233 protein-coding genes, 1 tRNA gene and 1 pseudogene (1 of these 235 only partly in view) are annotated in these 217529 nt (G+C 69.2%); 171 read left to right on the top strand and 64 right to left on the bottom strand.

Translation table 11 applies throughout. From position 1 onward, the window contains the following. From ACIREO_RS23825 to ACIREO_RS23750, 16 genes and pseudogenes are all read left to right on the top strand, one after another. Positions 1–216, top strand: a pseudogene (locus ACIREO_RS23825) (hypothetical protein); the annotation flags it as partial. Between the two features lie 278 nt (positions 217–494). After that, positions 495–962, top strand: coding sequence for a hypothetical protein (locus ACIREO_RS23820; RefSeq protein WP_404113537.1), 468 nt, complete (start codon positions 495–497; stop codon positions 960–962). Next, positions 959–1186 carry a hypothetical protein gene (locus ACIREO_RS23815; RefSeq protein ID WP_404113535.1) on the top strand — a complete coding sequence of 76 codons (228 nt, stop codon included), beginning with the start codon at positions 959–961 and terminating at the stop codon, positions 1184–1186. Before ACIREO_RS23820 ends, ACIREO_RS23815 begins: the two co-directional genes overlap by 4 nt. Further along, on the top strand, positions 1176–1616 hold the full coding sequence (locus tag ACIREO_RS23810) for a hypothetical protein (RefSeq protein ID WP_404113533.1): 441 nt from the start codon (positions 1176–1178) through the stop codon (positions 1614–1616). Before ACIREO_RS23815 ends, ACIREO_RS23810 begins: the two co-directional genes overlap by 11 nt. A 365-nt stretch (positions 1617–1981) precedes the next feature. Beyond that, on the top strand, positions 1982–2242 hold the full coding sequence (locus tag ACIREO_RS23805) for a hypothetical protein (protein WP_404113531.1): 261 nt from the start codon (positions 1982–1984) through the stop codon (positions 2240–2242). Beyond that, positions 2239–2520, top strand: a complete 282-nt coding sequence (locus ACIREO_RS23800; protein ID WP_404113529.1) for a hypothetical protein — start codon at positions 2239–2241, stop codon at positions 2518–2520. The genes ACIREO_RS23805 and ACIREO_RS23800 overlap by 4 nt, the downstream gene beginning before the upstream one ends. A gap of 96 nt (positions 2521–2616) precedes the next feature. Next, on the top strand, positions 2617–2922 hold the full coding sequence (locus tag ACIREO_RS23795; protein WP_404113527.1) for a hypothetical protein: 306 nt from the start codon (positions 2617–2619) through the stop codon (positions 2920–2922). Further along, positions 2919–3431, top strand: coding sequence for a hypothetical protein (locus ACIREO_RS23790; RefSeq protein WP_404113525.1), 513 nt, complete (start codon positions 2919–2921; stop codon positions 3429–3431). The genes ACIREO_RS23795 and ACIREO_RS23790 overlap by 4 nt, the downstream gene beginning before the upstream one ends. Position 3432: 1 nt before the next feature. Continuing rightward, positions 3433–3702 carry a DUF3263 domain-containing protein gene (locus tag ACIREO_RS23785; RefSeq protein WP_404113523.1) on the top strand — a complete coding sequence of 90 codons (270 nt, stop codon included), beginning with the start codon at positions 3433–3435 and terminating at the stop codon, positions 3700–3702. 205 nt (positions 3703–3907) lie between these two features. Continuing rightward, positions 3908–4417 (top strand): cell envelope biogenesis protein OmpA, encoded by a 510-nt coding sequence (locus ACIREO_RS23780; protein WP_404113522.1) that lies wholly within the window; start codon positions 3908–3910, stop codon positions 4415–4417. A 106-nt stretch (positions 4418–4523) separates the two neighbouring features. Beyond that, complete coding sequence (locus tag ACIREO_RS23775; RefSeq protein ID WP_404113520.1) at positions 4524–4859, top strand: hypothetical protein; 336 nt, start codon at positions 4524–4526, stop codon at positions 4857–4859. A gap of 229 nt (positions 4860–5088) precedes the next feature. Continuing rightward, complete coding sequence (locus ACIREO_RS23770; RefSeq protein ID WP_404113519.1) at positions 5089–5931, top strand: hypothetical protein; 843 nt, start codon at positions 5089–5091, stop codon at positions 5929–5931. A 182-nt stretch (positions 5932–6113) separates the two neighbouring features. Beyond that, positions 6114–6881, top strand: coding sequence for an RNA ligase family protein (locus tag ACIREO_RS23765; protein WP_404113517.1), 768 nt, complete (start codon positions 6114–6116; stop codon positions 6879–6881). 135 nt (positions 6882–7016) lie between these two features. Continuing rightward, complete coding sequence (locus tag ACIREO_RS23760; RefSeq protein ID WP_404113515.1) at positions 7017–7466, top strand: hypothetical protein; 450 nt, start codon at positions 7017–7019, stop codon at positions 7464–7466. Positions 7467–7550: 84 nt separating this feature from the next. Then, a complete protein-coding gene (locus tag ACIREO_RS23755; protein WP_404113513.1) occupies positions 7551–7907 on the top strand; it encodes a hypothetical protein in 357 nt (118 codons plus the stop codon). Between the two features lie 103 nt (positions 7908–8010). Beyond that, entirely contained in the window at positions 8011–8442 is a 432-nt protein-coding gene (locus ACIREO_RS23750) for a hypothetical protein (RefSeq protein ID WP_404113511.1), read from the top strand. Positions 8443–8552: 110 nt separating this feature from the next. Here ACIREO_RS23750 and ACIREO_RS23745 read toward each other — a convergent pair whose 3' ends face one another. Together ACIREO_RS23745 and ACIREO_RS23740 are read right to left on the bottom strand one after the other, a co-directional pair. Next, positions 8553–9191, bottom strand: coding sequence for a hypothetical protein (locus ACIREO_RS23745; RefSeq protein ID WP_404113509.1), 639 nt, complete (start codon positions 9189–9191; stop codon positions 8553–8555). Between the two features lie 3 nt (positions 9192–9194). Beyond that, positions 9195–12182, bottom strand: coding sequence for a DnaB-like helicase C-terminal domain-containing protein (locus ACIREO_RS23740; protein WP_404113507.1), 2988 nt, complete (start codon positions 12180–12182; stop codon positions 9195–9197). A gap of 204 nt (positions 12183–12386) precedes the next feature. Here ACIREO_RS23740 and ACIREO_RS23735 point away from each other — a divergent pair, with 204 nt between their 5' ends. The 3 genes from ACIREO_RS23735 (at position 12387) to ACIREO_RS23725 (ending at position 13850) form a co-directional block, all read left to right on the top strand. Continuing rightward, positions 12387–12668, top strand: coding sequence for a hypothetical protein (locus ACIREO_RS23735; RefSeq protein WP_404113505.1), 282 nt, complete (start codon positions 12387–12389; stop codon positions 12666–12668). Between the two features lie 93 nt (positions 12669–12761). Beyond that, a complete protein-coding gene (locus ACIREO_RS23730; RefSeq protein ID WP_404113503.1) occupies positions 12762–13202 on the top strand; it encodes a hypothetical protein in 441 nt (146 codons plus the stop codon). 435 nt (positions 13203–13637) lie between these two features. Next, positions 13638–13850, top strand: a complete 213-nt coding sequence (locus tag ACIREO_RS23725; RefSeq protein WP_404113501.1) for a hypothetical protein — start codon at positions 13638–13640, stop codon at positions 13848–13850. Between the two features lie 916 nt (positions 13851–14766). Here ACIREO_RS23725 and ACIREO_RS23720 read toward each other — a convergent pair. From ACIREO_RS23720 to ACIREO_RS23665, 12 genes are all read right to left on the bottom strand, one after another. Continuing rightward, the gene (locus ACIREO_RS23720; RefSeq protein WP_404113499.1) at positions 14767–15762 is read right to left on the bottom strand and encodes a hypothetical protein; all 996 of its coding nucleotides are present in this window, start codon (positions 15760–15762) and stop codon (positions 14767–14769) included. Positions 15763–16089: 327 nt separating this feature from the next. Next, positions 16090–16590, bottom strand: a complete 501-nt coding sequence (locus ACIREO_RS23715) for a hypothetical protein (protein WP_404113497.1) — start codon at positions 16588–16590, stop codon at positions 16090–16092. A gap of 80 nt (positions 16591–16670) precedes the next feature. Next, on the bottom strand, positions 16671–17390 hold the full coding sequence (locus ACIREO_RS23710; RefSeq protein WP_404113495.1) for a VWA domain-containing protein: 720 nt from the start codon (positions 17388–17390) through the stop codon (positions 16671–16673). A 139-nt stretch (positions 17391–17529) separates the two neighbouring features. Next, positions 17530–17940 (bottom strand): SsgA family sporulation/cell division regulator, encoded by a 411-nt coding sequence (locus ACIREO_RS23705; RefSeq protein ID WP_404113493.1) that lies wholly within the window; start codon positions 17938–17940, stop codon positions 17530–17532. A 352-nt stretch (positions 17941–18292) separates the two neighbouring features. Beyond that, complete coding sequence (locus tag ACIREO_RS23700; RefSeq protein ID WP_404113491.1) at positions 18293–20620, bottom strand: hypothetical protein; 2328 nt, start codon at positions 20618–20620, stop codon at positions 18293–18295. Between the two features lie 52 nt (positions 20621–20672). Beyond that, the gene (locus tag ACIREO_RS23695) at positions 20673–21191 is read right to left on the bottom strand and encodes a hypothetical protein (RefSeq protein WP_404113490.1); all 519 of its coding nucleotides are present in this window, start codon (positions 21189–21191) and stop codon (positions 20673–20675) included. A gap of 2 nt (positions 21192–21193) precedes the next feature. Further along, positions 21194–21892 (bottom strand): hypothetical protein, encoded by a 699-nt coding sequence (locus ACIREO_RS23690; RefSeq protein WP_404113488.1) that lies wholly within the window; start codon positions 21890–21892, stop codon positions 21194–21196. Next, on the bottom strand, positions 21892–22488 hold the full coding sequence (locus tag ACIREO_RS23685; protein WP_404113486.1) for a hypothetical protein: 597 nt from the start codon (positions 22486–22488) through the stop codon (positions 21892–21894). Before ACIREO_RS23685 ends, ACIREO_RS23690 begins: the two co-directional genes overlap by 1 nt. 108 nt (positions 22489–22596) lie before the next feature. Beyond that, positions 22597–24810 carry a hypothetical protein gene (locus ACIREO_RS23680; RefSeq protein ID WP_404113484.1) on the bottom strand — a complete coding sequence of 738 codons (2214 nt, stop codon included), beginning with the start codon at positions 24808–24810 and terminating at the stop codon, positions 22597–22599. A 264-nt stretch (positions 24811–25074) separates the two neighbouring features. Then, positions 25075–25278 carry a hypothetical protein gene (locus ACIREO_RS23675; RefSeq protein WP_404113482.1) on the bottom strand — a complete coding sequence of 68 codons (204 nt, stop codon included), beginning with the start codon at positions 25276–25278 and terminating at the stop codon, positions 25075–25077. Between the two features lie 175 nt (positions 25279–25453). Continuing rightward, positions 25454–25834, bottom strand: coding sequence for a hypothetical protein (locus tag ACIREO_RS23670; RefSeq protein WP_404113480.1), 381 nt, complete (start codon positions 25832–25834; stop codon positions 25454–25456). Continuing rightward, positions 25831–26481, bottom strand: a complete 651-nt coding sequence (locus tag ACIREO_RS23665; RefSeq protein WP_404113478.1) for a WhiB family transcriptional regulator — start codon at positions 26479–26481, stop codon at positions 25831–25833. The genes ACIREO_RS23670 and ACIREO_RS23665 overlap by 4 nt, the downstream gene beginning before the upstream one ends. A 234-nt stretch (positions 26482–26715) precedes the next feature. Here ACIREO_RS23665 and ACIREO_RS23660 point away from each other — a divergent pair, with 234 nt between their 5' ends. The 11 genes from ACIREO_RS23660 (at position 26716) to ACIREO_RS23610 (ending at position 41833) form a co-directional block, all read left to right on the top strand. Further along, positions 26716–27459: a GntR family transcriptional regulator gene (locus ACIREO_RS23660; RefSeq protein ID WP_404113476.1), complete on the top strand. Its 744-nt coding sequence runs from the start codon at positions 26716–26718 to the stop codon at positions 27457–27459. Positions 27460–28705: 1246 nt separating this feature from the next. Continuing rightward, the gene (locus ACIREO_RS23655; RefSeq protein WP_404113474.1) at positions 28706–30280 is read left to right on the top strand and encodes a hypothetical protein; all 1575 of its coding nucleotides are present in this window, start codon (positions 28706–28708) and stop codon (positions 30278–30280) included. A gap of 1053 nt (positions 30281–31333) precedes the next feature. Beyond that, entirely contained in the window at positions 31334–32269 is a 936-nt protein-coding gene (locus ACIREO_RS23650; protein WP_404113472.1) for a hypothetical protein, read from the top strand. A gap of 110 nt (positions 32270–32379) precedes the next feature. Further along, on the top strand, positions 32380–32664 hold the full coding sequence (locus tag ACIREO_RS23645; RefSeq protein WP_404113470.1) for a hypothetical protein: 285 nt from the start codon (positions 32380–32382) through the stop codon (positions 32662–32664). Beyond that, positions 32661–33764 carry a conjugal transfer protein gene (locus ACIREO_RS23640; RefSeq protein WP_404113468.1) on the top strand — a complete coding sequence of 368 codons (1104 nt, stop codon included), beginning with the start codon at positions 32661–32663 and terminating at the stop codon, positions 33762–33764. The genes ACIREO_RS23645 and ACIREO_RS23640 overlap by 4 nt, the downstream gene beginning before the upstream one ends. Before the next feature lie 33 nt (positions 33765–33797). Then, a complete protein-coding gene (locus tag ACIREO_RS23635; protein WP_404113466.1) occupies positions 33798–34124 on the top strand; it encodes a hypothetical protein in 327 nt (108 codons plus the stop codon). After that, a complete protein-coding gene (locus tag ACIREO_RS23630) occupies positions 34121–34732 on the top strand; it encodes a hypothetical protein (RefSeq protein WP_404113464.1) in 612 nt (203 codons plus the stop codon). Before ACIREO_RS23635 ends, ACIREO_RS23630 begins: the two co-directional genes overlap by 4 nt. 42 nt (positions 34733–34774) lie before the next feature. Next, complete coding sequence (locus ACIREO_RS23625; RefSeq protein ID WP_404113462.1) at positions 34775–37375, top strand: ATP-binding protein; 2601 nt, start codon at positions 34775–34777, stop codon at positions 37373–37375. After that, positions 37372–40032 (top strand): hypothetical protein, encoded by a 2661-nt coding sequence (locus ACIREO_RS23620; RefSeq protein WP_404113460.1) that lies wholly within the window; start codon positions 37372–37374, stop codon positions 40030–40032. Before ACIREO_RS23625 ends, ACIREO_RS23620 begins: the two co-directional genes overlap by 4 nt. A gap of 87 nt (positions 40033–40119) precedes the next feature. Next, positions 40120–40773, top strand: a complete 654-nt coding sequence (locus tag ACIREO_RS23615) for a hypothetical protein (RefSeq protein ID WP_404113458.1) — start codon at positions 40120–40122, stop codon at positions 40771–40773. Positions 40774–40783: 10 nt separating this feature from the next. Continuing rightward, positions 40784–41833 carry an NlpC/P60 family protein gene (locus tag ACIREO_RS23610; RefSeq protein WP_404113456.1) on the top strand — a complete coding sequence of 350 codons (1050 nt, stop codon included), beginning with the start codon at positions 40784–40786 and terminating at the stop codon, positions 41831–41833. 21 nt (positions 41834–41854) lie between these two features. Here the strand turns inward: ACIREO_RS23610 and ACIREO_RS23605 are convergent, their stop codons facing one another. After that, positions 41855–42313: a hypothetical protein gene (locus tag ACIREO_RS23605; protein ID WP_404113454.1), complete on the bottom strand. Its 459-nt coding sequence runs from the start codon at positions 42311–42313 to the stop codon at positions 41855–41857. A gap of 266 nt (positions 42314–42579) precedes the next feature. Between ACIREO_RS23605 and ACIREO_RS23600 the strand changes: the two genes are divergently transcribed. From ACIREO_RS23600 to ACIREO_RS23560, 9 genes are all read left to right on the top strand, one after another. Then, complete coding sequence (locus ACIREO_RS23600; RefSeq protein ID WP_404113452.1) at positions 42580–43107, top strand: hypothetical protein; 528 nt, start codon at positions 42580–42582, stop codon at positions 43105–43107. A gap of 16 nt (positions 43108–43123) precedes the next feature. After that, positions 43124–45508, top strand: a complete 2385-nt coding sequence (locus ACIREO_RS23595) for an ATP/GTP-binding protein (protein WP_404113450.1) — start codon at positions 43124–43126, stop codon at positions 45506–45508. Then, complete coding sequence (locus ACIREO_RS23590; RefSeq protein WP_404113448.1) at positions 45505–46545, top strand: replication-relaxation family protein; 1041 nt, start codon at positions 45505–45507, stop codon at positions 46543–46545. Before ACIREO_RS23595 ends, ACIREO_RS23590 begins: the two co-directional genes overlap by 4 nt. Positions 46546–46614: 69 nt before the next feature. Further along, entirely contained in the window at positions 46615–47925 is a 1311-nt protein-coding gene (locus ACIREO_RS23585) for a ParB N-terminal domain-containing protein (RefSeq protein ID WP_404113446.1), read from the top strand. Then, on the top strand, positions 47922–49064 hold the full coding sequence (locus ACIREO_RS23580) for a hypothetical protein (protein WP_404113444.1): 1143 nt from the start codon (positions 47922–47924) through the stop codon (positions 49062–49064). Before ACIREO_RS23585 ends, ACIREO_RS23580 begins: the two co-directional genes overlap by 4 nt. Before the next feature lie 2 nt (positions 49065–49066). Further along, complete coding sequence (locus ACIREO_RS23575) at positions 49067–50545, top strand: amidoligase family protein (protein ID WP_404113442.1); 1479 nt, start codon at positions 49067–49069, stop codon at positions 50543–50545. Between the two features lie 62 nt (positions 50546–50607). Then, the gene (locus ACIREO_RS23570; RefSeq protein WP_404113440.1) at positions 50608–52140 is read left to right on the top strand and encodes an amidoligase family protein; all 1533 of its coding nucleotides are present in this window, start codon (positions 50608–50610) and stop codon (positions 52138–52140) included. A 15-nt stretch (positions 52141–52155) separates the two neighbouring features. Beyond that, positions 52156–52698 (top strand): hypothetical protein, encoded by a 543-nt coding sequence (locus tag ACIREO_RS23565; protein ID WP_404113438.1) that lies wholly within the window; start codon positions 52156–52158, stop codon positions 52696–52698. Between the two features lies 1 nt (position 52699). Further along, positions 52700–54316 carry an amidoligase family protein gene (locus tag ACIREO_RS23560; protein ID WP_404113437.1) on the top strand — a complete coding sequence of 539 codons (1617 nt, stop codon included), beginning with the start codon at positions 52700–52702 and terminating at the stop codon, positions 54314–54316. Positions 54317–54407: 91 nt separating this feature from the next. Here the strand turns inward: ACIREO_RS23560 and ACIREO_RS23555 are convergent, their stop codons facing one another. Then, positions 54408–55265 carry a hypothetical protein gene (locus tag ACIREO_RS23555; RefSeq protein ID WP_404113435.1) on the bottom strand — a complete coding sequence of 286 codons (858 nt, stop codon included), beginning with the start codon at positions 55263–55265 and terminating at the stop codon, positions 54408–54410. Between the two features lie 230 nt (positions 55266–55495). Then, on the bottom strand, positions 55496–55936 hold the full coding sequence (locus ACIREO_RS23550) for a gamma-glutamylcyclotransferase family protein (RefSeq protein WP_404113433.1): 441 nt from the start codon (positions 55934–55936) through the stop codon (positions 55496–55498). Positions 55937–56177: 241 nt separating this feature from the next. Here ACIREO_RS23550 and ACIREO_RS23545 point away from each other — a divergent pair, with 241 nt between their 5' ends. The 30 genes from ACIREO_RS23545 to ACIREO_RS23400 all read left to right on the top strand — a co-directional run bounded on the left by ACIREO_RS23545 (position 56178) and on the right by ACIREO_RS23400 (position 79577). After that, positions 56178–56480, top strand: coding sequence for a DUF6225 family protein (locus ACIREO_RS23545; RefSeq protein ID WP_404113431.1), 303 nt, complete (start codon positions 56178–56180; stop codon positions 56478–56480). Between the two features lie 687 nt (positions 56481–57167). After that, a complete protein-coding gene (locus tag ACIREO_RS23540; RefSeq protein WP_404113429.1) occupies positions 57168–57692 on the top strand; it encodes a hypothetical protein in 525 nt (174 codons plus the stop codon). A 49-nt stretch (positions 57693–57741) separates the two neighbouring features. Further along, positions 57742–58167 carry a hypothetical protein gene (locus ACIREO_RS23535; protein WP_404113427.1) on the top strand — a complete coding sequence of 142 codons (426 nt, stop codon included), beginning with the start codon at positions 57742–57744 and terminating at the stop codon, positions 58165–58167. Then, positions 58164–58955, top strand: coding sequence for a hypothetical protein (locus ACIREO_RS23530; RefSeq protein ID WP_404113425.1), 792 nt, complete (start codon positions 58164–58166; stop codon positions 58953–58955). The genes ACIREO_RS23535 and ACIREO_RS23530 overlap by 4 nt, the downstream gene beginning before the upstream one ends. A gap of 304 nt (positions 58956–59259) precedes the next feature. After that, positions 59260–60666, top strand: a complete 1407-nt coding sequence (locus tag ACIREO_RS23525) for a hypothetical protein (protein ID WP_404113423.1) — start codon at positions 59260–59262, stop codon at positions 60664–60666. A 34-nt stretch (positions 60667–60700) separates the two neighbouring features. Next, positions 60701–61477 carry a hypothetical protein gene (locus ACIREO_RS23520; protein WP_404113422.1) on the top strand — a complete coding sequence of 259 codons (777 nt, stop codon included), beginning with the start codon at positions 60701–60703 and terminating at the stop codon, positions 61475–61477. Positions 61478–62022: 545 nt separating this feature from the next. Continuing rightward, positions 62023–62790, top strand: a complete 768-nt coding sequence (locus ACIREO_RS23515) for a hypothetical protein (RefSeq protein WP_404113420.1) — start codon at positions 62023–62025, stop codon at positions 62788–62790. Positions 62791–62861: 71 nt separating this feature from the next. Further along, complete coding sequence (locus ACIREO_RS23510) at positions 62862–63023, top strand: hypothetical protein (protein ID WP_404113418.1); 162 nt, start codon at positions 62862–62864, stop codon at positions 63021–63023. Between the two features lie 37 nt (positions 63024–63060). Next, positions 63061–64356: an Eco57I restriction-modification methylase domain-containing protein gene (locus tag ACIREO_RS23505; RefSeq protein WP_404113416.1), complete on the top strand. Its 1296-nt coding sequence runs from the start codon at positions 63061–63063 to the stop codon at positions 64354–64356. 169 nt (positions 64357–64525) lie between these two features. Next, entirely contained in the window at positions 64526–65104 is a 579-nt protein-coding gene (locus ACIREO_RS23500; protein WP_404113415.1) for a hypothetical protein, read from the top strand. Then, positions 65101–65418, top strand: a complete 318-nt coding sequence (locus ACIREO_RS23495) for a hypothetical protein (RefSeq protein ID WP_404113413.1) — start codon at positions 65101–65103, stop codon at positions 65416–65418. The genes ACIREO_RS23500 and ACIREO_RS23495 overlap by 4 nt, the downstream gene beginning before the upstream one ends. Position 65419: 1 nt before the next feature. After that, complete coding sequence (locus ACIREO_RS23490) at positions 65420–65758, top strand: hypothetical protein (protein ID WP_404113411.1); 339 nt, start codon at positions 65420–65422, stop codon at positions 65756–65758. Positions 65759–65837: 79 nt separating this feature from the next. Then, on the top strand, positions 65838–67058 hold the full coding sequence (locus ACIREO_RS23485; protein WP_404113409.1) for a hypothetical protein: 1221 nt from the start codon (positions 65838–65840) through the stop codon (positions 67056–67058). Positions 67059–67139: 81 nt separating this feature from the next. Beyond that, on the top strand, positions 67140–67508 hold the full coding sequence (locus ACIREO_RS23480) for a hypothetical protein (RefSeq protein WP_404113407.1): 369 nt from the start codon (positions 67140–67142) through the stop codon (positions 67506–67508). A gap of 286 nt (positions 67509–67794) precedes the next feature. Further along, positions 67795–68604 carry a YgjP-like metallopeptidase domain-containing protein gene (locus ACIREO_RS23475; protein ID WP_404113405.1) on the top strand — a complete coding sequence of 270 codons (810 nt, stop codon included), beginning with the start codon at positions 67795–67797 and terminating at the stop codon, positions 68602–68604. Between the two features lie 139 nt (positions 68605–68743). Next, the gene (locus ACIREO_RS23470; protein ID WP_404113403.1) at positions 68744–69412 is read left to right on the top strand and encodes a hypothetical protein; all 669 of its coding nucleotides are present in this window, start codon (positions 68744–68746) and stop codon (positions 69410–69412) included. A gap of 68 nt (positions 69413–69480) precedes the next feature. Further along, positions 69481–70527: an N-6 DNA methylase gene (locus ACIREO_RS23465; RefSeq protein WP_404113402.1), complete on the top strand. Its 1047-nt coding sequence runs from the start codon at positions 69481–69483 to the stop codon at positions 70525–70527. Next, complete coding sequence (locus tag ACIREO_RS23460) at positions 70524–71411, top strand: N-6 DNA methylase (RefSeq protein WP_404113400.1); 888 nt, start codon at positions 70524–70526, stop codon at positions 71409–71411. Before ACIREO_RS23465 ends, ACIREO_RS23460 begins: the two co-directional genes overlap by 4 nt. 116 nt (positions 71412–71527) lie before the next feature. Next, positions 71528–71956: a hypothetical protein gene (locus tag ACIREO_RS23455; protein ID WP_404113398.1), complete on the top strand. Its 429-nt coding sequence runs from the start codon at positions 71528–71530 to the stop codon at positions 71954–71956. A gap of 104 nt (positions 71957–72060) precedes the next feature. Next, a complete protein-coding gene (locus tag ACIREO_RS23450; RefSeq protein ID WP_404113397.1) occupies positions 72061–72291 on the top strand; it encodes a hypothetical protein in 231 nt (76 codons plus the stop codon). A gap of 136 nt (positions 72292–72427) precedes the next feature. Then, positions 72428–73141 (top strand): hypothetical protein, encoded by a 714-nt coding sequence (locus ACIREO_RS23445; RefSeq protein ID WP_404113395.1) that lies wholly within the window; start codon positions 72428–72430, stop codon positions 73139–73141. Positions 73142–73214: 73 nt separating this feature from the next. Beyond that, positions 73215–74099 carry a hypothetical protein gene (locus tag ACIREO_RS23440; RefSeq protein ID WP_404113394.1) on the top strand — a complete coding sequence of 295 codons (885 nt, stop codon included), beginning with the start codon at positions 73215–73217 and terminating at the stop codon, positions 74097–74099. Further along, the gene (locus ACIREO_RS23435; protein WP_404113392.1) at positions 74096–75076 is read left to right on the top strand and encodes a DUF4007 family protein; all 981 of its coding nucleotides are present in this window, start codon (positions 74096–74098) and stop codon (positions 75074–75076) included. The genes ACIREO_RS23440 and ACIREO_RS23435 overlap by 4 nt, the downstream gene beginning before the upstream one ends. 104 nt (positions 75077–75180) lie before the next feature. Then, positions 75181–75576, top strand: a complete 396-nt coding sequence (locus ACIREO_RS23430; protein ID WP_404113390.1) for a hypothetical protein — start codon at positions 75181–75183, stop codon at positions 75574–75576. A gap of 41 nt (positions 75577–75617) precedes the next feature. Next, a complete protein-coding gene (locus ACIREO_RS23425) occupies positions 75618–76070 on the top strand; it encodes a hypothetical protein (protein ID WP_404113389.1) in 453 nt (150 codons plus the stop codon). Positions 76071–76301: 231 nt separating this feature from the next. Beyond that, entirely contained in the window at positions 76302–76793 is a 492-nt protein-coding gene (locus ACIREO_RS23420; RefSeq protein ID WP_404113387.1) for a hypothetical protein, read from the top strand. Further along, positions 76790–77158 carry a hypothetical protein gene (locus ACIREO_RS23415; RefSeq protein WP_404113385.1) on the top strand — a complete coding sequence of 123 codons (369 nt, stop codon included), beginning with the start codon at positions 76790–76792 and terminating at the stop codon, positions 77156–77158. Before ACIREO_RS23420 ends, ACIREO_RS23415 begins: the two co-directional genes overlap by 4 nt. Continuing rightward, complete coding sequence (locus ACIREO_RS23410; RefSeq protein WP_404113383.1) at positions 77155–77940, top strand: hypothetical protein; 786 nt, start codon at positions 77155–77157, stop codon at positions 77938–77940. Before ACIREO_RS23415 ends, ACIREO_RS23410 begins: the two co-directional genes overlap by 4 nt. 11 nt (positions 77941–77951) lie before the next feature. After that, positions 77952–78854 carry a hypothetical protein gene (locus ACIREO_RS23405; protein WP_404113381.1) on the top strand — a complete coding sequence of 301 codons (903 nt, stop codon included), beginning with the start codon at positions 77952–77954 and terminating at the stop codon, positions 78852–78854. A gap of 54 nt (positions 78855–78908) precedes the next feature. Then, on the top strand, positions 78909–79577 hold the full coding sequence (locus ACIREO_RS23400; protein WP_404113380.1) for a hypothetical protein: 669 nt from the start codon (positions 78909–78911) through the stop codon (positions 79575–79577). A gap of 215 nt (positions 79578–79792) precedes the next feature. Here ACIREO_RS23400 and ACIREO_RS23395 read toward each other — a convergent pair whose 3' ends face one another. Further along, positions 79793–80362, bottom strand: a complete 570-nt coding sequence (locus tag ACIREO_RS23395) for a peptide deformylase (protein ID WP_404113378.1) — start codon at positions 80360–80362, stop codon at positions 79793–79795. A gap of 486 nt (positions 80363–80848) precedes the next feature. On the opposite strand from ACIREO_RS23395, the gene ACIREO_RS23390 reads away from it, so the two are divergent. The 10 genes from ACIREO_RS23390 (at position 80849) to ACIREO_RS23345 (ending at position 87187) form a co-directional block, all read left to right on the top strand. Continuing rightward, positions 80849–80922: transfer RNA gene (locus tag ACIREO_RS23390), tRNA-Ile, on the top strand. 75 nt (positions 80923–80997) lie between these two features. Next, positions 80998–81279 (top strand): hypothetical protein, encoded by a 282-nt coding sequence (locus ACIREO_RS23385; RefSeq protein ID WP_404113377.1) that lies wholly within the window; start codon positions 80998–81000, stop codon positions 81277–81279. Positions 81280–81501: 222 nt separating this feature from the next. Continuing rightward, positions 81502–81687 (top strand): hypothetical protein, encoded by a 186-nt coding sequence (locus tag ACIREO_RS23380; protein WP_404113375.1) that lies wholly within the window; start codon positions 81502–81504, stop codon positions 81685–81687. A gap of 207 nt (positions 81688–81894) precedes the next feature. Next, the gene (locus ACIREO_RS23375) at positions 81895–82320 is read left to right on the top strand and encodes a hypothetical protein (RefSeq protein WP_404113373.1); all 426 of its coding nucleotides are present in this window, start codon (positions 81895–81897) and stop codon (positions 82318–82320) included. An 89-nt stretch (positions 82321–82409) separates the two neighbouring features. Beyond that, positions 82410–83705: an ATP/GTP-binding protein gene (locus ACIREO_RS23370; protein WP_404113371.1), complete on the top strand. Its 1296-nt coding sequence runs from the start codon at positions 82410–82412 to the stop codon at positions 83703–83705. A 57-nt stretch (positions 83706–83762) separates the two neighbouring features. Continuing rightward, positions 83763–84419: a DUF6283 family protein gene (locus ACIREO_RS23365; RefSeq protein WP_404113370.1), complete on the top strand. Its 657-nt coding sequence runs from the start codon at positions 83763–83765 to the stop codon at positions 84417–84419. Next, entirely contained in the window at positions 84406–84630 is a 225-nt protein-coding gene (locus ACIREO_RS23360; protein ID WP_404113368.1) for a hypothetical protein, read from the top strand. Before ACIREO_RS23365 ends, ACIREO_RS23360 begins: the two co-directional genes overlap by 14 nt. A 203-nt stretch (positions 84631–84833) precedes the next feature. Then, a complete protein-coding gene (locus ACIREO_RS23355) occupies positions 84834–85211 on the top strand; it encodes a hypothetical protein (RefSeq protein WP_404113366.1) in 378 nt (125 codons plus the stop codon). Positions 85212–85493: 282 nt separating this feature from the next. Further along, on the top strand, positions 85494–86468 hold the full coding sequence (locus tag ACIREO_RS23350; protein ID WP_404113364.1) for a hypothetical protein: 975 nt from the start codon (positions 85494–85496) through the stop codon (positions 86466–86468). Then, positions 86465–87187, top strand: a complete 723-nt coding sequence (locus ACIREO_RS23345) for a hypothetical protein (RefSeq protein WP_404113362.1) — start codon at positions 86465–86467, stop codon at positions 87185–87187. The genes ACIREO_RS23350 and ACIREO_RS23345 overlap by 4 nt, the downstream gene beginning before the upstream one ends. Before the next feature lie 154 nt (positions 87188–87341). Here the strand turns inward: ACIREO_RS23345 and ACIREO_RS23340 are convergent, their stop codons facing one another. Further along, positions 87342–88667 carry a PQQ-binding-like beta-propeller repeat protein gene (locus tag ACIREO_RS23340; protein ID WP_404113360.1) on the bottom strand — a complete coding sequence of 442 codons (1326 nt, stop codon included), beginning with the start codon at positions 88665–88667 and terminating at the stop codon, positions 87342–87344. Positions 88668–88924: 257 nt separating this feature from the next. On the opposite strand from ACIREO_RS23340, the gene ACIREO_RS23335 reads away from it, so the two are divergent. Continuing rightward, the gene (locus ACIREO_RS23335; RefSeq protein WP_404113358.1) at positions 88925–90628 is read left to right on the top strand and encodes a DUF4209 domain-containing protein; all 1704 of its coding nucleotides are present in this window, start codon (positions 88925–88927) and stop codon (positions 90626–90628) included. 56 nt (positions 90629–90684) lie between these two features. Here ACIREO_RS23335 and ACIREO_RS23330 read toward each other — a convergent pair whose 3' ends face one another. Next, a complete protein-coding gene (locus ACIREO_RS23330; RefSeq protein ID WP_404113356.1) occupies positions 90685–91170 on the bottom strand; it encodes a hypothetical protein in 486 nt (161 codons plus the stop codon). 364 nt (positions 91171–91534) lie between these two features. Here ACIREO_RS23330 and ACIREO_RS23325 point away from each other — a divergent pair, with 364 nt between their 5' ends. The 27 genes from ACIREO_RS23325 to ACIREO_RS23195 all read left to right on the top strand — a co-directional run bounded on the left by ACIREO_RS23325 (position 91535) and on the right by ACIREO_RS23195 (position 112125). Beyond that, positions 91535–92176, top strand: coding sequence for an NUDIX hydrolase (locus ACIREO_RS23325; protein WP_404113354.1), 642 nt, complete (start codon positions 91535–91537; stop codon positions 92174–92176). 249 nt (positions 92177–92425) lie between these two features. Continuing rightward, positions 92426–92821 (top strand): hypothetical protein, encoded by a 396-nt coding sequence (locus ACIREO_RS23320; protein WP_404113352.1) that lies wholly within the window; start codon positions 92426–92428, stop codon positions 92819–92821. A gap of 267 nt (positions 92822–93088) precedes the next feature. Further along, positions 93089–93607 carry a helix-turn-helix domain-containing protein gene (locus tag ACIREO_RS23315; RefSeq protein ID WP_404113350.1) on the top strand — a complete coding sequence of 173 codons (519 nt, stop codon included), beginning with the start codon at positions 93089–93091 and terminating at the stop codon, positions 93605–93607. Between the two features lie 88 nt (positions 93608–93695). Then, entirely contained in the window at positions 93696–94292 is a 597-nt protein-coding gene (locus tag ACIREO_RS23310; RefSeq protein WP_404113348.1) for a hypothetical protein, read from the top strand. Beyond that, entirely contained in the window at positions 94286–95281 is a 996-nt protein-coding gene (locus tag ACIREO_RS23305; protein WP_404113346.1) for a hypothetical protein, read from the top strand. Before ACIREO_RS23310 ends, ACIREO_RS23305 begins: the two co-directional genes overlap by 7 nt. A 28-nt stretch (positions 95282–95309) precedes the next feature. Continuing rightward, positions 95310–95996 carry an SAF domain-containing protein gene (locus ACIREO_RS23300; protein ID WP_404113344.1) on the top strand — a complete coding sequence of 229 codons (687 nt, stop codon included), beginning with the start codon at positions 95310–95312 and terminating at the stop codon, positions 95994–95996. Position 95997: 1 nt separating this feature from the next. After that, entirely contained in the window at positions 95998–96867 is an 870-nt protein-coding gene (locus ACIREO_RS23295) for a hypothetical protein (RefSeq protein WP_404113342.1), read from the top strand. Next, positions 96851–98380, top strand: a complete 1530-nt coding sequence (locus ACIREO_RS23290) for a CpaF family protein (RefSeq protein WP_404113340.1) — start codon at positions 96851–96853, stop codon at positions 98378–98380. The genes ACIREO_RS23295 and ACIREO_RS23290 overlap by 17 nt, the downstream gene beginning before the upstream one ends. Positions 98381–98382: 2 nt before the next feature. Next, positions 98383–99282 carry a type II secretion system F family protein gene (locus tag ACIREO_RS23285; protein WP_404113338.1) on the top strand — a complete coding sequence of 300 codons (900 nt, stop codon included), beginning with the start codon at positions 98383–98385 and terminating at the stop codon, positions 99280–99282. Then, positions 99279–100178: a type II secretion system F family protein gene (locus ACIREO_RS23280; RefSeq protein ID WP_404113336.1), complete on the top strand. Its 900-nt coding sequence runs from the start codon at positions 99279–99281 to the stop codon at positions 100176–100178. The genes ACIREO_RS23285 and ACIREO_RS23280 overlap by 4 nt, the downstream gene beginning before the upstream one ends. Before the next feature lie 19 nt (positions 100179–100197). Beyond that, on the top strand, positions 100198–100428 hold the full coding sequence (locus ACIREO_RS23275) for a hypothetical protein (RefSeq protein ID WP_404113333.1): 231 nt from the start codon (positions 100198–100200) through the stop codon (positions 100426–100428). Beyond that, the gene (locus ACIREO_RS23270) at positions 100428–100832 is read left to right on the top strand and encodes a TadE/TadG family type IV pilus assembly protein (RefSeq protein WP_404113331.1); all 405 of its coding nucleotides are present in this window, start codon (positions 100428–100430) and stop codon (positions 100830–100832) included. The genes ACIREO_RS23275 and ACIREO_RS23270 overlap by 1 nt, the downstream gene beginning before the upstream one ends. Further along, positions 100829–101263: a TadE/TadG family type IV pilus assembly protein gene (locus ACIREO_RS23265; RefSeq protein ID WP_404113329.1), complete on the top strand. Its 435-nt coding sequence runs from the start codon at positions 100829–100831 to the stop codon at positions 101261–101263. Before ACIREO_RS23270 ends, ACIREO_RS23265 begins: the two co-directional genes overlap by 4 nt. Continuing rightward, on the top strand, positions 101260–101715 hold the full coding sequence (locus ACIREO_RS23260; protein ID WP_404113327.1) for a pilus assembly protein TadG-related protein: 456 nt from the start codon (positions 101260–101262) through the stop codon (positions 101713–101715). Before ACIREO_RS23265 ends, ACIREO_RS23260 begins: the two co-directional genes overlap by 4 nt. Positions 101716–101722: 7 nt before the next feature. Next, complete coding sequence (locus tag ACIREO_RS23255; RefSeq protein ID WP_404113325.1) at positions 101723–105484, top strand: LysM peptidoglycan-binding domain-containing protein; 3762 nt, start codon at positions 101723–101725, stop codon at positions 105482–105484. Between the two features lie 33 nt (positions 105485–105517). Further along, the gene (locus tag ACIREO_RS23250) at positions 105518–105688 is read left to right on the top strand and encodes a hypothetical protein (RefSeq protein ID WP_404113323.1); all 171 of its coding nucleotides are present in this window, start codon (positions 105518–105520) and stop codon (positions 105686–105688) included. Positions 105689–105732: 44 nt separating this feature from the next. After that, complete coding sequence (locus ACIREO_RS23245) at positions 105733–105945, top strand: hypothetical protein (protein WP_404113321.1); 213 nt, start codon at positions 105733–105735, stop codon at positions 105943–105945. Positions 105946–105996: 51 nt separating this feature from the next. After that, positions 105997–106137, top strand: a complete 141-nt coding sequence (locus ACIREO_RS23240) for a hypothetical protein (RefSeq protein ID WP_404113319.1) — start codon at positions 105997–105999, stop codon at positions 106135–106137. A 267-nt stretch (positions 106138–106404) separates the two neighbouring features. Continuing rightward, positions 106405–106638: a hypothetical protein gene (locus ACIREO_RS23235; RefSeq protein WP_404113317.1), complete on the top strand. Its 234-nt coding sequence runs from the start codon at positions 106405–106407 to the stop codon at positions 106636–106638. Between the two features lie 433 nt (positions 106639–107071). Further along, positions 107072–109123, top strand: a complete 2052-nt coding sequence (locus tag ACIREO_RS23230) for a hypothetical protein (protein ID WP_404113315.1) — start codon at positions 107072–107074, stop codon at positions 109121–109123. A gap of 20 nt (positions 109124–109143) precedes the next feature. Then, entirely contained in the window at positions 109144–109605 is a 462-nt protein-coding gene (locus ACIREO_RS23225; protein WP_404113313.1) for a hypothetical protein, read from the top strand. Positions 109606–109811: 206 nt separating this feature from the next. Continuing rightward, entirely contained in the window at positions 109812–110111 is a 300-nt protein-coding gene (locus tag ACIREO_RS23220; RefSeq protein ID WP_404113311.1) for a hypothetical protein, read from the top strand. A 21-nt stretch (positions 110112–110132) separates the two neighbouring features. Further along, a complete protein-coding gene (locus ACIREO_RS23215) occupies positions 110133–110351 on the top strand; it encodes a hypothetical protein (RefSeq protein ID WP_404113309.1) in 219 nt (72 codons plus the stop codon). Positions 110352–110365: 14 nt separating this feature from the next. Further along, the gene (locus tag ACIREO_RS23210; protein ID WP_404113307.1) at positions 110366–110797 is read left to right on the top strand and encodes a hypothetical protein; all 432 of its coding nucleotides are present in this window, start codon (positions 110366–110368) and stop codon (positions 110795–110797) included. A gap of 124 nt (positions 110798–110921) precedes the next feature. Beyond that, positions 110922–111428 carry a hypothetical protein gene (locus ACIREO_RS23205; protein WP_404113305.1) on the top strand — a complete coding sequence of 169 codons (507 nt, stop codon included), beginning with the start codon at positions 110922–110924 and terminating at the stop codon, positions 111426–111428. Between the two features lie 88 nt (positions 111429–111516). After that, entirely contained in the window at positions 111517–111738 is a 222-nt protein-coding gene (locus ACIREO_RS23200) for a hypothetical protein (protein WP_404113303.1), read from the top strand. A 15-nt stretch (positions 111739–111753) separates the two neighbouring features. Continuing rightward, a complete protein-coding gene (locus ACIREO_RS23195) occupies positions 111754–112125 on the top strand; it encodes a fic family toxin-antitoxin system, toxin component (RefSeq protein ID WP_404113301.1) in 372 nt (123 codons plus the stop codon). A 213-nt stretch (positions 112126–112338) separates the two neighbouring features. Here ACIREO_RS23195 and ACIREO_RS23190 read toward each other — a convergent pair whose 3' ends face one another. Beyond that, positions 112339–112632, bottom strand: a complete 294-nt coding sequence (locus ACIREO_RS23190; protein WP_404113298.1) for a hypothetical protein — start codon at positions 112630–112632, stop codon at positions 112339–112341. Beyond that, positions 112629–112904 carry a hypothetical protein gene (locus ACIREO_RS23185; RefSeq protein WP_404113296.1) on the bottom strand — a complete coding sequence of 92 codons (276 nt, stop codon included), beginning with the start codon at positions 112902–112904 and terminating at the stop codon, positions 112629–112631. The genes ACIREO_RS23190 and ACIREO_RS23185 overlap by 4 nt, the downstream gene beginning before the upstream one ends. 167 nt (positions 112905–113071) lie before the next feature. Here ACIREO_RS23185 and ACIREO_RS23180 point away from each other — a divergent pair, with 167 nt between their 5' ends. The 7 genes from ACIREO_RS23180 to ACIREO_RS23150 all read left to right on the top strand — a co-directional run bounded on the left by ACIREO_RS23180 (position 113072) and on the right by ACIREO_RS23150 (position 123629). Further along, positions 113072–113491: a hypothetical protein gene (locus ACIREO_RS23180; RefSeq protein ID WP_404113294.1), complete on the top strand. Its 420-nt coding sequence runs from the start codon at positions 113072–113074 to the stop codon at positions 113489–113491. 170 nt (positions 113492–113661) lie between these two features. Beyond that, positions 113662–114504 (top strand): DUF6292 family protein, encoded by an 843-nt coding sequence (locus tag ACIREO_RS23175; RefSeq protein ID WP_404113292.1) that lies wholly within the window; start codon positions 113662–113664, stop codon positions 114502–114504. A 156-nt stretch (positions 114505–114660) separates the two neighbouring features. Beyond that, a complete protein-coding gene (locus tag ACIREO_RS23170; protein WP_404113290.1) occupies positions 114661–115479 on the top strand; it encodes an aminoglycoside phosphotransferase family protein in 819 nt (272 codons plus the stop codon). A 432-nt stretch (positions 115480–115911) separates the two neighbouring features. After that, the gene (locus ACIREO_RS23165; protein ID WP_404113288.1) at positions 115912–119685 is read left to right on the top strand and encodes a hypothetical protein; all 3774 of its coding nucleotides are present in this window, start codon (positions 115912–115914) and stop codon (positions 119683–119685) included. Positions 119686–119835: 150 nt separating this feature from the next. Beyond that, positions 119836–121065, top strand: coding sequence for a hypothetical protein (locus ACIREO_RS23160; protein WP_404113286.1), 1230 nt, complete (start codon positions 119836–119838; stop codon positions 121063–121065). A gap of 124 nt (positions 121066–121189) precedes the next feature. After that, a complete protein-coding gene (locus tag ACIREO_RS23155) occupies positions 121190–122515 on the top strand; it encodes a hypothetical protein (protein WP_404113284.1) in 1326 nt (441 codons plus the stop codon). A 235-nt stretch (positions 122516–122750) separates the two neighbouring features. Continuing rightward, on the top strand, positions 122751–123629 hold the full coding sequence (locus tag ACIREO_RS23150; RefSeq protein ID WP_404113282.1) for a M48 family metalloprotease: 879 nt from the start codon (positions 122751–122753) through the stop codon (positions 123627–123629). Between the two features lie 85 nt (positions 123630–123714). Here the strand turns inward: ACIREO_RS23150 and ACIREO_RS23145 are convergent, their stop codons facing one another. Then, positions 123715–124491 carry a hypothetical protein gene (locus tag ACIREO_RS23145; protein WP_404113280.1) on the bottom strand — a complete coding sequence of 259 codons (777 nt, stop codon included), beginning with the start codon at positions 124489–124491 and terminating at the stop codon, positions 123715–123717. Between the two features lie 480 nt (positions 124492–124971). On the opposite strand from ACIREO_RS23145, the gene ACIREO_RS23140 reads away from it, so the two are divergent. Beyond that, a complete protein-coding gene (locus tag ACIREO_RS23140) occupies positions 124972–125364 on the top strand; it encodes a hypothetical protein (RefSeq protein ID WP_404113278.1) in 393 nt (130 codons plus the stop codon). A gap of 25 nt (positions 125365–125389) precedes the next feature. On the opposite strand, the gene ACIREO_RS23135 is transcribed toward ACIREO_RS23140, so the two are convergent. Then, positions 125390–126751: a DUF2637 domain-containing protein gene (locus ACIREO_RS23135; protein ID WP_404113276.1), complete on the bottom strand. Its 1362-nt coding sequence runs from the start codon at positions 126749–126751 to the stop codon at positions 125390–125392. A gap of 299 nt (positions 126752–127050) precedes the next feature. On the opposite strand from ACIREO_RS23135, the gene ACIREO_RS23130 reads away from it, so the two are divergent. After that, positions 127051–127755 carry a prepilin peptidase gene (locus ACIREO_RS23130; protein ID WP_404113274.1) on the top strand — a complete coding sequence of 235 codons (705 nt, stop codon included), beginning with the start codon at positions 127051–127053 and terminating at the stop codon, positions 127753–127755. Between the two features lie 354 nt (positions 127756–128109). Here the strand turns inward: ACIREO_RS23130 and ACIREO_RS23125 are convergent, their stop codons facing one another. The 4 genes from ACIREO_RS23125 to ACIREO_RS23110 all read right to left on the bottom strand — a co-directional run bounded on the left by ACIREO_RS23125 (position 128110) and on the right by ACIREO_RS23110 (position 132376). Further along, positions 128110–128340: a DUF397 domain-containing protein gene (locus ACIREO_RS23125; RefSeq protein WP_404113272.1), complete on the bottom strand. Its 231-nt coding sequence runs from the start codon at positions 128338–128340 to the stop codon at positions 128110–128112. Between the two features lie 188 nt (positions 128341–128528). Continuing rightward, positions 128529–129392, bottom strand: a complete 864-nt coding sequence (locus tag ACIREO_RS23120) for a helix-turn-helix domain-containing protein (protein ID WP_404113270.1) — start codon at positions 129390–129392, stop codon at positions 128529–128531. 995 nt (positions 129393–130387) lie between these two features. Then, positions 130388–130912, bottom strand: coding sequence for a TrmO family methyltransferase (locus ACIREO_RS23115; RefSeq protein WP_404113550.1), 525 nt, complete (start codon positions 130910–130912; stop codon positions 130388–130390). 81 nt (positions 130913–130993) lie between these two features. Beyond that, positions 130994–132376 carry a Tat pathway signal protein gene (locus ACIREO_RS23110; RefSeq protein WP_404113268.1) on the bottom strand — a complete coding sequence of 461 codons (1383 nt, stop codon included), beginning with the start codon at positions 132374–132376 and terminating at the stop codon, positions 130994–130996. Positions 132377–132676: 300 nt separating this feature from the next. On the opposite strand from ACIREO_RS23110, the gene ACIREO_RS23105 reads away from it, so the two are divergent. Genes ACIREO_RS23105 through ACIREO_RS23095 form a run of 3 tightly spaced genes read left to right on the top strand, consistent with a single transcriptional unit; the run spans position 132677 to position 134267 of the window. Then, positions 132677–133174 (top strand): ATP-binding protein, encoded by a 498-nt coding sequence (locus ACIREO_RS23105; RefSeq protein ID WP_404113266.1) that lies wholly within the window; start codon positions 132677–132679, stop codon positions 133172–133174. Beyond that, positions 133171–133752 (top strand): DUF5999 family protein, encoded by a 582-nt coding sequence (locus ACIREO_RS23100; protein ID WP_404113264.1) that lies wholly within the window; start codon positions 133171–133173, stop codon positions 133750–133752. The genes ACIREO_RS23105 and ACIREO_RS23100 overlap by 4 nt, the downstream gene beginning before the upstream one ends. Positions 133753–133757: 5 nt before the next feature. Continuing rightward, positions 133758–134267, top strand: a complete 510-nt coding sequence (locus ACIREO_RS23095; RefSeq protein WP_404113548.1) for a DUF6302 family protein — start codon at positions 133758–133760, stop codon at positions 134265–134267. A gap of 138 nt (positions 134268–134405) precedes the next feature. Here ACIREO_RS23095 and ACIREO_RS23090 read toward each other — a convergent pair whose 3' ends face one another. Beyond that, positions 134406–134633 carry a hypothetical protein gene (locus ACIREO_RS23090; RefSeq protein ID WP_404113262.1) on the bottom strand — a complete coding sequence of 76 codons (228 nt, stop codon included), beginning with the start codon at positions 134631–134633 and terminating at the stop codon, positions 134406–134408. Between the two features lie 860 nt (positions 134634–135493). Between ACIREO_RS23090 and ACIREO_RS23085 the strand changes: the two genes are divergently transcribed. The 9 genes from ACIREO_RS23085 to ACIREO_RS23045 all read left to right on the top strand — a co-directional run bounded on the left by ACIREO_RS23085 (position 135494) and on the right by ACIREO_RS23045 (position 143871). Further along, a complete protein-coding gene (locus ACIREO_RS23085; protein ID WP_404113260.1) occupies positions 135494–136312 on the top strand; it encodes a hypothetical protein in 819 nt (272 codons plus the stop codon). A gap of 96 nt (positions 136313–136408) precedes the next feature. After that, on the top strand, positions 136409–138211 hold the full coding sequence (locus ACIREO_RS23080; protein ID WP_404113258.1) for a glycoside hydrolase family 15 protein: 1803 nt from the start codon (positions 136409–136411) through the stop codon (positions 138209–138211). Positions 138212–138309: 98 nt separating this feature from the next. Next, the gene (locus ACIREO_RS23075) at positions 138310–138570 is read left to right on the top strand and encodes a hypothetical protein (RefSeq protein ID WP_404113256.1); all 261 of its coding nucleotides are present in this window, start codon (positions 138310–138312) and stop codon (positions 138568–138570) included. Positions 138571–138796: 226 nt separating this feature from the next. Then, entirely contained in the window at positions 138797–140308 is a 1512-nt protein-coding gene (locus ACIREO_RS23070) for a transcriptional regulator, XRE family protein (RefSeq protein ID WP_404113254.1), read from the top strand. Between the two features lie 41 nt (positions 140309–140349). Then, positions 140350–141375 carry an asparaginase gene (locus ACIREO_RS23065; RefSeq protein ID WP_404113252.1) on the top strand — a complete coding sequence of 342 codons (1026 nt, stop codon included), beginning with the start codon at positions 140350–140352 and terminating at the stop codon, positions 141373–141375. Beyond that, entirely contained in the window at positions 141375–141854 is a 480-nt protein-coding gene (locus ACIREO_RS23060) for a PPC domain-containing DNA-binding protein (RefSeq protein ID WP_404113250.1), read from the top strand. The genes ACIREO_RS23065 and ACIREO_RS23060 overlap by 1 nt, the downstream gene beginning before the upstream one ends. Before the next feature lie 80 nt (positions 141855–141934). Beyond that, complete coding sequence (locus ACIREO_RS23055; protein WP_404113248.1) at positions 141935–142654, top strand: 2'-5' RNA ligase family protein; 720 nt, start codon at positions 141935–141937, stop codon at positions 142652–142654. A gap of 161 nt (positions 142655–142815) precedes the next feature. Then, on the top strand, positions 142816–143199 hold the full coding sequence (locus ACIREO_RS23050) for an HIT family protein (RefSeq protein WP_404113246.1): 384 nt from the start codon (positions 142816–142818) through the stop codon (positions 143197–143199). A 246-nt stretch (positions 143200–143445) separates the two neighbouring features. Beyond that, on the top strand, positions 143446–143871 hold the full coding sequence (locus tag ACIREO_RS23045) for a GFA family protein (RefSeq protein WP_404113244.1): 426 nt from the start codon (positions 143446–143448) through the stop codon (positions 143869–143871). An 89-nt stretch (positions 143872–143960) separates the two neighbouring features. On the opposite strand, the gene ACIREO_RS23040 is transcribed toward ACIREO_RS23045, so the two are convergent. Next, a complete protein-coding gene (locus ACIREO_RS23040; protein WP_404113242.1) occupies positions 143961–144617 on the bottom strand; it encodes a PolC-type DNA polymerase III in 657 nt (218 codons plus the stop codon). Positions 144618–144757: 140 nt separating this feature from the next. Further along, a complete protein-coding gene (locus ACIREO_RS23035; protein ID WP_404113240.1) occupies positions 144758–145960 on the bottom strand; it encodes a hypothetical protein in 1203 nt (400 codons plus the stop codon). A gap of 156 nt (positions 145961–146116) precedes the next feature. Between ACIREO_RS23035 and ACIREO_RS23030 the strand changes: the two genes are divergently transcribed. Beyond that, the gene (locus ACIREO_RS23030; protein WP_404113238.1) at positions 146117–146632 is read left to right on the top strand and encodes an NUDIX domain-containing protein; all 516 of its coding nucleotides are present in this window, start codon (positions 146117–146119) and stop codon (positions 146630–146632) included. Positions 146633–146655: 23 nt separating this feature from the next. Here ACIREO_RS23030 and ACIREO_RS23025 read toward each other — a convergent pair whose 3' ends face one another. The 24 genes from ACIREO_RS23025 to ACIREO_RS22910 all read right to left on the bottom strand — a co-directional run bounded on the left by ACIREO_RS23025 (position 146656) and on the right by ACIREO_RS22910 (position 167153). Beyond that, positions 146656–147195, bottom strand: coding sequence for an NUDIX domain-containing protein (locus tag ACIREO_RS23025; protein ID WP_404113236.1), 540 nt, complete (start codon positions 147193–147195; stop codon positions 146656–146658). After that, the gene (locus ACIREO_RS23020) at positions 147192–148034 is read right to left on the bottom strand and encodes a class I SAM-dependent methyltransferase (RefSeq protein ID WP_404113234.1); all 843 of its coding nucleotides are present in this window, start codon (positions 148032–148034) and stop codon (positions 147192–147194) included. The genes ACIREO_RS23025 and ACIREO_RS23020 overlap by 4 nt, the downstream gene beginning before the upstream one ends. A gap of 42 nt (positions 148035–148076) precedes the next feature. Then, positions 148077–148997 carry a DUF2797 domain-containing protein gene (locus ACIREO_RS23015; protein ID WP_404113232.1) on the bottom strand — a complete coding sequence of 307 codons (921 nt, stop codon included), beginning with the start codon at positions 148995–148997 and terminating at the stop codon, positions 148077–148079. A 21-nt stretch (positions 148998–149018) separates the two neighbouring features. Then, the gene (locus ACIREO_RS23010; protein ID WP_404113230.1) at positions 149019–149711 is read right to left on the bottom strand and encodes a dTMP kinase; all 693 of its coding nucleotides are present in this window, start codon (positions 149709–149711) and stop codon (positions 149019–149021) included. 23 nt (positions 149712–149734) lie between these two features. Next, positions 149735–150796, bottom strand: a complete 1062-nt coding sequence (locus ACIREO_RS23005) for a hypothetical protein (RefSeq protein WP_404113228.1) — start codon at positions 150794–150796, stop codon at positions 149735–149737. Continuing rightward, complete coding sequence (locus ACIREO_RS23000; RefSeq protein ID WP_404113226.1) at positions 150793–151611, bottom strand: hypothetical protein; 819 nt, start codon at positions 151609–151611, stop codon at positions 150793–150795. The genes ACIREO_RS23005 and ACIREO_RS23000 overlap by 4 nt, the downstream gene beginning before the upstream one ends. Then, on the bottom strand, positions 151611–152264 hold the full coding sequence (gene folE / locus ACIREO_RS22995; protein WP_404113224.1) for a GTP cyclohydrolase I: 654 nt from the start codon (positions 152262–152264) through the stop codon (positions 151611–151613). The genes ACIREO_RS23000 and folE overlap by 1 nt, the downstream gene beginning before the upstream one ends. Positions 152265–152315: 51 nt before the next feature. Then, complete coding sequence (locus ACIREO_RS22990) at positions 152316–153050, bottom strand: 7-carboxy-7-deazaguanine synthase QueE (protein ID WP_404113222.1); 735 nt, start codon at positions 153048–153050, stop codon at positions 152316–152318. Next, positions 153047–153469, bottom strand: a complete 423-nt coding sequence (locus tag ACIREO_RS22985; protein ID WP_404113220.1) for a 6-pyruvoyl trahydropterin synthase family protein — start codon at positions 153467–153469, stop codon at positions 153047–153049. The genes ACIREO_RS22990 and ACIREO_RS22985 overlap by 4 nt, the downstream gene beginning before the upstream one ends. Before the next feature lie 71 nt (positions 153470–153540). Beyond that, entirely contained in the window at positions 153541–154470 is a 930-nt protein-coding gene (locus ACIREO_RS22980) for an endonuclease/exonuclease/phosphatase family protein (protein WP_404113218.1), read from the bottom strand. Between the two features lie 55 nt (positions 154471–154525). Next, entirely contained in the window at positions 154526–155530 is a 1005-nt protein-coding gene (locus ACIREO_RS22975) for an endonuclease/exonuclease/phosphatase family protein (RefSeq protein ID WP_404113216.1), read from the bottom strand. Positions 155531–155568: 38 nt separating this feature from the next. Then, the gene (locus ACIREO_RS22970; protein ID WP_404113214.1) at positions 155569–156207 is read right to left on the bottom strand and encodes a DUF6624 domain-containing protein; all 639 of its coding nucleotides are present in this window, start codon (positions 156205–156207) and stop codon (positions 155569–155571) included. After that, positions 156204–156581, bottom strand: coding sequence for a hypothetical protein (locus ACIREO_RS22965; protein ID WP_404113212.1), 378 nt, complete (start codon positions 156579–156581; stop codon positions 156204–156206). Before ACIREO_RS22965 ends, ACIREO_RS22970 begins: the two co-directional genes overlap by 4 nt. Before the next feature lie 110 nt (positions 156582–156691). Then, positions 156692–157375, bottom strand: a complete 684-nt coding sequence (locus tag ACIREO_RS22960; protein ID WP_404113210.1) for a hypothetical protein — start codon at positions 157373–157375, stop codon at positions 156692–156694. Then, positions 157372–157890 carry a LuxR C-terminal-related transcriptional regulator gene (locus tag ACIREO_RS22955; protein ID WP_404113208.1) on the bottom strand — a complete coding sequence of 173 codons (519 nt, stop codon included), beginning with the start codon at positions 157888–157890 and terminating at the stop codon, positions 157372–157374. Before ACIREO_RS22955 ends, ACIREO_RS22960 begins: the two co-directional genes overlap by 4 nt. Continuing rightward, a complete protein-coding gene (locus ACIREO_RS22950; protein ID WP_404113206.1) occupies positions 157881–158912 on the bottom strand; it encodes a hypothetical protein in 1032 nt (343 codons plus the stop codon). Before ACIREO_RS22950 ends, ACIREO_RS22955 begins: the two co-directional genes overlap by 10 nt. Then, positions 158909–160270, bottom strand: a complete 1362-nt coding sequence (locus ACIREO_RS22945) for a cytochrome P450 (RefSeq protein ID WP_404113204.1) — start codon at positions 160268–160270, stop codon at positions 158909–158911. The genes ACIREO_RS22950 and ACIREO_RS22945 overlap by 4 nt, the downstream gene beginning before the upstream one ends. Further along, on the bottom strand, positions 160260–161876 hold the full coding sequence (locus tag ACIREO_RS22940) for a prenyltransferase/squalene oxidase repeat-containing protein (RefSeq protein ID WP_404113202.1): 1617 nt from the start codon (positions 161874–161876) through the stop codon (positions 160260–160262). The genes ACIREO_RS22945 and ACIREO_RS22940 overlap by 11 nt, the downstream gene beginning before the upstream one ends. A gap of 32 nt (positions 161877–161908) precedes the next feature. After that, the gene (locus ACIREO_RS22935) at positions 161909–163024 is read right to left on the bottom strand and encodes a polyprenyl synthetase family protein (protein ID WP_404113200.1); all 1116 of its coding nucleotides are present in this window, start codon (positions 163022–163024) and stop codon (positions 161909–161911) included. Between the two features lie 135 nt (positions 163025–163159). After that, entirely contained in the window at positions 163160–164440 is a 1281-nt protein-coding gene (locus tag ACIREO_RS22930; protein WP_404113198.1) for a cytochrome P450, read from the bottom strand. Next, on the bottom strand, positions 164437–165054 hold the full coding sequence (locus tag ACIREO_RS22925) for a GTP-binding protein (RefSeq protein WP_404113196.1): 618 nt from the start codon (positions 165052–165054) through the stop codon (positions 164437–164439). Before ACIREO_RS22925 ends, ACIREO_RS22930 begins: the two co-directional genes overlap by 4 nt. Continuing rightward, on the bottom strand, positions 165029–165373 hold the full coding sequence (locus ACIREO_RS22920) for a DUF742 domain-containing protein (RefSeq protein WP_404113194.1): 345 nt from the start codon (positions 165371–165373) through the stop codon (positions 165029–165031). The genes ACIREO_RS22925 and ACIREO_RS22920 overlap by 26 nt, the downstream gene beginning before the upstream one ends. A 23-nt stretch (positions 165374–165396) precedes the next feature. After that, positions 165397–165849, bottom strand: coding sequence for a roadblock/LC7 domain-containing protein (locus ACIREO_RS22915; RefSeq protein ID WP_404113192.1), 453 nt, complete (start codon positions 165847–165849; stop codon positions 165397–165399). Continuing rightward, complete coding sequence (locus ACIREO_RS22910) at positions 165846–167153, bottom strand: ATP-binding protein (RefSeq protein ID WP_404113191.1); 1308 nt, start codon at positions 167151–167153, stop codon at positions 165846–165848. The genes ACIREO_RS22915 and ACIREO_RS22910 overlap by 4 nt, the downstream gene beginning before the upstream one ends. 686 nt (positions 167154–167839) lie before the next feature. Here ACIREO_RS22910 and ACIREO_RS22905 point away from each other — a divergent pair. The 25 genes from ACIREO_RS22905 to ACIREO_RS22785 all read left to right on the top strand — a co-directional run bounded on the left by ACIREO_RS22905 (position 167840) and on the right by ACIREO_RS22785 (position 195410). Further along, the gene (locus ACIREO_RS22905) at positions 167840–168844 is read left to right on the top strand and encodes an aldo/keto reductase (RefSeq protein WP_404113189.1); all 1005 of its coding nucleotides are present in this window, start codon (positions 167840–167842) and stop codon (positions 168842–168844) included. A 154-nt stretch (positions 168845–168998) separates the two neighbouring features. After that, a complete protein-coding gene (locus ACIREO_RS22900) occupies positions 168999–169670 on the top strand; it encodes a hypothetical protein (RefSeq protein ID WP_404113187.1) in 672 nt (223 codons plus the stop codon). A 309-nt stretch (positions 169671–169979) separates the two neighbouring features. Continuing rightward, on the top strand, positions 169980–172019 hold the full coding sequence (locus tag ACIREO_RS22895) for an ATP-binding cassette domain-containing protein (RefSeq protein ID WP_404113185.1): 2040 nt from the start codon (positions 169980–169982) through the stop codon (positions 172017–172019). Next, positions 172016–173290, top strand: a complete 1275-nt coding sequence (locus ACIREO_RS22890) for an MFS transporter (RefSeq protein ID WP_404113183.1) — start codon at positions 172016–172018, stop codon at positions 173288–173290. Before ACIREO_RS22895 ends, ACIREO_RS22890 begins: the two co-directional genes overlap by 4 nt. Before the next feature lie 110 nt (positions 173291–173400). Then, on the top strand, positions 173401–174879 hold the full coding sequence (locus ACIREO_RS22885; protein ID WP_404113181.1) for an NUDIX domain-containing protein: 1479 nt from the start codon (positions 173401–173403) through the stop codon (positions 174877–174879). Positions 174880–174960: 81 nt separating this feature from the next. Then, a complete protein-coding gene (locus tag ACIREO_RS22880) occupies positions 174961–175407 on the top strand; it encodes an HIT family protein (RefSeq protein WP_404113179.1) in 447 nt (148 codons plus the stop codon). Positions 175408–175424: 17 nt separating this feature from the next. Further along, entirely contained in the window at positions 175425–176438 is a 1014-nt protein-coding gene (locus ACIREO_RS22875; protein ID WP_404113546.1) for a phosphotransferase enzyme family protein, read from the top strand. A 265-nt stretch (positions 176439–176703) separates the two neighbouring features. After that, positions 176704–177960, top strand: coding sequence for a protein-L-isoaspartate O-methyltransferase (locus ACIREO_RS22870; protein ID WP_404113177.1), 1257 nt, complete (start codon positions 176704–176706; stop codon positions 177958–177960). After that, positions 177957–178826 carry a class I SAM-dependent methyltransferase gene (locus ACIREO_RS22865; RefSeq protein WP_404113175.1) on the top strand — a complete coding sequence of 290 codons (870 nt, stop codon included), beginning with the start codon at positions 177957–177959 and terminating at the stop codon, positions 178824–178826. The genes ACIREO_RS22870 and ACIREO_RS22865 overlap by 4 nt, the downstream gene beginning before the upstream one ends. Then, positions 178823–180238, top strand: a complete 1416-nt coding sequence (locus ACIREO_RS22860) for a phosphotransferase (RefSeq protein WP_404113173.1) — start codon at positions 178823–178825, stop codon at positions 180236–180238. The genes ACIREO_RS22865 and ACIREO_RS22860 overlap by 4 nt, the downstream gene beginning before the upstream one ends. After that, complete coding sequence (locus ACIREO_RS22855; RefSeq protein WP_404113171.1) at positions 180235–180372, top strand: hypothetical protein; 138 nt, start codon at positions 180235–180237, stop codon at positions 180370–180372. The genes ACIREO_RS22860 and ACIREO_RS22855 overlap by 4 nt, the downstream gene beginning before the upstream one ends. An 11-nt stretch (positions 180373–180383) precedes the next feature. Next, positions 180384–181022: a M15 family metallopeptidase gene (locus tag ACIREO_RS22850; RefSeq protein WP_404113169.1), complete on the top strand. Its 639-nt coding sequence runs from the start codon at positions 180384–180386 to the stop codon at positions 181020–181022. Between the two features lie 97 nt (positions 181023–181119). Further along, complete coding sequence (gene fxlM, locus ACIREO_RS22845) at positions 181120–183459, top strand: methyltransferase, FxLD system (RefSeq protein ID WP_404113167.1); 2340 nt, start codon at positions 181120–181122, stop codon at positions 183457–183459. Then, the gene (locus ACIREO_RS22840) at positions 183456–184010 is read left to right on the top strand and encodes an AAA family ATPase (protein WP_404113165.1); all 555 of its coding nucleotides are present in this window, start codon (positions 183456–183458) and stop codon (positions 184008–184010) included. Before fxlM ends, ACIREO_RS22840 begins: the two co-directional genes overlap by 4 nt. 25 nt (positions 184011–184035) lie before the next feature. Continuing rightward, entirely contained in the window at positions 184036–184995 is a 960-nt protein-coding gene (gene hemC, locus ACIREO_RS22835) for a hydroxymethylbilane synthase (protein WP_404113163.1), read from the top strand. A 214-nt stretch (positions 184996–185209) separates the two neighbouring features. Next, positions 185210–186058: a glycosyltransferase family 2 protein gene (locus ACIREO_RS22830; protein WP_404113161.1), complete on the top strand. Its 849-nt coding sequence runs from the start codon at positions 185210–185212 to the stop codon at positions 186056–186058. Positions 186059–186129: 71 nt separating this feature from the next. Next, positions 186130–186876 (top strand): PIG-L deacetylase family protein, encoded by a 747-nt coding sequence (locus tag ACIREO_RS22825; protein ID WP_404113544.1) that lies wholly within the window; start codon positions 186130–186132, stop codon positions 186874–186876. 99 nt (positions 186877–186975) lie between these two features. Then, entirely contained in the window at positions 186976–188091 is a 1116-nt protein-coding gene (locus ACIREO_RS22820; protein ID WP_404113159.1) for an NUDIX hydrolase, read from the top strand. Positions 188092–188190: 99 nt separating this feature from the next. Further along, positions 188191–189147 carry an endonuclease/exonuclease/phosphatase family protein gene (locus ACIREO_RS22815; protein WP_404113157.1) on the top strand — a complete coding sequence of 319 codons (957 nt, stop codon included), beginning with the start codon at positions 188191–188193 and terminating at the stop codon, positions 189145–189147. Continuing rightward, positions 189147–189761, top strand: a complete 615-nt coding sequence (locus tag ACIREO_RS22810) for a 2'-5' RNA ligase family protein (RefSeq protein ID WP_404113155.1) — start codon at positions 189147–189149, stop codon at positions 189759–189761. The genes ACIREO_RS22815 and ACIREO_RS22810 overlap by 1 nt, the downstream gene beginning before the upstream one ends. Positions 189762–189784: 23 nt before the next feature. Then, entirely contained in the window at positions 189785–190681 is an 897-nt protein-coding gene (locus ACIREO_RS22805; protein WP_404113153.1) for a hypothetical protein, read from the top strand. A 429-nt stretch (positions 190682–191110) separates the two neighbouring features. Beyond that, positions 191111–193117: a protein kinase gene (locus ACIREO_RS22800; RefSeq protein ID WP_404113151.1), complete on the top strand. Its 2007-nt coding sequence runs from the start codon at positions 191111–191113 to the stop codon at positions 193115–193117. A 152-nt stretch (positions 193118–193269) separates the two neighbouring features. Then, entirely contained in the window at positions 193270–193560 is a 291-nt protein-coding gene (locus tag ACIREO_RS22795; RefSeq protein ID WP_404113150.1) for a helix-turn-helix domain-containing protein, read from the top strand. Next, entirely contained in the window at positions 193557–194576 is a 1020-nt protein-coding gene (locus ACIREO_RS22790) for a hypothetical protein (RefSeq protein ID WP_404113148.1), read from the top strand. Before ACIREO_RS22795 ends, ACIREO_RS22790 begins: the two co-directional genes overlap by 4 nt. A gap of 240 nt (positions 194577–194816) precedes the next feature. Next, positions 194817–195410 (top strand): hypothetical protein, encoded by a 594-nt coding sequence (locus ACIREO_RS22785; RefSeq protein WP_404113146.1) that lies wholly within the window; start codon positions 194817–194819, stop codon positions 195408–195410. 65 nt (positions 195411–195475) lie between these two features. Here ACIREO_RS22785 and ACIREO_RS22780 read toward each other — a convergent pair whose 3' ends face one another. The 3 genes from ACIREO_RS22780 to ACIREO_RS22770 all read right to left on the bottom strand — a co-directional run bounded on the left by ACIREO_RS22780 (position 195476) and on the right by ACIREO_RS22770 (position 197778). Continuing rightward, complete coding sequence (locus ACIREO_RS22780) at positions 195476–195763, bottom strand: hypothetical protein (RefSeq protein ID WP_404113144.1); 288 nt, start codon at positions 195761–195763, stop codon at positions 195476–195478. A gap of 95 nt (positions 195764–195858) precedes the next feature. Further along, positions 195859–197565 carry a hypothetical protein gene (locus ACIREO_RS22775; protein WP_404113142.1) on the bottom strand — a complete coding sequence of 569 codons (1707 nt, stop codon included), beginning with the start codon at positions 197563–197565 and terminating at the stop codon, positions 195859–195861. A gap of 9 nt (positions 197566–197574) precedes the next feature. Then, a complete protein-coding gene (locus ACIREO_RS22770) occupies positions 197575–197778 on the bottom strand; it encodes a hypothetical protein (RefSeq protein ID WP_404113140.1) in 204 nt (67 codons plus the stop codon). A 181-nt stretch (positions 197779–197959) separates the two neighbouring features. On the opposite strand from ACIREO_RS22770, the gene ACIREO_RS22765 reads away from it, so the two are divergent. The 4 genes from ACIREO_RS22765 to ACIREO_RS22750 all read left to right on the top strand — a co-directional run bounded on the left by ACIREO_RS22765 (position 197960) and on the right by ACIREO_RS22750 (position 201867). After that, complete coding sequence (locus tag ACIREO_RS22765) at positions 197960–198868, top strand: PhzF family phenazine biosynthesis protein (RefSeq protein ID WP_404113138.1); 909 nt, start codon at positions 197960–197962, stop codon at positions 198866–198868. 16 nt (positions 198869–198884) lie between these two features. Continuing rightward, positions 198885–199610, top strand: a complete 726-nt coding sequence (locus ACIREO_RS22760) for a hypothetical protein (RefSeq protein WP_404113136.1) — start codon at positions 198885–198887, stop codon at positions 199608–199610. 35 nt (positions 199611–199645) lie between these two features. Continuing rightward, positions 199646–200791, top strand: coding sequence for a hypothetical protein (locus ACIREO_RS22755; protein ID WP_404113134.1), 1146 nt, complete (start codon positions 199646–199648; stop codon positions 200789–200791). A 239-nt stretch (positions 200792–201030) separates the two neighbouring features. Next, positions 201031–201867, top strand: a complete 837-nt coding sequence (locus tag ACIREO_RS22750) for a hypothetical protein (RefSeq protein ID WP_404113132.1) — start codon at positions 201031–201033, stop codon at positions 201865–201867. 19 nt (positions 201868–201886) lie between these two features. On the opposite strand, the gene ACIREO_RS22745 is transcribed toward ACIREO_RS22750, so the two are convergent. Both ACIREO_RS22745 and ACIREO_RS22740 read right to left on the bottom strand, forming a co-directional pair. Continuing rightward, entirely contained in the window at positions 201887–202330 is a 444-nt protein-coding gene (locus ACIREO_RS22745) for a hypothetical protein (RefSeq protein ID WP_404113130.1), read from the bottom strand. 88 nt (positions 202331–202418) lie between these two features. Then, a complete protein-coding gene (locus tag ACIREO_RS22740; RefSeq protein WP_404113129.1) occupies positions 202419–202700 on the bottom strand; it encodes a hypothetical protein in 282 nt (93 codons plus the stop codon). Positions 202701–202979: 279 nt separating this feature from the next. On the opposite strand from ACIREO_RS22740, the gene ACIREO_RS22735 reads away from it, so the two are divergent. Beyond that, positions 202980–203258, top strand: coding sequence for a hypothetical protein (locus ACIREO_RS22735; protein ID WP_404113127.1), 279 nt, complete (start codon positions 202980–202982; stop codon positions 203256–203258). 88 nt (positions 203259–203346) lie between these two features. Here ACIREO_RS22735 and ACIREO_RS22730 read toward each other — a convergent pair whose 3' ends face one another. Next, entirely contained in the window at positions 203347–203973 is a 627-nt protein-coding gene (locus ACIREO_RS22730) for a 2'-5' RNA ligase family protein (protein WP_404113125.1), read from the bottom strand. Between the two features lie 100 nt (positions 203974–204073). Here ACIREO_RS22730 and ACIREO_RS22725 point away from each other — a divergent pair, with 100 nt between their 5' ends. Then, positions 204074–205528, top strand: a complete 1455-nt coding sequence (locus ACIREO_RS22725) for a hypothetical protein (RefSeq protein WP_404113123.1) — start codon at positions 204074–204076, stop codon at positions 205526–205528. Positions 205529–205537: 9 nt separating this feature from the next. Here ACIREO_RS22725 and ACIREO_RS22720 read toward each other — a convergent pair whose 3' ends face one another. Next, positions 205538–206059 carry an NUDIX hydrolase gene (locus ACIREO_RS22720; protein WP_404113121.1) on the bottom strand — a complete coding sequence of 174 codons (522 nt, stop codon included), beginning with the start codon at positions 206057–206059 and terminating at the stop codon, positions 205538–205540. Between the two features lie 217 nt (positions 206060–206276). On the opposite strand from ACIREO_RS22720, the gene amcB reads away from it, so the two are divergent. The 5 genes from amcB to ACIREO_RS22695 all read left to right on the top strand — a co-directional run bounded on the left by amcB (position 206277) and on the right by ACIREO_RS22695 (position 209689). Then, positions 206277–207428 (top strand): cyclophane-forming radical SAM peptide maturase AmcB, encoded by a 1152-nt coding sequence (amcB, locus tag ACIREO_RS22715; RefSeq protein ID WP_404113119.1) that lies wholly within the window; start codon positions 206277–206279, stop codon positions 207426–207428. Continuing rightward, positions 207425–207613 carry a multiple cyclophane-containing RiPP AmcA gene (gene amcA, locus ACIREO_RS22710; protein ID WP_404113118.1) on the top strand — a complete coding sequence of 63 codons (189 nt, stop codon included), beginning with the start codon at positions 207425–207427 and terminating at the stop codon, positions 207611–207613. Before amcB ends, amcA begins: the two co-directional genes overlap by 4 nt. Before the next feature lie 78 nt (positions 207614–207691). Then, entirely contained in the window at positions 207692–208378 is a 687-nt protein-coding gene (locus ACIREO_RS22705; protein ID WP_404113116.1) for a pentapeptide repeat-containing protein, read from the top strand. A 22-nt stretch (positions 208379–208400) separates the two neighbouring features. Next, positions 208401–209135 carry a hypothetical protein gene (locus ACIREO_RS22700; RefSeq protein WP_404113114.1) on the top strand — a complete coding sequence of 245 codons (735 nt, stop codon included), beginning with the start codon at positions 208401–208403 and terminating at the stop codon, positions 209133–209135. Between the two features lie 44 nt (positions 209136–209179). Next, positions 209180–209689, top strand: a complete 510-nt coding sequence (locus ACIREO_RS22695) for a hypothetical protein (RefSeq protein WP_404113113.1) — start codon at positions 209180–209182, stop codon at positions 209687–209689. A gap of 63 nt (positions 209690–209752) precedes the next feature. On the opposite strand, the gene ACIREO_RS22690 is transcribed toward ACIREO_RS22695, so the two are convergent. Next, positions 209753–209935 (bottom strand): hypothetical protein, encoded by a 183-nt coding sequence (locus tag ACIREO_RS22690; protein WP_404113111.1) that lies wholly within the window; start codon positions 209933–209935, stop codon positions 209753–209755. A 31-nt stretch (positions 209936–209966) separates the two neighbouring features. On the opposite strand from ACIREO_RS22690, the gene ACIREO_RS22685 reads away from it, so the two are divergent. Further along, the gene (locus ACIREO_RS22685; RefSeq protein WP_404113109.1) at positions 209967–211133 is read left to right on the top strand and encodes an NUDIX hydrolase; all 1167 of its coding nucleotides are present in this window, start codon (positions 209967–209969) and stop codon (positions 211131–211133) included. A gap of 85 nt (positions 211134–211218) precedes the next feature. After that, positions 211219–212082 (top strand): hypothetical protein, encoded by an 864-nt coding sequence (locus tag ACIREO_RS22680; protein ID WP_404113107.1) that lies wholly within the window; start codon positions 211219–211221, stop codon positions 212080–212082. 266 nt (positions 212083–212348) lie between these two features. Here ACIREO_RS22680 and ACIREO_RS22675 read toward each other — a convergent pair whose 3' ends face one another. Further along, positions 212349–213320 carry a hypothetical protein gene (locus tag ACIREO_RS22675; RefSeq protein WP_404113105.1) on the bottom strand — a complete coding sequence of 324 codons (972 nt, stop codon included), beginning with the start codon at positions 213318–213320 and terminating at the stop codon, positions 212349–212351. A gap of 691 nt (positions 213321–214011) precedes the next feature. Here ACIREO_RS22675 and ACIREO_RS22670 point away from each other — a divergent pair. The 4 genes from ACIREO_RS22670 to ACIREO_RS22655 form a co-directional block, all read left to right on the top strand. Beyond that, the gene (locus ACIREO_RS22670; RefSeq protein WP_404113103.1) at positions 214012–214980 is read left to right on the top strand and encodes a TauD/TfdA dioxygenase family protein; all 969 of its coding nucleotides are present in this window, start codon (positions 214012–214014) and stop codon (positions 214978–214980) included. Next, positions 214977–215957 carry a TauD/TfdA dioxygenase family protein gene (locus tag ACIREO_RS22665; protein ID WP_404113101.1) on the top strand — a complete coding sequence of 327 codons (981 nt, stop codon included), beginning with the start codon at positions 214977–214979 and terminating at the stop codon, positions 215955–215957. Before ACIREO_RS22670 ends, ACIREO_RS22665 begins: the two co-directional genes overlap by 4 nt. Positions 215958–216066: 109 nt before the next feature. After that, positions 216067–216750, top strand: a complete 684-nt coding sequence (locus ACIREO_RS22660; RefSeq protein WP_404113099.1) for a DUF6875 domain-containing protein — start codon at positions 216067–216069, stop codon at positions 216748–216750. Beyond that, positions 216747–217529, top strand: the beginning of a protein-coding gene (locus ACIREO_RS22655) for an amino acid adenylation domain-containing protein (RefSeq protein WP_404113097.1). It continues 6240 nt past the right edge of the window; 783 of the gene's 7023 nt are visible here — the first part of the coding sequence; it begins with the start codon at positions 216747–216749; the stop codon falls past the right edge of the window. The genes ACIREO_RS22660 and ACIREO_RS22655 overlap by 4 nt, the downstream gene beginning before the upstream one ends.

Genomic DNA, 217529 nt, shown 5'->3' with positions numbered 1-217529 from the left:
GGCCGCGGCCAAGCCGCAGGCGCGGCGGCGGGCGGCGGGACGGCGGCCGGGCGGCGGGCGACGGCCGGGCACGACGGAGGCGGCGGACGGAGCGGAGGCGGCGACGGGACGGCCGACCGCAGGGCGGAGGAGCCGGCGGCGGCCGGGGGCACGGGGGACACGGAGGCCGCGGTCGGGACAGCGAGGGAGGCGCGGGCCTGGCCCGGCGACGGGTGAAGCAGGCGGCCGCGGTCGGCCGTAGGGCGCCGGCATGGACAGCGGGCGCGCGCGGCGAGGCCGGAAGACCGGCACACGGCGAAGCGGCGGGACGGCGGGGCCGAGGGCGGCGCGGCAGGACGGCGGCAGAACCTCGCTCAGGTCAGATTCCCTGCCGCCTAGGAGCCCACTAGGCTAGTTGCTTAATTGCATTTATTGATGTAGCATTTTTCTTGCCGGGGGGGACAACGAACCACGCCCCCGCACTTCTCGTACCCACCTCTTCAGCGGAGAACATCATGGACAAGCTCATCGAAGGACTGATCTGGCATGGCACGGGCCACGGGTCCAACGTCAAGATCACCAATGTCTCCGACCGGGTCGTCACGTTCGAGGTCTCGGCGAAGCTCAACGACGGGCCGGACTACGACACGTCCAACTGGGGCTTCAAGGGAACGCTGAACTCGCTCCCGGAAGCAGAATTCCGCAAGCGGTACGGCTACGCCTACTACCTCAACCTGGACCACGAGGCCGAGGTCGCCCAGGCACACGTGGACGCAGCCACCGCACTGCTCATGGCACGCCTAAACGGCCCGAACGCCGCAGACTTGATACAGCTCTTCGCCAAAACCGTGCTCAGTCAGGCAGCGCATCGCATCTCGGTCATGGAATGGGATACGGGCTGCTGCGGCATGGACAGCGACAACGCCGCCGCAGAGATCACACCGGAGTTCAGCATCAGCGAGGCCACACTCCTGCACCGGTGACACGCCGGTCCTGTGGGGTGACCGCCGCCCTTCAATGCTCCGCCCTCAAGTGGACGCACGCCGGATTCAGCGGCGGCCACTGCACCTTCACAACCCGCGACTACACCGCCACTCCCCTGAAGGACGGCGAGAAGCGGGTCATCCGCGACTTCTACCCCTTCGCCTTCACCCCGCCACAGCAGCCGCTCAGCGGCTCGCACTTGGAGCCAACCCATGCGCTATGACGCTCGCGATACCGTCCGTATCTTGCACCACCCGCAATACCGCGGGGAGGTCCGCACCGTCTCGCACGTGAAGGACGGCCTCCTGTTCTTCGCCGACGTCGGCGAAGGCATCCGGCCCGACCAGGTGGAACGCTTCCGCTACAGGGCTGGCGACACTGTCCGCATCTTGCACCCGGAACATCAGGGGGAAGTCCGCGCCGTGTCATGCAAGATGGACGCCCTCCTGTTCTTCCCCGGTGTCGACGGAGGGATCTGGCCCTACCAGGTGGAACTCGTCCGCGAGCGCACCGGCAACCCATGTGGCAAGCAGTGCTATCACCTCCCCAAGGAGGGCTGCGTTCACTGCCGAGGCCTGTGCCAGCAGCCCTATGGCGAATGCCCCCCACGCGCGGGTGAAGCCCCCAGCATCGTCTTCACAGGCCCCCGCTGAACCGGTTACGGAGAGAACCACACACGGCCTTCAGGCCCTACCTCAAGAAGTTCCGTGAAGCCCTTCGAGAGAGACGCCCTCAACGTCGCCGTCGCCGGGACGAGTCACGGCCTCACGGTCCAGAGCAGGGAACGACGCAAATTGCTTAATTGGATCTATTAACGTAGAGTGTGCATTACTGGGTGGCGAAGCCGCCCGAGGGCGGCATGGCAGGTCGTAGTCCCGTTCGATTCGGGGCGTTCCCCTGGCTGGGGAAGTGGGGTTCGATTCCCCTTCACCATGGTGGCAAAAAGGGAGAATTCCCGCGCAGAGGGGTTCGAGTCCCCTCCCGCCCACAAGAAGACGATATGGAAGGTGGAGCAGTCATGGCAGTACTCAACTACCGCACCGGCCCCTGGTACCACGATGAGAACCGGCCGTTCCCGCGCCGTCGCGGCGAGAGCAGGCGCAACCATCGCCGATCCGCCCGCCGCATGGCCAAGCGCGCTGAGGCGCGCCTTGCCGCAGCCGAGATCCGCGAGAACGCCTCTGAGACCGCAGGGTGGAACCCGCGTGCGGTAATCGTCGCGACCCGGCTGGTGCAGAGCACCACCACCAGTACCGTGCAGACAGGGAATCGGGCATGACCGGTCAGGATGGCCATGGACTCACCCCGAGCGGCGACGCCACACCAGAGACGGTGTTCAACCTGAACGCCGTCGTGAATCTCGACGACCACCCGTCAGGCGAGAGGCAGGTGATGTTCGAGGCCGATCAGATCTCGGCAGGGCTGCGAAACATCGCGGACCGTTGGGACTTGCAGCGGATGCTCGGCACCCCGGCCGACGACCCGGTGGCGGATCTGCGCTGGATGGCGGATGCCCTTGACGCGAAGATCGCGCAGCTCAGGGGACTGGCGGACTGACATGCCGGACCCCGGCACCATCACCGAACGGGAATGATCACATTGGACAGCAGGGCGCAGCTCAGCCACGTGAGCTGGACACATACTCTGGGCATCTTGCGAGGTGCCGCCGAGGGCAACGATACGAAGTACAACCACACGCTCGGGGGGTATAACCGGCACGTCAGGCCGCTCGTGGACGCGGGTCTCGTGGCCTGGCTGGCCGATGGCGAAGAGCCGGAGAACGACAGCTTCGTCCGAACCACCGAGGCGGGACAGGCCTTCTACGAGGAGTACCTGACCGGGTTGCCCGCAGACACGGCGTGCAGGTCCAACGCCTGGGTCGACATACCGGAGATCGATCGCGCCACCACTGCGCTCGCCGCAGAGTGTGAGCAGCGCATGAAGGACGGTGACGCGTGATGGCCGGAGGGGCGCGCAGGCCGCTCATCGACCCGTACGCCTTCGTTGTTCGCCGCATGTTCCTGGAGTTCCTCCCCGTCGCTGCGCCCGGTGAAGCGATGTGGGGTGAGGAAGGGCACAAGCCGGCCGAGCGCAGGTCTCTGGCGCAGTTGTTCAGCCATGAGTGGCTTGGGGACCCGGGAGTGAGGCTTACGGGCCAACTGTCGGCGATCTTCGCCGAGCTGGGATTCTGCCGTCTCGGCGCCACGGGCGAGGAGCGGCAGGTGTGGGTGGAGTCGAACGGCACCCCTGATGCCGCGGGGTCGCCGCTGGAGCGCGCGGTGCGTCAGCTGCACTGGGACATGGTGGTGGAGGGGACGCTGAACGAGACGAGCTCGGTCAGCTTCTCCGGACCCGACCACTTCGTGCCGGAGGTACACCAGAAGCTCGCTGACTGGTTCGCCTCCCTGGGTTATCCAGCCACCCTCGACATCACGCAGGACCGGCCCGAGCTCCGCGAACTGCCCTGACATGAGCACGAGCCAGTCTCACCTGGAGCCCGTCGGTGGGCAGTCGCTGACTCGGCAGGAACGCCAGATCCTCGACCACCACGCTTGCCTGGCGGGACTGCCCGCCGGGCCGCGTGAGCGTCTCATCCGTGAGCAGCTCGGCATGAGCCCGACTCGGTATTTTCAGACGCTCAATGCTCTGCTCGACTCAGTGCAGGCACTGGAGTACGCCCCCGTCACGATCAACCGTCTGCGCCGTGTCCGTGAGGACAATCGAAGGAAGTATTGGTGAGTTGCCCCAGAAGCCATCTCCGCGCGGTGCACGTTTCGTCCGGTACCTCCGAAAGATCTTAATCATGGCTTTGCTTCATCCGGTCCCCGTTCCTGTGCGTTGTGCAGGTCGGCCTCGCGCCGGCGGGCTGGTCGTTCCCTGGGTCTCCGTGGTTCATGGCGGGGCAGCTCCGGCCTGGTTGCCGGGGGCCGACCGCGGACATGCCGTGTTCGGCAGTCTCGATCCGCATCGTGTGCGACGCGCCTTTCTGGAGCGGCTGTGCCAGACCTGCGGGCAGCCGCTGGAAGAGCGGTGCTTCCTGATCGTCAGACCCGCTGACGTCGAGCGCGGCTACGCACCCGAGCCCGCTCTGCACCCGGAATGTCAGCCCTACACGGCGTCTTCCTGTCCCATGCTGAACGGCACAGCGACGCAGTACCGCGAGCGACCAGCTCTCGCCGGACATCCCGCAGGCCGGCGCTGCTCAGATCCGGACTGCCCATGTCCCAGCCTCGCCCCCGACAGCGGTCACGCTGCGCGCAGCGGTCGACCGGCTGATCAGTACGAGGCGTGGATGATCTCGACCGCTAGGTACGAGGTTGTCCGTAGCGATGCGGTCGAGCCGATGGGCATCCGGCTTGATGTTCCTGTCCTGCGTATGCGGCTGCTGCGGGAGGCGGCCCTGCCGCGCGAGGCAGTCAGATTTCTTGCGGCGCTCAGGGAACTAGACCTCTAGGGAGTATTGCTTAATTGACTTTACTAGCGTAGAGTTTCTCTTGTCAGGGGGAGTCCACACCCCCGGCGGCCGAACCACACTCCGCAACGCTTTCCAGAGGTTTTCTGTGTACTACGAAGACGAAACGGCCGCCGATGCGCTTCAGGCGTGGTCGGAGAGCCGACGAGAGGCCGACCTGGAGCAAGCCGCGATGGAAGCTCTGGGCGGCCAGCTGGACGCCCACGAGCAGGCCGGGTTCTGCGTGCACCAGAGTGCCGTCGGCTACCTCGTCGTTCCCTTCTACGAGGAGCAACAGGGCCTCCGGCCTGGCCAGTACCGGTGTAGGGGCGGCTGCGGCTCCCTGTTCCGTGACGATCATGAGTGGGCCGACGCGAGTCGTGATCCGTTCAGCTCCCCCGTTCGTATCCGTCCGGGGGGCCGCACAGCAGGTCTTGGCAGCTGACTTGCCGGTCCCGACCGGAAAGAACATCCCGCCGCACTTCCGTACTTGAGGAGTTGCCCATGCCTACCATCCCTCCGCTTCCCGGCCACAAGGGCGGCCCCCTGCCCCGGGACCGGTTATGACCGCCCGCCCCTCCAGCACCGCGCCCCGGCGCTCCGGCTCTCTACGGCCTGGAGCTCCGGGGCGCGGTGCTGCCACCCCCCTCCCAGCCCCTTTGAGGACTCCTCTTATGATCACGCTTCGCCAGTTCGCCGCTTCCGCTATCGGAGATGGCGCCTCGTTGCTGCTCCCTGGCGGGGTGCAGGTATCCGTGGCGCGTGCGACGGTGCTGGAGCTGTACGCCACTGCGCTCCAGGACCACCGCGCCTACGGTCTCTACCGGCACGGGCACGTCGACGGCTGGACGGTGAGCGTCGACCTCGCGCATGTCGACGTCGACGTCGCGGTCGTCGTCGGTCCGGCCGGCCTGCGGTACGCGCTGCCCAACACCCCCACCCACGAAGTCGAACGGCTGTGTCCGGTCCTCGGCTGCGACCAGGACCGGCCCAAGCACCTAAGAGCTTCATGCCCTGGCCACGCGGGCGCGGGCCCCGAAGGAGGCGGGCCCCTCTCGCAGGGCGCGCCAGCCGGCGCAGCCTCCGCGGGGCAGTGCGGCGTCGGAGGGGAGCGGGAGGACGGGGCGGCGGGCGGGCAGGATGGTCTCCTCGAAGTCCGCCCCGCTGTGCGCGGCCGGGAGGTGTCGCGCCTGCTGACCGAGGTGCGCACGGTCTTGTCTCGGGCCGTCTCGGCGCTTCCGGCCGGGCCGACGGAACCTCTGTATGAGGCGGACGGCCGCCGCCCTCTATACGACAACCGTGACCAGTGGGTGCGGGCTTACGACCCGGATCATGACGCGATCCGCGCCGTCCTGCAGGACGTCATCGCGCTGCTTGCCCCCTGGCAGCGCACTGGCCGCCCTGAAGGCAGCGAGCGGCAGCGTCAGGCCCGGTTGGCGGGCGTTCGGTGCGCGTGCGGACGGAACTGGGCCGGGCGCGTCGGGAACGGTCACGCGCCGGGCCCGGCCGCGCGCTGACTGGCGGACCGCCGAGCCAGCGCCTGCGTGCGGGCGTCGTGAAGCGGCTGGCCCGGTTCGGGTGGTCGCCACATCAACACCCGACGCGTATTGCTTAATTGAATTTACTTGCGTAGAGTTTGAGTTGTTGGAGCGCGGGAGTGCTTCAACACCCCTACCAATCACGCCACCTGGAGCACCCCATGCCCGTCGCGGACCTCGACCTCAACGCGCTCAACTCGGCGACCAAGTACCCCTCGATCTTCACCTACCACGAGCTCGCACAGGGGGGCAGGCTGCTCGACAGGGCCACCACCTTCACCGGTGACGTCATCTTGACCGAGAAGGTCGACGGCACCAATGCGCGAATCATCAGCCTCCCCGGCGGCGACTACCTCCTGGGCAGCCGCGAGGAGCTGTTCTACGCACGCGGTGACAGGGTCTGGAACCCCCGGCTCAGCATCGTCGATGCGCTCCGCCCTCTCGCCGAGCGGATCACCTCGCCCGACACCGGGGCCGTCGTGTACTACCTGGAGGTCTACGGCGGCGACAAGATCAGCCGCGCGAGCGGCGAGTACACCAGCGGGCAGACCGTCGGCCACCGCCTGTTCGACGTCGCTACTCTCCAGCCCTCCACCCTGGAGCAGCCGCGCGCTGCGATCGCTGCCTGGCGGGACAACGGCGGGCAGGACTTCCTCACGGAGGACGAACTCACCACGGTCGCCAAGACCGAGGGCATCGAGCTGACACCACGGCTGGCCACGGTCGCGGCGAGCGAGCTGCCCACCGGCATCGAAGCGATGCAGGCCTTCCTCACCCGCCACATGCCCACCACTCTCGTGGCGCTGGACCCCGACGTCAGCGGCCGCTCCGAGGGCATCGTTCTGCGCACCTCGGACCGCTCCGTGATCGCCAAGGCCCGTTTCCAGAACTACGAGCGCACCCTCAAGCTCCAGAACAAGCGCCACTGACTGCCCCGTGCCCGGCCCCGTCCCCGTAGAGGTGGCGGGGCCGGGCACGGCCCGCAGGCCGAACGGCTCTTCGGACGTGCCCGGCTCACTGCGCGAAGTCACAGCTCCCGCCACAGCACACGGAAAGACCTCACCATGCCCAGCACCGCCGCATCATCCACATCGGCAGCAGCCACCGCAGGCGCGATGCTGCTCGACGCGCTCACCGCGTACGGCGTCAGGGTCGACTCTGACGCCGTCGGCATGAGCTACGCCGTCGCCTTCGAGCCTGACACCCCGTCGTGGAGCGTCCGCTCCAGCTTCCACCTGTCCGTGGCCGACCGGGCCCCCTCGGTGGAGCACGCACCCGTCTCGCACACGGGATGGACCGTGTTCGCGCACGACGACCAGGGCGAGCCCCTCGGTGATCCGCTCTACATCGCAGGCAGCGGCGGCCTCGTGGACTGCGCCGCCGACTCAGCTGCTGCCGCGATGTTCATTGCCGACTACCTCACTGCGCCCGTGTCCCGACACTGTGACTGCTACTCGCAGGAGCGGTACGGGCGGCGGCACGACCGCGCGTGCAACCGGTACCGGAAGCCGTGACCGCGTTCGCATCGAGCCCACTCCAGCGCCCGCCGCGCACAGGCCCGGCGGGCGCTGCCCTTCCCTACCGATCGACAGGACCCCGTGAACAACTTCCGCCCCACTGATGCCGCCCTGGCCGGCCTGCGGCTCGACGAGCATGCCCGCCACGTGCCCGCCTGGATGTACGTGCAGCAAGTCAGCGACGGGACAGTCGCCTTCGTCGGCTCCAGTCGTGTCCAGAACGCGCCCCACCCCCTCCGCTACGGCAACACACGGACCCACCAGTTCGTCCTGGGCGAGCTGATCGTGCGGCCTCACTTCGTCGTCGGCACCGACGTCCTGCGCGGCCAGGGCCTGGGCGGCATCGCGGCCCAGAGCGGTCACGACCTCTCCCGCTACCTCGACTGCGGCGACGTCGTCCTCGACCCTTACGCCCAACTATCAACACGCATTGCTTAATTGCTTTTATTCGAGTAGCGTTACCGGTGTGGGCGGCTACTCCAGCAGCCCCGCCCGCACAGGGTGCCGAACAGGCCCCGACGCGCCTCCTCAAGGATCTGACATGCCGCTCGACCTGAGTTCTCCCGGCTCCCTCGACCGTGAGCCCCACTACCGCCGCTATCTCGCACAGGACGGAAAGGTCCGTGTCGTGTGCGTGCAGGACTTCGACTACTACGACTACGACGTCTCCCGGTTCGTCGATGAGGCCACCTTCCCGACCAGCGGAGAAGCCGAGAGCGCGCCGATCTCCACTTGGCAGCTGGTCCAAGCGCTGGAGACGGGCGAGGACGACGAGACGCGGGCGCAGGCCTCACGCAACCTCGACGCCGTCCGCGTCCACGTGACTGCCGCGCGCACTGCCCCCGGGCACCGCCCGCAGTGCAGTCCTCGCGACTGCCGGTGCGCCTGCCCACGGACGCAGGACTGCCAGGACTGCCATCGGTGTGTGTGCTGGCGCGCCTCGTGCTGCGCCGAGCAGTATCCCGGGCGCTGATCGCCGGAACGGACATGAAGCGGGGCGGGAGGCTATGCCTCCCGCCCCGCTTCGTCACGCCCGGCCCTACCGGGCCGGCGAGCCGGCCTGCACCTCGACCACCAGGTCGCTCACGCGCCGAGCCCGACGTAGGAGACGTAGGTGTAAGCGCCCCAATCGCTGTCGAGATCGGCGATGACGTCGTCCCAGATCTCCTCAAGCTTCCCGCTGTCGCCGTCCCTCATGGCGTCCACCGCGTCGTCCCAGATGTAGCGGACGTTCGGCAGGAAGCGGTGTGCCTGATCTCCGATGAGGTTCAGGCGTCGCGCGTTCTCCTCGACAAGGTCCTGGTTGACCGGGTGGATCTCGATGGACGTCCCGCGGCCACGGTTGTTCAGGTGCTGCTTGAACGCCCCCAGATTGTTCAGGAACCGATCGGTGCGCAGGCCCCAGTACGCGGTGTCGATCTTCTCCTTGTTCGAGGGCAGCGGCTGCTGCGTTCCGTCGAACCACTTCTTCATCGTGCGCGGTGTCACGTCGACGCCGGCGTCAGCCATGGCCTGCCGCCCTGCGTCGCTGTCGAGATAGTTCAGCCTCGCGTTCAGCCCGCGGTTCGTGGTGACCGGGGAGCGAATGCCGCCCTCGCGGATCTGTCGTGACAGGGCCTCTTCCATGGCCGCGCCCAGAGCCACGCCCCCCCGGACGTTCTCCGGGGACAGGTTCGCGCCGAGGCGTCCAAAATTGCGCCAGCCGCTGTCGTCGTACGGCATGGGTTAATTCCCCCCGAGGGTGTAGAGGCGCTTCTTCTTAATCTCACCGGGCATCCGGCCTTCTTTCCAGATCTGTTGCCAGTCGCCGCAGAGATGGAGTTCGTCGACACCGGAAACCTGCACCAGAATAAGGCCTTCGTGATGGGCTCGGTGGGCTTTCAGGAAGAGACTTGCGAAGGCCTGCGAGCGGATGATGTGGACCCAGTCGGCTCGGCGGAGTTCCTGGTTCTTTCCCGACTCACCGATCGTCGAGGTGAATCGGGAGTACATCGCCTTGACATATTCCTCGGTTGCCTTGTCATTGCTCTGGACGGCCTTGGTCCGGGCCTCGTTCAGGATGCGGCGGAACTTCTCCAGTAGTGCCTCAGTGCCGCCCGAGGTCCACGACTCCAGGATGCGAGGCGGCTCGGAGAGACCGAGTTCATGGCAGCGGATCAGCAGTCGCAGAGTGGCTTCGTCCAGCAGGTAGGGGCCCGGCTCGACCCGGCCGCCCAGCGGGCTGGGGACGTCTTCGTGAGGCCATTCGAAGTGGTCAACGCGGTGGACGCCGGACTCCTTGGGGAGGAACCCGCGGGTGTGGTGGCGCAGCGCGCCGATCGGCAGGTACGTCTTGAACGCTGACAGGTACGCACAGTTGGTGTCGAGGGCGGTCACGTCGAGGGGCGCCTGCAGGCCCTTCTTCACCGCAGTGCGCAGCGCGTTGTTGCGCCACTTGTGCCGTCCCTCCCAGATCTGATCTGACTCCTTCTGTGAGGGCTTCGAAAGGAATTCCAAGGGCTCCGGGTAAACGGAATGCTCATAGGTGGCGCCGACACGCGAGAGTTTGAACAGTGCCATAGCGTCCGGCACTGCCTTGCGCTTGAGCAGCTTGACCGCTTCGTCGATGTCCCCGCCGGTCTCCTGGAGCGCCTGGTCCACGGCGGCCTCGATCTTGTTGGTGAAGAAGGTGTAGGTCCGGCCGCGCTTCACGTTCCCGCTGTCCTCCGGCGGGACCGTGTTGTCCTGGAACGCCTCTGAGACGTCCTCGTCCTCGGCGGTGGACTCGGCGGCGGGCTGGGGTTCAGCGCGTTCGGTCACGGTGGCCGATGCCGCGGGGGCAGGGGCCGCAGCCGGTGTGATGTCGGCCGGCGCCTGCGGGCCGGCCGGGGTAGTGCTTCGGCGGGACATGCCGAACGCGGCCAGAGCCGTACCCAAACGTTGTCCTTCGTCCGTCTCGGGCATGCGCGGCCCCCGGGCGGCCAGATCGGCGACTGTTTGGCGCAGCCCCTCGAGATCCTGTCCGTCACTGGCCGCACGTGCCTGGGCGAAGGCGGCCAGCACGCCGTTGAGACGCGCTGAGATCCCGGTGGAGGCGCCGGAGGTGAACGGCTTCGCCGCGGCCAGCAGGTCCGCCTCCTCGCCGTCGTCGAGGGCCGTGCTGGCAGAAGCGTCGGCGGCCGGAGCAAGAATCTGTGCGGTGGCACCGGCCGAGGGTGCCGCCTTGGGGGCACCCTCGGCCTCCGCGAGGGCATCGGTGAATCGGGCGCATGCGAGGTCGGCGCGCAGCGTCACGGTCGACAGGGTGCCGAAGTCCCTTTCGGCGTACGTCACTTCGGCTCGCTCGTCCTGTCTGGTCACGGTCAGGGTTACATCCGCGTCCAGCGCGGTGAGCAGGTCCGCCTCGTCGGTGTCGACTGCGGCCACCACGGGCACCCGGAGGACGCGGGCCAACTGGGCGAGGGCCTGAGCGGCCGCCGGCAGGTCGCTGCCGGAGAGCGGGACGAGCGGGTCGGGCACACGCTGCAACCGGTCCACGACGATCAAAGCCAGGCCCTCGATGTCGCGCGCGGCCTCTGAGATGTCAGCGGCCCGAAGCCCCGTGCCGTCGTCGATGTGCCACACGGTGCCGGCGAGCTCCTGCAGCTTCGCGGCGACCTCGGCCGCCGTCTGCTGCTCCTGATCCGTGAGCTGGTTGAGGCGCAGCCTGCGGTAGTGCACGGGTCCTTCTGCCGCGATCACCCGCATCGCGACGTCGGTGCGGGTCAGTCCCGATGCCGCGTACAGCACGGGAAGCTGACGGTGGAGTGCCGTGTGCCGGGCAGCTGCCGCGGGGAGCAGCGACGCCCCGGCGTTGGGGGCACCCGCCACCAGCGTCAGTTTGCCCGGCAGGAGCCCGCCCACGGCCTCATCCAGGGCGGTGAGCCCGAACTTCGCCGCGTCCTGCGGGTGACTCTCGGGCTGTCGCGATGCCAGTACTTCCTCCAGCACGTCCCCGAACGCCGCCAACTGCCGCTTCCCGGCGCTGCCCCCGGTCGCGAGGGCGGGCGCGGGTGTGCCCGCACCCTGAGCCGTGACCACCGCGCCAGCGACCGAAGCGACCGACCTCTCGGCATCGCCGGGCTGTTGATCGGCCAGCAGCGAAACGCCGCTCTGGTCCCGGTGGTGTGCTGCGTCGCGCACCGGTAGCGAGACCTGCTGAGGCGCGGCCGGCCGCTGCGTCTGGTCGGCTTCAGGATGCTGGGGCACCACCACCGGGGCGCCGTCGGGAGAGACGAGCTGGGCGTCGACCAGGACCGCGAGCGGTGTTGAGTCGGCCCGATCCAGGATCACCTGCGGCACGCCGGGGGTGCGGCCGTCACCGGCCGCGTCGCGGACCAGGTCGCCCAGCTTGGGCCGGGCTGCGGTACGCAGCCATGACGGCCAGGTTTGCAGGCGGGCCTGCGCAGAGGCGTCCAGGAGGCTGATGGGGATGAGCGCGGCCCGGAACAGGTGACCGCGGGCGCGTTTGGCCACCACCGTTACGGTCCGGTCCTCCTGAGCCAGTTTCACCAGCTCGTACAGACGGACGCGTGCCGTCGACACCTGCAGCTCTTCCGCGGGACCGGGCGAGGAGGAAGCTGCGTCGGTACCGCTCGCTTCCGGCTCCGGCGCGGGAACAGACGCCATCACTTCTCCAGACATAGAAACCGGGGCGCGCCAGGCTCCCGGCGGGGGCCTGTGCAGGGGCGACACCCATCTATCAGCAGCACACACGGTGACCCGTAATGGAACTCGCGCTGCGTACGTAACAGTAGACCGTCACCCCAGCGATTCGCAGCTCAAGCGCGTAACAAACTCCGAACGGGGAGGGGAGCGGCGCCACATTGACCCGTAACACTCGCATCACAAGCCCGTGCGCGTATTGCTTAATTGTTTTTATGATTGTAGAGTTGCGGCATGAAGCGCAGAGAGCTCCCCGACCCCGCCCTTTCGCCCGTCGAGTTCGTGTACGCCTACACCGAGTGGTACACCCAGCGCTGCCTGATCACCTGGGTGTGCATCCCCGCTCCGCTCGCTATCGGAGTACTCGGCGGAATCCTCCTCCCGGGGGACCCGGGCCCGGCGCGCTACGCCGTCGCGGTCATCGCCTTCTGGGTTGTCGCAGGGCTTGGAGGCTGGTTCGCCCCCCGCTTCGTCGAGCGTCTCGACAAACGCTGGGAATCTCAGTCCCGACACTGACCGCCACACCGCCGCTTCACCGCGAGCACGCGGGTGCGATGGCCCGTCAGCCATCGCACCCGGCCAGAGCCCAGAACAGAAGGAACAGGACCCATGCAGATCACCATGCCGTGCGGACTCGGAATCGGCCCCGGCGGGCAGTGCGGCAGCGGTACGTGCTTCAACGCAGCCACCCGCGTACTGGAGCATCACGAGGACACCGGAGTCTTCCGGTCCGGCGCCTACTGTCTGCCGTGCCTGGGCCGCAAGGTCCGGCCCGCCGCCGAGGTTGAAGCGGCCGACGAGCGCGACATCCGGCACGGGGACACCGGCGGCATGAACGGTCTTCCCGACGACCGGTGGAAGATCCGAAAGTTCGCCCCCGACGAGCGGGCGGAGCTGCAGGCGATCCGCGACGGAAGGCTCCTCAGCCTGTACGTGAAGCCCGGCGTGTTCGTCTGGGCCACCGAAACGGAAGTAGAGGCGGACCGCGCCCGCCGCCGCGCAGAGGAGGCGGCGGAGCAGGACCGGATGCGCAGCCGGTTCCGCCGGTAGACGGCACGGCCAGGGGCGCGCCTCGCCGCAGGGCGAGGCCCCTCTCGCCCCTCGGCGGGGTGAATCTACCCCGTCGACTTTGATTGTGTAATTGCATTTATTCACGTAGAATGGCAGCCATGGCCAGTCGTGGCCACTTCAGCGCCCTTACGACCAGGAAAAGAGCCGGGAAGTTGCGAAAGTGCCCCCACTGCGAGACCAACAACGGCCCTCAGGACAAGAGCTGCATGGTCTGCGACTCCCCCCTTCCCGCCTCCCGTGTCCGCATCAATCTCACGGGGCGCAGGCCGCTCGCCCGGCACGACCGCCCCGGACACTGATCCGCCGTTGCTGCGCCCCGGGAGGGAGGAATCTCCCTCCCGGGGCGCAGCAACAGGGCACCCTTGTACAGGGCGGTGAATTCACCGCCCGCCAGTGATCCCGGAGGTTCGCAGTATGCAGACGCTCAACGCCGGCCCGTGGCGTCGATGGGCTTTGCTCTGGGGCGTGCCGTGCACGGTCGTCGCGCTCGGGACCGTGTGGCTCGCCGTGGCGATGGGTGCTCGTTCGGCGTCCGCGACCGCCGTGGTGATCGTCGTGTCCCTCGGCGCCCTGTTCGCCTTCGTCCTGTCCATGCCCCGGCGCGGCAGCCGTCGCGACGAGGGGTGATCTCTCCTCCCCGCCCGCTCCCTCCACGCCCCGATCGGCCGCTCACTCTGAGCGGCCTTTCGCATGTCCGATTTGTCCGCGCGGGCCCAGCCCGCCCCCGCCCGCCCCGGCGACCGGCGCCGCACCCGCCACACCCGCCGACACCCCGTCCGTCATCGCCGCATCAGCCAAAGCCCCTACCAAATCCAGCACCCACCCAAGAACCTCAACCCTCCACAACACCGCTCCCAACCACCTCACCTGTCCATCGCTCCGTCTTCAAGCCCCGTGTCCTCTGCTCCGCTCCGCTCCGCTCTGCTGCTCTGCTCCGCTCTTCTGCTCCTCCTACTCCTCCTCTTCAGCTCGCCGGCTTCGCTCACCCCTTCTCGCATCCTGCTCCTGGCCAACTAACCCTGTAGGGAAGTAGTCGGCGTCGGAAGGAGCACGGAATAGGCGCTCTGACCTGCTGTTTTGACCTCCTGGCGAGCCGACCCCGACGCGACCCAGGGCGCGACCTAGGGTGCGACCCAGGGTGCGACGTAGGGCGCGACCGAGGGCGCGACCCAGGGCGCGACCTCGTCCTTGCCGCCCACGGGATGCCGGTTCGCCCTCGATGCGGCACCCCTTGGCAGTCCTGGACTGATGTGGCCGCCCTTCGTCCATTCCACCGGAGGTGAATTCTCCCCCGATGACCCGTGGCGCAGGCGGGGGGTGAAATCACCCTTGGGTCTGCTCTTGGCAGTCGGCGGGAAGAGGCGGGTGATTCCACCTCCCCGCCCTGGAGCCTGTGCCTGCCGACCAGGGAGGGTGATCTCTCCTCCTGGTCGGCAGGCCGGAAGCGGGGGCGGAATCACCCCGGGCGCGCGGGCCGTCGGCTTCCCGGAGCAGTGTGCGTTCGGGAGGGGTGATTCTTCCTCGGCGGGCCGCTGAGGAAGAATCACTGAAGCCCGGGTTGTTCGGTCAGATCTGCTGATCGCAGGCACAGGCAGAGGTTGCGCTCGCCGCGGCCGTAGGTGTAGCCGTGGCCGAGACACTCGGTGCAGCCCGGGTCATGTTCCTGCGGAACTCCTTCGGTGCAGTCGACCGGTTCAGCCCAGACGGGTACGAAAATGCCGTCCCCTTGGTCGTCCCAGGTAAGGGTGACCATGACAACGCCATCTCCGCCACAGCCACCAGGACAGTCCACTTCGTGCGGCTGCTGGTCGTCGTCATCGTGGTGCGCTTCGCGGTAGGCCTCCAGCAGGTAGCGGCGGGCACTCTCGTCCCCCGTGCGCGGGCGCCCGTCGATGCCTCGCACATGATGGCCGGCGACTGCTGCGTCCTGCGCGGCGCCGAGGTCGGCGGGCGCGAGTGCGGCAGCACTCCACAGCAGGAGTCCGCGTGCGATCTGGTGTTCACGCAGCTGGGCACTCGCCTCGGCAAGCCTTCCTTGGTTCCGGCAATCCTGGGCCACGGTGTACGACCAGAGCATGGTGCGGATGAGTCGGGACTCCGGCGGGCAGGGAAAGGGCTGTTCGGCCGGCTTGCTGTCCGGGGTGTTCGCCGGGGTGTCCGTCCGCGGCAGCGGTGCGATGTGGCCGTGCAGGGCGGCGTATGCGGTGCGAAGGTAGTCGATGCCGGAGAGACGCGTGGTCGGCAGGTGGAAGCCATCGTGCGCGAGGAGGTTGGTTCCCAGCCCGCGTGCGGCCTCGTGGACCTCCATGTCGTGCGCTCCACGGACGGCGAAGACGTCGTACAGAGCACCGAGGTGGATGAGGTGGGCTCGCTTGATCCAACGAACCTGGTCGTCGTGGAATGTGTCGGGACGTTCGAAGGTGGCGTCGCGCTGCAGGTGGGCCCAGCGGGCTTCGAGGATCATGCGCCGGACGGAGGGCTGCTCCTGGGCGTACGCAGCGATGGCGTACTCAGGAAGATATGTCGACAAGATGGCCACAGGCGTCGTTCCTGATCTGTCGGAGGGATCGTTATGGGCGGTGTGAGCAGGCGGCAGTGGCGATGCGGTCGAGTCGCCCTTGGCCGTTGCAGGACAGCTCAAGTTGCCGGTACCGGGCGCAGGTCCTGCGATCGAAGTCGCCGGCGCCCTGGTTGCGGCGAGTTGGCGGAGGGGCCCGCGGTCGAGTGCCAGGTGGGCTCACGTGGATCTCGACGGGCTGGGCTCAACGGGCCCGATGCGGCTCGGCCACGGTGGGGTTCCTGGTCGCGCGCGGGGGCATGGAACCGGCGAAGGGCGCGGACCTGCCGCGCCCTTCGCCTCTTCGGTTCAGAAGGAGTCGCCGACGGCGACGCTGTTGTACTCGTCGTACGTCACGGTCTCCCAGTCGGTTTCCTTGCCGTCCTGGAGCTTCAACTCCCACTTCCCCGGTGTCTTGTAGCCCTTGAGTACGGGGGTCGTGACCGTGCCGCACGGCCTGCTGGTATCGCTCTTCCCCGGCGTGCTCGGGGTCGTCTTCTCCTTGCCCTGCGGCCCGTCCGGGACCGGTGCGGGCTTGACCGGAGCGGGCTTGACCGGAGCGGGCTTCGGGGGAGCCGGCTTCGGGGGAGCCGGCTTGGTGAGGCTGCTGCGAAGGGTCTGCGTGCGCGTGGCACGGCATGGAGCCGGTCGTTGGACCTGCTCGTAGATCGGCCCCTGGGCGTTCTGGCTGCGCTTCTCGATGACCTTGCCGTGGTCCAGGTCGGCGTCGTCGGCGCACCCGACGAGGGTGAGGGCGGCGGTGACGGTCGCTGCGGTCGCGATGACTGCCCGTACGGCGGTGGAGTGCAAGGGGTGTCCTCTGGATCTGTTGCTGTGTGGTGGCGAGGTGGGGCGGCCGTGCGGTCGGTGCTCGGCCGCCCCTGCGTGTGTCAGGCCCGGTGAAGGCCGGTGACGAGGCGGCTGTAGAGCTCGGCGTTGGAGAGATCCAGCGGGTTGTAGCCCACGGCGCTGACGCCGACGTTGCCCGGAAGGCTTGAGAGGACGCCGAACTGCCGCTCTTCGCCGAACGGGACGAACTGCCAGCGGATGTTCTCGTCCTGCGTGGAGTCGAGAAACTTGCGGGTTGCGGACTCATCGTGAGGCGCTCCGTCCGTCTGGAAGACGACGAAGGCGGGGATCGAGGCCTTGTAGGCGCTGGAAGCGCGGTAGTGCTCACGGACCGCTTCCATGGCCGGGCGGTACTTGGTGCCTCCCATGGGGCCCAGGGAGTTGTGGAGTTCGGCGATGCGGCCCTGGTGGTTGCCGAGTTCCACGTCGACGAGGGTCTGCGGGCGCCGGAAGATTTTGCCTCGGCTGAGGGTGTGCATTTTGTCGGAGAAGAAGCCGACCGGGACCTTCCCGTCGTCGTCGAGGTGTGCGGCGAGGCTGAGGATCTGGTCGCTCAGCCGCTGGACGGCCCCGCTGGTGAAGTAGTCCCTCATGGAGATCGAGCGGTCGATCACGAGATAGACGGCGGCGCGCCCTCCGATGAGGTCGACCTTGCGGAGGCTGGTCTCGGCATCCGTGTACATGTCGATGAGGTCGGGTGCGGTACCGGCGACCTTGTCGAGGCTGATGGCCGAGGTCTTGTGAAGAGAGTGGGTGGTCACGAGTGCGCTCCTTGCCTGGGGCGGTGGGTGGTGTGTCACGCGTAGAGGTGCGTTGCGCGGCGTCCGTGTGACATGGAGTCGCGAAATTTCTTGGCCAGCTGCCGATGTTGTGTGCCGTTGGCCCGGTGTTGCTGCGCCGTCAGTGGGCCAGCAGCTCGTCGAGAAGGCTGTCGATGTCGACGGCGGTGGACTCGCTGCCCGCCGGGACCTCCGTGTAGGTCGAGTCGAGCCATTCCTGGAGGGGCGCGGTGGCTCCCTCAAGGCATGCGAGGCCTTCCGGGGACTCCAGCACGATGCGGGTCCGGGTGTTGTCGGAGCCGATTGGGGTGATCTTCACATCCCCCATTCCGGCGGGGGCCCCCATGCCCTGAGACAGCAGATCGCGGGCGAACGTCCACCGGACCACCACGTCGGGTGAGACGTCGAAGGAGAACTGAACGGCGTAGGGGTCGGTGGTCAGGTAGTAGAGCCTGACAGGGACGGGGACCGTCGTGTCCGGGTCGGCCACGAGCATCATGTGGGTCTTGGTTTCCAGGCCGGGAAAGCCCATGCGTAAGTCCTGTTCTTCGGCAGAGAGCCCGTCGGGGACGGGTGGGCGGCGGAGGAGGCAACGCCCAGCGACATCAAAAGAGTACAGTCTCATTTCCAATTAAGCAATATCTCTGGTGACTGCTCTTCCTCTGCCTCTCCCGCGGAGGGCCATCGGGGCGGCTCCTCCCCAGGGGCGGCCTTCGCCGACGTGTGCCGCCGGCGGGCCGCAGGCCGGGGGGCGGATCTTGAACGGCCTGAACGGTTCTCGCTGGTCACCTATGGTTTCCGATCGGCCGGACCACCGGCTTTGATCGGCTTCATCCGCCGATCAAAGCCGTTCAGGAGCCAATGGCGGCCGATCAGCCGGCCGATCACCGCAGGAGGTCTCCCAGCGCCTTCTCCAGGGCGGAGAGGTAGAAGCCGCGAGGAGCCCCGTCCAGCTCCCTGAGCCGCTCGGAGGACAGCTCGACCTGCGCCGCGTCCAGCTCGCGCCTCACGGCCTTGCCGAGCTCCCGGATCCGGTCGATGTCGCTCTTGTCGTCCCAGCGCCCCCACCGTTCGGCGTCGTGCGCCCGCAGGTGGGGGTGGAGCTGGTCATAGGTGAGGTGGGCCGGGTCTTTCTCCCGCGTGAACGCCTCTCGCAGGACACGGACGATGTCAGGGAGCCCGGCGGGACTGCCCTGGACCCCGGCGCCAGCGTCCGCAGCGGCGAGGAAGTCGATGAGCGCATGCCATTCGTCGAAGAGCCCGGCTTCCGTCAGGGTGTATGTGAGGTCCGGCAGTCCTGCTGCTGCGCGCTCGGCGCCGATCTGTGCCGCATACGCGGCGGTGACTTCGCGGACCTTGTAGCGCACCGGGCGGTCGGGAACTCCGGGCAGGCCCTGCGCGTAGATCTGGCCGGCGTCGTTGACTTCAGTGTGGGTGGCCGCCCGCAGGAGGTCGGCGCGGTAGCCCTCGGCGAGCGCGCCACCGCCCAGTAGCTCGGTGACGTCCACGCGCCGGCAGGAGCCCAGGAGCTTGCCGGACAGCTTGGGGCCCACCGCCTCGCCGAGCCAGTCCTTCGTGCCGAACTGGCTTCCGCCGATCACCCAGATCGCCTCTTTGCGGCCGACCAGGAGCAGCCGGATGAGCAGGGATTTCGCCTGGGCCGAAAGCTGGGCCCATTCGTCGACGAACACGACGATGGCGGGGTGTTCGGGTGAGACCCTCCACTTGTTGCCCCACCCGTAGCGGGCGCGGAGCCGTGCGCGGGCGGAGCACAGTTCGAGGAGGAACTGCAGTGTCGCGACGATCTTCTCGTCGTCCATGCAGGCGTTGAGGGTGATCGCCTCGCCGAGGTCGCCGACGCCCGTTCCGACCGGATCGAGGTTGAAGGCAGCGGCGTCCCGGCAGGCCGTGACGACCTCGGCCATGGCCAGCATGACGCCGGACTTGCCGGCGCCGGAGTCGGCGACCATCAGCAGCATCAGCCCTGCAAGGGCGAAGGTGAGGGCGTTGGCGTCCATCGAGACGCCGTAGTCGGCCGGCTCGGTGATCGACATGGACAGCGGTGCCCGGTACGGCACGTCGCCGACCAGTTCCGGGCTGAACGGCGAACGCTGCATCATGCGGACGGTGCAGGCCTCTCCCGCGTCCGGGTCGCCCTCGATGAGCAGGCCGTTGCGACGCAGCCTGAGGAGGGTGATCAGCCCCTTGTAGGTGTCGTCCTTGTTGAGGTCGTCGGGGGTGCCCGTGCGGAACGTGGCGCGGGCGGACCACCCCCACGCCTCCTTGGTGACCTCGGTGACCTGATCGACGTCCTGGCCCTCGTGCAGCAGGGCGCGGCGGAGCGCTTCGCCGGCCTCCTCGGGGGTGGTGGCCTGGGCGATCGGGAACGGGGTGAGGTCCTCCTCCTGGGCGTCACCCCCGGGAGTTTCGCCGGACGTCACGGTGCTCTCCAGGGCGGGTGGGGCCAGTTCGGGCAGCAGCAGGTCCTCGGGAATGGGGCGCTCGACGAGTTCGAGCGGGTGATACGTCAGCCACCAGCCGCCCGCGGCCAGCAGCGGGGCAGCGCCGAGCAGGCTGGACGGCACACTGGCGGCAACCGCCCCCGCGACGCCGAGAACCGGGACGAGGGCGCTGAAGCGGCCGAATGCCCTGAGGGAGCGGGCCCTGCGGATCTGCTCCTCGGTGGGCTGCTCGACGGCGAAGGGGACCGACTGCAGTGCGGCGAGTCCGTTGCGACGTCGGCGGAGCTCCAGGCTGAGGTTGCGGATGGTCTGCTTCTCCGAGGCGTCAAGGCCGTACGCCGCGGCGTCCTCGAGCCTGCGCCGCATCCTGTTCTCGAGGCGTCGGACCGCGGTGCGGGCTTCGTGCCGACGGGCAAGGTCGGCTTCGAGGGGCTTGTTGATGATGCGGCGTCGGATCTCGTCATCGGACATGTAGCCGGCACGCAGCCAGTGGCGGGCCGCCGACAGGGCGTGCCGCAGGCCGGGGAGGATGTGGCCGGCGATGGCGCCCGCGGCAGTGCGGATGCAGTGTGCGACGTGCCGAGCGGTGGCCCGCAGCTGCCGCTGCCGGGGGGTACGCGGGGTGGCCGGCGGCTCCTGCTCACCCTGCTGGGGACCCGGGTCATCATCGTCGACGAGCTCGGCGAATACGAGCTCGCCGAAGGGGGCCAGCTCAGTGCTGTCCGGCGGGTTGCGGGGGCGGTGGTGCATGGGGCGCAGGGCTCCTTGAGGGCGCTGGTGGCAGGGTCCGGAAGGCGGGTGGTCAGCCGCCGAAGGCCCACAGGCCCACGTTGTTGCCGGTCAGGGTGGTGGCGCTGACGACCACACCCATGAAGCCGAGCGAGGTGCCGAAGCTGATGGCGATGAGGCCGCCACCGAGCATTTCCTTCCAGTCGGCCGGCTTCCAGTCGGCCGCATACAGGGTCACGAGGTAGTAGGTGATTCCGCACAGGCCGATCGCGGCGCCTCCTGCGGACACAGGCGTGACGGCCGATCGTGGTGGGTGGGCGTTCACCGTCGCACCGGCGCCTTCTTCGGCGGCGGTCTGGCCGAGGTAGTTCATGCCGGCGCGCAGGGCTCCGGCCGCTTCGCCGAAGAGCCCGCCGGAGTTCACCGTCACCAGCAGGACGAAGAAGAAGACCAGCACGAACGTCTTCTTCTTGCGGAGCAGCTTCTTCCTGAATCCCGCGAAGACGGCTGTCAGGGCCATCGCGCCGAACAGGAGTGCGCCGAAGCCGGCGTTGGCGGGCTGGTTGTCGAAAATGTCGATCGCGAGGTACATGATCAGGCTCCGGTAAGAAGGTGTACGAGGGCGCGCCAGGTGATGATCAGCAGGCCGGAGATGGCGGCCCAGATCAGCGGGCGGGTGATGATCCAGCCGAGACGGGAGCACATGAAGCGCCAGGTCAGCTGGCCTGCCCCCTTGGCTACAGTCAGGGCCGCGCTGCACAGCAGGCCGATCGGGCCGCCGGCGAGGGCGCCGATGCAGACTGCGCCGACGACGCCCAGGACGGCGCCTGCGGGGATCAGGGGTGCTGCGAGGCCGTAGCCGGTGAAGGCGTCGACGGCCCACCGTGAGGCGGGAGCGCCCTTGATGGGGACGACGTTGGCGACAGCCAGGCACAGGAGGTTGCGCGGAAGCTGCAGTCGGCTCCAGTCGACCTGATTGCCGTCGGCATCGACGCTGTTCGTGCGCTCGATCACGGCGGCCAGCAGGTCGGTCCAGCCCAGGCCGAACGCGGCGCCGACGGCCTTCTCGACGCCGCGGCTGACCACCTCGGTGAGATCGAGGTCTGTGCCTGCGGGGGCCGACGGGGGATCGTGCGGCGGTTCAGGCGGGGGCACCGCCCCGGTGACGGCGCAGCGGGCCAGCGCCGGGTCGGCCAGGCGGCAGGTATCGCTGAGCGGGCATCCGACGCAGCAGCCGTCAGGGGCGGGGCCCGACGGTTCCTTGTCGAGGTTGATGTGCGATGAGGAGGACATCAGCGGCCCCCGGCCCTGGTGCCCGTGGCGCGGTCGTCGGGACGGCGAAGTTCGGTGGGTCGCGGTGTCGGCGCCGCACCTCCGACCAGGTAGAGCGTCGGCCTGCGGAACTCGCGCTGCGAGCCGTCAACAGCAGCAGCCGGCCCGGCGTCGGGCCCGGGCAATCCGGCCTGGCCGGTCAGACCGTCTGCCCGTTGGTGGTGCTGGTGGTCTTCCGCGGCCGCGGGGGCAAAACCCGGGGGCAGCGCGGGCAGGGAGCTGCCGTCCTGCGCAACGGGCTTGCTGCTGGGAGACATCTCGTCGGCGGGCAGCGGCGCGGGGGCGGTAGCCGGGGGCAGGCGGGCCGCCCAGGACGCATAGACGGAGTCTTCCCACTGCTGGCCCTCGCGCGCCGCGCGCCGCGCATGACGCTGGCGGCGCGCCTGCCGCGCGCGATCTGCGGCTTTCTCCAAGCGGTTGGCGCGCTCGGAAGCCGACTCCCGGACTCCGTAGCGGGTCCGGGCGAGCCGGTGGTCGTGGCCGACGATCAGCCATTGCAGGCTGCTCAGTAGCCGCCGGCTGCGCAACTGCCGTCGCTGGACAGGGTGCTGGGTCATGATGTGCGGACTCCCGTTTGTGGAGGAGGGAGACCCGGCCGGGCCCTGGAAAGCGGGCCGGGTCTCCCGGTCTTGGTGCTCCGGGCCAGCAGTCGGCTGGGGGAGCTGTCAGACGCCTGCGAGGTGCTGGGCGGCTTCGTCCTTCGCCTTGGCGTTGAGGTAGTTGGCGATCTTCAGCGCCCGGTCATCGGCGATCGTTTCTCCGTTGGAGCGCACCTCCTCCGAGACGCTCCGTTTGCTCAGCGGCTGCTTCTTGGCACGGAGGCGTTCCACCGCGGCGCGTTCCTTGTCGTCGAGCACCACCTCGTCCTCGTCTCGTTCCGCACCACTGGTGCGCTCGCGGCCGTTCCGCGCGTGCGTGCCGTTGCGTTCCGGGTGCTCCGGCGTGCCACCTGGCGCGTTCCGTGCCAGTTCAGTGGCTGTTGTGTCGCGTTCCGCGGTGCGGGCTTCAGGTGTCGCGCCCGCCGGCAGGCGTTCCGTTCCGGTGCCGCCCGGAACGGCCGTCCGGGGCGCGGAACGGAACGGAACGCCGGGGAAGCCCTGCTCAGCCGAGTGGCGCCCGAGTGGAGCGAGTCCTTCGGACCGTTCCGTTCCACCCTGGGTCGTGCCCGGCTCCGGGGTCTGGGGGCGCTCCGTTCCGTTCCGGTGCTCCCCCGCTCCGCCGTACGTTCCGTACGGTGCGTTCCAGATGGTGTGGAACGCGGGAATGGCTGTTGGACCGGCACCGCGGTGGAGGCCGGCGGTCGGAACGCGAGGGATCACCATGCGGTGCCGTGCCAGACCGGAACGGACCGCGTTCCGGTCCCGCAGGGCGACACCGGCGGCGTTCCAGGCGCGTTCCAGCGTGGACAGCGACGCGTTCTCGATCGTCAGCGACCACGCCGTCCAGGCCCGGACCGGGAAGCGGATCCAGCGGATCAGGCCGATCTTCGGCCTGGCCCGGGAGACCAGTCCCTGCTCGCGCAGGAACTGGCGGTGGACCAGGGAGGCGTACAGCTCCCACAGCACCATGCCGACGATGCTCATCGTCGCAAACGCGACGGATGCCTGCGTGGGCTTTCCGCCGGGGCCGCAGTGGTGGGCGTAGTTCATCGCGGCCGCTCCAGCCGCGAAAACCCACGTCATGATCCGGTAGACGGTTCCGGCGTCGCCCTGCTGCCTGGCCTGGTGGTACATCCAGCCGGTGAAGGCCGTCGTCAGCTCCCACGCGGCGGCGAATCCGAGGGCGGAGATGGTCCACCAGCCGAACGCCTCCTTGGCGTAGTCGGTCTGTGACCACCAGGCCACTGCCATCGGGGCGAGGATCGGGCCGGCGACGAGGATGCGGCGTGCCTGGGTGCGTACGAGTTCGCGCGCCCACTTGCGTGCCTGGCCCAGTCGTTGGGCGAGGGCGGGGCGGCCCTTGGCCTGCTTGTGCTCGCGCCGAGCCGTCGATCGCTGCTGACGGCCCTGCTGGCGCATCTCCTTGCGCTCCTGCCGGCGCGCGGTGCGCGAATGGGCCCGCTCCCAGGCGTCCTGGGCTTCGGTGAGCAGGCGGTGGGCCTCTTCTTCCGTCTCCTTCGCTGCTGTCTCACGGTTGGTGGCCTGCTCAGAGACTTCGGTGGCCCGCTTCTCGGCCGACGCGACGGTCACGGCCGCGGCCTTGCTCAGTTCCTCGGCATCACGGACAGCCCGCTCCCGGTCGGCGTTGATGTCCGCGGCCGCCTGTCGGCGCAGCCCGGCAGCGGCTTCGGTGGCTACCTGGCGGATACGTTTCGCCTCGTCGTCGGCGGCGCGCAGGCGGGTACTGGCTTCCCCGGCGTCGCGGCGGGCTGAACGTTGGAGCTGCTCGGCCTGGAACCGGGCGGCCGCGAGCTCCTTGTCGGCGCGTTCCTGCGCCGTGTCGGCCACCGTGCGTGCCTGGGCGGTCGCTTCCTCGACGAGGCGCTTCCCGTCCGCTTCCGCGGCCGTTCGAATGTCGGTTGCTGCACATTGGGCCGCTTCCGTGGTCGCGCCGGCCTGGGCGGCGGCGTCGGCCGCGACAGCGGAGCTGGCCTGCCGGGTGCGCTCCTGGAGCTCGGTGGCTCGGTGTTCCGCTTGCTCGTGTACGAGGGCGGCCTGTTCTTCGGCGGCCTCCACGAGGGCCTTGGCCTGCGCTACCGCCGCGGTCGTGGTGGCGCTGAACGCCTCCTTCGCCAGATCGACGATGTCGGCCGACCGGTCACGTGCGTCGGCGTGAAGGGCCAGGATCGCGAAGGTGTCGACGGCGTCCAGGGCGCCGCTGGGGCTGTCCGCAGGCTGCGGCTGGGGGGCCTGGCGACGTCGACGACGGTTCTTGCTCACCGTCGGACTCCTTCTTCGTGTCGTCGCGGGTGCCCGCGGCCGGATCGGGCGGGCACCGCGTCGGGGCGGTGGTCGGGGTGATGGAGCCTCGGCGGGGCGACGGTGGTCTCCGGCCCCCGGTGGGGCTGACCTTCCGTTGCGGTCGTGGCTATTGCGTCTCGGGTGGGTCCTGCGGGTCCTCGGCCTCGGGGTGGTCGAAGAGCGCGCGGTCCAGGTCGTCCTCGTTGGCCATCGGGCTGTCCAACGGCGGGTGCGTCGGGCTGGTCATAGGGCAGCCGTCCTGCGCCCGAGGGCGTACAGGCGGGCGCACATCCCGTTGTTGTGGGCGTCGGCCTGGTCCTTGTATCCGTAGCGGTCCAGCAGGCTTGCGGCGATGGTCAGCTGGCACGTGGACGGGCGGCGCAGCCGGCCGCTGTGGATTCCGCGCTTGCGCTGGCGGCTGCTGCTCTGGTTCTCAGTGAGAGTCATGGCGGCTACTCGCAGAAGTGCTGGAAGGGGTAGTGGCCCCCGCAGGAGGCGCAGTAGTACAGCGGCTGCTGCTCGTATCCGAAGAAGATCGGGAGCACGGAGGATGTCCTCGCTGCGGCGTGGTGGGATCGGGAGCCCCTGGACCTGGTGGTCCTGGACTCGTGTGAGCTGGCCGTCAGCCGGTTCCTTTCGCGTCGGGGCGGCTGCGCTCGGCGGAGTCGTTCTCCGGCGCCGCCGGGAGGGAGTGCCGGCTGCCGAGGTGGGCCTGCGCTGCTTCGGCGGCGTCCCGGGCTGCGGCGTCCGTGGCCGGCGAAGGGGTCGGCTGGCGGATCCATGCCTGGTAGGCGTCGGCCTCGATGCGGGCTTGGCGCCACAGGACCAGGAGGATGCCGACGAGCGCGGCCGTCGCGGGCTCGGTCCCGGTCTGAGGGATGGGCACGAGGATCATCGGCATCTCGGTCTTCGCCTGCAGGGCCTGCACCAGGCGCCGGTTGAGGGCGCGGAGCTCGGCGACTTCGGAGGAGGCGCCGGCATGCGGTGTGGTGTGGTCCGTCATGCGGCCCACCCCGTCGCGCGCCGGTGCTGGCCCTGCAGTTCCTTGAGACGGCCGGCCGCGGCCCGGGTGTCGGCGTGGTTCTTGTCCCGGTACTTCGGCTCGACGGAAAGGCCGATGTGGGTGCGGGCCAGGGTCTGGACCTCGCGGGCCGCGGTCAGCCGCTCGGTGCGCTGCTCGCCAGGCGCACGGTCGCGTCCGCGAGCCGCGCTCAGCCTCATGGTCTCGGCGGCCGCGCGGGCCAGTTGGCTCTCCTCGGTGGCTCCACCGCGTACGGCCAGGTCCTGCGGCTCCTCGGGGTAGCGCAGCGCGAGCTCGAGGCACGCTGCGGCGACCGGGCAGGGCGCGCAGTACTTGGCGATGGTGCGTGCGCGGCGCTCGCGCCACTCCTCGCCCAGCTCCTCCTCGCGCCGGTAGAAGGCGTTCACGTCGTTCGTGTCGCTGCACCGCCCGAACCGCCGGACGGCATCGCCCAGCTGGGGCTCGCGCATCTGGCCGGCGACGGCGTATCCGTCGCGCCCGGCGAGGTAGCCGCCGCCGGCGAGCTCGGCGACCGGGTAGGAGGAGGCGAGTTCGCGGGCGATCTCGTCGGTGAGGCGGATCTGGTCGGCGGCGCCCTGCGCGGGGCGGTCGGCTGTCATGCTGGTCATTGCGTCGTCTGTCCTTCGTGACGGAAAAAAGGGAAGGGGCGACGTGCTCCACCACGGCCTTCGAGGGCTCCATCCCTCGGAGGCCGTTTGCGTGGAACACGCACATCTGGACTCCCTGGGGTACTCCAGATAGTCCAGATGGTGCATTGCTTTGCGGATCTCGTCAAGAGGCAACCGCCAGAAGCAGCCCGGCCCTGCTCATCCCGGCCCTTGGCCGTGCGGCAGTATGTGCGCATGGCCACGACCCCGACCGACAGGCGCAGCCTCGCTGACAGCCTGCGTGCTGAGATCTACAGCGGTGAACCCGACCGCTCACCCGGCACGGTCCTGTCCGGGCGCAAGCTCGCCGAACACCTGGGCTGCGCGCGCAAGACCCTGATCGCGGCCATGGAGATCCTGGAGCAGGAGGGCCTAATCAGGTCACTCCCCAAGGTCGGTTACATGATCCTGACCCCCGCAGCCGCTTTCGAGGCGCGCATCGACGAGCACGGCCACGTGCGCCCCGTCCCCGAGCAGGCCGGCGACACTGTCGAGGCGGTCATCACCGCGGTGCAGAAGGCGCCCGACCACGTGGCGGCAGCACTGGGCATCCCGCCGGAGACGAGCGTGGTGCTGCGGCAGAGCGTCCTGAGCCGGTCCGGCTCCCCCTGGGCGATCCGGGAGATGTACATCCCCCGCGGCATCGCCGACATCGCCCGTCGCCTCCTCGAGGCGGATCTCGTCGACGAGGCGGCGATCATGGACGACGCCGGCCTGGCAGAGACAGCCTGGCGGCGCACCACCTCGGCGCACCTGGCCACGGACATCGAGTCGGCGCTGCTCAAGTCACGGACCGCCGTGGCGCTTTCGGTTCGCCGCGTGAGCTACAGCGGGGAGCAGGCACGGAGTTGTGGTTTCATGATTATTCGTGCAGATAGAGTCAGTTTGACCGATTGGTCCGGTGATGTACCCAACTGTGGTGAACCTGACGCGAAGTGACCCCTGATCAGCGCAACGCGCGGTGTGTACCGGTCCGCCAACAGGCTGTGCACTTCCGTTGCCGTTGGGGATAGGGTGACCATCGATTGATCTACTGCTAGCCCTGACAACACGATGCCCCCGGACCTTGAGCAAGTCCGAGGGCGTATATCGAGTTCGAGAACCGAGTAAGGCGGTGTCTCGTGGTGGAGCGTACCCGCACCCACACGCAAATGCACAGTCAGCCCGGCTTCCGCGCTGCGTCCAAGACGCCGACGGGCCGGGGCTTTTTGCTGTGCGGACACCGCTCGTCGCGCTCATCATTCATCGCCCTCATCAAGGGGGGCGGCATGTCGTAGAGAGTCCGGGCGGGCGCCCCCTAGCAGGGAGCGCTCCTCGCCCTTCCGTGCCGGTTCGGAGTTAGCTGCTCCTCTGCCGGCCTTCACCGCTCTCTCGGAGTATCCAGCTCCGTTCGAGCGAAGAGCCAGACCGCTTGGTCTGGATGATCACTGCCTCCCAGCAGCAACGGCCCCGAAAGGCCTCAGGCCCGAAGGCCCTTATTCATCTCTGGAGTGAACCAGGGTGAACGGAGTACATCTTGCAGTACCGCCATGGCTTTTGTCAGCTCAGCAGCCCTCCAGGGGCGCCGTTCTCGGCCATTCGTCCCGCAACTGTCACCTCGGCGTCACATGTCGTGACGACCCTTCCTCCCGTTAGGTCGGGATTGGCAGGTTTGCGCTGTTCTGTGCTGGCGGTGAAGGCGCCTCGCGCACACAGCCTGCTGACGGCAGTTGCCCCGCTGCGCCCGCCAGGCCGCACCAGCTGAATCCGCCCCTTTGGCCGGGGATCCGGGACGCGGGTCTGTCCTGCGTTCCGCATCTCGGCCAAGGGCTGTTCGCGCTCTGCTGTACGGCACATGCCGACGGTCAGCAGGCGGGCTTCGGCACACCTCGGTGCGCTGAACCTCGTCCGGGTTGACACCCCTCTGACCGGCAGCCGGGCACCTGGTCCCATCTGCAAGGCGTCTTCTCCGCGTACCGGAGAGGACGGCAACTCGAAGCGCGTCGTCGACGGGTCGTCACCCCACCGACTGCGCGCCGGGGGAAGCGTGTCCAGTTCTCTACTCCTCGCCACAACAGATCCGCCCGGTCCGGCCCTGCCACAGCAGGCCTCAGGAACGTCCCGCGTTCCCGGCGGCCGCAAGCCCCTGCGGCGCCAGCGCGTCAAGGTACCGATGCGCCTGGTGGAATCCGCGCACTACTCGGATGTGGCACTCACCGTCTACATGAAGATCAAGGCGCTCGGGCAGCGACCGGAAGGCTGCACCGCGGGAGCGACCGTCCTCGCCTCGTACCTCGGGCTGTCTTGTTCCTCCGTCGAACGAGGCATCGCGCAGCTGCGCAGGCCGGGGCCGGATGGAGTGGTCGAACTCCCGCTCAACCAGCGGCGGTCACTGCCGGGCGGGTCCGGCACGACAGCCCGGCGTCGCGTGCGCCCGATGCACCGGGACGAATACTTCATCTGGCTGCCGGTCGCCGCCTGCGAAGACCTGACTCCGCGACAGCTGCGGGCGTTCGCGGTGCTCTGCTTCGCCCAGGTCCAGCGCATTCCGCTCACCGAGGGAGAGCTCGCCGGCTACCTGCACCAACACTCCGGTGCGCGGGCGGGAACAGCACTGTCCGCGACATCCGCGGGGAAGGTCATCGACGCTCTCGAGGCCGCGGGATGGGTGACGGTTCAGCGTCGGGCAGGGGCGCGTGGGCGGCATCAGTTCATCGCGCACGATGTTCCCCCGGCACCGGCTTCCGCCGTGTCCTGCGCGGCGGAAGCCGGATCGGCAGCCGACCCCTCTTCGTCACTTGATGAAGGATCGGGTTCGCAACCTGGTGAAGGATCGCTCGCGACTAAGGAAGACCACAGAACTGACCGACCCGATGACGAACGCCGCCCTGACTCACCCGCCGTAGGCGAAGTACAGGTAGATGAGGGCGCTTCGCCTGTGGATAACTCGACCCGAACGCCTGCCGTTGAAGGGCTCGCGGCAGGTTTCGCGCTGCGCGCGGGCCAGAAACGAACCGGCTCCCCCACCCAGAACTCCCAGGCCCACCGGAGCCGCTACGACGGCCCGGCACTGACCCTGCACCCGCGCATCGTCGAAGTCCTGGGGCCGGTTCGGGTGCTCTACGAACGCGCCAACACGTTCATGCAGCGCCGGATCGCCCGCGAGATCGGGCGCCAGCTCGATCTCGGATACGACGCCGACCGGCTCCGCCACCGGCTGACCGCCCGCTTCGCGAGTGTGCTGATGTCGGAGATCGCAGACCCCGCCCGGTGGTTGATGGGCGTCGCCCTGCCACGCTGGGGCTGCGGTCATCAAGCCTGCGAAACCGGTGTGATGTGGCCGAGCGGGGAGCCGTGCGCGGCATGCGCCGACATGCTGGCCGCCCGGCGGTACCAGCGCCAGCAGGACCGCCGGAGCGAGCTCGGCCAGTGCCTTGAGCACGGACTGGGCGGCCCTGGAGCAGCGTGCTCTGCGTGCGCTCCGCCAGTGCCGAGGCGACCGGTTCCCGACCATGCTCCAGCGGCCCCTGCCGTCTCGGTCCGCTCGGACTGCGAGGCCTGCGGCTGCAGGATCAATCTGGTGGGACCGGCCCTCGTTGATCGTTTGTGCATGCCGTGCCGGGAGTCGCACTCGCCGAGCGCCGAGGGCCAGAAGAGCTCCGGTACTCCTACCCGGTGCATCGGGTGGCGCGGGGAGACCTGCGATCGGCTGGCGATTCCCACCCGCCCCGTGTGCGCACGGCACCGGGTCAAGGAGCTGCACCTCGAGGAGGCCGGGTGACCAGCCGGCCGCGGGCGCGCGCCGGAAACCGGGCCCGCGCGCTTCGCGCGCCGTCCGGTGCAGGCATCGCGCACGGTGCGCGGCGAAGTGCGCTTGCGCCAGGTGCGCGGTGCGCGCGCGGTCGGCATCCGCGCGCGCACCGGGATCCCGCAGAAGGCGCATCCGTGCGCGCTGACGCGCGCGTCAAATACGGAAGCTCTCCGCGCGGCGCGCCGCGCGCACCATCAGGACCAGCGATGGGGATGACGGGTACGCAGGCTGATGGATAAAGGCACGGAGCCGCCCGAAGGTTACGTACCGTCACATCCGAAGGGCCGTAGAGGGGATCTGACTCCAGTGCGAAGACGGTGCACCACCCCTTGTCCGGCTTCTGGATCACCCGGAGGCCGCCCCTTGTCCAGCTCTCGGGATCTCTCCTTGCACCCCTTGTCCACCTCTGCAGCCTCTCGCGTTCTTCCTTGACCAGGTCCGCAACCGGCCGGATCGACCCCTTGTCCGGGTAGGAACGCGGCCAAGCAGCCGGGGCTCGCCGAACGGCGGGCCGGCTCTCCACTCGACTCACAATCCATCACGCTGCGTCAACAGGCAGTCGGCGCGCTCCTGCTCCGTGGCTTCACTTGCGGTCCGCGCGACGGCGGTGGGCAAGCGACCTCCCCCGGTGGGCGCGGAGTCATCATCTGGCTCCGTGCGCCTACCGCGCGCGGATGCGGTGCGCGAGGCGCGCGCACCACATCCGCACCGTGCGGCACCAGCGCGCGCTGATGTGCGGCGAGGGTGTCCTGCCCACCGCACCGATGCGCATGGTCCGGCACCTCCGCGCGCGCACGGCGCGCACCCCTTGTCCAGCTCGCGCGCCGATGCGCGCGCGTCCACCGCACCCCTTGTCCAGCTCGCGCGCCGATGCGCGCACCCCTTGTCCGGGTGCGCCCGTGGCGCCCCGCCGAGCGGGTTTTTCCTTGACCACCATCGTCGGCGCTCGTGATCAGACCGCGGACAAGGGGGGTCAAAAGATCGTCAGCGGCATCCCCAACGGATGACGAAGGACGGTCACGGATGTCGCACTACAGCAGCCCCCTCAGCACCATCTCCGCCTCGGCTACGGACGAGGGCTCCAGCACGCTCCGGAGCCTGAACCGAGACTGGGCCTCCCTCTCCGACGACGTCCGCGCCGGCGACCAGGTCGCCGACTGGGCGTCCGAGCACCCCCAGTTCGCCGGCGCCCGGACGCCGCAGGACGTGGTCCACCAGATCTCCGGTCTCTACCGCCGGGGCGCCTGGGAGCAGCACGACCAGTCGATGCTCTTCCTGCTGCAGCGTGCGAAGGGCACCGGGGCCGATCGCGACCTGGCCTGGCGGACCGCGGCGCGCGTGATGCTGCCGAAGGCCGTGTCGATGGCGAAGACGCAGCAGCATGACGGGATTCTCTGGGACGACATCGTCTCGTCAATGTTCAGCGCCCTGTTCGAGGTCGTGGGCACCTACCCGATCGGGCGCCGCCCGCGGGGCGTCTTCGCCAACATCGCGATGGACACGCTCGTCCTGGCGCAGAAGACCCTGGCCGCCGACTACGACAATCGCTCGGCCCTGCGGGAGATAGGGGACGCGCTGCTGCCGCTCGCCGGCGACCGGTCGGCGGCACTGCTGCCGTCCGAGGACCCGGACCCGGTGACGCAGGCCCAGCTGGCCGACTGCCTCGTGCGCGCTGTCGAGCTGGAGCTCGTCAGCGGCGACGAGCCGGAACTCAGTGCCGACGACCCGCGTGCCGAACTGCTCTCCCTGGTGATGTGGGCGGTCGACATCCAGGCGTTGACGATCTCTGACGCCCGGCGGATCGCGAGCTACTACCTCGACGCCTCCTCGGCTCCCGGCCACAGTGCCCGCACCCGGAGGTCGATGGGCAACGAGGGAGCGCGCCTGCGGCAGCGCGCCAGCCGCGCGGTCCGCCCGCTGCGCGAGGCCGCACTCCGTACGACCCGGTCGGCGGCCTGAAGTTTTTTCGCCCCGGCTGTCACACGGCGGCCCAAAAACACACCTCTACGGGCGATCCGCATACGGCCTCTCTTCCTCGCCTTTGACCACCCACTTCACGGGAGCACCCCATGACTGCCGCCCGCTTCACCGGCCCCGACCGCTCTGTCGACCCTGTCGCCGACGAGGACGAGACCCGCGTCGCCTCGGCCCGCATCACCGCCACCCGACTGGGGACCGCCCTGGTGCGCGACCCGCTCGACCGCACGGTCCACGAGCAGATGCGTCACTTCCTCGACCACGACTCGGAGCCCGCCCTGCGGTCCTGGGAGGTGCTGGTGTCGCGCACCCCCGAGCAGCTGAAGTCGCGCATCGCCGAGCTCCTCACGGCCCAGGCCGAGCGGAGCGTGTCGTGAAGCGGTCACGGCGCAAGGCCCGTCGCGAGCAGCAGGAGTGGCCCGAGGACGCCGTCGTCGAAGCCACGGAGCCGGCCGAGCAGGACGACTACGAGGCGCCGGATGCCGCCGGGTGGAAGACCAGCACCGCGGGGCTCGCCGGCTTCGCGCGTCTGGCTCGCGTGGCCACGTGGGCGCTCATCGCCTCCGGCCCGCTCATCGGGGTCATGGCCCTGCTCGGCTCGTCCGCTCCTGCGCAGAGCGCTCCCAAGTCGGCGCCCGCGGTCCAGTCGAGTGCCTCCACAGGTCCTGCTGGGTTCGCGCAGCTGTTCGTCGGCGCCTACCTGGAGGCCGGAGAAGGGAGCGAGAAGAACCTGGCCCCGTACTACTCGGGCAGCATCGCGCTCACACATCCGGCCGGAACCCGCAGTGCCCTGCGTACCCAGGTAATGCAGGCACACGAGGTCTCGTCCGGCTACTGGTCCGTCACCGTCGCGGTCAATGTCGCGGCGAAGTCCAAGAAGGGCGGCTACAGCGACGCGGGCGTGCAGTACTTCCGCGTTGCCGTGCAGTCGACCGGTTCGGGCGACGCGACCGGGTACACCGCCGTCTCCCTGCCGGCGCAGGTCGCGGCGCCAACTTCGCTCAAGCCCGGGGATCTCGGCTACCCCACCTCCCGCGGGGGCGGAGCCTCCGATCCCGCGTCCGACACCGCGGCCTCGTTCCTCAAGGCCTACGTGGCCGGCCAGGGCGAGCTGGACCGCTACACCTCCCCCGGCGTCCGTATCTCCCCCGTCGTGCCGACCCCGTACGCGTCGATCAAGGTCACCGGCGTCCAGGACGACTCCAGCGACAGCGCCTCCACCAAGGTCCCCGGTGACGGCGAACGCAGGCGCCTTCTGGTCTCCGTCGACGCCACCGACGCGGACGGCAACAGCTTCCCGCTGACGTACGCGCTCGGCCTGACCTCGCGCGCCGGGCGATGGGAGGTCTCTTCCCTCGACGACGCCCCGGCCACCGCCGCGACGAGCAAGCCGTCCAGCGACCCGAAGGCGCAGGCGCCCTCTGCTCCTGCGGCCCCCACCACGCCCAGTGGCTCGGCATCCCCCGCCGGCAGCTGACCACCGTCGCCACCACCGAAAGAGGAAACGTTCATGCATACGCTCACGGCCGACCCGAACACCGTCGTCCTCGCCGGCGACCTGCTCGACTGGGCCACCCTCAAGACGAACCAGATCGGAACGCTGATCAGGCTGGCCGTCGGCGTGATGGTGCTCGCCGCCGTCGCGATGGCGTACTGGAAGACCAAGTCCTGGGTCGCCACTCTGGTCGCCTTCCTCCTCGGCGCGCTCGTGCTGTGGGGCATCGCCAACCTGCCGTCCCTGCAGACGAAGGTCGGCTCGGAGATCGAGGACACGGCCAGCGTCGCCCCGCAGGTGCCCGGCCCTGGTGGCGATGACGACGTCACGGCGTTGCTGTGAGTGCGTCCGAGGAAGACCTCATCGGTCACTCCTACACGCGCGCCCGCCGGCACCCGCTCGTCATCGGCAAGCTCCCGGGGGCCGGCCGGCTCCCGGGAGGCCCGTACACGATCACCCAGATCGTCACCATGGTCGTTGTCTTCGGCGGTCTGGCGCTGACTCAGTCGCTGTGGGCGCACTTCGGCCTCGCGAACATCCTGATCATGATCGCGCTCCCGTGGGGGCTGGCCTGGGTACTGCGCTACGCGCGGATCGACGGCCGGGACCCGGCGCGCGCTCTGCGGTCCCTGCTCGTCTACGCCTCGGCGCCGGCCGGTGGCCGTCTCGCCGGCCACCCGCAGCGGCAGCCGCGTCCTCGGTGGGCGCGGACCACCTGCACCGTCCGGGTCGCCGGCGCCCAGGCCTCCGGCGAGGCAGTCCCCGCAGCGCCGGCACGCTCGCGGCCCGTCGCGGCCCGGCCGGCAAGCCGACCGATCACCGCCATCGCGCAGCCAGCCGCCCCGGCTGCTACGGCTCCCCCCGCGCAGGCCGCACGGCCGCGCGCCGGCGGCCGCAGCCAGCTGCAGAGCCTCCTCGCCTCGCTCGAGGACCAGCACCCCCGCTCGTAGCGGCGCCGCCCTGCGCGCCTCATCCGCAAAGGACTTCAAGCCATGCGTCTCCCCGTCCGGCACATCAGCGGCCACCTCATCTGGACGACCAACGCCGCCACGTGGGGCGTATGGAAGGTCGACACCGAGAACTACACCCACGCCTCGAAGTCCACCAAGCGCGAGCGCCTCGACGCCCTTGAGGCGCTCTTCAAGTCCTTGCGGGGGGAGGCTCTGCTCCTGAGCTTGTGCCCGCAGGTGGATGCGGCCGCGGTCGTGCAGCGCATGACCGCCGGCGTGGACTGGGACAAGAGCCCGGAGTACGTCGACCTGTCCCTGAAGGTCCTCGACCAGCTGGAAGGCCTCGAACTCACCGGCCGTGTCGACTTCCTGGCGATACCCCTGCCGCATCTCGACCTCAAGCAGACCGCCCGGGCCGTTCTCTCTTCCACGCAGGCCGAGCTGATGTCCGCGCTCGGCCTTGCGGTCCCGCCCGTCACCGCAGCCGAGGAATCCGACCGACTGCAGCAGGCGAACCGGATTGCCGCCTCGTGGCCGGCCGGCATCAAGCTCAAGGCCGCCACCGAAGCCGAGATCCTGTGGATCTACGGCCACGCGGCCCGGCGCGGCCTCGACGAGCCGCTGCTCCCGGAAGAAGGGGCACCCCGCGGCCTGCGGGGACGCGGTCACACCGTCGCCGCCCACACCCAGGTTGTCCTGGACGAGGGAGGCCGCGGAGGCCAGAGCCGCAAAGGCCCCTCCAACCCGTTCGCGCGCCGCTACGCCAAGGTGTCCACCGAACACGGCAGCAGCTTCCAGGCGTTCAGCGTCCTGGCGGAGATGCCTGAGTCGTTCCGCTTCCCCGGCTCGGAGTACCTGGCCGCGTTGGATGACTTCGGCTTCCCCGTCGACTGGGCGGTCCGGGTGAACATCGAGGCCGGCTCGAAGGCGGAGCCGAAGTCCCGCAGGCAGCAGCGGGAGCTCGCCCACCAGCGCGGAGAGTACGACGGCGAGACCGCCGGCGTGCCCGCCAGCCTGGACAAGGCCTCCTTCTCGCTGGACGAGTACCGCGACCGGCTGACTTCCTCGGCCACTGAGGTCGAGATCCGCGCGTCGGTCGTCACCTGCGTGTGGGGCGCCACCCCCGAAGAGGCCAATGAGCGGGCCTCTTCCCTGCAGCACCACTTCGGCGGCAACGACTACACCCTCACCCGCCCCGTCGGCGACCAGGTGCCGCTCTTCCACGCCATGCTGCCGGGCACCAAGACCCCCAAGCCGCTTCTCGACTTCACCCAGTACCTGCTGGCCCGGGACTTCGCCATGGCGATGCCGTTCAGCGGCGCCAGCCTCGGCGATGACACCGGCTCGCTGTACGGCCTGCAGCTCTCCGGCGGCGGCGTGCGGCCCGTCCTCATCGACTTCAGTCACGGTCCCCGCGTCAACGCCTCGGCCAGCGCGGCCTTTGTCGGTGAACTCGGATCGGGCAAGAGCGTGGGCCTCAAGACCGCGATGTACTCGATCCTGTCCACCGGCCACCGCGTCGGCCATTCCCAAAGCCGCGGCCGCGCCCTGGTCATCGACCGCACCCCGCAGCAGGAATGGACGCGGTTCGCCCTGGCCTGCCCGGGCGAAACGCAGATCATCCGCGTCGACGAGACCGCCGGCGTCTCGCTCGACCCGCTGAGGATCTTCCGGGGCCCGCGCGCCGCACGCTACTGCGAGTCCTTCCTCACCCCACTGCTGGACATCGCCAGCATGTCGGTCGAGGGAGTCACCCTGTCCGAGTCGATTGAGGTCACCCGCACCGGCCCCAACCCCTCCATGACCACACTCATCGCCAACCTCGCCCTGCGCGCGAAGACCCCCGACCCGGAGGAGCCGAACGACCCCGCAGTTCGGGCGGCCGCCTCCGAACTCGTACGCAAGATGCGGGCCTTGGCGAAGAAGGACCTCGGCCGCACCATCTTCGACCCGAACCTGCCGGTCGTCAGGATCACCAACGCCGACTCGATCGTCTTCGCCGTCGACCGCCTGGGCCTGCCGACCAAGGAGGAGCTCAGCGAGCACCGCCTGCGCAGCCTGGAGGTCGAGAAGAGGTTCGGCTGGCGCCTGATGTACCTGATCACCGCGCTCTGCCGGGAGGTCGCCTTCGCCAACTCGAACGAGTTCACCGGGGTGTTCCTGGACGAGTGCTGGTGGCTCACCGCCTCGGCGGAGGGCTCCAACCTGCTCCTCGAGATCATCGCCGACGGCCGCAAGCACGGCGCGGGCGCGTTCGCGGGCAGCCACGACCCGTACGACATCGGACCCAAGAACGAGCTCGGCGACAAGATCCGCGCCCTGCTGTCCCACATCTTCGTCTTCCGCCACCGCTCCAAGACCCTCGCCGCCCGGTGCCTTGAGTTCATCGACCTCGACCCCACCGACGACGAGATGATCAAACTGATCACGGAGAATCTGAGCCCCATCAACGTCTCCGACGCCGAGCGCGGCCTCCGAGCCGGCGAATGCCTCTACCGAGACCTGCGCAAGCGCATCGCCGGCATGAAGGTGCTCATCCCGGCCGACGACGATGCCGCGGACGCCATCCACACCACCCCCGGTGGCCAGATGGGCGAGGACGAGCCGGCTGTCGAAGTGCCGCTCGAAGGGTCACTGGCATGAGGCCCGTCACCCGTGCCGCGCCACGCCGCCGTGCCCTGCGGATCTGGCTCATCGCCGTGCCCCTGGCGCTGCTGCTGGGCCTGACCGCCGCGGTCGCGTTCGCCGACACCGTCCCCAATCCGCAGCCGGGCCCCGCACCCACCGCTCCGGATGCCAAGCCGACGCCGAAGCCGGACAACAACAAGGACAAGCCCGGCAGCAGCAAGGACAAGGCCGACCCATGTGACCAACTGCCCAAGGGGAGCGCCCAGTACAAGTACTGCAAGGAGGACGACGGCAGCGGATCCGGTGACGGCAAGGACGACAAGCCGGCCACCAAGCCGAAGCCGGAAGACACCTACAACCCCATGGAGCCGCGGCCCGGGGTGACGCCTCCCGCCCCGCAGCCCGGTGACGAGGACAGGCCGATCAAGGACCTCACCAAGTCACCCACCGACGGCTCCGACGGACTGCTGCAGCCCTTCAACGTCAAGGACAAGGACGGCGTCCCGATTTCCGCGTACAGCGTCGACGCGGACACCGGCGACTGGAACGATATCGATCTCAAAATATGGAATTTGCTGTCCCAGTTTTTCTTCGGGATAGCCAAGTGGTTTGTCGGGTTCGCCAGTTGGCTTATCGACTGGGCGTTGAACTTCGGACTGGCCAAGATTCTGGTCAAGCCTGCCGACGACATCGCCACCAGCCTGCGAGACCAGGTCATCAACCGCCTGGGTCTTCCCGGGCTCTTCCTGCTTTTCTCGGGCGTGTACGCGGCCTGGCACATCCTCTTCAAGAACCGCAGCCGCGGATTCGCCGAAGCGGGCATGTCCCTGGTCGTGGCCGCCATCGCCACCACCGTGCTGCTCTCGCCCGCGCAGGTCCTGCTCGGCACCCATGACCAGCCCTCACCCGGCGGCTCGACCATGCTGCTGAGCGACGAGGGCCTGATCGGCCAGGCCAAAGACCTCTCACTCGAGGTCAGCGCGGTCGTGCTGTCACAGGACCCTGAGGGCGACACCAAGCCGGAAAATGTCTCCAAGCCGATCACCGACGCCCTCGTCGACGCATTCATCGTCAAGCCGACACAACTGATGCTTTACGGCAAGACATTCAATGACCCCAAGTGCTCGAAGGCCTTCGCCGAGGCGTCACTGGTCAAATACAACTTCGAGCAGATGGGCATCAACTTCTTCGAAGCCAATCGGCTCAACCCCACCGGAGAGGCCACCTACGCAGCTCAGCTCAAGAACGCGGGCGAGCACTTCACCAAGGTCTGCAAGGTCAAGGACGGCGATGCGAAGAAAGCATCCGCCGACATGACCTTCTCGGCCGCCTTCGTCGCGCTCGCAGCGATCATCGTCTCCGTCCTCATGGTGCTGGTCACCGGCACCTTCTTGGTCTCGCAGGGCTGGCTGGCCTTCGAAGCAATGAAGGGCCACTGGGCCCTGGCGGCCGGCATCCTGCCCGGCGGCGGCCGCGGTGTGCTGTGGCGCTGGGTCTCCGCCATCATCAAAGCCATCCTCGGCGTGATCCTCGCCATCTTGTTCCTCGCCATCTTCATCGTTGTCATCGTCGCGCTGCTCGACGCGGACACCGGTGAGATCCTCGCCGTCAAGTTCATCTGCCTCGACCTGGCCGCGGTCGCAGGACTCGTCGGCCAGAAGAAGATCAAGGAGACGGCGAAGCAGGTCAGCGTCAACCTCAACCGGCGCCTGGCCAACGCCCGCGTCGGCGGCAGCCGTCAGAGCGTGTTCAACTCCTTCGGCCGATACGCCGAGACCGCCCCCGGCGTCAAGCAGCTGTTCGGCGAGGCCCGCGGCGAGGCACGCAAGGTCACCAAGCCCCTCGGTCAGGCCGGACGCACCGCTAAGCAGATGTGGATGGGCAAGCCCCAGAGCGGCGGCAAGGGCGGGGGCCGCCTGCGCTCCGCCGCCCGCCTGGCCACCAACGCCGCGGCCGCGGTCGGCACCGGTGGCGCCGCCACAGCGGCGAAGGTAGCCGCCCAAGGCGCCGCCAAACAGGCCCTGCGCCGCCGGCTCGCCACGGCCGCGACGAACAAGATGTCGCAGTCCCGCGGCGGGCGCGCCACCCTCATGGCCGGCAAGGGTGCGGCCGCGACCGCGCGCTTCGGCTGGAAGGCCACGAAGTTCGCGACGCTCGCCACCGCAGGTTCTCCGGTCGGGATCCCCCGGGGCATCGCCGCCGCCAAGCGCGGCGGCGCTGCGGCGACCGCACGTGCCAGTGCCGTCAAACGGCAGCTGTCCGCATCGTCAAGCCGGGCCGGCGCGCGGGTCACCGCCAAGGTCGACGGCGCCTTCGCCTTCGGCGACGAGTACTTCCGCAACGTGGCGACCGCAGGGCGATTCGTGCGTCGCGGCACCGCCAACGCGCAGCTCGGACTAGCCCAGCCGATGGGTGCCACAACACGCCCGTCGAACCCTCCCGGTACGCGAGCGGCCGCCAGCGCTCCCCCGGTCCCCGGACGTGTGCCGGCCCCCGCGACCCCGTCGACCTCTGCGTCGGCACCGGGGCCGGCGTCCATTCCCACGTCGTTGATGAGCGCTTCCCCGAGGCCCGGCGGGCGCGATGATCCGCCCGCGCCGCCTGCCCCGCCCGCTCCACGTGCCATCCGCAGGGCGACACGGCCGGCGGGCCCACCCCGGCGCCGGTCCTGACCCCGCGGGGGTGAGCAACACCTGCTCACCCCCGCCCGCAGACCTCTATCCCCCGCTTTTACCGGTCACGCCCATAGGAGGTGTCGGATGTCCGCGCTCAAGAACCCCAGCACCTGGAAGGTCCTCGCGCTCTTTGCCGCGGCCGCCCTCCTGGCGACCACCGGGATTCTGCTCCTGGTCGTCGATCCCGGCCGCACCGTCGCGCACACCGATCTCCCCAAGCCCTCGGCCCCGGCGCCCGAGCCGTCCACGCCAGAGGCCGAGCCCTCCAGCACCTCAACTCCTTCCGCGCAGGAGACCACGGAGTCGGACGAGGAGCCGTCCGCCCCCCAGTCCGTTCCGCCGAAGGCAGCGGAGACGGCACGCAGGTTCGTCACGGCGTGGGCCTCGCACGACGCGCGTGTAGGTCATGACAGCTCCTTCAGTGACGCCGGTCGCCGCGCGGCGGCCTACGCGACGGACGGCCTCGCCGCCCAACTGCGCGACCCCGGAGACCGATCCGTCCGCCTGTGGCAGCAGTGGGCTACCGACAACACGCGCGTGACCTGCGTCATCGACCGCGTCGCGACACCCGACGGCGCGCCCGCTGCGACCGCGGTCCGGGCCTACGTGCGGGTCCTCTACACCTGCGCCACCCACGCGGCCGGCCAACAGCCCACCCGCTCGCACGAACAGATCGCGCTCGAACTGCGCCAGGCACCTGCGGGCGCGTGGCGGGTCGGCGCACTCGTGAACGCCTGAGGAGATCGTGGTGAAGAAGATACTCATGGGCCTCGGCATCGTCTGGCTGTGCGTCTGCGCCCTCCTGATCGCCGCCGTAATGGCCATCGCCACGAAGCTCGGCAGCGACAACACGGGCGACGACATCCAGAACGCCGGGTTCGGCGGTGGCATCTCCAAGGGTGCTGACGTCCCGGAATGGCTGAGGACGCTGATCGACAAGGCCATCAACGACTACGGATGCCCCGAAGTCACACCCGCCCTTCTCGCGGCGCAGCTGTACCAGGAGAGCAAATTCGACCCGAAGGTCCAGTCCTTCAAGGAAGTCGAAAAGAACGGCAAGATCGTCAGAGTGCCGGTCGCCAGCGGCATCTCGCAATTCATCCCCGGGACGTGGAAGAGCCACGGCAAGGATGGTGACGGCGACGGCGACAAGGACGTCCTCGACCCCGTCGACGCGGTGCCGGCCGCCGTCGACTACGACTGCGACATCGCCCGGGACGTCAGCGGCGTCCCCGGCGACAAGGCCGACAACATGCTGGCCGCCTACAACGCAGGACCGTACGCGGTGCAGAAGCACAAGGGCGTGCCGCCCTATCCGGAGACCCAGAACTACGTCAAGATCATTCGGAGTCTCGCCGACAAGTGGACCGACGAGCTGACGCAAAACGCCCCGGTCGCCGCCGGCAGCGGGCGCACCGGTCAGGTAGTGGCCGCGGCACAGACCGCGCTGAAGACCGACTACCAGTGGGGCGGCAACTGCCGCAGGCCCTTCAGCCTCAAGGAGCAGAACGGGTGCGACTGCTCAAGCCTCATGAAGATGGCATGGGCCAGTGTCGGCGTGAATCTCCCCCGCACTACGTACGACCAGGTCAACAAGGGAACGCGAGTGCCCTCTACCAGTGATCTGCAGCCCGGTGACCTGCTCTTCAGCCGCGGCAGCGCCTCTCGCCCGGAGCATGTCGGCATGTTCATCGGCAACGGGCAGGTCATCGACGCCCCCAAGACGGGGCTCCAGGTGCGGATCAAGCCCCTCTCCTACTGGAAATCCCAGATCCTGATCATGAAGCGCGTGGGCTGACCAGTTCCTCCCGACCGCGTCCTACACCTGGACCGCGAGAGCGATCGGGTCGAGCCCTGCGAAGTGGTAGTTGAGCCAGCTGGCCAAAACGGCCAGGACGGCCGCGCGCCGGGCGGGGGGATGCTGCTTGACCTGAGCCCATGCATGCGCCGGCTCACCGCTCATGCTGCTTTGAATGACGCCGGCCGCCAACAGCATCAGCGGGTCGCTCGAAGCGTTGCCGACGGAGACGACCTGTCCATCCGGCCGGGTGTCGCCGGCCAGCATCCGGCCAGCGACCTCAAAGGCGGCGCGCAGGACGGCCTCGTCGCCTTTCAACAAGGCCAGCAGCTCGCGGGTGTTGGCCGCCCGGCCGGTGACTGGATCCAGAGCAGCCATGCGGCACAGTGCCGGGATTGCGGCGTGCTGTGACGGCAGCACGGCGGCAGCGTCGGCGGCCGCGGCCAGCTCGCTCGCCTGCGAGGTAGTCAGATCGGGCATGCCGGTCAGCTTAAGGTTCCAGCGTCCGCGGCCCGGAATGAAGTGACGGAGTTCGCTCGCAGGGGTGACAACAGCCGCGGGCGGCGACGCCGTGGAGCCACTCGGCCGAGGCCGGGTGTGGCCGAGATCAGAAAGTTCGGCCTGGCATGTCACACGGGCCTCCGAAACCACACCTCTATAGGCATCCGCACTCCCTTCGCCCCCCGGAGTTCCGACATGCCTTCTTTCCGCTCGGCCTCAGCCGCTTCACATTCCGGAGCCACCCGATGACCACAAACGATGTCATCGACCACGTGCTCGACGTCGGACAGGACCTGCCCGCGTACGGCGAAGCCGCCTATGCGTGGATCTCCGACAATGTGTGGCTGCTGTTCCTCCTCCCTCTGGTCTTCGCCACTTTCACCCTGGCCATCTCCGTGGCGCGCCGGCGATTCGGCCGCGGCTCGCTCAAGGACCGGCAGGCCTTCGAGGTTCTGCCGACCACTGGCTTCGACCCCGTGATCGAGGACGTTCTGCGCTTCGCCAAGCAGCTGGCCCAGGCCCAGCGCAGTGTCTCGCGCTGGGCGTTCACCCCAGTGCGCGGAACGGCGGTGCGGGTGCGGCTGCTGTCCCAGAGCGGGCTGCTGACCATGCGCGTCGAGGGGCCGGCCCGGGCTGTGGAGGTCCTGCGCCACCAGGGCTACCGGCAGTGCGAGATGCGTGCGGTCGGTGCCGCGATGGCCGAGGCCGAGCGTCCCGAGATCCGTCTTGGCGTCGACCTCGACGCCGATTCCCAGACCGCCCTCGCGGCGTGACCCGAAGGAAGTCGTGATGAGTAAGAACTCGAAGTCCCCGAAGGGCCACGGGCGCGGGCCGCGCAGGCCCAAGTCCCGCAAGGACAAGCCCACGCAGTACTTCGCCCGTGCCGAACTCGCCCTCGCGCTCCCCGACCACCTCGCTCTGCGGGAGGTGCCGCTCAAGCCCGACCCGCTGGAGGCACTCGCCGCGGCCGTCGCCGACGTGCGCGAGGACCTGGGAGAACGGGCGGACATCGTCTTGGACCTGGTTCCGATCTCCCCCTCGAAGGTCGGTCGTCGCCGAAGCCGACTGCTGGCCCAGGCTCGCCGAAACCCGAGCAACATGCCCTCGATACCCGGCCTTCCCCAGCAGGGGTCGGGCGGCTCCGGATTCGGTCAGCTCGCCTCTCTGGGCAGTCAGATCGCCGCGGAGCTGCGCGGCCAGCACGGCGGTGGCGGACAGCGGCCGGCGCAGCGGCAGCGCATGCCGAATCACACCGACATCAAGGCGGCCATGGGCAAGTTCGGGCCGGGTGCGGATCCCGTGTTCGCTCTGCAGCTGCTGATCCGTACCTGCTCCTCCGATCCGTCGCGGCCGCGGATGCTGCTGGAGCAGATCATGGCCACGCTCGAGGGCTGGGCCGGGGACAACCACCTGCGCCCGGTCGGACTGAACCTGCTCGTGACGCGGCTTCGGGCGGACTCGAAGCTGTACCGCCGCAGTTTCGACCGGCGTTTCACCACCGGGGAGTTCTCCCCGCGCCGGGCCAGCTGGGTGACCGGCGCCGAGCTCGCCGGGCTGCTCAAGCCGGCCACGAAGCACAACATGGCGGCCAACGTCGCCCGTTCCGGCGGCGTGGTGCCTCCGCCGCCGACGAATCTGCCGACCTGGACCGGCCAGCAGGACCTGCTGCCCCTGGGGTGGGTGGCCAAGCCCGGTGGCGGCGAGCGGTTGGCGGGCCTGCCTCTGGCGTACCTCCTCTTCGGTCTCTTCCTTGGAAAGGCGGGCTATGGCAAGACCGAGATGAGCTTGATCCAGGCGATCGCGCTCGCTCACAACGGTCACGGGACCATGTTCCTGGATCCGCACGGCGACGGGTGGCAGCGGGCACGCCCGTACCTCGCGCACCCGCAGATCACCTCGCGACTGTGGGAGATCGACCTGACCTCGCCGGACCTCGACGCCATGGTCGGCTCCTGGAACCCGCTGTCCATGGAGAACCGCGGGGAGTCGGAGATCCCCGACATCGTCAACGCGATCGTCACCGGCTTCGCCAGCGCCCTCAACTGGTCCGACAGTGCCGGCCGAGCCAAGACCATCCTCACCAGGTCGGTCGAGACCCTCGCCCGTCTCTCGTGGATGCTCTCGCAGGCGGGCAAGCCCGAGCTGGCGCCGACCATCTTTCAGATCCGCACCCTGCTCAACGACGAGGAATGGCGCGACGCGATCGTGCCGTACCTTCCGAAGACGTTGCGCGACTTCTGGGTGCACACCTACCCGAAGTACTCGAACGAGGCGACTCCTGTCGTCACCAACATCATTGAGCGGCTCGACAGCTCGAACAGTTTGAAGGGCTTCCTGGGTTCGTCGCTGAGCACGTACGACATCCGGCATGCGATGGATACCGGGAAGATCGTCTTCGTGTGCCCGTCGGGCACCGGTGACACCGACCGGATCGTCTCCTGCCTGCTGATCTACGACCTCTTCCGGGCCGGCCTCTCGCGGCGCACCTTGCCCGTGCCGGACCGCAAGGACTTCTACGTGTTCATCGACGAGCTCACCGCGGTGGACGGTGCGAGCAAGGGCACCCTCGCCGCTATCGCCGAGCAGCTGCGGAAGTACAAGGTCAAGCTGCTGGCGATGACGCAGATGTCGCAGCGTCTTTCGCCGACGACGCGTCAGGGCTTGATGCAGAACCTGTCGATCCTGTCGACGACGGCGAGCGACATCGACGAGGCGCAGCTGGTCACGCGCAGGTGGGGCAAGAAGGTCGAAGCCGACACGATCTCGCAGTTGCAGCGCTACCACTACGTCATGTCGGTCACCCTCGACGGCGGGCAGTCCAACCCCTTCCGGGTGCGTGGCGCGAGCGTCGAGGAACTGTACGGCGACTACCTCCGCGGCGAGGACGACGTCAAGGGCCTGGACGCGGCGGTGAACAAGAACCTGCGCCGGCGCCGGGTGCGGGACATCCTCACCGATCTCGGCAAGCTCGACACCCGCATCCAGTTGTTCTTCGTCGCGCTGCCGCCCCCGCCGCCGGACGACGAGGACCCGGACGCGGGCCCGGATGAGCCGCCGGTCGACGACCCGGGGCCCGAGTCGCCGGACGACGGCCCCGGCCCGCCGGTCGAGCGGGAGCCGGTCCCCAACAACGTCACCTTCCTCGTCAAGAACAAGGGGTCACGAGTCGGATGAGTGAGCTGACCGATTTCGAGCCGCTGCACCGGCCGCAGCGGACCAGCAGCTTCCACGCTGTCGCCAAAACGGCCCTCGACCTGCTCTACCAGCACCGCATCATGACTACGGGCCAGCTTCACCGGCTACTCATGCCGGCCGCGCGCGGAAATTCCTACCTGCGCAGGCAGCTCGCAGCTCTCGAAGAAGGCGGGCTTGTCCAGCGTCTTTGGGCTCAGGGCCAGGCCGGCGGTGGCCACCGTCACAACAGGCCCTACGTGTGGTTTCTGACGGAGTCGGGCGCCGACGCCGTGGAACAGGCGACAGAGGTGTTCTCCCGCCGCTACCGGGTCACGCCCGAATCAGCAGCCAGTACGCGTCAGGCGCACACGCTGGCTGTCAACGAGGTCGGGATCGCCTTCGTCGCGCACGCGCGCCGGCTCGGCCACGACTGCACACCGCTGTCGTGGACGCCGGAGGTCGCCCACCGTATCCGCGACGGGCAGCGGAGGTTCGAGGACGACCACGTCATCTCCGACGCCGTCCTGCACTACGTGCACGTCCACCGCCAGGCGCGCACGATGCTGAATCTGTTCATCGAGCTCGACCGCGCCACCATGACCACGGCCGAGCTCGCCAAGAAGGTGTCCGCGTACGGGCGTCTGTACGAGTTCGTGCCCCAGCACCCCGACCGCGCGAAGCGCTCCGCGGCATCGACCCGGCCTGCGTGGCAGCACACCTATCCGGCCTTCCCGCGTCTGCTGATCATCCTCGACGGCGCCCCCGGCCCCACCCTGGCCAAGCGGCTCGCCGACCGCACCGAGGACCTGTACACGCTCACGCGGGTCGACCCACGCCTGGCCAGGATCGCCCGGCAGCTCTCGGTCGGAGTCACCACTCTCCAACAGCTGCGCGAGTACGGGCCGTTCGGGCAGATCTTCACCCCGCTGCTGCGCGGCACGCCCGAAGAGCGGCACCCCCTGACCGACATGCTCCTTCGCCAACCGAGCTCCACGGCACCCGGCCGGCACCCGCCGGCATCACCCGCAACCCGCTGACCTGCTACGCGGCAACCCCTCGGGGCCGGGCGCACCCGCCTGACGACCGACCTGTGAAAGGAGGCTCCCATGAGCACCGCTGTTGAAGAATCCTTGGCCCCCACACGCGCGACCGCGGGTCTGGCCAAGGCCCTGGAGAGTTCTGGGCAGCTGCGTCAGCGGCGCTTCGAGCTGTTGCCGATGCGCGGCTCGGTCTACACCGACGTGCAGGGGCGCGGTCCCGGCCCGAGCACCAGTCCCGAGGGCCTCGCCGATCTGATCACCTCGATCTCGGCCGTCGGGGTTCTCCATCCGGTCCTGGTGGAGGAGCTGCCCGGCCCGGAGGGACGCGTCCAGCGGCGCCTGGTGATCGGCGAACGCCGCTACCGGGCCTGCCGCTGGGGTGCTGTCAACCAGCCGGACAACCCGCGGTTCGAGAGGCTGCCCGCAGTCATCTGCCCCGGGCCAATCAGCGACGAGGACCGCCGGACGTGGCAGCTGGTGGAGAACCTGGCCCGGGAAGACCTCCAGCCCGGCGAGCTCGCCAACGCCTTGCTGCTCGAGCGCAGCGCGATCCTGCGCACCCAGCTCGACAACGCCGGCATCGAGGTGAGCGAGGACATCCAGCGGCTCGAGGACCCCGTCGCCCGTTTCGAGGCCCTGGAGAAGCTGCGCGGCAGCGACGCCAACCTGGCCGCACCATGGAATCTCGTGCTGCGCCGCCTCGGCCTGCAGATCACCTCGCGGCGTGCCCGTGAGGTCGTGGCCGCCTTCCGCACCCTGCCTCGCGAACTGTCCGCGGACATGGACCAGCACCAGGTCGCGCTGGCCGCGCGGACGAACTTGGCCCGTCTCAGCCGCGGCCGCCGTGAGGCCGCCACCGAGCTGTGGCAGGCCGTCAAGCGGCTGGGACGCACCGATCTGCTCTCCGCAGCCACCCGGGCGCAGGCCACAAACCCGCAGATGCCGGCTGAGACCGCGGCCACCACCGCGGTCACTGCCCACGAACAGGCCAACGCGGAACGCGCCGCGACGCTGTCCCGCAGCACTGCCCAAGAGGGGGAGAACGAGCACGAGGACTCCACGGAGCCGGCCGACGGCGAAACGCAGGACCCGGCGGCCACCAGCAGCGCCGAGCCCGCGGCCCCGACCGGCCACGCCGGGCCCCAGGGGCCTGACACCCCTGACAGCGAGCAAGTGCTGTCAGCCGATGAGTGGGACGAGACGCCCGAACCTGTCGACCCACCGGTTCTCGCCGCTGCCCTGGACGGGCTGCGCGGCCTCAACGCCCAACTGGCTGAGGGCCGCAGCCTGCACCGATTCGATGCGGGCTCGCTCCGCATGCTCCTGACCGACCTCCAGCGCCACACCAGCGCCGGCGCTGAAAGGACCGCCGCATGACTGTCTCCCTGCCGATGCCCGGAATCGGGCAGCCCGCTCCGGCCGCTCCGGCACCCGCGTCCGGGTGCGACTGCAACAACTGCCCCTTCTTCATGGACAACCCTCGGGCCGTCGAGCCCGTCTGCTCGGGCTGCACCTCCAGTTGCGAGTACTGCGGCTGCGCGCGCGCCGAGGACCCGGTTCCCGGCAGCGAGTCGGGCCTGGCCTGCACCCGCTGCCCCATCCGCTGTGGCACCCGGCCCGACCGGGATGCCTGGATGAAGGACATCGGCAACACCATGCACTTCACCGGCCTGCGGGTACCGGGCGCTCTCCCCGACCTTCCCCTGTTTACCCCGCAGGTCGACGGACACGACGTACGCACGCTCGATGCCCAGCTCAACTGGCCCGCGTACGCGCTCGGGCTGCGCCGGGTCATCAGCCCCAGGACCCACAAGCTGTTCCCGCGCTGGGAGGGAAAGACCGCACGCCAGTTCCTGGACCTGCGCGGCGAGCAGAAGGCCATTCTCAGCGGGTACGCGGAGGACCCGCTCGTGGAGGCCTACTGGACGCGCCGCAAGGTCGACGGCTTCGCCGACATGCTCGCCGCGCAGGAGTGGGACCTCGTTCTCACGCCGAACGCCAGCATGTACTTCAACCAGCCCCGCGCCGAGAACCTCATCAACATGCGGCGCAACCTGATGCTCGCCCAGGAACTCTCCGCGGCCGGCGTTACCGCGGTCCCCAACATCTACTGGCTGCGGTTGGAAGACCTCGACCGTTACCTCGACTGGCTCGACGAGTCCCCCACGCTCCCGCCCGCACTCGCCATGAACCTGCAGACCTTCCGCACGCAGGCCGACTGGGAGGAGATGGCGGTTCCCGGGCTGACCTACCTGGCCGCCACGCTTCCGCCGGACCTGCCCATGGTCCTCACCGGGGCGAGCCGGGCCGACCGCATCGCTACCCTCCAGGCGCTCTTCCCCGGGCGCCTTCACCTGATCAGCCAGAACCCGCTGCAGTACGCCCGTCACGGCGCGGTCATGACGGCGGAGGGACGCGTCGACACCCAGGCCCGCACCGAAGACCTCTTCACCGCCAACGTCCGTTTCTACGCCGGGCTCGCCGACGGGACGATCACTGCACGGAACGGGGCCTGATCATGGGCTCGGGCAGCAGGATCGACCACCAGCACCACCTCGTCGCCACCACGGCGGCGGGGCTGACGATCGAGGCCCCGGCCGGCGGGGTCGACCTCATGCCCGAGCGTCAGCGTGAGCTCATCGACCAGGCCCTGCAGATCCAGACCCAGTGGGAGGCAAACAACGGGCAGGCCACGCTCGAGGAGGCCATGGAGTACTGGGGCCTGCGTGACCGGCTTCGGCACGAGCACGACCTGTGGAACGGCCACGGCCTCATTCAGGACGCCGAGCGTGAGGACGCCGAAGAGCAGCAGAGCCCGGCCTTCCCTCCCCGGGCCAGCGAGCCGCCGGCCGATGTTCCCGTACAGCGCGCCGCAGCGCAGCTGGTCCTGGACGAGGTCCTGGAGGAGCACCAGGCATCGGCCGCCCTGGCGGTTCAGGCCCGCGACCGGTGGCCCGCCGAGCCGGAGATCAGCTTCGTGGAGGACTTCGAAGCGTTCCGTGAGATCCACGATGCCGCGTGGAACCGAGAAGTCCGCGGTGAGGCGGCAGTGCCTTTCCTGCTCGAAGACGCCACCGGAGGACTGGGGTCCCGCGAGGGTGGGCGCGGCTTCGGAGTGGAGATCGAGTTCGATACCGACGGCGACTATGACGACCGGGACGAGGCCATGCGCGCCATCGGCCGGGATCTGCACGAGGCCGGCCTGGCCCGCGACAGCCGCCAGCACGGTTACCACTCGCAGGCCATGGCCGGCTACACCGACGCCCCCAACGCGTGGCGTCTGGAGGACGACTGCACCGTCGCGGGAGAGATCGTCTCGCCGATCCTCTACGACGACCGGCAGTCGTGGCAGAACCTGGCGACGGTCTGCGAGATCGTGCAGCGGCACGGGGGCGGCGCCAGCGAGCGGACCGGCGGACATGTCCACGTCGGCCTGCACGACTACGACCACGATGTCGCCAACCACCACCGGCTGATGCAGATGTACGGCGACTACGAGGATGTCCTGTTCCGGCTCGCGGCCAACCGGAACGCCCCGGACTCCGCACACCGCGGGACGGAATGGTGTGAGCCCAACCGCATCCCCGCAACGGGCTTCCGCTCCTTGCCCGACGTCCAAAGCGGTGCACGGCACGGCATGGCCGTCAACCTCACGGCAGCGCGCGGCGAACGCAGCGACCACGGTGAATTTCGGCTGTGGGACGGCTCAGTCGATCCCGCCGTCATCCAGACGCAGGTCAATCTCTCCCTGGGCATGGTGGCCGCAGCCGTCCGAGGAGGCCCCGCACACTCCCGGCACAACGAGCCGATGTCGTTGGGGCGTCATCGCCAGGAATGGGGGCCTGACCAACGGCTATCCATCCCGGATCTGGAGGCCAACAGTCTCAGCTTCCGGCGGTTCACGGACGAGATCTTCAACCGCCGCGACCAGATGGCGCAGGCCGCTGCGCTCTATGCCGTCACCCGCTGGCAGCGGCCCGACTCGCAGGGCTGGTAGCGCCCGTCGCGCCAAATCTGACACCACACCGTCCGCCCAGAGCACCGAAAGGAGCCATCACAATGGGTTCCGGCAGCAGGATCGACCACCAGCACCACCTCGTGGCCACCACAGCAGCAGGGTCTACCATCACCGCGCCCAGAGAAGACGTGGTCCTGGGCACGACTCCCGAACAGCAGCAACTGGTCAACGATCTTCTCCTCGAGTCCCGCCGGCTCGCGCCGGAACTCACAGCCCAGCCTCCCGCATGGCCGATACCCGACGACGTGGAGGCATGGTCACGTCAGAGGCTCCGCCTGATCAACGAAGGGGTAGACCCCGGCCCGCTCGACGCTGCCATCCACGATGCCATTCAGGAGAGTCAGCGCCTGCGCGACGCATTCGGGGGCGCCTCCTACTCACCCGAGAGCGGCTTCGTGCCCTCTCAGAGGGGCGATTCCCTGGAAGGAATCACGCCCGATGACAGAGCTGTTCAGCGTGCTGCGGCCCAGCAGGTCCTGGACGAGGTCGCGGCCGAGCACCAGGCGGCCACCGCCCTTCAGGAACAGGCCCGTGAGCAGTGGCCGGCGGATCGACCGGTCAACTACACCGACGACTTCGATGCCTTCCAGCGTGACTTCGAAGCCGCCCGCGACCGCGCGGAACGCGGCGAGCAGGTCATCCCGTACATGACGGAGAACGCCACCGGTGGCCTCGGCGCCCGCGAGGGCGGGCGTGGGTTCGGTATAGAGATCGAGTTCGATGTCCAGCCCGGCGTCAACCGACGTACGGCCATCCAGAATATCGGCCGGGAGCTGCACGAAGCGGGCTTGGCCCGCGACAGTAACCAGCACGGCTACCACTCCCAGCAGGGCGCGGGGTACACCGACGCCCCGAACGCCTGGCGGCTGGAACAGGACTGCACGGTGGACGGCGAACTGGTGTCGCCGATCCTGTACGACGAGCCGCAGTCCTGGCAGAACCTGGCCACGGCCTGCGAGATCATCGAGCGCAACGGCGGCCGCGCCTCGTTCGGCGCCGGCGGCCACGTGCACGTGGGTATGCACGACTTCGATCACGATGTCGCCAACCACACCCGGCTCATGCAGACCTACGCTCAGCATGAGGATGTCCTGTACCGACTCGCCCAGAATCCGTCTTCCGAGGGCAACCGTCATCGTGGCACGCGCTGGTGCAGGCCCAACCCCGTTCCCTCCGAGGGGTACACGGCCATCTCGCAGATCGATTCGCGTCACGGTATGGCCGTGAACCTCAGCGGGGCGCGGCGCGGCGGGGCGAGTGCCCACGGTGAGTTCCGGCTGTGGGACGGCTCGCTCAGCCCGTCGGTGATCCAGACGCAGGTCAAGCTGTCCTTGGGCATGGCAGCTGCAGCTGTCCGCCAGGAGAGCGCCCCCTCCGGATCACGCATGGCGCTGGGGAGCCACCGGGAACAGCGCAGCCAGGCCGGAATCGGACAGCGGCGCCGGCTCTCCGGTGACGATTGGCGCACGAACACCGCCGACTTCCGGCAGATGGTCGACTCGCTTTTCCAGCGCCCCGAGGATAAGGCGCAGGCAACCTCTCTGTTCCAGCAAACCCGCTGGCAGCGCCGCTAATCCGATGGAGATGTCATGACTTTCATCCGTACCCGCAACGCCTCGTCCGCCGCTACGCCGCTGGACCCTCCCACCAAGGAAGGTGGCGGCAACTACGTCTTCGAGATGATCTATGACGGAGGCGGCTGGCGCGGCTACGCCGACACCCCGGCCGAGCTCATGGAGGGCCTGGTCCCGGAGTACCCCGAACTGGTCAGCCCGAGGGAGAAGGCAGCGGCTCGCATCCGGCTCGCCCTGCGTCTTCAGGTTCAGCTGCAGGCGATGCTCGCGGCATCGGAGGAGTTCGCGCGGTGCACACCCGAGCAGCAGCAGGCGATCCTCGCACCGCGGGACACCCCGCCGGTGGTCAGCCGCTGGGACGCCCCGGTCCCGCTCGTCCTGGTGACCACGTTCTACAAGCCGGCCGGTCGGCTGGCCCGGCCCGAGGGACCGGATGGGGCGCTGGTCTGGATCGAGCCGGATGACGAATGGAGCCTGCTGGTCTCGCTCCACGAGGCCGGCGTGATCCAGCTGGCTGCCGAACAGGGCGCGCTGCCGCCCAATGTGCGAGGGGAATGACGTGGGTTCGGGAAGCCGAATAGATCACCAGCACCACAGCGTCACGCCGACGCGCGGCACTGACACCCTTGTCGCCGAGGCGGCGCCCATCACCATCGAGGAGCAGTCACAGCGCGCAGAGGTGCGCATCTTCGATGACACGCCGGTCGACCACCCGATCCTGCAGGCCTATGTGGTCAGCGACGATGACCACTTGCTGTTCCTGCCGCGCAATCCGGAAGCCATCCGTGGCCAGGTGACCGATGATCAGGATGCCCTGGTCAACGTCGGCGCCAGTTTCTCCGACGAAGACGGGCGCCATTTCATCGAGGGTGATGTCCGGGTCACCCGCGGTCCGGACGGGCAGCTCCAGGTGAGCCCGGAGAGCCTGCGCTGCTCCGGCGGTGACATGCATGCCGGCGACGAGGAGGGCACCTGCGTCCACCAGGCCGCAGTAGCCGGCGTGGTCCAGGAGCAGCTCGGGTCGAATGGTCATGCTGCGGTGGACCGGGCTGCGGCCCAGGAGGTCCTCGACGAGGTCGCCGCCGAGCACGCTGCCTCGATCGCTGCCCAGGAACAGGCCCGCGCCGAGCGGGCGGCCGAGCCTGCGGTGCGGTCGTATTCGGATGACATGGACGCCTTCCAGGAGGCGTACGACCAGGCCCGCGAGCGCAGGGCGGCAGGCGAGGCGCTGGTGCCGTACATGAGGGAGAATGCCACCGGAGGCCTCGGAGCGCGCGAAGGCGGGCGTGCCTTCGGTGTCGAGATCGAGTTCGACTACCCCTCGTCGATGTCGTACTCCGAGCGGCAGGCGGCCAATCAGCGGATCGGCCGTGAACTGCACGCAGCCGGCATCGCCCCAGACCCGCACATGCATGGATGGCACGCTTCACAGCGCGAGGGGTACACCGACGCCCCGAACGCCTGGCGGTTGGAGAGAGATGGCACCGTTGCCGGTGAGATCGTCTCGCCGATCCTGTACGACGAGCCGCAGACCTGGAACAACCTGGCGCAGGTGTGCGAGATCGTCCAGCGCAACGGAGGTGTCGCCAGTGCGCGAACCGGTGGTCACGTCCACGTCGCCGTCCCCGACTATGACCACACCGTCGCCAACCACAACCAGCTGATCAACACCGTGGCCGGGTACGAGGACGTCATCTACCGGGTCGCCCAGAATCCTGGAAGCGACCGGCATCGTGGCCTGGAGTGGTGCACCCCGAACAGCGAGCCGTCGAGGCCCTACACCTCGGTCTCGTCTGTCCAGGCCTACAACAACAGCCACCACATCGGGCTGAACTTCCAGTCCGTGAACGGGCGGGAAAGCGATCATGCCGAGTTTCGGATGTGGGATGGCTCGTTGGACCCCGGAACCATTCAGGCGCAGGTCAACGTGTCGCTCGGTTTGACGAACGCGGCTCTGCGAGAGGCGGGGAGCACACCTCCGCCGGCCCCGCAGCGTGTCGGACATCATCGCCGGGCCCGGGCCGTAGCCGGCCAGCGTGGTCCGCTGACCGGTGAGGCGTGGACCAACACCACGCGCTCGTTTCGCAGCATGGTGGACAGGATCTTCAGCCGGGAGGAAAACCGGGCGCAGCTCGCCTCACTGTTCGCCGGCACCCGCTGGCACGACGGGCGCTGAGCTCCAACGGCGCGAGGGGCACAGAAAAAAGGGGGGCCGGGGCACCGCGTATCGCGGTGCCCCGGCCCCCCTTCGTCCAGGGTCGTTGGGTTCACTTGCCGCTGGGCGAGAGCCACAGCGTCGGCGGAACGGACCGCGAGCGCTGGGGCTCACGGAGCGTACGGTGGCCGCACACCTCCTCGTCTGCCGCCTGGTCCTCGATGGTGAAGCCCCGGTATGCGACAAGGTGGGCCAGCCGGTCGTCCTTCGCACGCGCCGTCGCAGTGAACTGACGATCACCTGCGAGCACCGGCGCACCCTTGGAGTAGTCCACCATCATCAGCGTCCCCTCCGGCACCATCAGGATCGTCGCGATGGTGACGTCCGCTGCCCGAGCAGCCTTGCGGAACCAGAGCGGGTTGGACGCCCAGTACAAGTTCCCGTCCGTGTCGACGGCTACGGAGAGCGGGCTCACCGCCGTGCGCGCCAGCATGACCAGCTGCGGCCAACGCCGGTCGGTCCACGCCAGCGCGGCCCGGCCCACAGTGGCCTTCAAGACATCGAGGGTAGGCAGGATGACCCCGCCCGCCTGGTCGAGCGCCTGGTACAGGACCTCGGTGTCAGTGTCACCGGTCGGCCGCTGGAGGTCGAACTCCGCCCTGAGCGGCCACGCGTCGACGTCTCCGTTGTGCGTGCCGATCAGCTGACCCACCTGGAGCGGGCTGGAGTTGACCAGCGTGGTCCCGCCCTGGGTCTTCCAACGGGTGTGCCCCAGAGCGACGGGTGCCGCGTCGAGGGAGCTCCGGTATGCGGGCTTCCACACCTCGCGGAAGCGGCCCGGTCCCTTGATGATGCGCCAGCCGCCCGCCGTCACGTCGCGACGGTTGGTGACCGGTCGCCGGTCGAGCTTCTTGGTCGCGGAGGTGGCGAATGCCAGCCCCGCCGAGTCCTTACCCCGCTCTTCGGCCAACTGGCCAAGAGCAACGCACATGATGGTTGCGCGAGTGGGGTCACAGGTCTGGTTGCGGATAACTCCGAACAGACCGCACATGGTTGTTCCTTACTTCGCCTCGGGGCCCAGAAGGGGCCGAGGTGTACTGCTCAAGCCGTCAGGCCGCGCCGCGCGCGGCCTGACGGGTGTTTCATGATGGGGTTGTGCCATCCGCCGCCCGGACAGTGTCCGGGCGGCGGCGACGCGGGTTACCAGGAGTACTGGTTCCGGGATTCCGCCTTGACGAAGTCCCCGCCGGGGATCTCCTCGGAGTCGGTGAACCAACGCCGGGACGACTCGCCCGCGAGGTAGACGTACACCTCAACCGTGCTGCCGTCGGCAAGAGTGACGGTACGAACCTTGCGGTCGTACATGTTGCTGGGACGCCCCTCGCCCCGGTAGCCCTCAAGCTGGTCGAGACGACGGAGCACACCGGGCCACAGCGCGGCGTCCACGTCCATGACCTCGCCGACGACGATCCGGTCCTCACGCTCGACAGCGAAGGGGACACCACGGCCGAAGAGGGTATAGCCGTTCAGGATCGCCGGGCGCTCCTGAACTGTGGTGCCCTCAAGGATGCCGAAGTAGTTGCCCTGCCCGGCACGGAGCGTGCCGTAGACGAAAACGGGCTTCTGGTCAGTGGTGAACAAGTCGTCCGCCACCTTTCTGCTAATGCTCGCCGGTCGCGTTCTCCGGCGTCGATGACATAACTCTACAGCATCAATTCCAATTAAGCAACTACGGCATGCGGCAGTCCGGGGCGCCTCTTGCGCGCAGCTCCCGTGACTGTCGGGCCGCAGCGGAGACTTCAGTAGCGCACGAAAGATTTCAGTGGTCGTTGGACAGAGCGCAGTCGGACGCTCGGTCCGGCATATGGAGGAGGAGCAGGGCATGAGCAGCAGTCGTATCAGCTTGGAGGGCTACCACCACACCGTCGAGGCATGGACGGTAGGCCGCTTGCGGGCTGCTTTGGCAGGCGTGCCGGACGACACGATCGTGGCAGCGTCGATCCCAACGAGCCTGGCCCCGCGCCCCACTGACCCAGCCGGCGGGGAGGACTACGACTGGGTCATGACCGACATCGAAGAGCCGCCGTCAGCCGCACCTGAACCCATCACGCTGGTACTCGATCGGCCAACTGGACGGTACATCCACATCCACCGGATGGAAGAGGACGAAGAGTTGACGGACTGAGGAGCAGTTTGGTGCTGAAGCCTTCTGTGCGGCGGCTTCGCCGCAAGCCATCGCACAGAGGATTTCAGTGCCCAGGTCACAGCCGTGCCGACTGAAATCTTCTGTGCGGTCCGACAGTAACGCCGTCGAAGGGGCAGGGCGCCGGACACCGGCCCGTCGCGCCTGCCCGAGCACTCCCGGGGTGTCGGCGGAGGCGCCGGGTCCCATTCGGTGGTCCGGGTCGCTGAACTGGGTGCCCAAATTCCCGGACCACAGCACCCAACGCCCCGCCGTCTCGTCCAGTGCTTCAGCATCCGGGCCAGCCGGGACGATTCGTTGACCGTCCGCGCGATGGGCGCGAACCTGGCCTGTGGTGAGGGACAACTGCCGAGTCGGTGCACGGGAAACGGAAACCCCTGCTGAGGTTTCGAGCAAGCTGCTGAAGCGCCGAGCGGCACCCGACAGGAGGGCCTTGCCCGCTTGGCGGCATTCACGTACGCGTATTGCTTAAATAGATTTACTGCCGTACTGTTGAGGTGTCGGTGGGTGTGGTTGGCCCATCGTTCACACGCCACCTCGAAGGAGCCGCTCCGTGCGGCTCAGCCTCCTCCGTCCCCTCCCAGCGCGGCGGAGGCTCCGGGCCCGGGCGTGCCGTTGTCCGCCCGGGCCCGTCATCCGTCCAACAGCCCCTGTCACATGGAGTTGACCATGCCGTTCATCATGGGGACGCGCTCTCTCACCCAACTCGACCAAGCAGCGCGACGCGCGGCTGGCCAGCGGGTCGAAGGCCGTCACGCAGGCAGCCACGCCCGCGCCGTGCCGACAACTCCGTACGCCACCTTCGCCACGACCGACCGCGCACGGCGCATGCTGCGCCGCGTGCTCGGCCTGAGGCGTTGGGTTGCCATCGCCAGTGAGGCCGATCAGCTGCATTTCTTGGCCGAGGGAGCGATCGGTCAAGCCATCCGACTGCGGATATCGGACGGAGAATCTCGCCGCGAGTTCCTCGCCGCGTACGACAGGGACCAGCGCTTCACCCTCAGTCTCATCGCTCCGTGCTCACACTGCGCGGCGGATGTCCCCACGGTGTGCGTTCACAGTCTCGCCGACTACGGCGCCTGGCTGAACAACGCCCGGGATCTTGCCGAGTCCCCTCACTACCGCACGTCGCTCGCACACCGAGGCGACTGCCCGGTCCCGCATCAACTGCCCGGAACACGCCCGCGCAGGTAGCCAGGACCCGCATCCATTCCGCGGAACCGACCAGATCGAAGTAGTACCGATGCCCCCTCAGACTCCCCAGCCCGACGCGTCACCCCCGCAGGCCGAACTGCGTATCACCGTCGTGTCAGTCCCGACCCCTCGTCGGCTCACCGAGAAGGAACAGATCTTCCACGACGGTCTTACCGAACACCTGCTGTGGGCGCTGCCGGTGGCGATGCTCGAGCTGCATCGCAGGCCCGAATACGCGCTGGAGCAGCATCGAAAGTCGGCCGCCGAAGCTGTTGGCAGCCGCGGCGACGCCATCCAGTTCCCGGTAAAGAAGCACTCCGCGCAGGCCGGCCAGCAACTGGACATCGGCCTTGCCTACCTGGCGCTGATGTCGCCGGACGGCGTCACCAAGTTCGGGGTGCACGCATGCGCCGCACCCCACGACAACTGCCCGGCCGACGCCGGGGATTCCCACCAGCAGGAAAGCACGACATGAGCAACAACACGACCACCGGCAAACCCCGCGCGAACACCCAGAAGCCGCGCCGGCTCCTTACTCAGAACAGTCAGCTGCGTGCGGAAGGGATCTTCAATTTTCCGCTCCCCGCCTGGGCAGGTCGGTTCAAGGACGGATCGACTTATAACGCCTGTCCTGGGGCCGGGGCGTGCGCCAAGCTGTGTTATGCGCGAGTTGGCACGTACCGTTTTCCGAGCGTACTTGCCGCGCACGAGCGCAATATGTGGTTGACGATGCACGCCCTCGCCGACTGGGAAGCGCAAATGGCCGAGGAAATCCGCCATAAGCGATTTCGGGGCAAGTGGATCAGGCTTCACGATTCCGGAGATTTCCATTCGGATGAATATCTTGAGGCGTGGCTTCGCATTATGCGCGACGCGCCGGAAGATACCTGGTTCTATTGCTACACGAAATCCGTTTCAATGTTCCGCAGGCTGGTCGAGCCGAATCCGCCCAAGAATTTTCTGTGGTGCTACAGCTTGGGCGGAAAGGAAGACCATCTGCTCGACCTGGAGGTGGACCGTCACGCTGATGTGTTCCCCGGTGTCGCGGAAGTGGAGGCGGCGGGATACACCGATCAGACGGAGTCCGATCTGCTGTCCGTCCTGAGTGAGTCACCGAAGGTCGGCATTCCAGCCAATCGGATCCCGATGCTGCTCAAACGGCAGGGCGACGAGACCTTCAGCAGCTTGCAGAGGGCGCTGGACAAGAAGATCGCCGAGAAGCGAAAGCGCTCCGCCGCGGGCGGTCTCGACCTCGCTTCTTGACTCTCATTCGAAACTGTCGGCAACCGGTCCGCATTCGGTAGCGGCAATCTCCTGGGTGGGCCCGGGGAGCACGGGCTCCCCGGGCCCACCCGTACGCCGTTCCGCCCGGCCCCCGACGCGCACACCGCGAATTGCTTAATCGCATGTATCACTGTATGTTGTCAACCTGGTCTTTTCCTGCGTCCTTCCGTCCCACGCGGAAACACAGGAAGGGGCCGCTGGCCACGTACAACAGCATCACCCCGCCGGCGCTTCTCCGCGCTTCGCAGGAAACGATCAGGCCACGCTGGCCCTGGAGCAGACGATGATCCCCGCAAACTCAAACATCAAGCAGACCACCCGCGAGCAGATCGCCAAGCGCTACAAGGTGAGTGGCTCGACCGCCGCGTCCTGGCAGGCCGAGCCGGCCTTCCCGGGACCCGTCGACCAGGGCTGGGGCAGGACTCAGCTGTATGACGAGGCGGCTGTCGATGAGTGGGTCTGGGAGCACAGGCCGGAGGCCTGGGGCAAGGCCCATCCCAAGCAGATCGACAAGCTGTCGCTTCCTGCCGGCGACCCGAAGGACCTCATGACTCTCCAGCGGATCGGAGAGCTCGAAGGCCGCTTCCTCTCTCGCGAGGCCACGCCCGTGGCGACACTGGGCACCTACATCTCCCAGGGCATCCTCGCCCGGCCCGACCGGCGCGCCGGCGACGGGGATCAGCCTGTGGTCGAGCAGGACATGTGGTTCCGTGAGACGGCGTACGCCTACATCACCCGCCGGCGCAGCATCCGGCGGAAGACTCAGAAGGACGATGGTGGGCTGCGGGAGCCGAGCGCATTCCTGACGCAGTACTTCAAGAAGCACCCGGGCCTGCTCACCCTCGAGAAGATCGCCGAGCTCGACGGCAAGGAACACGGCCGCGAGCCGACCGCCATGACCACGCTCAAGAGCTATATCGCCCAGGGCAAGCTGGCGCGCCCCGACCGTAAGCCGCGGGACGGCAAGACACCCGCGGTCGACGAACGGATGTGGGAGCCGACGAGCGTCCTTCCCTTCCTGTGCCGACCGGGCAGCCGGCGCCGCACGGCACAGCCCACAGAGGGCCAGACTGCCTCCGTGAAGCCGAGCGCGTTCCTGACCCAGTACTTCGAGGAGAAGCCGGGCCTGCTCACCCTAAAGACGATCGCCGAGCTCGACGGCCGCGAACAAGGCCGCAAGCCGACGGCGGAGTCGACCCTGAAGGTCTACATCTCCCAGGGCAAACTGGCGCGCGCCGACCGGCTGCCCAACGACGGCAAGACGCCGCCGGTCGACGAGCCCATGTGGACGCCGGCAGCGGCCCTGCCGTTCCTCGCGACACCGCGCCAGGCCTCCCGGGGGAAGAGTACTGCTGCACCCGTCGAAGGAGAGTTGCGGGAGCCGAGCGCGGCCCTGCAGCGGTACTTCAAAAAGAAGCCGGGCCTGCTCTCCCTGGAGACGATCGCCGAGCTCGACGGCCGCGAACTAGGCCGCAAGCCGACAGCGCTGACCACGCTCAAGTCGTACATCTCCCAGGGCAGGCTGGCGCGCGCCGACCGGCTGCCCAACGACGGCAAGACGCCGCCGGTCGACGAGCCCATGTGGACGCCGGCAGCGGCCCTGCCGTATCTGCTGCGTCCTGTCGGCCGCAGTAGTGCTGCAGCTAAGAAGACAGCCACCGGCGGCGGCCTGCAGGATGCCGGCCAGTAGTTCCGCACCCCCGCCCCCACCTTCAAGGACATCCATGACAAGCAGCCGCATTGACCAAGCGGGAATCAGTGCCCGGTACGGCGTCGTGCCCAGGGACGCCGACGTCTGGACCCAGCTGGTCAACTTTCCGGCTGCGGATGACCATGGGCTGCGGGACGTCGCCCGGGTAGACGCCTGGGTACAGGCCATGCGGCCGCAGTACTGGCCGCCCAAGCCCGAGGCTGATGCTTCCAGCGCTCCAGGTTCTCCGGCTGCCAAGCCGGAGAAGGCTGCCGCCGCTGAACCTGCGGAGGCGCCTGCACCGGTCACCGAGACTCGGGCCGAGATGGCCAAGCGGTTTCGCGTGAGCCACAACACTGCGAGCCTGTGGACGAAGACCAAGGCGCGGCAAGACCCTGAGGGCAAGGTCCTGGCGAAGGCCTTCCCCGCTCCCGTGTCCGACAGGCGGTGGGACACGAAGGCCGTGGACACGTGGGTGCGCTCGTACAGGCGTCGAGTGTGGACGGCCTACTCCGGCAGCGAGCCCCAGTTCGTGAAACCCCTCCCCGAAGGGCATCCGCAGGACCTGCTGGATATCGGCGAATACGGTGTCATCCGCGGCAATGCACTGAGCGGGAAGCCCGCACTGCGGGGGACCATGCAAACATATTTGCTGCGCAACCAGATTGCGAAACCCGACCGCCTTCCGAAAGACCGGAAGCGCCCCGAGGTCTTCGAGCCCATGTGGTTCCGCGAGACGATCAACAGGGAGATCCGCCGGCGCCTCACGCGGGGAACGTCGGAAGCAGACGCAATCCCTCCGAAGGAATAGCAGACGGTTTCTGGCTTTTCGCGAGACATCCTTATGGTCAGCGGCGTCTTGACGGGCTGCACCCAAGATTCCAGCAGGCGTCCCTGGCCGGGGTGCGGAAATCTTGGGTCCGGTGGACGGCCAGGGCTGGAGTGAGGTACTCGAAATCGTCACCCCCGCTGACGTGTCACAGCCCAGGGCCCATGTCCGTCTCCGCAGGGTGAATTGCTGACGGACGCTGCTCATCGGCTTTCCTCCTGGGAGCGCCGGACCGCGGGTCCCGCGGCGCCCTGCCCAACGCGCCATGCCTCGAAGCGTTCGGTGCGGCACCAAGGGACGTACTGAACACTTGGGTTCATCCGTGTTGTCCAGCCAGATCCCGGGGGAATCCAACCGCAACGTATTGCTTAATTGTCTTCACGCATGTAGCTTTGGTGTTCTGGTGGAGTGCCTCGCACCCACCGCCATGGACATCGCCGAAGTCGCACCGACCGACAGGTTCCGGAGCCGGAGTATCGGGCTCCGGAACCTGTCAGGGCGCTAGGCCATCACCGAGGAGATCCGCGATGCAGACGGAATCCCGCCTGCCCGAAACCGAGGCGCTGGAGTTCCTGAAGCTCCTCGAAGGCGCCCCGTTCCTCGCGCCGTACACGGGCCAGGTCATCGACTGGCTCATCAGGGCCAGTTCACCGCCCCCGGAGGAACCCGACACGCCCTCCGCAGCCCGAGCTGTCGCCGCACTGCGGCGCTACGGCGACGGCCACGACCTGGGGGCCGAAGAAATCGCTCAGCGCATACGGGACGTAGCCCATGCAATGACCCTGGCACAGGCCGACCACTACGCGGCAGACCCGGGGACCCCATCCGCCTACAGCACCGGCCGCACCGTTCAGGGACGGGACCTTCGCCAGCTCTGCGTTGCCGTCGGCCGCGACAGGAGTCTGGCAGGCCCCGGGCGCACTGTCGTGATCGTCGACCGCGCCAACGATCCCAGCGTCTTCCGCCCGCTCAACGCCGTGGGACCCGCCAGATCCCGGCCCTCCCGCAAGGACGCCGAGAGCGCCGAGGCACTCGGTCGAGAGGTGCTGGCTGTACTGGCTCCGCACGTCCGCCTTGCCAACCGGCAAACGTTCGAGGGAAGCGGGGTCCTGGTCGAAGCGCGGCGTGATGCAGTTGAAGTCGCATGGTGGTCACCGGACATGACAGCAGAAGGCGGCCTCGACCTTCCCGACCCCTGGGTCGCGGGCGGGGTGCGTTCCCTGTGCGCCACACTCCTTCGCGGTGACGGCCGAGCGATCTCACAGAACGACAGAGCCCTTCTCGTCTCACGTTGAGCCGGAGCCGTCCTCCCGGGGCCGACCGGCCCCGCCCTCCTCACTCGTATCACCACCTCACGGAGCACCCCATGTCTTCTGCACAGCGCTTCCTCCTGGGCCTCGCCCTGGGCACGGCCGCCGCCGTCACCACCTGGATCCTCACCGGCGCCGACGAGCTTGCACTCGTGCTGGGCCTGACGGTCCTGTTCGTGGTGTGGCTGGGCAAGTTCATCCTCGACGACCTTCTCTGACCTCCCCTTCCCGCCTCACCTTGGACCGCACACCTTCATGACCACGCCCTTCCCTTCCGCCCGCGCCCACGAACGCCTCATCCAGCGGCTGGCCGACAGCGTCGGCGTCCCAGCAGCGGTCTCGTGGGCCCACGCGGCCGCCGTGGCCCACCACTGCGTCCGACACCGCCTGGTCTCCGTACCCGAACCCCCGAATTCACCCGACTCCGTGCGCCGCGTGCTCACGGAGCTGGCGTCCGCCCATCCCAGCCTGGCCGGCTTCCTCGACCCGCGGGCCGTGCCGTTGTGGACGGCACCTCTCCCTGCGGATTCCTGGGCGGCCCTCCACGGCTTCTGGGGCACCGGAAACCTCCTGGATGACGGGCCGCACCGCGTCGACGGCTACCGGCTCGGGGACGCCTACCAGGCGCTGTCGGCCGACGCACGCAAGTCACGGGCCTTGTGCCAGACGCCACCGTGGATTGCCGAGCTGCTCCTGGAACTCTCGCTGGAGCCGGCGACCGACGAGGTCGGACCACAGGAAGTCCGCATGATCGACCCGGCCTGCGGCACCGGCCACATCCTTCTCCAGGCCTTCCACGACGCGCGGGTCTATCGCCGCCGCGGCCGCACATCCGGGCCCTTCCTCAGCAGAGAGGCATCGATCGAGCGCGCTCTGCAGACCGTCACCGGAGCTGACTTGGACCCGTACGCCGCGCTGCTCGCCCGATACCGGCTGCTGGCCACCAGCGCCTCGATTCTTCACGTCCGCGTCGACCAGTTGCCGCGTACCTGGACTGCTCAGGTGGCCTGCGCGAACTCACTGCTGGACCGTAACGAGCCGCTGCTCGGGCGAGGCCGCTACCACGCGGTCGTCAGCAACCCGCCCTACATCACGGTGGCCGATGCCCAGCAGCGTGACCTGATCCGCAAGGCCTACCCGCGCGTGGCAGCAGGCAAGTTTCCGTTGGCCCTACCGTTCTGCGAGCTCATGTTCTCCCTGGCGACTCCCGGTGGCCACGTGGCTCAACTGACCTCCAACTCCTTCATGAAGAGGGAGTTCGGCCGCAAGTTCATCGAACAGTTCCTGCCCGAGTTCGATATGCGATGGGTGATCGATACGTCCGGTGCATACATCCCAGGCCACGGAACCCCGACCGTAATTTTGGTACATCGCGTACGCCCGCCGCAGGGCGACACGGTGATCACCGTCCGGGGAGTGAATGGTGAGCCGTCCATCCCAGAAGACCCGGCCCGGGGGAAGGTATGGACCGCCATCGCCGAGGCGGTACGCAGCCGGCTCGCCGAGGACCGGCTGAAGGACGCCCTCTCATCCATGACAGGTATTGCTTAATTGGATTGTGTCGCGTAACCTTCAATGGAAGTCGCCGCCGCCGGCAGCCCGCGGCTCCCGTCCCCCTCAGTCAGGTACCGGCCGAAGCCGAACGGAGCCCTGTTCCACGGCCACAGACTCGCTTCTGGTGGCGGCCCTGACGCCCGTTCCCTCTCCCAAGGAGTAGCTCGTGATCGACAACTCCGTTCCCGTCCCGCTCACCGAGTCCGACTGGCTGGACCGCACGGTGCAGGACCTCGAAGGTCGGCGGGGCGTGGTGCGCCGCGTCTACCAGGTCGACACCGTCCGGGTCGCGATACTCACCGCCGCCGAACAAGCCCCGGATCCCTGCCCGATCTGGGACATGCCCCTCGATCTCCTGGCCCGCGAGGGTCAGACGGCGGCCTTCCCCGTCTACCGGCAGCAGGTCAACGAATTTGGCCAACTCGAATTCCTCGTGCTGCACGGCGAAGCCTCCGAAGCAGAGATCAATCAGTACCGCTCGATGCGCGAGCGCCTGGCCCCTTACTCCCAAGCGCAGAGCAGCCTTCACTTCGCGCTGATCGAGCAGATTCAGGCTGGTGACCGGGTGGTCGACTACCTCCAGAACTGGCACGGGACGGTCCTCAATCCCGATCCGCTCCCCGCGATGTCCTTCCGCTACAAGATGACCGTCCGCCTCGACGAGGCGCATCGTGAGGAGAGGTGGCCCGACGGCATCGTCGACCTCTTCACGGTCACCCTTTACCCCACCCTCGGACTCCTGTGACTATCACCGAGAACCACTCCGCCTGCGGCGGGGCGCGCCGTACCCCACCACTCCGACACCCCGTCCCGGGACTCGCCGTGGCGGCAGCGGCCTCCGCCGGCCTCGGGATGACCGCTCAGGCGGCGATCGGCATAGCCGGGCCGCAGGGGCCCGCCATCGCCTTCGCGATCGACTCCATGGCCCGTATGACGACCTATTCGGCATACAGCATCGCGGTCCTCGCCACCGCATCGTTCTTCACCGTCGCGGCCGCGGAGAAAGCCGGAGTCGGGCGCGCCCGACTCCGCACAGCAGCAACAGCAGCCAGGAAGTGAAATGACCGACGTACCCACCACCCCGGACGCACCGTCGAAGCCCTCGGAGGCAGGCGCCGGATGGGCAGGCCGCGGATCCATACGCAAGGCCCTGGACGCCGGCGTCCACCCGGCGACCCGGCGCCCGCTCGCGGCCGGGAAGCGCTGCGGGAGCTGCGTTCACCTCCAGCTCAAGGTGCTCGCCGACCAGTCGAGGCACATGAAATGCGGCCTGCTGGCCGGCAAGGGCCGCCGCAACGGCGGTCCCGACCTCCGCAGCGAGACGCCGGCATGCCTCGACTTCAAGAGCAGCATCCTTCCCGCCGGTGCGGCGCCACAACCCCGTAAGGAGATTGCTTAATTGGAATTATTGTCGTAGCCTTGAAGGGTCGCTGGCTGTCCCAGCGGCCCTTCACGCTCCAGCATGACGAGGTTCCCCTGTGATTCCCCCAGTTGCCGCCCACGGCCGAGGTGCGTTCTCGCGCGCCACGCCGGCTCCTTCCGCGGCCTTCGCGCTCCCCACCGTCTCTTCGCGGTTCCTCGCTCCAACAGATGAGCGTTCGTCGGCCGAACTGATCCCGCTCCTGACCGGCACCCACAGCAGCGGCGGGCCTGAGACCGAGCATCACCGCTACACACGGGCCGACCTCCGCTCCGCGTCCTCGCTGGCGGACCGGATCACCACAGAAATCGAGTCTTCCCACGCTGACGCGCTGCGCAATGCCGGACTGATGGGCCTGGTGCCCATGGTGCTCGGCGAGGACATCGACACCTCGCGCTTGCCGCGCCCGCGCGGCGGCCTCAGGGACGAGATGATGATCGGGCGCGCCGAGATGGTCGCCGCTGTCCGGCAGTGGCGCAATCTCAAGGTCGCCTACGACATCGATCCCGACCTCTCGGAGAGCCTGGTCGACATGGAGATCGACACGGAGTTCCCCGGCGAGGTGCTCAGGCAACTCCCGCATCCCGACCCGCTGTTCATGCTGAGGAAACCAGCCGTGATCGTCGACGGCTCCGGCGCCCCCTCGGAGGTTCTGGGGTTCATCGTGGTCGGCCGCCCGGCCGTGCGCGGCGTGTGCAGCACGACCGAGATCACGGACGACAACCCCCTCTACCTGGTGAGCGCCCTGGTGCGCCCCGCGCATGGCCAACTCGGTTCGGTACTGCTGTTCGCCAGCGCGGCCGCCGGGACGACCACGGCCCGCAAGATGGTCGACGACAGCGTGAGCATGACCGAACTGGCCGAAGGCGGTCCCCGCTCCGCAGCCGTGGCCACACTCGACTACGTGCGGCGCCTGGCGGTGCTTGCCATCTCACACATGCTCTACCTGTGCAGCGACCGGCCCGATGTGATGCCGACGACGTCCGCTGCGGCACCGAATTCCGGACGCCGCGCGAGCAGCCGTCGCACGACGGTCTACCAGGTGGGCTGGAGAATGGGACCCGCCATCTCGGCGTTCAACCGGAAGGTCCAGCGACTGCGAGAGCACGCGGTCGCGCTCGGCGGCTCCGTGGTGCCCCACATCCGTCGCGCCCATCTGCACACCTTCCTTCACGGGCCGCGCAAGGCATGGCGGAAGGTCCGATGGGTTGCCCCCACGCTGGTCAACGCGGCGGCCTTCGGTGAGGACGCGCAAGGAGTGATCATCCCGGTCCTCTGACCCTCCGCCACCGAATCACCGCACCCCCGGCGGCGGAGACCTGGACGGACTCCGCCGCCCGCTGAGAAGGCTCCAGACCCAATGACCGCTTTCACCCGGGGCTCCGAACGCCGACCCACCCCCGATCTGGCGACACGTCGCCGCGACGTGATCGACAAACTCACCGACGCGGGCCTGCCGGAAGCGCAGGCCGCCGCGGAAGTGGACGCACTCTGCGAAGCCGCCCGGAAGTGCATCACCCAGGACCTGGCCCAGCAGATCGCCGCACTGCGTAAACGGCAGGAGGCGGCCAGGGACTGGATCACCCGTGACAGCCTTGGCCTTCAACTTCGCGGCATGGTGACGGCGCTGGCGACCGCTCTGGGCAACCGGCAGGACACCAAGGCGGCGCACGGATACGTGCTCGCCATGATCGCGGAAGGCCCACCCCAGCACGAGGATATTGCTTAATTGGCCCTACGCGCGTAGCTTTACCATTGACCACGCCCGCGCCGGGCACCTCATTACGGGGCAACCGCCCCAGGGCACGCCCACGGAGGACTTCGTCCCCGGCGGGCGCATGTCCCCAGCTCCCGGTCTCCGGCCGGCCCGCCCCTCTACCTGCATGGTCCTGGCGGACGAACTGCTCCCGCCGGGGCCGTGCGCGTTGCCCGGCCCGTCATCCGCCGGCCGGACAGCGCAGGACGTGCCGGCCAGCACCGGCGCCCGCCATCATCCCCAACAGGAGCCCCCTTCCATGACACCGACCACCTCCGCGAACGGCGCCGAGACCGCTGCCCTCATCTGTGAGATCGCCGTCGCCCTGGAGGCCGACGGCATCCTCACCCCCGGCAGCTTCGACGTCGTCGTGTCGCACCGCCGAACCCGGCACGCCTTGACGACGCGGCTGGACGGCCGGCACATTGTCCGCATCCTGCCGACGTCGACCGCCGTCGAGATCGTCCGGTTCGTCCGGCAGAACTCATCCCTCCTGGAGAGCAACGCCCGGCGGCTGGCCGAGCGAGCGCCACGGCATCCCGCCAAGCACCTGGCCGACGGCTGCAAGCTGACCTGGCTGGGCAGCGCCGTGCGACTGCACCTGGTCGACACTCCCGTGCAGGTTCATCTGCGGCTGCGGGCCGACGGGACCGGTCTGCTCGTCGCCTATCGCGGCGACGTCGCACGCCTCGGCGCGCAGCCGGTCATCGACTGGTACTGCCGGGCCGGCCTCGCCTGGCTGCAGGCCACGGCGCCGGCGCGCTGGTCCCGCCTTCGCACCCGTCGCCAGCTGCCGGCGCTCGCCGTGCGTGACGTCGGCAGCCGCTACGGGGGCGGCTACGAGGAGCACGCCCATCAACTGACCCTGCACTGGGCGGTCTTCCAGCTTCCCCCCGCCCTTTTGGAGTACACCCTGGTGCACGAGCTGGTACACGCAACGCGTCCAGGGGGCCGCTCCCACGGCCCGGGCTTCCGGGCCCGTCTGCTGCGCGCACTGCCTGACGCTCCGACTCGCCACCGCCAGTTCAAGGCGGCATTCCGGGTCCTGTGGATCGGCGACACAAGGTAATTGCTTAATTGGATAACAGAATGTAGAGTCGTGAAGCGAGGTTCAGGGCCGTGCTCGACATCCGCACAACCCCCGCCCTCGACCGAAGACTGCACACCACCGCGCCTCAACTCGCGCGCCCTCAACATTGAGACACAACATGCATCCCCAGCCCTCCGGCCGCCGGGACGAGTGGTTCCCTTCGTCGGTCACCCTTGAGGACCTCGGTCCGTACCCGGCTGACGTCCTCGGCTACCGGCACGACGGAATGATCCTTCCCCGCTTCACCGCAGACACAGCCCTCCGGATCGTCGACGACGCCCAGGCCGCCGCGCCGGACGCGCCCAGGATCCGGGTCACCGACGGAACCGTCGAAGTTCTCAGCCGCGGCCTCCCGCAGACGGTCCTCGAACGCTGCGCCCCCGACCCGGCCGGCCGGTACGCCTTCGGCCACGCCTCCTTGCCCTGGTGCGAGCACACCACCACGGACCCCGCAGGCTTCACCCGCGCCCTCGACGAGGCACAGGCCGGCGGGTACCCACCCGAAGCCCTCGACACATGGACGGTCGCCTTCGCCGACCACGGCCACCGCATGACCCTTCTCGCCGTCTTCCGCACTCCGCACGAGAACGCCGCCGCCTACGACGCGCTCTACAACGCCCTCTACGCCAGCGGCCTGTCCTCCTACGAGACCACGGCCGCACGCGCCGACGACGCCGAGATCGCCGCACGACGGCACTTCCACGGCGAGCGCGCGCACGTCGCGCCGGGCACCGTCGTCTGGCCGACAGTCGCCCCCGCCACGCGGATCCCCGCAGGCCCTCGCTGACACTGCGGTGCCCTCCGCCCGGGCCGCCACCCGCTTGAAACCCGAACCGCACGAAAGACAGCTCACCCATGGCACAGTCCGACCTGGCCGCCCGCCTCACGGCCGTTCTCAACCCCGTCCGCCAAACTGCTCCCGCCCCCTCGGACACCGACAGCGCCGACTGCGGCGATCTTGGATGCGCCCGGCACGCCGGGGTCAGCGACTTTCCGCACTTCCCCATCGCACGGCGCAGCGGTGCCGACCTGGGGGAATCGGTCGCCAACGCCTGGTACAGCAGCTGCGGCAGCAGCCGCATCGACATCCCGGTGGGCATCGTTGCGGCCCTCGCCCTGTGGCCCGCCAAGACCGAGGGCGCGGTCCACGCGCGTTCCCTCTCCAGCTACATCGCCGCCCAGCCCCCGCGCGTCCTGGTCAAGGGATACGCCGACGTGTACGCCGCGACCTGGATGCTGAGGCCCGATCTCATGGACGTTGCCGCGCCGATCTTCCGCTGGACGGAGGAAGACCTCGACCCGCAGGAACTACGCGGCGTCGCCGCTGTCACCCGTGCAGCACTGCGGGCGGGCGTACTGCACTACACCGGCGACAGGGACCCGCGCTTCCGCACCGACATCGACCTCATGTCGTGGACCATCACCAATGTGCGCCACCACAGTTCCCGTAAGGGCCTGGGCGAGTACCACACACCTCCGGAGATCACCGATCTGATGGCCAGGATGCTCTGGGGCGCCACGGACAACCCGCACGTCGCCAAGAACGGCGGGCACTCGTTCAACGAGCCGACAGCCGGGACCGGCGGCATGTTCCGCTCCATGGCGCAAGACATGCGCGATCGCGGACTCAACCCGCACGAGCACAAGTGGGTCATGCAGGAGCTCAACCCGATCGCAGCCGCAGGCGCAGCCGTCAACACGGTCGTCTGGGACCTGGGACCGAAAGCGGTCGTGGTCGTCGGCGACACACTGGCCGAGGGCGATCTGAGCCGGGAGGCCTACGCTCACCAGCGCGAGCTGTTCGCCCACCGCGACACGATCCGGAACGCCGCCGCCTTCGCCCTGGCCACGCGGCGCGCCTCCCGGATGCTCAATGCCTTGACTTCGGACCTCGCAGCATGAACAGCGACGCGAAGGACACCCGCTCCTCCGAGCGAACGCGTCCGAAGGATCCGACCTGGCTTCCCTCGGCGCGAGCCCGAAGGGCGTTTCTGCCCGACCCGCAGGATCAGGCACAGCGTCTGATCAGTTCCGTCACGGCGCTGTGGCCGTCCGGCTCGTCGCTGGAGGTTCCTCTGGGAACCACGGCGACGCTCGCGCTGCTCCCGCTCGCCGACCCCGCGAGCCCCGAGCTCGCGCATGACGTTGCCGCCCTGGAACCATCCGACCTGATGGTTGTGCTCCGGCACACATGGGCGCATCTGTGGCTGAGCCAGCCGTATCTGGTCGAACGGGCACAGCTGCTGTGGCGGTGGCTCGCCGATCCGCCGCCGCAGACCGCGGAAGCCGTGACCGAGCTGACACATCACCTGTTCCGGGGCGGCATCCTCGAGTTCGGAACCGACCCCGGGCGCTACCTGTCGACCGACCTGCTGGGCCGGCTGATGCAGCAGCTGAACAGCCGCGGGGAAAAGAGCCGCCGCGGCGCCTTCCACACGCCCGACGTCGTCACGGATCATATGGTCGAGTACCTCGCCGGCGATCTTGAGCCGGGAACGGTGATCGGTGAACCAGCTGCCGGTTCGGGCGCCATCTGGCGGGCGCAGGCCCGCCTGCTGCACGTTACGAGCCGGGATCCCGCCGTGTACCGGTGGATCGCCGCGGAGGTCGACCCGCTCGCGGCGGCCGTTCTGGGTGCGAACAGTCTGTTGTTCAGGCTGGGGCCGGATGTGCTGATCGCCTGTGCGGATGCGCTGGCCGGCGACAGCGGGCTGGCGCAGGCACAGCGCGAGCGCGACAGCGCGATGGCCCGCCGCGACGCGGTCCGGAACACCCCACCTGACTAGAATTGCTTAATTGATTTTATTCGCGTAGTATTAGGTATGCGTTCGGGGTTGTCGCCCCCACCCGTCACCCGACCATGCACTGCCGAGCACGTTCGTGAGCCCAGGAAGGCACTCCGATGACCGCCCAGCCCCACGCCGAAGCCCGCTCCATCATCGACCGGATCAAAAACCTCGGGGACGACAGCGCCCTCTACGCGATCCTCGACGCCGCCCACGAGCGGCTCACCCGGCGGCACCTCACACGGCTCGCCCGTCTGCTTGCACCCGTCATCGACGAGGTCCTGAAGAGGGAAGACGCACACGCCAGGCAACTCGTCATCCGAGCAGCCACGTTCACGCCGACCCGCCCCCAACCGCGCCCCGTCCGATACAGCGTCGACTCGCTGTATCTGCCCATCGCGACCCGGGGCGGCCGGGAGTGGCAGGAAAAGCTCACGGTGCCCACGCCCCTCACGCAGCAGGCGGACGGCATCCTCCAGCTCCTCACCAACAGCGCCCTCGGCGGCCTCCTGCCCGGCGAGGAGCTCTATCTCCAGCTCCCCTGAGTCTGTATCCCCCGCCCAGAGCCCACCCCGGCCAGTCCACCCAGACGCCCAGACGCCCAGACGCAGCGGCACACGCATGCGAACCAGCCGAAAGCAGAGCCCTCATGCAGGACTGCACGAACCGCGACCCTGCCGACGAGGCGACGCCTCGGCCCGCGATGGTCAGCAGAGCCAAGTACGACATGGTCTTCCGCGCCTGGAAGCGCGCCCAGGACAGCCGCAACCGGCTGGCAGCGGAGTTCGAGAAGCAGAACGCGGAAATCTACGAGCTCAAGCAGCAACTGGCCCGACAGCACAGCCAGGCCGGGACGGAAACAGAAGGCCATCCGCACTGACTTCGGCAAACCCCGGACGGCTGCCGCCTCTGCCTCGCCGCCGCCCCGCCTTCCCCCGGCTCTCACAGTCCACCCCCACGAACGGGCTCGTCGGCAGCACCGACCAGGCCCGTCACCCGCACCCACGTAGGACCACATGAGTTCCCGTCACACTCTCGTCTGCCTTCCGCCCCTTGATGACCCACAGCAATGGGCGGAAGCGATCGACGACGCTGTTCAGCCGTACCCCGACGACATCTACACCTGGAGCGCGTTCGAGCGGTACGACTCCCACCTCGTCACCCGCCCGGATGCGCAGCCCGTACCCGGCCCCCTTGTCCAGAGCCCCCGCGCACACCAGCTCTCACCTCTCCGGTGCAGCGGCAGCCGCAGGGACCTCCTGGACTTCGACACGATGCGCGCCGAGCGCGCCGGGCAGGCCTCCCGCCTCTACAGCGCGTGGGAGGCGGCCACCGCCACCATGCCCCCCGCCAACCCCCTCAGCTCCTTCCGGCATCGCCATCCCCAGGACTCCTACCGGGCGCGGCAGAACTTCCTCGCCCAACCTCAGCTCCAGGTCCTTTCCGACCTCGGCGTACCCGCCGCGCAGGACCGCCGCGGCATGGCGGCCGCTCTGGTCACGCTGGACCACGACGCGTTCGTCGAACGCGCCCGGCAGCGCGCCGTCCCGGGGGATCTGCTGCTGACGGACGACGGCGCCCTCCACATCAATCCGGCCTTCATCCGCCCCGACGCCGACGAAGACGCCGAGAGCGCCAGCGCACGCTACCTGGCCCTGGCAAACGGCTACCTCGACACGCTTCCCGCCGACTACCTGGTGTTCAGCCTCAACGTCCGGCTCGCCGGGTGAACACCGCCCGCCCGGCCCGTGCCGGGCGGGCCCGCCTTCATCCCGAACCGTCCACGCCCCGCAAGGACCACCCATGCGTGCCCGACCGACCCCTCCGTCTCCGGCCGCTCTCGCCGCCCTCGCCCCCAGGGGCGGGCTCTGCACGCGCTACGAGCGCGACGGCAGCCAGTGCCTCCGCCCGACCGAACGAAACGCCCGCTGGTGCGGCACGTGCGCAGGATTCCAGCGCCCACACCCCGCGAAGCCGGCCGCTGGACAGCAGGAACCGCGCACGCAGCGGCCGCTCACGCCGATCGTTCCCCTCACCGAGCCGCTGCCGCTGTCCTCGGACGAAGCCCACGACCCGCAACTGCACATCACCCGCTCTGCCATCGAGCAGTACCGCGCAAAGCACGGAAGTGACGCCCCGACAGCTGAGGCCGACATCCGCGCACTGCTGGAGAACCTCATCACCGCCGGCGTGCACCAGCGATTCGAGAACGGCACCTGGCGGCTGCTGGCCCCAGAGGCGTACGTCCTTCTGCTCTCCGCCGACGCCGCCTGCGTCATCAGCTACAGCACCCCGCACCGCGAGAGGACATACGCCCAGGTAAGAGCCGCGGTACCCAGCCGGAGCCGGAACCGCGGCCGTAGCCGGGAAAAGGGCTGGGTCCGCGCCCTGCAGGAAGACCTGCCCGTCCGCTTCACCAACCTGGTGCTGCGCCGCTTCGCCCGGGACGTTCTCGGGATCGAGTTCACACGCTCGACGGGCCAGAGCGTCATCGAGGCCGCGTACGCCCGAAGCCGGCAGGCACAGCCCGCGCACCCGTCACACGCCGCGGTACGGCGGCGGATGACGGACGCAGGTGGACTGAAGTGGCACCTCGTGTACGAACCCGGTGAGCGCCCGGCGGTCGTTCACCTCTCCTGGGCCCCCGGTTGTGGCCCCGAGCCCGCCCCGGAGCAGGAGGCGGCATGACGATCGAGAGGCGTCCCCTGGAGACCTGCCTGCCACGCTTCGCCCGGCACGGCTCCTACCCGCCGAAATGGGGTTGGCTGCCCAAGGTCCACGCCGCTGTCCGGCAGGAAGCTCAGGTCTTCTCGCGTCCCGACGCGACGGTGCTGCTGGCCGTGGGGTCCTCGATGGTGCCCGCGATGCGGTTCTGGGCGCTGGCGTTCGGCCTCATAGAGCCCGAGGACGAGGGCCGTGGGGCCGGATACGTGTCCACCGAGCGCGGCCGGTGGCTGCTCGACGACGACGGCGCCGACACCTGGCTCGAAGAGCCGGGGACGCTCTGGCTTCTGCACTGGTGGCTGCTGAGCGCGCGCCCCTGTCATGTCCCCACGTTCTGGCACCTGTTCGCGAACTGGGGGCTGAGCCGCTTCAGCCGGTCCGAGCTGCGGTCCGCCGTGCTGCGGGCGGCACAGCAAACCGGCTGGAAGGCTCCCAGCGACAACACCCTGGACCGCGACCTGACGGCACTGCTTGCCATGTACGCCCCGCCCAGCCCACCCGCGCCGGCGTCGCGGGCGAGCGTGGAGGAACTCCTGGCCAGCCCCTTCCGGCAACTGAACATCCTCGCGTTCGACGACACCCCGGCCGTCTCCGAATTCCGCGCGGCGGCAGTGCGGGGCCGGCGGATCGACCTGCAGCGCATCCGCCCCGACGGTGCACCGGCGGCCATCGTGGCCTACGCCTGCCTCGACTACGCCCAGGCGCAAGGGCATCAGGGCCCCGGGGCCATGTCCCTGGCAGCTCTCGCCTCGGACCCCGGAGGCCCGGGGCGCCTCCTGTTCGCCAGCGAGACCCTGCTGCGCCGGGCCATCGAGCGGACCGTCAGCAAGCACGGGAGCAGCCTGGCAATCATGGAGTCCGCGGACGGGCAGGCGCTGCTGTCGTTCGGTGAGGACCCGCGCGCACTCGCTGCGGACATCCTCACCGCCCACTACCGGTGATTGCTTAATTACTATTAAACATGTAGTGTTAGGATTACTGGTGCGGCCGATTTCTCGCCGCCCGCCCCTCGCTGTTCGCCGGACCACGAACCCCCGGAGCCCCCATGGAAACCGCCGACGCCATCACGGAGATGGACGCCGCCCGAAAGGTACTGACGGAGAAGGCTGACGGCGCTCTCGAAGCGTTCTGCGCCGTCCTCGCAGGCCTGTACCCCGACGCGAAGTACTTCCGCGTCGACACGAGGGGAGTCTTCGACGCAAACGGCCGCCCGGCGGAAGGCCCGTACCGACGGGGCGAGTCACGCTATCCCTCTCGCCTGATCTTCGACTGGCCACTGGACCGGCTGCCCAAGCGCGTGACCCGGCCGCACCTCGGAGAGCATGCGGACTCCCGGAAGCGGACCCTCAACGGGCTGCTGAGGCAGATAGAGCGTGCCGGTGTGGAGATCCCCTACGGCAGCGTCGGTCGATACTACGTCCGGCGGCTCGCCATCCGCTGACAGCCCTTCCCCGTTCCACAGAGCCCAGTTGGAGTCACCCCATGCGAGCCCCTTCGCTCTCCAATACCGCCATCGCCCATCTGCGCAAGGCATCCACTCGCCCAGACGGTCACCTGCCGACGAACGTCAGCAGGAAGCTGCTGAGACTGTTTCTCGAGAAGAAGTATGCGTACCGCGACGACGGCGACGGCTTCGTCCGCGAGGGCGAGGATGCCCTCAAGGACCTGACCGCCTCCGGGACGCCGTCCCAGCCGAGCATCATCACCCTCGCAGGCCGGCGAGCCGCCCTCACGGAGGGTCAGAACGCGGCCCTTAGCCGCGGAGTTGAATCCGATGGCCGACTGGCGCGGACCGTGCCCTGGCCCACCGCCCACGCGCTGGCCCGCCTGCTGCTCGTCGAGTTCCGCGACGAACGGGGCAAGCCATGCCCCGGCCACGGACTCCCGTACCGGACCGAACTCGGCAAGGATGTCACCGAGACTGCAATTGCTTAATCGCTATTGTCCTCAGCCGCCTCAACGACGAGTGCCCCTGGGATGCTGGGACGCACGAGCCCAACCCGGCGGAGTCCTCACACAGGCGTAGGGCGGCCCCGGCTCAAGCCGCCTTCGCCGCGAGGTCTCGAACCCGCCCGCCGGAGTCGTGCAGGCGGCGCCCGACCCTCACCGCACGATCTCTTACTCCGCTGGCCTCCCCCGGCGCACAACCACATTGATTGGCTCACCGTGCTCGACCCGCAGTCTCCCGAACCCACCCTCGACCCGCGGCTCGGGACGCTCGCCCCCGGCGCCCACGCCATGCCGGTTCCGCTCACCCGCCCCTACCGCCCCCACCCGGAAGCGATGAGCACACCGTCCGATCCGGAGGCGGAGCGGCTGTTGCGCCTCTTCTACGACCACTTGGTGGGACTCGGTCACGAAGTGGGCCGCTGGGAGGTGGTGACGCCTCACACTCGGCGTCCGCTCGCTGTTGACCTCCTCGACCTGACCGCCCGTCGGCTCATCGTCGGACGCGGCAACGCCCACCGCCCGGCAGTCCAGGAAGCCATCGGTGAACTCCTGGACATCAGCGACCTGTTCAACGACACGTTCGACAGATTCCTCCTTCTCCCCTGTGCGCCCGACTCCGACCTCAGCCCTTTGCTGCAGCGCCTTCGCATCACCACCATCTGGCCCGAGCTCGCAGGCTTCCGCGACGGCACCGGAGCCCTTGGGTGAATCCAACGACCGAGCGGACCCAGCCCGTGCCGCGCCCCAGGCTCATGTCCGAACTCCACACGCTCCTGGCAAGCGGCGTCCTCACGGACCGGGCCGGGGCCCCACTGGGAACTCCGTGCCGCTGCAACGGCCTGGTCGACGGCTACACCTGCCCTCTGTCCCTCAGATGCCCCAGCTGCGCCGAGCCCGCGGGCCGGCCGTGCCGCAGGCCCAGCGGCCACCAGGCCGCCGAGACGCATGTCCCCCGCCTGCGGGCCGCCGGCTCGCTGGACCAGGCCCGCGAGCGCGACGGCGATCCCACGCTGCCCGCGCCGTGGCCCGACCACGACCCCACCGACCAGATCCTCCCGAAAGACCGCACGTGACCACCACCGCACCAGAAACCGCGCCGCCCTTCGATTTCTTCCTGGGCGCTCACCACCCGGGATGGCTGGAGACCGCCGATGTTCCGCTGTGCGTCTCCCACGCCCGTCTCTCGGGCCGACGGTCCCTGCCCCGTGCCCGGCACGGCTGGTTCCTCGACAGCGGCGGATTCAGCGAACTTTCGCTCCACGGCGGATGGCGCCAGTCCGCCCGCGACTACGCCGCCGCGGTGCGCCGGTACCACGACGAGGTGGGTCAACTCCGCGCAGCAGCCCAGCAGGACTGGATGTGCGAATGGGAGGTCCTCCGCAAGACGGGCAAGACACTCAAGGAACATCTCGCGCTGACCGTGGCGAACTTCGTCGAGCTGAGGTCGATCGCCCCCGACCTGCCGATCATCCCCGTAATCCAGGGGTGGACCTATCCCAGCTACTTCCAGTGCATCGACATGTTCGAGAAGGCGGGCGTGGACCTCACGCAAGAACCGCTGGTCGGTGTGGGCAGTATCTGCCGGCGTCCGAGCCTGCACCTTCCGACGATGCTGCTGGCGGACCTCGCGCAGGCCGGCATCCGGATTCACGCCTTCGGCTTCAAGAAGGCGGGCCTGAGAATCGCGCACAAGAGCGTGGTCTCGGCCGACAGCCTGGCCTGGTCCTACGGAGGCCGCCACGAGCCGGGGTGCAGCGACACCCACCAGCACGAGAACAACTGCATGCGGCACGCACTGTGGTGGCGGCGGGACCTGCTCGACCACATCGCCGACGACCAGCGGCGGCAGCGATGACGGGCCCCATCATGCCGACCGCGGCCGACCGGAGCGCCATGCAGACGGGCGACTCCCGCGGCTTCACCCAACGCTGGCGGTACGGCACGCCCACATGGCGACATGTCTCCGAGGGCGGGTTCCGTGCCGAGCGGTATGAGGTGACCGAGATCGATGAGGCGGACGCGAAGGCGTTCGTCCAACGCCATCACTACCTGTCCGGATGGCCTGTCGTTTTGCACCGTCTTGGCCTCCTGGACCGGGAAGCCGAGCTCCACGACGACGACATCGCCGTCGACGGCTCACCGCTGGTCGGCGTCCTGGTGCTCGCCGTCCCGATGAACATGCGCGTGCTCACCAACTCCCTCCCGCACCTGGAGCCGCTGCGCGAGAGCGCCGAGATCGCGCGCCTGGTCCTGACGGAGGCCGTCCCCAGCAACGGGGAGAGCTTCTTCACCGCCGCCGCGTTGCGTCGCGTTGCCGCCGGCGGGCTGAAGGGCGCCGTAATGTTCAGTGATCCGGTTCCTCGCTGGCGCCTGACCGAAAACGGAAAAATCATCCAAACACGGGGCCATTTGGGCATCGTGTATCAGTCGTTGTCCGCCGTGTACACGGGCAGAGGCACCGCGCGCACGCTCACCGTCCTGCCCGACGGGACCACGTTGACAGCGCGCGCCCGCTCGAAGCTGCTGCGCCAGGAATCCGGGGCACTCGGTGTCGCCCGCCGTCTCGAACGGTTGGGCGCACCGCCCCGGCCTGCCGGTCAGCCGCTCGGCGTGTGGCTGGACCAGAGTCTCGCGCAGATCGGTGCCGAGCGTCTGCCACACCCCGGAAATCATCGTTACATCCTCCGGGTGGGCCGCACGCGGGCCGAACGGACGCGGACCGTCATCGGGCTCAAGCCGCAGCCTTACCCCAAGAACGTCCCTGCCTGACCGGGCACCCGCCACCTCGCACATGGTCATCCTGACCAGCCCAGGAGCATCCTTATGAACGTCAGTCCGCTGAACGCCGAGCAGCGTGGCCGGATCGCCGACCTGATCGGCGCCGCGAAGCCCGCACAGGACAGGCTGGTTGAAGTACTCGCCGTTTCTGTCCGTGACTGCGCTCAGCACGATCACGCCTCACAGCCGGAGGACTGGTACTGCCAGAACCTTCGCTCCTTCTGCGGAGAGCGCATGGGGCCCGTACTGCGCCGGCTGCTGGAGGCGGAGGCCGAGGTGGAGCGTCTGACCGCCGAGGTCGGCGAGCTACGCCGAGGCGCCACCCACGCGGTGGGGGCCGCCGTTCGCAGCGTGCATCAGCGGGGACACGACATCGCGTTGCCGTGGGAGATCATGGAGTTCCTCACCGGCGGCGCCGAGGCCGCCGCGGCCGCTTCCCCACGCGCATTGCCTCGTGACAACTTCGAGGCCGTCATCTCCTCCCCCGGCGGCCCCCCTCCCGTCGTAGCCGAAGAGCTCCGCTGCAAGCGGTGCGGCGGCATCACGACGCAGGCCGGGTTCGACGGGCAGGGGTGGACGCTGGACCGCCTCGACCGCATGGCCGACCGGCACGAATGCCTTCCCCGGGTGAGCGCCGACGACACGGCGCGCCCGCAGGTCCTGGCCCCGGACGAGTCCCAAGGGAGTTCGGCAGAGGGGCCGTGGGGCCGGTGAGGACCTTCACCGCAGGCCGGAGCAGGGACCAGGCAGCCCGGCCGGACGCACATCCGTACACCTCTCCCCCGCCGAAGGAAATGGAGTAACCCCATGGGGCTCTCTCTACGAGCCGGACGCTCGACCGGCCCACTTCCCAGCGACCCGTGGCCGCAGTGGTCGTACGGCGGACGCGTGCAGGCTGTCCGGACCGCTCCTGCCTGCCGCCCGCCGGGCTAGCGCTTGTAGGCCCACGCGTGTCCGGTCTGGCGGTACTCCTCCACAGGCAGTGGCGCTACACCGGGGCGCATGCGGCTCGTGTACAGGAGTCCCTCAAGGTGGTCGATCTCGTGCTGGATCAGCCGGGCGAGGCCCCGTTCGTAGACGGCGGTGACGGTGCTGCCGTCCAGCACCGTGGCCTCCACCGTCACGGTCAGCGGGCGCGGCACCAGGCCGCGCACGTCGAAGAAACTCAGACAGCCCTCGTACTGCTCGTCCGACTCCGGTCCGCGGGCGATGATCCGGGGGTTCAGCAGCACGATGGCCGGGGCGTCCGGGGTGGGTGGCTGGACGACGGCAGCGGCGCGGCCGATGCCGATTTGAGGGGCTGCGATGCCCATGCCCTTGGCAAAGGGATGAACCTGGGAGATCTGCTCCATCGCGGCGAAGAGCCGGTTGATGGCGTCCTCGGACGCCTCGCGTTCGGCAGGCAGCTCGAAGGCACAGGCCGGCTCATTGAGGATCGGGGCTCCGCACTGGACCACCCCCAGGTCCCGCATCCGCTCACTTGGCTGCACCTCAGTCACCCGAACTCCCCGTTGTCGCTGCCCAGTTCATGGGCGCTCGGACGCGCCATTCGAGACGATATCGGGTGTACAGGGTCGGGGTGGAGGCCGACCAGAGAAAGCGGCGCGTTCCGTCCGCCTCGCCCCGCACTCCGCAGCAGGGGCGACCCTCTGCGGTCCTGGAGGTCTCGGTGCCGCTCGGTGCCCCACACCACCGGGGCCAGGGAACCGCAGGTACGACTCCGCGCTCTCCCCGTCGCCGGGTCAGCGGAGGAGGCGCTTCGCGAGATCCGCCGGACGCTCCCCCTTGCTGCGCGCCGAGGGCTGAGCGTCCCGGTCCGGCCTTCCGCGCGCCGTGGCGGAGAACCCCACGGGGCCGGCCCATCCGGCGAGTATTGCTTAATTGGCTTTCTTGTCGTAGAGTTGTGTCAACGGCAGGCGAGAAGCGGCCGTTCGCACGGGCCGTACCCGGTACCCCCCCATCGGGTACGGCCCGTCCAACCACACAGCGCTGTAGCTCAGTTGGTAGAGCGCGGATCTTATAAGTCCTGGGTCGCTGGGTTCGAGTCCCGCCAGCGCTACGTACGACCCACCCACCTCCCATGCGATCCGTGAATCGTCGGACCGCCCGTTCACGCCCCGGAGGCGCACCACTCATGCAAATCCCCTACGTCGTGCGGGATGCCGCCACCGGCGGTCTCCTGCACGGCGTCTTCTCGTCCAGTGAAGCGGTTAAGTTCGAAGGGGTTCTGAAGGACCCTGACGGCCTGGAGCTGACTCCGTACCTCTACTGGGCCCCCCAGGAGCAGAGGTGGTTTCTGGCGCACAACAACTGCACGCCCGCACAGCTCGTATACGAGGCCATGGACCCCGAGGCCGCGCGCGCCTGGCTGGCCGAACACGAGCACCCCGACGCCGTACGGAAGCACTTCGGATAGTGCTCCCGAAGCAGGCCCGCGCGGCCTCCGCCACCGAGCAGTCGCGCGCCGCCAAGTACCGCCGGATCCGGCACCCCGACAACCGCGCCCCCGAGACTCGCACGAGTCCCCTCGGCAGCCATCACATCTGCTGGTGCGGCCAGCCGTTCAGGCACTCATGGCCCGGCGCCGAAGAAGGCTTGGCCCACCCGCGCCCCTCATGATCACCTTCTGGAGAACGCCGTGCTGCGCTTCCGCTTCCGACCCCGTCACGATGGTGAGGACTTCGACGACTATGAGCAGGCCTACATGGGCGCCTGGAGGAGCTTCTGCTCCCGGCGCGGAATCACCCCCTTCCCGAAGTTCGCCACCGGCGACGCGTACCTGGACACCCGGAACGCGTCGCGCGAGTACGCCGAGCGCCCCTGAGCAGGATCATTCCGCTGCCGCTCCCCGCACGGATGGGGCGGTTGCGCCCTGGGCGGTACCGGCTCCTGGCCGTGAAGTACTGGCGAATGAACCCGGCCCGGCTGTGGGGGCTCGGGCACGTATGGGACGAGATGCGAGCCGACTGGCGAGGCCCGGCCGCCTGATGCCTCCGCGTGAAACCCGCCGATTCGAGGAGATGAGAGCGGCGTGACGATGAGCCGCGCCGACCGGCGCACGAACGGGAGCGTGGAGTTTCTCCACGTGACGGCGGAGGCCGTTGCCCTCCGTGATCTGCGCTGGTTCTGCGACCACTGGTCGCGCGAGTCGAGCTACAGCAGGTGGCGTCGCCTGCCGCCGACGAGCCTGCTCGTCCTGGGGAACGGGAAGATCCACCCGGGACTCTTCACTGTCAGCGGCGGTGAGCGGGGCCACTTCGGCTACCGGGACGGGCGGCGCTTCGTCCGGTGCCACGGTGTAATCATCCCGGTGCCGGCCCACGCCGACGACACCCCGACCCGGTACGCCTTCGAATACTGGGAGCACGAACCCATGGAGGACGAACCGCCCGTGGCCGACGTGGAGAGCATGCGTTTCCCGCTCCCGGGAGAACCTGCACCGCTGCCGCGCACTTGACCCTATGGATATTGCGTAATTGGCTTTATTTGCGTAAGGTTGGGGTGTCGCCCAGGGTACGAGCCCGCCCCCGTCCGGAAGGCCCCCAGATGACCGTCTCCACACCAGCGAGCACCACGGACTTCGACCTCCCCCGCCCCGGGACGCACCTGGTGGCCTTCCGGATCACCAATGTCGGTTCGGCGCGGCACACCGAGGAGCTGGACCTGACCGTCGGCAAGACGGAAGAGACGGGCACCTTCCCCATGAACGCCCCGCACGGCCCGCTTGCCGTCACCGCTGTCGCCGCACTGTTCGGGGCCAACGCGTCAGGGACCTCGACCGTCCTCGGCGCGCTGGCGAACATGCGTGAGGCCGTACTGACCTCCTACACCCGCCAGACGGCCCCCGTCTCACCGGCTCACCGGCCCTTCGCCCTGAGTCCGGACAACGCCGCGGAGCCCAGCACGTACGAGATCGAGCTCGTCCGCGACGGCGAACAGTGGACGTACGGCTTCGCCGTCAGCGCCCGGGGCGTCGAGCGGGAGTGGCTGCACAGCGTCACAGCTGCCGACGGACTGCGGACCTGGATCGACCGGGATGCCGCGCGGACCGACCGCAGCGGCTGCGCCTACCGGTGGCACGGCCTCACGCCGGACACTGGGCGGCTGGAACACCTCGGCAGCGACCGCACCCTGACTCTATCCCTGGGCGGGCTGCTCCAGGTCGGCCCCTTCCGGACGGTCTATGACTTCTTCCGCACCGAGCTGCTGCTCATCGCCCCCCGCGATGCACAGCAGCAGGGGCGGGCCCGGGCCCGGCTCGCGGAGTCGGCCGAACTGCGCGGCCGGATCGGCCCGTTGCTCACCGCTGCCGACCTCGGCGTCAACGCCGTGGAGATAGACCCGGCCGACGGCGAGATGAAGCTCGCCCACACCGCCGCCGGAGGCCGATCGGTACTGCTGGACTGGGCGATGGAGTCCTCCGGCACCCGCGCCCTGGTGCTCGTCCTTGAACGCGTCCTGTGGGCACTGGAGCACGGCAGCGTCATCCTCATCGACGGCCTCGGAAGCCCGCTCCACCCCCTGCTCACCGCCGAGATCACTACGCTCTTTGTCGCCTCGTGGTCCAACCTCCGGCACGCGCAGCTGCTGTGCACATCCCACGCGGTCGCCCTTCTCGGCGGTGCACGGCACGGTCAGAGCCTGGAGCCCCACCAGGTGTGGCTCGCCGAGCGGGGCCGGGACGGCTCGACCGAGGTCTACCCCCTCACCGACGCGAAGCCGGGCAGCAACGAGGACCTCGCCGACAGTTACCTCGCCGGGGCCTTCGGCGGCGTCCCCGGCATCAGCGAGGGCCGAGTCGGGCGCGCACTCCTCGCCGCCGGGTCCGCCACCCGGGGCTGAGACGCTGCGGCCGGGTCCCACCACGCCGCAGGCCGCTGAAAGTTCGAGCGCCGGCGAGTGCGCCGTGGCAGACTTTCGACAGCCGGACGGTGCGCCACGCACCCCCATCAAGGAGAGACCGTGAACCGCCCTTCCCCTCGCGGCGAGCACACCGGGGCGGGACACCTGCCTGCCGCGACAGTCAAGAGCGAGCCACCGTGCGAGCTGAGCGCTCGGGCCTTCCCCCTTGAGTCCGGAGTAGAGCGCGAGCACCGGAAACGTCCCTGCACGACGTGCCCCCTGGCTGACCGGCACCGGCCTGACCGAATTCAGCGACGAGGACATGGACGTGCTCCGGCGGCCAACGGGCGCCCCGGAGCCGAGGCGCCCGTGGACGCACCCATCGTCACCTGCCACCGCGACCGGCCCGGCACAGAGCACGCCATGCGGTGGTGCGCCGGATTCCTCGCCGAGGACGGCGAGGAGCACCTCGGTATCCGTCTCGCGCTCGCCTTCCAGGCGTTGCCACCGCAAGCCGTTCATCAGCCCGCCGGCTGGCCGGAGCTGTATCCGGACCTCGACGCCCTCGTGGCGGCCCGGGCCGAACAACTCGGCCTGCCGGAGCTGCCGGAGCCCTGCGAGGAGCGCGCCGGCGAATCCCCAACCACCATGCCGACGGCCCTCAATGCGGTCGGCTCATCTGTTCCCGGAGGTACACACCATGACAACCAGTGAGCCCGGAGAGCTCCGCATCAAGGAGCTCGAAGCGACTCTGGCTGAAGTCCTGACCCACATCCGGCCGCAGGGACACCGGAGCTGGGAGCTCAACACCTGCCTCGTGACCAACGAGCAGGTCACCCGGTGGGCGAAGGTCGCTGGACTCACCCCGCGGTGGGAAGCGGCCGACCAAGCGCCCTCGGCAGCAAGCGGGCGGACCCCAGGCTAGGACTTAACAGCCCGCTGGATTCTCACACTGGTCGGGGCAAGGGTGATCGAACCCCGCGAGCGGCTGGGGTCTGCAACAGAACCCCGCAGTGTATTGCTTAATTGTATTTACTTCTGTAGGCTGTATGTTATCAGCCCGTCCCGAGCCGGAGCGCGACAGTCGCTCTCTGCGCGCCAACTGCCCACCGATAGCGGAGAATCCCTTTGACCACGTCGATCGACACTGCCGTCCACTTCCACCCCTCGGGCACCTCTGGCAGCCTCTGCAACAGGCACAACCGGCAGATCCTCGCCGTCAATACGTGCCAGGTGGCCCGGTTCCAGGGCTACGACAACACTCTCAGCGACGAGGAGATCCTCGCGTGCATCAGGGTGGTGAAGGGCGGCCAGTACCGCTACAGGCCGCAGCCCGCCACCTACGAGGCGGTTCGGTCCGGGCTCAAGGCTCCTCTCACAACAGCCGACCGGGCAGATGACATCAAGGCGCGCGTGTTCGCTTCGGTCGATCAGGGCCATCCCGTCCTGGTCTCGGATGACGACGGCAATGAGTTCTACCTCGTCGCCATCCCGGCCACTCCCTGATACAGGCCAACCCCCGGAGCGGCTGCGGGAGAGGCGGCGCAGACGCGCGGCCGACCCCCGCAGCCGTTCACGGAACCGGATCACTCACACATCAGGAGTCACCATCTCCAGTCAGTCCTCCGGCACCCCGTTCGACGCTCTCCCCACCGCCACTTAGACCGAATCCGGCCACATCTCCGGGTGCGGCGCTGATGCAGGGCGGATGGGCCTGTCGAGCGGATCCCATGCTTTGGCATGATCCCTACTGCAGCCACAACCAAGCCCTCATCAACGGAGTTTGCAATGAAGACCGCCCCTCTGGCCGGCACGTGCGCCGCGGCGCTCCTGGCCCTCGTCCTCACCGGATGCAGCCAGGACGATGCGCCGGCGTCCGCAGGCCCCGCCGGGTCCTCGCGGCCGGCCACGGCCAGCCCAGCGGAACTGCCCGGCGGGATCGCGCCCCTCGGCACCGAGCAGCAGCTCGCCGGCGGCGCGTGGAAGGCGCGCGTACGTCCGCTGCAGGCGGCGACCTCTTCGGGCGGAAGCTCCGTGCCCTCCGGCTGGTCCGCCGCTCGCGTGCGGGTGGACATGACCAACACCGGCACCGACATCGCGCTGCTGCCCGAGACCGAGGTGACCGTACGCGTTGGCGAGCTCGGGCTCGGAACAGTGCCGTTCACCGACAAGGCCCTGTCCGGCTTCCCCGAGCCGGACGCCGGCACCAAGGTCAAGCCGGGCGCCACGTTCACCGCCGACCTGGGGGTAAACGTTCCGCCGCGCAGCGCAGGCCAGCGGGCCACCGTCACACTCGAGGCGACCCAGGCCGGCCTGGCCGAGGCAGACACCGTGTTCTTCGAGGGGCCCCTGTCCGGCTCCCGGGCCGGCACCACGCCGGCGCCCGCGGCCACCGCGGCCACCGGCTCGGCGATCGAGCTCGGCCAGTGGTCGCCGGACGGTGTCAGGGTCTCCCCGCTGCTGCTGGCCGCGGACAAGGGCGGCCGGCGCGAGGGCACTGTCGAGCTGTCGGTACGTAACGCTGACGACGAGCCCCGCTCGGGCATGGGAGTGACGCTGCGGGTCCTGGTCGGCGCCGACCTCACCACTGCGGACACCGCGTCCGCCGGACTCGGCTACCGGGATGCGCCCATCGCACCGCGCCGCACGGCCACGGGCACCGTCCGCGTTTCGGTGCCCTCCCGTGCCGTTCCCGGCCCCGTGACGGTCGAGGCGGAGCAGCGGGGCGGCGAGCGCCTCACCTTCGAAGGGAACCTGAAGTGATCACCGCATCGCAGCGCACGGCCGTGGAGCCTCACCCGACCGAGCGGTCGCACGGCGAGGGTGTCCACCCGGAAGCTTCCGGTGCACCCCAGGCCGTCGGCGATCACTGGAGTGTGAACTCCGCACTGCTGGCGCGCGTCCAGGCCTCAGCCCAGATCACCGTCAATGTCGACCCGACGAAGTGGACGCAGGCGTCGGGCACGAAGCCCTCCGAGTCCGCGGTGCGCGCGGATATGGTCGGTGTGGTTCGGCGGGCGCTGGAAAGCGACGTCGTCCTGACGAAGTCGGGTGCCAGCATCGCGGTGAAGCCAGTCAGACTCCTCGACAGCGCCCCGGAAGTCACGAAGTCGGTGAACGCCGATCTGTTCCAGCGGATACGGGTGTACCCATTTCCCGGCCACGGGTTCGCTCACGACACCCTCCAGCGGCAGATCTCCGCAGGCAAGACGACCGCGTTGAGCTGCGGGCGCGGAGGACGACTCGTCCAGGCCATCGGCAGGGCCGGCACCGTCGACTTCCCCCCTGCCCCAGCCATCTACACCGACCGGCACGGCCGGCTGACCCTGCAGGCACCCCCGTTCGCCGGGCTTCCTCCGGACGGCGCCTGGTTCTACGCGCCCGCCGAGGTCGCGGCCCTGCTCCTGTTTCCGCAACTGGCCGTCATCCTCGAAGGCGCTGACACCAGCGTCATGAGCGGGCTGCGCCAGCTCATCTCCTGAGCCGTGTGGTTCATGCCGTGACGCCGCCCGCGGCGCAGCTTGGCGCCTGGCCTTGAACCAACGAGGAGGCCGAAGTCCCGATATCCCGTTTCAGCATTGGCGGTTGCGCGTTCTCACCATCGGCTGAGTGCGTAGCGCGGGCAGCGGCGGGACGTCAGGGGCGGAGGGCGTGCACGCCTTCGTCGTTCGCGAAGAACAGCAGCCCGTCGGCGGCGAGCGGCGGCGGGCCCGAGGTGCCCTCTCCCGCGCTAACTCGCCAGCGCGCCTTGCCGGTACGGGCGTCATAGCAGTACCAGTCCTCCAAGTAGCAGACGAACAGGCGCTTCCCAGGGGACACGTCCGCCGCGTAGGAGGAGTCGGGGCGCTCACTTCGCCAGCGTTCACGCCCGGTGCGCGCGGCATACGCGCGCAGCGTCGTGCGACCCTCGTCGAAGCCGGTGTCCTCGCTCCAGCTCAGATACGCACAGTCCGTGTCGGCGGAGATGGTGGGGCTTTCGTTGAGGGTGGTCGAGAAGGCAGGCGCGGTCCAGCGGCGCTTGCCCGACGTGGCGTCGAAGGCCTGCAACTGCTGTTCGTCCCCCCTGTCTCGGCCGGGCGCGCTGACATAGACGGCGTCGCCGTGCGCCACCGGCACCGAGGCGTGCGCCGCCGGTGCGGTCCAGCGGACGCCGCCGGTGCGCGGGTCGTACGCCACCAGCTTCGAGCCGATGCCGACGTTGCCGTTACGCCCGAAGAGCAGCCCCGCGGTGAAGGTGTCCAGGGTGCACCGGGCCCCCGGCTTCTCCGGCGGCGCCGACCAGCGGACGACGCCGGTGCGCGGGTCGAGCGCGGTCAGTCCCTCATCCGGCGGGTTGACGTACGCGAGGCCGTCGCGCACCTCCAGGAGCGAGGCCTCGGTGTGCCACAGCAGGTCCCCGTTCTGCGTGTCGAGTGCGTACAGGACACTGGGCGGCGGGTCAGGATCATCGTCGTAGGTGAACGGCAGAAAGCTGACCAGGGCGGCGGAGCCGCTGGTCCACACGGCCCCCGCGCTGGGCTTTCTCAGGCTGCGTCCCGGGGCCCGGCGCCAAATCTGCTCACCGTCTGCGGTGCGCAGCGCCTGCACGGCGCCGCCGTCCGTGGCGACGAACACGGCATCCGACGTCACGGCGGGTGCGCCGGGCAGGGCGCCGGCCAACGGCGCGCGCCAGCGCTTGCGCCCGGTTGCCGCGTCGATCGCGTACAACCCGTCCTTCTTCGACCTGATGTAGAGCACGCCGCCGTGATGCACCGGTGCGCCGTCGGGGACCTTGCCGATGCCGTCCTCGTCCAGCAGAGCGACGGTCCACACTGGCTTGCGAGCCCGCGGCTTGGCCTCCTGAGGTGAACCGTCGAGGGCGCCGCACGCGGAGGTAGTAAGGGCGAGCCCGCCCACCGCGCCGGTTACCAATTTCAGGGCCTGGCGGCGGCCGATGTCCCGCTGTCCCCCCGGTGTACGCATCGGGGCAGGCTAAGCGACGGCTGCGGATCATGGCTACACCCGCAGGACGGCGCCGATAACCGGCAGGTGACCACCCGGCGCAGTACACCGGTCGGTGCCTGGCGCCCGTACGGGAGCTGCACCGAGCCCCTGCGGGTGCTAGGCATCAACACGAAATCGCGTGCTCCGCACGGCCGCTGTAGAACCGGAGAGAGGAAAAATCGGTGGGCCCGGTCCGGAGTCGTGCCGATACTGGCGATGACGGAAGTGAGACTCCTATGCCGCAGGTTGAACCCAGTGTTCTGGGTGCGCTCTTGGGAGCGGCGAAGGACGCCGTTTCTTATGAGGCCATGGCCATCGTGCTCGCGGCCGCGGACATCGACACGGGCACGGCCGTCGAGCAGCAGCGCGATGCGCTGCTCGCTGCCCTGCGGATCCGCATGACCGGGACGGCACAGGACTTCACCGGGATGTTCTTCGGCGGCCCGCTCAGATCGTGGTCCGTGAGCCTTTCCGAGATCACCGACGACGAGCTGGAGGTCTGGAGCGAGTACGCCGATGCTGTGAGCGACCCGTTCCTTCAGGGCCGCCTCCATCACCTGCTGCTGGTCGCAGGACACGGCCGCAAGCCCGACCACATCCGGGGCGCGGCCGCCGGGTATCTGGACGCGGCACCGCTTCTGCTCGCCGCCCCCGAGCGTGTCCCCGGGCTGGCCCTCGCGACCGAGTGCCTGCGCTGGGCCGGAGAGCTCGCCCGGACCTTCAACCAGTCCGACCTGCAGAAGCACGCCACCGAAGGCATGGTCGCTCTGGTCGAACGTGTCCTGGCCGGCCCCGAGGACGAGCAGGGGATCGTAGACAGTCTCCTGAAAGGACTGCGCACTCAGGGTTACGACATCACGGACCTCGCGGAACGCGCCGCGCGTCGTTATGCCGACGATGTGCACGCCCATGTCGGCTTCCTCAAGCTGCTGTGGCGGGAAGTGGCGCCCGGACCCCGCCGAACTGACATCGATACCGCGATCGTCAACGCGCTCCTCGGCGCCGCCGACGCCGACGTCAACACCGGGTTCCGTCGCCTGGACCTGCTGACCCGGGCCGCGAGCGAAGCGCGGGACCGGGGGCTGTCGGAGCTTCGGCTGCGTGCCGAAATGGCACTGCAGCGCACCGACGCGGACTCGCTGGGATGGACCCGCATCGGCCGCGAACTCGTCATCCCGCGCGCCCTGTTCGAGCTGTCGTGCGCGCCCATCGACGCCGCCACAGACTTGCGAGACGCCCTCTGGCGAACCACGGAAGACGTCCATCCGGCGATGCGCGAGCACGCCGACGGCGCGCGGGCGCAGGAAGGACTGCTGCGGATTCCGCGCACGCGCATCAACACCGTTGGGCCTGTCCAGGTCGCCCCGCCCGCCGACGCCGACGACGACCACACCGTCGAACTGCAGGTCCGGGTATTGGACGCCCTCGGGATCTTCACCGCCCATCAGCTCGACCACATCCAGGAGCGCTTCGAACCCGCAGAGGCGGAGCTGATCACTGCCCTGGCCCACGACGCTGTGCTGCCCGAGCCTCGCGCCCGATCCCTCGCTCACGCTTTCCGTTACTTCTGGCTGGGGGAGTTCGACGCATCCGCGTGCATCGCCTTGCCCCAGGTCGAGCAGATCCTCAGGCAGCTCCTGCGCCCCAGAGTTCCGATCGTGTCCGTGGCCAAGGGCCACACACCCGGTACGGTCGACCAGCTGGGCAGCCTCATCCGCAGCATGCCGGCTGCCGGGTATCCCTCGGATTGGAGCCGAGCCCTGGAGCTTCTCCTCACCGACCCCGACCGCGGCATGAACCTGCGTAACAACGTCTGCCACGGCTTGATCGACACTCCGCCCAAGCACCGTGTTGCGCTCATCCTCCAGGCAGCGCTTTACCTGCTCAGCCATGCCCACGGACATCGAACCCTCGCGCCCATGGCTCAACCCGCCCCCTAGACGCGTTCAGGACTGGCTGCCTCACGTAGACAGCAGCCGCGTACTCACCAGAGGCGTCAGGTGCGCTCAGGTGGGTTTCGTCGGAACTTTGCCGCCTCCAAGCAGTGGGCCCAGTCCGCGAGCCCGGTCTCTATGCGCGCGAGCGTGGGGTACGAGGTGTGTTGAAGTATCGAAGTGGCTTGGCTCAGCTCACCGGTGGCGACGGTCTCGGCGGCCTTGTGCCAGGCGGTCTGGAACTCCAGCTCCATTGCCGCGTCGAAGTCGTCGTCGGGAAGACCTGCCGTCAGACCGTCCGGAATGTTCAGCAACGCCCGGGACAGAAGCGCGTCCATGGCACGCTCGCTCTCGCTCAGGGACATGGCGGTTCCGGTCGCCTCCGGAACCTGGTCTACGGGGACGTTGATGCCGTCAGCGATGTCCCGGTCCATGACGTCGAACACGTCGGCGATGTCGGGCACGTCTTGGGCGAGATATCGGATGCGCCCCAGGGTGCGGGCCATGGCCGACAGCAGGATTTCGGCGCGCTCACGCTCGGTAGGCACCACAGGCTCCGTCTGATCGGCGATTTGAGCAAGTGGTAGGCACATTAGGCAGGTTGACCCGCTGATGTTCAGAGAATGCGGACGTTCCGGGTGGTGAGGTGTTGCCTCAACCCGACGCGATGCCGCAGTCAGGGTGGTTTTCGCGGCGGGGGGAGACGGACCGCTCACCTCTGGAAAATGGAAGGGGGATGCATCGCAGGGCACCCGTCAGCCGCCGGCGGGGCCTGCTCCACCTTCATTGCGACACGACGTCACCACCCCGGTCCCCACCGCCCCGTGGGAAGAACATGCTCCATCCATGTCACACGCCGCCTGATTTCGACACCTCTATGGGCGTTGGAGATCCCCTGAAGGAGGCAGCCCAGTGACCACCGTGACCGGACCGAGGTCCGTGCAATCCCTCAGCGTTCCGCCACCCATCCGGCGTGTCCGGGAAGTGGCCGTCTTCCGTAACCGCTTCGGCACCCTGTTCAACGACGACGTGATCGCCCCCTCCGGTACTGCCGGACAGTACCTGCGATGGCAGTGGAATCAGGAGGGTGTCGTTGTCGTTCCGGTCGGCCCTGGCGGATACGCCCTTGTGACCTCATACCGCTACCCCGTCCATGCCGCGTCCCTGGAGTTCCCGCGGGGCGGCGTAGAGGGCGACGAGGGGCTCGCGGCGGCCGCCGCCCGCGAACTGCGTGAGGAAACAGGGCTGATCAGCCAGACCGTCCGCTCGCTGGGTGTCATCCATGCGGACACCGGCATCCTCGCCTCCCCGGTCCACGTCTTCGTCGCGGAAGTGGACGCCGCGTCGGCACAGCCCGCCCAGCCCGAGGCCATGGAGTCCCTCACCGAACCCGTGTGGGTCATGCCCGAGGATTTGCCCCGGTGGCTGTCCGAGGGCCGGATCACCTGCGGTGTGACCCTGGCCGCGCTTGCGCTGGTCCATTCTCGCCACCGCGCACCGGCCGGAGAGCGCGCCGGTGTAGGGGCAGCCCGGGCCCGTCCGAGGCAGCACTGATCAGGTGCTCCGCCCGCGCCCATCACCGGCGGAGCACCTGCCGGTCGAAGGACGCAGGTGCGTTCGTGCTGCTGGTGGCGTGGCTCGGGTCAGGAGCCAGGGGCATCGGCGTCCCGGTACGCGCCGTCGGCGCGCATCGCCGGCCGTCCTCCGGGGCGTGCAGATTTTCCGTTCCGGAATGTCACACGGATGCCCTCGCGCACACCTCTACGGGGTCGGCGTGTTCACCCCTATGCCAAGGAGTCTCGTATGGACAAGTCAGAGAGCATCACGGCAGCTCCGGCCCGGCGGCGGTTCGCGCGACTGCGACGGCTCCTGTGGCGCGGAGCCGGCGGGGGTAAGCCGGTCGCCGAGCTGAGTACGGCACGCGCTGTCGGCCGGGCCATGCTCTTCACGCTGCTGGCCGTCAGTCTCGTCGGCACGCTGCTGACGACGATCTACCTGCCCGCCCCGTGGGGCCGCCTCCTGGTGCTGCCCGCCGCCGTCGGAGCGCTCTGCACGGGCATCACCGCGTGCCTCTACGCGGCCCTTGCCTCGTTCTCCGTCATCGAGGCGGCGCACCGGCGGGCCGCCGCGACGAGTGCCGTGGTGAAGCAGAACATGGCGCGCCGTAAGCAGGCGCGGACGGCTGCGGCGCCGAAGTGACATCCGTGCTGCTCAGACCACGTTGCGACCTTGCCCATACTCGAAGAGTCAAAGCGGACGAAGCGGCATATATCGATCTTGACGGGTATGGAGTCCGGTGTCAGATTCGTGGTGATCACCGCTCAGATTCACGATGGGCGGTGGTGGTTGAGAGCTGTGCTGTTGCGTGCCTAAGGGGGTGTCATATGCGTTCACATGCGTCCGTACCGGCCGCAGCGATCGGGAGCGCGCTGCCGGGGGCCGGGCGCGCTCGGGAAGGACGTGCCGGTGGCCGGTCGCGGGGTGACCGACTTCGCTCCGGTCTTGCTGTGGGGCGAACGTACGGCTGCGCGGCTGTCCCGGGAGGGCCTGGCGCAGGCGGCTTCCCGGGACGAGCCCTGCTTGAGTGCGGCGCACGTCAGCCTGTACGAACTCGGCAAACGTATTCCGCAGTTGAGTACGCTGACGGCGCTGGCGAGGGCCCTCGGTATCGAGGTCCGCGCGCTGCTCGTGCCGGTCGACACCGCGGATCTGGCCCGTTTGAGGGTCGAGGCCGGGATCCGGCAGCGGGATCTGGCGCGGATGCTGGGGCTGCCGCAGGCCCGTTGGTCCAGAACCGAGCGGGGTCTCGCGGCAGCGGAGGCACTGGTCCTGGTGCGGGCGGCCGACGTGCTGCGCAGACCGTACGAGGTGGTGGCCCGCTCGGCCGTCCACACGCGGCGTACTGCACTCTCGGCTCCTGCTCACCGGGCGCGCCCGCGCGAAATGACCATGCAGGAAACCACGCTGGCCACGTACGCTCCTTAGCTCGCCTGCGCCCCACCGCGTAGACCCGGGAGCTGCCGGGTGTGCCGGCCGGTGCACTTCCACGACCACGATTGAGGGGGATATGCCCATGGCACTGTCCTTGAAGGTAAACGTTCCGAAGACCGTCACGATGCGCGCGGGTGCCGCGGCGGCGGGGTTGTGCGCCGTGACGCTCCTGGCGGGCTGCGGCGACGGTTCGGACGCTCCGGCGCAGAAGAAGCCGTCCGCCCCGGCTGCCACCAGCGCGTCGCCCTCGGCCGGCCCGGAGCAGGAGGCCCGGAAGCAGGTACTGACGGCCTACCGCGGTATGTGGAAGGAACAGGTCAAGATCTATGGCAGCGGCTCGTTCAAGGGCTCTGAGCTGGAGAAGTACGCCGCTGACAAGGCTTTGTCGAAGGTGCGGGCCGCAGCCTTCTACTACCAGAACAACGACTTGGTGGTGAAGGGCGAGCCGAAGCTGAAGGACGACCCGAAGATCACGCTGTCGATGGGCGGCGAGTCGAAGAGCGCGACGATCGTGGACTGCGTGGACAGCACCAACTTCGTTCCCCAGAACAGCAAGACGGGCAAGAAGTCCGAGCTCGCAGGCGACAACCGGCGCAAGGTGCAGACCTCCAAGGCTCAGTACGGCAGCGGGAAGTGGATGATCACCGACTCCACTATCGACAAGGGGTCGACATGCTGAGCCTGCGCGGCCGCGGGGCTCTCCTCGCCGCCGCCGCGGTCTTCGTGCCGTTGCACCTGGGCCTGGCTGCTGGGGTCGCCGCGGCCGACGGCGACAAGCCCAGCGGAGGCGTCGCCTGCCCTGACCTGGTTCCCGACTGCGACCTCAACGCGGGCGGGGGCGGCGGCAAGGACAAGCCGGACAAGCCCAAGCCCGGCGGCAAGCCGAGCGGCGGGGGCGGCGGGTCCGCGAAGTGCTTCATCGAATGGGACGACATCGGCGACGTCCCGTGCCACGACGCGGACATGGGGTGGTTCAATCCCAGCGACCAGTGCTACTGGGAGATCCTCGAGCCGCAGCCGGCCAAGGACGCCGCCGACTGGGAATGGGGCACCGCAGCACCCGGCGACGATGCGGCACGCGCCAAGGGCAAGGTCTACAACGTGACCTGCCCCGGCGCCGGCCGCGAGCTCACGGGCGGCTCGACCTGGAGCCAGAATCCGCCGCCCGGCTTCGGCGGCGGCCCCTCGGCCGAGGAGCTCGCACAGGAAGCGATCAAGAAGATGCGCCTGCTGGGCGCCGACATCGGCACCGCCCCCAAGGCGGGAAAGACCGGCCTGGTCGGCATGCCCGTATGGATCTGGAACAACAAGACCCCCCGCACCTGGGGGCCCGCCACCGAGAGCGCCGCGGCACCGGGCATCACGGTGACCGCGACCGCCACCGTGAAAACGATCGAGTACACGATGGGCGACGGCGGCACCGAGGTGTGCACCACCGCGGGAACGCCGTACGAGAAGCGCTTCGGCGGGCAGAGCAGTCCCGACTGCGGCTACCGCTACACGAAGACGTCCAATTCCCAGCCGGACAAGGCCTTCACCGTCACGGCCATCACGACCTGGACCGTCCACTGGGCCGGCGGCGGCCAGGAGGGCGACATCACCACCACGCGGCTGGCCGAGCCCGCCCAGATCACCATCGGCGAGGCCCAGGCCGTCGCCAAGCCCTGATGCTCCCGCACCGTGAAGGAAACCGTCCATGAGCACCGCACCCAGCCCGTCAGCCCCCGACACCACACGCCCGGCACCGGCGCCGCAGCCACTGGTGCGCCAACCCGTCGTCCGCCGTCGCAGGTCCAGCTGGATCGCGCTCGGCGTGGCCGTGATCTGCGTATGCGGAGGCGCCGGCGGCTGGCTGTACACCGTGACCAGTCACCGTGAGCCGGTCGTCGCGGTTGCCCGGGATGTGCCGATGGGCGCGGAACTCAAGGCCGAGGACCTCATCGAGGCGCAGATCGCCACCGACCCGGCGCTCAAGCCGGTGCCGGCCGCGGACCTGACCAAGCTGATCGGGAAGCGCACCACGGTGGGCCTGTCCCGCGGCAGTCTGCTGACCCGCTCGTCGGTCACCGACGAGCCGCTGGTCAAGGCCGGTGAACAGCTCGTGGGGGTGTCGCTGGCGTCCTCGCGGCTTCCGGCGAGCCGGCTGAGTCCCGGGCAGACGGTCAAGGTGATCCACACGCCCAAGGAGTCGGCGACCGGAGCGGCGGGCGATGACAAGACGGCCGGGCAGACCCTGCAGGCCACCGTCATCGAGGTGGGAGGCGCGGACAACAGCGGCGACCGTGTGGTCGACCTCGCCGTCAGTCAGCTCGACGGAATCCGGCTGGCCACCTGGGCCGCCTCCGGCGAGGTCTCCCTGGTGATCGTTCCGGTGGGGGGCTGAGATGACTGTCATCGCGTTCTGCGGCGCCAGCGGCGGGCCCGGCGTCACCGCCACCGCGCTCTCGGCCCTGCTCACGTGGCCGCTGCCGAACGGGCGGCGGGTCGTGCTGGCCGAATGCGACCCCGACGGCGGGTCGGTGGCCGCCGGCTACCTCGAGTCGCGCGTCTTCGGCGACCGCGGCCTGCACCACCTGCAGATCGCCGACCGTCGCGGCCACCTGGAGGAGGTGTTCTGGCAGCAACTGCTCAACTTGTCCGAGCCGGAGGCAGACGCCAACCGGCTGCTGCTGCCCGGGCTGATCAGCCCGGCCCAGGCGGCGGGACTGCACCAGACCTGGCCCCGGCTCAGCCAGTTGTTCAGCGACCTCGAACAGCGTGAACCCGGATACGATCTCCTGGTCGACCTGGGCCGTTCCGGCGCCGCAGGCGCGGCCAGCGCCCTGGCCCGCAGCGCAGACCTGACGCTGGTTGTCGTCCGCGGCACGCTGCGCGCCGCCCATGCGGCCAAGCCCCGGGTGGACGCCCTGCGCGCCGCGCTGCAGATGCACGGACGCGACAGCAGCCGCATCGGCCTGGTGGTGATCGGCGAAGGCCAGTTCCGGCCGCGCGACATCGCCGAGGAACTGCAGCTGCCGGTCTTCGCGGAGCTGCCCTTCGACGAGAGGACCGCCCGGGTACTGACTCACGGCGGCGACGGCGGGCGCGGCTTCGCGAACACGCCGCTGATGCGCAAGGCCGCCGAGATGTCCCGCACCCTCCAGGCCCTGGCCGTACAGGAGCAACTACGCCTGCACGCCCCGGCCGAGCACCGCCCCACCACCCTCCTGCGCCGCCTGACCACGAAGGGAGCCACTCATGACACAGCGAGGTAGGCCGCTCTTCCCCGGGCCGGACTCATCCGGCAACGGGCAGATTCCTCCCGCCGCACCGCACGGCGGAGGGGCCGCTCCCGCCGCGTCCGGTCCGGCGGCGCTTCCCGGCGCGCCCACTGCTGCGGGGCGCGCGGCACTGTGGGACTGGGGGACCGTGCGTGCGCTGCGCGACGAGCTCAGCACACGGATGGCGCCGGAGTACCAGGCCTACAAGGAGTCCGCCGGCAAGGAGATGACGGGCGAGGAGGCCGAGCAGCGCGGCTGGGAACTCATCCAGGACCTCGTGGCCCGCTGGGCAGCCGATTTCTCCGCATCTCGGCAGATCTCTCCGACCTCCGCGGACGAAACGGGCCTGGCCCAGGCGCTCTTCGACCTGCAGTTCGCTCACGGCCGGCTCCAGCCCTACCTGGACGACGACGGCGTCGAGAACATCCTGATCAACGGGTGTGACGACGTGTGGGTGGACTACGCGAACCGGCCCAACCGCAAGGTCGCGCCGATCGCCGAGTCGGATGAGGAACTCGTCGAGCTGCTGCAGATGCTCGCCCGGCGTCACGGCGCCGGCGAACGCAGCCTGTCCAAGGCCTCCCCCACCCTGGCCCTGCGCCTGTCGGACACCTCGCGCCTGCAGGCGATGACCGAAGTCACCCCGCGCCCCTACGTCGTCATCCGCAAGCAGCGGGTGCGCGACGCCAGCCTGGAAAAGCTCGTCGAGTTCGGCACCATCGACGCGAGCCTGATGCACTTCTTGCGCGCCGCGATGGCGGCACGCAAGAACATCATGATCAGCGGCACACAGGGGGTCGGGAAGACGACCATGCTCATCGCCCTCGCCCGGGAGATCGACCCCCAGGAACGGGTCGGCACCCTGGAGACCGAGTACGAACTCTTCCTCCACGAGGTCGGCCACCTGGAGCAGGTCGTGCCGATGGAGGCGCGGGAGGGCAACGGCGAGCGGATCGACGGGCGGGATGCCGGTGAGATCGAACTGGCCGACCTGATCGCGCCGTCGCTGCGCATGATGCTGCGCCGCATGATCGTCGGCGAGGTCCGCTCACGGGAAATCGTGCCGATGCTGCAGGCGATGAGCGCCGGTGAGGGCGGCTCGATGTGCACCATCCACGTCAAGCGCGCCGACGCGGTGTTCGCGCGGATCGCCCAGCTGTGCATCCAGCACGGCGGCGGCATGACACAGGAACTCGCCTACCTCACCTCCGGCATGGCGCTCGACTTCGTCGTGCACATCCACATGGACGACCGCACCGAGCACGGCGGACTGAAGGAACGATTCGTCAACCAGGTCCTGGAAGTCACCAGCGAGTTCAGCGAGCTCACCGGGGCCCCGGCCTTCAACCGCATCTTCACCCCCGGCCCCGACGGCCGCGCCGTGCCCACGGGCATCCAGCCGGCCTGCCTCGATGACCTGATCCGGGCCGGATTCAACCCCGAGTGGCTGTCCACCTACCAGAACATCGGGGCCTGGACGTCCCGCCCGAACGGCAAGGCGGCCTGACCATGGGAATGCTGATCGCCGGATTCGCCACCGCCGGCCTGGTGACAGGCCTGCTGCTCCTGATCGCCGGAGTGCGGGGCACCCACGCACCGGCCAACGCCCGCCCGGTAAAGGTCCGTCAGGCCCGACCGCCCAGGGCCCGCCGTGTCCTGCGCCTGCAGATCGGCGGCGCGGCCGCGGGGGCCATGCTGATCTGGGCCGTCACCGGATGGCTGCCCTCCGCCCTGATCATGGCCCTGGCCGTGTTCTTCCTGCCGTGGCTGCTCAGCCCCAACAAGAGCGCCACCGAGCAGATCGAGCGCCTCGAAGCGCTCGCCCAGTGGACCAAGCGGCTCTCCGACCTGGTGAAGACAGGCATCGGCATCGAGGACGCGATCGCCACGTCGGTGCGCACCGCGCCCAAGCCGATCGAGCGGGAGATCGCCGACCTCGCGGTACGGCTGCACTCGCGGATGGAGCCGCGCGAGGCGCTGACCGCGTTCGCCCGGGCCCTTGGTGACCCGCGGGCCGACCTCGTCGCCGCGGCCCTGCTGCTGCGCATCCGCGACCGCGGCCCGGGCCTGGCCGACGTCCTGTCCGACCTGGGCAGCCGCACCAAGGACATCGTCCGCCGCCGGCGCGACACCGAGGCCGAACGGGCCAAGCACCGCACCACGGTCCGCTGGATCTGCGCCATCACCGTCGTCGTCGTCATCGCCACCTCCTTCAACAAGGAGCAGGTCGCACCGTACGGAACACCCCTGGGGATGATCGTCATGCTGGTACTGATGGCCGCGGTGGTCGCCCTGTTCTGGTGGATGAACCGGCTGGGGACCACCGTCACGCTGCCGGGCTTCATGGGTACCGGCGCCCCCGCCACGTCCTCCGTCAAGCCGGCCGCGCAGACGGAGGTGGCCAAGTGACCCCGCTCGCCGCGGCCCTGCTCATCGGCGCCGGCATGGGCGCCGGCCTGTTCCTGCTCGTACGCGAACTCTTCCCGTCCGGGCCCGCCCTGGGGCCCGCCCTGGAGCGACTGCACGGCACCGCCTCCGCTCCCCGGACCCACAAGAGCGACGGCGAGCCCCCGGCCCTGACCCGTGCCGGGGACGCGGTCGCCGAACGGGTACGCCACCTGCCCGGCATCACCATCCCCGCCAAGAACCTGAACCTGGTCGGCGAATCGGTCGGAGAGCTGTTCGGTGCGAAACTGCTGCACTTCGCCGTCGGGCTGCTGCTCCCCTCCCTGTTCACCCTGATCGTCGCGATGGCCGGCATCCAGTTCCCGATCATCCTGTCCGCCCTGGTCGGCCTGCTGACCGGCGCGGCAATGTGGTTCGTCCCCGACGCCCAGCTCGCCAAGCGCGCCACCCGCGCCCGCGCCGAGGCCAACCAGGCGATCATGGCGTACGCCGAACTCGCCGCGATGGAACGGGTCTCCAGCGCCGGCGCCCAGGACACCCTGGAACGGCCCGCCGAAGTCGGCAGCGGCTGGGTTTTCCAGCGCCTGCGGGCCGCCCTGCTGCGCGCACGCCTGGACCGGGCGCCCGCCTGGGAGGCGCTGCGCCAGATCTCAGACGAACTCGACGTGCCGGCCGCCGCCGACATCGCCGACATCGTCAGCAGCGCCGGCACCGACGGCGCCGCCATCTACGCCACCCTGCGCAGCCGGGCCGAGAGCCTCGCCGACGAACAGGCCGCCGACGACCAGGCCCGCGCCAACGCCGCCTCCGAGAGCCTCGTAGTGCCCGTGACCCTGCTGTCCATGGTGCTGCTCGTCTTCTTCGGGTTCCCGGCCGTAGCGCGCATCTTCTCCGTCTGAACAGCAAGGGAGCACCACCGTGATCAACGACCTGAACCTGCGCATCGCCGTCACCGCCCACGCCGCCGTGCTCCGCCTCACCACGCGCGTCCACAACCACCTGGACGCACTGCGTGACGACGACGAGCGGGGCGACAACAACATCAGCATGATCATGTGGATCGTGGGGGTCGTGGCGTTCGCCGCCATCGCCATCGCCGCGTTCAAGGTCCTGGGCCAGAGCAAGCTCGATGGAATGACGGGGCTGTGATGCCCTGCCCTGCATGGATCCGCCGTCTGGCAAGACGGCTGCGCAAAGACGACGGTGACGCGTCACTGGAAGCTCTGATGATCTTTCCGGCGGCGCTCCTGCTCGCCTTCCTGCTCGTGGAGGCCTGCAACATCTACTACGCCAAGACCCTGGCGACCACCGCCGCACGCGAGGCGATCGCCGGTGCCCGGGGCTACGGCAGCTCCACCGACGAGGGCATCGCGCGGGCCGACGCACTGTTCGCCCGGGCGCCGGACAGCCTGCTCAGCCCGCGCGTCAGCGTCAGCAGCAACGCCGAACGCATCGAGTTCACCGTGACCGGCAAGGCCCAGTCCGTACTCGGCCTGAACATCACCGTGAAAGAGCAGGCCACCGGCCCGGTGGAAAGGTGGTCCAATCCGTGATTGCCCCCGTGCGCCGGAACCCGGCCGACGACGAGGGCCGCATCGCGGTCGAGTTCGTCATGTGGGTGCCGGCCGTCCTGCTGTTCTTCGCGCTGGCCATGGTCGCCGGGCGCATCATCACCTCGAGCAACGCGGTCGACTCCGCAGCCGCCGACGCTGCCCGCGAGGCCTCCCTCGCACGCACGGCCGACGAGGCCTACCCGCGGGCGAGGGCCGCAGCGCAGTTGGCGTTCGCCGACCGCAAGCTGCACTGCTCCAGCACGTCGGTGACCGTCGACACCTCCGGGTTCTCCGTACCGCTTGGCCAGTACGGGGCGGTCACCGCACGCGTGCGGTGCACGGTGCAACTTGCCGACCTGGGGCCCGGATTCGGTTCCAAGACCGTCGAATCGTCCTTCACCTCCGTCATTGACAGGTACCGCCAGCGATGAAACACCTGCCGCGTCTTCGCACGCTCCTCGCCCCGCTGCGCCCCGACCGCGGCTCCCTGTCGCTGTGGTGGATCCTCATGGTGATCCCGCTGCTGGTCATGCTCGGAATCACCTACGACCTGGGCGGCAAGCTCCGCGACATCGAGCATGCCGACGCGATCGCCGCCGAGGCCGCGCGCGCCGGGGCACAAGCCATCGACCCCGCCCAGGCTGTCCCCGGCGACGCCGTCGTCCTCGACCCGGGCAAGGCCTCCGCCGAAGCCCGCCGCTACCTGAGCGCCGCCGGCGTGGACGGAACGGTCACCGTGGAAGGCAACGGCACCACCATCACCGTCGACGTCACCACCCAGCGCCCCACCGTCTTCCTGCAGATCCTCGGCCAGCCCTCGCTGGACGTCGAAGGCCACGCCTCGGCCGAACTGCTCCACGGCGTCGGCGCACCTGAGGAGTGAACCCGTCATGACACCCCGCCGTTCCCGCAGCCTCGCCGTCAACCTTCTGCGCGGCCTGGCCAGCCTTCTGGCCCTGCTCGCGCTGCTGGTCGGGCTGCCCGCACTGCTGTGGTTCCTCACCAGCGTGCTGCTTCCCCACGGGGTCTCCCTCGACGAGATCACCGCCCTGATGACGTCCCGCAACCTCGGTGCGCCGTTCTTCGCCGTGGTCATGGCGGGCGGCTGGATCGGCTGGGGCGTCTTCGCCCTGTGCACCTTGATGGAGGTCCCCGCCCAGCTGCGCGGCCGGCCCAGCCTGAGCATGCCGTCCATGGGCGTCCAGCGCCTGGCGGCCACCCTCGTCGGCGGCGTCCTGCTCCTGCTGCCCGCCCAGGCCGCCATGGCCGCACCGTCCAACGCCGCACCCGCGCATGCGCCGGCCGTCTCCGCCGCCGCAGCGCCGCAGGCCGCACCCGCCAGCACACCCCAGTCCGCGCCCGCAGCCCCCATCTCCACCAACTACACGGTCCAGCCCCGGGACAGCCTCACCAAGATCGCCCTGCAGGAACTCAAAGACGCTTCGCGCTGGACAGAAATCGCCCAGGCCAACGACGGCCGCGCCATGGCCGACGGCACGACCTTCTCCGCCCGCGGTGTCCTTCAGCCAGGATGGAAGCTGCTCATGCCCAAGGACTGGAAGCAGCAGGACCAACAGGCGGAACCCTCCGGCACCCGTCACAGTGAACACACCGTGCGCTCCGGCGAGACCCTCTCCGAGATCGCCGAGGACGAACTGGGCGACTCCGCCGACTACATGGACATCGCCCGCCTCAACCAGGGCCACAAGCAGAACGACGGCCGCACGTTCACCGACCCTGACACGATCTTCCCCGGCTGGAAGCTGGCCCTGCCCCAGACCGGCTCCGCCCCCTCCCAGGACAAGCCCGCCGACGACCGTCCCAGCGGTGAACAGGATCCCCAGACAGACCAGGACACCGACACGAAGGAACCGTCCCAGCAGCCCGAATCCCCCGACCGTGACGCCGCCGGCTCCGACACCAACCGGGACCCCATGCCTTCCTCCCCTGCTGAGCCAGCTCCCGAGCAGTCCACGCCGGCGAGCCCGGCGCCCGAGCAATCCCCTCCGTCATCCGCAGGCGAGCACACGCCGGCGGCCGACTCCGTACCCCAGGACGACGGCCCGAGCATCACCGTCACCGCGGCCGCGGTCACGAGCCTGTTCGCGGCTGCCGTCCTGGCCGTGCTCGGCGCACGCCGGGCCCACCAGCAGCGGCGCCGCCGCCACAAGCGGCGCATCCCGATGCCCGCCAAGAACACGCCCAGTGCCAACCTCGAGCAGGAAATGCGCAACGCGTCCTCCGCTGACGGCCTCGACCTGCTCCACCAGGCCCTGCGCACGCTGGCCGCCAACTGCGCCCGAACCGGCCGGCCCCTGCCGGAAATCGAAGCAGCGCGGCTCGATGCCCGAGGCCTCGAACTGCACCTCTCAGCTCCGGCCCCGGCCATCGCCCCCTTCGCCGAGAGCGAGTCCAACCCCTCGCTGTGGTGGTGCCCCGGCCGCGGCGCCGCACTGCTGTCCCCCGATGAAGCCCGCGATACCAACGCCCCCTACCCGGGGCTGGTCAGCATCGGGGAGACCCCCGACGGCGACCCGGTTCTGGTCAACCTGGAGACCATCGGCCTCCTCCAACTCCACGGCAGCATCGAGGACGTGGCCGCGATTATGCTCGGCCTGGCGGTCGAACTCGCCTCCTCCGCGCTCACCGACGACACCTCCCTGCTGCTGTCCGGACTCGGCGCCGAGCTCGAGGACGTATTCCCCGCCCGCGTCCACCACCATGAGGCCCTCGAAACCGCGCTCGACGAACTGCGCGCGCACGACGCCCTCCAGCGCGGCGCCCTGGACACGGCCGGCGCGGACAGCCTGCTCTCCGCCCGCCTGGCCACCGACGGCGGTGACGCCTGGATCCCCCAGGTCCTCATGTGCCCGACAGCACCGACCGGACAGCACGCCGAGGACCTGGCCGACCTGCTCTCCTCCCGTCCGCGCACCGCACTCGCCGTGATCACCGCCGCCCAGGGCGCCCTCGAACTACCCGGCACCTGGCTGGTGCCGGCCGCCCCCGGGGCCGAGGTCGAACTGCCGGGCCTGGACCTGACCGTCACCTTGCAGCGTCTGGAGGCCGAGGCGTACGCCCCGCTGCTGGAACTGCTGACCACCGCCAACCGCACCGACGACACCCCCGCCCCGGCATGGACTGCAGAATCCGACAGCCCGCTTTCCCACGAGCCGGGCGAGTCCGGCACCTCGGCTCTCGCCCCTCAGGCCACCGCCGGCAGCCAGCCGGCGCCGCCCGTCCAGGTCCACGTCACCACCACCCCCACCGGCAATACCGCCGCAGCCCTGCCCGACTTCAGCGCTCTGGCCCCGCAGGCGGCCCCTTACCCTGCCGAAGGGCTCGCGCAGTTCGGGCCGGAACCGGACCTCGACGGCGGCCTGTCCCCGGAAGCCGCCGGCCTCGGGGGCGGTCCGCAGGACGAGCCCGGGATCCTGGAGGGGGGCGAGCCGGCGGACGACGGTTTCCCGGCCGAAGCGCCTTCGTACCCGGCCGAGGACCAGGAGCCGTGGGCCACGGACGAGAACAGCGCCCTGAGCGCCGCCGTCAGCGGCCCGGGCGCGCCCGCTCCGGCAGTCATGAACGAGTCTGCGCTCCCTGACGACCATGACAGCGAGACCCCGGTCGACTTCGACGACGTCTTCGCCGAAGTCCTCGACGAGCGGAGCGGCCACTCCCCCTTCGACGTACCGGAGTACGCCAGCGATTCCGGCACCGAGGAAGCCGGACCGGCTGACTCCGCCGGCGCTCTTGCCGACGTCTCCGGCAGCGATGGGGCAGGCGACAACTTCGCACCCGCGCCGACCGCCGTGCAGGTTCCGGAACCGCCCCTGGCCCGGGTCACCGCCGTCACCTCCAGCGTGCTCGCGGCCCTGAACACGCCGCCCGACCCGCCCGCCGCCCCGCAGATCCGCGTGCTGGGCCCGGTCGACGTGGCCGGAGCCCTCGGCCGCGTCGAGTCCTACCGGCGCAACACGCTCACCGAGATCGCAACGTGGCTCGTGCTGCACCCCGGCCACGGCCGGCACGAACTCGACGAAGCGATCTGGCCGGGCCAGCGGATGCTCGCGGGCACCCGGAACGCCCTCATCAGCAAACTGCGGGCCTGGTTCGGACGCGACCCCCGCCTCCCCGCCGACGCCCCCGACAGCTTCTACCTCCCGCCCATCAACCACGGCGTCTACACGTTCAACGAGGACGTCACCGCCGACTGGCACCAGTTCAAGGACCTCTACCGCCAGGGCATGCACCACCAGGGCGAGGACGCCGACACCGCACTCGCACACGCCTTGGCCCTCGTGCGGGGCAGGCCGTTCTCCGGCATAGACCAGAGCCGCTATGTGTGGGCCGAACACGACATCCAGGAGATGATCTCCGCCACCGTGGACGTCGCCCACGAGCTCGCCGTGCGCCGGACGACCGCCCGCGATTTCCGGGCCGCGGCGAACGCCGCATCCGTCGGACTGACCTGCGACATCCAGGCCGAACTGCTGTACCGCGACCTGTTCCAGATCTACAGCGAGACCGGCGACCGGGCCGGAATCGAGCGCACCGCCCATCAGCTCAACAGGATCGCAACCGAGACCGGGCTCGATAACTCACCCGAGACGGTGGCCCTTCTCCATTCGCTGCTGACGGCCGCGAGTGCCTGAAATCCGCTCGCGCGCACTCCCGCGGCCGCGGGAGTGCGCGCGAGGTATGGGGGCTGCGAGCCGTACCCGCCGGATCGTCGGCCCGAGCAGGAAGGAGGGCGTCCGCTGTCCTGGGAAGGCCTGCTGATCGCGACCGGTACCGTCGTTCTCGCTGTGATCTTCGCGGTCGCGGCCCACATCTGGCTGCATCCGCTGCTGCTCTGAACATCAACCAGCCCCCGTTGGGCACGCCTTGAGCAGGAGGAACTGTGTCCACCGATGCCGTGGCGCTCGTCGCAGAGGCGGCCTGGCTCCTGCTCATCGGCCTGACCGTCGAACGGTGCATGCTGCTCGCAGCCCAGATGCAGCGGCGCCGGCATCCGCTCCTCCGTCCCCAGACCTGCTGGAATGGATCATGGTCCTGGGAATGGTCCGAGCTGACCCGCCGCACGACCCATATGCGCGCCGGATCCGGGGTGTAGCAGATGAGCGGAACGAAGCGCCCACAGGCTTCAGCCGAGGCCGAGCGCACAATGAGCGATGCGCCTCTCATCGTCAACCTCGACGAGGCAGCCCTCGTCCTGGCCCGGATACAAGGTCTGGACCCCGAGCTCACCCACCTGCTGATGCAGCCGAGGGCCCCGTACCGGGCTCGGTGGACTCCGTACCCGTAGAGGGCCGCAAGAAGGACCGCGCGCACGCGGCTTCGCGGCAATCCGGACTGTCGGCGCCATTCCGGGCGGCGGGCGAGGACAATGTTGGAATGATCTACGGCTCTTACCGCGTCAAGGGCGCCCCGACCCTGGGCGCGTTGCCCGGCCAGGACGGACCGTTCGGCAGCTGGCCCGGACCGGCCGAGAGGGACCACACCGGCAGCATGCCGACCCGGGCGAGGCGGTCGCCCTCGCTGCGGCGCCGTCTCCCGGAAGCGGGAGCGGGCGGTGACGCTGTGGCGGCAGGTCCTGGCCGCGCTCAACGACTCGACCCTTGACGACGCCGCCCGCGAACGCATCGTGGCCCGCGGAGCCGCCCAGCTCGCCGTCCGCCGCACCCCCGATGGCCAACAGGCCGCCCCCGAGGCAGTCATCGCCACGGCGGCCGAGGAGTTCGGAATTCTCCTTGACGCCGGCCAGGCCCGCACTGCCCTCCGTCAAGCAGCCCCGCGCCTGGGGTAACCCGAACGGCCGGACAGCGTTGAACTTGGTGTGACTACGACGATGCGGCCCGCGCCCGTCACCGGCATGCAGCGAACCGGCAGCGAGCCGGCTTGCCGCCCCGAACTGGAGCCGATCTTCACCGGCCTTGCCTGGCAGTGGGAGACGGACGGCCGCTGCGTTCCCGGCCGCCCAGACGAGGAGGACGATCCTCGCCCACCGCTACCCCTGGCCCGGACGCTGACCGTTCGGCGCGGACGCGGCATCGCGCCCCCATAGAACCCGCAGGCGCATCCCGTCGCCCCGCACCCGGGCTGCCGGGCCGTCACTGTGACGGGGCCCGGGTCCGGCAGCCCCACCAGCCCACCGCCCGGCCCCACAGTGCCTCCCTGCGATTCTGCGAGTTTCGGCAGGCACCGCATGCCCGGCGCAGCCGCACCACTACGCTTGCCGGGTGAGCACTGAGGCACCTCTTGGATCCGCCCCCCACGGCCCTTGCGATTCATCGGCGGAGGCTGAGCTCGAAGACTGGGACGACCTTGAGATCGCGGAGGAATGGGAGCGGCTGTGCTCGCCGGCGACGCGTCGTGTCCTGGCGCTGGCCCTGCGCGCCCTGAGCGCCGCTGCCTCCCACGACGCGGCACTGTTCGGCGACAAGCCGTTCGACAGCACCGCAGACGGTCGTGGTGCCGGATTCCTGGTGCGGTTGCCCCGCTGTACCGACGGCCTGGGCAGCACCTTTCGCAGCCAGTTCGCCCCGGCCGCTGAGGGGCTCCTCGACGATGTGCTGAGCGGCAGAGTCCCGCTGGGGCGCAATCCAGCCGAGGGCCTGCTGATGCACCTGATGATCGAGGAAGCCCGCGCGATCCACCTCCGCGCGGTCACCGACGCCGGCTTCTGTGCTGCATCGGGGCTCACCGACGACCTCGACGACTCTGCGCAGTTCGACTGGTCCGCACTGCGCGAGCTGCTGTTCATGGAAGACGATCTTCTGAGCCTCTACGGCGGCATCGCGCTGAACCGTACGAGCGGTCCGGCACTCTCGCTCACCACCACAGCGGACGCCTGGTCCTGCCACTACGGCGTTCTTGCCTTCCGGACCACCAGCGGGGCCGCTCCACAGGAGCGCTGCGCTGATACGCCGGTCCTCCTGGGCCTGGTGGAGGGCGATCCCTGGGCGGCACTGAACGAGAGGGAGCGCGATCGCCCGCACGGACCGCGGGCCGACCTGCTCTCGCCGGCAGGCGCCCTGCTGTGGGCGGGCGTCGCCGAAGAGCTCGCTGACATCGGCTACCACCAGGCCCTGGAGTGGACGGACGCCCCCTACGTCCCGTTGATCCCGGACGATGAGGACCCCGAGGACATCCTGTTCATGCGCCTGCCCCGCTGCGCCGACCGGCAGGACCGGGCGTTCCGACTCCGCATGGCCCGGGCGTTCGCCGACCTGGCCGCCGACGTCCGTGCGGGTGCGCTGCCGGTGCCCCGTACGCACGGTGAGGACCTGGCGATGACCATCACCTGCAACCGCGCCGCCGAGCGGGCCGAATCCGCCCAGTCCATGGCCGAGGACCCCTTCGACGCGGAGGAAGGCGAGGAGGACTGGTACGGCATTCCGCTGACCGCCTTCGCCCGCCTGCCCCCCTCCGAATTCGACTACTCGGTCATGGACGAAACTCTCACCGCAGCCGCAGAGGCCTACCTGCTGTGGGGCGACGAGACGGGTTATGAACACCCCGATCACGAGGTGAACCAGAAGATGAGCGGGGAAGATCTGCGCGCGGAGATCTGGTTCGACACCTTCGCCAACGTCCACCCCCGCCCAGCCGGCCGCGGATACCCTGAAGGAATCTGGGACCGGCTGCCTGCTGTCGCCCGCGACGCCCTCGAGCTCCAGGCCCTGCAGCAGGAGATCAGCGACGCCCGCCGTCAGGATCCCGGACCGCAGCCCGACGAACTCGACCGCCCCGCCCGCGACTGCGGGTGCGGCTCACCCTGCTGTCCCGGGCCCGGCCCGTGGCACGGTCCGGGCAGTAGTGCTTCCGCGTACGAGCAGCGCGCCCTCGGTGACGTCCGTGCCCGCACCCCCTTTATCGCGGCGATGCGCCAGCGCGTTCTCGTCGAGCTGGGCCGCCTCCTGCACAAGGAGAGCGGGGACGCCCAGCTCCTGGACTCCGGCGAGCCGTTCAAGACGACGGGCTGCCTCGTCCTGAGCGACCGCCCCCCGGTGGCACTCGAACAGCTGCACCAAATTCTTCCCGGTGTCACGGCCCCGGGATGTCGCATGCGGCTGGGAGTCTGCTGGGCCGGTCCCGACGGCCGTCATGAAGAAGCTCAGTGGTACTGCGTCGACGTGACCGGCATCGAGGAACACTCGGCCGGCCCGAAGGACGAACCCTGGCTGCGCGTGGCCGCCGACGAGGTCTTGCAGGCGGGGATGGCCCTGGCCGACATCATCGCTGTGCGACGCGCCGACCCGGCCACACCCCTGTCCCCCCTGCCCGCCTGACACCAGCCCCAGGACACCTCATGCCCACATCAGCACCGGATCCCCGTCGTGCCGCACTGACCTCCGCTCTTCTTCCGCTGCTGCGGGCCAGCTGCCCCTCGGACGCAGGCGGCTACGGCGGCAGCGTCGAGGTGCGCTTGCCCGACACCGAGGTGCAAGAGCTTGGCGGCACAGACCTGTTGCGGGCGTCACTGCGCGCTGCGGCACGACAGTTGGGCTGGAAGATCGAAACCTACGCGATGACGGGTACACAACACGGAACGATGTTGGGGGTCAGCGACCGCCGCCCGGTTCCGGAGCCCTTCACCGCGGTGGTCGCCGCCGACATGGCGCGCCGGACGCGTGCTGCTGTCGACCGGGTGGGCCGGCCGGGCAGCCCTGTCCCGCAGCCCTCACCCGTCTGCGACCCGCACCTTCCCACGGCAGAGTTCAGGGCCGCCTGCGCCGCGGCAGACCTCCGGACACACGATCCGGCCCTTTAGTCACCTTTTAGGCCGTTTCGCCAAAGAAAGGTGGCGAGCCGGAAACACCCCAGACTTCGCCGTCGAGCAGCACAGGGGCCACGCCTCCCGACTGCGACGGTGCATCCGCGTGGCGTTCTCTCGCTGCGTAGACCGTTGGCTCATGCGCCTGTCCGTGATGTCAACTTGCACACTGACGGTTTCCCTATCGACCGAAGGACCGAGCCGTGCCCGACCGACCTGAGATTGTCTGCATCTGCGGCTCTAGCCGGTTCGTGGACCAGATGCGTACGGCGAACCGTGATCTGGCTTTCGCAGGTGTCATTGTTGTCGCACCGGTCGAAGCAGATGAGTTGATCACCAACGAGCAGAAGACCGCGCTGGGCGTCCTCCACCTGCGCAGGATCGACCTGGCTGACCGGGTCCTGGTCGTCAACCCAGGCGGGTATGTCGGCGAGTCCACGAGCAGAGAAGTTGCATACGCTCACGCCACCGGCAAGCCGGTCTCGTTCACCGATCCTGTCTGACCAGCAGACGCTTCGTGGTGCGTGCGGGCCACCGGAGCGGCTGCGCTGATCGCCGACGGCAACGGTGACCACCACGGGACTTACCGGCGCATCCTCGACGCCGGCCACCCCGTTCTGGCCCTCCCCGACACCGACCCGGCCACCGGCGCCGAGCAGCTGCGCGCCAACCTTGACCAGGCCCACGAGCACCGCCAACGCCAGGCCGGACAGACGCTCAGCCTTGCCACCGCTCGCAACTGATGAAGGGGGAGACTGTGCCCAATCTCGACCGGTTCGTCATCGACGACGGCCGCCACCTGCCCCAGATGACCATTGACGAGGACGCCTCCACCGCGGCCGGCGCCGCCCGCTTCCGTGCCACCTGTTCCTGCGGCCGGATGTCCCACCGCCCTGCGGGCACCCGCGAACAGGCCCTCGGCGCCCACCTCGCCCACGTCAACACCAAGGCCGGCCCGCCCCGCAACCCGACGTGGCTTCCCTTCGGGGCCCGCGTCGTCATCCTGGCGGCGGCCATGTTGATGCTCTGGGGCCTCTGCTACGCCACCGGCCAGGTCGTTGTCCACAACCAGGGCCTCACCGGCGCCGCTGCCATGACCCTCCGCGGCGGATCCCACCTCGCCGGACTTGTCCTGGCCTTCGGCCTCATGGTCGCCGCCCGGCGCTCCATCGCCCCCACCCGCGCCTGACACCCCACGGACCGGCCTGTCGGCGGATGACGGCGACCGCGCGCTGCACCGGCGTGGGGATGATCACAGAATTGTCTTCGGTTCGAGATAGCCGCAGGCCAGGGGCCCTCGGCATGATCGGGGGATGTTCGCCAAGCTCCGCCGAAACCGTCGCCCCACCTCTGCAGCCGGGCTGCCCGCCGCTCCCTCTCCCTCTCTCGATGTGCCAGCCGAGGTGCCGGTCGCGGACCGCGAGGTTCTGGCTCGCATTGAGCGTGTCCGGGCGGCGCTCACCAAGGCGGGAGCCCCAGTGCGCGCGTATGCCCCGGAGCCGAACTGGTTCGCCGAGGTCCGCTCGGGCGGACGTCTGGACCTCGGCCCGCAGCGGTTGAGCGAGATCTCTGGTCACGTCGGGGGACTGCCCGCACAGTGGATGCTCTCCGAGGAGACCTGCGTAGACCTCCTGCGCCGGATCGGCACGAACGCGGCTTTGCAGGAGTTGAAGGACGAGGGGATGGACGTGCGGTTCTGTGGCGTCGACCTCACAGGTGTAGACGAAGCGTCCGTTCGGGCCCTGGGCAACTACGTGCGCAAGCAGATCGCCGCCTGCGAGGAGCCCGGTGGACGGTCGAAGAGCACCTGCCTCTCCTGACCGGGTCGCTCCCCGTCCGCGCCCCGGGCAAGGCACGAAAACGGGCATCAGCTTCCCTCGGACAACGCGGGAGCGCTACCGTGGCCCCATGACGAGGTTCCAGGTCGAGATGAGCGATGAGTCAGGCGGCCGGCTTCAGCGTGCCGCCGCGGCCGAAGGTGTCGACCCCGATACGTTCGCGACCGCCCTCGTTGAGGCGAACATGCCCCGGCATCTGTTTCTCACGGGCGCCCAGGCGTGCATCGACGAGTTCGGAGAGGCCTTCGCCCTCCGATTCGGCCCGAGCCGCCCCGGCCGCCAGGTCGCCTGAGCCAGAAAGACCCCTGTGCAGCTCTCGATCGATCGTCCGTGGCTGTTGGAAATCCTCGAGCAGCGTCTGGGTGACCACCCGGATGTCACCGACTGGGGTGCGACAGCAGCCGCTGTTGCCCGTCACAGCGACATGATCATGGATCAGGTGGTCTACCCGGAGCCGCACCACCGTGCGGCTGCCCTGCTGCACAGCCTGTTGAGGGTGCCTGCGCTCGCCCACTCCAACGAAATCTTCGCTCTTTCGGTTGCCTACGGCTTTTTGAACATGTGCGGCCTGACCGTATCGGCGAAGGCCGATGAGGTGGGCGACCTTATTGAGGCGACGCTTGCTGGAACCCTCGACGTGCGGCAGATCGCCGCTCATTTCAAGAACTGGACCACCTGAACGTCCTTCAGCGCCCAGATGCTGAAAGCGCTTCCTACGCCGAGAACTGCCGCATCTTTGGGGCCAGCGCGTACCCGCTATGTTCTGGCGCCCCGCTACGCGGCCGGCCTGCGTCGACAGGCGGTCACCTGGTTCAGAGCGCTCTGGAGACCGGCAGGAGCTGGCCGCGGAGCAGTCGGATCGCATGTGGAGGGTCGGCGACATGCCGACAACTCAGGCTGCCGGAGGAACGGGCGGCGCGGCCGGGTGATCGGGGTGGGACGTCCACACGTCAGCCATCTCCGTGAGCTTCCGGAGAATGTGTGCGGCCTGGTCCTGGTCGCCGCCGTGCACAGCGTTGGCGTAGTCCTTGTCGAGGTCGTGGGCCGTGCGCCAGGTGTCCGCGTACTCCTGTGCACCATGCGGGTGTTGCTCGATGCGCCGGTCTTCGAGGCGGTCGCTGATGAACTGGTAAATCCGTACGCCGGTCGGGAGGTCCGCAAGGGCCGGGCCCGTGTGCCCGCTCATCGCGTACCTGGGTACATCGGGCCTGGCAGAGGCAAGACCGGCAGGGAGTCCTTCTCCTCCAGCGGGGTGCCGGCGAAGCCGGGAGTCTCGAAAAGGACCGGCGTCCAGCCAGCGGCGGTCGTCTGACAGTTCAGGAGTGCCCGCTCACAGCTCTCGCCGGCATCGAGCACGACGTCCAGGAACTGCGATGGCTCGACCTCGTGACAGCTCTTCCTCTCGCCTCCGCGGGCGAACGGCGCGACCCGGTCGGAGTGGGGGTGCTGATCGGCCACAAGGAGCTCCTCGCTCGAGGTCAGTGCGTGCCTGCTGAGCCTATGCTCCCGGACAAGCAGGTAGGGCCCGAATCGGCCCACCCTCGTCCCGGTGCTGCGCTGCCCGTCCCGGAACGAACCGTGGGCGCGCTACCGCCAGTGTCAGTGGCCGCTGCGAGAGTGATCTCATGACCGCGACCATGACGGACGTGCGGGAGCACGACGACCAAGAGCTCGTCGCACTGCTGCGTGTGCCCGTGCGCAGCGTTCTCACCGAGCGGGCCGAGGGGATCCGGCGGACCTTGCCGCCACGCCCGTCCGATGTCCGCGACCAATACGAGTGGCTCCGCTCCCTCGACGAGAACCAGGCACGACGCGCGGCGCTCCTCGACCGCCTCGACGCACTGTGTGGCCACCTGTCCGGGTGCCCGAACCCCGGGTACGACCCGGCCGATCCGCTGCCTGCGGAAGCGCTCGAGGAGGCCGACGGTTTCACCAGCGAGACCACTGCCCGCCTCGCCGTCGAGTACCGGCGGACGAAGCTGACCGCAGCCCCCGAGAGGCGAGCACCTTGGGATGGCCGGGGCATTGTCAGTGGTGCGCGTTAGCGTTGTCCCAACGGCTAGGCGTGTACTGCCGTCCGCTGCCGTCACCGGCGCCCACGCCGCTCGGTGACCCAGTTGGCCAAGGTCTCTCGGGGCCCGCGTTGAGAATGTTCCTGCCCGGTGTGTACTGACTGCCGACGGCAGCGTGGGGTTGTCGCGCCAGGGAGTACAGCATGCCGAAGAAGCAGTCCACCGCCGCCAAGAAGTCACGGAAGGCCGCCCTCCAGGGCGCGAAGTACACCTCTGCCCTGCGCCAACTGCGCAGCCCGCGAACCGCCACCGCCGTGCTCGTTCCTGGCGAGCGCGGCGCACTGGCCATGACGATCGGTAGCCGCACCTCGACCGTGCACGGGCTCCGGGGCCTGGACAGCGACCTGTACTGGTCGGGCTGGGTAGTCGGGTCCGGCCAGAATCCGGCGGACCTCTTCCCTGGCGGTGGCCGGCTGGAGCTGTCCCGCAGCGAGCGGGGCATGCTCGATGATCAGGCGGCGGAAATCTGGGGCACCGTTCCCTTCTCCCAGAGCGCCGACTCCTACGGCCGTGCGGTCGCCTGCGCGATCGAGGCCTTCGGCGGGCACATCGCGGACTGGGACGTGCAGGTCGACGAGGACCGCCGGATCTACATCACGCTCGGAGAGGACTACGCGGACCGCGAAGCCGATGAAGAGCAGCCGCGGCGATGGGTGGTCGGATGGATGGACACCCGCGGATGGTTCACCTTCCTCGAAGCGGGCGGCGGTGAGTCCCTGGGCAGCTGTCTGAGCGATCTGGCCTGTCCCCTCATGTCCCTGCCCAGGCAAGTCGCCGCCGAGGTGGCGCACCTGTGGGGCGGGGCGCCGGCCACCGAGCCGCCGCTCCCGGGGCTGGAAGAGCCCGCGAACGAGTGGCGCCCGCCGCACGGCTACGTGCCGGAGCCGCCCGTCACCGGTGACCCGACGGACGTGATCCTGGACCTGGAGCGGTCACTTGCCGCCTACCTCACGCACCCGGCCGGCGGCGCGCGGCAGGCCGCGTAGACACGACGCCAGAAGCTGGTGGCGTGGTGGCGGCCGCCGTCGGACGAGAGGCGTCGGTGGCCGCCGGCATCTACCAGGTGACGACTGACGCGAACCTGGGCGGGGATCGCCGGGCGTAGCACCGATGGTGCCGCTGACCAGGGGCAAACCGAGAAGATGACGAGCACACAGGTGCATGGTGAGCAGCTAACGTGCACAGGCCCGAACAGCCGAGAGATCGGGGAATCTGGAGCCATGCAGGGAACAGAGGACGAAGAACCGCTGTCCGGTGGACGGATCACCCCGGGCGTAGTTCGTGTGGGCTACACCGTCCGGCGGCCGGTGACAGCTAGGTCGGCCTTTGTCGCCGAACTGCTCGGCCACCTCGAAGCGAGGGGATGTACCGGCGCACCACGCTATCTCGGTCTCGACGACAGCGGTCGCGACACCTTCAGCTACCTCCCCGGCCGAGTTCCGACGAGATTCCAGACGTGGAGCAACGAACAGGTTGCCGTCGCCGGCACACTTCTGCGATCGCTCCATGAGGCCACGCGTGGCAGCCGCCTCACTGCAGGCCACCCTGTGGTGTGCCATCACGACCCCGGCCCGAACAACGTCGTCTTCCGAAACGACCGGCCCACAGCCTTCATCGACTTCGACACAGCCGCTCCCGGCCATCCCCTGGAGGACCTCGGTTACATGGCCTGGACCTGGTGCGTCTCCTCCAAGCCACAAGCCCAACATGCCCATACCCAGGCTGCCCAGGTACGGATCCTCGCCGACGCCTACGGGCTCGACGCACCTGATCGAGCCGATCTCCTCGACGCCATGCTCGACCGCCAGGCCCGCAACGCCGACTGGTGGCGTCAGCACCTCGATGCGCCCGAACCGCCCGTGGCCGATGACGAACAGATCCGCTCCCGCATCGCATGGTCCCTGCGCGAACACAGCTACACAGCTACCAACCGATCCATCTTCGCGAAGGCCCTGCGCTGACTGCACCAACTGGATCCGCGCAGCGATGCCCGACTCCCCGACGTGTCGGGAGAACTGAGTGGCCGTTCCCCGGAATGGACGACCACGAGAGAAAGGGAGCCAGAGTCCGAACTGCTGCCGAATCGCCGTTGTGCATCGTCGACAGAGCCAACGATCGGCTGTCGACGACTCGTCCCGGTCTGCTCGATCACACCTTCTTCACACCATTTCGTCGCTAGGCTGGCGATAACGCGCCCTGGCCGTCGCGTCCCCCCGTGCGTGGCGGCCGGGGCCGTTTCGCGCCCGCAACCCAGGTGATGCCGGGCGGGCCGCCCCTGCGGGACAGCCCCGGCCGGCATCCGGGGGCGCCATCGGAGCAAAACGGGCGCGTGGTTGGGGAGTTGCCTGCGAGGCTGTTTCTCCAGATCAGCCAGTTCGGGGAACGGACGCACGATGACCGCCAGGCACCTCACCTCCGCACAGCACCGCCGCGTGGAGTGGAAGGTCCTCGACCGGGCCATGGCGCGGTTCTCGACCGACTCGCTGATCGAGCTCCTCCAGGCGGCACTCGTCGCGCCGGACAGCGCCCGCTTTCATGATCATCTGTTGCTGCTGTTCACCCGCGTCCTGCGCACCCCGGCCCGCAGTGGCATCCCTGCCGGCGCCGCCGACCTGCCCGTACTGGTGGAGGCGTCCGTAAGGGCCGCTCCCGGGCGCGGCGTCGTGACCGCACGGGATCCGGGCGATGTCCGTGACCGGGTGCGGTTCACCGTGGCCGGAGACCAACTGCTGGTCCACCCCGGACAACTCGCCCACCCCTTGCTGGTCCTGCGCACCCTGAAGCTGACCGCGGCGGCCGTCGACGAGGCTCTCCACGAGGTTCTCGGATTCGGGGCGGAGGACGTCCTCGAGCTGGTGCTGCGCCTGAGCGACCGGAGCCTCGCCGCGCTCTGTACGGCCTGGCCGGAGTCCGAGTCCGCGCCGGACGGCGGGGAGGGGCGCGAGGTCTCCTGCCGGGTCACGCCCGCCGAGGTCCGCGCGGCCGCCGCAATCGCCTGCGCGGATCCCGCGGAACTCGTGCAGGCCGCTCGGCGCCCGGAGCGCGCCGAGCGGGCACTGCAGTGGCTGACGTGCCGCATCGAGGATCTGCCGCTGCGCTACCACCCGGACATGCCGCTGCTCGGCCCGGTCCTGGCGGTGACCGCGCACGGCCGGCGTCTGCCCGTACCGGCCGGCGCAGCGACGGAGGCCGCCGGCCCGGCCGTCGCCCGCCTGCTCACCTGCCTACCTCCGGCCGGCGTGGAGGCGGCCGGGGCACGCATGCAGGAGGTGACGGTCGCCCGGCTCGCCCAACTGCTGGGCCTGGAAGCTGTTCCCGCCCGGCCGGGCCCGGTGTGTCTGCTCTCCTCGCCCAGCCATCGTTACGACATCGCCGTGGTCAGCGCTGTCGCGGACGGCGCCCTGGGTGCGCGCGTCGAGGAAGGCCGGGCCGCGCTCGCCGACGCCGACGTGCCGGCAGGCCGCGGCCGGCTCGTGGTCTACGGCGGTCCCCGGTTCCTCGGCCCCGAACTGATCCGCGACACCCTCTTCCTGCACGTGGAGGAGGTGGCCGAGATCCTGCACGACGCTGGCGGCGACCTTGCGGCGCTGGCACTGTTCGTCCTGGAGCTGACCGAGCATCCCGGCGTGCACGGCGTCTTTTACCGCGACGCGCTCGACGCCTGGTCGGCCTGGCACCGCGGCGGGACGCTGCTGGCGCCCGGCCCCGACGGCGACGGCGACGGCGTCGCCATGGTCCCCGAGGCCGTACGCGACGAGGTCTGGGAGCGGGCCGCCGCGCGCGCGGGCGTCGACGAGGTGCTGGCCGCCGCCGGACTGCCGCCCGCCGGGGACTTCCGGTACGCACGGCTGAGCGCACCGGAGGCGGGCGGATCCGGCGTGCACGCCGACCTTGAGGACGTCACGCCGGGAGGGCCGGTGGTGGTGCGGGCGGCTACCGTCCCGCCGCTGGTGATCGTCGCCGCTCCCTCCTGCGAGCCGGGCGCCGTCCTGGACGCGGCTGGTATCGCCGGGCTCGCCGATTCGCTGCGCACCGCGCTCACCACCATCGCGGCGGCCGCCGCCCACGCCGCGCTTCCCGGCGGTGCGCCGCTCCTCGTGCAGGTGACCGTCGCGCCCCAGGCCCATCCATACACCGCCGGCCCGGATCCGGACATCGCTTCGCTCGGCCCTGCCGGATGCGGCGCGAGCGTGGGCCGTGGCCCGGCGATGGAGGAGTGGCTGCTGCTGCGGGCCGGTGCGGATCCGGAGGCCGGGCGAATCGGCATCGACATCGACCCGCCGTTGCTCGCCGCGTTCACCGGTGACGGCAGCCAGGGGCACCACATCCTGGGCCGGCTCCTGCACCATCTGATCGAGCGGGTCCGCCGCGTCCGTGGCGCCGGACCGGGCACCGACGCCGATATCTTCACCGCGGCCTGGGACAGCGCGTACCCGGTGCTGCGCCTGGCCGCCACCGCCAACGCGTGGCCGGCCACGGCCCCCGCCTTCACTCTGCCGCACTCCCGGCACGTGCACGCCCGGGCCCTGCGCACCGCGGCCGCCGCCGTACGGCGCGCCGGCGTACCGTACGGCACCTGGCGTGGCGCCGACGCCTACCGCCGGGGCGGGCCCGCCGAGCAGCTGCTGCACGCGCTGGAGAGCGAACTCGACGTGCAGATCCGCGCCTACCAGCCCTCTCTGGTCGCAGAGTTGGCGCGGCAGCTGAACGCCGCCTGGGCCGATCGCACCCGCTCGGCCCAGCAGAGCGCGGTGAACCTCGCCGCTCCCTGGGCGGCGAACTGGATTGCCGAGGCCGGACAGCGCCAAGCCGACGGAGCGAGGGCCACCTCCGCGCTGCATCTGCTCCTGCAGCAGGCGCTGACCGGCCCGCCCGCCGGCGACCGGCCCACCGACGTCCTCGCTGTCGCCGAGCTCGTGGCGCTGGCCGAACTCGTGCTGCACAGCGGCATCACCGCGGTCACCGCCGCACGCCGCCTGCACGACCTGCACCTGGAGATCGACCCCAGCGGCATCTTCACCCTTACCTCCGGCCCGGGCCCCGCCGAACGGGAGACCGGCCCGGCAGAGGACACCGGGGGCGGCGAGCACCTGGGCTTCGACGCCGACGCCTACCACCGTGCCCGGCAGCAGTGCCTGATCGCCCAGTCCATCGCCGCGGAGCCTGAACTCACCGATGCCGCCTCCGTATTCGCCGCTCCAGCCGCTCGCACCGAGGTCGCGTTCACCGCGCCCGAACTGCCCGCCGGCAGCCAGCTCGCGCAAGCCGACCAGCTGCTTCATCAGCACTGGGGGTGCGGCTTCGCAGCGCTCAACGCCGTCCTTTCCACCGCGGCCGACTGGCCCACCGGGCCGGAGGGGACCGCCGCCGTCACCACCGAGGACCTGGTGGCCGAGAGCGGCGCCTGGTCCGCACTGCCCACCGACCACCTGCGCGCGGCCGTTGCCCGGCTCCGGCTGCACCCCGGCAACGCCGCCGGCACCGGCCCGCACGCCTACACCGAAGTCGAACGCCGGTCCCGGCCCTTGATCCAGCCCCTGATCGACGCCGGCGAGAGGCTGCTCGTCCTGCCCTGGCTCGCCTGCGCCGCCCGCGAGGCGTACGCGGCCTACCTCGACGACGGCCGGCTCCCCCACCCCGACCTTCCCGCCCCTGTCACGCAGGCGCTGCTCCGCCACCGCCAGCACCTCGACCAACACCTCGAACGCGAGATCGGCGAAGCAGTCCGTACCGCAGGACTTCCGCACCGGTTCCGCCTCCTGGAGAAGACCGCCGCCTCCCTCGGCGTTTCCGGCCTGGCCGGAGAGATCGATCTGCTCGTCGCCGATCCGGCGGCCGGGCGGCTGTGGGTGATCGAGGCGAAGAACCCCACCGGGGCCGTCGCCCCCCACGCGCTGCTCCAGCACATCCAGAAATTCACGGCCCGCTACCGCGACAAGCTCTTGGCCAAGACCGCCACCATCGCCGCCCACTCCCGCCAAGCAGCCGCGGCCTGCGGCGTCACCGGTGAACGGGACTGGCGCGTCCTGCCCCTGATGGTCACCCGCACCATCGAGCCGGCCGCATTCCTCGCCGACCCGCACGTCCCGTACATCACCGCCGAGCGCCTCACCGCGGTGCTGGCCGGCCCTGATGACCCCGAGCCCGGCTGGATCCCGGCCACCTGACCCGGGATCGTCGCCGCTGCCTGAAGCGGCCCGCAGGGCGGGAGGAGATGTCCAGGCGTTTCCCGCCAGATGAGGCCCAGTGCGGGGTGCCGCCCGCCGGACGGGCGGCACCCTGGCGGCCGGGCACCGAAGCCGTACATGATCAGCCGCATGGGTAGGAGCGCCTGGGACAGCGAAACGAAGAAGGCCGTATGGGTCGACGACGACATCGAGGGCTTGCCACCGGGCATGGCCGGCGGCCGCTACCGGTGCCGGGCCTGCGGAGAGTGGCTGATCCTCAAGGGCACCCTGCCCGATGCGAAGGTCCAGCCGTACTTCGCCCATCGCGGCAGCGAGGGCTGCAGCAGGCCGGAGCAAGAGGCCCTGCTCGACGCCGCCGACGAAGTAGTCATCCAGCTGCGCGAGCAGATCCGTGCTCTTGCCGGCATCGCGCACTGCACCACCACCTCTCCCGGTGAGGACCCGGCGGACCCGACCGGGATGCCGCCCGCGGTCATCGCGCAGTGCGGCACCACCACCGTGATCTTCGAGGCCCCGACACGGACGCTGCCGGGGCCGGAGACCATCCGGCGCAGGATCCTCGCGGTGCGCGACGAACATGCCGGCGCGCAGCACGTGTGGTTCCTCAAGCGCGACCTCGCCCAGTTCAACGCGCTCGACCCGCACCCCGTGTGGCTGCGCGGCAAGGACGTACTGCACGAGCAAGTGGTCCCCAACGAGCAGCAGGAAGCCATCCTCGCGGCCGGCGGACACGTGTGCTGGCTCGATGGGAAGGTGGTCCTCGTCCCCTACGGCATCCGCCGCTTCCAGCACCCGGTACAGAGCGGGCAGTACTGGACCAACTGGCCGCGGTGGCGCTCGGATCCGCGGGAGGACTGGAGAATCAGCAAGCCGCGCCCTGCGCAGGACGCCCACACCTGGGGGCTGGTTCCCATCGCGTTCGCCTCCCTCACACGTACCCGGGGCATCTTCCGGCCCGCGGACGCGCACCAGGTGATGGACGAGATCTACACCGCGCAGGAGAGCCGGTTCAACTGGCGAAACCAGCGCGCCCGGGAGGCGTACGCCGCCGTGCAGACCCCGCCCCCGGCGGATGCGGGCACCGATCCCGACCCGGCGCCCGCACAGGACGTCCGGACCCCGGACCCCGCTCCGGTGACACCCCCCTTCGCGTCACGGGAGCCGGAAGAGGGAGAGCCCGGCCGGGCTCCGTCCGGAACGCACGAGGCCGGCGGGCCGACGGGCGCGGTGATCCCTCCACGCCCTGCGAATCCGCCGTTCGTGCCGCCCGCTCCTGCCCCCGTGGCGCCCACCGCCGAGCTACCGGGGGGAGGGCGATGGCAGCGCCTGCTCCGGTTCGCCCGGCGCGGTAAATCGTGAGCCCGGTGCCGACCTGCTCGGCCCATGGAGATACGGAGCTTTGCCGGCCGGCGGTGAACAGCCCGGACGCACGTCCGCGTCGTTGGATAGCCTCTGACGGACGGTGAGGAAGGGGCAGTCGCAGATGACAGACGCCCGATGGGGGAAGGCGATCGAGGCTCTGCGCGCACAGGGTGAAGCGGTGCGCGCGGCGGATGCGCGTGTCGAGGAATGCCAAGCGGCGGTCGCAGCGGGTGAGGCGATGAATGTCCGGCTGACCACGGCGGTGGCGCTCTGGCGGCTGTGCGAAGCGGACCACCTTCGGTGTGCCGTGGCGCTGCTGCGCGCGCACCTCTCCCAGGAACGGCCGCCGGTGCGGATGCCGGTCGCCTTGGTCTGGCCGCGTCCACTGCGCCAGCTCTGGAAAGCACGAGCGCAGGACCGCAGCGGTGGTGTGTGGCGGGCACTGCCCGGACCCGCACTGCTCGCCCAGGTCGAGGCAGCCGGTTCCGACGACCTGCTGCATGAAGCCGCCAAGGCGATACGGGCGCTGCAGTCGAGTCTGCACGGCCACCGCACGCGCCCCCGCTTCCACGAGGAGTGCATCCCCGGCCGCTCGCCGTCACCGTTGGCCGCGGGGAGGGCCGCGCCGACAGTGCCGGGATTCGCCGACCCCGGGCACTGGGTCAACCGCACCTTCGCCCGCCGGAGCAGCCCGCTCGTACAGCCGGATGGGACGGAACTGCGCCAGCTCGAGAGCGACGAGCGCGCCGTGCACGAGCGCGCGGAGAGCTTCGGCGCCATAGTGCTGCGGCTGCTCGAACACCACTACGGCCACACGGCCAGGCCGTCCCAGCCGTCGGGGCGGCCCCTGCGGCGGGGAGCGGCCCGCTGGGTCGGTCGTGAGCAGCAAGCGGTGCCGTCCTTGGACCAGTGGCCACAGAAGCTGAATACGGCCCAGGTCATCACGGTGGGCGGCCTCGGGTGGCTGGTGCTCATGCTGGCGGCAATCCCGTGGTCGGTGGCGATGAAGGCGCGGGTCCTCACCGACCATCCGATACCGTTCCTGCTCGCCTCCTTCGCGGTGGCGGCTCTGGGATCCGGCGCCGTGCACCGGTTCGGTCCGCGGCTGATGCGGCTGCCGGGGATCACCGCTGCGCTGCCCGGTGTCACCGCGGCGACCGCGGCCTATCTGGTGATGCAGCTTCAGGGCCCCGTCGTGGGCTACTTCTTCGCCGATCCCCTCGACCGCTTCGAGCGCCAGTTCACCAGCAGGTGTCTGGCCGCCAGCCCCTACCGGCTCGATGGGATCCAGTCCGTGACCGTGGGCAAGACGTTGGTGGTCCGCCCGATCAGCGGGGGCACGACGCTGCGGCTCGGGCCGGCCGAGGACGGGGGCACGCACCCGCTGCGGCCGCAGGACAGCGACACCCAGGCCGTGTTGGAGAAGTACGGCTGCGAACTGCCCTGAGTACTCCGCTTCCAAGGAGAGGCCTGCGCGCAGGACTTCCGCGTGGGCTCACTCTCGCCGGATGAGCACGAAGTCCTCCTGGGCCTGGGTCGCTCACAGCCGAAGGGCGTAGCGCTCACACGCGTTCAGCACCGCCGCCGGTGAGCGCCCGGCCTGGTGACGCTGCACCGGCCCGGCCCGGCCCGGCCGGGAAGCGGGGGCGCGCCGCAGTGGTCCGCCGACTACGGTGATCATCATGGCAACTGGAGAGACGCTCGGGCACTACTGGTCCCACATCACGGTGGCGGCCGCGATCACCGGGCAGGCCATCGTCACGCTCCTGCGAGGGCCTGATCCATTCTTTGCCCTCTACGCGGCGCTGATCGCCGGCGGCGTCTGGGCCTGGCACGGGCGTGCCATCCAACGCGCTTCGGTCGCCGACGGCTGGGAAATCCAGGCGCTGACGTGGGACATCCACGTCAACCGCCGTCCCGCACCGTCCGACAGCGAGCTGTACCGGGAACTGACCGCCCGGATGCGGCAGACCGGACAGCACGTGCGCACCGGCGTCGGCAGGCACGGTCTGGAGCGCATCACCCTCGCTACCTCCAGCGAACCCGGCGGCTACAGCGATGCCCGCTCCACCCGCCACCGGGCCCTTGGTCATCTGTGGCTCGGGATGCGCTGGTTCAACCCCAGGCACACCCGTCACCTGCCCGCCGTCCTGGAACACGAACTTGCCCACCTGACCCGCCGCGACACCACCAAGCGGCTGGTCGCCGAGACCGCCGCCGTGACGGCGACCGCGCTGGCTTCCGGCCTGCTCGCCACGGGCTCCTTCGCCCTGACTGCCCTGGGTGCATGGCTGCTCACCACGCTCTACCACTGGTCGGTCGAAATCGCCTGCGACCTGCACGCGGTGCGCGCCTGCGGCCGGGAGCCGGTCGCCGAGATGTGGCGCGCCGATCTGGCCCTGGAGCGCTCACGGCCGCGCGCCCTTCGGATCCGGGGAACGCTGTGCGCGCTGCGCACGCACCCGCCGCTGCGCCTGCGGGTCTTCTGCGCGATGCGCCTGCCCGTGTCCACCCCGCTGGCGCCGGCCGCCCACCCCCTGCACGCCCCCGCCGCAGCCTGAGCACTGACTCCGCCCGCTCCACAGCGGTGGGCGGCCCGGAGCCCGGGCGCCGCCCCGCATCGCCGTGTGCATGTCGCGGGCGGGACTACCTCCTCGCGAGCATCACCCCGCCACGACGGTCGTCGCTTCCGGGCCACGACCACAACGCCTTCGGGGCGTCCGCGAGGGCCAGGAAGCACGCCGCGCGGCCCGGCTCGTCCACCGAGACCTCAAGAAGGCGAGAGCAGCCGTCACCTGCGTCGCGCACCGCAAGATGCAGCACGTCTGCCTGCTTCTGGGCCAGTGACGTTGCCAGATGGGCCCGGCGCAGGAGCACAGATGCCTCAAAACCGTAGGGCGAGTCGGCGAGCGCGGCGGCGCCCTGTGCGCCGGCCACGCCGGGCACGCGGTCGGTGAGGCTGTTGAGCGCCGACTGCCACTCGCGAGGGAACGCGCGGTCCAGGGTGACCACGGCGCCACTGCTCGTGTCCACGAGGCGAACGCTTTTCGCCTCGGCGCTCCACCGCAGGTGGGCAAGCCGTTGCGAGCCGAGGGAACGCGAGGTACCGACCAGAGCGTGTGCCCAGCGGTGCAGGGCCCGGCGGTCGACGCGGATGACGAGCCGGTCGGGATAGGGACTGATGCTGCGGATGCCGAACAGTCCCATGCCGGCGTCTACCTGGTGTCGTCCGAATTCCTCAGCCAGGAGCTCGACGATCTGCACTTCCCACCGCTGCTGTTCCGGGGAAGGGTTCGGAACAGCCAGCTCCGGGCGGGGATTCACGCGATGGCCCTGCTGACTCTGGGCGTACGTCTCGTTGGTCGCGAGCTGACGCAGGCGGACCATTTCACCCGATTCGGGACTGGATGACGTCTCGTGCATAACGGCTCCCTGTCGCACTGCCCGGCCAATGCACAAGAAGAAGAGAGGGGGGTGAGCCGGCCGATCGGTCAGGCCTTGCCCACGTGGGCTTTTGCCTTCCCGATGCCGCGACTTCCGGGGGCGACATCCCAGCACGGCTGCGTGGACAGCCGATGGAACTCTACTCCCCACACCACCACACTGCGGTGCCATCCGGTGGGGTACACAGGTGTGTCGCGCCGTACGGCACTGCCCCGCCCGCGGTACTCAGCACCGTCACTCAGGCGGCCGGTGGCCGCCGGGCGTTGATCAAGCCGGGTGTAGTGCCGCCGGCGCCCGGACGGTCGCCTGAAGGAACGCGGTCAGCGAGCGCGGCTCCACCCGGTCGTAGCCGAGCACCGGGTGATGACTTGCTGCGGCGCCAGCCCCGCCCGGGCGGCGAGTGCCACACTGGGCCGAGGGCCAGAACGGCCCGGCTTGCCAGGAGAGAGGCAATGACGGGTGGAGAGCCAGCACAGTTCCTCGACTCCGAGCAGTTCGGAGACCCTGCGGCGGCGGAACCGGGTCCGGGACTACCCCGATGCACACGCGCGGATCGAACTGGTGATGTCCGATCCCGCCGTACGGGACCTCGTCCAGAAGGTCGGGGAAGAGGAAGAGCGCCTCGGTACTTTGCTGAGCGGCATCTACCGGACGGAGGTAGCGCGGTGGAATGAGGCACTGCGTGAGGCAGACTCCGAACTGCTCAGCCAGATCTGCCCAGCCAAGCACGGGAGGCACGGCCGGATCTGCTTGCTGGACGAGGGCCATGACTCCGACGCCGGCCCGCACTGGGGGAGGACCACGGCCGGCAGGCCGGTGGCGTGGCTCGGGAGCGCCCCTGACGACGACTGAACGGGCCTCGCCCGCCACCAAGTCGTCACCGGCCTGCGGGCGACAGCTCCTCATGCACGAGGTGGTCTGCTCCATCGCCTTGACCGACGATCGAACCGTACTTCCGCTCCAGCTCGATATAGGTGCTGCGACCTGACCCTGCCTTCTGGTATCCGGCCCACCGGGTGAGGTCCGCGCGGGTGAGCTCGACACCCGCGTTCTGGTGGGCGAGGTAGATCCGTTCGGCCCGCTGCCGCTTGCTCTCATTCTCCGGGGCAGTCCCCACATCGATCGCCGGCAGGGGATCGGCCTGGCCGTCGTCCTCCTCCTCGGCGTCCTCGTCAGCCTCGGTGACATCTTCATCGTCGTCCGCGGCGTCAGTGTCCACGGAGTCCAGTCCGCCCGCGGGGTCCCCGGCTTGTGCTGACGCGGCAGCGTCGTCCGCGAGCAGGTCGTCGCCGGGATGGCCGAGGGCGATCTCCCGTCCGGGATCGGTGACGGCCGCCGCGGCCCCGCCAGGCGACTGCGAGCGGGAGTGATCGGCGGGGGCGGAGGGACTCTCCGCCGTCTGCGCCGGGCCGGACTCCACCGGGGCCGGAAGGGCCCGGCCGGGGAGAGCCTCGGAGAGACCAGCACCGTCCGGCACGAGCTCAGGAACAGCCGCCCGCACGGGAGCCGGCAACGGCATCGGCTCCCCCGCGGGACGGACCGCGTACCCAAGTCGGCTGCGGCGCAGCGGCCGAAGCTCTTCGCGCCCCGCCTTCTTCCGCCAACGCCACCCGTACTCGTCGCGCAACTCCTGGCGGTACTCCAGCTTCTCCTGGAACAGCTCAAGCGCGACCTCATACGAGGGAATCGTGCTCGGCCAGAGCTTTCTGCTGCGCCAGATCAGCCATGTCGACCACGGCGCAAGCAGCCAACGACCCAGCGAGAGCGCGTAGTCCTCCCGCCCAGCCTCGCGAGCTGTCGCGGTCGCGACCGCGTGCCGGACGGCCTCGGTGATCGCGATGAACAGGAGTGGGATGGCCGCATGCATGATCGAGGCAAGTATGTCTGGATATGCGGCCATTGCATTGAATGCCACCGTGGCGATGGTCAGCAGCCATGCGATGTGCCGCAGCAGCGGATACCGCAAGTCCACCCAGGTCAAGGCGAGGTCGAGGCTCAGCATCACGATTATGCCAATATCTATGCCAAGCGGAAAAATGCTTGCAAACCAACCAAATTCCTTCTCCACTGCCAGATCGCGTACGGCCGTGTAGGAGCCGACGAAGCCCGTCAAGGCGATCAGGAGCGAGCCGAACCCGATGATTCCGAACGTCACCCGGCGCCCACGGGTCCAGACGACCCGGCGGCGCCCGTGTTGCCCGGCCGGCGCCGCCCTGCCGAAATCAGCGGTCGTCGTCATGGATCCATGCCCCCTTCGTCGTGCCAGTGCGCGCAGCGCCGTCGCCCATAGAGGTGTGCTCAGCAGCGACCGTGTGACATTCCGCGCCTCCACAGTTTTCGACAGCCGCACGTCCGTATCTGAACCGTAGGAGCGCAGACCCTCCCCAGCCACACCGATTCGGCCCGGAGCGCACGCTGTGACCTGGTCGTTGTCTTCAAGATCGGGCCGACACAGGGTCGAACCGACAGCGAGACTCGCCTAGGCTCCAAGATCCCGGCATATGCCGGAATCGACGACGCCGCTCGGGGGCCGAAGTGATGACCGCGCTGACAACCACCGTCGCCCTGCTCGCCGGCCTCATAGCCGGCACTGCCGTACGGCCTCTGCTGTTCGCCTGGACAGTTCCCGTCGGCGCACCACTTCGGCACTCCTGCCCCACCTGCGACGTGCCGCTCCGAGCAGCAGTACGGCTCCTAGCCCCGCCCCGCGACCGATGTGCGGCGTGCCTGACCCCCTGGTCCGCAGACCGCGGTCTCCCCGAGGCAATGACCGCTCTGGCCTTCGCCCTCATCGCCGTGAGCGGCCTGACCGGCTGGACCGCCGCGGCGCACTACTGGGTCGCCGCATGCGGAACGGCGCTGGCGCTGATCGACGCGAAGGTGAACCGGCTCCCCAACGTCATCACCCTCCCGGCCTTCGCTGGAGTCATCGTCCTGCTGGGAGGTGCCGCCGCGAGCGGAGAACAAGGCAGCCTCCTCCGCGCCCTCGCCGCCGCGGCAGCACTCGGGGTGCTCTTCTTCCTCATGACCTTCGGAGGCATCGGACTCGGCGACGTGAAACTCGCCCCCACCCTCGGAGCCCTGCTCGGCTGGCACAGCTGGGCCGGCGTGTTCCTCGGAACCTTCGCGATGTTCGCGCTCGGCGCCGTGGTCAACCTCGCACGCGGCCGCGTCCGCGGACGCGTAGCGTTCGGCCCCTACATGATCATCGGTGCGCTCGGCGCATCAATCTGCGTGCCTTGACCATTCGAGCCTCGCCAAAGTTGCGCCGACCACTCTGCCCGCTTCTGCGGAAGCTCGCCACGATGGGCACCGCCCCCTCGCGTCAGGCCTGCCGCAGCAGTGCGAACACATCCGGAGACTTTCACTCTGAACCGCCGGGTCGGCGAGACTTCCTCAGCGCGGCCCCATACTGCGTCCCCTAGAGCCAACTTGAAGCCCCTGTCTCTCATCCGTCGCAGCAGTTGCCCAACTTGGAGCCTGTTGCCACAAGGTCGACAGAGGGGGAAGGTAGAACGACGAAGCGTCCCTCCTCACTGAGACTGAGGAGGGACGCTGTCGAACTACCGCTCTAGCTAGGCGCCTAGAGCGGGAGGGCTACTCGGCGACCGGAGCGAACGTATTGGTTGCCGCAGCTGTAATGAACGAGTTCCAGGACGCCTTCGGAAAATGAAGGTTCGCCCCGTGGGGCTCCTTGGAATCACGCACAAATACGACGTCCTGCGTAGACGCGACGGCTGACGTAGACGGAGAAACGGCGCACTCGATGCAGTCTCCTCCGTTCTGACCGCTGTAGCTGCTCTTCCACCACCTGAGCTCTTGTTGCAACGGGGACTCTCCTATCCGTTTCTTCCAAAATGTCCGCCACGACGGCGGCTACCAGGCACTCGACCTGGAGCTTGGTACTTCAGAGTCTCCCTTAGGCACACCCAGGGCCATAGCCGAGGTGGCTAGCCCGCTCCAAGTGGCAATCGGCGGGAGCGCCAGTGCCGCAGGGCCCTTGCCCGGGCTGCGGACTAGAGCGCCGGCATCGCCGATCGGATCATCTGCTCAGAATCATCAGGGGAGGCAGCCAGGCGCTTCAGCGACTCGAACGCCTCGTTGAATGGGTTGACGGCTGCTGTGTCTGAGAGCACGCCGCCGTCGACGAGATTCTCCAGGTATGCAAGGTCGCCTACGGTCTCATCCTCGAAGTCGAGGAGCGTGAACGGGCCGTGCATCGCTGGATGTGCCCCAGACGCGAAGGGAAGAATGCGCACAGAGATGTGCTGCGTGGCCGCGAGGTCGAGAAGGCGCTGGAGCTGTCCCCGCCAAACCTCAGAACTTCCAATCGGGCGACGGATGACGCCCTCGTTGAGAACGAGCGAGACGGTCGGCGGGAGGTCACGATCAAGAATGCTCTGCCGCTTCAGCCTGACCTCAGCTTGGACTTCTTGTGTCGTCTCGTCGGCGTCGGACAGCCCCAAGATGACCTTGGCGTACTCGGGATCCTGAGCTAGGCCTGGCACGAATTCCGGCTGGTAGATGCTGATCGTCTTGGCTGCGGCCTCGAGGCCCAGGTAGGCCTGAAACCAGGCTGGCATGGTGCCCTTGAACGGCTTCAGATCCCACCAATCCTTGCGTGTCTTCGTGATCAGGGCGTAGTTCTCCAGCTCTTCCCGCAGCGTCAGAGAAGCCCCGTACAGGTCGCAGAGGAGGCGAACGTCGCCGATCTCGACTGCAGTGTCCTTGGTCTCCAGCCGCGTCATGCGGGCCGTCGACCAACCAAACCTCTTGGCTACGGCCGACGCCGTCAGACCCTTTGCGTCCCTCAGCCTGCGGAGTTGCAGCCTCAGCAGGATGCGACACAGCGCGACCGACCTCTGATCAGTGGCAGCCATCTGCACTCCTTCATTGGTGACTTGTCGTCAGTCTGACGGCCCGTGAAGCCTTGGACAACGGACGGAGGTTCGCTGTGACGATAGTCGCCGTCCCGATCGCATCGCACCACGAAGATATTCACTGCGAAATTTTCGCAGAGTGGCTTTACGTAGAGAAGACACCCCTGCCATACTCCAGGGGTCGCAACAGATGGCAGTTGAAAGCTCACGTTCGGTAGTCGTGGATGCGCGCCGTCGTGCCACTTCGACGCGAGGACACAGCTCATGCCCCAGATGCCGCAGCGCCTCAGCTGCCGACACGCCCGGACGGCATTACAGAACCTGAGCACCGTCAGCGGAAGTTTGAGCTTGCCGTACGGGGAGGTCGCCCTGGAGAGTCAGTTGAACCCTAGGGCGAAAGACATCAATGCCGCCCCGATGGCCCCCCTTGAAGCCTCGCGACGCGAGAACCTGGGACAGGTCGTCGCTCAGATCGCAGGCAGGGGTCGGTCTCCCCGAGCATGCCTGTATGCCCTCTCCATCGGGGGGCAGCCGCCACGCCACTCGCTCAACGCAGCCGCAGCGTTTGCGGAGCATCAGTCGTGGGAGGTCAAGCCTAGGTGGTCCTACACGGACCACCAGGACGTGACCAATCCCTTGGCTCGACCGGGCTGGCGCCTCGTGCGGGACCAGATTCAAGCAGGCTACGCAGACGGAGTCGTGGTCGTCACAGGTTTCGTGATCAGCTCACGCATTGATGAGTACGGGGAGCAACTCGACTGGTTCGGTCGGCACTCCGCGTTCGTGGCAGTGGTTGTACCCGAAGTTCAGACGGTTCGGCGATGAGCGCCCCGACCAGCGTCTTCGCAGTACGGCAAGTGGGCCGCGAAGCAAATCCCGTGGTTCCGCATGCCGACGGCCGTCGCATGCCACATGCACGATGCGAAGCGGCCAAGCGCGGCCCGGCAGCGTCTCTTCGGCGTATGCCTAGCGCTAGTCCGGCGACGAACAACCTGTTACGGGCGCTCCTTGGAGTCTGTCCAGTAGTCCTTAAGCATCTCGCCGGGCCAGGTCGGCTGTGTGATCCGGCCGCGGGGGAGGAACTGCGTGAAGACTGCTACCAGGTCGATGATGGGGGTGCCGTCGTCGGCGTCCAGGTCCACGACGTGCAGATCCAGTCCGTCCACGCGGAGCAGTTTGGGGTAGGAGACCGCAATGCGGGCCGGGCGCCGGTGGTTGTGGTGCACGAAAGTGCCGGTGGCCGGCCACGCCGGATTGTCCCGAGGACTGCGAGCGTGCAATGCCACGTCGGTCGGCGATCCGTTGTGGAAGGGCCAGACAACCTGGATGTGGGAGAACTCTTCGATGCCCTGCAGCACTTCTTGGGGGAAGTCCGGGTTGAGCCGGATGATCGACGTCACGTTCCCCTTGTAGTCGTCACGGCGCCCGGTGTGGCCACCCACGACGGTGGCGATGATGGGTACCTCGAAGGTCCTGCGCCCCTTGAGCAGTCCTTTGAGCGTCCTCAACAACCCGCGCAGCCAGCCCACCGGCTCCCTCTCGTTCGCTTCTGTAGGGATCGCCGAAGTTCACGCTCCGCGCCGATCCCCGACGTGGCGCGGTCAGCCTACGCCGAGCATCGCGCGCGCTCTGGCGTCGAGTTCGGCGGCCGGAGTGCCCCCTCGGCCGCGGAACGGGCTGAGCGCACGACGCATCTGGACGACCGTCTCTCGGGCTCGGCCCGACTGCACTCCGGTCATGGCGTCGATCGCCTGGCTCCACGTGTCGCATGCGGCTTCGAGCTGGCCCTGCTGCACCTGCACGGCGCCCAGGTAACCCAGGGTTACCGAGTGGGTCCGGGCAAACTGAGCTCGTCGGGTTCGAACGCTCTGACGAAACTGCTTCTCCGCTCCCTTCAGGTCTCCGAGGTCCCGCAGGGTGGCTGCGGTCTCGTGGGCGAGGCTGGCTTCGCCGAAGAACCAGACGCGATCGGGCCCGTCTCCCTCCCCCGCCTTGCTGAGATCCTTTTCGGCTTGGGCGAGGGCTGCTACGGCTTCCTTCCGGCGGTTGTCGGCGGCCAGGCTGCGGGCGTGGACGACGCCGATCAGCGCTTTCTCGCGCCAGCTCGCGTCGGAGTACCGCTTTCCCGAGAGGGAGTCGGTGGCCAGGCGCACTGCTTGCCCGGGCTGCTTGAGGTCCACGGCCTGGTGGGCCATCGCTCTGAGGACGTGGCCGGCCAGGGGCGCGTCCCGGGCTTCCTCGGCCAGCTGCGTGGCGACGGTGAACCAGCGAAGCGCGACGGGGTGCTCCCCGGCATCAAATGCCGTCCAGCCAGCGACATAGGCGAGTTCGCCGGCAGCGGAGGTCATGGCGCGCCGAATCTCCTCGGAGGGGAATCGGCTGTTGAGGTAGTCGGCTATCTCGGATCGCAGGTAGGCCACGAGCGCTGTGCGGCCTGCGCCGCGGCCGCCGCGCTGCTGGTCGCGGCGAGAGAAGAAGACGGCCATTTCGCGGACGCCCTCGACGTCTTGAGTAGTGACGGTATGCGTCGATACCGCTTTGCGGGCGCGGGCGCGGTCGGATGCTTCCTCCCACCACGATTCGGATGGCAGGGCCAGGCCCGCGACGGAGTAGGCCGAGCTCACCAGTACTCGTCGACGGTCTATGTCCATGTCAGTGCCCCCGAGGTTCACCAGAGTCGTCAGCGTGTCGACGCTCCACTCCGGCGGCTGCGGTTCCGCACCCTCGTCAGCGGCAAGGCCGATGTCGGAGAGGGTGAGGGTGCGGCCGAGACCTCGCGAGAGCGTCTCGGCCAAGATAGTCGGCGCTCTGCCGCTCGGGCGGGTGCCGGCGGTCCAGCGGGTGATGGACGACCGGTTCGTGGCGTCCAGTTCGTGGGCGCCGTTCTCTGCCGCGACGGCTCGGAATCGGGCCACCAGGCGTGCTTGAGGCAGGTTCAACTCCTGGATGACGGCTTCCAGTCGGCGGTTGCGTGTGCGCCCCACGGTGAGCCCCTGTCCCCGAAAAGATCTTGCACCACGTGCACCAGGTCTGCGTCCCCGACGGGATACCCAGCGATCCGTACGCGCGGTTGTCTCGTGAAGACGATATTCCTCCAACCCCCCACCCAGCCCGCGGAATCGGCGACCTCACGCACACGAGCTCGCGCTGTGACTGGAAATGGCGCCCCAAGGGGCCAGGACAAGGAGCCGATGAACGTGCACTACCTGACGCGGGAGCAGCCGACCTGTTCGCGGCCGTACGCCGCCGTCGTGCACGACGGCGCAGGCCCAGGAGCGTGTGCAGTGACCGATTCACCCTCCAGCCCCCCTGGCCCCCAGGCCGTCAACGGACTGCCGTCGCAGGTCCCTGCTGTACGTCGCTTCCAATCCGTGTTCGCGTTCCCGGCCGCACCGGAGGCGATCTCGCCGGTTCGACACGGGCTGCATAAGCTGCTGTGCGCGTCGGGGCTGGTCGGCATCGCGGATGTCGTTGCCCTGGCCGCTCAGGAGTTGATGGCCAACGCTGTGACGCACGGGTGCCGCAACTTCCCATCCGGCACTGAGGTCACCATGACGGCCTCGTGCGATGGCCAACAGGTGCGGCTCAAGGTCCAAGACCCGTCGGACGAACACCCGTGCGTGCGGCCGGAGACCGGGGACGAGGAATGTGGCCGCGGCATGCTTCTGATCGATGCGTTCGCCGACCGTTGGGGAGTCGAGGCATCCTCCGCCCAGGGCTGCGGTAAGGCGGTCTGGATGGAGCTGGCCTGCGTCCAGACGGACGGCGTGGTGGTCTCATGAGCCTCACCAGTATGGCCCGCGGCGCCACGAGCCGGCGCTCTGTCCGCGCGGCCAACGACCCCCGCTCCACGGTCACCTCTGCCAGGGAGACCCTGGCCTTGGTGTTGGACGAGGATTCTCCTATCCCGGAGGGCGACCAGGACATCGATGACCTGGTGCTGCGACTGCGCGGTCACCTCATGCAGCTCGGACCCGCAGTGCACGTGCACGGCATTCCACGCCAAGCAGAGAGCGCGCTGAGGACGGCCCAGAGCCTTGCGGACATAGATGTCCCGGCGCGGTACATGCAGGCCCGCGTACATCTGCGGAAGCTGGCGACTGCGGTGAAAGCGCTGATCACGGAGATGGGCGCAGCGGGTCTCGTGTGCGATCACCAGCCCGAGTGCCCGCCCGCCCAGGCTGCGGACAGCCAGGCCGCGCAGGTCCGTTTCCACCGCCCTGAGGCCGGATGGAGCGTGCTGTGCAACGGCGTTCTCCTTTTCGATGACACCGGGTGCCTTCGGCCAGACGATGTCATCGTCGAGCCACATCGGCCCCTTCCGCTGGCTGGGCCTGCCGCTAAGGCGGTGAGCGGGTGAGCGTCATGGATCCGCCGCCCGCTGCGTACCCTCTCGGCGTTCGCCTTCTCGCTCCTGAGGAGGCATGCGACTTCGAGTACTGGGCGGCACGGCTCATCCACCCGGAACTTCTGGGCGGCGCCGTCGCCGTGATGATCCACCGCCTCCCCCTCCTCGCAGTCCCTGCGGGCATGAGCCGTCGTGGCGGTCATCTCAACATGATCGACCGGTCGTTCGCCGAGCTGACCACGCAGTGCCTGAAGAGACGGCCCGGCTTCGACATGGTCGGCGCCAGCGGCTCACACGTCACATGGGGCGATCCGCTGCCGGAAACCCTCGGCTCCGACGAGCGCCGCCGCTTCCATGGCCTCCGCGAGCCGGCCAAGGATCGATTCGCCGCTGCACCGCTCCTCGCCTGGCACAGCGGGACCGGCTCGGCTACGGACTGCTGGCCTCCCGCTTCCGAGCAACTGCCCGGATGGCTGCCTCCACCTCAAGGAGCCGTTACGGCCTGCGCCGCGCGCTCCTCCCGTTAGCCCCGGCGCCCCGTCCCCGTTGTGGTGCCGCGCCGGCCACCCCCGCTACGGCGCGGCGCCACCACGGCCCTCCCCCAGACCCCTTTCCTTGGCGACGGGATTCCCGTCCTGACCGGAGACTCCATCTCGATGCAGCTATTACAGAGCAGCCGCCACCCGTGGCACGTGGGCCTCGGAGAGCAGCCGCCTGCCGCGCTTCCCTTCACTTACGACACCGTCCGTGTGGGCCTGGCGCTGGGCCTGCGCGCCATCGACGAGCTGATCGACGTCGGAGGCGATGTCGGTCCGCTGAGGTACTGCCTCGCACACCAACAGCTTCTTGTGCCCGTGGAAGCCGGCACCACCGACCGGTGGTTCGCGTCGCACTCCGTCTGCACCGCCGGGACAAGGCCGCTATGCGCTCCCGAGGGATATCGCAATCAGAACTGTGTCCGCCTGTGGCTGACGCGGCCTCACCCAGTCTCCGCCCCGATCACTGCGGCAGGCGCTCTTCACGACGCGCTCAGCCTGACGCGGTCCCGCCTACGGACGCCACGACAACCGATGAGCCCGCACCGCCGCAGGGCCTGCCATGCATGAGCAACAGCCGCCGAGGGTGAACAAATGGCTGATTTGGCGCCCGAGCCGCAATCAGCTCCGCGTCACTGTGTTCGTCCTCGCGATGCTCATCATCATCGTCGACGGATCAGCGCCGAGACCGGGATGACTCTCATCGGAGGGATCATCACCGGCCTGATTGTGGCCGCCATAGGAGCACTTGTACTCCTCGGCCAGCGGTCACACCCCCGCTACGGACCCACCCGAAGGCGTTACGGACCCTCGGACAACCGGGCGACGCGCCAGTACGACACCACGAAAGGCACCTCGTCATGAAGACCTCGCCCGACGCCGAGGAATACATCGCCGCAGCAGACGGGATCGAGCCTGTCGCTGCCTGAGAACCGGGGTCTCCTCTAGGTCGTGAGATTTGCCGCGCCCGTGCACGGCGGATCCGTGACCACGCCCTCGGCGGAGGAGACGGCGCCATGACCTTGGCGCCCCGGCCGCCTGTTCTGTGGGGGAGCGGCGGTCGGCCCATGAACGGCCCGCCCGTCGTCGGCGACGGACGGACCCCCGTCTGGCAGCAGGGCTGATGGAAAGGCCAGCTGCCGGATGAAGCGTGTGGGGAGGAGCCCCTCCCTTTCGGCTCCTCCCCACACAGCTCGACTACGAGAAGAAAGGACGCCATGCCACAGGCCGAAGTCGACACCCCGGTCGACGACGCTGCTCTTGAGCCGCGCCGTGCCGCCGGGCGGGAGCTTCAGACGGCATTCCGCGACAGCGGTGTCCACGCCAAGCCCCAGATCGGCACCACGACCGCTGCCTCCGCCGTGTCGGTCACCATTCCCCTGGAGGGAGGTGGAGCTGCGCAATTCCTCATCGGGAAGCCGCTTCCACTGGCCGACCCAGCGGCCCCGCTCCAATATCTCCTGAAGCAGCATGAGATCCAGGCGAAGGTCACGATTGTTGAGTTCGGCCCGGACCCGGTCTTGAAGGTGGCGCTCGCGACGTGCGACGACGCTCGGCGTCTGGCTGCTCTGGTGATCGAACGACGCTCCGAGGCACACGATGCGGCACTGCGGCTGCGGACCGTCTTCACCAAGATCGGCGTCACCGAAAATCACATATACGTGACCGACGGCACGGTGGAGATTGGCGACATCGATGTCCGAGACGCCGTGACCCTCTACGACATCCTCGCCGGCGGCGGGTCCAGCGCCGAAGCCCACGGGCTGCATGGGCTGAACCTGCACGACCGGTGGGACTCCCGAGGGTGGCGCGACGTGGAGAAGCTGGCGCAGCTCCTGGGCCCCATCGTCTCCAAGGCGTCCGGCCAGTACCTGGAGAGCCTGCCCAACCCGGCGTGCCACGACTGCATCTCCAGCCGTCCGCACCGGATCACTCTCGGCAGCGCACACCCCCGGCAAGTCCTGCTCTTCGCCGATGCCATCACCTCGGCCGACGGGGCCGCGTCCTCCACCGACCCCGGCCCGCCGGACAGGTAGTCCCACATCCACGGCGGCCGTCCGCCTCCCAACCCGAACATCACCCTTTGTGCCACCCCCATGGCGGTGGCGGCACTCACGACGAGATGGAAGTTCATGCCCGGGCGCATCGAGGACTACGCACTCATCGGCGACATGCAGACTGCCGCGCTGATCTGCCGGGACGGCACAGCGGACTGGCTGTGCCTGCCCCGCTTCGACTCGCATGCCATATTCGCCGGGCTGCTGGGGACCGAGGAGAACGGCTTCTGGCGCATCGGTCCTGAACACCCGGCCGGCAGCACGCCGCCCGCGGCGACGCGGCGACGCTACTGCGATGACTCGCTGATCCTCGAGTCCGAGTGGGACACCCCGCGTGGCACGGTCCGCGTGACCGACTTCATGCCGCCGCGCAATGGCGCGCCGCAGCTGACCCGGATCGTGGAGGGCGTCAGCGGAAACGTTCCGATGCGCTCGGCGCTGCGGATGCGCTTCTCGTACGGCCGGATCACGCCGTGGGTGCATCACATCGACGGGCGAACCGTCGCCACGGCCGGGCCCGACTCGGTCTGGCTGGATGCCGACGTGGAGACGTACGGCAAGGACCTGACGACGTACTCGGACTTCACGGTGTCACCGGGCGACCGGATCGCCTTCACGATCCAGTGGCAGCCCTCGCACCAGAACCCGCCGCCGCTGCCGGACCCCGAGGGAGCGCTGGAGGCGACACAGGAATTCTGGCGCGACTGGGTCGAGCACTGTACGTACAACGGCCCCTACCGGGAAGCCGTCATCCGCTCCCTGATCACGCTGAAAGCCCTGACGTACGCGCCGACCGGGGGCATCGTCGCCGCCCCCACCACCTCACTGCCGGAGGAGATCGGCGGCAGCCGCAACTGGGACTACCGCTACACGTGGCTGCGCGATGCGGCGATCACCCTGTCGTCGCTGATGCGCACCGGCTACCGCGAGGAGGCGCGCGCCTGGCGCGAGTGGTTGCTGCGGGCGGTGGCCGGCGATCCGGAGAATCTGCAGATCATGTACGGCATCGCCGGAGAGCGGGAACTCGGCGAGACCGAGCTGGACTGGCTGCCCGGTTACGAGGACTCCACCCCGGTACGGGCCGGGAACGGCGCCGCGCACCAGCTCCAGCTCGACGTGTACGGCGAGGTCACCGAGGCGCTGCACCTCGCGCACGAGACGGGTCTGTCCCGCAACGACTACGCCTCGGCGCTCCAAGTGAAGCTGATCCGCTACCTCGAGGACCACTGGCAGGAGCCGGATGAGGGCATCTGGGAGGTGCGCGGCCCGCGCCGGCACTTCGTGCACTCCAAGGTCATGGCCTGGGTCGCCGTGGACCGCACGATCAAGCTCATCGAGTCCGGGGACGCCGATGGCCCGCTGGAGCGCTGGCACCAGCTGCGAGACGACATCCACCGGGACGTCTGCGAGAAGGGCTACGACAAGGAGCGCAACACCTTCACCCAGTCCTACGGCTCCCAGGAGCTCGACGCCTCACTGCTCCTCATCCCGCAGGTCGGGTTCCTGCCGCCGGACGACAAACGAGTCATCGGCACCATCGAGGCGATCCAACGCGAGCTGTCCACCGAGGACGGATTCGTGCGGCGATACCCGACGTCGGGCGACGAGGCGGGGGTGGACGGTCTCGAAGGCGACGAAGGCGCCTTCCTGGCCTGCTCGTTCTGGCTGGCGGACGACCTCGCGATGATCGGCCGGCTCGACGAGGGCCGCCAGCTCTTCGAGAAGCTGCTCTCTCTGCGCAACGACCTTGGTCTGCTGGCCGAAGAGTGGGACTCCAAGCTGCAGCGCCAGGTCGGCAACTTCCCGCAGGCCTTCAGCCACGTCCCACTCATCGACACTGCGCTCAGGCTGACGGCCTCGGGCGCGTACGGCGGGTGAGCGGCGTGAGGTTCCGTCTGCCGTGTCCAAGGCGCACTTCCGGCATCCACTCCAGCGCAGAAGTCTACCCCCGCAGAGCGGGAAAAGAGAGGAGACCAATGCCTGGTGAGAGGGCGGCGATCGCCAGCCTGGGGCTGGTGGTCGCCGGAGCGCATTGGATGGCCCCGTTCCTGCGGCCCGTGCTGTCCGGCCGCGTGAGCGGGCCGCTGCAGCCGATAGCGCAGTTGATGCTCCTCGAGCAGTCGTGGGCCGATGAGGGGTATGCCACGTTCGCCGAACACGCGATCCCTGCCGCGCCGCACTTCGTCGGCCCGTCCGTCTTCCCCGAGGAGGTTCGGTGCTCCCATCGCGTGCACTGACATCATCGACTGCTGCCGCGAGCCGGTCGCAGCGTCCGTGGTCGGATCCAGCTCATCAGGATGTGCCCCGCCGGCAGCCTGCCGGCGGGGCGATCGCCCTCGCTGTAAGCGGCCCGGACCCGCTGACGCGGCCGCCGGCAGCCGTGCAGGAGTGCAGGCTCGGCCACCCGGCCGTCGTCGGACTTCCGGCGCACCGTGCGCCGCTGTGGTCATCACGGAGGGCGACATGACGCAGCCGCAGACCCGAACGCTGCTGCACCACCTCCTGGAGGCCCCGGAGGTCAATGGTGCTTCGTGGCCCAGATTCCGGGTGCTCTGGCGACACATGGCCGGCGATGCTGCCAAGGAGCTGCTTGAACCGAAGCTCGCCAACGTCCGGGCCTCGGAATCCACCTACAGGCGGTGGCTCGCCGGCACCCACCTCGCTCGCGGTGATACGGCAACCATCCTGGAGTGGTACTTCGGCAAGAGCGCCGAAGCGCTGGCACAGCCCGTACCCGTCCGCGAGATCGTGCGCCCGCGCCCGCTGGATCGGCGTACCCGCACCGCCGCGCGGGCCCTGGACTACACCTGGCCCACCTCGCGTCATGTCCCTGGTGAGCCCGATGTAGGGGTCCACGGCACGTGGGAGCTTGCGGGCGGGCGCCACTTCGACGGCACGACCATCGGAGTACAGCTCTACGAGGCCCAGCCTCGCGGCGACATGGTCGAAGTCAGCGAAACGGACCTGCCGCACCTTCGGTCCTTCGTCCGCTCCTCACGCAGGGGCGTCATGCTGGCCTCTCTCGGTGCCGCGGGCGGAAAGGGCCTGTACGTGATGGACGCCGCGCTCGCCCGGCAGAGCCTTGTCGCCGGCCAAGACCCGCGGGTGCCCCTCGCCTACCAGCTGGACGACCTCACCTACGCGATCGTGTGGGCCATGCACGTCCTGGATGACGGCCTGCTCGCCGACGACCATCCGCTCTCTGACCGAGCCGATGAACTCCGGCACTACGTCAAGATCAGCAACTCTGCACCGCCACGGACCGACATGCCCGACCTCTCCCCCGTCGGCGCTGCGTGGCTCGGCTCCAGTCTGTGCGCCCAGTACATCGTGCGGCACTTGGACGACCTGTCCGATGTGCCCGCTTTCTGGACCCGTGAGGCCACGGGCGAAGAGTGCGCGCCCTGGCTCTTCTTCCGCCACAAGCATGACTATCTCCAGTCGGTGGCCAGCCGCTTCGCCGGGCCGGCCAGCCCCCTGGGCCGTGCCTTCTGTGTACCGGAAGCCGCCGTGCGCAGCACCGAGCCCTACGAGCGCGTCCTGCTGTTCCTCACCGTCGCGATGATGGAGATGCACGGGATCAAGGTCTGGATTTCCAGCGCGCCGGAGTACACCCAGACCGAAGGGTTCGTCCTGGCGCAAGACCGCGCCATCCTGGCGAACTGGGTACGGGAGGAGTCCGTCTGGCGCGTGGCTACCACCAGTGCCCGACGTGACGTGGCCCCCTATCAGGAGGCGATCGAGCACGCCCGGGCGCACAGTCTCGTCGACGGGCAGACGCCCGCCGACCGGCTGCAGGCCCTGGCCGCCTATCTCGGCCTGGACTGGAGGTGGCTCGTCAGCCGTTGCCGCACGCTCGGCGAGGAAGGCCTCTCCAGCATGCTGCGGCCACGTAGCCGTCTTCTCACGCTCCAAGCGCTCGATCAGACCCTGCGCTTCCTCGGCGCTGTAGGCAGGCAAAATTCCGGCCGTTAGGCTCAACTCGCCCCGCCCCTCCGCACTCCGAGGAACCCGCTGTGACGAAGCAAGACTCTCGCCCCACCGTGCTTGTGGTCGGCCTCGGCGGCACCATCGCCATGACGCCCTCACCCGAGGACGGAGCAGCCCGACCCACCCTGAGCGCGGAGGACCTGCTCGCCGCAGTGCCGCAACTCGCAGACATGGCCGTCGACATCAAGACGCTGTCCTTCACGAGCAAACCCGGGGCCTCCCTGACCCTCGACGACATCGAGGAACTGGCCAGCCAGCTATGGGCGATGGACAGCAAGGGCGCCTTCGACGGCATCGTCGTGACCCAGGGCACCGATACCTTGGAGGAGACCGCCTACCTGCTGAGCCTGCTGTACGAGGCGAAGGCACCCTTGGTCGTCACCGGCGCCATGCGCGCCCCACACCTGGCAGGCGCCGACGGCGCGGCCAATGTGCTGGCCGCCGTCACCGTCGCCGCGAGCCCTCAGATCTGCGGCCTGGGAGTCCTCGTGGTCTTCAACGACCAGATCTTCGACACCTCCCGGGTCCGCAAAACGCACAGCACCAGCACCCACGCGTTCGCTGCACCCGACACCGGGCCCCTGGGCACCGTGGCGGAAGGCCGTCTGCGACTCCTCACTACGCCCGCGCACAAGCCGCTTCCCATGGCCGCGGCACTTACCCGGCCGGCCCGAGTCGGCCTCTACGTCGCCTCCCTCGGCGACGATGGCGCCCTGCTGGCGCCACTGCTCGACCAGGTCGACGGCATGGTCATCGCCGGCTTCGGCGTCGGCCACCTTCCCGACACATGGGTCCCGGTTCTCGCCAAGGCCGCCCGGCAGATCCCGATCGTCCTCGCCTCCCGCACCGGCGGCGGCACCACTCTCACGCGCACCTACGGATTCGACGGCTCGGAGAAGGACCTGCTCTCGCGGGGACTGATCGGAGCCGGGCACCTCGACCCGTACAAAGCCCGCCACCTGCTGACGGTCCTGCTGCGCAGCGGCGCCGACGCCGACCGGATCCGCCGCACCTTCGCTCCGGCCGGCACGACCGCGGAGGGGCGTGGCTGATGCGGCACACCGAGCTGACAATGGGGCGGACCTTCGCCCTCGCCTTCGACGACGGCGACAACTTCACCGACGAACTCACCAAGTTCTGTACGGAGATGAACATCCGCCAGGGGATCATTCCCATGTTCCTCGGCGGTTTCCGGCGGGTGGCGCTGGTGGGCACGAACGGGCCCCTCGCGGACCCGGACGCTCCGGTGTGGGAAGAGACGGTGGTGCATACGGTGGAAGCCGTCGGCGCCGCCACCCTCGCATGGAGCCCGGAAAGCAACTCCCTCGCGCCGCACATCCACGTCGCGGTCGGACGCAAAGACCTTGAGGCTGCCGGTAGCGTCTCCCATCTGCTGTGGGCCGAGGTGCAGTTCATCCAGGAAATGGTTCTGCAGGAGGTCACCTCTCCCGCGATGCTGCGCCCGAGGTGCGGACCGCACGCCGTCCCGACCCTGGGCTTCGCGCAGCGGGCCGACGGCGAAAATCTGTGACGCCACGCCACCACGCACCGCCCGAGCCGAACGGGGCAGATCCCACACCGCCCCTACGCGCGCTGGCAGTGAGGAGCCAGGTGACGACCGGGTTGGAATCCGATCCGCGGGCATTCCCTCCCACTCCCCCGGCCGATCTCGACGACCCCCAGGTGATCATCGAGAACGACTGGAAGGGCTTCGCGGGCGTATCCCGAATGACCGACCACTGGGCCCGGCCGGGATGGTCCGGTGACCGTCGCGTGTACTACTGGATGCTCACCTTCGCTGATGTCCCTGCCTTGATCAGCCGGGCGCGGCGCTGCCAGAACGTCTTGGCACACCTGGGCATGGACCCGGTCCCGGACGACGGCCTGCACGTGACGATGACTCGGATCGGAGCGACCACTCAGGTCTTGCCCGCCCAGATCCAGCATCTCGCCGCCCTGGCCGAGCAACGTCACCTGGTCTCGTTCCCCCTGGCCGTCCATCCACTGGCCGGGTCACGGGGCGCGGTGCGCTTCAGCGTCTCGCCCTGGACACCACTGGTGCAGCTCCATACCGTCCTCAGCGCACTCGGGCACAAGGCCGGTGTACCGGGCGGCTCGCCATCGGCTTCCTTCCGGCCTCACCTCGGCATCCAGTACAGCAATCGGGATCAACGGGCCGAGCCGGTGATCGAAAGCGTCGCGCAGCTGCGCCCGCTGGCGCCCGTGCACCTGAGCATCACCGCCGTGGACCTGGTTGAACTCCGCCGTACCGAACGCGTCTACCGCTGGGATGTCCTGCACCGGATCAATCTCCGTGCGTCGTCTGAGTAGCTGCCTCCGCAGCCATCCCTGCCGACCCGGATCTCCGCGGTGGTTGGCGCGGCGCACCTGCCGGTCCGACCTGGGAGAGAACTACAACTAGGAAAGGCACAACAGCCGGGGCTCAGGCCATCAGAGTTGCGCCCTCATCATCGAGCGAAAGGTGCTGGGCAGTGAATGTACCGGCAGCGGAAATCTCCGACTTCTACTGTCACCAGGTTCTCAGCGGGCTGGTGCGAGTGGACGTGGTGGCAGAATCGGAGGGGGTATTGGCCTTCGCGCACACGCGGCCGTCCTATCCCGTCCACATCGTCGTGGTGCCCAAACTTCACGTACCGTCTCTGACGGATCTCGGGTCCGGCGGCGAGGCCGTACTCACCGAGGTCATGCGAGTGGTACGAGACGTAGCAGCGCAGGTGGAACTGGAGCACGGGGCGTGCTCGGTGGTCAGCAATCTGGGGCTCTATCAGGAGTCGAAGCATCTGCACTGGCACGTCCTGTTCCGCAGGGAGTCTGCGGAACAGATCCGGGAGGGGTATGGCCGCCACGACGGCTGAGCGGCGCGTCGCCCGCCCGACCTCCCGGCGCCGCAGGTGCGGCTCGGGTCCTCCGGGCCGACATGACTGGGAGCACCTTCAATCCTCTGCCTCTACCGCCCCATCGAGGGCCCGGACCGGCCGGTTCATCAGGAAGGGTGAACTCTCCATCTCAGCCGTCCGCGGGCGTCCGCGGCTTCCGGATGAACCAGGCCAGGGAATGACACACTGGGGCTCAACTCACCCGCAGGGCAATGGAGATCAACGATGAACGCCGCCCCCGCCGAGGGACCCGTAGAACGCACCGGCGGATGCCTGTGCCGCCGGATCCGCTTCACAGCCACGGGGCCGGCGGTCTACCCCCACACCTGCCACTGCGAGCACTGCCAAAAGCTCGGCGGGACCCCGGTGATGTGGTGGGTCGGCTTCGAACGGGTCACCTGGACCGGCGAGGGCGGCGAGCCGACCTGGTTCGAGACGTTCCCCGGCAAGGCAAAACGCGGCTTCTGCCCCGGCTGCGGAACCCGCCTCGCGGCGGTTGACTGTGACATCCCGGAGATCGGCATCAACGTCACGGCCCTGGACGACACCAGCGGTGCCGATCTCGTGCCGGTCAACGCTTCCTTCCGCGACAACGTGGTGCACTGGATGGTCCCGGTGCCTAACAGCACCGAGCACAGCGCCGTCAACTGACAGTTCCGCTCCGGTGGTCGGCTCCACCTGGCCGCGGTCCTTTCCGACGCACTGCGGCCTTTGCGGCAGTCCTCCAGGGTTGTAGACACCTAGAACAACTGATCTTGGACGGCCACGTTGGACTTTGCCGTACGCCCCGTCACCTTCACGAGAGCCGCGAGGTCGCTGAACCGCGGCAGCTCGTCTGCGGCGCACACAAGCCGGCGGAAGACCATCGCAGTGACCTCTACGTCCGCTTGGGCCCGATGGCGGTCTGCCGGCTGGCCGATGGAGAAGTGCGCCAGGAGGGTGTCGAGACCATAGGACGGCAAGCCGGGGACAATCTGCTTCGCGAACGGGATCGTGTCGAGAAGGTCGATGTGGGCCAGGTTCGGGCAGTGCTCCCTCTGGTTGTGGATGATGTTGGACTCGACGGAAGCGTTCTGAGCCACCAGCAGGAACGGGCTGCCCGGTGTGAAGTTCCGATCGAGGTCACCGAGCGCCTCGGCCGGGGTCGGAGCATCGGTGAACATCTCGGGCGTCATCCCCTTCAACGCGGTGTCGGCCGACGTCACCGGGGCAAACGCGGGCGGCTTGATGAGGGAAGTGCTGCTGCCGATCCGTGTCCATCCGTCCTGTCCGTAGCGCAGCGCGAGAGCAGCTAGCTCGATGGGCTGGGCCGGGTAACCCGCTGGGGTCGTCGTCTCGAAGTCGATGACCACGAACGTGGTCGCGCGGAATTGTGGATCTTCGGTCAATCTGCCCATGTGTCTACCGTTCGAGGATGTCGTAGCGTTCCCGGCCAGCGTCCGGCACATCGAAGGGCTCTGGCCCCGGGCGCGCTGTCGTTGAGCGTCATCGGTGGCTGGCGAGGCCGTGTCCGTCCGAGTCCGGGTACGTCTGGGCATCAGCAATCCGGCGCCAATTCAGGACGTCCGGCGACGGCGTCGCGTAGGAAGGTGCGCTTGGAGTAGAACGTGCGTGCGGTCGCGAGGCCGTGCCTCGACAGGTAGTTGAGGAGCCAGGCGTCGACTCGCTTCATCTCCCGTAGTACATCTTCCTCGTCGTGGTCGAGCAAGCTGCGCGAGCGCCGGTACTCCATCTCGCACTGCGAGAGGACGACGTCCGGAGCGGCAAGCAAGGAGCAGCGGTCGAAGAAGATGCCGAAGACGTCGCCCGTGCGCATCGATTCGCACTGGATGTCGTAGCGAACGCGCCGGAAGGGCGGCAGTGCCCGTACGTCGAGGCCCAGCTCCTCGCGCAGGTACTCCCCGAAGCGTGCCGGGGAGAGGTCGAGACCGGTGAAGAGCTGCTCGCGCCGCGCGAAGGCATCTTCGGTGAACCACTTGCGCTTAAGTACGTGAGTGCCGTCGACGGTGGGGATGAAGGAAGCGTAACCGCGCTCCAGGTCGGGCCCCATGACGTCGAACATGTGGTTGTCGAAGCAGTGGATCTGGAACTCCTCCCGGTACTCCGGTCGGCAGTCGGCCAGTTCGCCGTGGCGGAGGGCCTTCAAGAGCTCCATCGAGACGGCCCAGATGTCCGGGGCGGGCTCCAGGTTGTACTTGTACTCCAGCTCCGTCCCTGCGAAGTGCGTACGGAAGTACCGCAAGTGATTGTTGAGGCGCAGCGCCGATGCAGCGTGGGCGGCCAGCATGGGCTGCAGCCAGCCCAGCGCCTCCACTGGGCCTTCGCCGACCGGCTCGCGGGTGGTGCGCAGGAAACAGGCGTCGTCGGCGTAGAACCGGATCTGGGCGTACGCGTGGTAGCCCCCTTGCGGGTGCCCGGACAGATAGCACAGGGGCACGAGCCCAGGGGCGGCTTCGCCGGCCAAGTCACGCAGGGCAAGGCCGGCGATGGCGTCGGGGAACAGGGCGCTGCCGTCGATGCGGGCATCTGCGGTCCGGCTGCCGCCAACGGTCAGGGCCGTGACGGGGCACACGCCGAGCGTGTCCCATCGCAACACCACGGTGGTGCTGGGGACGCGGACCTCCTGCGCGGGCACCTGGACCAGGACGATCGGGTCGTCCTGGCGGCGGGGCGCGGTCTGGTTGAGCAGGTGGATTCCGCCCAGGACGACCCAGGCGGCTGGTGTCGGATCAGCTTGCATGACGATGGTCCTTTCCCAGGCGGGCACCCGGCGGTGTCCGCGTTGCCGGGGTTCTGGATGCTTTTCCACGCGACGCCGGTCGCGGACTCTAGCGGCACGGCGTGCCCGGCCGCCTCCGCGGGCGTACGGCTGCTGCGGCATAAGGTGAACCGGGTGATGGACCAGATGGCCTTGGAAGCGGCGGTCGCCGACGCCCGGCTCGCGGTGTTCGAGTTCAACGACGCCCGGGCATGGCTAGACCGTGTCCGGCAGCAGCCGTTGGAGCCGTTCGCAGCGGACGTGTGGGTGATTGATCCGGACTTTTGCCACGTCCTGCTCGTGAAGCACCGGGTGCGGGGCTGGGTTCCGCCCGGCGGCAAGGTCGAGCCGGGTGAAACACCCCGTGCGGCTGCGGTGCGGGAACTCGGTGAGGAGACCGGGCTGCCGGGCGAGCTGCTGCACGCACCGGCGGCCGTCTCTGTCCGTTCCTTCCGTGCCGACTGGTCCCCGACGCTGAGTTTGTCGTACGCCGCCGTCATCAGCCGTGATGTGCCGCTGGGCGGGGAGAGTGGGCAACCGCCGAAGTGGTTCTCGCTGGATGTGGAGTGGGAGAGCGTCTTTCCCGATGACCGCAGCCGCATCCGTGCACACGCTCGACGGCTGGCGGCCACCAGGTCGACCGTGTCGCGCTGAGCTCTGCCGACGCGAGCGCCCACTCAGATGATCTGGTCGATTCGGTTGAGCGTGCCGACGTCCAGCGTGATGAGTTGCAGGTCGTGGAGGAAACGGACCCATACCGGCTCCAGTCCGGACCGCGCGGTGAACTCGTGCTCGGTCAGGCGTCCTTCGGCGTACGCAGCGGTGCGGTGCGCGTGCTGCTGAAGCTGGTCGGGCTGTATCCATCGGGGTGCGCGCACCTCTCGGTCGGAGGGCCTCATCGTTCCGGATGCCTGGACCTGGTAGATCCACCAGCGGTGGCCCACGGGCTCGGTGGTCGGGCGGCGGCACCGGTTGGGTCGCCACTGGGTTAGCAGCAGGTGCAGGTGGGTAACGGCCAGGCCGACTTCCTCTGCGGTTTCCGTGCGGGCTGCCTGCTCGGAGCCGCCGTGCTGGTCGATGTGGCCGGCCACCGGGGCAATTCCGGTCGGGGGCGCCGCGCGCTCGAAGACGAGCAGCCCCTGGGGGGAGGAGATGAGAACTCCGACGCTGGTGTGGTCGCACTCCGAGGCGCCGGTGGCCGGGGATGACGTGGTCATGGTCGTGCCCCGGGGCGCTGGGCGACTACCACGAGCCAGCTTGTCACGGTGGGCGTTTCGGGCGCGGTCTGGGCGTACGCCTTGGTAAGGATCTCCATGCGCTGCGCGTGCGTGAAGTCGCCGTCGGGCCGGGCGAAGACGGGGATCGACAGCCACGCCTTCTTCTCGGCCACCGTGCCGTGCTGGGCAACGATCTCGGTGTCCGTCAGGTCCATGCCTGCGGCGGATAGGTGCGCGATGACCGCCTCGAGTGACAGTTTGGGAGGCCCCACCGCTTTCGCGGGCGCCGTGTAGCCGTAGTCGCGGGCGGCGATCTCGTGGATCAGGCGGTTCAGCGACGGACCGGTGCGGGTGGCCCTCTCGTCCTCGTGGCGGATGCCGGCGAAGCCGCCGCCGATGTTGAAAACGAACCGGCCGCCGGGGCGCAGGACCTGACGCACTGCGGCGAACACCGCAGGCACCGGTGTCTTCCAGATCGCCGAGTTGCACACCACGGCGTCCACGCTGCCGGCCGGGATGTGGCCGGCCAGTTCGTCGGCCCGGGCGGTGACCCAGGTCAGGCGCGGGTCTCTCACTGTGCGGCGCCCGACCCGCTGCATGGCGGCGGCGTTGTCCAGGGAGACGACCCGGGCGTGCCGCGGGACCAAGGTGAGGATCGCCTCGGCGGTCGCGCCGGCCCCGCCACACAGATCGACCACCAGGCAGCTGTTCGTAAGACGGGCTCGCAGGGCAAGATCCCGGCTGGTGGCGCTGTACATCGGGAAGTCGTGGGTGAAGGCGGCGTACGCCTCGGCGGTGGCGTCCTCGTCCCAGCCGAGGACGGCGTCATGGGGTGCCATCCGGGCTACCTCGATTCGACGGAAGGGGACCCCGGCCAGGGGTCAGAACAGTGCTGACTGGACGGCTGTTCCAGGGGAGTTGAACGAGCCCAGCAGGATGCGGCGGCCCTTGAGGAGTCCGAGGTCGAGCAGGTAACCCACATCGTCGTGGCCCAGGACGGCCAGGACCTGGGAGCCCACGCACGACAGGGGGGTGAGGCCGTGCTCACCTTCGCGCAGATCATGCGGATAGAGCACCCGCTCAGCTCCGGCAGCGCGCAGGCCGTCGCCTTCGCCGGGTGGGGTCCACGTCTCCAGCACCACGGCGACGTCCAGCTCGCGCAGGACTTCAGCGGCGCGGTCAACGTCCCTGGCGTGCGCAGCGCGCGCCTGCGATACATCCCGCAGACCGGCCAGCGCCTGGAGTTTCGCCGTGGCACGGACCGTCTGGGCCACGGCCAGTCTGCGGCTGAGGGCGTCTTCGAGGTGCCGCACTGCGCGGCCGTCGGCGCACTTGGCCAGGTAAGTGGCGAACAAGGCACCCTGCTCATCAAGGCGAGAGCGCCGACGCGGCTCGGCAGCGGTCCCGACCTTGGTGGTGCCGTCCGCGAAGGTCGCCAGGTACAGCCAGTGCGGCTGGTCCATGTACGCCTTGAGCGCGTCGGGGGCGTGCCCGCCCTGGTGGAACTGGTGGGCGAAGCGGAAGTCGTCCTGGCGTGCGCAGCGGTTGCACTGGCCGCTCTGTTCGGCCGGCGCGCGGTCGGGGCAGGCGGCGGCCTCGACGCGGATGGTGTCAACGAATCGGTACCGGCCGGTGCACCACCGGCCGGTACCGGCCGCCTGGACGCCGAGGCGCTGGTTCATGATCTGGGCGTAGACCAGGGGACCATCAGGCAGCGGGGCGAGCAGCAGCCTGGGGTCTTGGGTGGCCCAGGTGACGCCGTGGCACACGTATGCGCCGTCGGCCGGTGGGGACACGGGCATGGGAAGTTCCTTGTGTGGGGGTCAGATGGCGAGCTGGAGCCGGGCGTCCAGGGCGTCGGCGGCGACTTTGAAGACCGCGTCGCGGTCCATGTCGGTGACATCGATCGACAGCCAGTCGTCGCGCCTCTCGTAAGCACGCAACTGGGTCAGGACGGTGTCCTGGTAGCGGATGAAGTCCTGGTCGCCGTCGCCGGAGTGGCCCGTCTCCAATGAGGAGAACGAGCCCTTGCGGGCGAGGGCTTCGCGGGCACCGATACGCAGGAAGATCACCAGGTCGGGTTCGGTGAGGTGGGCGAAGACCTGTTCGGCGAGGCGCGTGGGTACGTCCGGGTTGACCGCGTAGCGGGCGAGGATCTTGTGGTGAGCGTTGTCGAGGATGACGTGGGTGCCCGCGGCGAGCGCGGGCTTGATCATCATCTGGTCCTGAAGCGTGTACCAGGCGGCCAGCGCCAGCAGCCAGTAGTGGTCGCCGCACGCCTGCGCGATGCGGGCATCGCGTCGATAGACGAGCGCGTTGAGGCGGTCGAGGTAGACGGACAGCTCCTCGTCCATGGGGACTTCGGTGCTGTGCTTGCCCACGAGGATCGCGGGCTGGCCGGCGTCGTTCAGGACCTGGTGCAGGCGGGCAGCGAGGGTGGACTTGCCCGCTCCGTCGATGCCGGTGACCGTGATCTCCCGCCCGCGCGTCGTGGCCGGGTGTGCTGCGACCGTCATGGTCGTGTTCCTCCGTGGTTCCTTCAGAGTGATCGGCCAGCCAGGCAGTCCGCGACGATGTCACGAATCCGGTCGACCAGGACGGCGCGCCGCCGGATGACGTCGCCGTGACGTTCATTGGACAGGTCCGAGGGGTAGTGGCGGGCGAGGTTGTTGGAGATGACGTGGAGATAGCCGAATCTGATCCCCGCGTGGCGTGCGGCCGCTCCCATGGGGCCGATCTCCGGGTCGACGAAGGCGTGGTCGGCATGGGCGGTCAGCCAGGTGCGGTCTTCGAGCAGGATCGACGGCGAGGTGACATGGACGCCAGTCTGTACGCCGGGCAAGGCAGCGGCGTAGCCGCCGAAGAAGTCCTCCCAGGCCACCCGGGCGCCGCCGACGAGGCTCTCGTGGCCGGTGGCCAGCCAGGTGTTGGGTTCAATGTCGGGCGACAGGGCGCCGACCTTGCCGACGTAGACGACGTCACGGGCGCCCAGAGAGGCCAGGCGCGTGACGACGCGGCCGGCGACGTCGCCCCAGATGCTGTGGAGGAAGCCGAGGTACACCACCCGGCGGCCGTGCACCACGGCGCGCTGCCACGCATAGCCCGGACCGCGGGTCCACACGCCACCGGTGGGGGCGAGGTACTGAAGGCCCCAGCCGAGGATCACGAGGTCGCCGTCGAGGCAGAGGTCGAGCTGCTCGGCAGCCGCCTGACACTGTTCGGGGCTCGGCGGCTGGTAGGTGACGGTGTGCTCCGGGCGGCCGGTCATCGCCAGGTAGGTGGCGATGATCAGCGCGTAGTGATGGACGTAATCGGCGCCGGGAAATGCCTTGATCACCAGTTCGCGGCCGTGGGCCTCGGCGGTGGGGCGTTCGGTGTTGAACAGTTTCCCGGTCTTCTCGTATGTGGAGATCACCGCATCACGGTCGTAGGCGCCGATGACACGAATCGCGTGCCAGTCCTGCGCCTGGATGAGGTGGTGGACCTTGATCTTCAGGTAGCGCAGCAGGCTGTCCGGGGTCATCGTGTGCCTGTCGGCTGCGATGGGCGCGGCGCGCAACTCCGTCCCGGCGCCGTAGGTCAGCAGGTCCTGGTTTCTCATGCACGGGCCTCCGCGATCTGCACGGAGCTGCCCGCTGCGGCCCGGACGACGGCGATGTTGCGCCGGATCAGGTCGAAGCGGTCCTGTTGGATGGGGCCGAGGCGCTCGATGCGGGGCGTGCTCGGCTTCTCGTACGGCCCCTCGGGCAGCATCTCGACGCCCATCGCGCCGAGGATGACGGGAGCGGCGCCGTCGACGGAGGCGATCCACTCGTGCTCGCGTTGCTCGACGAGCTCCAGGTGCCCGGTCCGGCCCAGCCCGAGCAGCCGGTAGACGATCGTCTCGTCCACCAGGCCGCGGTCCTCCAGATAGCGTGTGGCCGTCCACCGGGTTCGGCACAGCTGTTCCTCCGGGGCGGGACGCCTAGAGGCGGGCAGGGCGATCGCGCCTACGTAGTCGCGAGTTACGAAGGCGTCGTAGCAGCGCCGCCATTCCTCATCGTCCGCGGCGTGCAAGACGACACAAAGCCGGTAGGTGTCGCTCAGTTCGCGGATTTCCCGGGCGGCCTCGTCGCTGGCCTTGATCGTTGCGGGGCCGTCCCGCATGACGTCCGGAAGGATGATCTCGCGGGCGTCGACCGCCTGGGCGGCGGCGACCAGATCGGCGGCGGGAAGGGAGTAGCCGAGGTCGAAGAGCCCGTTGTCGACGATGATCTCCGCGCCGTGTTCGGCTTCACGCCGGAAGAAGTCCCGGTAGGCGCGGTCGGACAGAACGTGCTGGGCGGCTACGTGGTGCACGCGGGCTGGTTCCTGGGCGACGAAGGCCTCCAGGTAGCCGGCTGGGGCGATCGCGGAGAAGTCGATGCTCTTGGCCATCATGCGGCTCCCCGCTGTCCGGCGGTGGTGAGGGTGAGGAACTGCTGGGCGAGCACCGCATCGGTCTTGAATCGGCCGCCGGACTGCATGGTGGAGGTGCGGGCTCCCTCCATCCGGACACCACGCATGCTCATGCACAGGTGCACGCCATGCACGGTGACGGCCACGTCCTGGCTGCCGATGGCTGCGGCCACCTCGTCGGCGAGCTGGCGGGTGAAGCGCTCCTGCACCTGGAGACGGCCGGCGTATCGCTGCGCGATCCGGCCGAACTTCGACAACCCCAGGACAGTGCCGTCGGCGAGGTAGCCGACGTGGACGTCCAGTTTCATGGGCAGCATGTGGTGTTCGCACAGGGACCACACGTTCAGCCCGCCGACAACGACCAGCTGGTCGGTGGCGTGGGATTCGGTGAAGCACGTCGCTGTTGCCGAGGGGGCCGGGGCCAGGAAGTCGCACCAGAATGCCGCGACGCGGGCCGGCGTGTTGAGCAGGCCCTCACGGTGGGGGTCCTCCCCGAGGGCGATGAGGAGCTCACGGACGAGCTCGGCCACGCGGGATGTGTCCACCGTCAGGCCCGGTACGTCATCGGTCCGCGGTGAAGCGATTCGGCCGGGGTGCGCGCTCTCAGGGGAGCGCACGGCGTTCATGGTCATGTCTTCCTCACTTCCGGGGGCTGGGGAGAGGAGGCTTGGAGCGGTGGTTCGTCAGCGGCCGCGGGCGTCGGCGAAGGCGAGGACATGCAGTCGCTGCGTGAAATGCCACTTACGGACGGCGACGGCGTCGGCGAGCACGCGGGTGGTCTCGATGAGACGCTCGGCGGTGGTGCCTTCCGGCATCACGTAGACGGGTGCGAGGTGATGCCGGTCGACGAGCTGTTGAATCTCGTCGAGCTCGGCGACCGTGCGGGTCACGAATTTGAAGACTGCGCGCCCGCTGGAGGCGAACACCTCCAGGGCCGTCGGTATGACGCGCTTGTCCTCGGCGACGCCGGAGTTGGCGAGTTTGGGCGACACGTTGAAGCGGACGCCATCCATCAGGAGCTGGGGGTCAGGAGCGACGGTCCCGTTGGTCTCGAACTCGACCCGCTTGCCGTCGGCAAGGAGACCACGAACGAGGTGGACGAGTGCCCGCTGCTGAAGCAAAGGTTCGCCGCCGCTGATCACCACGAGCTCCGTGTCGCAGGCCAGTGCCCATGTGATGAGCTCGTCGACGGAACGTCGGTGCGTCTCCTTCTTGATGTCGTACTGCTTCCAGTCCCAGGTGTACTTCGTGTCGCACCAGGAGCACGTCAGGTTGCACTGGGCGAGCCGGATGAACAGAGCGGGAACGCCCGTGCTGGGCCCCTCGCCCTGGAAGGTCGGCTTCGTGTCGCCGAAGACCTCCGAGATGATCAGGTGGAGTTCGCGGTCGAGGTGCTGCTGCTCAAGGGTGTCAGTCATCGGTGTTCCCTCACGACGTCGAAGCGGGCCCAGCCGGTGACGGTCTCGTGCACGCAGACCGCCACCAGGTGTCCGGGGATGGTGGGTTCGAGGTGCTGGATGAACCAGCCGGCGAGGTACTGCGCGACGAGTTCCGAGGTCGGCTCGATGGGCAGGACCTCGTGCAGGTTCCGGTGGTCGAGGTGCTCGTCGAGGAACTCCTTGAACGGATGCAGATCCGCGAAGTCGGTGACGAACCCGGGGGGAGTCAGGGTGTCGGAGGTGAGGATCACCTCGACCTCGTAGCTGTGGCCGTGCTGGCGGCCGCACTTGTGCTCGGACGGCAGGCTGGGCAGCCGGTGGCCGGCCTGGAAGGTGAAGCGCTTGCCGATGGTGAATCTGCCGGGCGGCAGGACGACGGCGGGTGAGTGGTCGCTCATGACTTCCCCTGAACTGTCGACGTGACGGGTGGCCCCAGGTGATGGGGCGTCGAGGGCGGGACTCGGTGATGCTAGGAGGCGCTCGCCGCAGAGGGACGTTCGTTGAGGATGTTCGTCAGAACGTCGGAGTCCAGAGTGAAGCGGAGGATGTGGTGGTCGGACATGTCCTCGTCGACCTCGATCACGTCGACGCCCGTCAGCGCGGGCAGGAGTTCCGGGGTGACGTAGGCCCTGTCGATGCGGCTGTCGGGGCCATGAGTCGAGGAGCTGTTGACCGTCCGGGCGACGGCCCGTTCGCTCCCGTTTGGCGCGGTGGCCCAGAAGCGGGCGACGTCTTCGAGGCCGGCGGTGCGCAGCACGTTGTCGGGTCGGTCGTCCATGAGCCGGGTGCCGTCGGGACCGAGGTAGGAACGGTGGAGTCGGTGCGGCCGATTCTTGATCGACTCAAGGACCGGCAGCGCGGGGTCGCCGGGCGTTCCCGGGCGAGAGTAGGAATTGGTATCGCCTGCTCCGATCATGGGGAGCGTGACCTTGCGGCCGTCTGGCGTTTGCCATCCCTTATCGGCCCAGGTGGTCAGCCACTCTGCCTCGGTGAGCCTCTTGTCGGAGCTGGCGTAGGGCAGGTGATAGGAGACCCAGACGATCGGAAGCGCGGTGGGGCCGGCAGGCCGGTAGCGCAGGGTCAGCGCGGTGGGCGGCAGTACCCAGTCGGGTCCGACGCTGCCCTGCCAGTCCCGGACGATGGCGAATGTGACCGGGTCGAAGAACACCGCGGTACAGGAGCCCGCACCCAGGACACTGCGCAGTCCGAGGATCTCCTCCAGCTCGAAGAGGACCCCTTTGCCGTGACTGTCGGCGTCCCACATTTCCTGGCGAAGAACCGCGGCGGGGCGGAAGGATTTCAGTAGCTCGTGGCCGGCGCGGCGGCGGGCGGGGTCTCCCTTGCCGTTGTTCTCCAGGTTCCAGGAGAGAACCGTGAGCTTCTTCGAGCTGGTGTTCATGCGCGTGTCCGTCCCTTGGCTTGTGGCGGATGAGGTCGGATTCATCAGCAGGCGCTCAGGAGGTGAGCGCCCACGGCGTGAACGGATCGAAGGTTCGGCGCAAGGCCTCGATGAGCTTGCGCCGCGACAGAAGCACCTCGACGGCGTGGTGGTCACTGATCCCGGTCATGTCCAGGACGTTGACCTCCACCACGGCCTGGATTGTCCAGGCATCCATGTAGCCCCGGTCGATTCGGCTTCCTCCGCCCTGGCCGATGGCGGCGTGTCCCGCCGTCGCGGACAGAGCCTCCGGCTGGGCGCGATGGTGTACGGCAAATCGGGCCGGGTCGTGCATGCCGCAGTCCAGCATCAGTTCGTCGAGGAACGTACAGCTCATCCACGATCCGTCCGGCTGCTTGAGCGCGCGATGGCGACGGTGCACCAGGTCCGTGATCTCGGGAGCGTTCCAGTCGATTTCGGGGACCCGCTCGCCGGTGGGCACCGGGTATTCGTTGGTGTCGCCGAAGAGCCAGCACGCGGCCCATCTCCGTTCGGGGGCCGTGACGTGCTGAGCCTTCACCTTGTCCACCAGCGACGTCAGCTCGTACCCCTCGGCCTGCCGGCCGTGAGGTGAGCAGAAGGAGCTGTGGAACGCGGCCGTGATGATCGGCACCCCGGGTACTTCAGGCAGACCAAGTACGACGTTGGTCGGAGGTGTCCGGTACACCTTCGTGTGATGGTGCTGGGGGTCGGGGCCGAGGGAGAAGACAGACTCACGCACGAGGACCCCGGTCGGGTTACGGCCTTGACCCATTCTCGCGCGGAATCCCCGCATGCCCAGCGTCTCCTGAGCTGCGCGCCACCGCCGGTCGGCTGCAGCCTTCTGTTCAACGGTGGCATCTGGTCGGGTCTGGGAGTACGTCAGCTCGGTCATGCCGAGCCAGTCGGGTCGCAGGGGTTCCAGGACCTCCTCGTACGCGTCGCGCCACCGCTTGGGGAGTACGCCCGGCTCTTCCTCAGGGCCGCCGTCGTGCTCCAGGTTCATGAGCACGATGCGGACAGTTTCATCGGTCGCCGTCATCGATCCTCACCAAGTTCCCGTGCAGATGGTCGTCGTGGTCATGTGGCAGGCCTTTCATCGGTAGGACGGGCGGAGGGTCGCGCTGTTGGCGGCGGAGAGCGGCATGTTGATGCCGGGGGCGATAAGGACGACGGGTCGGTGTGGTGGCGGCGCAGCCGCTCGGCCGTCTCAGCGAAGGGCGGAAGGCTGACCTGGGCGCGGCGCGCGTCGAGGTTGTCGGGATCGGCGACCGGGTGCGGCTCCAGCCGTCCGTCCGTGCGGAACCAGTGTTGAGTTCCGTAAACCTGCTGCCGTTCCGCATGGACGAGGCAGCGGTCGTGTAGGTGCGCCCACTGGGCCGGGCTCGCGTCCCCTCGCCGGGCCGCCTCGTGCAGCATCCCCAACAGCGTGCGCTGGAACGAGGGGTCATGGTTGGCACGCAGGGCGATCAAGAGCGCTGCCCGGCACGCCTCCTCCCCCACCAGACTCCGCCCAGGCCAGCGGTTCTTGGCCACGATGTGCCGCAGCGCCTGGGCATTGCCCTTGTCAGATTCGCGCAGTTGCGTGAGCTCGTCCGGCGTCATTGCGGCGAGCCGGTGGGCCGGGGTGCGCCGAAACGCGCGGGCCGACTCGGCTCGTGCCAGGAGATCGCGCGCGATGTCCGGCCGGCTCGGGCTCGACTCACTGGGTGTGGTCACAGCCCCGTCTCCGATTCTCCGGGCCAGAGGCCGGCTCGATGGGCGGCGAACCAGGTCAGCTGGTCGGGGGTGGTGATGGTGTTGCGGTCGGCGGCCACGACACCGTGCAGTGGCACAGCGGGGTCGGCGAGGTTGCTGAGCAGGCGGGCATAGCCGCGGCGCAGGGCGGGGTCGTCGGCGCGGGTAGTGCTGATGGCAGCGATCCGTTCCATGACGACGAGCCCTTGTAGCTCGGCGTGCCCCTGGCATGCCGCGAGGTTGTCGTGAGGATCCTGGGCGGGCGGGACAAGCGCATACAGCCCCACGTGCAGGGCCCCGTGGGCGCGGAGCGTGTCGTTGAGCCGTCGGCGGCGCGAGCACTGCTGCTGCGCCACGACGCTGTCCCCGGGTGCCGACGGCCTGAGCGGCCGGAAGGGCGGGGAGCTACGTTGGACCGCGCTCGTCGTCGCCTGCTCGGACCATCTGGGCGGGGCCAGGGCCGCGGTCACCGGTCGGGCTCCGGGGCCGCCACGACGGGGGCGCCTGGGCGGAGCGGCACGGTGCAGCGGATCAGCGCTTCGAGGCCGCCCTGCGCTCGTGCGGGCAGTTGCAGCAGGATGAGCGGCTGGCCGCTGACGCCCCGGCAGGAGCGGACGAACTGCCAACCGCACGTGTCCTTGAGATGGTCCAGAAGACGGAGGGTGACGTCCGAGGTCGGCTCCCTCGTGTTCACCTCGCAGCGCACCCAGGTCATGCCGAGGCGGGCGGCGAAGTCCTGTGCCCACAGCGTCATCAGGCGGCCGGTCATGTCCGGCGTCGGGCCGGGCGCGCTGTAGGCGAGGGAGAGCGCCAGGCTGGGTTCGCTCCGGTCGGTGTCCCAGTGGGAGAGGGACGGCTCGCGGTGCAGGCGCAGGCTCCCGACGGGTCCCCCGTCCTCGAACAGAGCGATCGCCTCCACCCACTGCTCCCGGTAGAGGGCAGCGACATCCCCCGTGTACGGCTGGGGCAGCTGGCGTGCGGCGAGCCACTCGGCGCGTCGGGCGATGAGCCCGGCGACGGCGTCCATATCCTCGTCGGTCCTCAGTAACCGCATCTCGTACGGCGGGGGTACGGGGGCGGGGAGCTGGTCGTGCCCGGCGGGGTCAGAGGCGGGTGCCAGGGGTTTCGCACGCGTGTGGAGGCTGGTCATCGTGCGGCTCCGAAGTGTTTGTTCGAGTCCTCGGCGGTGCTGTCGGACGCGGTCGGGCACTCACCGAGAAATCCCCAGGCGTGGCCGAGCCCGATCAGGTGGGTGTCGTTGTCGGCGCCGGCCTTGGTGACCAGGGCCTTGATGTGCGGGCGGACCTCGGCCTGGGCGATCCCGGTCGCCCGGGTGATGTCGTGGATCTCGGGGTACTTCGCGAACGCGCAAAGTAGCCGCAGCTCGGCCGGCGTGAAGTCGGGGACGGTGGCGGGTGCCTGCGGCGGGGCGACCTGCTCGCTGGCGAGCACGGCGTGCGCGCGGGCGGGACGTCCCAGGCGGCCATTGGTGATCTGGAACTTGCGGCCGATGCTGGCGAGGTGGCCGGCGAACGTGGCGGCGCTCATGCCCAGGTCCTGGGCGCCCTGGATGTTGGACGTACCGGCGACGAGGTGTTCGGCGACCCGCTTCTCGGCGGGGGTGAGCCGGGTGAGCGCGTCAGCGGTCAGGATTGTCACGGGCATGAGGGGCTTCCGGTCGTGGGATGAAGGGCGACTGTGCGGGCCGCAGCGGTGGTGCTCTCCGCGTATCGGTCATGGCCGACATGCCAGATGAAGGAGTACGCGATGTGCTCCAGGGCTTGGGCATGGAGCGTGAGCGGTGGAGAGCTGTCCGAGGTCAGCTCACTGATCCGCGTGCGGGCAACCTCGGCCTGTTCCTCACACATGCGCGACGCCATCGCGAAGGCCGTGGGGAGGTCGAGCCGGTGCTCGGCCATGAGCAGCGTCGGCAGACTCAGAGGCGTCGCGTGCAGCCGCTCCGTCTCCCGCGCGTAGGAGGCGAGGTCGTTGACCCAGCCGGCGAGATGGGCGACCGCCGTCTCGAGCTGCCGTACCGGCTCCGATGACTGCTGCTCGTCCGACAGCTCATACGCAAGTGCGATGGGTGCGGTGGCCATGATGGTGCGGACGAAGCTGGTGTCCGGGCGCATCGCGCAGTAGGTGCGCACGGTGACACGCTCCGGCTGGGGCAGGTTGTGGGCCTCCCAGATGAGCCCGAGGAAGTTGTCGAGCAGGTGCCTAGTGAGCCGCAGGTACTGAGTCGGCGTGCCCCGGGCCCGGAAACGTGCGAGCAGGTCCCCCAGTCCGGCCGCGAACGGCTCGTTCGGGCTGTCTGCGGATTCGTCGTCGTCGGCCAGGACACGGATCAATTCACCGACGCGGTCGACCAGGAGGGCCGGGTCCCGTGCGGCGGTCGCCTCGCCGTGGACGTCGTCGAACGCCACGAGCCACAGGAAGAGCTCGGCGCAGAGTACGAGACTGTCCGGGTCCGCGGTCGGGAGTGCGCGGGCGATGCCCTGGCCCGTGATGCTGCAGAGGCTGCGGCGCTCGTCGGCCGGTGCGAGGAGCGGGAACTCTTCGGTCCATCGCAGAAGCTGCTGTTCCACGTGGTCGGCGTGCGGGCTGGTGGGGACCGGTCCCGGGAACGCCGTGTTGAGGTCGGGCAGGGGCAGAGTCCTGTGCCCGGTGTTGCTGGGACTGGTCATGCTGCCTTCCGTGTCGTGGCGGTCTGCCGGGACTCCGCGGTCATGCGCAGGGAGGAGGGATGGACGGTGATCTCGCCGATCGGCCGGGTGGAGGTCCCGGGAATGGGCCGCAGCCGCCATCGGGAGGCGATGAGCGCGGTGACGCTGATGGCCTCGGTCCAGGCGAACGCGTCGCCCATGCATTGCCTTTTGCCGGAGCCGAAGGGGATGAAGGCTCCCTTCGGCGGCTGGGGCCGCTCGGGCAGCCAGCGGTCGGGGTCGAAGCGCTGCGGATCGGGGTACAGCTCGGCGTCGCGGTGCAGCGTGTAGGGGCTCCAGAGGAGGTCTGTCCCGGCCGGCACGGTGACGTTGCCGAGTTGCAAGGGCTCAATGGCCTGCCGGGTTACTAGCCAGGCGGGGCTGTACAAGCGGAGCGTCTCGGTGACGAGCCTGCGGGTGAAGGGGAGCTGTGGAAGGCGCGCGGCGGTGAGTGTTCTTCCGCCGAGGACCGTGTCGAGCTCGTGGTGCAGCCGCTGCTCCAGGTCGGGGTGGCGGCCGAGTTCGTGAAAGAGCCAGGCCAGAACGACCGCGGTGGTTTCGGAGCCGGCGGCGAGCAGACCGGTGACTTCGGACAGGATCTCGTCGTCGGGCAGCGCCGCGCCGGTCTCGTCCCGGGCGGCCAGGAGCAACGAGACGACGTCGTCGTAGGCGTCGGGGTTCGTCCGGTGGTCGGTGATGATGTCCGCGACCGCCTGGTGGAGCACGCCGCCGGCGTGGGTGATCTGCCGGTTGCGGCGGGTGGGGAGCCGCTCGAGCACGGGTACCGGCAGCAGGGCGCGCCGGATGGCGGCCTTGAAGACGGTGTCCACGCTGGCGAGGATTGCGCGTGCCCTCTGGTGCTCGGGGGTGGAGGAGAACGCCACGGACATGACGACACCCTGGGCCATCAGCTGCATCTCGGTCTTGAGGTCGAGGGTGTCTCCGTCGCACCAGTTGGCGATCACTGGCTCGACGGTCTCGCGCATGGTCTTCACGTAGCCGCTGACCCGCTCGCGGTGGAAGGCGGGCTGCATCAGCCGTCGCCGCGTCAGGTGGCGGCTGCCTTCCGCGACGGGCAGCGCGTCCTTGCCGAACAGCTTCAGCTTCTCGAAGAGCAGCCCCTTGCTGACTTGGTGGGACTTGCTGGTGAGCATCTCCTGTATTAGTTCTGAGGAGTTGACCACGGTCAGGGATTTCGGGCCGATCGTGATGCGGACGATCGGTCCGAAGGCCCGCAGGTTCTGCAGGAAGGCCAGCCGGTCCCGCAGCAGGGGGATGGCGTGCCCGAACAGGGGCCGTCGCCCCGGCGCGATCGGTGGGAGGTGCAGGTCAGCAGGCATGGGGTTGTTCCCTCCGCGTTGCGCTCGGAGCCTGGGACGGGTGCTCGGCTGCGTGGCGGGTGCGCAGCATCTCGAGTGCCGCCATGACCTCGGCCTGGATCATTGCCTGGGGGGCGTAGAGAGTCTTGTCGTGCCAGAGCGCCGGGTGCCGGTGGGCCGGGGCGCGGCCGGATGTATCCAGGACGGCCTCGGCGCGATTCAGGGCCCGTTCGTACGGGTGGTGGAGGGCGGCGCTGGCGGCCAGGAGGGTCTTCACCGCGTAGGCCGTCTCTTCCGCGGTGCCGCCCCATACGCCCCAGGCGCCGTCGTCGTGCTGGGATGCCGCGACCCAGTCGGCGGCCGACCGTACGGCATCGAGCGCGCCGGGCCCGACGTGGCGGGCGAGGGCGGTCACGCACCGCTCGGTGGCGTAGTACGGGGAGGCGTGCCACTTGTCCGTCCAGGGCCCGTCGGGCTGCTGCTGAGCGAGCAGCCGGTCGCGCACCAGATCCATGCGCAAACGGTGAGTGGCGTCCGCAGGCCGGGAACGGGTGTAGGCCCCGAGCGCCTGTAGGGCGTGGGCGTTCGCGGTGACCGAACCGGTGTCCTCGCCGACGTAGCAGTCGAAGTGGCTTCCGGACCAGAAGGCGGACAGCGGGGCAGGATCACACGGTTCGCCGGCGAGGGCGGCCACCAGCACGGTCATGGCCGTGTCGTCGGCATCGGGCATGAGGCCGGGGGCGCCGCGGACCCCGGCCACGTCGTAGATGTCATATGCCCAGGCGCGGACGGTGGCCCGGCATGCGGGGGGCAGTCCGGGGCCGGCGAGTGCGGCTGCGACCCAGAGGCGCTCGAAGACCGTGATCGGTGCCGCCTCCGGGAAGAGGCCGCTGTAGCGGCGGGCCACGGCTGTCAGCGCGGTGATCGCCGGTTCGCGCTGCGCAGAGGACTGTGTGGTGGCGAGCCATGCGGCGGTAGCAGCAGGCGAACTGCCGAGCAGTCCTTCGGGCACCGGGACCGTGCTCGCGGGCACGTGCCGGAAGACGCCTTCGAAGGTGTGGTGGAGCTTGGCGGGAACGCCCGCCGACCGGCACAGTTGCGCGATCTGCTCATGCCGATGCTCCCGGAAGCCGTGCGGCACCTCCAGGTGTGTCCCGCGCGACCACGGGCCCAGTTGGGGCTCTGACTCGATCGTGGGCTGGTCCAGGTGCTCGTTGATCTGGGAGACCAGGCTGGGGACGAGAAGTTCGATGGCGGCCGTGTCCGGCCACGGCCCGGCCGGTGGCAGGCTCCGCAATGCGGCGAGCCCCGCTGCCGCGGCCGCCGCGAGCCGCTCGCGCCCCGTGCCGCCGGCGGTGTCGGAGCGCACGGTGGACAGGAGCGCTTCCACCGCGCTGAGCGTCGGCAGTAGCCGGTACGGCGCGGGCCCCTCCCCCCAACTGCCGTCTGACCTCTGCTGTTTCAGCAGCCAAGCGAGCCGCGGCTCGTGCCCGGAAAGCCAGGGCGTCAAGGAGACGACGCGGGCCGTCTCGTACAGCGAGGCGCGGACGCTTCCCCAAGGGTCGTGGTCGATGTCCGCCACGAGACGTACGGCCTGGGAGCCGTACACCCGCGACGCACGCCGCATCAGGTCAAACCGCGGTGGCTTCTGAGCGCCCCTCATGCCTGCCTCACCGTGGCTATCTGCGCTATCGCGCGTAGTGCTGCGGCTGCGGCCGCGGGGAACGGGGCCTGGTCCAGCGCTGCGAGGGCCGTGCCGCGCCGGGCGCTGATCATCTCCTCGACGTGCTGGCGGGCGCCGGTCCTTTCGAGGACGGCCCGGACGCGGTGGAGGTCGCCGCCCGTCAGGTCGGGGCTGCCGACCAGAGTGCCCAGCAGTTGCTGGTCGGCGGCGGAGGCGGCCCGCACCGCGAGCGCCATCAGCACGGTGGCTTTGCCCTCGCGGATGTCGTCACCGACCGGCTTGCCGGTCTCGGCGGGGTCGCCGAACACGCCAAGGAGGTCATCGCGCAGCTGAAACGCTTCGCCCAGCGGCACGGCGAAGGCACTGCACGCGTCCAGGACGTCCGGCGCCGCGCCGGCAAGTACGGCTCCGAGTCGCAGCGGCCATTCCACCGTGTACTTCGCGGTCTTGTAGCGCACCACCCGCAGCGCGGCCTCGACGTCGTCGGAGAGACGGTCGCTCGACCGCAGATCCAGGTACTGGCCGTACACCAGCTCACTGCGCATGGTGTCCACCAGCGGCAGGACCCGCCTCAATGCCCCGTCGTCGAGGCCGGCGCTGTGCAGCAGGTCGTCCGACCACACCAGCGTCAGGTCGCCGAGCAGTATGGCGGCGCTCTGACCGTGTGCCTCGGCTCTGCCGCGTCGTCCTCCGCCGGCGGTGTACGCGGCGGCGAGCGCGCGGTGGGCCGTCGGCTCTCCCCGGCGCAGGTCGCTGCCGTCCATGACGTCGTCGTGGATCAGCGCGAACGCCTGGAACAGCTCCAGGGCGGCGGCCACGTGAAGGACCGTGCTCTGATCCCCGTGCCCGCCGGCGGCATGCCATCCTGCGACGCACAACTGCGGGCGCAGCCGCTTGCCGCTGACCAGAAGGCGGCTCAGCACAGTGAACAGCGGGGCCAGTTCAGGTCCGGGCGTGAGGTGCGCCTTGCGGTCGAGGAACGCGGTGAGGAGTGCGTCGACGTCGGGTCGCACCGCGGAGAGGTCCGGTGTGTCAGCAGTGGGTGCGTGGGTCATCAGCGGGCTTACCCCCTTGTCGTCAAGAACCGTCATGGGCGGATTCCTTCTTCTCGAGGACGGACAGGGGTAAGAGCCCCGGCGCACGGGGGTGCTTCGGGCCGGTCTGCTGGTGGCGAGGCCGGACTAGCAGGTGCTGTGCGGGCCGCCGGGAGTCGGCGTGTGGTGCGGTCAGGCAGAGACCGGTGGCCGTCCTGCGGCGGGCCGCAGCGGCGCCGTGGTGCGTGTCCAGGGCGTGGCGCCCCGGGCTTCCGGGGCGAGCGGGGTGAAGCGGCAGGGCAGGGTTGTGAGAAGGCGGTAGAAGGGGCCGGGGTGGTAGGTGAGCTGCTCGCGCGGGACGGCGAGCTGTATGTCCGGCAGGTAGGAGACGAGCCGCTCGATCGCTGTGGCCGCCATGAGCAGGGCGATCTTGCGGGCCGGGCAGGAATGGGGGCCGGCGGCGAAGGAGAGGTGGGCCTTGATGCCGGAGCGGTGGCCGCCGTTGGAGGGGTTGGCGTGCGGGCAGGTGTTGGCCGCGGCGTACGAGACCATGACGGGGGATCCGGCGCGGATGAAGGTGCCGTTGAGGTCGACGTCCACCCGGGGGAAGTGGAGGCTGTACATGGCCAGCGGCGGGTCGTTCCAGAGCGCCTCGTCGATGGCGGCTTCGATGGTCAGGGTGCCCGTCGTCAGGGTGCCGCGAAAGCGTGTGTCGGACAGAAGCCGGACCAGGGCGCTGGTGATCAGGCCCGTCAGGGTGGGAAACGCGGCGCCGACGTTGATCACGATCTGCTCCCCGACGTTCTCCGGGGAGAGCTGGTTGGGATGGTCGATGAACCACGAGGTGAGGTCCTCACCGCGCTGGGCCATCTTCGTGCCGATGAGCGCATTCAGGTATGCGCCCAGCTCCTTCTCGCCCTCGGCCTTGGCCGCCAGATCGGTGCTCATCAGCGCTGCGAGGGTCGCGTGGAGTTGGGGTGCCTGCTCGTCGAGGCCTCCGAACAGCGCGTTCAGGATCATCGGCGGCAGCTGCTGCGCGTACTGGCCGACGAGGTCGGCTTCGCCGGTGTGGGCGAAGCGCTGGAGCAGGGTGTCGGCGAAGCGCAGCGTCACGTCGCGGACGTGGCGCGAGTCGAGGAGAGCGAGGCTGTCGGTGATGACCCGGCGAAGGTCGGCGTGCTCGGGGCCGTCGGTGTAGAAGAGGCTGTGCCGCCACTCCACGTTGGGCCTGACGGGACTGTCCGTTGGCACGTGGTGCATCCAGTGCCGCGAGTCCTTGGACCAGGTCTGGGTGTCCTGGAGAAGGGTGAGCGCTGTCCTGGGGTCGGTGACGACGTAGACGAGGGTCTGGGGGTCGATCTCGCCGATCCCGACCGGTCCCTGCTGGCGCAGCAGGTCCCAGCTGCGCTGGGGGTTGGCGGCGTGCTCGGGCCCGTACAGCGGCACGGGCGGGGCGGGGGCATGCGTGGTCATGAGGCAGCGTCTCCGGCGAGGTTTATGAGGTGGGCGGTCAGCTCGATGAGCGCGTCCAAGGTGGAGTTCTTGTCCCGGGCGTCGCAGACGACGAGGGGGGTGTGACGGTCGAGGTCGAGCTTCTTGCGCAGCATGTCCGGCTCGACGGCCCGCGAGTGGGGGAAGACGTTGACGGCCACCGTGTAGGGCAGGCCGCGTTCCTCGATCCGGTCCATGACCTCGAAGGACTCCTCCAGCCGCTCGGTGTCGACCAGGACCAGGGCGCCGAGAGCGCCCTCGGCGAGGTCGTCCCACAGCGGTCTGAAGCGGTGCTGGCCGGGTGTGCCGAACAGGTACAGGATGATGCCGGCCTGCTCCAGGGTGAGGCGCCCGAAGTCGGTGGCGACGGTGGTGGTGGACTTGCCCTGGAGCCCTTGGTGGGCGATCTCGTCGGTGCCGACCGCGGCCGTAGTCATGACCTCGTCGGTGCGCAGGGTCGGTATCTCCGAGACCGCGCTGATCGCGGTGGTCTTCCCGATGCCGAGAGGGCCCGCGACGAGGATCTTGACTCGCTCGTGCGCGGTATCGGGCAGGTAGACCGGCGCATTGCTAGTCCTTGAGAGCGAGGAGTCCACTTCTGACCCTTTCCAGGAGCTCCATCGTTGCCGGGGCGGCAGCCCCCGGTGGGGCCTGGCTCGGCCCTTCGGCACGCAGTTGCCCGTCGTCGATGAGTTGCGCGGCGAGGACCTTGCACGCGCCGACCGGGATGTTCAGGTAGGCGGCGGTCTCGGCGACGCTCAGCGCGCCCTTTTCGAGTAAGGAGAGGAGGCGCTGGTGTCCCGGCAAGTGGTCGGGGCCGGGGGGAACACCGGTGGCGTACAGGGCTGTCAGTCCCTGGATCGTGTTGCGGGTGGGGATGCCGCAGCCGCCGGTTGCCAGGTAGCTCGGGACCATTCGGCGCCCCACCTGGCCCCGGGTCATGACTGCGTGCTGCTGGTGGCGCGGGCGGGGACGGACATCAGCTTCTCGCCGAGCTTGCGGGCCTGCCGGGCGGCGGTGCCGGCCACGATCCCCATCGGCATGTCCCGCTCTCCGACCACGACCAGGAAGGCGTTTTTGCCGGCGGGCATGAACATGAGGGTGCCGAGTGCGGTGATGGCCGTGATGGTCTCGACGGGGTTGTCGACGGGATGATCGGGGTCAGCCTGCAGTGCTTCGTTCGTCGTGGCCCGGTTGGCGCTGAGTACCGAGGAGCTCATGGCCGCTACACCTTCGGCACGGTCGCGGGGCAGGTCTTTGGAGGCGGCTACCAGCATGCCGTCGCTGGACGCGACCACGGTGTGCCGCACCTTGGGAATGTCGAGGAGGGGCTGGAGCACCATGGAGTAGTCATCGCTGCTGCTCTTGGTGTCGCGGTCGGTGTCGGTCACGTGGCGTCCTTGGTTTCGGGGTCGATGCGGGCGGCGATGAGCCCGTCCTGGAAGTCGCTCCACATAGCCCCTGCACTCTCGGGTTCGGGCGTTCGCGAGGAGGGAGCGGGCAGCACACCGGGCGAGGTCTGCGGTTGCTTTCGGTGCCGCTGAGGCAGCTCCGAGTCGGGGGCCGAAGCGTTGGCCTGCTGGGGAGTGGAGCGCTGGGGCTTTCGGGGAGGCGGGGCGGGCAGAGGAGCCATGGCCGAGACGGGGTTGGCGAGCTCGTTGATCTCGACCAACAGGTGCGGGGGGATGGAGAGCACCGCTCGTACCCCGTTGTAGGGGGACGGCTGGTCGATCGAGACCTGGAATCCGTAGTCGGCCACGAGCCTCCCGATCGCGGGGAATCCGAAGGCGGGCGGATCTCCGAGTTGGGTCAGAAGGAGGTCGCCGGCCCCTTCCCCGGACACCAGTCGGGTGCCGCGGGCTCGCTCTTCCGCGGTCATGCCTGTGCCCGCGTCATCGATCTGGATGCTGACGGTGCCGTTGTCCGTCTGCAGCAACGTGACTGTCACTCTGAGGTCGTCGCTGGAGTGCTCCAGGGCGTTGGCCATCAGCTCCGCGCAGGCCACGGCTATCGGCTCGGCCGCCCGGCCGACGATCCCGACGTTCGTTGCCCGCAGGTTGGAGACAATCTGGATGCGTTCGTAGCCGTGCAGCCGGGAGTGGGCGCCGGTGACGACATCGGGCACATGGCTGTCCTGCTGCACGTGGCCCGGCCACCCTCCGCCGGCGATCGCCGCCTTCTGCAGATGCCGGATCATCTGCTCATTGAGGTGGTCGATTCCGAAGAACGCGTCCAGCAGTTCAGCGTTGTCGTGTTTGCGCTGCAGTTCGTCGATGACGTCCTGCATCCGGTTGGCCACCGACTGCGTGTGCGAAGAGGTTCCACGCACCGCGGCCCATGCCGCGGCGTCGATCCGCCGACGCTGGGTCAGGATGGCCTCGGCGAACTGGCCGAGCACGGCCTCGAGCAGCTTGCCGCTCTCGGTCTCGGACAGATGCGGTGAGAGCAGGCCGGGGACCGGGTGGTGAGTGCTGACCAGGTGCTGGGCATAGGCGGGAAGACGGGCCGTGACCAGGTGCCGAATCTCGTCCCGGAGTTCTTGCTCGCGGGCTTCTGCGTGGTCGGCGCGGGCAGCCTGTGACCGCGCGGCTTTGACGAAGGCGGCACGGGATCGCGCCAGAAGCACCGTGGCGATGGCGCCGGCGGTGGTCGTGGCGCCGAGCGCCACAGCGGCAGCTTCGGGAATCGCAGTCACGGTCAAAGGTCCTCGGGGTTCTGAGCCGCTTCTCCGGACATCAGCCGGTGACGTCAAGATCACCCGGGATGCCTGACTTCCGGAGAGGCGGCAGCTAGAGGTCGATGGGGACGGGGGTGAAGCTTCAGGTTGCTTCCGCGAGCCGGGCCTGAGGCGGCACCGTGGGACGCTGTGGCGTCAACGCGGGCGCTGGGCCGACCATTTGGAAGCTGATCAACAGCCTGCGCGCTCGTCGCCTGTCCGGCCAGACGGGCAGGCTGTCATTTCGGTGGTCACTTTCCCGGCATCTGGAGGCGCCGCTCCGACCTGCCAAACAGGGTGAAATAAGGACGACTTGTTCTGCCCTGTGGGCTGCCCGCCGGAGAAGTGACGCCTGAAATGACAGCTGCGGTAGCTGGACTTCGCGATCGGACAAATGCCACGGTGAGAGCGGGGCCGGCCAGAGCCGCGATCGGCCCCGCTACTTCCTCCGATTTCCCGCGCCCTCGCCTCGATGCCGCGCCGAGATACAGCAGGCCGAGGCGACGTCCCGATCTTCGCGATGAGAGCGAGCCCCCGTCGTGACCGCTTCACACTTCCCCCGGCGACGCCTGATCGCTGGATGGGACGAGCACCCCCTTGGTGTCGGTTGCCGGCCCGTGGGGGGGCCGGCAACCAACCAGGGCAACGCCGTCGGATGGGCACCATTGGCCGACGACAGAGCAGTGGAGGCCCTCCTGTGCGCCCAAGGGGAGGGAGCTACCGTCTTCGACACCTCGGACATCTACGGTCTTGGCCATTCGCAGAGGCTGCTGGGAAGGATGCTCGCCCAGGTGCCCCGCGAGAAAGTGCGGATCTCGTGCACCGTCGGCGCGTTCAAGGGCACCGGCCTCAGCGCGTACAGCTCTCTCACTCTGCATGGGCAGGTGGAGCAGAGTCTGGAGAACTTGGGCGTGGAATACCTCGACGTCCTCACCCTGACTCATACGGACTTCGGGCCCCGTGACCGGTACCTGGAGGATGCGCGGGAGACCCTGCAGGCGCTGCGCGACCAGGGGGACGTCAGGGCGATCGGGATGCGGGCGCCCAGTCGGCTGGTGACCGAGTGCATGGCCTCCGGTTCAAGCGCCCGAGACCGCGAGAGCGCGTCGCGGTTCGCCTACCTCTTCCAGCAGCTCGGCCCCGAAGTCATCTCTACGTCGATCAACCCTCTCGGCCCGCTGCCCAACGCTGCGGACGCGGCAGCAAACGGCGAAGGCGAGGAGGACATCTTCAGCTTCGCCCGCCGTCACGGCGTCGCCACCATGGTCTACAAGCCCCTCGGGCAGGGACTGCTCACCGGGAGATACGGCCCGGACGCGGCCTTCCTCCCCGGAGACGTCCGCTCCCGCATCACCGCGCCGATGCTGGAGAAAGTCCACAGAGGCCTGACCCCGCTGCGTGAGCGCTTCGGAACAGATCCCCAGGCCCTTGCTCGCATCGCTCTCCACTACTGCCTCAAGCGCTGCCCTGACTCAATAGTGCTGGCCGGCATCTCCAGCCAGCAGCAGGCGCTCTCGAACTTCCGCGGTCTCGACACCGAACTGAGCGATGAGGACTACGACTTCATCGGGGCCGTGTACGCATCCCTGCGTGGGGAGCTCCAACGGCCCCGGGAACCTGCTGCACTCAGCTCGCCCGCCCTCCACACATCCCAGGATCAGATGACATGAACGCGTGGGTGACGCTCGATCCGGACCGGCTCTTGCGGCATCCGACATCCGCCTCTCCAGCCGGACACCACCGCACCGCAAGAATGCTGTCCGGTAGTCCGATCGACCCACCGCGCGGCCTCTCTCACGCGGTGGCGCCCTGATGATCACGACCGTGACCTCACCCAGGCAATTCCACTGGCGGGGACTGCATGTCCCCTACATCGCACCCTGGAGCAACGAGAAAGTCCGCCCCGGCCGGATCATCAAGATCACCGGAATCGGGGGATCCGGCATCGGCTACGCCGATGAGTTCAGGCCGGCCGACCGCCGACGAGGGCACCTCTGGGTCAGGCAGTCGATCGCACGCGGCACCGGGACGCCCAACCTGTCCGGTGTGCACCCCCTACGCCAGCGTCAGGCCATGTCCCACATGCTGTGCCAGGTCTGCGGCAATTCGACGTACGACGACGATGCCTTCGGGCGGTGGGGCGAACGGCACCTCATGATTGTCCGCTCCGTCAATGGAGTCCCGATCCGGGAGGGGGAGGTCACCACCACTCCCCCGGTATGTGAACCGTGCGCCCTTGAATCCGTCCACGCCTGCCCCCACCTGCGAAAGGGGTACACCGCAGCTCTCGTGGAACGGGCACAGCCCTGGGGGATCGCGGGCATCACGTACGACAAGAAGACGCTCCAGCCGATCAAAGCGAATACCGATGACGGTCTCGCCTGGGTGCGGTTCGAAGATCCCACCATCCGGTGGACGCTCGCGCTCCGCGATGCGGCGAGCCTGCTCGGCGTCACCCCCATCGACCTGTCCGACCTCGCCACCCTCCGGAACTGAACCGGCCCATTGCGCAAGGCGCGGAAACCTCGCGCCACGACCCGTCAACCATGCGATGGCACGCCCAAGGCCCAGGGCCTTGGATTCCATCAGAACCAGGGCCCCGTGCTCCTGCACACGCGACCGACGGCGTTTCGGCCAACTCCGACTCATGGGACACCTCTTGCGGCACAAGGGCCCATGCATCCCGCACCTTTCAGAAGCCGCATGGAACCGGGATTCGAAACTCGGCCGAAAGACACGTGTTCGAAAACTCGGTGTTGTCGTTGAACCCGACGATGCCGCCACAGCCGTCCGGAAGGAGCGACGTTGACACGCACCGGCCCACGCCGCGCAGCCCCGCAGGACACGAAGAGCCCACCAGAGAAGGACACGATCTCGAACGCGGAGCGCGAGCTGTACGGAGGCCGGCTGCGCTACGACCAGTCGTACGTACGCCACGAGGGCCCGCTGACCCGGCTCTCCTTCCGGCACATGGCGGCCGCGCTGCCGCGCATGGTCACCCTCGTGCTGCGCACCGGCTGGCAGACGGACCGGCGGGCGATGGCGGCAGTGGTGGCCGCGCAGCTCGGGCAGGGGGTGAGCGCGGCGTGGGGGCTGGTTGCGGTCAACAGTGTGCTGACGAATCTGTTCGCGGCGGGCCCGACGGCGGACAAGCTGCGTGAAGCGCTGCCGGCCTTGGGCGCACTGGCCGCGATCGCGGTGATCGCGGCCCTTCTGATGGCGTGGTCGACGGCGATGTCGGGCCGGCTGGAGCCACAGGTGGAGCGGGCCGTCTCGGCGCGTTACTACACGGCCGTGACCCGGGTCGAACTGGAGGCAACCGAGCGTCCTGAGGTTCAACGGGTACTGGAGGCAGGCCGGTTCGGGACGGATTCGGCCCGTAGCATGCTGAGGCTTTCGGTAGGGGTCGGCAACGTCCTCATCGCGATGGTCGCGGCCGCCGTCGTCCTGGCGTCGCTGCACTGGATGCTGCTGCCGATGCTGCTCGTGATCGCCCTGCCCAAGGGATGGGGCGCGGTCCGCTCCGCGCGCCGCGAGTACGTCTCGAAGCTGCATTGGATCGACCACCGGCGGGCCATCGCCTCACTCCTGGGCTTCCTGACCCGCCCGCACGCGCAAGGCGAGATCCGCGTGCACGCCGCCGGCGTAAAACTGCTGTCCAGCTACGAGGAAATGTCCCACCAGACCGAGGGGGAGCAGCGGCGGCTGGCCCGTGCGCAGGCCGTCACCGATCTGGTCGCCGGCGGGTTTGCGGGTATCGCGTCGCTGGCCTGCTACGGCGTTCTGTGGTGGCTGCTGGCCGACGGCTCGCTGCCGCTTGCCGTCGGCGGCACCGCGGTCCTCGCGATCCGCGCTTCGACGGCCCGGTTGACCTCGCTGGTCCAGCAGGTCAACCGGCTCTACGAGGAGCTGCTGTTCCTTACCGACACTGAGGACGCCATCGCCCTGGCGGCGAAGAACGCCATCCCCGCCACCGGTGCGCCGCTGCCGGCCCGGGTCCACCGAGTCCGCGTGGACAACGTGTCGTACACCTATCCCGGGGCCGACTCCCCCGCGTTGCGAGATGTCAGCTTGCGGGTATCCCGCGGCAAGGTGACGGCGCTGGTGGGCGCGAACGGCTCCGGCAAGACCACCTTGACCAAGGTGCTGTCCGGGCTGCTGCTGCCCACGGACGGAAGCGTGTGGTGGCAGGATGCCGAGGGCCGCGACCAGGTCGAGCTCCGGGATGCCAGCCGGGCCGAGATCTTCTCCCTGGTGGGGCTCCTCGCGCAGGACTTCCCGCGCTGGGAGATGACCGCGGCCGCGAACGTGGCGATCGGAGCCGGCGACCGCGGCCGCGACATGGGCCGGGTGAAGTCCGCCGCCCTGTCTGCCGGCATCCTCACGCTGATCAAGAGCCTGCGCCACGGCTGGGACTCCATCGTCTACAAGGGCTACGAGCGGGGTGTCCAACTCTCGGGCGGACAGTGGCAAAAGTTGGGCACGGCGCGAAGTTTGTACAGAGGCGCCCCTTTCCTGCTGGTCGACGAACCCACCTCGGCCCTGGACCCGCACGCGGAGATCGCGGCGTTCGAAGGCCTGTGGTCCCTCGCGGAGGAAGGTCACGCGGTCGTTCTTGTGACGCACCGTCTCGCGGCCACGGCCAACGCGGACCGCATCTACGTCCTCGACCAGGGGCGAGTGGCTGAAGAAGGTACCCATGCGCAGCTCATGGCCCGGCCCAACGGCATCTACCGAGGCATGTTCACCGCCCAGGCCGCCCAATATGAGGCAAATAGCCCTTCCGTTCCCTCTCAGCCTGGACGCGCTTCAACGCCGGAGCCGCTGCAGGGCGGCCCCCAGTGAGCGCCACCGCGCCAGCAGGCAGCCTGTGGCGGCATACGGATTTCCGGAGGTACTGGGGCGGGCAGGCCGTCACCGTCGCCGGTTTCGGGATCACCACGATCGGCACCTCAGTCATCGCCGTGGTGGACCTGAACGCCTCGACCATGCACGTGGCACTCATCGCCGTCGCAGCGAAACTGCCCCCGCTGCTTCTCTCTCTCCACGCCGGCGTCCTCGCCGACCGCTACCGCAAACGGCCGATCATCATCAGCTGCGATGTGCTGTGCGCCGTCACGCTGGCCAGCATCCCCCTCGCCCAGCTGGTCGCCGAGGTCACTCTCGGGCAGTTGTACGCGGTCGCGTTCCTCGTCTCCGCGTTCCAGGTGATCGGCAGCAACGCCTCGATCAGCTACCTCCCCATCCTGCTGCGCGGAGAGCAGCTCAAGGAAGGGAACTCCAAGCTCGGCGCGACCAACTCGCTCGCCGATCTGGCCGGGAACAACCTGGGGGGCCTCCTGGTCACCCTGTTGGGCGCGGCCCGCGCGATCGCGCTGGACGCGGCCTCCTACCTGATCTGCGCGTTCTGCCTGCTCCGCATCCGCCACCGTGAACCCGAACCTGCACCTCGACCCGCGGGCACCAGCCAGTGGACGGAGATCCGCGAAGGCCTCGACTACACCCTCAAGGCACCCCTCGTGCGGTCCATCGTCCTGTCCAACGCCACCACGTCCTTCGCCCTGGCCGCCAGCTCGGCCCTATGGTCTCTGTACCTTTTGCGTGAATTGTCGTGGAGTGCTGCCGCGCTCGGCATCGTCATGGGGGTCGGCGGAGTCGGCGGGTTCCTCGGCGCCATTCTGTGGAGGACCCTGGAACGGCGATGGGGAGCAGGGCCCGTCATGCTGAGCGCCCTGGCCCTCAACCCGGCCGCCCAGATCCCACTGCTCATCGTCGGCCCCGGCATCGCCGGACAGATCGCTATCGGCGCCGGCATGCTCATCCAGACCTGCGCCGCTGTGGCGCACGGCGGACTGCAGCGCAGCGTCCGCCAAGAGCTCTGCCCCTCCCATCTGCAAGGCCGCGCCCAGGCAACCGGGGCGTGGCTCGCCTTCGGTCTGCGTCCCCTCGCAGCCCTCCTGGCCGGAACGCTCGGCACCCTCGTCGGACTGCGTCCCACCCTCGGCGCGATCACCTGTCTGCTCTGCGCACCGTTCGTGATCTTGTGGCGCTCGCCCGTCCGTGCCCTGAACACCGTCGGTGCCCGCGCACCCGACATCGTCCGGGGCGCCACCTAATGCCCCGTCTGCAGCGGATCCCACCACCGTCGCCATTTCGCGCGGCGCCCCTCACGGCCCGGCTCTCGCCGAGCCCGTCGGAGCCCGAGTCCCCCATGGAAGGTGCCGCCATGCCGCCCGCCCGATCCGACATCCGCACCCTCCTCAGTCAGTACCTGGAACACCAGCCCGAGGAAGGGAAGCAGCTCGAGCCGCTGTTCGTCGCGCTCGATGCGCAGGCCTCGCCCACGAGCCGCACGACGCTCCCCGGCCATATCACGTGCAGTGCGGTGGTCATCGGCCGTGACCGGCGCGTTCTGCACATCGGGCACAAGGCCACGGGGAAGCTACTTGCGCCGGGCGGCCACGGCGAGTGGGCTGACCGCAGCCTCTTGGCTGCGGCGCTGCGGGAAGTCTCCGAGGAGGCTGGGGTCGCTCCCGGTGATCTGTGCCTGACCCCGCAGTTCCTCGAGGTCCCGATCGACATCGACGTCCACGACATCGACGCCAATCCGGCCAAGGGCGAGCCCGCCCACCAGCACATCGACTTCCGCTTCGCCTTCTACCTCACGGCCGAACTCCCGCCGCAGCTCTTGCTCCAGGACGAGGAGGTCTCCGGCGCCCAATGGCTGCCATACGCAGATGTCAGGTCCCCCACGCTGCGCACCAAGCTGTTGGACGCCGAGATTCGCGGCCTCGACGGGCGGCCGGAGCCCGTCAATGCCTCCGTCTTGATCCATGACGGCCGCGGGCGCTATCTGCTCCATCTGAGAGACCTGCGCGACGGCATCTGGCAACCGGGGGTATTCGCTCTCCTCGGCGGCGGCCGCGAGAGGGACGACGCCTGCCCGGAGGCGACTGTGCGAAGGGAACTCGCTGAAGAAGTCCCGGGCCTGGAACCGGTTGGCCTGACGCCCTACAGCGTGGAGGAGGAGACGAGCGTCGACGGCCTCGCGGTGCCGATCGCGATCTACGCGGGACGCTGGAGTGGTGATCCGGACACGGTGGAGTTGCACGAAGGGGTGCTGCTGAGGTGGTTCACCCCGGACATGCTGGACCGGCTGCGGTTGAGCCCCGGCCTCGGTGACCTGATCCGCCGGCATGCAGCTGAGCATCCCCCTGCCAGCGTCCCGCCGGAAACTGTCCGGCTGCAAGATGAGGCACCGGAAGGGACGGAACTCCACATCGTCGGTGTCCACCTCCATCTCGAGGACGAGCACGGCCGGATCCTTCTCGGTCTACGCCACCCCGATTCGTCGTACGCGGGAAGCCAGTGGCACTTCCTGGCTGGACACTGTGAGCGCGAAGCGGCGATCACTTGCCTGGTCAGGGAAGCCAAAGAAGAAGCCGGGCTGGTCATCGATCCCGTAGACGTCGAACTCGTCCACCTGGTGCACCTCGTCGACGCTCCGGCCGCCGCACGGCCGCGGATCCAGCTCATCTTCCGGGCCAGTTCCTGGTCCGGCACCCCCGAGATCCTGGAGCCCGACCGGTGTGTGCAGTGGCGGTGGTGGGATCCGCAAGATCTTCCTGCCAAGGTTGTGCCGTACACCCGCCAGGCGATCGACCGCATTCTCGAGGGTCGCCCGTATTCCGAAATGGGCTGGTGAGGAGCTATGGCGCTTCCGCAGCCGAGTTCCGCCTCCTGGCCAGAAGACTTCCTTGCGCATCGCTCTGGCCACGACTGTCCGATGTGCGGCAACGACTGGGAGGCCAACGACATCGAGTGGGGGCTACTGCTGTACCGCGGTGAGGTGTCCCAGTCCTACCTCTGGCGCTCCGGACAGGTCCGGGGGTACACCATCGTGATTTTCACCGCGCGGCACATCGCCGAGCCCACCGAACTATCGGACGAGGAAGCGGCTGCCTTCTGGCGCGACACCCTCACGGCGGGCCGGGCGCTCGAGGAGTACTACCAGCCGGTGAAGATGAACTACCTCCTGCTCGGCAACGCCATCCCGCATGCGCATTTTCACCTCACTCCCCGGCGCTCCGCAGGCCAGGATCCGGCGCCCGGCGGGCCGCTCCCCTTCGCCGTCCTCGATCTCGGCCGTCAGAACGAAGAGCAGCTGCAGTCCGACGCCCGGGGCCTGCGCGATCTCCTGGGCTGCCCAGGGTCCTCGGCGGCGCCGCGATGAGCGCGGAGTCCGACGTGATGGTGGTGGCGGGCGTCCTGGCGCTGTACTACCGCATCATTCCGGCTGAGGTCTGCGAGGGGCCAGCAGGGACTGCCACGTGCAACTACGTGGCCCGGGACACTGGCGGCCGACGATGGTTTGTGAAGGCCTATCCGGCGAGTGCTGATCTGGGCGCCGAGCGGCGCGCCCTCGAGCTGGCTGAGTTTGCCGCGCTCGGTGGGGTTCCGGTGCCGGTGATGCGCCGCACCTTGGACGATGATCTCATTGCCACGGCGGGCGGGTTGTCGGTGTCCGTCGCTGCGTTCGTCGAGCATGCCGAGACAGCGGAAGGCGGTCTGTCCGGCGCTCGGTGGGCCGCGGTCGGCGAGACCGTGGGCCGGCTGCACCGCACGCTCGCCCGGCATCCGGACGGGCCGCCGCGCCGCGGCCCGTCCCGCGAGGTCTGCGACGTCAAGCGAGGCCGACAACGCCTGGAGCGGCTTCTCTCCCGCTATGCGAAGCAGCCCCCGAATTGCCCCTTCGAGGTGTGGGCGAGGGATGCCGCCCAGGAGCGGCTGGATGGACTCCCTGCCACGGCGTCCATGCTCAAAGCACTCCCGTCGACCCTCGCCACGCAGATCGTCCACGGCGACCTCTCCTCCCTGAACCTGATGCTGGAGAACGAGAAGGTCGCCGCGGTCATCGACTTCCGGCCGCCGGCGCACCGCAGCCCGATGTGGGAGCTGGGGCGCATCGTGCTCGATCCGCGTACGGTTCTTGCCGCCCCGGACTGGCCCGCGGGCCTGGCTACGGCCGCCGTTGCCTACCGGGAGGCCAACCCGGCCATGTCGGTAGAGGACCTGCTGACGGTGCCCCGGGTGGCGGCGGGCTATCTGGCCTGCTCGGTGTATCCCTTGTCCGAGCCGCTCGACGACCCGGCTGCGGTCACCTCTCAGCTGGAGGCGTACGGGCGGGCCCGGCATCAGGCACAGCGTGTGCTGTGGGAGCGCGTGGAGGAAGCAGAGGAGGTGCTGCGTGACGCGCTGCACTGATGCTGCACTCCTCACCCGCCCTCCAGCTGAGACGTCGTCGAAGGGGACCCAGCGGTTTCCCGCGTACTTGCCGGGTGTGGCGACGCACAGCTCGGCGCACCTGAGCCAGGGGTGGCGGCCGATCGGCGATCTTCCGGATCCGACGGTGCCCTCCGCCGCCGTGTCCGAGGCATCCACCACGGCAGCTACTGCACGGAGATGGGGCGGGCCTGGAGCCCCGCCTCGCCACCGGTCCACGCCTGATTCCCTCTTGGAGGACATCGCGGTGTCTGAACACGCCGTGCACGAGGCTGTCGAACCGACCGAGGCGGAGTTCGAGGAGCGCACCATCGCCGCTCGGGCGGCGATGGTCGCCCGGCTTCTGACGGCCGGCGACCTGCGTACCGGGCTCGTACATGACGCCCTGGCGGCGCTGCCTCGCGAGGTGCTGATGCCCCAGGCCTACGTTCGGCGCAGTGCGCCCGGGGAGACGCCGCCCCAGTGGGATCTGCTGGACTGGGCCGTGCCGCCGGACCGCGAGGAGTTGCTTGCGCTGTTGTACGGCGGAGGCAGTGTGCTCATTCAGCACAGCGGTGAGGCAATCGTCGGCCGGGCACGCGGCGGTCGGTCGAACGGGTCGATCACGTCGATGTCGACGGTGATGAGCCTGACCGCTTCGCTGCTTGACTTGCTGGACCTGCAGCCGGGCATGCGGGTGCTGGATGTCGGCACGGGTGCGGGGGTGAGCGCCGCGGTGATGTGCCACGTGTGCGGGGACGGCGGCGTGGTAACGCTTGACCGTGACCCTCACATCGCCGATGCCGCCACGGTGCGTCTGCGCAACCTCGGCTACCAGCCGGCCGTCGCGTGCGGCACCGGTGAGTACGGCATCCGGCACCGGGGACCGTACGACCGGATCTTCGTCTCGTACACAGTGGCGCGTCTACCGGGCGCCCTCATCGAACAGCTAGCACCCGGGGGCAAGCTGCTGGCGCACGTCACTACCGCGTCCCCGTCGTGGCCGTCCCTTGCCGTCGTCGAGCGCTCCGCGGGCGGACACCTCAACGCGGAGCTGCGGGCCGTGGAGTTCGCCCACCGGGCCGGGCACGGCATGGAGCGGATCTGGCTCAGCAAGGAGTTCCGGCAACTCATCAACACCGAGCCGGGCAGCTGGACGCAGCGGAGCATGCTGGCACCGCCCGCGGACACCGACCGGGGTTTCTGGCTGGCGGCCGACCATCTGCTCCGGGGCCTGGTGCGGGACTTCGGCGCCGAGCACCTGGTGATCGGCGCGCCCGGCTGCGGGTCCTGGATGCGTGTGGAGCCGGTGGGCCACCGGCGCTGGAGCGTCACCACCAACGGGCCGCGCGACATCTGGATGGAGCTCCAGGATCTCGCCGTCCGGTGGCGAGCGGCAGGCTCGCCCGACCGCTTCCGTCTCTTCTTCGACGAGGGCGGCGGGCAGCGGGCCGTCTCCAAATGCGGACGCCTGTCCTGGCAACTCCCCGCCCCCCACCCGCTCGATGAGGGAGCCACCTCGTGACCTACCCCGACGGGCCCATTCCGGGCCTCCCGCAAGAGATGGAGGCGCTGTTCGCGGCCGCAGCCGCGACCTACGCCCGCTACCGGCCCGGCCTGCCGGACGCCGCGGTGGGCTTGCTCGCCGATGTCCTGCGGGGCGGGCCGTCCCCGGTGTTGCTCGACCTGGGCACCGGTACCGGGCAGGTACCGTTCGCGCTCCTGTCCGCCGGAGCTGGCCTGACGCACATCGAAGCGGTCGACGTCAGCCCGCAGATGCTGCACCAGGCCAGGCAAGCCCTCACCCCCGTGCTCGGCCACTGCACCCTCACCCTGGTCCACGCGGCGGCCGACGCCTACGAGCCGCTCGCGACGCTGCCCGGCGAGCCGGATTCCGGACCGGACCTGATCACCTTCTGCCGGTCCTACCACTGGATGAACGGTCCGGTGGTCCTGGAGATGGCCGACCGGGTCGCCACGCCGGGTGCCGCAGTGGCGATCATGGGCGACGGGAGCCTATGGACCCACGGTGCTGACTGGACCCATGCACTGCGCGCGCTGATTCAGCACTACCTGGGCTCCGAGCGCCGGGCGGGCGCCCGCCGTTCCTACGCCGAGCCGCGCCGCTCGTATGAGGAGGACCTCGCCGCGTCCGCGTGGAGCGACGTCAGTGAACAGTCTTTCCCCGTCTCCCGCATCTGGACGCCGGAGGCGGTACTCGGCTACCTGCGCACCACGTCCTTCGCCGGGTCGGACCTTTTCGCCGAGCGGCACCAGGCGTTCGAGGATGAGGCCCTCGCACTGCTCCAATCGCATGCGGTGGACGGATCTCTGGTCGAGGAGGCCACGTTCACGATTCTGCTTGCCCGGCGTCCGGGGGGTGCGCGATGAGCGTGGAGAGGCACACCGAGCAGGTGGACGTCCACCTGATCCTGCGCAGGGATACCGACCAGGGACCTGAAGTTTTGCTCTCGCGGCGGGCCGGGAAGGTGTACGCGGCGGGCCTGTGGCATCTGCCGTCTGGCCGCCTGGACGGACCGCATGAAGACGTCGTCGCCGCCTTGGTGCGTGAGGCCCGGGAGGAAACAAGCGTCGTCATCAACCCTGCCGACGTGTGTGCCGCGCTGACCGTGCATCACCGCAGTCCCGGCGGGTCCTCTCGAACCGGCGTCTTCTTCGAAGTCCGGCGGTGGCAGGGAAATGCCCGGATCGCTGAGCCGCATGTCTGCGACGCAATGAAATGGACCGTCCTGGGCGATCTGCCCGCCGGGATGGTGGCGTACTGCCGGGCCGGCCTGGATGCCTACAAGGTCGGGGCGCGGCTGGCGATCCACTTCCAGATGCCCGGCGATGCCATCGCCTACGACCCTGCCGCCGATCGTCTCCGTCTCGTGCCGGACATGCCCCTCCGGGAGTCTGCTGGCCGGCCGGAAGCGGCCGTCGTGGAGTTCGCGGAGCAGGCGGTCGGACGGATCACCGAGTGGTCGGACACGTCGTGGGCGCGGGAGGCCAGCCGTGTATGGCGGGTCGGAGGCACCCAGGGCGGCACCTGGTACGTGAAGGTGCACCAAAATGAGAAGTTCCACACCCGGGAAGTGACCGCGTACCGGACCTGGGCTTCGTTGCTGGGCCATGCCGCCCCCCGACTGGTGGCAGCCGATGAAGAGCTGCGCGCCGTCGTGCTCACCGCGGTGCCCGGACGCCCCCTGTACGGGGCTGTCCTGCCGCTGGCGAAGGAGCTCGCGGTGTTCCGTCGGGTCGGCGCGCTCACCCGTCGCATTCACGAGAGCGCTCCGCCGCGCGCGGCCCCTGCGGGCAGTGGCCCGGCTGTGGCGAAGGCCGATCGGCACCTCGACGCGGCACGGCCTCATCTCGAGCCCGGTGACGAGGCCTTCGTCCGCGAGCTCGTAGGGCGGGCGGCTGACCTGACACCGCTGGAGTGGGTGGAGAACCATGGTGACCTCCAGCTTCGCAACATCATGTACGCCTCGGACGAGACCGTGGCCGTCATCGACCTGGAGCGCAGCGAGCCAGGCCCTGCCGTGCGGGATCTGGTGCGCCTGTCCGATGCCTGGGCAGCCCGTCCTGACGTCTACGAGGCGTTTTGGGCCGGTTACGGGCGGCGGCTGACCGGCGCCGAAGAGGCGCGCCTGGTCATCGAATCCGCCCTGGACTCGGTGTCGGGGATCGCCTTCGGTGTCGCCCACGGCGATCTTGAGCTTGCCGAGCGGGGCCGACGGACTCTGGCCCGGCTGCGCGCCGAGCACTGTCCATCCGACTCGTCGGCAGGAGATGTTCCATGAACGACAGCGAGCAGCTTCCCGACGCATCGATCCGGTCGATCGTTCCGGACCCGGGCGGGCATGACGTGGTGACGGCGGCTCCGCTGACCGGTACGGCCCCTTACTTCGACTCCTGCGACTGGGGGAGCAGTTGAGCATCATCCTGATGGCTGACCCGCGGGTGGCCGCCATTCCTGTGGACGACTGCGGCGAGCCTCTCGTCGATGTCCGCTCCGGCCCGACCGCACTGCTGGTCGATGACCGCAGGAGCGACCCGGACGGGGCCTTCGCCCACTTGCGTCAACGCGTCCGCGACCAGTTGCTGGATGCGCAGCGGCGACTGCCCGAAGGTCTGCGTCTGCTGGTCGTCGAGGGCTACCGACCCCCGGCCTTGCAGCAGACGTACTTCGAGCGGTACGCGCAGAGCCTGCGTGCACTGCATCCGGGCTGGACGCCGCAGGAGGTGCGGACCGCTGCCAGCCGCTACGTGTCGCCCCCGGAGATCGCCCCGCACAGCGCCGGCGCCGCTGTCGACCTGACTCTCGTCGACGCTTCGGGCCGGGAGCTGGACATGGGGACAGCGATGAACGCCAATCCTGAGGACAGCGAAGGTGCCTGTTTCACGGACGCTCCGAACATCTCCGAGTCGGCCAGGGCGAACAGGGCGACGCTCACCACCGCCATGTCAGCGGCACACTTCGTGAACTATGCGACGGAATGGTGGCATTTCAGCCTCGGGGACCGGTACTGGGCTCTGCTGACGGAGCAGCCGGCCGCGCTGTACGGGCTGAAGAACTGGACCTGAATCGTCCGGGCGGGCGCGAGCGCTGGCTTCGGTGGCCGCCCGCAGATGCGGGGTGAACAGACCTGATGAACAGCATGACGACGAGGAGAGCAGAGCGTTGAGGCAGGTCCGAAAGGAAGCGTGGCAGGAGCACTATCACGGGGGTCAGGGGTTTCGTCCTCTGAGTGACGCTGAGCGGGCATTGCTGTCCAAGCACGTCCCGGCGCCCGAGGGTGGACGGGCCCTCGATGTCGGATGCGGGACGGGCGAACTTGCCGTCGCGCTGGTCGGCATGGGCTATCAGGTCGACGCGGTCGACTTCACCGAGGGCGCGCTCGCCCGGGCCCGTGCGGAGTACCCCACAGTGCAGGGGGTGCGCTGGCTTGGCCTGGACATCGAGCACGACGCACTGCCCAGCCCGCGTGAGGGGGACGAGGGCGGATACGACCTGGTCGCCATGCGGCTGAGCGCCGCCTTCTTCAGAGATAGAACGTCCGTCCTGCATGCTCTGGGCGCGCAGTTGCGCGAGGGCGGCGCGCTCGTGGTCATCACGCCGGTCGTGGAACACACTCCGCCAGAGCGGCGGCATATCGCACTGGACGAGGATGAGCTCAGCTTGATCACGGACGGTTTCGACGAGGCCGTGAGGTTCGACGCGGAGGGCCTGGCGGTGCTGGTGCTGCGCGGGGCGGGCGGATCGTTCACCGCGGTGGAGAAGGGGCGTCCCACCCCGCAAGCGGTGGTGGGTGCTGCGGCCGTGGTCACCGATGCCTCCGGGCGGGTCCTGCTGGGCCGCTCCACCCGTGGCATGTGGGAGCTCCCCGGAGGCCGCATCGAGAAAGGCGAGTCCGCACAACGCGCGGCCGTAAGGGAGCTGGCGGAGGAGACCGGGCTGACAGCCCGGGAAGAGAATGCCCACGTCATCACGGTCCTGCACGACGACCGGCTGGACATGCGCCGCATCTCCCCGGTGGTCCGCATCACCGGCTGGGACGGCGAACTCGTACTGCGGGAGCCGGAGAAATTCATCCGCTGGGAGTGGCACCCCCTGCACACTCTGGCCACCCTGGGAACGATTTTCCTGCCCTCCGCCCACTCGCTGAACGCGGTCTGGCCGGGAGTTCTGCCGGGGCTGCCAGCCGTGCACTCCTACCCGTGCATCTCCGCTGTCCCGCCTGTGCCGGGCGAACCGGCCGAGGCGATCCGGCTGCGCGAGCGGATGGCGGACATCGTGATTCAGAAGAGCTGGGCACCCTCCCCGAGGGTCCAGGCCGCGCTCCGCGAGGTACCCCGGCACCGCTTCGTACCCGAGACCCCGCTTGAGACGGCCTACCACGACGACCTCGCCGTGGTGACGGTCCGGGAAGACTCCGGAACGGCGGTCAGCTCGGTCTCGGCGGCCTGGCTTCAGGCCGACATGGCCGAGCAACTCCGACTGGAGCCGGGCATGAGCGTGCTGGAGGTCGGGGCCGGCGGGTACAACGCGGAGTTGCTCGCGCACATCGTCGGGGAACGCGGCCGGGTGGTGACGGTGGATCTCGATCCGTATGTCGTGCACCGCACCGCGCGGCTGTGCGCGGAGGCCGGGAGCGGTCGCGTCACGGCCGTCCTCGGCGACGGCGGCCAGGGTGCGCCCGGACACGTGCCCGCAGGCGGGTTCAACGGCGTGATCATCACTCACAACGCGACGGACATCGCCCCGGCCTGGCGCGATCAACTGGCCGAAGGCGGAAGGCTGGTCGTCCCCCTGGAGGTCGGCGGCTACACCCGCTCGATCACCCTGGTCCGGCGCGGCGACATCCTGCGCTCGCAGCACTGGACGTACTGCGGGTTCGTGCGGGATCGCGGCGCCGCCGCACGCACCGCCCCCGTGGCCCATCTGGCCGGCGGGGCCGTCACGGTGCGGTGGGAGCACGGCGTCCCGGATGACACGAGGGGGCTGGAGGAGGCCCTGCGCGGGCAGCGGCATGAGCTCGCCACGGGCTTCGTCGTGGCCGGTCAGTTCAATTTCGAAACGCTGCAGCTCTTTGCCGCGAGCACTCTTACCGGGTTCTGCCGGCTGACCGTGCCGGAGGGCTCCGAACTCGTGACGCAGCGGGACGCGGCCGCGGTCGTGGCCGACGGTTCTCTCGCCTATCTGACCCACGTCAAAATTCACGATGCGCCTGAACCCGGTGCCTCCCGCACGGAGTTCTACATCCACGCCTACGGACCGGCCGCCCCGGAGCTGGCGCAGCGGTTCGCCGCGTGCGTGCGCACGTGGGACCGGGAAGTGCGGGCGAGCGGGTACCCGCCCTTGAGTGTCCACCCGGCCGGGACCCCGGACGATCAGCTGCCACCCGGTGACGTGCTGGACAAACCCGCCTGCCGGCTGGTCTTCCGCTGGCCCGGCCGTGACGCTCAGGTGCCCAGGCCAGTTGCACCGGCCGGGGCCGTCGCCGCAGCGGAGAGAGCATGATCGTCTGGATCAACGGCCCGTTCGGCGGGGGCAAGACCCAGCTCGCCGCCCTGCTGCACCAGGCATTGTCCGGGTCCGTCGTCGCGGACCCGGAAGAGGTCGGATCCCTGCTGCGCCGCAGCATCGCCGACCACCCCACCAGGGCGGCGGACTACCAGGGCTACCCGGCCTGGCGCGCCCTGACCGTGCACCTGGTCACCGAACTGCACCGGCACACCGGTGGGCCCGTTCTTGTCCCCATGACGGTGCTCGACGAGGGCTACGCCGACGAGCTGTTCGGCCCTCTTCGGACGCTCGACGCGCACTTCCACCATCTGGTGCTTCACGCCGAGCGCGTAGCACTCGCCGAGCGGATAGAGGCGAGCCGGGAGTACCCCGGTGACGCCACGCGCAGCGAGGCTGTGCGGATCCACCGGCGGCGCCGGGCCGTCGACTACCGCCACGCCGCGGATACCTGGCTGCACCGGAGCGGGCACGTCATCGACACCACCACCTACACCCCCGGCCAGACCCTGCAGTCGGCCCTTGCTCTGCTGCACACCACCAGCTGACCCATCTCGAGAGCCGGACCACCATATGAACAGCACCGTCACCACCCGGCCGCTACGGCTGGGCACCCGGCCCAGCCCCATGGCCATGGAGCAGACCGCGCAGTTCGCCGGCCTCTTCCGGGCTCGTCACCCCGGGGCGTTCCTGGAGATCGTCACGATCGTCTCCGAGGGCGACCGGCACGGCGGCCCGCTCAGCCAGATCGGCGGAAAGGGCGCCTTCACCCGCTCCGCCGACACCCGTCTCCTGGACGGCCGGGTCGAGGCCACCATCGCTTGCGCGAAGGATCTGCCCAGCCCGCACGACCGGGCACCGGACATCACGGTCGGTGCGGTCCTGCCCCGTGAGGACGCCCGCGATGTCCTCGTTCTCCCCTCCGGGCACGCTCCGGCCACGCTCGCCGAACTGCCGCCCGGCACCCGGGTCGGCACCAGCGCACCCCGCAGGGCAGCACTCCTTCGCGCCCTCTACCCCGAGCTGGAACCCGTGGCAATCAGAGGGAACGCGGACAGCAGGCTGTCCGGCCTCGATTCCGGAACTCTCGGCGTCGACGTCATGATCGCCGCACTGGCCGGACTGCACCGCCTGGGCCTTGCCGAACGGGCCTCGCAGATCCTCGATCCAGCCCAGTGGCTGCCCGCCTCGGGCGCAGGGATCATCGTCGTCGAGCACCGCAGCGACGATCCGACCACCGCACACCTACTGGCCCCGCTCACCCACCACCCGACTCGCATCGTGCTGGACGCCGAGCGCGCCGCGCTCGCCACCCTGCACGGCGACTGCTTGACCGCCGCTTCCGTCCACGCCGTCCATGACCCTGCAGCCGGAAGCGTGACCGTCCACGCCGTCGTCCTCGACCCGGCCGGCGGCACCCCGATCCGCACGACCGCGTCCGGACCCGCCACCGACCCGGCCCGCACCGGGCGGCGGGCGGGTAAACAGCTCCTGCACGCGGGAGCGGCCGCTCTCCTGGGCAGCCCGTCATGACGGAGCCCACTGCACGGTACGAAAGGCGAACGGCTTTCACTCCGCGCCGGGATCCGGCCAGCCGCGAACGGATGTGCCGGCCTCACTTCGCGGCCACCACCCTGCTCACGACCAGCACTCCTGTCCCGAAGCCACTTTCGGCAGCCTCATGAACCCGGCCCAGGGGAACACCCCAGCACAGCACCTCCCTGTCGTAGACGTGGTCTTGCTGACGATGAATGACAGGCCAGAGCCAGAACGCGCCGCGCAGAAAACGCTGCTGGCCCAGCACGGTGTCGATCTGCGGATCTGCGTCGTCGGCAACGGCTGCGTCCCCGAAATCGTCCCCGCCGGCGCCCGCGCAGTGGTCCTGGAAACGAATGTGGGCATTCCCGGCGGCCGCAACGCCGGGGCCCGAGCCCTCGCAGAATCCGGGCGGCCGGGCACCTACCTGTTCTTCCTGGACAACGACGCCACCTTCCCCAGAACCGACGTGCTCGCCCGCCTGGTCGCCGAGGCAGACCAGCATCCCGAAGCCGCCTACGTCCAGCCGCGGCTGACCGGCCCTGACGACGTGACCACCCCGCGCCGCTGGGTGCCCCGCCTGCGAGCCGGCCACCCGGACAGGCCCGGGGTCATCACGACGATGACCGAGGGGGTCGTCCTCGTCCGCCGGGACGTCTTCGACGCGCTCGGAGGCTGGGAGGCGAGCCTATTTTTGTACCACGAGGGCCTTGACCTGGGGTATCGGTGCTGGGCGGCAGGATGGACCGGCTGGTACGCGGCCACCCTTCGGATGCACCACCCGTTGACCAGCCCCACCCGCCACGCCCTGTTTCACAGGCTCTCGGCACGCAACCGGATCACGGTCGCTTACCGCAACCTCCCCGGGCCCCTCATCCCCCTCTACCTGACGGCATGGACCACCATCACGCTGGCCCGCTCACTGCGCCACCGCGGAATCCGCGAGTCGCTTCCCGGCATGCGAGAGGGATGGGCCCTGCGCCACGTACAGATCCGCAATCCCATGAGCTGGCGCACCGTGTGGCGCCTCACCAGAGCAGGCCGACCGCCCGTCATCTGATCCCGCCGCCCACGCCCGTTCCCGTCGCCAGCAGGAGGCATTCCGTGACGCCATCCGATCCCACGTCCCTGATGGGCGTATTCGCACACCCCGACGACGAGTCCCTGCTGGCCGGCGGCGTGCTCGCCCAGCACGCCGCCGCCGGTGCCAGCACGGCCGTCGTCACCGCCACCTGGGCGGCGGACAGCGCCCGCGCGGCCGAACTCACCGCCGCATCGCACGTCCTCGGCGCCGGCAAGCCGCGCATGCTCGGCTACGCCGATGCCCGCAACCCCTCATCCGCCCCCGGCCAAGCCCGGCTCGTCGACGCGCCACTCGACGAGGCCGTGGGCCAAGTCGTTTACCACCTGCGGGAGTTCCGCCCGGACGTCGTGGTCACGCACGACGCACTGGGACAACTGACCGGGCATCCGGACCACCGCCGTACCCACCAGATCACCCTCCTCGCCGTCGAAGCCGCAGGACTCTTGCACCTCTACCCCGACGCCGGGCCTCCCTGGCAGCCGCGCGCCCTGTACGCGGCCACCCACCCCGACAGCGGCATCGGTGAGCTGGGGCCCCTGCTGACAGGTGTCGGCAAGAGCCTGCTCAGCGTCCCGGACACGTATGTGACCACGGTCGTCGACATCACCCCGTGGGCGGCGACCAAGTGGCGCGCTATCAGCGCCCACCAAGGCGAAACCGCCCGCGAGCGGTCCCTGCCCGGCATCCTCGCCCGCCTGTCTGAAGAGAGTCGCCACAAGATCATCGGTATCGAATACTTCATCCGTCTCACTCTCGGGCCCGTCCCGGGCGATCCGCGCCGTCTCACTGCCTGACCGGCCGCTGTCGGATCGCAACGACTCCAGGGCAGGCAGCAGGACCTGCCCCAGCCGTCCGATCCCCATACCCGCTCGACCGAAGTCAAGGAGCACTTGATGGATGCGGAACACGAAATCGCCACCGCTCTACCCGGCCAGCCGCTGATGACGGCGGCCGAGTACGCCAGCTCCCGGTACGCGGTCTGGATGAGTGCCGCGGCCCTGTTCACCGATCCGCTCGGCCGCGTTCTGCTGGTGCAGCCCGCTTACCGTGAGCAGTGGCTGCTGCCCGGCGGTGGCGCCGAGCCCGGGGAGAGCCCCGCGCAGGCGTGGGTGAGGGAGGTCCGCGAGGACCTCGGTATGGAGCGGACGCCGGGTCGGCTTCTGGCCGTGCACTGGCTGCCCCCGGATCATCCGGACATCGATGCCGGCATGACCGTGCCCGGTGAGGTCCGGTACATCCTGGACGGCGGCACCCTCACCAAGGAGGAGATGGCGGCGCTGCGCGTGCCCGCCGACGAGTTGCTGGGATTCGAGTTCGTCGACTCCACGCAGGCCCGCGAACGGATGATCCCGGTCGACGGGCAGATCATGCTCGCCGCGCTCCGTGCCCGGCTGTCCGGCACGACCGCGCACCTGGAGAGCGGCCGGCACGTCGGTGAGGTCCCGCCGCTGGACCGCCACGACGTGTATGTCCGGCCCCGGGCCGGTCGCACGTGGCCCTGGCACCCGGAACCGGTGCCGGCGGGGTTACCGGTGATGCAGTCGTGGGGGTGGCTGTTCGTCCCGGACGGCCGCGTGATCCTCGTCGTGGACCCCGGCAACCGGCTCCCCGCGCTGCCGGGAGGAACGGTCGAGACCACGGACACCTCGCCCGAGGAGACGCTGCGGCGCGAGGCGATCGAAGAGGCTCAGGTGACGATCGGCGACGACATCGTCCGGCTCGGCTGGGTCCATGACGCGACGGGGGAAGTCTACGGGGGCATCGGGCCGTGCGCACGCCTCCGCCTGGCGGCCCCCGTCACAGGTGTCGGGCCGGCCGGGGTGGATCCAGCCACCGGCCGCGTCTTCGCCCGGTTGCTTGCCACCCCTGACCAGGCGGCCGCCCTGTTGGGCTGGGGCGAGAGCGGCTACCAGCAGGCCGAACTCGCCGCCCGCTGGGCGCACGAACGGTGGGGTATCCCCCGCGCGGCGGCCGGCCCGGTTACCGAACTCCGCGCGACGCACGTATGAGCGCACCGTTCGCCTCGGCACGCGCCCCGCCCGTGCCGCCGGCCCGTCCAGACCCAGCACACCAGTATCAACCAACAGCCCATAGCAGAAGGGGACTTCGTGCGGACCATACGTCTTGCCAACCTCAACGCCTACAAGCTCGGCCACGACACAATCGACACCGCTTCATGGAAAGCGCGCGTGACCGCCATCGGCGAGATCGCCCCGGACATCCTGGCCCTCCAGGAAGTGATCGTCGACGAGACCCGGCCGTCCGAAGAGTGGGCGACCGAGGCATCGACGGTCATCCAGCAGCTCGCCGCCGAGACCGGGCTGAGCGCGACCACCCTGCGCGCCGATGGCACACCGGGCCCCGCCGCGATGGCCAACAACCTGGCGCGCGGCTGGTACACGGCACTCCTGTGGAACCCCAGCACCGTCAAGCCGGTCGCAGGAGGCTTCCGCCCGTACGGCTCGCCGGACTTCTGGCACGGCTTCACCACGGTGCGCTTCGACATCGGGTCCGCCGAGCCGGTCACGGTCGCCTCGTACCACGGCGATCCGTTCCGCGGGAACTGGCGCCGGGACGAGGCGTTCCGCATCAAGAGCGCCTTCCGCACCACCGGCGGCGCCAAGCCCGGCCTGGTGCTGGGGGATTTCAACGCCCTGTCGGCCGCGAACGTCGGCGGGCCGGAGGGCGAGCAGTACTACGATCCCGAGCCCTACCTCGACCATGACCACGACGACCTGGAATATCAGCTGTTGGAGGGGACGATCGGCAAGACGCAGCTGGCCGACCGCCGCCAGAGCGAGGTCCTCCTGCGGCGCGGGTTCATGGTCGACGCCGCCGCCCATCTCGGGGTGCCGTGGCAGGCGACGGTCGGGCACTGGGAGGACGGGCAGGGTGATCCCGACCCGTGGGGTGCGCGGCGTATCGACCTGGTGTATGCCACCCGGCCCGTCGTGCCGGCCCTGGTCAGCTACAGCACGCACACGAGTCCGGCCGCGAGGGAGGCCTCGGATCATCTGCCGGTGATTTGCGAGATCGACCCGTCCAAGATCTCCGGGGAGGCGTGATGCGGGACTTCTGGGGGACTCACCACTGGTCCGAGGGGGAACGGCGGGTGCACTGGCATCTGTTGTTCGAGGACCAGCCCGCCGTGCACGACTTCGTGCGGGCCCATGCCGACCTTCTTGCTCAGCACGCTGAGTTGAGCCCGGTACCGGCGGAGTGGCTGCACGCCACGCTTCAGTCGGTCGGTCCGCTGACGGCCGGGACAGCGGCCGCGGTAGCGGATGTCGCACGGCAGGCACTGGCCGGGATCGAGCCGTTCGAGATCGAGATCGGACCGGCACAGGCGATCCACAACGGCATCGTGCCGGCGATCTACCCCGAGGACCGGATCTCGGAGCTGTACTGGGCGCTGCGGCGCGCGACCGAAAGCGTGGTCGGCGCGGACACGATGCCCAAGGCCCCCGAGCGGTTCTGGCCGCATCTGAGCCTGGCGTACAGCGGCGCCCAGTGGGATCACGACGAACTGACCCGGGCCCTGGTCAAGCTCCGCCCGCCGCGCCCCCGGATGACGGTGACCCGAGCCGTCCTCGTCGACCAGGAACAGGCCTGGCGCGACAGGTACACGTGGACGGTGATCGCCGAAGTACCGCTCGGCAAAGGCGGCGCTCAGGCGTAGTCCTTTCCCCGTCGGCTGCACCGATGCGTGCCGCCCCTGACCTCAGTACGAAGACGATGAAAGGCAATCCTGTGCAGATAGCGACCGGGGAACTCTCCGGCGGTGGCCGCCCGTCCGAGGACCGCATCCTCGTCAATGCCGACTCCACCCTGGTGGTCGTCCTCGACGGCGTCTCCACCCTCACCGATGACACCCCGCGCGGCGGCTGGTACGCCCAGACCCTCGGCGAGGAGGTCATCTCCGTTCACGAGCGCGCCCAGCACCTCGACCTGCGCGCCACGCTTCACGAGGCCCTCGCCACGGTAGCCGGCAAGTACAGCCTGGTCCCGGGCGCCTCGCCGGCGGCCACCGTGGCGATCGTGCGCCGCCGCCCCCACGACCACATGGTCGACGCGCTTGTACTCTGCGACACGCCCGTGGTCGTCGAGCAGCGCGACGGCTTCGAGGTGCTGCGCGACGAGCGCCTGGAGACCCTCGTCCGCCGCTCCCCCGCCCGGGACGTCATGTTCGAACAGCTCCGCGCAGGGTGCGGGTTCAGCGCTCCCGAACACCGCCGGGTGATTCAGCAGTTGAGGGGCCACCAGATGCAGCACATCAACCAGGTCGGCGACCCGCTGGCGTACTGGGTGGCCGAGGCCACGTCGGCGGCTGCCCACCATGCCGTGGTGCGTTCCTGGCCGGTCTCGGACATCAAGCGCATGTGGGTCATGACGGATGGTGCCCTGGCCGGTGTCGAGCCCTACGGGCTCTGGTCCTGGGACGCGTTCGCCGACGCCTGCACCGCGATCGGACCCCAGCAGGTGGTCGAGACCATCCACGCCTACGAGCACGACGACGACCCGAGCGGCATCAAGCACCCCCGCTACAAGGTGTCCGACGACAAGGCCCTCGCGTGCATCGGCTTCGAACCGGCGGCATGAGCAGCCCGATGGCGGTCTGGGCGCAGGGGCCCGGCGAACCTGGCCGGGCGCCCGCTCCCGTGAAGCCACCGTGGGGGCGGAGCTGAGGAAGGAGACCAGATCGTGAAGATGTTCGCTCCGTAGTTCAGGGGGCCGCCTGGCCCGACGGGCTGAAAGATTCTGCACGTCTACCTGCTGCTGTTCGATGCGTGGTGCCGTCGGGCGCAGTCGGTTCTGCGGCCGGAGCCGGCCCTGGTGGCCCAGGCAGTGGCTTATCAGATCACCACGGTCTTCGACGCCGCGGACCTTGTGGCCGGATATGACGCGCGCCCTCTGGTGCGCGACAACCAGAGCCTCGGCACCAGCCGATGAAGGCGGCGCCCGGTTCTGCCTCGGCCACGCCTGACAGGGGGCGTGACCGAGGCAGAGCGGGGGCCGAGAAGGACGACGATGAATGACGATGTGACGCGAATGCTCGGCAGGCGGTACCGCCTGCCCGCAGAGAGCCAGCCGGAGATAGCCGATGCGCCCGTCGTGCACGGTGTGGACACGCTCACCGGGCACGAGGTGAAACTGACCCGCGTCGTCCTCCCCGAAACGCTCACCACCGACCAGTTGGTGCACGCACCTGCTGCTTCGCCAGACGGCCCGCAGGCGGAAGAACCCACACGCACCGCATGCGAGGCGGTGCGTACCCTCACGCGTCTGCCCGACCATCCTCATCTCGCCCAGGTCTTCGACGTGCTGATCGAGGACGAGATGCTGTGGATCGTCAGCGAGCGCGTCGGCACGCGCCCGCTGTCGGCCCTGCTCACCCGTACGCCGCTGACGCCGTTCCGGTCCGCCGAGATCGCGCGGGAGATCCTGCTTGCGCTCCGGCACTTGCACGTGCGCGGCTGGCTCCACCGCAACATCACGGCGGACACCGTGTTCATCGGCGACGACGGCAGCGTCCTCATTGACGGCCTCGCGCAGAGCGTCGCCGAGGAGGCGCTGTGCGGTTACCGACCCCGGCCGCTCCCCCACCCTCGCGGCGACGAGACCACTCGCCGCTCCTCCCTCGACCGGCCAGAAACCTCCTCCGCGCCCGGGCTTCAAGCGCAGTTGCCCTGGCCGGGGCGACTGCCGACGGGGTTCACGCACGCGCGCGGCGGTGGCGGGTCGGCCGCCCTGCGCGCCGACGCCCAGCGCCAGACAGCCGCCCTCCCCTCCCGCCCTGCCGGTCACCCGGCCACGTCCGGCCCGGACCACGTCGGACCGCCAACTGCTCTCGGCGACGAGCCGGACGACTTTCCCGGTCCGACCTCGGCGCTCGAGGCGCGCCGGGCGCGCGACGCGCGGATCGTGCGGATCGGCGCCGTCACCGAGCGGTGGGCGCCCGAGCAGGCCGCGCCCGTCACCGAAACGTGGCAGCTCGCGCCGCCGGTCGGGCCGGGTGTCGACCTGTGGGCGCTCGGCGTCCTGCTCTTCCGCGCGCTCCAAGGCCACCCGCCCTACCCGGAGGAGGACGTCGACGAACTCGTCACCATAGTGTGCGCGGACCCGCCCGCCTTCGCCGAGGACTGCGGGCAGATGCGCGCCGTCATCGAGTCGCTACTGCGGCAGGACCCCGCGCAGCGGCTGTCCATCATCGAGGCCGAGGCCCGGTTGGTCTCCCTGCTGCGCGACGCTCGTGAGCCCGCGCCGCCGAGCGAGCCGGCCGATCCGCCAGCCGGGCGGCTGCCGGTGCTGCGCTTCCGCGGCCACCTGGTCCGCCTCCGACCCGCCGGGCCAGTAACCGTGCGGCAGGGGCGACACCGTCGGGCACGGGCGACCCCTCGCCTGCGCGGACGCACCCTCCTCACCGCCACCGCACTCCCCCTGGCCCTGGGCACGACGCTCTACGCAGTGCTCACCCTGTCCCGCACAGGCCAAGCTGATACCCCGAACTCCCAGGCCACGACCCCGCCTGCCTCGACACACCACACAGATCCACCCACCCCCTCAGGCCAGTCGTCCGCCGGCGCGACCCGCCACGACCGGACTGGCTTCCAGATCACCGTCGACGCCGGGTGGAAACGCCACCCCGAGCCCTCCCGGTCCCGCGTCCGCTTCACCCGCGACGGCCTCACCCTGATCGTCATACCCGGCCGCGACAGCGCTGACGACTACCCGGACCCGCTCGACTACCAGAAGACCGAGCCGGAACTCGCCACCTACCGGGCCGATCCCGACGGCACCGCCAAGGGCGTGCGACGCATCGAGATCGGAGCGGACCAGTCTCTCGCCGAGGGCCACTACACGTACACAGACGCCACCGGCGCCCTGCTCTACGCCTGCAACCAGGCTGCCATCATCAACGGCCGCTACCACGTCATCTACGTCCAGGGCCCGGCCGCACAGCATGAGCGCGTCAGCGAAGTCTTCAACCAGGCGATCACCACATACCGGTCAAGGTCTGCAATCTCGGGAGGGTAGACCGCCTCACAGGCCGTCGACACACCTGCCGAGTGACTCACTCGGGCACACAGCACTACTCACAGGCGAGTTGCTCGGCGCGGTCACTGATTTCCGAGCATCTGACCAGCACTTTTGACATACCAATAGTGGTATGACATAACTTTTTTGGTATGGACGACATCCGCCATCACGCGACCGCGCCCCCCAGCCTCGAACCTGAATTCGAGCCGCTTACAGAACGCGACCTGGCCTATCTCGTCGCCCAAGCCGTTGCAGACCGGCGGAACGAACTCGGCTGGTCCCAAGGCGAACTGGGAGTCCGGACAGGCATGAAGCAGCCGCACATCTCCCGGCTCGAAAGCGCCAACAAGCTCCCCAGCCTCACCACGCTGCTCCGCATCGCCAACGCGATGGGCGTCAAGTTGAACGTCACTCTTGAAAAGGATCAGAAAACGCTGTGAACGGGATCTACTTCGCCTCAACCAACCGCTTCGTCACGTGGCTCGCATGCCGCGGGCTGTTCCTCATCGCGTTACTGGCACCAGCGGCCTCCGTCATGACCCAACTCAACGACAAGCACTGGCTGTTCAGCGTGGGCGCGTGGGGACTCCTGGGAGTGATCCTGATCCTCGTGCTCTTCCACGTCGGAGGACACGGCATCGAGCCCACCTGTCCGCGCGCAACGAAGACCGCCGACGTCCTGAATAAACGCCGCTACAGGCTCGTCCTCGCCTACGCGCGCCTGTGGCCCCTGGCCGTCGGTGTTCTCGTGCTCTTCGCCATCGCCACCCCTCTGCTCCTGCCGTACAGGGGAGACCAGCCCAACGACGCGATCTCGCTCAGCGCCACCGCCAGGACCGCAGGCGTCACGTGGATCGGCCTCAGCCTCCTGGCCGCCTACCTCTTCAAGGCCCGGCACGCCGAATTCCTCCCACCCCGAGAACCCTCCGCGCGCTCACTGCGCCTCGCCCAGCGCCTGCGCCTGATCTGCCACCGCAGCCACTGGATCGTCGTCGGCGCCATCGTCACCATGGTCTGCGCGGTCGTCTTCGTCCCGGAGCACGGCCCCTGGAGCACCATCACCAGCTTCGCGCTCTTCCTGGTCCTGGCGGCCTTCATCGCGGACGGCCGGCACAGCAGCACCCTGTGCGAGCCGTGCGTCGCCGAGTTCCGGGTCGACGCCCCCGAGTACGCGGCTACGAAGAGCTGGCTCTTCAGCGTGGAGCACAAGGGCCGGCGGTTCTACCGCATCGCCGTACTCGTGGCCGTCGCGGTCCAGCTGTCCTTCAGCGGTACGCCCGTCTCCCTGACGACCACCATCGCCGTCAACGCCCTTCTCGTGGCGCAGACGTTCGTCAACCGTTTCCACCGGATGTACAACCCCTGGTGCCCGTACTGCCACCCGGGTAACGGCGGACACGAAGAAACACAGGTCCCCGACCCCACCGGCGGCCATGGCCGGCCCGTGCCAGCCTAAAAGCGATGGCGCCACTGACCGTGGCACAGCCCCGTGGAGCACAGGGCCTTGGAGCTGTTGCCAATGTCCCCGGGCCCCCTCGACTTCCAGAGGACAGGGCCGCAACTCGCCGCCTACCGCCGGTGATCTCCATGCCGCCTGGACATCGGCTACGAGTCGATGGCGCCTTGTAGTGGTGGAGCCGAAGTACCCGGTTGTCGCTGTGCGACAGGCCCCCAGCGATTACGGAATGCTGTCCTTATGCGGGATCTTGAGCGACAACTTGTGGACGTGGCGGAGCTCCTGGACGACGTCGGGCCGCTGCCACCGCTGGCCATTACCTTCGCCCGCGATCGAGAGGAGGGCCCATACGTTATTATCGCCACCCCCCATCAACTGCCGCTGGCCGACCAACGGTTGGCGGTAGATCAGATCGCGGCCCGGGTGCAAGCGGTGCCCAAGGTCAGTGAAGTCCTGACCGGCCGCTACGGCGCCTCGGCCCGCGGGCGATGGGCGGATACCGTCGTCGTCGCCGTCACCAACGCGGCCCCCCAGCTCCCCGGAATGCCTGCCCTTCCAGAGCGTACGACGACCACCCGGGAGACAGCAGACACACTGAGGTCGCTGACCGCGTGGGCCAAGAAGACCGAATCCAACATGGACGAACTCGTGGTCACCGACCACAGCCGGTCCCACACCGTGCACGTGATCGTCGAAGACGATCACGCCGCGCAAGGCGTGCTGGAGGGCTTGGTACCCGACACGGACTCCCGCGTGCACCGGCCGGGTCGTCGGTATCGGGCGCTGCTGCCCACCGGCCACTCGTTGTCCGTCAGCGTCGATCACATCCGGTAGCGACACGGGCTACCGGTCACGCTGGCAGGCGTCGCGATCTGGCCGCCGGCGTTGGCGACGTCGAATCAGCCGTCTGTCCCTGGCAGGACGATGTGGCCGACCAGTTCGTACCACTGCTCGATCGTCACGACGAGTGTCTGCTCCCGGTGCGAGGACATGCGCAGGAAAACCTCTTCACCGCCGGGCATAGGAGCGAACTCGACGTGGTCCTCGTCCCGCGTTCCCAGCGGGTAGTACCAGTCGAGGCCGCCGGCGTCCTTCACGGTGGCGACGGTGCGGACCTCCACGGCTGCGGCCAGCGCCTCCAAGGCAGCTTTCGGGATCTGCAGTTCCGCCTTCTCAGGCTCAGGCATTTCCGTCACGATGAGCACTTCCGCTCCGGGCGCCGTTCCCGACGCTTCAGGGCCGCAACAGGCGCTGTGTCCCGCCTCGCTGTGAGGGCTTCGTCTCAGTGCGCCGTCGGCGTCCTGGTCAGGAGCCAGAGCGTCGTTTCGGAGAGCACGTTCGGCTCCGGTGGCCACGGGGCCGGCAGTTTTCGTCCGGTCAGCGCTCCGGCATCCTTCAGCTCGGCTCCAGGCATGCAGATTCCGGCGAGCAGTCCGGTGAAGAGACCTAGGGCGTAGGCGTGTTCGGCGTACAGGGCCTCTTCGGTGGGACGGGGTTCCGTGCCGTTCTGGACCGCGGCGTAGTCGTAGTACGCCTGCGTGATCTTCACCGCGTCGAGGAGGTCGTTCCCGGTGAGGAACAGGGTGAGTTTGGTGATGTCCTCGAGCATGCGGGTGGGCTCGCCGTAGTTGGAGATGAGCACGAGTTCGGCGTCTGCGGTGTCGCGTTCGCCGACTTCGTCGAGGTAGGCGAGCAGCAGGTGCACGGTGCCGCTGTCGTCGATGACCAGGCCCAGGCCGGGGGCAGGCATCGTCTCGGTCAGGTCTGCGGGAACGCGGTCGCTGGCCGTGGCCTGCAGCGGGAGTGTGGTCAGGACGCTGTGGCGCCCTCCGCTGCGCCAGGCCCCGAGCGCGGCGATCCGGGGCCCGTCCCACGAGGCCTGGCCGACCGGCGCGTCGTACATCTTCATGAGCCACCCGGATACGCGGACGCTCGGCATCCAGCACCATGGCTGCCACTGCGAGCTGTTCTGCGCGCGCAGTTCTTCCAGGCCTTCGAAGATACCGGGGTACCGCTGGGTGACCTGCATCTCCAGGCGGTGCCAGTGGTCGGCCGCTTCCCGGTAGATATGAGCGGGCCGCCGGTGGCCGGCTTCGAGCTGGTGATCGAGCGTCGCGTCGAACACCCCGTGATCGGCTCTCTTCGGGGTGGCGGCGAGCTCCGGCGAAGGTTCGAAGATCTCGCCGTCGCTCACCTCGCCTATTTTCTGCGCGGCGCGCTCGGTGATGCTCCGGCGTGTGGTGTCGGTTCCGCGGCTGGTGGCGACCTGGACGCCGCGCTTCTTCGCCTTCTGCCCCTTCAGCGCCTGCGTGACGGTGGCCTGTGGCCGTTCCTCGCGCAGCGTGGTGACGGCCGCGGTGAGGGCGTACCAGGCGGCCACCACGCTGCGCAGCGGGACCGCCGAGTAGATCAGCCCGGAGGACAGCTGCTGCAGGTGCAGGCGGGTGTCGAAGAGCGGGAGGAAGGACAGGTGGAGGTCAAAGTCCGGAAAGATCGGGATCAGACGGCCCCGGGCGGCGGCGTCCCGCTCCTGCTCGTCCTCTCGCATCGGTGCCCACCAGGTCAGATGCACCCCTGGGGAGAAGCCATCCATGGGCGGCCCCCAGGTGACCGCGACCACCGGATCCCCCGAGGGGAGATGCGTCAGCGGCTCGTCGGCGGAGAAGGCGAGCATGCCCGACGGTGCGGGCAGCACATCCGGGGTGAACGGGAGGGCGATCGACTGGTCTTGGCCTACTTCGCGCGCTGCTCGTACGAGGGCGGCGTCCATCGCGAATGTCGTGCCGTCCGCGACCCGCGTGCCCTCTGCGGCAAGCAGCCCCTCGATCTGACGAGAGCGGGGCAGGGCCGACCACGCGGCCGGCATCACGAATGTGTGCCCCTGGTCGACGAGCATGCCCCAGAACTCGCGGCTCACCGGGGCACGCAGGAAGGCGAGCGTCTTGGACCGCAGGGCGGCGGCCAGGTCAGCAAGGGGATGCGCAGGCATACCGCAACCCTAGACGGCACCTTCGCGCCCGCGAAACCTGTCCCGGGGCGGCGGGCGGCCCTGCTGCCGCGCAGTGCCCGGAATGTCCACGGCCACCGCGATCCGGACGGTCCTGGCCAGCCGTTCGCCGATGATGGAGATCACCGGCGCCTCGGTGAACAGTCCGATAGCGTGGGGGACTTCATTGCACGGGATCACGATCGTCCGCTGCACGGAAGTGGTCCCATGGCTTGCCGGAATGCGGTAGCGCGGCGTGCCGACGCCTTCCGCCTTCGCTCTACCGGGCCGTCAGCATCCGCACCCTCCGGGTGCCGCCACTGGGCCCCGGCTCGTGTCCACCAGATGGGGCGGGAGTGCGACGGCTCGCGCTTCTCGACCCGAACAGGGGCTTCTTGTGCGCTACGACCTCGCCGACGTGTTCACTGATACTCCGCTGGGGGGCAACCAGCTCGCCGTGTTCACCGAGCTCACGGCGGTGGACGCCACCGCGATGCAGGCCATCGCCCTGGAGATGAACCTGTCCGAGACCGTCTTCCTGCGCCCCGCCGAGGCGGGTGGCGACGTCAGGGCAAAGCTGTACTCCACGGTCTGCGAGGTGGACTTCGCGGGCCACCCGCTGCTCGGCACGGCCGCGGTCCTGGCCCAGCACCTGGTCGCCGACGAGGCCACGCTGCACGTCGAGACGAACGTCGGCATCGTGCCGGTCATCACCCGCCGCCTCAGCGAGGACCGCTACACCGCATGGATGCGCCAGCCCCTCCCGAAGATCTCACCCGTCCCGGACAAACAGGCCGCCCACCTCCTCGCCGTGCTCGGCCTTGAACAGAGTCTGCTGCCGGTCACCCTGTACGACGCCGGGATCCCGCACTTGTACGTGATCGCCGACTCCCCCGAGGCCGTGCGCGCCATCGTCCCCGACTTCCCCGCCCTGGGCCGCGCCGCCGGTGAGAGCCGAGCCCGCATCAACGTCTTCGCCCTTACCGGCCCCACCACCGCGGTCACCCGCATGTTCTCCCCCTACGACCGCGTCCCCGAGGATCCCGCGTGCGGATCGGCGGCCGGCCCGCTCGCCGCGCACCTCGTACGTCACCGGCTCCTGGCCTCCGGCGTCCAGCTCACCCTCAGCCAGGGCGAGGCCGTAAACCGGCCATCCACCTTGTACGCCCAGGCGGTGGCCGACCAAGATGACATCCAGTCGATCGATGTCGGCGGCGGAGTCTGTCTCATCGGCTCCGGTCGCCTGCGTCTTCCCGGCCCCGGTGGCAGCGCCGCCAGGCCGGCCGATCGCACCGCAACTGCGTAACGAGGGGGAGCACTACGTGGGCAAGGGCAAGCGGCTGCGGGCGCAGCGTGTGAAGGACCAGTCCGCACGGCGGGAACGGGAGCTGGCCCCGGAGCCGTCCCGGCCGGTGTCGACGGACGACATGGGCGGCGGACGGATGTCCTCGTACACCCGCCGGGAGATCGGCAAGCAGGTGTACGCGTGGATGATCATCCTGTCGTATCTGGAGGGCGCGCTGGACGGCGCGGACGGCCTGCCCGAGAATCTGTTCGGCCCGCAGAAGCCGGACGAGAGCGACGAGGACTACGCTGCGCGGATCGAGACGGATCGCCTTCTGGTGGAGACCCAGGCCATGGCCGGCAGCCCGGCGGAGCAGGTGGCCGAAGTCCTCTCCAGCTGGGTACCGCGCTCCCTGGTTCCCTGCGTCGTCGACCACCTCTCCGCCGAAGGCCTGCGACACCTGGACACCGCGATCCCGGATCCCGACCAGTGGCAGGCCGGCGCCCGGCCCCTCCTCGGGATCCTGTGCCCGCCGAAGCACTGGGAGGCCGCGCTCGACCAGCTCGAAGCGCTCGCCACCAGCCGCCTCAAGATCCACGACGTCATCGCCGAGCACCTGACCGGCCAGCCCGTGGCCACCGTGCACGCGGCAGCGGCACTGGTCACCTGGCTGTACGGGCGCCCGGACATCGTCGCCGACCCGGCAGCAGCCCGCCTCGAACTCGCGGAACGAGCGGGTAAGTTCGGGGAGTTCGTCTTCTAGGCACGCGCACCGTCCCGACCAGCAGGAGCCAGCCCATGCCCCCTCGCTCTCCGGCCCCCGAACCGTGGGACGAGGCCGTACGGCGCGCCACCGACGCCACCGCGGCCGACCGGCCCGGCGGGATGGACGAGCAGTGCTGGGACGACGTGGCGATGCGCTCCATCGTCGCCACAGTCCTCTACGCCCTGCACCTGCGCGAGCGCCAGCCGGTCGACGCGATCGGCTGGCCGTCGGTGCTGTGGCAACTGCGCGACGACGTACGGGTCACCGAGCTGGTCACCACCGTCCTGCCCCGCGCCGGACACGACCTGGCCCGCACCGCGACGCCCGGCGACCCGGTGACCGAGTGCTGGCGGTGGCTGACCCGGACCTGGGACCCGAACGCCCCCGTGAAGTCCGCCTTCCTCCAGCCCGCCCTCTCGCACAGTTCCCGGGACGGATGGGTGCCGGACGCACCGGAACCCCGGTGGGGCGGCATGAGCCGGGGCATCGGCAACGGCCTGCCCGACCCCGCCCTGGAGGTCTGCACCCACTGGGCGGCGGGCGTCGTCCAACGGCAGATGATCACCGATCGCCAAGGGCACCACACTCACGAGCGGCTCAAGGTCACCGCCGGGGCGTTCACCGGGCGCCGCGGGTACGTACGGGACGTCGGCTGGTACTTCGATGACAAGAGCGAGACGGTCGACGGGCCGGCCGTGTACGTGGTCGACCTCGACGACGTTGAAGGAACCGAGGACATCGACGCCGACCAGGTGGAGGCGTGCGCCGATCTGCGCTGGCCGCGCCGCCCCGAAGGAACGCTCAAGGACGGCCCTCCCCGGGGGTGGAACGATCCGCTCCCGCCGGCTAAGACCTGCGAGGAGAACCTCCGGGAGCTCCTCGACCGGGCCAGCAATCCCGAGGTCGTGCCGGAACAGCTGCGCCGCGCGGTCGCCAGCGCCCACCGCCACTTCCATCTCGAGCTGGACTGGCAGGCCAGCCCCGACCCGCAGCGGTTCACCTGGCGGGTCCTGCATCACTGGTACCAGCTGACCGAGCAATACGCGGACGACCAACGAGCCGACGTATATGAGGTCGTCGTCACCCGTCGCCTCCACGATGACGAACCCACCCACCACCTCGCCCTCAGCGAGGACGACCTGCCCGGCCTGATCGCGCGGTGCACCACCGGGGAGTGAGCCGACCGGCCTCCCGGTCGTACGCCCGTGGGTTACGTTGGGCGCGGCGCAGGTCATGCACGCGCCGAGACCGCCGTGCGCCGCGCCCACGCCGCACCGCCCGGCACAGGGTCGAAGGCTCGCCGGATACGGTCCGGCACCCGGACCGGTGTCCGGCGAGGGCCCATGATGCTTCGCTCTGACCAGACACGGACTTCAGGGCGGGATGGCGTGGGCACCCCGCCCGCTGGGAGCCGGTCATGACCAAGCGCGGGAGCAACGACCGCAAGGCCAAAGCACGGCGCATCGCCAAGGAACGCGGCGTCCGGGTCACCGAGGCGCACGGCCTCCTGTTCCAGGCCAGGAACCGAAACGACCCCCCGCCCTCCGATGCGCCGGCCGGGGAACCCGCTGTCGTCGGCGAAGAGGGGCACGAGCTGCGGGTCCACCGCACCGCCGCCGACGGCACGGTGGAAGTCCTTGACGGTGACGCCGCCTCCCACGCGGTGTGGTGGGACAGCACCGGCGCCCTGACGGCCGGATGCGGGTGCGGCTGGGTCAACCCCTACGCCGGGCCTCGCTTTCCGGACCTGCCTGCGCCCTACGGCGTGGAGCCCAGCGAGCAGAAGCACTGGCGGTGGTACCAGCTGGTGGCCTGGGCCGAGCACGCCGGCGACGCTGAAGGGGAGCCGCCGTCGGCCGAGTTCGTCCAGGACCCCAGCGTTACGGTCAACGACGTGACCCGCCAGGTGATCTTCGACCTGCGGCTGCTCCTGCACCACGCCCAGGACGACCGCGAGTCCGTGGCCGCCGCCTATGAGGCGATGGAGACCCTTCTGCGGACCGCGCGGATTCGCTTCGTTCACGAGCGAGCGCGGGGCGCCGGCCGGCGGACGGACGTTGGACAGCCGGATCAGGACGAACCCTCGGTGTCCGAGGAGATCCCGGTGAGCCTCGACGTCCTTCTCCGGCGTACCGATTCTGGACGGAACGGCGGGCACTGGGAACTGCTCGCCGTCGAGTTCGCCGCTGCGGAACTGCGCCGCCTGGTGCTGCACGAAAGCGAGCACCCCGCGGTCGGTGTCGAACGTTCCTGATGCCCCGGCGTGATGACGGTCAGGTCGTGGCGAGCAGAAGACGATCGGAGAAGTCCCGCCCGGTGACGGCCGCCAGCTGCGGACCCAGAACGGCGAGCCGCTCGGCCAGCACACCGGCGCGCTCCCGGGCCGTCTCGTAGCGGGCCCATGCCCGAACGCGGGCCGGGACGGGGAACTCGCGGTCCATGGCGAGGACGGTGTCGTCGGCGCCCGGCCGCGCCTGCTCGGCGCAGTAGGCCGCCCAGCTCTCGTGGAGCAGGGACACATCCCGGCAGGCGCGGCTCGCCTCGAAGGCCGGGCGGGTCAGCGCATGGTTGGGGCCGAGGACGTTCAGCAGTGCGGTGAGCGCCTCCTCGATGTGGACGCTGTGCTCGACGGTCGCGCCGACGATGCGGTCCGCCTCATTGGCGCCCGCGCTGGGGGTGCGGGTGGCGAGCGTCAGCTGGACCCGCCACGCAGCCACGCGGACCTGCTCCTCGTACATCCTCGTCCTGCGCCCCTTCACGGTCCACCGCACCTGTGGGCCCTCCCCTATGCTGCCTCGCTGATCGCTACGGCCACTCTGCCAGCCCGGTCGGTGTCGTACCAGGGGCCGCCGACTTCCGGCCGGTGTCCGCGACGGACCTGGCAGACTTCCGCGCCATGCGGAAGAACATCATCAGGGCCGCCGTGGGTGCGCTGGCCGTGGTCGCTGCCGTGTTGTGCTGGGCGGTCGGCCCGGTGAAGACCGGACTGGCCCTCGGCGGCGTGGCTACGGCCACGTTGGCCGCGGCGAACATCCGGCACGCCCGGCGGCGGGACGACGTCGGGCCGGGACGACGCAGCGGCTCCACCGGACCGGTGGAGCTGGCTCATACCCGGGCTGGAGGATGCGTCCACCCCGGCGGAGATCACCGCGTGCATGGAGCAGGCCCGCTTCGCCACTGTGTGGGATGCCGCCCGGACGTGGGCCGGGGGTCTGGTGCTGTGGCACGTCACCGCCTACCCGTCCGCGTGGACCGCGCGCGCCCACGACGCCTCCGCCTATGGAGCCTGGGCCGGCGACCTGATCGCCGCGTCGATCGTGGACACCGCACGCGAGTACGGCCTGGACGCTCGGGGACCGCCCGATCGTGCTGCCGGCGCCGCTCGATGCCCTGATGGAAGAGCTGATCGCAAGCCGGCGCGGCCACCCGCTCGTGGATGAGCCAGGGACCTGGCTCATCCACGAGCGGGTTCCCGGGAAGCCGCTCAGCCTCAGCAGAGATCAGTTGGTCCTCCGGCTGCGGGCATTGGGCGTCAACCCGCGCCAGGACCGAGCTACCGCCCTGTTCACGCTGGCCGCTCAGGTTCCGGCGGCGATCCTCGCGCGCATGCTGGGCATCCACCGTGCGGTAGCCGTGCAGTGGTAACAGGCCAGCGGCGGGGACTGGGCAGCGTACGCGGCCGACGTCGCCGCCCGGCCGGTTCGCACGCGCCCGGCGGACTGAACTGCGAACCTCAGCTGCCGCCGAGCGGGATCGTCGCGACGTGGTCCCACGTGATCGTCTTGGCCTGGGTGTCCGAGGTGACGTCCACGAGGTGAACGGCGTCCACCCGCATCGGGGCGTGTCCCGGGCGTACTTCGTTGCGGAGCTTCCTCTGGACCTGGTCGGAGTCGCATTCCTCGGCGGCGTATCCGAGCGTGAGGTGCGGGACCTTGGTGGGGTAGCCCGTCGCGTTGGACCCGCGCACCGTCTGGATCGCGGCGCGGACGGTGGTGTGGAGGCCTTTGAGGGGCCCGTCGGGATGGACGTCGGCGATCACTCCGGTCGCGTACGACATGAGCGAGCCGATCATGACGTCGAACGGCTCGACGTTCGCGAGCTCCTTCCCCAGCTCTGCGACCAGAGCGTCGCGTTCAGTCGCCGAGATGTTCGCTCCCACGCGGTCAGTGATCTGGTCGACGGTGATATGCAGCCAGGGAAGCGCGACCGGCGTGATCGGGAAGTCCTTCAGCACGTCGTGCGCGCGCGTGACGAGCGCGGTCAGCTCTCGATCTTGATCCTGCGGGGTGATGTACACGTGAAGCAGGGTCTCGCCCTCTGGCCACACGTCCTGGGCATGCTGGAAAACGAACGGCTTCATGACCATGCACCGTATCGCTCCGGCCCTGAACGCGCGTGCACAGTCGGTCAGTTGGGTACAGAACGACCGGGCGGCCCGTGTTCGGTGGCGGAGGCGAATCGTGAAGAGTGCGCATGCAGGGCTGGCGGCGTTCGAGACCAGAGCGGGCGAGGCGGCTCGGACCTTGCTACACAACCAGGGGTACGACGGCGGCTGGGGCCTCACTCTGACCTCGGTGTCCTCGATCGTGAACACCAGCGAGGTGCTGCCGATCCTGCGGACCGCCGGCCTCGCCGGACAGCCGGTCCGCCAGGCGCTCGACTTCCTGACCGGCGCGATCCCGGAGCACTGCCAGCCTCGCCACAAGGGCGGACGGGGCGAGCACACCCGGTTCATCGCGTTCGGCCTCGCCGGGCTCTTGTCCCACCCGCGCTTCTTCCACCATGGCGGTGTGGCGGAGACCGCGGCCTGGTGCGTCGGCTGGCTGGAAGAACACCAGGTCGACCATGGGTGGCCCGAGGTGCTCGGGCTCGATGACACCTCGCTGCATCAGACGGCCCTGGTGGTGCACGGGCTCGCCCACCTGCGAGATGCCCTCCACGACTTCGGCCCGGGGCTCATGCTGCCCGGCGGGGTGGAGACCAACAGCCTGCTGGAGCGCGTGGAGCCCCTGATCAACCACGGCGTGCACGGCCTGCTCTACCACCGCCGCCCCAGCGGGGCGTGGGGGTGGCGAACCTATATCGACACGGACCCGAGTCCCAGCAAGACCGCGCTGTGCCTGCTCGCGCTGTCGTCCGTATCCGCTGGCATCGGGCCCGCCGGCGAGCCCGCGTACCGCGATGAACCGCGGGAGACGGGAGGGGTGCACGGCCCGGTGCAGCACAAGCAACTGTCCGACGTCGTTGCCGAGGCCGGGCAGTGGCTGCTGCACAACCACCACCGCTGGGAGACGTTCGTCGAGGACGACAAGGACGTACAGGGCACCGCATGGGAGCACATGGCGTACGCGCTATGCGCCCAGGCCGCCATCCGGGCCGGCGCCGGTCCGCGCGATCCCCGGCTCGCCAAGGCGTGGAAGTTGATGAACGACTTGTGGGACCCGGAGGCCGGACTGTGGAACGAGCCGGGTGCCTCGGGCAAACGCGCCACCATCCGGGCCGCGTACTACACGGTGTCGGCCTACGACGAATCAATGCACCGCCTGGCCCGGATGAGCCTCACCGACAGCACCTCAGAAGTGGTGAGCGAGGCGTCAGCCGAGATGGTCATCGCCCATGTCGCACTCGGTCCCGGCCGAACGGTCATCATCGGCGCGCGCGACAGCGAAGGAAGCGTGACGTGTGAGCTCTCGGAGCGCCTGTTCGACGTGGTGAGGGCCGTGCACGACGCCGCCGAAGCAGGGCTGGCGACCGACCGGATCGCGGCAGCTCTCTACGTCGCCCCGTCCTCGGTGCCCAAGTACGTCCAGCGCCTCAACCAGGCCATCTCTGCGGCCTTCGGCGGTGCCCCGGCCCGCCTGTTACTGGCCAGCACGGTGGACGGAGCCAGCGGGTATCGCCTCGCGGGACGGTAGGCCGCCCGCCTACGAGGTAGCGCGCTCCGCCACCACCGGGTAGTTCAACAGGGCGAACCGCGCCAGGGAGCGGACCTGGTCGAAGGTCTTGAGGGTGTCGAGGTCCTCCAGGGCGAACCATGCCGCCCCGTGCACCTCTTCGAGGTCGGCCACCACGGCCTGCTCGCGGGTGCCCGGTTGCCGCTGAACGTAGAAGAACTGGACCAGTGCGGGGGTGGGGAAACCTTCGCGTTCGATGTCCACGTAGAACGGCACCGGCTCGGGGGTGGCGTTGTGGTCGGCCGGGTGGATGGCGGGCTGGCTGGAGATCGCCTCGACCAGCAGGCCGGTCTCCTCCTTGAACTCGCGCACCGCGGTGCCGGCGAAGGACTCGCCGGGCTCAATGTGACCGCCCGGGGGAACCCACTTGTCGAAGCGGTTGTGGTGCACGAGCAGGACCTTCCCGCGCTCCACGAGGTAGCCCGAGCAGCAGTACACCAACCCGACGTCGCGGGTGGTCTGGCCGTCTTGGATCAGAATCGAGCGAGGCACATCCGCCACGATAGCCCACCGTACTGGGCCCCGAACTCCCGTGCGATAGCGGCGGCTTCGAGCCGTGTCATCACCCCATCGATGACATGTCATCGGCAATGACAACGCGATGTCATCGGGTACACGTCGCGGCGGGACGGAAAGTGGTCGCATCCCGACCCGCGGCCCTTTCGGCCCGCGGTCGGCGATGCCCCTGTCCGCCAAAAAGAGGATCCCGATGCGCCCTCGCCCGCCCTCGTGGCGCGCCCGATACCAGCAGCGGTTCGCGAGCCCGCAGACTGTGGTGATCCAGCCCACGACCTGGTGCAATCTGGACTGCCGGTACTGCTATCTGCCGTTTCGCAAGCTCAAGCACCAGATGCCGCCGGAAGTGGCCGAGGTCCTGGCGCAGCAGGTGGCCGAGCTCGAGGACACGGGCAATCCGATCGGTGTCGTCTGGCACGCCGGTGAGGCGCTTGCCGTCGGCCAGCAGAAGTTCGCGGCCCTGCTCGACCCGTTCGAGGAACTGCGTCACGCGGGCCGGGTCCACCACTATGTGCAGACCAACGCGACGCTGATCACCGATACGTGGTGCCACCTGCTGTCCGCGTACGACGTCCACCTCGGGGTGAGCATCGACGGCCCGGCCGCGTTGAACGCTGAGCGTGTCGATCTTCGCGGCAAGCCGGCCTTCGACCGGATCCTGCGCGGCATCACACAGCTGCGCGAGAACGGCATCCCCTTCTCCGTCATCTCCGTGGTCGGCACCCTGGGCATCGCGATGCCGGAGGAACTGATGGAGTTCCTGACCACCTTGGGAGCCCACTCCGTGGGCTTCAACATCGAGGAGATCGAGGGGATCAACACCGACCGGCAGCCGCCCACCGCAGTCCAGGCCGAGGAGTTCTGGAGCCGCATCATTACCTGGTCCCGGAAGCACCCTGGCGCGCCGGCAGTCCGGGAAGTCGATCGCCTCGCCGGGTATCTCCAGCTGATCCGCTCCGGCCGGAGAGCCGAGTGGGACCGGCGCCTCCTGGACCCGATCCCCACCGTCTCCTGGAAGGGCGACGTGGTCCTGCTCTCCCCGGAACTCGCGGACACCACGGCGCCCGAGTACGGCGACTTCGCGGCCGGTAACATCCTCGGCCGGCCCTTGACCGAGATCCTCCGCGACGCTCACCGACTGCGCTACGTACGCGAGTTCCTCACCGGCCTGGACCGCTGCCAGACCGAATGCGAATTCTTCGACTTCTGCCGCGGAGCGCAGGCCGCCAACCGCTACTTCGAGAACGGCAGCCTGAAGTCCACCGAGACCAACTACTGCCGGGTCTCCCGGCAGGCCCTGGTCACGGCCCTGTCCACTCTCGCAACGAAGGAGACAGCTGTATGACGGTCCTGGACAGTCTCGCCACATCCGACACCCCCGTCGTGATGGAGTTGATTGCCCCGCACGACGCCCTGCCCCCGATGATCGTTGGAACACCGTGGGACAACCGGCCCACGTGGGACAACTGGGCGAAGAACCCGGCGCCCTTCGACAACCGCCCGACCTGGGACAACTGGAACAAGAAGTAGCCGCTCGGTGCTGCTGGCATCCCTCCCGGGGGTGCCAGCAGCACCCGGCGACCGAGACACCACGCTGAAGGGCTGTTGATGGACACCCGCACGATCCGCCGCACGAGCGTCACGCTCCCCGCCCTGAACGAGCCCGGCCTCTACCTCTCCAACGTCACCTCGCTGGAGGGCGGCCGAGGCCGTGTAGCGGAGTTCCACTACGCCGACGCAGATCTGCGCGACCTCGACCTCGCCGACACCCACCTGATGGACGGGCAGATCACCGGCCTCAAAGCCCAGCGCACCCGCTTCGACAAGCTCCGCGTCGACTCCGTGGAGTTCTCCGGCTGCGACCTGTCCTCCCTGCAGTGGACCGACAGCAAGATCTCCCGCGTCGTCTTCCGCGACTGCAAACTCATGGGTGCCACGCTCGAAGACGTCACCCTCGACAACGTCCTGTTCGAGAACTGCAAGCTCGACTACAGCACCCTCACCCGCGTCCGGGCCACCGGCCCCGTGATCTTCGCCAAGACCTCGCTGCGCGAGACCACCTTCACCGCTGCAGACCTGAGCGCCGCCCTGATCGACGACTGCGACCTGCGGCTGACCGAGTTCGACGGCGGGAAGTACCGCGGCCTCGACCTTCGGGGCAACGACCTTTCCCAGCTCCGTGGCCTCTCCTCGCTCAAGCAGATCGTCATCGACCAGGCCCAGACACTCCAACTCGCCGAGGCCCTCTCCGCCGAGCTGAACGTCACCTTCGGCGAAGACCTCGACGACAAGTAGCCCCGCACCCGGAGGTGTGACCATGGGCCCGCGACTCGTGTTCAACACGTTCGACGACATACGCGGCCGGTGCGACACCGCACCGGTCCGGCAAGTCGACGGCGGCGAGACCGGCTACGACAACAGCGCCCTCATCCCAAGTGGCGACTGGGTGCCTCTCACCCCCGCCGAGGCCGAGCGGCACCAGGCCGACGACTCGACCCCCGACATAGTCCGCATAGAGCTCGTCCACCGCCCACTGCCAGACCTCGACCCGGACGACCTGGCGGGTCACCTGGAGACCGCCACCCGGCTCGACCCCCTCCACGGCCGCTGGCCCACCGAACTCCTGGGCTGCACGGCCAGCCCCGGCAACCAGACCACCACCACCGAGGACTCCGCTACCGGGCGCCGGATCGGCCTGCACGTCGACAACTTCGACCGGCTGCCGTATGCCCGACGTCACCAGGGCCGACGGCGACTCTGCCTCAACCTCGGGCCAGGCCCGCGCTATCTGCTCGTCGGCGACCACGACGTACAGCAGATCTGCCGTGCCGTTCACACCGACGCCATGCTGGATCGGCACTACCCCCACACCGACGACGTACGCAGGTACGTCTCCCAAGAACACCCGCTGCGCTGCCTGCGCATCCGCCTCGAACCGGGCGACGGATACATCGCGCCGACCGAACTCCTGCCCCACGATGGCTCCACTGCCGGTTTCGACCAGCCCTCCGTCGCCGCCTTCTGGCTCGGCCGACCGGTGAACGCGTCATGACCGATCAGCCACGAGACCGAGCCCACGGAACAGGAGACCAGCACATGGACGCGATCGGCCCCCACCCCGCTCTCGACCCAGCCGTCGCCTGGCCCACGCTCGGCATGTGGGTTCGATGGGACGGCGGACGCCTCGACCTCGTGTCGCTGGCTCCCACGCGCGACGCCCAAGCAGATCAAGTCCTGCTGCCATGCGACCCAGAACTCCTGATACAGCTCGGGAAGATCTCCCTCGGCAGGAGCCGAGCCGGTCCGTACGCCGTGCGCCTGGTGCAAGAAGGTACGGACCATCGCGTGGTGCTCTGCCGACGAGGTTCCGAAGGTGCAATCCGGATCAGTGGAACCGGATCCTCGATGGCCGACCCTCTGTACGCAAAGACCCGCGCAGCCATGCTCGCGGCCGGCCGTGAGCACAGAGCCGAAGGGAACCAAGACGAGGCAGCGCAGTGGAGCGCGATGGCCCGGCAACTGCTGATGACCAAGCGGTTATCCCGCCGCGGACGCAGTATCCGAACGATCTCGGGCGGACTGCCGACGTTCGGCAAGCACGGATAGCTGAAGGGACAAACCGTGGCAATACTCCGAGCATTCCCGGACTTCCAATATCCGACGCTACCGTTAACCGACGAGGTCACCCTGGAGCACTATCACCAGATCCACCGCCGGCTGCGCCGCGTCCGCCCCAGCCACGCCCCCCCTGCGCGTCGACGCCGTCGAACTCGTCGACGTCGCCGCCGACGCTGCCGGGAAGACCATCACCTGGGAGACCGTGGCCGCGCCGATCCCGCTCGCGAGCGGCACCTGAGCAGCGGAAGGGAAGTACCGAGAGCCCGTGACCGCGCCCAGCGACGTGCAGCCCGTCTATGCCGGGGAGGAGCCGCCCGAGATCTACACGGCGAGCCTCTACCTGACCGGCGCCCCACTGGATCCGGAGTCGTCCCGACTGGCCCTCCACGAAGCGGCCCTCCAGTGGCGCCAGCCCGGCACCCTCGTCGTGTTCCTCTCCCACGCCCGCGGCGGCACCCTGCACCTGGACGCCGCGAGCCAGCTGGAATGGGACCGCACCCAGCGCGCCCGCGCCGACGAGATCATCCACTGGTACCCCCAGTCCGGCCTGGCCGCCGAGGGCTGGCCCGAAGGCGACCTGGACGACGGTCGATCCGTCCTCGGCTGCGCCGACGGCGCAGACCCCGCGGGCCGGCGTCTGCGCCTGCTCGCCGAGGATCTCAAGGTCCCCATCGCCGAGACCCTGCCCCAGGCCATCGCCCTGGCCCTGGAACGCATCGGCCCCGGCGCCCCTCGCGCCGCCGGACAGCGCGACGTACCACTCCTGCTGTGGCGAACCCCCTCCTTCCGCGCCTGGCTCGCCGCCCAGGAAGACGCCGGCAACACGCTTTTCGGCGGCCGGATCTCCTGGACCTTCCGCGTCGGCCCCCGCCAGTCCCACGTCCTGCTGTGGGCGTACGCCGCCCGCATCCACATCGCGGCCGAGGACCGCGTGAAGGACAACGAAGTCGTCCTGGGAAGGCCCGACCTCACCAGCGTCGTCGCCTACCGGCCCGCGCCCCGCTGGCAGGACACCGAGATCGTGCTCGTACGCGAGTTCCGCTCCCCCGCCCGCACCCCGGACGCCTACATCCGCGAAGTCCCCGGAGGATCCAGCGCCAAGCCCGGCGACCCCCGGCTCACGGCCGCGACGGAATTCACCGAGGAGACCGGCCTGCCCCTCTCCCCGGCCCGACTCCACCTCGTCGGCACCCGCCAGGCGGCCGGCACCCTGTCCGCCCACACCCAGACCGCGTACGCCGTCGAACTCAGCACACACGAACTTGAGCAACTGCGGGCCGACACCACCAGCCACGGCAACGTGGAAGAGACCGAGCACACTCACGTGGAAGTCGCCCAACTCGCCGACATCCTGTGCCCGGACAGTCCCCACGCCGTGGACTGGACAACGCTCGCCGTCATCCTCCAGGCCGTACAACCTCCGATGCGGTAGCCCAAGATCAGCAGTCCCGTCATCCACGGGATGCGGGGGCTGGCCGCTGATAGCGTCGGTGCCAGCCGAACAGGGGGCGGGAAACGTGAACGATCTGATGGACCAGCTTCCGCGACCGATCGCGGAGCGGATGGGCCGCATGAGCGGCATGGCCATGCGCGCCATCATCGCGCTGATCGATGAAGCGCCGGACACATTCGCAGCCCTGGTGGAGCGCATCGGCACCTGGGACGACGATCCCGGTCGAACTCCGTACTCGATGCCCCGCTACGAGTTCGCCACCAAGGAGGTCGCACGGATCGTCAACGACGCCTTCACCGCCATCGAGGAGCGAGGCCCCCTGCCCAACGAGGCGGTGACGGAGGGCGCTCGTGGCATCGTCGAACGGCTCACGCCCGAGGAGTTCCGCACGGAGGCACTCGCCAAGCTCGCCGCGTTCCCCCCGGGCACGGAACCGATGGACCTCTCCGGCGGCGAGGACGGAGGCGCCGTGAGCTTCGTCATCTCAGCGGCAGCAGCTGCCTGGCTGTGCGGCGGGGCCGGCGGACGCATGGCGACGCTGGAGAACATCCGGCTGATGCTGCTCCAGCAGGCCCGTCAGGCGGAGAGCGTCGCCACCGGCGCCCCTGAATGCGAACAGGTCAACAAGATCACCGACGCCGACGCCCTCGCTTTGCTCGCCGACCTGTATGACGAGGACTACGTCCGCCTCATTCCCGGACCGCGTCAGCGCGGACCGTGGGAGTGGGACATGCTCGCCGTCCTCAAGGCTCACCTCCTGGAGACGCCGGCGGACGCGACCACCCCCGAGCAGCGCCAGGCCCTCAAGAACAAGCTGCTCACGGTGCTTCAGGCTGCTGCGGCCACGCAGGTGAGAGCGGCGAAGCCCTCGGTCCGCCCCGTAGGCAAGCGGGTCCAGCCCAAGCGGAAGCCGAAGCGCAAGCGATAGCTGACGGCGCGCGCGGTGTCCCCGGGAAGCGGAGTGGGGACCTCGCCATCGCCATCACGGGCCATCGGGCAGCTTTTCCTCGCTCGCATCGAGCGCTGCTGTCGACCACACCTCGCGGTCAGGGAAGTCGAGCGGCTTCGCCGGAGCACGGTTCACCTTGGGGTCTCGTCCAGGGATATACGGAGGCAACCCAGGAGCCTGCATCGTTGGTAGAACGCCAAGGTGTCGTGGTTACGCAAGCCGGTTCCAGCACGACAACAAGCCCATCAGGCGGTCAGAAGGCGCACTTCTTCGCTGAGCGCTGTGACGTCGGGGTGCGATGGGTGATCAATACGGAGCTTCCGGTTCAGCTGCTTCGCACGTCCCCGGACTGACTGAACAAGGCGTCCGGCCCCCAAGGCTTCACGAGCAGTTTGCACCGCCGCTTCGGGTTCGCCGAGTGCGGAGTAGGCAAGGGCTAAGTCGAGTTGGGCGATGGACAGACGAGTGGGAGCGGTCATGGGACCGCGGATGCCTCGATAGCAATCGATGGCCTCCAGGGCGGCCTTGCGGGCACGGTCGTGATCACCCAGCCATCCGTAGGACGACGCGTCGTACGAGACGATTCGAACTCCGTCGACGGCGAAGAGTCCCGTGCCGTGCAGGGGAACGGCCCCCTGATACTGGTGGGCCTTCGCTGCCGCTTCGGCGAATCCGTCACGGTCACCGAGTTTCGCGTGTACACGCGCTAGCTGCGACGTCAGGCGAATCGCGACGTCGCTCTTGTGCGGGGCCGCGCTCAGGCCCCGAGTGGCGGCAGCGAGAGCGTCAATGGGGCGGTCGTCATATAGGGCGTCGGTGCAGCGAACATCTTCCGCCCACGCAGCCACTTCGAGGCTGCCGGCCTGCTTGCCCTGTTCCCAGGCGTCGTCGCAGTAGGCCGCGACCATGTCGGACTGTCCGCGGTCGTGGGATATCCAGGCCAGGATGACACTGAGCATCCCCGCGTGCCTCGACAGCTCCCGGCCCTCTTGGACCGTGTGGCGGCGTTCGTGCTGTAAGTGGTAGGCGCGATGCCGCTCCTCACCTGCCCGTGCCCGGAGTTGCTCGGGCGGTTTCACCGAGTACAGGGAGCTGAGTTCGTGGACCGTCACTTCCAGGTCGGCGATGTCGTCCGGCCCCAGCTCGGTAGCGGTCGCATGCTGGGTGTAGGCACGCGCGGTATCGACGGCAGTCGTGAGGGGCGACAGGGCTGTCACGCCGAAGGCAGCAAGGGCGGTGCGTCGCTTCGTAGGATCACCTTCTAGACCGGGCACCCGCAGAAGCGGGGGCTGTGGGTTCTCGCAGCAGGAGCAGCTGTCCAGTCCAATGTCAGCTGCACGCAGGGGTATTGCAAGACCCAGCCGGCGGGTTAGGAGCCTCGCCAGGTAGAGCGGTAAGGGGTGCGGAGGCGTCTCGCTGCTGTTGATCCAGTGCGAGACCCGGGTGCGGTGCGGTGGCCTTACATCCGTGCGGCCGTCTGCCTCGGCTTCTTCTACTACGCCGTCCGCTATCTCCTGGTGCGTCATTCGCGAGCGCTGGACCACCTCTTTCAGGCGCACATTGGGCGTTCGCTCCCTCTTCCCGGTGTGTCTGCGCGATTCGGTCACATCGATCCCTGCCGCGTCGGTGAAGCCAGGAAGACGCAATTTACTCCGCCCTGCCGGGGGCGTCCGGCATAGCGAACAACCGCTACAAGCCGCTACTTGAAGTGCGCAGAGCCGCTACAGGCCGCTACCGCCATCCCTCTGGCGGCGCTACGTGAGCGTGCGGTGGGCTCTTGGGGTCCTCGCCGTTTGGCGATACGGACGACCTCGGGCTCGCTGGCTGCGCTGCCAGCACAGTTCCGAGGTTCCCCTCAGCCCGACTGAGAACGGATGGTGATCTCTCGTGAAGGCACCTGGAGGCGTCTTGCCCAGGTTGTCCGTCGAACCGCTCGCGGGTCATATCGGCGCGCGCATCACCGGAGTTGATCTCCGGACGATGGACGAGGAGACGCGGGCGGAGGTCTGGGCAGCGGTGCTGGCCCACAAGGTCGTGTTCTTCCCCCAGCAGGAGCTCGACCACGCGGACCATGTGGCCCTTGGGCGGCGCTTCGGTGACCTGTCCCGCCGCCCGGCGCCGCACTCCGGGGCGGCACCGGAGGGATTCCCGGAGATCCTGACGGTCGACTCCCAGGAGAGGGATCCCCGGTATGGGGTCGACTTCGAGGAGCACTACCGCGGACGGTGGCTGAGCTACACCGACGGGTGGCACACCGACCTGACGCCGGCGCTCAACCCGCCCGCCGCGTCGATCCTGCGTGCCGAGCGCATTACGTCCTTCGGGGGCGACACCCAGTGGACGGACCTGGAGGCGGCCTACGCCCACCTCTCGCCGCAACTGCGCACGCTGGCCGACTCGCTGCGAGCAGAACACGCGTTCTTCGCCGGCTGCCAGATGCTCCCGCACGATCCGATGGACGCGGAGGTACTGGCTCTGGCGCAGGCCCACCCGCTGGTGTCAGAGCACCCCGTCGTACGGGTCCACCCGGAGACCGGACGCCGGTCCCTGTTCGTCAATCCGGCATCGACCAACCGGATCATGGGGTTCACCCCGACCCAGAGCAAGGCCCTGCTCCAGCTGTTCTTCGAACAGATCACACGGCCTGAGTTCACCGTCCGGTGGAGCTGGTCGCCCGGTGACGTGGCGTTCTGGGACAACCGGTCGACCGCGCACCTGGGGCCGGGCGATGCGGGAGTGGCCGGCGAGCGGCGCACGCTGTACCGCGTCACGCTCCTGGGCGACATTCCCGTCGGCCCGGACGGCCGGCAGTCCACGCCGATTGCCGGTAACCCCTTCTACGCCCTGCCCACGCGTGAGACTGGAGCGCACTCATGACGACAGCCACGCATTCGCTGACGGTGTCCCGGGTCGCGGGGCACATCGGGGCCACCGTGAGCGGTGTGGACCTGGCACAGGATCTGCCGGAGTCGACCATCGCGGAGATCCGGGCAGCGCTGCTGGAGCACAAGGTGCTGTTCTTCCGCGGCCAGGAGGGACTTGATCACGCACGGCAGGTGGCCTTCGGCTCCCGGTTCGGAGAACTGACGGGACGCGCCCGGCCGCAGAGCGGCGGCGCGCTCGATGCGTTCCCGCAGATCCTGACGATCTCCCCGCAGATCGACATCGACGCCTACGGGGTCGACTACGAGAAGCACTACCGCTCCCGGCTACACCACGGCATCGGTGCCTGGCACGGCGACATGACCCACACGGTGAACCCGCCCGCCGGCGCCGTGCTGCGTGCCGACACCCTGCCCTCCCGGGGCGGCGACACCCAGTGGACGAACCTGGAGGCCGCCTACCAGGGGCTGCCCGCTGAGCTCCAGGTGTTCCTGGACGGTCTGCGGGCGGAGCACACCTTCTTCGCCGCGTACGACATGAGCCCGTACGACGAGATCGACAAGCAGGTCATGGACCGGGTCAACGCCAGCCCCCAGGTGGCTGTCCACCCGGTGGTGCGGGTCCACCCGGAGACGGGACGCAAAGCGCTCTTCGTCAGCCCGGCCAGGGTGCGACGGATCCTCGGGCTGTCGCCGATGGAGAGCCGCCACCTGCTGGAGCTGCTGACCCGCGAGGTGACCCGGCCCGAGTACACCGTCCGCTTCACCTGGGAGCCCGGCAGCGTCGCCTTCTGGGACAACCGGTGCACCGCCCACATCGGCGTCGGGGATGTCGACGCGGTCGGCGAGCCGCGGGTGATGTACCGGGTCACGCTCCTGGGTGACCGGCCGGTGGGCCCCGGCGGATTCGTCTCCACGAAGACCGACGGCCAGGAACAGACCGCCTGCCCGGCCCCCGCCCAGGACCGCTGACACCTGCGCTGTCCGTGTCTGGGCGCCGGTGGATCTCGTAACAACGGGGTGGCCACCGGCGCCCGCCTTCTTCCTCTTTCCGATCACCCTCAGATCAGAGGTGAGTCTCGTGCGCCCGCCTGCCGTGCGGCACCCGTTCGAAACCGGTTCGCTGACCGACGCCGCCAACGCCCCCGCTTTGTATGACCGTTATCCCCAGTACGAGCGGGTCTTGGGCTGGGTGCACTCCTTCGTCACCCAGCCGCACGCGGGCCTCGGCCGGCCCGGGGCAGTGTGCCCGCGGCTTGCCCCGGCGCTGCGACTCAACCTGGTCCGCCTGGTGGCGGCCCGCACGGACACCGCCTCCGTGGACGAGGCGGATGAGAAGGGCGGTGCGCTGGCCGCTCTGTACGAGGAACTGTTCGACGACGCCGAGTCCTTCCGGGCCGGTGCGCTCATGGCGGTCTTCCCCGACCTGCCGCAGGAGGGGGCCGACGCGTTCATCGACGGCGGCCACGCCCGGCTGCGCATGAGCTTCGTCGCCCGCGGGCTGATGATCGGTGAGTTCCACCCGCACAGCGCGGTCACCAGCGTCCGTAACCCCGCCCTGCCCGTGATGCGGTGTCCGGTGCCGATGTTCGCCGTCCGGGCGCTCTCCCGACACGACGTGATCTTCCTGGACCGGCCCCAGACGCCGCCGGCCGACCGCGAGCAGTACCTCAAGCACCTCTTGCATCACCTCGGCGACCAGCTCCCGGAGCGCGAGAAGGAACGGATACGAGCGGGGATCACCGAACTGGAGGGAGCCAAATGAGCGCCATCGCTGCGGCGTTGCGCTCGGCGCCGAACCTGACCGCCGCGTTCGACCAGGTGTGCCGACGGCACCCCGACCGGATCGCGGTCCGCGACCGGGGCCGGTCCCTGACCTACGCGGAGCTGGAGTCCCGCATCGCCGCCATCGCCTGCGGACTTGCAGCGGCCGGCCCGGCTCCGGCAGGGGCGCTGGTCGCTGTGGTCCTCGACCCAGGCGCCGACGCTGTGTGCGCCGCGCTGGCGGCGCTCCGGGCTGGGTTCGCCTTCTTGCCACTGGAGCCGTCCGCACCCGATGACTACCTCTGCGCCATCCTCACCGGCGCCCGTCCCCACACGGTCATTACCACTCCGTCGCGGGCCAAGGTGCTCGACCCCTCGGCTAAGGACGTCGAGGAGCTGATCGCGCGCGGACGTTCGCTGCGGGACGATCCGGCCGTCGGGGCCGCCGTGCGCGCTGACGATCCGGCGTACGTCATCTTCACCTCCGGTTCCACCGGCCGGCCCAAGGGGGTGGTGCTGCCTCACACGGCGATGCTCCATTCCACTGCGGCTCGCGTCGACGCCTACGGTCTTCCCGGCCGGGTTCCCCTCTTGCACTCACCGGCCGTTGACGTGTACTCCGGCGTCCTGTTCTGGGCGCTGCTGACCGGGGCCACCCTGGTGATCGGCCCCGACGGCCTGCGCGACGTCCCGGCGACCGTGGCTCTCGTGCGGGAGGAGAAGATCACCGACCTCGTCTACCTCGCCTCGCTGTATCCGGCGTTCCTCGACTACGCCGGC

The sequence above is a fragment of the Streptomyces sp. NPDC102441 genome, assembly GCF_044765585.1.
GTDB lineage: Bacteria > Actinomycetota > Actinomycetes > Streptomycetales > Streptomycetaceae > Streptomyces.
The sequence above is the reverse complement of the archived record's forward strand: the minus strand, read 5'-3'. Positions and strand labels throughout refer to the sequence as shown.

What these genes read in the sequence shown, in the direction of transcription:
- ACIREO_RS23190 (WP_404113298.1), bottom strand. Translation starts at nt 112,632, where the DNA reads ATGAGCGGGCACACGGGCCCGGCCCTTGCGGACCTCCCGACCGGCGTA.
- ACIREO_RS22875 (WP_404113546.1), top strand. Translation starts at nt 175,425, where the DNA reads ATGGTGGTGGCGGGCGTCCTGGCGCTGTACTACCGCATCATTCCGGCT.
- ACIREO_RS23595 (WP_404113450.1), top strand. Translation starts at nt 43,124, where the DNA reads ATGAGTAAGAACTCGAAGTCCCCGAAGGGCCACGGGCGCGGGCCGCGC.
- ACIREO_RS23445 (WP_404113395.1), top strand. Translation starts at nt 72,428, where the DNA reads ATGAGTTCCCGTCACACTCTCGTCTGCCTTCCGCCCCTTGATGACCCA.
- ACIREO_RS23765 (WP_404113517.1), top strand. Translation starts at nt 6,114, where the DNA reads ATGCCCGTCGCGGACCTCGACCTCAACGCGCTCAACTCGGCGACCAAG.
- ACIREO_RS23515 (WP_404113420.1), top strand. Translation starts at nt 62,023, where the DNA reads ATGCAGACGGAATCCCGCCTGCCCGAAACCGAGGCGCTGGAGTTCCTG.
- ACIREO_RS23700 (WP_404113491.1), bottom strand. Translation starts at nt 20,620, where the DNA reads ATGCACCACCGCCCCCGCAACCCGCCGGACAGCACTGAGCTGGCCCCC.
- ACIREO_RS23000 (WP_404113226.1), bottom strand. Translation starts at nt 151,611, where the DNA reads ATGGCCAAGAGCATCGACTTCTCCGCGATCGCCCCAGCCGGCTACCTG.
- ACIREO_RS23085 (WP_404113260.1), top strand. Translation starts at nt 135,494, where the DNA reads ATGCCACAGGCCGAAGTCGACACCCCGGTCGACGACGCTGCTCTTGAG.
- ACIREO_RS22975 (WP_404113216.1), bottom strand. Translation starts at nt 155,530, where the DNA reads ATGACGGCGACCGATGAAACTGTCCGCATCGTGCTCATGAACCTGGAG.
- ACIREO_RS23370 (WP_404113371.1), top strand. Translation starts at nt 82,410, where the DNA reads ATGACCGTCTCCACACCAGCGAGCACCACGGACTTCGACCTCCCCCGC.
- ACIREO_RS23150 (WP_404113282.1), top strand. Translation starts at nt 122,751, where the DNA reads ATGGCAACTGGAGAGACGCTCGGGCACTACTGGTCCCACATCACGGTG.
- ACIREO_RS23160 (WP_404113286.1), top strand. Translation starts at nt 119,836, where the DNA reads ATGGGTAGGAGCGCCTGGGACAGCGAAACGAAGAAGGCCGTATGGGTC.
- ACIREO_RS23745 (WP_404113509.1), bottom strand. Translation starts at nt 9,191, where the DNA reads ATGCCGTACGACGACAGCGGCTGGCGCAATTTTGGACGCCTCGGCGCG.
- hemC (WP_404113163.1), top strand. Translation starts at nt 184,036, where the DNA reads ATGAACAGCACCGTCACCACCCGGCCGCTACGGCTGGGCACCCGGCCC.
- ACIREO_RS23750 (WP_404113511.1), top strand. Translation starts at nt 8,011, where the DNA reads ATGCCGCTCGACCTGAGTTCTCCCGGCTCCCTCGACCGTGAGCCCCAC.
- ACIREO_RS23015 (WP_404113232.1), bottom strand. Translation starts at nt 148,997, where the DNA reads ATGCCCGTGTCCCCACCGGCCGACGGCGCATACGTGTGCCACGGCGTC.
- ACIREO_RS23770 (WP_404113519.1), top strand. Translation starts at nt 5,089, where the DNA reads ATGATCACGCTTCGCCAGTTCGCCGCTTCCGCTATCGGAGATGGCGCC.
- ACIREO_RS22935 (WP_404113200.1), bottom strand. Translation starts at nt 163,024, where the DNA reads ATGACGGTTCTTGACGACAAGGGGGTAAGCCCGCTGATGACCCACGCA.
- ACIREO_RS23040 (WP_404113242.1), bottom strand. Translation starts at nt 144,617, where the DNA reads ATGGGCAGATTGACCGAAGATCCACAATTCCGCGCGACCACGTTCGTG.
- ACIREO_RS23590 (WP_404113448.1), top strand. Translation starts at nt 45,505, where the DNA reads ATGAGTGAGCTGACCGATTTCGAGCCGCTGCACCGGCCGCAGCGGACC.
- ACIREO_RS23100 (WP_404113264.1), top strand. Translation starts at nt 133,171, where the DNA reads ATGAGCCTCACCAGTATGGCCCGCGGCGCCACGAGCCGGCGCTCTGTC.
- ACIREO_RS23350 (WP_404113364.1), top strand. Translation starts at nt 85,494, where the DNA reads ATGAAGACCGCCCCTCTGGCCGGCACGTGCGCCGCGGCGCTCCTGGCC.
- folE (WP_404113224.1), bottom strand. Translation starts at nt 152,264, where the DNA reads ATGACCATGAACGCCGTGCGCTCCCCTGAGAGCGCGCACCCCGGCCGA.
- ACIREO_RS23580 (WP_404113444.1), top strand. Translation starts at nt 47,922, where the DNA reads ATGACTGTCTCCCTGCCGATGCCCGGAATCGGGCAGCCCGCTCCGGCC.
- ACIREO_RS23505 (WP_404113416.1), top strand. Translation starts at nt 63,061, where the DNA reads ATGACCACGCCCTTCCCTTCCGCCCGCGCCCACGAACGCCTCATCCAG.
- ACIREO_RS23270 (WP_404113331.1), top strand. Translation starts at nt 100,428, where the DNA reads ATGCCCTGCCCTGCATGGATCCGCCGTCTGGCAAGACGGCTGCGCAAA.
- ACIREO_RS23450 (WP_404113397.1), top strand. Translation starts at nt 72,061, where the DNA reads ATGCAGGACTGCACGAACCGCGACCCTGCCGACGAGGCGACGCCTCGG.
- ACIREO_RS23620 (WP_404113460.1), top strand. Translation starts at nt 37,372, where the DNA reads ATGAGGCCCGTCACCCGTGCCGCGCCACGCCGCCGTGCCCTGCGGATC.
- ACIREO_RS22990 (WP_404113222.1), bottom strand. Translation starts at nt 153,050, where the DNA reads ATGACTGACACCCTTGAGCAGCAGCACCTCGACCGCGAACTCCACCTG.
- ACIREO_RS22920 (WP_404113194.1), bottom strand. Translation starts at nt 165,373, where the DNA reads ATGGTCCCGAGCTACCTGGCAACCGGCGGCTGCGGCATCCCCACCCGC.
- amcB (WP_404113119.1), top strand. Translation starts at nt 206,277, where the DNA reads ATGCGCCCTCGCCCGCCCTCGTGGCGCGCCCGATACCAGCAGCGGTTC.
- ACIREO_RS23310 (WP_404113348.1), top strand. Translation starts at nt 93,696, where the DNA reads ATGGCACTGTCCTTGAAGGTAAACGTTCCGAAGACCGTCACGATGCGC.
- ACIREO_RS23690 (WP_404113488.1), bottom strand. Translation starts at nt 21,892, where the DNA reads ATGTCCTCCTCATCGCACATCAACCTCGACAAGGAACCGTCGGGCCCC.
- ACIREO_RS23660 (WP_404113476.1), top strand. Translation starts at nt 26,716, where the DNA reads ATGGCCACGACCCCGACCGACAGGCGCAGCCTCGCTGACAGCCTGCGT.
- ACIREO_RS23665 (WP_404113478.1), bottom strand. Translation starts at nt 26,481, where the DNA reads ATGACCAGCATGACAGCCGACCGCCCCGCGCAGGGCGCCGCCGACCAG.
- ACIREO_RS23475 (WP_404113405.1), top strand. Translation starts at nt 67,795, where the DNA reads ATGACACCGACCACCTCCGCGAACGGCGCCGAGACCGCTGCCCTCATC.
- ACIREO_RS23490 (WP_404113411.1), top strand. Translation starts at nt 65,420, where the DNA reads ATGACCGACGTACCCACCACCCCGGACGCACCGTCGAAGCCCTCGGAG.
- ACIREO_RS23695 (WP_404113490.1), bottom strand. Translation starts at nt 21,191, where the DNA reads ATGTACCTCGCGATCGACATTTTCGACAACCAGCCCGCCAACGCCGGC.
- ACIREO_RS23670 (WP_404113480.1), bottom strand. Translation starts at nt 25,834, where the DNA reads ATGACGGACCACACCACACCGCATGCCGGCGCCTCCTCCGAAGTCGCC.
- ACIREO_RS23565 (WP_404113438.1), top strand. Translation starts at nt 52,156, where the DNA reads ATGACTTTCATCCGTACCCGCAACGCCTCGTCCGCCGCTACGCCGCTG.
- ACIREO_RS22780 (WP_404113144.1), bottom strand. Translation starts at nt 195,763, where the DNA reads ATGCCTGAGCCTGAGAAGGCGGAACTGCAGATCCCGAAAGCTGCCTTG.
- ACIREO_RS22960 (WP_404113210.1), bottom strand. Translation starts at nt 157,375, where the DNA reads ATGACCAGCCTCCACACGCGTGCGAAACCCCTGGCACCCGCCTCTGAC.
- ACIREO_RS22825 (WP_404113544.1), top strand. Translation starts at nt 186,130, where the DNA reads ATGGGCGTATTCGCACACCCCGACGACGAGTCCCTGCTGGCCGGCGGC.
- ACIREO_RS22930 (WP_404113198.1), bottom strand. Translation starts at nt 164,440, where the DNA reads ATGACCACGCATGCCCCCGCCCCGCCCGTGCCGCTGTACGGGCCCGAG.
- ACIREO_RS22855 (WP_404113171.1), top strand. Translation starts at nt 180,235, where the DNA reads ATGAACGACAGCGAGCAGCTTCCCGACGCATCGATCCGGTCGATCGTT.
- ACIREO_RS23255 (WP_404113325.1), top strand. Translation starts at nt 101,723, where the DNA reads ATGACACCCCGCCGTTCCCGCAGCCTCGCCGTCAACCTTCTGCGCGGC.
- ACIREO_RS23020 (WP_404113234.1), bottom strand. Translation starts at nt 148,034, where the DNA reads ATGGCACCCCATGACGCCGTCCTCGGCTGGGACGAGGACGCCACCGCC.
- ACIREO_RS23225 (WP_404113313.1), top strand. Translation starts at nt 109,144, where the DNA reads ATGCCCACATCAGCACCGGATCCCCGTCGTGCCGCACTGACCTCCGCT.
- ACIREO_RS23200 (WP_404113303.1), top strand. Translation starts at nt 111,517, where the DNA reads ATGACGAGGTTCCAGGTCGAGATGAGCGATGAGTCAGGCGGCCGGCTT.
- ACIREO_RS22940 (WP_404113202.1), bottom strand. Translation starts at nt 161,876, where the DNA reads ATGCGGCGTGCGTCGCGGGTGTACGGCTCCCAGGCCGTACGTCTCGTG.
- ACIREO_RS23600 (WP_404113452.1), top strand. Translation starts at nt 42,580, where the DNA reads ATGACCACAAACGATGTCATCGACCACGTGCTCGACGTCGGACAGGAC.
- ACIREO_RS23525 (WP_404113423.1), top strand. Translation starts at nt 59,260, where the DNA reads ATGATCCCCGCAAACTCAAACATCAAGCAGACCACCCGCGAGCAGATC.
- ACIREO_RS23805 (WP_404113531.1), top strand. Translation starts at nt 1,982, where the DNA reads ATGGCAGTACTCAACTACCGCACCGGCCCCTGGTACCACGATGAGAAC.
- ACIREO_RS23585 (WP_404113446.1), top strand. Translation starts at nt 46,615, where the DNA reads ATGAGCACCGCTGTTGAAGAATCCTTGGCCCCCACACGCGCGACCGCG.
- ACIREO_RS22795 (WP_404113150.1), top strand. Translation starts at nt 193,270, where the DNA reads ATGGACGACATCCGCCATCACGCGACCGCGCCCCCCAGCCTCGAACCT.
- ACIREO_RS23045 (WP_404113244.1), top strand. Translation starts at nt 143,446, where the DNA reads ATGAACGCCGCCCCCGCCGAGGGACCCGTAGAACGCACCGGCGGATGC.
- ACIREO_RS23645 (WP_404113470.1), top strand. Translation starts at nt 32,380, where the DNA reads ATGACTGCCGCCCGCTTCACCGGCCCCGACCGCTCTGTCGACCCTGTC.
- ACIREO_RS22705 (WP_404113116.1), top strand. Translation starts at nt 207,692, where the DNA reads ATGGACACCCGCACGATCCGCCGCACGAGCGTCACGCTCCCCGCCCTG.
- amcA (WP_404113118.1), top strand. Translation starts at nt 207,425, where the DNA reads ATGACGGTCCTGGACAGTCTCGCCACATCCGACACCCCCGTCGTGATG.
- ACIREO_RS23520 (WP_404113422.1), top strand. Translation starts at nt 60,701, where the DNA reads ATGACAAGCAGCCGCATTGACCAAGCGGGAATCAGTGCCCGGTACGGC.
- ACIREO_RS22985 (WP_404113220.1), bottom strand. Translation starts at nt 153,469, where the DNA reads ATGAGCGACCACTCACCCGCCGTCGTCCTGCCGCCCGGCAGATTCACC.
- ACIREO_RS22800 (WP_404113151.1), top strand. Translation starts at nt 191,111, where the DNA reads ATGAATGACGATGTGACGCGAATGCTCGGCAGGCGGTACCGCCTGCCC.
- ACIREO_RS22775 (WP_404113142.1), bottom strand. Translation starts at nt 197,565, where the DNA reads ATGCCTGCGCATCCCCTTGCTGACCTGGCCGCCGCCCTGCGGTCCAAG.
- ACIREO_RS23605 (WP_404113454.1), bottom strand. Translation starts at nt 42,313, where the DNA reads ATGCCCGATCTGACTACCTCGCAGGCGAGCGAGCTGGCCGCGGCCGCC.
- ACIREO_RS23440 (WP_404113394.1), top strand. Translation starts at nt 73,215, where the DNA reads ATGCGTGCCCGACCGACCCCTCCGTCTCCGGCCGCTCTCGCCGCCCTC.
- ACIREO_RS23155 (WP_404113284.1), top strand. Translation starts at nt 121,190, where the DNA reads ATGACAGACGCCCGATGGGGGAAGGCGATCGAGGCTCTGCGCGCACAG.
- ACIREO_RS23130 (WP_404113274.1), top strand. Translation starts at nt 127,051, where the DNA reads ATGACCGCGCTGACAACCACCGTCGCCCTGCTCGCCGGCCTCATAGCC.
- ACIREO_RS23650 (WP_404113472.1), top strand. Translation starts at nt 31,334, where the DNA reads ATGTCGCACTACAGCAGCCCCCTCAGCACCATCTCCGCCTCGGCTACG.
- ACIREO_RS23540 (WP_404113429.1), top strand. Translation starts at nt 57,168, where the DNA reads ATGCCGTTCATCATGGGGACGCGCTCTCTCACCCAACTCGACCAAGCA.
- ACIREO_RS23025 (WP_404113236.1), bottom strand. Translation starts at nt 147,195, where the DNA reads ATGACCACGTCATCCCCGGCCACCGGCGCCTCGGAGTGCGACCACACC.
- ACIREO_RS23535 (WP_404113427.1), top strand. Translation starts at nt 57,742, where the DNA reads ATGCCCCCTCAGACTCCCCAGCCCGACGCGTCACCCCCGCAGGCCGAA.
- ACIREO_RS22850 (WP_404113169.1), top strand. Translation starts at nt 180,384, where the DNA reads ATGGCTGACCCGCGGGTGGCCGCCATTCCTGTGGACGACTGCGGCGAG.
- ACIREO_RS22980 (WP_404113218.1), bottom strand. Translation starts at nt 154,470, where the DNA reads ATGAACACCAGCTCGAAGAAGCTCACGGTTCTCTCCTGGAACCTGGAG.
- ACIREO_RS23295 (WP_404113342.1), top strand. Translation starts at nt 95,998, where the DNA reads ATGACTGTCATCGCGTTCTGCGGCGCCAGCGGCGGGCCCGGCGTCACC.
- ACIREO_RS23175 (WP_404113292.1), top strand. Translation starts at nt 113,662, where the DNA reads ATGCCGAAGAAGCAGTCCACCGCCGCCAAGAAGTCACGGAAGGCCGCC.
- ACIREO_RS22810 (WP_404113155.1), top strand. Translation starts at nt 189,147, where the DNA reads ATGCGGGACTTCTGGGGGACTCACCACTGGTCCGAGGGGGAACGGCGG.
- ACIREO_RS23035 (WP_404113240.1), bottom strand. Translation starts at nt 145,960, where the DNA reads ATGCAAGCTGATCCGACACCAGCCGCCTGGGTCGTCCTGGGCGGAATC.
- ACIREO_RS22860 (WP_404113173.1), top strand. Translation starts at nt 178,823, where the DNA reads ATGAGCGTGGAGAGGCACACCGAGCAGGTGGACGTCCACCTGATCCTG.
- ACIREO_RS23285 (WP_404113338.1), top strand. Translation starts at nt 98,383, where the DNA reads ATGGGAATGCTGATCGCCGGATTCGCCACCGCCGGCCTGGTGACAGGC.
- ACIREO_RS22730 (WP_404113125.1), bottom strand. Translation starts at nt 203,973, where the DNA reads ATGAAGCCGTTCGTTTTCCAGCATGCCCAGGACGTGTGGCCAGAGGGC.
- ACIREO_RS23430 (WP_404113390.1), top strand. Translation starts at nt 75,181, where the DNA reads ATGGAAACCGCCGACGCCATCACGGAGATGGACGCCGCCCGAAAGGTA.
- ACIREO_RS23530 (WP_404113425.1), top strand. Translation starts at nt 58,164, where the DNA reads ATGAGCAACAACACGACCACCGGCAAACCCCGCGCGAACACCCAGAAG.
- ACIREO_RS23735 (WP_404113505.1), top strand. Translation starts at nt 12,387, where the DNA reads ATGAAGCGCAGAGAGCTCCCCGACCCCGCCCTTTCGCCCGTCGAGTTC.
- ACIREO_RS23145 (WP_404113280.1), bottom strand. Translation starts at nt 124,491, where the DNA reads ATGCACGAGACGTCATCCAGTCCCGAATCGGGTGAAATGGTCCGCCTG.
- ACIREO_RS23455 (WP_404113398.1), top strand. Translation starts at nt 71,528, where the DNA reads ATGACCGCCCAGCCCCACGCCGAAGCCCGCTCCATCATCGACCGGATC.
- ACIREO_RS23465 (WP_404113402.1), top strand. Translation starts at nt 69,481, where the DNA reads ATGGCACAGTCCGACCTGGCCGCCCGCCTCACGGCCGTTCTCAACCCC.
- ACIREO_RS23810 (WP_404113533.1), top strand. Translation starts at nt 1,176, where the DNA reads ATGCGCTATGACGCTCGCGATACCGTCCGTATCTTGCACCACCCGCAA.
- ACIREO_RS23405 (WP_404113381.1), top strand. Translation starts at nt 77,952, where the DNA reads ATGCCGACCGCGGCCGACCGGAGCGCCATGCAGACGGGCGACTCCCGC.
- ACIREO_RS22700 (WP_404113114.1), top strand. Translation starts at nt 208,401, where the DNA reads ATGGGCCCGCGACTCGTGTTCAACACGTTCGACGACATACGCGGCCGG.
- ACIREO_RS23820 (WP_404113537.1), top strand. Translation starts at nt 495, where the DNA reads ATGGACAAGCTCATCGAAGGACTGATCTGGCATGGCACGGGCCACGGG.
- ACIREO_RS23480 (WP_404113407.1), top strand. Translation starts at nt 67,140, where the DNA reads ATGACCGCTTTCACCCGGGGCTCCGAACGCCGACCCACCCCCGATCTG.
- ACIREO_RS23545 (WP_404113431.1), top strand. Translation starts at nt 56,178, where the DNA reads ATGAGCAGCAGTCGTATCAGCTTGGAGGGCTACCACCACACCGTCGAG.
- ACIREO_RS23425 (WP_404113389.1), top strand. Translation starts at nt 75,618, where the DNA reads ATGCGAGCCCCTTCGCTCTCCAATACCGCCATCGCCCATCTGCGCAAG.
- ACIREO_RS23010 (WP_404113230.1), bottom strand. Translation starts at nt 149,711, where the DNA reads ATGACGGTCGCAGCACACCCGGCCACGACGCGCGGGCGGGAGATCACG.
- ACIREO_RS22805 (WP_404113153.1), top strand. Translation starts at nt 189,785, where the DNA reads ATGCGTGCCGCCCCTGACCTCAGTACGAAGACGATGAAAGGCAATCCT.
- ACIREO_RS22840 (WP_404113165.1), top strand. Translation starts at nt 183,456, where the DNA reads ATGATCGTCTGGATCAACGGCCCGTTCGGCGGGGGCAAGACCCAGCTC.
- ACIREO_RS23030 (WP_404113238.1), top strand. Translation starts at nt 146,117, where the DNA reads ATGGACCAGATGGCCTTGGAAGCGGCGGTCGCCGACGCCCGGCTCGCG.
- ACIREO_RS23470 (WP_404113403.1), top strand. Translation starts at nt 68,744, where the DNA reads ATGCATCCCCAGCCCTCCGGCCGCCGGGACGAGTGGTTCCCTTCGTCG.
- ACIREO_RS23570 (WP_404113440.1), top strand. Translation starts at nt 50,608, where the DNA reads ATGGGTTCCGGCAGCAGGATCGACCACCAGCACCACCTCGTGGCCACC.
- ACIREO_RS23615 (WP_404113458.1), top strand. Translation starts at nt 40,120, where the DNA reads ATGTCCGCGCTCAAGAACCCCAGCACCTGGAAGGTCCTCGCGCTCTTT.
- ACIREO_RS22695 (WP_404113113.1), top strand. Translation starts at nt 209,180, where the DNA reads ATGGACGCGATCGGCCCCCACCCCGCTCTCGACCCAGCCGTCGCCTGG.
- ACIREO_RS23340 (WP_404113360.1), bottom strand. Translation starts at nt 88,667, where the DNA reads ATGCGTACACCGGGGGGACAGCGGGACATCGGCCGCCGCCAGGCCCTG.
- ACIREO_RS23305 (WP_404113346.1), top strand. Translation starts at nt 94,286, where the DNA reads ATGCTGAGCCTGCGCGGCCGCGGGGCTCTCCTCGCCGCCGCCGCGGTC.
- ACIREO_RS22880 (WP_404113179.1), top strand. Translation starts at nt 174,961, where the DNA reads ATGTGCGGCAACGACTGGGAGGCCAACGACATCGAGTGGGGGCTACTG.
- ACIREO_RS23165 (WP_404113288.1), top strand. Translation starts at nt 115,912, where the DNA reads ATGACCGCCAGGCACCTCACCTCCGCACAGCACCGCCGCGTGGAGTGG.
- ACIREO_RS23070 (WP_404113254.1), top strand. Translation starts at nt 138,797, where the DNA reads ATGACGCAGCCGCAGACCCGAACGCTGCTGCACCACCTCCTGGAGGCC.
- ACIREO_RS23005 (WP_404113228.1), bottom strand. Translation starts at nt 150,796, where the DNA reads ATGAGAAACCAGGACCTGCTGACCTACGGCGCCGGGACGGAGTTGCGC.
- ACIREO_RS22755 (WP_404113134.1), top strand. Translation starts at nt 199,646, where the DNA reads ATGCCCCCTCGCTCTCCGGCCCCCGAACCGTGGGACGAGGCCGTACGG.
- ACIREO_RS22955 (WP_404113208.1), bottom strand. Translation starts at nt 157,890, where the DNA reads ATGCCCGTGACAATCCTGACCGCTGACGCGCTCACCCGGCTCACCCCC.
- ACIREO_RS23080 (WP_404113258.1), top strand. Translation starts at nt 136,409, where the DNA reads ATGCCCGGGCGCATCGAGGACTACGCACTCATCGGCGACATGCAGACT.
- ACIREO_RS23170 (WP_404113290.1), top strand. Translation starts at nt 114,661, where the DNA reads ATGACGAGCACACAGGTGCATGGTGAGCAGCTAACGTGCACAGGCCCG.
- ACIREO_RS23075 (WP_404113256.1), top strand. Translation starts at nt 138,310, where the DNA reads ATGCCTGGTGAGAGGGCGGCGATCGCCAGCCTGGGGCTGGTGGTCGCC.
- ACIREO_RS23240 (WP_404113319.1), top strand. Translation starts at nt 105,997, where the DNA reads ATGAGCGATGCGCCTCTCATCGTCAACCTCGACGAGGCAGCCCTCGTC.
- ACIREO_RS23360 (WP_404113368.1), top strand. Translation starts at nt 84,406, where the DNA reads ATGACAACCAGTGAGCCCGGAGAGCTCCGCATCAAGGAGCTCGAAGCG.
- ACIREO_RS22950 (WP_404113206.1), bottom strand. Translation starts at nt 158,912, where the DNA reads ATGACCAGTCCCAGCAACACCGGGCACAGGACTCTGCCCCTGCCCGAC.
- ACIREO_RS22820 (WP_404113159.1), top strand. Translation starts at nt 186,976, where the DNA reads ATGGATGCGGAACACGAAATCGCCACCGCTCTACCCGGCCAGCCGCTG.
- ACIREO_RS23300 (WP_404113344.1), top strand. Translation starts at nt 95,310, where the DNA reads ATGAGCACCGCACCCAGCCCGTCAGCCCCCGACACCACACGCCCGGCA.
- ACIREO_RS23760 (WP_404113515.1), top strand. Translation starts at nt 7,017, where the DNA reads ATGCCCAGCACCGCCGCATCATCCACATCGGCAGCAGCCACCGCAGGC.
- ACIREO_RS23290 (WP_404113340.1), top strand. Translation starts at nt 96,851, where the DNA reads ATGACACAGCGAGGTAGGCCGCTCTTCCCCGGGCCGGACTCATCCGGC.
- ACIREO_RS23705 (WP_404113493.1), bottom strand. Translation starts at nt 17,940, where the DNA reads ATGGGCTTTCCCGGCCTGGAAACCAAGACCCACATGATGCTCGTGGCC.
- ACIREO_RS23685 (WP_404113486.1), bottom strand. Translation starts at nt 22,488, where the DNA reads ATGACCCAGCACCCTGTCCAGCGACGGCAGTTGCGCAGCCGGCGGCTA.
- ACIREO_RS23095 (WP_404113548.1), top strand. Translation starts at nt 133,758, where the DNA reads ATGGATCCGCCGCCCGCTGCGTACCCTCTCGGCGTTCGCCTTCTCGCT.
- ACIREO_RS23510 (WP_404113418.1), top strand. Translation starts at nt 62,862, where the DNA reads ATGTCTTCTGCACAGCGCTTCCTCCTGGGCCTCGCCCTGGGCACGGCC.
- ACIREO_RS22945 (WP_404113204.1), bottom strand. Translation starts at nt 160,270, where the DNA reads ATGCCTGCTGACCTGCACCTCCCACCGATCGCGCCGGGGCGACGGCCC.
- ACIREO_RS23675 (WP_404113482.1), bottom strand. Translation starts at nt 25,278, where the DNA reads ATGACTCTCACTGAGAACCAGAGCAGCAGCCGCCAGCGCAAGCGCGGA.
- ACIREO_RS23135 (WP_404113276.1), bottom strand. Translation starts at nt 126,751, where the DNA reads ATGACGACGACCGCTGATTTCGGCAGGGCGGCGCCGGCCGGGCAACAC.
- ACIREO_RS22750 (WP_404113132.1), top strand. Translation starts at nt 201,031, where the DNA reads ATGACCAAGCGCGGGAGCAACGACCGCAAGGCCAAAGCACGGCGCATC.
- ACIREO_RS23400 (WP_404113380.1), top strand. Translation starts at nt 78,909, where the DNA reads ATGAACGTCAGTCCGCTGAACGCCGAGCAGCGTGGCCGGATCGCCGAC.
- ACIREO_RS23800 (WP_404113529.1), top strand. Translation starts at nt 2,239, where the DNA reads ATGACCGGTCAGGATGGCCATGGACTCACCCCGAGCGGCGACGCCACA.
- ACIREO_RS22665 (WP_404113101.1), top strand. Translation starts at nt 214,977, where the DNA reads ATGACGACAGCCACGCATTCGCTGACGGTGTCCCGGGTCGCGGGGCAC.
- ACIREO_RS22830 (WP_404113161.1), top strand. Translation starts at nt 185,210, where the DNA reads ATGAATGACAGGCCAGAGCCAGAACGCGCCGCGCAGAAAACGCTGCTG.
- ACIREO_RS23320 (WP_404113352.1), top strand. Translation starts at nt 92,426, where the DNA reads ATGGACAAGTCAGAGAGCATCACGGCAGCTCCGGCCCGGCGGCGGTTC.
- ACIREO_RS23785 (WP_404113523.1), top strand. Translation starts at nt 3,433, where the DNA reads ATGAGCACGAGCCAGTCTCACCTGGAGCCCGTCGGTGGGCAGTCGCTG.
- ACIREO_RS23335 (WP_404113358.1), top strand. Translation starts at nt 88,925, where the DNA reads ATGCCGCAGGTTGAACCCAGTGTTCTGGGTGCGCTCTTGGGAGCGGCG.
- ACIREO_RS23260 (WP_404113327.1), top strand. Translation starts at nt 101,260, where the DNA reads ATGAAACACCTGCCGCGTCTTCGCACGCTCCTCGCCCCGCTGCGCCCC.
- ACIREO_RS23635 (WP_404113466.1), top strand. Translation starts at nt 33,798, where the DNA reads ATGCATACGCTCACGGCCGACCCGAACACCGTCGTCCTCGCCGGCGAC.
- ACIREO_RS22785 (WP_404113146.1), top strand. Translation starts at nt 194,817, where the DNA reads ATGCGGGATCTTGAGCGACAACTTGTGGACGTGGCGGAGCTCCTGGAC.
- ACIREO_RS23060 (WP_404113250.1), top strand. Translation starts at nt 141,375, where the DNA reads ATGCGGCACACCGAGCTGACAATGGGGCGGACCTTCGCCCTCGCCTTC.
- ACIREO_RS23730 (WP_404113503.1), top strand. Translation starts at nt 12,762, where the DNA reads ATGCAGATCACCATGCCGTGCGGACTCGGAATCGGCCCCGGCGGGCAG.
- ACIREO_RS23435 (WP_404113392.1), top strand. Translation starts at nt 74,096, where the DNA reads ATGACGATCGAGAGGCGTCCCCTGGAGACCTGCCTGCCACGCTTCGCC.
- ACIREO_RS23180 (WP_404113294.1), top strand. Translation starts at nt 113,072, where the DNA reads ATGACCGCGACCATGACGGACGTGCGGGAGCACGACGACCAAGAGCTC.
- ACIREO_RS23575 (WP_404113442.1), top strand. Translation starts at nt 49,067, where the DNA reads ATGGGCTCGGGCAGCAGGATCGACCACCAGCACCACCTCGTCGCCACC.
- ACIREO_RS23120 (WP_404113270.1), bottom strand. Translation starts at nt 129,392, where the DNA reads ATGGCTGCCACTGATCAGAGGTCGGTCGCGCTGTGTCGCATCCTGCTG.
- ACIREO_RS23385 (WP_404113377.1), top strand. Translation starts at nt 80,998, where the DNA reads ATGCAAATCCCCTACGTCGTGCGGGATGCCGCCACCGGCGGTCTCCTG.
- ACIREO_RS23625 (WP_404113462.1), top strand. Translation starts at nt 34,775, where the DNA reads ATGCGTCTCCCCGTCCGGCACATCAGCGGCCACCTCATCTGGACGACC.
- ACIREO_RS23205 (WP_404113305.1), top strand. Translation starts at nt 110,922, where the DNA reads ATGTTCGCCAAGCTCCGCCGAAACCGTCGCCCCACCTCTGCAGCCGGG.
- ACIREO_RS23725 (WP_404113501.1), top strand. Translation starts at nt 13,638, where the DNA reads ATGCAGACGCTCAACGCCGGCCCGTGGCGTCGATGGGCTTTGCTCTGG.
- ACIREO_RS22885 (WP_404113181.1), top strand. Translation starts at nt 173,401, where the DNA reads ATGCCGCCCGCCCGATCCGACATCCGCACCCTCCTCAGTCAGTACCTG.
- ACIREO_RS23460 (WP_404113400.1), top strand. Translation starts at nt 70,524, where the DNA reads ATGAACAGCGACGCGAAGGACACCCGCTCCTCCGAGCGAACGCGTCCG.